Annotated in this window: 221 protein-coding genes, 2 tRNA genes and 3 pseudogenes (1 of these 226 cut by a window edge); 114 read left to right on the plus strand and 112 right to left on the minus strand. The window is 71.1% G+C overall.

Annotation, left to right across the window (positions count from 1 at the left end; genetic code table 11):
- The 4 genes in view from MUY14_RS41270 to MUY14_RS41285 are tightly spaced (at most 36 nt apart) and all read right to left on the minus strand, a layout consistent with a single transcriptional unit that may run on beyond the window.
- Positions 1-460 carry the 5' portion of a 4Fe-4S single cluster domain-containing protein gene (locus MUY14_RS41270; protein WP_247017915.1) on the minus strand. It extends 116 nt beyond the left edge of the window, so 460 of the gene's 576 nt are visible here — the first part of the coding sequence; the start codon lies at positions 458-460; its stop codon lies beyond the left edge, outside the window.
- Entirely contained in the window at positions 448-657 is a 210-nt protein-coding gene (locus tag MUY14_RS41275) for a DUF2997 domain-containing protein (RefSeq protein ID WP_247017917.1), read from the minus strand. Before MUY14_RS41275 ends, MUY14_RS41270 begins: the two co-directional genes overlap by 13 nt.
- Positions 654-2,276 carry an AAA family ATPase gene (locus MUY14_RS41280; protein ID WP_247017919.1) on the minus strand — a complete coding sequence of 541 codons (1,623 nt, stop codon included), beginning with the start codon at positions 2,274-2,276 and terminating at the stop codon, positions 654-656. Before MUY14_RS41280 ends, MUY14_RS41275 begins: the two co-directional genes overlap by 4 nt.
- A gap of 36 nt (positions 2,277-2,312) precedes the next feature.
- A complete protein-coding gene (locus MUY14_RS41285) occupies positions 2,313-3,212 on the minus strand; it encodes a hypothetical protein (RefSeq protein WP_247017921.1) in 900 nt (299 codons plus the stop codon).
- Positions 3,213-3,345: 133 nt separating this feature from the next.
- Between MUY14_RS41285 and MUY14_RS41290 the strand changes: the two genes are divergently transcribed.
- Both MUY14_RS41290 and MUY14_RS41295 read left to right on the plus strand, forming a co-directional pair.
- A complete protein-coding gene (locus tag MUY14_RS41290) occupies positions 3,346-4,998 on the plus strand; it encodes an AMP-binding protein (protein ID WP_247017922.1) in 1,653 nt (550 codons plus the stop codon).
- Between the two features lie 89 nt (positions 4,999-5,087).
- Entirely contained in the window at positions 5,088-6,227 is a 1,140-nt protein-coding gene (locus tag MUY14_RS41295) for a hypothetical protein (protein WP_247017924.1), read from the plus strand.
- 60 nt (positions 6,228-6,287) lie between these two features.
- Here MUY14_RS41295 and MUY14_RS41300 read toward each other — a convergent pair whose 3' ends face one another.
- Positions 6,288-7,256: a R2-like ligand-binding oxidase gene (locus MUY14_RS41300; protein ID WP_247017926.1), complete on the minus strand. Its 969-nt coding sequence runs from the start codon at positions 7,254-7,256 to the stop codon at positions 6,288-6,290.
- On the minus strand, positions 7,253-7,852 hold the full coding sequence (locus MUY14_RS41305) for a TetR family transcriptional regulator (protein WP_247017928.1): 600 nt from the start codon (positions 7,850-7,852) through the stop codon (positions 7,253-7,255). Before MUY14_RS41305 ends, MUY14_RS41300 begins: the two co-directional genes overlap by 4 nt.
- Before the next feature lie 95 nt (positions 7,853-7,947).
- On the opposite strand from MUY14_RS41305, the gene MUY14_RS41310 reads away from it, so the two are divergent.
- Positions 7,948-8,565, plus strand: coding sequence for an HAD family hydrolase (locus MUY14_RS41310; RefSeq protein ID WP_247017930.1), 618 nt, complete (start codon positions 7,948-7,950; stop codon positions 8,563-8,565).
- Here the strand turns inward: MUY14_RS41310 and MUY14_RS41315 are convergent.
- Positions 8,562-8,798: a hypothetical protein gene (locus tag MUY14_RS41315; RefSeq protein ID WP_247017932.1), complete on the minus strand. Its 237-nt coding sequence runs from the start codon at positions 8,796-8,798 to the stop codon at positions 8,562-8,564. The genes MUY14_RS41310 and MUY14_RS41315 overlap by 4 nt on opposite strands.
- Before the next feature lie 132 nt (positions 8,799-8,930).
- Here MUY14_RS41315 and MUY14_RS41320 point away from each other — a divergent pair, with 132 nt between their 5' ends.
- Complete coding sequence (locus MUY14_RS41320; protein ID WP_247025487.1) at positions 8,931-9,317, plus strand: cold-shock protein; 387 nt, start codon at positions 8,931-8,933, stop codon at positions 9,315-9,317.
- Here the strand turns inward: MUY14_RS41320 and MUY14_RS41325 are convergent.
- Genes MUY14_RS41325 through MUY14_RS41335 form a run of 3 tightly spaced genes read right to left on the minus strand, consistent with a single transcriptional unit; the run spans position 9,314 to position 12,566 of the window.
- On the minus strand, positions 9,314-9,790 hold the full coding sequence (locus MUY14_RS41325) for a DUF2771 family protein (protein WP_247017934.1): 477 nt from the start codon (positions 9,788-9,790) through the stop codon (positions 9,314-9,316). The genes MUY14_RS41320 and MUY14_RS41325 overlap by 4 nt on opposite strands.
- An 11-nt stretch (positions 9,791-9,801) precedes the next feature.
- Positions 9,802-11,748, minus strand: coding sequence for an MFS transporter (locus MUY14_RS41330; protein ID WP_247017936.1), 1,947 nt, complete (start codon positions 11,746-11,748; stop codon positions 9,802-9,804).
- Between the two features lie 50 nt (positions 11,749-11,798).
- A complete protein-coding gene (locus tag MUY14_RS41335; RefSeq protein ID WP_247017938.1) occupies positions 11,799-12,566 on the minus strand; it encodes a glutaminyl-peptide cyclotransferase in 768 nt (255 codons plus the stop codon).
- 51 nt (positions 12,567-12,617) lie between these two features.
- On the opposite strand from MUY14_RS41335, the gene MUY14_RS41340 reads away from it, so the two are divergent.
- Both MUY14_RS41340 and MUY14_RS41350 read left to right on the plus strand, forming a co-directional pair.
- The gene (locus tag MUY14_RS41340; RefSeq protein ID WP_315863242.1) at positions 12,618-14,084 is read left to right on the plus strand and encodes a DUF3027 domain-containing protein; all 1,467 of its coding nucleotides are present in this window, start codon (positions 12,618-12,620) and stop codon (positions 14,082-14,084) included.
- Positions 14,056-16,887 (plus strand): sacsin N-terminal ATP-binding-like domain-containing protein, encoded by a 2,832-nt coding sequence (locus tag MUY14_RS41350; RefSeq protein WP_396126621.1) that lies wholly within the window; start codon positions 14,056-14,058, stop codon positions 16,885-16,887. The genes MUY14_RS41340 and MUY14_RS41350 overlap by 29 nt, the downstream gene beginning before the upstream one ends.
- Positions 16,888-16,944: 57 nt before the next feature.
- Here MUY14_RS41350 and MUY14_RS41355 read toward each other — a convergent pair whose 3' ends face one another.
- Positions 16,945-17,172: a DUF2530 domain-containing protein gene (locus MUY14_RS41355; RefSeq protein ID WP_247025488.1), complete on the minus strand. Its 228-nt coding sequence runs from the start codon at positions 17,170-17,172 to the stop codon at positions 16,945-16,947.
- An 82-nt stretch (positions 17,173-17,254) separates the two neighbouring features.
- Between MUY14_RS41355 and MUY14_RS41360 the strand changes: the two genes are divergently transcribed.
- The gene (locus MUY14_RS41360) at positions 17,255-18,727 is read left to right on the plus strand and encodes an NCS2 family permease (RefSeq protein ID WP_247025489.1); all 1,473 of its coding nucleotides are present in this window, start codon (positions 17,255-17,257) and stop codon (positions 18,725-18,727) included.
- Here MUY14_RS41360 and MUY14_RS41365 read toward each other — a convergent pair.
- Positions 18,717-19,259 carry a hypothetical protein gene (locus MUY14_RS41365; protein WP_247017944.1) on the minus strand — a complete coding sequence of 181 codons (543 nt, stop codon included), beginning with the start codon at positions 19,257-19,259 and terminating at the stop codon, positions 18,717-18,719. The two genes, MUY14_RS41360 and MUY14_RS41365, sit on opposite strands and share 11 nt — an antisense overlap.
- A gap of 105 nt (positions 19,260-19,364) precedes the next feature.
- Here MUY14_RS41365 and MUY14_RS41370 point away from each other — a divergent pair, with 105 nt between their 5' ends.
- Entirely contained in the window at positions 19,365-19,796 is a 432-nt protein-coding gene (locus MUY14_RS41370; protein WP_247017945.1) for a MarR family winged helix-turn-helix transcriptional regulator, read from the plus strand.
- 113 nt (positions 19,797-19,909) lie between these two features.
- The gene (locus tag MUY14_RS41375; protein ID WP_247017946.1) at positions 19,910-21,166 is read left to right on the plus strand and encodes an MFS transporter; all 1,257 of its coding nucleotides are present in this window, start codon (positions 19,910-19,912) and stop codon (positions 21,164-21,166) included.
- On the opposite strand, the gene MUY14_RS41380 is transcribed toward MUY14_RS41375, so the two are convergent.
- From MUY14_RS41380 to MUY14_RS41405, 6 genes are all read right to left on the minus strand, one after another.
- Positions 21,163-22,212 carry a hypothetical protein gene (locus MUY14_RS41380; protein WP_247017947.1) on the minus strand — a complete coding sequence of 350 codons (1,050 nt, stop codon included), beginning with the start codon at positions 22,210-22,212 and terminating at the stop codon, positions 21,163-21,165. The two genes, MUY14_RS41375 and MUY14_RS41380, sit on opposite strands and share 4 nt — an antisense overlap.
- Before the next feature lie 216 nt (positions 22,213-22,428).
- Positions 22,429-23,232: an arylamine N-acetyltransferase gene (locus MUY14_RS41385; RefSeq protein ID WP_247017948.1), complete on the minus strand. Its 804-nt coding sequence runs from the start codon at positions 23,230-23,232 to the stop codon at positions 22,429-22,431.
- Between the two features lie 103 nt (positions 23,233-23,335).
- Positions 23,336-23,959: a superoxide dismutase gene (locus tag MUY14_RS41390; protein ID WP_247017949.1), complete on the minus strand. Its 624-nt coding sequence runs from the start codon at positions 23,957-23,959 to the stop codon at positions 23,336-23,338.
- Positions 23,960-24,271: 312 nt separating this feature from the next.
- Positions 24,272-24,934: a heme oxygenase (biliverdin-producing) gene (locus tag MUY14_RS41395; RefSeq protein ID WP_247017950.1), complete on the minus strand. Its 663-nt coding sequence runs from the start codon at positions 24,932-24,934 to the stop codon at positions 24,272-24,274.
- 73 nt (positions 24,935-25,007) lie between these two features.
- Entirely contained in the window at positions 25,008-25,604 is a 597-nt protein-coding gene (locus MUY14_RS41400; RefSeq protein ID WP_247017952.1) for a TetR/AcrR family transcriptional regulator, read from the minus strand.
- Between the two features lie 16 nt (positions 25,605-25,620).
- Positions 25,621-27,120 carry a glutamate-cysteine ligase family protein gene (locus MUY14_RS41405; protein WP_247017954.1) on the minus strand — a complete coding sequence of 500 codons (1,500 nt, stop codon included), beginning with the start codon at positions 27,118-27,120 and terminating at the stop codon, positions 25,621-25,623.
- Between the two features lie 211 nt (positions 27,121-27,331).
- Between MUY14_RS41405 and MUY14_RS41410 the strand changes: the two genes are divergently transcribed.
- From MUY14_RS41410 to MUY14_RS41420, 3 genes are read left to right on the plus strand one after another with little or no spacing between them, the layout of a single operon-like run.
- Positions 27,332-28,138, plus strand: coding sequence for an RNA methyltransferase (locus MUY14_RS41410; protein WP_247017955.1), 807 nt, complete (start codon positions 27,332-27,334; stop codon positions 28,136-28,138).
- 30 nt (positions 28,139-28,168) lie between these two features.
- Positions 28,169-28,789 (plus strand): DUF2537 domain-containing protein, encoded by a 621-nt coding sequence (locus MUY14_RS41415; RefSeq protein WP_247017956.1) that lies wholly within the window; start codon positions 28,169-28,171, stop codon positions 28,787-28,789.
- A complete protein-coding gene (locus tag MUY14_RS41420) occupies positions 28,789-29,145 on the plus strand; it encodes an MmcQ/YjbR family DNA-binding protein (RefSeq protein ID WP_247017957.1) in 357 nt (118 codons plus the stop codon). Before MUY14_RS41415 ends, MUY14_RS41420 begins: the two co-directional genes overlap by 1 nt.
- Here MUY14_RS41420 and sepH read toward each other — a convergent pair.
- The 3 genes from sepH to MUY14_RS41435 form a co-directional block, all read right to left on the minus strand.
- Complete coding sequence (sepH, locus tag MUY14_RS41425) at positions 29,142-29,984, minus strand: septation protein SepH (protein ID WP_247017958.1); 843 nt, start codon at positions 29,982-29,984, stop codon at positions 29,142-29,144. The genes MUY14_RS41420 and sepH overlap by 4 nt on opposite strands.
- Before the next feature lie 337 nt (positions 29,985-30,321).
- Entirely contained in the window at positions 30,322-31,470 is a 1,149-nt protein-coding gene (locus MUY14_RS41430) for a cell wall metabolism sensor histidine kinase WalK (protein WP_247017959.1), read from the minus strand.
- Entirely contained in the window at positions 31,467-32,129 is a 663-nt protein-coding gene (locus tag MUY14_RS41435; RefSeq protein WP_247017961.1) for a response regulator transcription factor, read from the minus strand. The genes MUY14_RS41430 and MUY14_RS41435 overlap by 4 nt, the downstream gene beginning before the upstream one ends.
- Positions 32,130-32,241: 112 nt before the next feature.
- Between MUY14_RS41435 and MUY14_RS41440 the strand changes: the two genes are divergently transcribed.
- From MUY14_RS41440 to MUY14_RS41465, 6 genes are all read left to right on the plus strand, one after another.
- Positions 32,242-32,781, plus strand: a complete 540-nt coding sequence (locus MUY14_RS41440; protein WP_247017963.1) for a hypothetical protein — start codon at positions 32,242-32,244, stop codon at positions 32,779-32,781.
- Entirely contained in the window at positions 32,778-33,872 is a 1,095-nt protein-coding gene (locus tag MUY14_RS41445) for a peptidoglycan-binding protein (protein ID WP_247017965.1), read from the plus strand. Before MUY14_RS41440 ends, MUY14_RS41445 begins: the two co-directional genes overlap by 4 nt.
- Positions 33,869-34,555 (plus strand): ABC transporter ATP-binding protein, encoded by a 687-nt coding sequence (locus MUY14_RS41450; RefSeq protein ID WP_247017966.1) that lies wholly within the window; start codon positions 33,869-33,871, stop codon positions 34,553-34,555. The genes MUY14_RS41445 and MUY14_RS41450 overlap by 4 nt, the downstream gene beginning before the upstream one ends.
- Positions 34,552-35,757 (plus strand): ABC transporter permease, encoded by a 1,206-nt coding sequence (locus MUY14_RS41455; RefSeq protein ID WP_247017967.1) that lies wholly within the window; start codon positions 34,552-34,554, stop codon positions 35,755-35,757. The genes MUY14_RS41450 and MUY14_RS41455 overlap by 4 nt, the downstream gene beginning before the upstream one ends.
- Before the next feature lie 223 nt (positions 35,758-35,980).
- Positions 35,981-37,510, plus strand: coding sequence for an amidohydrolase family protein (locus tag MUY14_RS41460; protein WP_247017968.1), 1,530 nt, complete (start codon positions 35,981-35,983; stop codon positions 37,508-37,510).
- 48 nt (positions 37,511-37,558) lie between these two features.
- Positions 37,559-38,779: a glycosyltransferase 87 family protein gene (locus MUY14_RS41465; RefSeq protein ID WP_247017969.1), complete on the plus strand. Its 1,221-nt coding sequence runs from the start codon at positions 37,559-37,561 to the stop codon at positions 38,777-38,779.
- Here MUY14_RS41465 and serC read toward each other — a convergent pair.
- On the minus strand, positions 38,772-39,896 hold the full coding sequence (serC, locus tag MUY14_RS41470; RefSeq protein WP_247017971.1) for a phosphoserine transaminase: 1,125 nt from the start codon (positions 39,894-39,896) through the stop codon (positions 38,772-38,774). The two genes, MUY14_RS41465 and serC, sit on opposite strands and share 8 nt — an antisense overlap.
- A 123-nt stretch (positions 39,897-40,019) precedes the next feature.
- Here serC and MUY14_RS41475 point away from each other — a divergent pair, with 123 nt between their 5' ends.
- A complete protein-coding gene (locus tag MUY14_RS41475) occupies positions 40,020-40,706 on the plus strand; it encodes a hypothetical protein (protein WP_247017973.1) in 687 nt (228 codons plus the stop codon).
- An 11-nt stretch (positions 40,707-40,717) separates the two neighbouring features.
- Entirely contained in the window at positions 40,718-41,035 is a 318-nt protein-coding gene (locus MUY14_RS41480) for a hypothetical protein (protein ID WP_247017975.1), read from the plus strand.
- A gap of 47 nt (positions 41,036-41,082) precedes the next feature.
- On the opposite strand, the gene MUY14_RS41485 is transcribed toward MUY14_RS41480, so the two are convergent.
- The 5 genes from MUY14_RS41485 to MUY14_RS41505 form a co-directional block, all read right to left on the minus strand.
- Positions 41,083-42,423 (minus strand): serine hydrolase, encoded by a 1,341-nt coding sequence (locus tag MUY14_RS41485; protein WP_247017977.1) that lies wholly within the window; start codon positions 42,421-42,423, stop codon positions 41,083-41,085.
- A gap of 357 nt (positions 42,424-42,780) precedes the next feature.
- Positions 42,781-43,401: a response regulator transcription factor gene (locus tag MUY14_RS41490; protein WP_247017979.1), complete on the minus strand. Its 621-nt coding sequence runs from the start codon at positions 43,399-43,401 to the stop codon at positions 42,781-42,783.
- The gene (locus MUY14_RS41495; protein ID WP_247025490.1) at positions 43,398-44,555 is read right to left on the minus strand and encodes a sensor histidine kinase; all 1,158 of its coding nucleotides are present in this window, start codon (positions 44,553-44,555) and stop codon (positions 43,398-43,400) included. The genes MUY14_RS41490 and MUY14_RS41495 overlap by 4 nt, the downstream gene beginning before the upstream one ends.
- Positions 44,552-45,361 carry an ABC transporter permease gene (locus tag MUY14_RS41500; RefSeq protein ID WP_247017980.1) on the minus strand — a complete coding sequence of 270 codons (810 nt, stop codon included), beginning with the start codon at positions 45,359-45,361 and terminating at the stop codon, positions 44,552-44,554. Before MUY14_RS41500 ends, MUY14_RS41495 begins: the two co-directional genes overlap by 4 nt.
- On the minus strand, positions 45,358-46,197 hold the full coding sequence (locus MUY14_RS41505; RefSeq protein ID WP_247017982.1) for an ABC transporter ATP-binding protein: 840 nt from the start codon (positions 46,195-46,197) through the stop codon (positions 45,358-45,360). The genes MUY14_RS41500 and MUY14_RS41505 overlap by 4 nt, the downstream gene beginning before the upstream one ends.
- 228 nt (positions 46,198-46,425) lie before the next feature.
- On the opposite strand from MUY14_RS41505, the gene MUY14_RS41510 reads away from it, so the two are divergent.
- A complete protein-coding gene (locus MUY14_RS41510; RefSeq protein ID WP_247025492.1) occupies positions 46,426-48,120 on the plus strand; it encodes an SDR family oxidoreductase in 1,695 nt (564 codons plus the stop codon).
- 14 nt (positions 48,121-48,134) lie between these two features.
- On the plus strand, positions 48,135-48,722 hold the full coding sequence (locus tag MUY14_RS41515; protein ID WP_247025494.1) for a TetR/AcrR family transcriptional regulator: 588 nt from the start codon (positions 48,135-48,137) through the stop codon (positions 48,720-48,722).
- Positions 48,723-48,778: 56 nt separating this feature from the next.
- On the opposite strand, the gene MUY14_RS41520 is transcribed toward MUY14_RS41515, so the two are convergent.
- Positions 48,779-49,927: a citrate synthase 2 gene (locus MUY14_RS41520; RefSeq protein ID WP_247017984.1), complete on the minus strand. Its 1,149-nt coding sequence runs from the start codon at positions 49,925-49,927 to the stop codon at positions 48,779-48,781.
- A 289-nt stretch (positions 49,928-50,216) separates the two neighbouring features.
- Between MUY14_RS41520 and MUY14_RS41525 the strand changes: the two genes are divergently transcribed.
- From MUY14_RS41525 to MUY14_RS41555, 7 genes are all read left to right on the plus strand, one after another.
- Positions 50,217-50,519 (plus strand): urease subunit gamma, encoded by a 303-nt coding sequence (locus MUY14_RS41525; protein ID WP_155540714.1) that lies wholly within the window; start codon positions 50,217-50,219, stop codon positions 50,517-50,519.
- 11 nt (positions 50,520-50,530) lie between these two features.
- A complete protein-coding gene (locus tag MUY14_RS41530) occupies positions 50,531-50,836 on the plus strand; it encodes an urease subunit beta (protein ID WP_247017986.1) in 306 nt (101 codons plus the stop codon).
- Position 50,837: 1 nt separating this feature from the next.
- The gene (locus tag MUY14_RS41535; protein ID WP_247017988.1) at positions 50,838-52,553 is read left to right on the plus strand and encodes an urease subunit alpha; all 1,716 of its coding nucleotides are present in this window, start codon (positions 50,838-50,840) and stop codon (positions 52,551-52,553) included.
- Complete coding sequence (locus MUY14_RS41540) at positions 52,553-53,224, plus strand: urease accessory protein UreF (protein ID WP_247017990.1); 672 nt, start codon at positions 52,553-52,555, stop codon at positions 53,222-53,224. The genes MUY14_RS41535 and MUY14_RS41540 overlap by 1 nt, the downstream gene beginning before the upstream one ends.
- On the plus strand, positions 53,214-53,903 hold the full coding sequence (ureG, locus tag MUY14_RS41545) for an urease accessory protein UreG (protein ID WP_247017991.1): 690 nt from the start codon (positions 53,214-53,216) through the stop codon (positions 53,901-53,903). Before MUY14_RS41540 ends, ureG begins: the two co-directional genes overlap by 11 nt.
- Entirely contained in the window at positions 53,900-54,601 is a 702-nt protein-coding gene (locus tag MUY14_RS41550) for an urease accessory protein UreD (protein WP_247017992.1), read from the plus strand. The genes ureG and MUY14_RS41550 overlap by 4 nt, the downstream gene beginning before the upstream one ends.
- Positions 54,602-54,713: 112 nt before the next feature.
- Positions 54,714-55,424: a TetR/AcrR family transcriptional regulator gene (locus MUY14_RS41555; protein ID WP_247017993.1), complete on the plus strand. Its 711-nt coding sequence runs from the start codon at positions 54,714-54,716 to the stop codon at positions 55,422-55,424.
- Between the two features lie 101 nt (positions 55,425-55,525).
- Here the strand turns inward: MUY14_RS41555 and MUY14_RS41560 are convergent, their stop codons facing one another.
- A complete protein-coding gene (locus tag MUY14_RS41560; protein WP_247017994.1) occupies positions 55,526-57,193 on the minus strand; it encodes a cytosine permease in 1,668 nt (555 codons plus the stop codon).
- 229 nt (positions 57,194-57,422) lie between these two features.
- On the opposite strand from MUY14_RS41560, the gene pdxH reads away from it, so the two are divergent.
- The 3 genes from pdxH (at position 57,423) to MUY14_RS41575 (ending at position 60,100) form a co-directional block, all read left to right on the plus strand.
- The gene (gene pdxH, locus MUY14_RS41565) at positions 57,423-58,100 is read left to right on the plus strand and encodes a pyridoxamine 5'-phosphate oxidase (RefSeq protein WP_247017995.1); all 678 of its coding nucleotides are present in this window, start codon (positions 57,423-57,425) and stop codon (positions 58,098-58,100) included.
- A 106-nt stretch (positions 58,101-58,206) separates the two neighbouring features.
- Complete coding sequence (locus MUY14_RS41570) at positions 58,207-59,472, plus strand: MFS transporter (protein WP_396126883.1); 1,266 nt, start codon at positions 58,207-58,209, stop codon at positions 59,470-59,472.
- A 76-nt stretch (positions 59,473-59,548) separates the two neighbouring features.
- A complete protein-coding gene (locus MUY14_RS41575) occupies positions 59,549-60,100 on the plus strand; it encodes a DUF3558 family protein (protein ID WP_247017998.1) in 552 nt (183 codons plus the stop codon).
- A gap of 3 nt (positions 60,101-60,103) precedes the next feature.
- Here MUY14_RS41575 and MUY14_RS41580 read toward each other — a convergent pair whose 3' ends face one another.
- The 3 genes from MUY14_RS41580 to MUY14_RS41590 are packed head-to-tail and all read right to left on the minus strand — an operon-like array spanning position 60,104 to position 62,339.
- On the minus strand, positions 60,104-60,928 hold the full coding sequence (locus MUY14_RS41580; protein ID WP_247018000.1) for an MBL fold metallo-hydrolase: 825 nt from the start codon (positions 60,926-60,928) through the stop codon (positions 60,104-60,106).
- The gene (locus tag MUY14_RS41585; protein WP_247018002.1) at positions 60,925-61,761 is read right to left on the minus strand and encodes an MBL fold metallo-hydrolase; all 837 of its coding nucleotides are present in this window, start codon (positions 61,759-61,761) and stop codon (positions 60,925-60,927) included. The genes MUY14_RS41580 and MUY14_RS41585 overlap by 4 nt, the downstream gene beginning before the upstream one ends.
- Positions 61,761-62,339, minus strand: a complete 579-nt coding sequence (locus MUY14_RS41590; RefSeq protein ID WP_247018003.1) for a TetR/AcrR family transcriptional regulator — start codon at positions 62,337-62,339, stop codon at positions 61,761-61,763. Before MUY14_RS41590 ends, MUY14_RS41585 begins: the two co-directional genes overlap by 1 nt.
- Positions 62,340-62,507: 168 nt before the next feature.
- On the opposite strand from MUY14_RS41590, the gene MUY14_RS41595 reads away from it, so the two are divergent.
- Genes MUY14_RS41595 through MUY14_RS41605 form a run of 3 tightly spaced genes read left to right on the plus strand, consistent with a single transcriptional unit; the run spans position 62,508 to position 65,106 of the window.
- Positions 62,508-63,413, plus strand: coding sequence for an aldose 1-epimerase family protein (locus MUY14_RS41595; protein ID WP_247018004.1), 906 nt, complete (start codon positions 62,508-62,510; stop codon positions 63,411-63,413).
- Positions 63,380-63,877, plus strand: coding sequence for a GNAT family N-acetyltransferase (locus MUY14_RS41600; RefSeq protein WP_247018005.1), 498 nt, complete (start codon positions 63,380-63,382; stop codon positions 63,875-63,877). Before MUY14_RS41595 ends, MUY14_RS41600 begins: the two co-directional genes overlap by 34 nt.
- 11 nt (positions 63,878-63,888) lie before the next feature.
- Complete coding sequence (locus MUY14_RS41605; protein ID WP_247018006.1) at positions 63,889-65,106, plus strand: amidohydrolase; 1,218 nt, start codon at positions 63,889-63,891, stop codon at positions 65,104-65,106.
- Between the two features lie 19 nt (positions 65,107-65,125).
- Here the strand turns inward: MUY14_RS41605 and MUY14_RS41610 are convergent, their stop codons facing one another.
- The 3 genes and pseudogenes from MUY14_RS41610 to MUY14_RS41620 all read right to left on the minus strand — a co-directional run bounded on the left by MUY14_RS41610 (position 65,126) and on the right by MUY14_RS41620 (position 67,564).
- Positions 65,126-65,674, minus strand: a complete 549-nt coding sequence (locus tag MUY14_RS41610; RefSeq protein ID WP_247018007.1) for a Uma2 family endonuclease — start codon at positions 65,672-65,674, stop codon at positions 65,126-65,128.
- A gap of 54 nt (positions 65,675-65,728) precedes the next feature.
- Positions 65,729-66,334: pseudogene (locus tag MUY14_RS41615) on the minus strand (Uma2 family endonuclease).
- 93 nt (positions 66,335-66,427) lie between these two features.
- The gene (locus MUY14_RS41620) at positions 66,428-67,564 is read right to left on the minus strand and encodes an acyl-CoA dehydrogenase family protein (RefSeq protein ID WP_247018008.1); all 1,137 of its coding nucleotides are present in this window, start codon (positions 67,562-67,564) and stop codon (positions 66,428-66,430) included.
- 164 nt (positions 67,565-67,728) lie between these two features.
- Here MUY14_RS41620 and MUY14_RS41625 point away from each other — a divergent pair, with 164 nt between their 5' ends.
- The 4 genes from MUY14_RS41625 to MUY14_RS41640 all read left to right on the plus strand — a co-directional run bounded on the left by MUY14_RS41625 (position 67,729) and on the right by MUY14_RS41640 (position 72,220).
- The gene (locus tag MUY14_RS41625; RefSeq protein WP_247018010.1) at positions 67,729-68,310 is read left to right on the plus strand and encodes a TetR/AcrR family transcriptional regulator; all 582 of its coding nucleotides are present in this window, start codon (positions 67,729-67,731) and stop codon (positions 68,308-68,310) included.
- Positions 68,311-68,351: 41 nt separating this feature from the next.
- Complete coding sequence (locus tag MUY14_RS41630; RefSeq protein ID WP_247018011.1) at positions 68,352-69,293, plus strand: carbohydrate kinase; 942 nt, start codon at positions 68,352-68,354, stop codon at positions 69,291-69,293.
- Between the two features lie 197 nt (positions 69,294-69,490).
- Positions 69,491-70,807 (plus strand): citrate synthase, encoded by a 1,317-nt coding sequence (locus tag MUY14_RS41635; RefSeq protein ID WP_247018012.1) that lies wholly within the window; start codon positions 69,491-69,493, stop codon positions 70,805-70,807.
- A 66-nt stretch (positions 70,808-70,873) separates the two neighbouring features.
- Complete coding sequence (locus MUY14_RS41640) at positions 70,874-72,220, plus strand: deoxyribodipyrimidine photo-lyase (protein WP_247018013.1); 1,347 nt, start codon at positions 70,874-70,876, stop codon at positions 72,218-72,220.
- 3 nt (positions 72,221-72,223) lie between these two features.
- Here MUY14_RS41640 and MUY14_RS41645 read toward each other — a convergent pair whose 3' ends face one another.
- From MUY14_RS41645 to MUY14_RS41665, 5 genes are read right to left on the minus strand one after another with little or no spacing between them, the layout of a single operon-like run.
- Positions 72,224-73,414, minus strand: a complete 1,191-nt coding sequence (locus MUY14_RS41645) for an ABC transporter permease (RefSeq protein ID WP_247018014.1) — start codon at positions 73,412-73,414, stop codon at positions 72,224-72,226.
- Positions 73,411-74,322, minus strand: coding sequence for an ABC transporter ATP-binding protein (locus tag MUY14_RS41650; RefSeq protein ID WP_247018015.1), 912 nt, complete (start codon positions 74,320-74,322; stop codon positions 73,411-73,413). Before MUY14_RS41650 ends, MUY14_RS41645 begins: the two co-directional genes overlap by 4 nt.
- Positions 74,319-74,588, minus strand: coding sequence for a helix-turn-helix transcriptional regulator (locus tag MUY14_RS41655; protein WP_247018016.1), 270 nt, complete (start codon positions 74,586-74,588; stop codon positions 74,319-74,321). The genes MUY14_RS41650 and MUY14_RS41655 overlap by 4 nt, the downstream gene beginning before the upstream one ends.
- A 46-nt stretch (positions 74,589-74,634) precedes the next feature.
- Positions 74,635-76,176 (minus strand): glycerol-3-phosphate dehydrogenase/oxidase, encoded by a 1,542-nt coding sequence (locus MUY14_RS41660; protein WP_247018018.1) that lies wholly within the window; start codon positions 76,174-76,176, stop codon positions 74,635-74,637.
- The gene (locus tag MUY14_RS41665) at positions 76,173-76,736 is read right to left on the minus strand and encodes a TetR/AcrR family transcriptional regulator (protein ID WP_247025495.1); all 564 of its coding nucleotides are present in this window, start codon (positions 76,734-76,736) and stop codon (positions 76,173-76,175) included. The genes MUY14_RS41660 and MUY14_RS41665 overlap by 4 nt, the downstream gene beginning before the upstream one ends.
- A gap of 97 nt (positions 76,737-76,833) precedes the next feature.
- Here MUY14_RS41665 and MUY14_RS41670 point away from each other — a divergent pair, with 97 nt between their 5' ends.
- A complete protein-coding gene (locus MUY14_RS41670) occupies positions 76,834-78,453 on the plus strand; it encodes an FAD-binding oxidoreductase (protein ID WP_396126623.1) in 1,620 nt (539 codons plus the stop codon).
- On the opposite strand, the gene MUY14_RS41675 is transcribed toward MUY14_RS41670, so the two are convergent.
- The 4 genes and pseudogenes from MUY14_RS41675 to MUY14_RS41690 all read right to left on the minus strand — a co-directional run bounded on the left by MUY14_RS41675 (position 78,450) and on the right by MUY14_RS41690 (position 81,673).
- Complete coding sequence (locus tag MUY14_RS41675) at positions 78,450-78,986, minus strand: gamma-glutamylcyclotransferase family protein (protein ID WP_247025497.1); 537 nt, start codon at positions 78,984-78,986, stop codon at positions 78,450-78,452. The two genes, MUY14_RS41670 and MUY14_RS41675, sit on opposite strands and share 4 nt — an antisense overlap.
- Positions 78,987-79,078: 92 nt before the next feature.
- Complete coding sequence (locus MUY14_RS41680; RefSeq protein ID WP_247018020.1) at positions 79,079-80,176, minus strand: S-(hydroxymethyl)mycothiol dehydrogenase; 1,098 nt, start codon at positions 80,174-80,176, stop codon at positions 79,079-79,081.
- A 109-nt stretch (positions 80,177-80,285) separates the two neighbouring features.
- Positions 80,286-80,762: an HAD domain-containing protein gene (locus tag MUY14_RS41685; RefSeq protein WP_247018022.1), complete on the minus strand. Its 477-nt coding sequence runs from the start codon at positions 80,760-80,762 to the stop codon at positions 80,286-80,288.
- 70 nt (positions 80,763-80,832) lie between these two features.
- Positions 80,833-81,673 (minus strand): annotated as a pseudogene (locus MUY14_RS41690) (sigma-70 family RNA polymerase sigma factor).
- Between MUY14_RS41690 and MUY14_RS41695 the strand changes: the two are divergent.
- A complete protein-coding gene (locus MUY14_RS41695) occupies positions 81,593-82,132 on the plus strand; it encodes a carboxymuconolactone decarboxylase family protein (RefSeq protein WP_247018024.1) in 540 nt (179 codons plus the stop codon). The pseudogene MUY14_RS41690 and the gene MUY14_RS41695 sit on opposite strands and share 81 nt — an antisense overlap.
- A gap of 41 nt (positions 82,133-82,173) precedes the next feature.
- On the opposite strand, the gene MUY14_RS41700 is transcribed toward MUY14_RS41695, so the two are convergent.
- The 7 genes from MUY14_RS41700 to MUY14_RS41730 all read right to left on the minus strand — a co-directional run bounded on the left by MUY14_RS41700 (position 82,174) and on the right by MUY14_RS41730 (position 90,553).
- Entirely contained in the window at positions 82,174-83,427 is a 1,254-nt protein-coding gene (locus MUY14_RS41700) for a C39 family peptidase (RefSeq protein WP_247018026.1), read from the minus strand.
- Between the two features lie 71 nt (positions 83,428-83,498).
- Entirely contained in the window at positions 83,499-83,900 is a 402-nt protein-coding gene (locus tag MUY14_RS41705) for a PaaI family thioesterase (protein WP_247018028.1), read from the minus strand.
- 54 nt (positions 83,901-83,954) lie between these two features.
- Positions 83,955-85,679, minus strand: coding sequence for a TIGR03767 family metallophosphoesterase (locus MUY14_RS41710; protein ID WP_247018030.1), 1,725 nt, complete (start codon positions 85,677-85,679; stop codon positions 83,955-83,957).
- A 152-nt stretch (positions 85,680-85,831) separates the two neighbouring features.
- Positions 85,832-86,647, minus strand: a complete 816-nt coding sequence (locus MUY14_RS41715; RefSeq protein WP_247018032.1) for a carbohydrate ABC transporter permease — start codon at positions 86,645-86,647, stop codon at positions 85,832-85,834.
- A complete protein-coding gene (locus MUY14_RS41720; protein ID WP_247018034.1) occupies positions 86,644-87,540 on the minus strand; it encodes a carbohydrate ABC transporter permease in 897 nt (298 codons plus the stop codon). The genes MUY14_RS41715 and MUY14_RS41720 overlap by 4 nt, the downstream gene beginning before the upstream one ends.
- The gene (locus tag MUY14_RS41725; RefSeq protein WP_247018036.1) at positions 87,537-88,802 is read right to left on the minus strand and encodes an ABC transporter substrate-binding protein; all 1,266 of its coding nucleotides are present in this window, start codon (positions 88,800-88,802) and stop codon (positions 87,537-87,539) included. Before MUY14_RS41725 ends, MUY14_RS41720 begins: the two co-directional genes overlap by 4 nt.
- 122 nt (positions 88,803-88,924) lie before the next feature.
- On the minus strand, positions 88,925-90,553 hold the full coding sequence (locus MUY14_RS41730) for a long-chain fatty acid--CoA ligase (RefSeq protein WP_247018038.1): 1,629 nt from the start codon (positions 90,551-90,553) through the stop codon (positions 88,925-88,927).
- Between the two features lie 434 nt (positions 90,554-90,987).
- Here MUY14_RS41730 and mihF point away from each other — a divergent pair, with 434 nt between their 5' ends.
- Together mihF and MUY14_RS41740 are read left to right on the plus strand one after the other, a co-directional pair.
- Positions 90,988-91,299, plus strand: coding sequence for an integration host factor, actinobacterial type (mihF, locus tag MUY14_RS41735; RefSeq protein WP_026468624.1), 312 nt, complete (start codon positions 90,988-90,990; stop codon positions 91,297-91,299).
- 79 nt (positions 91,300-91,378) lie between these two features.
- Entirely contained in the window at positions 91,379-92,533 is a 1,155-nt protein-coding gene (locus MUY14_RS41740; protein ID WP_247018040.1) for an isochorismate synthase MenF, read from the plus strand.
- 142 nt (positions 92,534-92,675) lie between these two features.
- On the opposite strand, the gene MUY14_RS41745 is transcribed toward MUY14_RS41740, so the two are convergent.
- Both MUY14_RS41745 and MUY14_RS41750 read right to left on the minus strand, forming a co-directional pair.
- On the minus strand, positions 92,676-92,996 hold the full coding sequence (locus MUY14_RS41745; RefSeq protein ID WP_247018042.1) for a DUF6247 family protein: 321 nt from the start codon (positions 92,994-92,996) through the stop codon (positions 92,676-92,678).
- Between the two features lie 8 nt (positions 92,997-93,004).
- A complete protein-coding gene (locus tag MUY14_RS41750) occupies positions 93,005-93,697 on the minus strand; it encodes a 4'-phosphopantetheinyl transferase family protein (RefSeq protein ID WP_396126624.1) in 693 nt (230 codons plus the stop codon).
- A 130-nt stretch (positions 93,698-93,827) separates the two neighbouring features.
- On the opposite strand from MUY14_RS41750, the gene MUY14_RS41755 reads away from it, so the two are divergent.
- Complete coding sequence (locus tag MUY14_RS41755) at positions 93,828-94,997, plus strand: acyl-CoA dehydrogenase family protein (RefSeq protein ID WP_247018045.1); 1,170 nt, start codon at positions 93,828-93,830, stop codon at positions 94,995-94,997.
- A gap of 73 nt (positions 94,998-95,070) precedes the next feature.
- On the opposite strand, the gene MUY14_RS41760 is transcribed toward MUY14_RS41755, so the two are convergent.
- From MUY14_RS41760 to MUY14_RS41775, 4 genes are read right to left on the minus strand one after another with little or no spacing between them, the layout of a single operon-like run.
- Positions 95,071-95,391 carry a hypothetical protein gene (locus tag MUY14_RS41760; RefSeq protein WP_247018046.1) on the minus strand — a complete coding sequence of 107 codons (321 nt, stop codon included), beginning with the start codon at positions 95,389-95,391 and terminating at the stop codon, positions 95,071-95,073.
- A gap of 58 nt (positions 95,392-95,449) precedes the next feature.
- Positions 95,450-96,085 carry a TetR/AcrR family transcriptional regulator gene (locus MUY14_RS41765; protein WP_247025498.1) on the minus strand — a complete coding sequence of 212 codons (636 nt, stop codon included), beginning with the start codon at positions 96,083-96,085 and terminating at the stop codon, positions 95,450-95,452.
- Positions 96,082-97,632: an ATP-dependent acyl-CoA ligase gene (locus MUY14_RS41770; protein ID WP_247018047.1), complete on the minus strand. Its 1,551-nt coding sequence runs from the start codon at positions 97,630-97,632 to the stop codon at positions 96,082-96,084. Before MUY14_RS41770 ends, MUY14_RS41765 begins: the two co-directional genes overlap by 4 nt.
- Entirely contained in the window at positions 97,629-98,366 is a 738-nt protein-coding gene (locus MUY14_RS41775; RefSeq protein ID WP_247018048.1) for an enoyl-CoA hydratase/isomerase family protein, read from the minus strand. Before MUY14_RS41775 ends, MUY14_RS41770 begins: the two co-directional genes overlap by 4 nt.
- A 47-nt stretch (positions 98,367-98,413) precedes the next feature.
- Between MUY14_RS41775 and MUY14_RS41780 the strand changes: the two genes are divergently transcribed.
- Positions 98,414-99,997 carry an amidohydrolase gene (locus tag MUY14_RS41780; protein WP_247018049.1) on the plus strand — a complete coding sequence of 528 codons (1,584 nt, stop codon included), beginning with the start codon at positions 98,414-98,416 and terminating at the stop codon, positions 99,995-99,997.
- Between the two features lie 4 nt (positions 99,998-100,001).
- Here the strand turns inward: MUY14_RS41780 and MUY14_RS41785 are convergent, their stop codons facing one another.
- Positions 100,002-100,322: a hypothetical protein gene (locus MUY14_RS41785; protein WP_247018050.1), complete on the minus strand. Its 321-nt coding sequence runs from the start codon at positions 100,320-100,322 to the stop codon at positions 100,002-100,004.
- A 55-nt stretch (positions 100,323-100,377) separates the two neighbouring features.
- Between MUY14_RS41785 and MUY14_RS41790 the strand changes: the two genes are divergently transcribed.
- The 7 genes from MUY14_RS41790 (at position 100,378) to MUY14_RS41820 (ending at position 106,854) form a co-directional block, all read left to right on the plus strand.
- Positions 100,378-100,818 (plus strand): GNAT family N-acetyltransferase, encoded by a 441-nt coding sequence (locus tag MUY14_RS41790; RefSeq protein WP_247018052.1) that lies wholly within the window; start codon positions 100,378-100,380, stop codon positions 100,816-100,818.
- A gap of 40 nt (positions 100,819-100,858) precedes the next feature.
- Positions 100,859-101,542: a metal-dependent transcriptional regulator gene (locus tag MUY14_RS41795; RefSeq protein ID WP_247018054.1), complete on the plus strand. Its 684-nt coding sequence runs from the start codon at positions 100,859-100,861 to the stop codon at positions 101,540-101,542.
- A 338-nt stretch (positions 101,543-101,880) separates the two neighbouring features.
- On the plus strand, positions 101,881-102,699 hold the full coding sequence (locus MUY14_RS41800) for an LLM class flavin-dependent oxidoreductase (RefSeq protein ID WP_247018057.1): 819 nt from the start codon (positions 101,881-101,883) through the stop codon (positions 102,697-102,699).
- Positions 102,700-102,771: 72 nt separating this feature from the next.
- The gene (locus tag MUY14_RS41805) at positions 102,772-103,116 is read left to right on the plus strand and encodes a transcriptional regulator (RefSeq protein ID WP_247018059.1); all 345 of its coding nucleotides are present in this window, start codon (positions 102,772-102,774) and stop codon (positions 103,114-103,116) included.
- Between the two features lie 33 nt (positions 103,117-103,149).
- Positions 103,150-104,208, plus strand: coding sequence for an alcohol dehydrogenase catalytic domain-containing protein (locus MUY14_RS41810; RefSeq protein ID WP_247018061.1), 1,059 nt, complete (start codon positions 103,150-103,152; stop codon positions 104,206-104,208).
- 249 nt (positions 104,209-104,457) lie between these two features.
- Positions 104,458-105,078, plus strand: a complete 621-nt coding sequence (locus tag MUY14_RS41815; RefSeq protein WP_247018063.1) for an alpha-ketoglutarate-dependent dioxygenase AlkB — start codon at positions 104,458-104,460, stop codon at positions 105,076-105,078.
- A 795-nt stretch (positions 105,079-105,873) separates the two neighbouring features.
- Positions 105,874-106,854 carry a hypothetical protein gene (locus tag MUY14_RS41820; protein WP_247018065.1) on the plus strand — a complete coding sequence of 327 codons (981 nt, stop codon included), beginning with the start codon at positions 105,874-105,876 and terminating at the stop codon, positions 106,852-106,854.
- Between the two features lie 26 nt (positions 106,855-106,880).
- On the opposite strand, the gene MUY14_RS41825 is transcribed toward MUY14_RS41820, so the two are convergent.
- Positions 106,881-107,462, minus strand: a complete 582-nt coding sequence (locus MUY14_RS41825; protein WP_247018067.1) for a helix-turn-helix transcriptional regulator — start codon at positions 107,460-107,462, stop codon at positions 106,881-106,883.
- A 77-nt stretch (positions 107,463-107,539) separates the two neighbouring features.
- On the opposite strand from MUY14_RS41825, the gene MUY14_RS41830 reads away from it, so the two are divergent.
- Positions 107,540-107,791 carry a hypothetical protein gene (locus MUY14_RS41830; protein ID WP_247018068.1) on the plus strand — a complete coding sequence of 84 codons (252 nt, stop codon included), beginning with the start codon at positions 107,540-107,542 and terminating at the stop codon, positions 107,789-107,791.
- The gene (locus MUY14_RS41835) at positions 107,784-107,954 is read left to right on the plus strand and encodes a hypothetical protein (RefSeq protein WP_247018070.1); all 171 of its coding nucleotides are present in this window, start codon (positions 107,784-107,786) and stop codon (positions 107,952-107,954) included. Before MUY14_RS41830 ends, MUY14_RS41835 begins: the two co-directional genes overlap by 8 nt.
- Positions 107,955-107,978: 24 nt before the next feature.
- Here the strand turns inward: MUY14_RS41835 and MUY14_RS41840 are convergent, their stop codons facing one another.
- The 5 genes from MUY14_RS41840 to MUY14_RS41860 are packed head-to-tail and all read right to left on the minus strand — an operon-like array spanning position 107,979 to position 112,220.
- The gene (locus tag MUY14_RS41840; RefSeq protein WP_247018073.1) at positions 107,979-108,815 is read right to left on the minus strand and encodes a biotin-dependent carboxyltransferase family protein; all 837 of its coding nucleotides are present in this window, start codon (positions 108,813-108,815) and stop codon (positions 107,979-107,981) included.
- A complete protein-coding gene (locus MUY14_RS41845; protein ID WP_247018075.1) occupies positions 108,812-109,423 on the minus strand; it encodes an allophanate hydrolase subunit 1 in 612 nt (203 codons plus the stop codon). Before MUY14_RS41845 ends, MUY14_RS41840 begins: the two co-directional genes overlap by 4 nt.
- Positions 109,420-110,169 (minus strand): LamB/YcsF family protein, encoded by a 750-nt coding sequence (locus MUY14_RS41850; protein WP_247018077.1) that lies wholly within the window; start codon positions 110,167-110,169, stop codon positions 109,420-109,422. Before MUY14_RS41850 ends, MUY14_RS41845 begins: the two co-directional genes overlap by 4 nt.
- A gap of 1 nt (position 110,170) precedes the next feature.
- A complete protein-coding gene (locus MUY14_RS41855) occupies positions 110,171-110,965 on the minus strand; it encodes a putative hydro-lyase (RefSeq protein ID WP_247018079.1) in 795 nt (264 codons plus the stop codon).
- 10 nt (positions 110,966-110,975) lie between these two features.
- On the minus strand, positions 110,976-112,220 hold the full coding sequence (locus MUY14_RS41860) for an MFS transporter (protein ID WP_247018080.1): 1,245 nt from the start codon (positions 112,218-112,220) through the stop codon (positions 110,976-110,978).
- Positions 112,221-112,335: 115 nt separating this feature from the next.
- On the opposite strand from MUY14_RS41860, the gene MUY14_RS41865 reads away from it, so the two are divergent.
- The gene (locus MUY14_RS41865) at positions 112,336-113,058 is read left to right on the plus strand and encodes a GntR family transcriptional regulator (RefSeq protein WP_247018081.1); all 723 of its coding nucleotides are present in this window, start codon (positions 112,336-112,338) and stop codon (positions 113,056-113,058) included.
- On the opposite strand, the gene MUY14_RS41870 is transcribed toward MUY14_RS41865, so the two are convergent.
- From MUY14_RS41870 to MUY14_RS41900, 6 genes are all read right to left on the minus strand, one after another.
- A complete protein-coding gene (locus MUY14_RS41870) occupies positions 113,059-113,715 on the minus strand; it encodes a DNA alkylation repair protein (protein ID WP_247018082.1) in 657 nt (218 codons plus the stop codon).
- Positions 113,716-113,900: 185 nt separating this feature from the next.
- Positions 113,901-115,262 (minus strand): chitinase, encoded by a 1,362-nt coding sequence (locus tag MUY14_RS41875; RefSeq protein WP_247018083.1) that lies wholly within the window; start codon positions 115,260-115,262, stop codon positions 113,901-113,903.
- Entirely contained in the window at positions 115,259-117,112 is a 1,854-nt protein-coding gene (locus MUY14_RS41880; protein ID WP_247018085.1) for a ricin-type beta-trefoil lectin domain protein, read from the minus strand. The genes MUY14_RS41875 and MUY14_RS41880 overlap by 4 nt, the downstream gene beginning before the upstream one ends.
- Positions 117,109-118,176, minus strand: a complete 1,068-nt coding sequence (locus MUY14_RS47165) for a ricin-type beta-trefoil lectin domain protein (protein WP_315863243.1) — start codon at positions 118,174-118,176, stop codon at positions 117,109-117,111. The genes MUY14_RS41880 and MUY14_RS47165 overlap by 4 nt, the downstream gene beginning before the upstream one ends.
- Positions 118,177-118,256: 80 nt before the next feature.
- Complete coding sequence (locus MUY14_RS41895) at positions 118,257-119,471, minus strand: glycoside hydrolase family 16 protein (RefSeq protein ID WP_247018087.1); 1,215 nt, start codon at positions 119,469-119,471, stop codon at positions 118,257-118,259.
- Between the two features lie 747 nt (positions 119,472-120,218).
- Positions 120,219-121,463, minus strand: coding sequence for an ROK family transcriptional regulator (locus tag MUY14_RS41900; protein ID WP_247018089.1), 1,245 nt, complete (start codon positions 121,461-121,463; stop codon positions 120,219-120,221).
- Between the two features lie 131 nt (positions 121,464-121,594).
- Here MUY14_RS41900 and MUY14_RS41905 point away from each other — a divergent pair, with 131 nt between their 5' ends.
- The 7 genes from MUY14_RS41905 to MUY14_RS41935 all read left to right on the plus strand — a co-directional run bounded on the left by MUY14_RS41905 (position 121,595) and on the right by MUY14_RS41935 (position 130,186).
- Positions 121,595-122,782 (plus strand): ROK family transcriptional regulator, encoded by a 1,188-nt coding sequence (locus MUY14_RS41905; protein ID WP_247018091.1) that lies wholly within the window; start codon positions 121,595-121,597, stop codon positions 122,780-122,782.
- A gap of 204 nt (positions 122,783-122,986) precedes the next feature.
- Entirely contained in the window at positions 122,987-124,657 is a 1,671-nt protein-coding gene (locus MUY14_RS41910; protein WP_247018093.1) for an ABC transporter substrate-binding protein, read from the plus strand.
- A gap of 108 nt (positions 124,658-124,765) precedes the next feature.
- Entirely contained in the window at positions 124,766-125,782 is a 1,017-nt protein-coding gene (locus MUY14_RS41915) for an ABC transporter ATP-binding protein (protein ID WP_315863304.1), read from the plus strand.
- Complete coding sequence (locus MUY14_RS41920) at positions 125,779-126,759, plus strand: ABC transporter permease (protein WP_247018096.1); 981 nt, start codon at positions 125,779-125,781, stop codon at positions 126,757-126,759. Before MUY14_RS41915 ends, MUY14_RS41920 begins: the two co-directional genes overlap by 4 nt.
- A gap of 1 nt (position 126,760) precedes the next feature.
- Positions 126,761-127,753 carry an ABC transporter permease gene (locus tag MUY14_RS41925; protein WP_247018097.1) on the plus strand — a complete coding sequence of 331 codons (993 nt, stop codon included), beginning with the start codon at positions 126,761-126,763 and terminating at the stop codon, positions 127,751-127,753.
- Complete coding sequence (locus MUY14_RS41930; protein ID WP_247018098.1) at positions 127,750-128,739, plus strand: ABC transporter ATP-binding protein; 990 nt, start codon at positions 127,750-127,752, stop codon at positions 128,737-128,739. Before MUY14_RS41925 ends, MUY14_RS41930 begins: the two co-directional genes overlap by 4 nt.
- Before the next feature lie 43 nt (positions 128,740-128,782).
- Positions 128,783-130,186 (plus strand): GH1 family beta-glucosidase, encoded by a 1,404-nt coding sequence (locus MUY14_RS41935; RefSeq protein WP_247018099.1) that lies wholly within the window; start codon positions 128,783-128,785, stop codon positions 130,184-130,186.
- A 308-nt stretch (positions 130,187-130,494) separates the two neighbouring features.
- Here the strand turns inward: MUY14_RS41935 and MUY14_RS41940 are convergent, their stop codons facing one another.
- Positions 130,495-131,658: an acyl-CoA dehydrogenase family protein gene (locus MUY14_RS41940; RefSeq protein WP_247018100.1), complete on the minus strand. Its 1,164-nt coding sequence runs from the start codon at positions 131,656-131,658 to the stop codon at positions 130,495-130,497.
- The gene (locus MUY14_RS41945; protein ID WP_247018101.1) at positions 131,655-133,997 is read right to left on the minus strand and encodes a bifunctional salicylyl-CoA 5-hydroxylase/oxidoreductase; all 2,343 of its coding nucleotides are present in this window, start codon (positions 133,995-133,997) and stop codon (positions 131,655-131,657) included. The genes MUY14_RS41940 and MUY14_RS41945 overlap by 4 nt, the downstream gene beginning before the upstream one ends.
- A gap of 66 nt (positions 133,998-134,063) precedes the next feature.
- Between MUY14_RS41945 and MUY14_RS41950 the strand changes: the two genes are divergently transcribed.
- The gene (locus tag MUY14_RS41950; protein WP_247018103.1) at positions 134,064-134,462 is read left to right on the plus strand and encodes a RidA family protein; all 399 of its coding nucleotides are present in this window, start codon (positions 134,064-134,066) and stop codon (positions 134,460-134,462) included.
- Between the two features lie 24 nt (positions 134,463-134,486).
- Here the strand turns inward: MUY14_RS41950 and MUY14_RS41955 are convergent, their stop codons facing one another.
- Positions 134,487-135,350, minus strand: a complete 864-nt coding sequence (locus tag MUY14_RS41955; RefSeq protein ID WP_247018105.1) for a PaaX family transcriptional regulator C-terminal domain-containing protein — start codon at positions 135,348-135,350, stop codon at positions 134,487-134,489.
- A 51-nt stretch (positions 135,351-135,401) separates the two neighbouring features.
- Between MUY14_RS41955 and MUY14_RS41960 the strand changes: the two genes are divergently transcribed.
- From MUY14_RS41960 to MUY14_RS41970, 3 genes are all read left to right on the plus strand, one after another.
- The gene (locus tag MUY14_RS41960; protein ID WP_247018107.1) at positions 135,402-136,076 is read left to right on the plus strand and encodes a GNAT family N-acetyltransferase; all 675 of its coding nucleotides are present in this window, start codon (positions 135,402-135,404) and stop codon (positions 136,074-136,076) included.
- A 104-nt stretch (positions 136,077-136,180) separates the two neighbouring features.
- The gene (locus MUY14_RS41965) at positions 136,181-136,933 is read left to right on the plus strand and encodes a hypothetical protein (protein WP_247018109.1); all 753 of its coding nucleotides are present in this window, start codon (positions 136,181-136,183) and stop codon (positions 136,931-136,933) included.
- 39 nt (positions 136,934-136,972) lie between these two features.
- The gene (locus MUY14_RS41970) at positions 136,973-137,332 is read left to right on the plus strand and encodes a PLDc N-terminal domain-containing protein (RefSeq protein ID WP_247018111.1); all 360 of its coding nucleotides are present in this window, start codon (positions 136,973-136,975) and stop codon (positions 137,330-137,332) included.
- Positions 137,333-137,338: 6 nt separating this feature from the next.
- Here MUY14_RS41970 and MUY14_RS41975 read toward each other — a convergent pair whose 3' ends face one another.
- On the minus strand, positions 137,339-137,803 hold the full coding sequence (locus MUY14_RS41975; RefSeq protein WP_247018112.1) for a MarR family winged helix-turn-helix transcriptional regulator: 465 nt from the start codon (positions 137,801-137,803) through the stop codon (positions 137,339-137,341).
- Positions 137,804-137,904: 101 nt separating this feature from the next.
- Here MUY14_RS41975 and MUY14_RS41980 point away from each other — a divergent pair, with 101 nt between their 5' ends.
- The gene (locus tag MUY14_RS41980) at positions 137,905-138,327 is read left to right on the plus strand and encodes a nitroreductase family deazaflavin-dependent oxidoreductase (protein ID WP_247018113.1); all 423 of its coding nucleotides are present in this window, start codon (positions 137,905-137,907) and stop codon (positions 138,325-138,327) included.
- A 730-nt stretch (positions 138,328-139,057) separates the two neighbouring features.
- Here MUY14_RS41980 and MUY14_RS41985 read toward each other — a convergent pair.
- A complete protein-coding gene (locus tag MUY14_RS41985) occupies positions 139,058-140,236 on the minus strand; it encodes an acyltransferase (RefSeq protein WP_247018114.1) in 1,179 nt (392 codons plus the stop codon).
- A 58-nt stretch (positions 140,237-140,294) separates the two neighbouring features.
- Positions 140,295-141,599 carry an FAD-binding oxidoreductase gene (locus MUY14_RS41990; RefSeq protein WP_247018115.1) on the minus strand — a complete coding sequence of 435 codons (1,305 nt, stop codon included), beginning with the start codon at positions 141,597-141,599 and terminating at the stop codon, positions 140,295-140,297.
- 90 nt (positions 141,600-141,689) lie between these two features.
- On the opposite strand from MUY14_RS41990, the gene MUY14_RS41995 reads away from it, so the two are divergent.
- From MUY14_RS41995 to MUY14_RS42010, 4 genes are read left to right on the plus strand one after another with little or no spacing between them, the layout of a single operon-like run.
- Positions 141,690-142,571: a LysR family transcriptional regulator gene (locus tag MUY14_RS41995; protein WP_247018116.1), complete on the plus strand. Its 882-nt coding sequence runs from the start codon at positions 141,690-141,692 to the stop codon at positions 142,569-142,571.
- 52 nt (positions 142,572-142,623) lie between these two features.
- Positions 142,624-143,421, plus strand: coding sequence for an oxygenase MpaB family protein (locus MUY14_RS42000; protein ID WP_247018117.1), 798 nt, complete (start codon positions 142,624-142,626; stop codon positions 143,419-143,421).
- Positions 143,422-143,470: 49 nt separating this feature from the next.
- A complete protein-coding gene (locus MUY14_RS42005) occupies positions 143,471-145,048 on the plus strand; it encodes a hypothetical protein (RefSeq protein WP_247018118.1) in 1,578 nt (525 codons plus the stop codon).
- A gap of 38 nt (positions 145,049-145,086) precedes the next feature.
- On the plus strand, positions 145,087-146,043 hold the full coding sequence (locus tag MUY14_RS42010; RefSeq protein ID WP_247018120.1) for a DNA polymerase domain-containing protein: 957 nt from the start codon (positions 145,087-145,089) through the stop codon (positions 146,041-146,043).
- Here the strand turns inward: MUY14_RS42010 and MUY14_RS42015 are convergent.
- On the minus strand, positions 146,040-146,783 hold the full coding sequence (locus MUY14_RS42015; RefSeq protein ID WP_247018121.1) for a CDP-alcohol phosphatidyltransferase family protein: 744 nt from the start codon (positions 146,781-146,783) through the stop codon (positions 146,040-146,042). The genes MUY14_RS42010 and MUY14_RS42015 overlap by 4 nt on opposite strands.
- 67 nt (positions 146,784-146,850) lie before the next feature.
- Between MUY14_RS42015 and MUY14_RS42020 the strand changes: the two genes are divergently transcribed.
- From MUY14_RS42020 to ribA, 6 genes are read left to right on the plus strand one after another with little or no spacing between them, the layout of a single operon-like run.
- Positions 146,851-147,813 (plus strand): zinc-binding alcohol dehydrogenase, encoded by a 963-nt coding sequence (locus MUY14_RS42020; RefSeq protein ID WP_247018123.1) that lies wholly within the window; start codon positions 146,851-146,853, stop codon positions 147,811-147,813.
- 31 nt (positions 147,814-147,844) lie between these two features.
- Positions 147,845-148,243 carry a 6-carboxytetrahydropterin synthase gene (locus MUY14_RS42025; RefSeq protein ID WP_086857063.1) on the plus strand — a complete coding sequence of 133 codons (399 nt, stop codon included), beginning with the start codon at positions 147,845-147,847 and terminating at the stop codon, positions 148,241-148,243.
- On the plus strand, positions 148,240-149,307 hold the full coding sequence (locus MUY14_RS42030; RefSeq protein WP_247018126.1) for a glycosyltransferase family 4 protein: 1,068 nt from the start codon (positions 148,240-148,242) through the stop codon (positions 149,305-149,307). Before MUY14_RS42025 ends, MUY14_RS42030 begins: the two co-directional genes overlap by 4 nt.
- The gene (locus tag MUY14_RS42035) at positions 149,304-150,131 is read left to right on the plus strand and encodes a class I SAM-dependent methyltransferase (protein WP_247018128.1); all 828 of its coding nucleotides are present in this window, start codon (positions 149,304-149,306) and stop codon (positions 150,129-150,131) included. The genes MUY14_RS42030 and MUY14_RS42035 overlap by 4 nt, the downstream gene beginning before the upstream one ends.
- Positions 150,128-151,147, plus strand: a complete 1,020-nt coding sequence (locus MUY14_RS42040) for a lysylphosphatidylglycerol synthase transmembrane domain-containing protein (RefSeq protein WP_247018130.1) — start codon at positions 150,128-150,130, stop codon at positions 151,145-151,147. The genes MUY14_RS42035 and MUY14_RS42040 overlap by 4 nt, the downstream gene beginning before the upstream one ends.
- Positions 151,144-151,794, plus strand: coding sequence for a GTP cyclohydrolase II (gene ribA / locus MUY14_RS42045; protein WP_247018131.1), 651 nt, complete (start codon positions 151,144-151,146; stop codon positions 151,792-151,794). Before MUY14_RS42040 ends, ribA begins: the two co-directional genes overlap by 4 nt.
- On the opposite strand, the gene MUY14_RS42050 is transcribed toward ribA, so the two are convergent.
- Complete coding sequence (locus MUY14_RS42050) at positions 151,781-152,491, minus strand: creatininase family protein (protein WP_247018134.1); 711 nt, start codon at positions 152,489-152,491, stop codon at positions 151,781-151,783. The two genes, ribA and MUY14_RS42050, sit on opposite strands and share 14 nt — an antisense overlap.
- Positions 152,492-152,520: 29 nt before the next feature.
- Between MUY14_RS42050 and MUY14_RS42055 the strand changes: the two genes are divergently transcribed.
- The 5 genes from MUY14_RS42055 to MUY14_RS42075 all read left to right on the plus strand — a co-directional run bounded on the left by MUY14_RS42055 (position 152,521) and on the right by MUY14_RS42075 (position 157,428).
- Complete coding sequence (locus MUY14_RS42055; RefSeq protein ID WP_247018136.1) at positions 152,521-153,321, plus strand: inositol monophosphatase family protein; 801 nt, start codon at positions 152,521-152,523, stop codon at positions 153,319-153,321.
- Positions 153,322-153,458: 137 nt separating this feature from the next.
- Positions 153,459-154,940, plus strand: a complete 1,482-nt coding sequence (locus tag MUY14_RS42060; RefSeq protein WP_247018138.1) for a serine/threonine-protein kinase — start codon at positions 153,459-153,461, stop codon at positions 154,938-154,940.
- Between the two features lie 87 nt (positions 154,941-155,027).
- Entirely contained in the window at positions 155,028-156,086 is a 1,059-nt protein-coding gene (locus MUY14_RS42065; protein ID WP_247025500.1) for a glycosyltransferase, read from the plus strand.
- Positions 156,087-156,112: 26 nt separating this feature from the next.
- The gene (locus tag MUY14_RS42070; RefSeq protein ID WP_247018140.1) at positions 156,113-156,337 is read left to right on the plus strand and encodes a hypothetical protein; all 225 of its coding nucleotides are present in this window, start codon (positions 156,113-156,115) and stop codon (positions 156,335-156,337) included.
- Positions 156,337-157,428: an RNA polymerase subunit sigma-70 gene (locus MUY14_RS42075; RefSeq protein ID WP_247018142.1), complete on the plus strand. Its 1,092-nt coding sequence runs from the start codon at positions 156,337-156,339 to the stop codon at positions 157,426-157,428. Before MUY14_RS42070 ends, MUY14_RS42075 begins: the two co-directional genes overlap by 1 nt.
- Before the next feature lies 1 nt (position 157,429).
- Here the strand turns inward: MUY14_RS42075 and MUY14_RS42080 are convergent, their stop codons facing one another.
- The 4 genes from MUY14_RS42080 to MUY14_RS42095 all read right to left on the minus strand — a co-directional run bounded on the left by MUY14_RS42080 (position 157,430) and on the right by MUY14_RS42095 (position 163,976).
- A complete protein-coding gene (locus tag MUY14_RS42080) occupies positions 157,430-158,665 on the minus strand; it encodes an ATP-binding protein (protein ID WP_247018144.1) in 1,236 nt (411 codons plus the stop codon).
- Positions 158,662-159,183 (minus strand): helix-turn-helix domain-containing protein, encoded by a 522-nt coding sequence (locus tag MUY14_RS42085; RefSeq protein ID WP_247018146.1) that lies wholly within the window; start codon positions 159,181-159,183, stop codon positions 158,662-158,664. Before MUY14_RS42085 ends, MUY14_RS42080 begins: the two co-directional genes overlap by 4 nt.
- 127 nt (positions 159,184-159,310) lie before the next feature.
- Positions 159,311-162,556 (minus strand): GH92 family glycosyl hydrolase, encoded by a 3,246-nt coding sequence (locus MUY14_RS42090; RefSeq protein WP_247018147.1) that lies wholly within the window; start codon positions 162,554-162,556, stop codon positions 159,311-159,313.
- Positions 162,557-162,659: 103 nt separating this feature from the next.
- The gene (locus tag MUY14_RS42095; protein ID WP_247018148.1) at positions 162,660-163,976 is read right to left on the minus strand and encodes a PLP-dependent aminotransferase family protein; all 1,317 of its coding nucleotides are present in this window, start codon (positions 163,974-163,976) and stop codon (positions 162,660-162,662) included.
- Positions 163,977-164,023: 47 nt separating this feature from the next.
- On the opposite strand from MUY14_RS42095, the gene MUY14_RS42100 reads away from it, so the two are divergent.
- Positions 164,024-165,019, plus strand: coding sequence for an aldo/keto reductase (locus tag MUY14_RS42100; protein WP_247018149.1), 996 nt, complete (start codon positions 164,024-164,026; stop codon positions 165,017-165,019).
- On the opposite strand, the gene MUY14_RS42105 is transcribed toward MUY14_RS42100, so the two are convergent.
- Complete coding sequence (locus MUY14_RS42105; protein ID WP_247018150.1) at positions 165,020-165,643, minus strand: response regulator transcription factor; 624 nt, start codon at positions 165,641-165,643, stop codon at positions 165,020-165,022.
- Positions 165,640-166,740, minus strand: a complete 1,101-nt coding sequence (locus MUY14_RS42110) for a sensor histidine kinase (RefSeq protein WP_247018151.1) — start codon at positions 166,738-166,740, stop codon at positions 165,640-165,642. Before MUY14_RS42110 ends, MUY14_RS42105 begins: the two co-directional genes overlap by 4 nt.
- A gap of 155 nt (positions 166,741-166,895) precedes the next feature.
- On the opposite strand from MUY14_RS42110, the gene MUY14_RS42115 reads away from it, so the two are divergent.
- Positions 166,896-167,417, plus strand: a complete 522-nt coding sequence (locus MUY14_RS42115; RefSeq protein ID WP_247018152.1) for a heme-binding protein — start codon at positions 166,896-166,898, stop codon at positions 167,415-167,417.
- Positions 167,418-167,431: 14 nt separating this feature from the next.
- Positions 167,432-168,637: an amidohydrolase family protein gene (locus MUY14_RS42120; protein WP_247018154.1), complete on the plus strand. Its 1,206-nt coding sequence runs from the start codon at positions 167,432-167,434 to the stop codon at positions 168,635-168,637.
- Here MUY14_RS42120 and MUY14_RS42125 read toward each other — a convergent pair.
- Positions 168,627-169,475, minus strand: a complete 849-nt coding sequence (locus tag MUY14_RS42125) for a LysR family transcriptional regulator (protein ID WP_247018156.1) — start codon at positions 169,473-169,475, stop codon at positions 168,627-168,629. The two genes, MUY14_RS42120 and MUY14_RS42125, sit on opposite strands and share 11 nt — an antisense overlap.
- Positions 169,476-169,558: 83 nt before the next feature.
- Between MUY14_RS42125 and MUY14_RS42130 the strand changes: the two genes are divergently transcribed.
- Positions 169,559-170,962, plus strand: coding sequence for an MFS transporter (locus MUY14_RS42130; RefSeq protein ID WP_247018157.1), 1,404 nt, complete (start codon positions 169,559-169,561; stop codon positions 170,960-170,962).
- The gene (locus MUY14_RS42135; RefSeq protein ID WP_247018158.1) at positions 170,926-171,069 is read left to right on the plus strand and encodes a hypothetical protein; all 144 of its coding nucleotides are present in this window, start codon (positions 170,926-170,928) and stop codon (positions 171,067-171,069) included. The genes MUY14_RS42130 and MUY14_RS42135 overlap by 37 nt, the downstream gene beginning before the upstream one ends.
- A gap of 47 nt (positions 171,070-171,116) precedes the next feature.
- On the opposite strand, the gene MUY14_RS42140 is transcribed toward MUY14_RS42135, so the two are convergent.
- Positions 171,117-174,008, minus strand: a complete 2,892-nt coding sequence (locus MUY14_RS42140; RefSeq protein ID WP_247018159.1) for a tetratricopeptide repeat protein — start codon at positions 174,006-174,008, stop codon at positions 171,117-171,119.
- 148 nt (positions 174,009-174,156) lie between these two features.
- On the opposite strand from MUY14_RS42140, the gene MUY14_RS42145 reads away from it, so the two are divergent.
- The 4 genes and pseudogenes from MUY14_RS42145 (at position 174,157) to MUY14_RS47415 (ending at position 179,223) form a co-directional block, all read left to right on the plus strand.
- Positions 174,157-174,750 carry a hypothetical protein gene (locus tag MUY14_RS42145; protein WP_247018160.1) on the plus strand — a complete coding sequence of 198 codons (594 nt, stop codon included), beginning with the start codon at positions 174,157-174,159 and terminating at the stop codon, positions 174,748-174,750.
- Between the two features lie 39 nt (positions 174,751-174,789).
- Positions 174,790-175,710: a hypothetical protein gene (locus MUY14_RS42150; protein ID WP_247018161.1), complete on the plus strand. Its 921-nt coding sequence runs from the start codon at positions 174,790-174,792 to the stop codon at positions 175,708-175,710.
- Positions 175,711-176,874: 1,164 nt separating this feature from the next.
- Positions 176,875-177,366, plus strand: a pseudogene (locus tag MUY14_RS47410) (N-6 DNA methylase); the annotation flags it as partial.
- A gap of 240 nt (positions 177,367-177,606) precedes the next feature.
- Positions 177,607-179,223: a type ISP restriction/modification enzyme gene (locus MUY14_RS47415; RefSeq protein WP_396126884.1), complete on the plus strand. Its 1,617-nt coding sequence runs from the start codon at positions 177,607-177,609 to the stop codon at positions 179,221-179,223.
- A gap of 41 nt (positions 179,224-179,264) precedes the next feature.
- Here MUY14_RS47415 and MUY14_RS42160 read toward each other — a convergent pair.
- Positions 179,265-179,337, minus strand: a tRNA-Arg gene (locus tag MUY14_RS42160).
- Positions 179,338-179,393: 56 nt separating this feature from the next.
- Here MUY14_RS42160 and MUY14_RS42165 point away from each other — a divergent pair.
- From MUY14_RS42165 to MUY14_RS42205, 9 genes are all read left to right on the plus strand, one after another.
- A complete protein-coding gene (locus tag MUY14_RS42165; protein ID WP_247018163.1) occupies positions 179,394-181,520 on the plus strand; it encodes a hypothetical protein in 2,127 nt (708 codons plus the stop codon).
- Positions 181,521-181,566: 46 nt separating this feature from the next.
- A complete protein-coding gene (locus MUY14_RS42170) occupies positions 181,567-181,866 on the plus strand; it encodes a hypothetical protein (RefSeq protein ID WP_247018165.1) in 300 nt (99 codons plus the stop codon).
- Between the two features lie 221 nt (positions 181,867-182,087).
- Positions 182,088-182,741: a response regulator transcription factor gene (locus MUY14_RS42175; protein ID WP_003087851.1), complete on the plus strand. Its 654-nt coding sequence runs from the start codon at positions 182,088-182,090 to the stop codon at positions 182,739-182,741.
- Between the two features lie 3 nt (positions 182,742-182,744).
- Positions 182,745-183,353: a trimeric intracellular cation channel family protein gene (locus MUY14_RS42180; RefSeq protein WP_247018167.1), complete on the plus strand. Its 609-nt coding sequence runs from the start codon at positions 182,745-182,747 to the stop codon at positions 183,351-183,353.
- Positions 183,354-183,420: 67 nt separating this feature from the next.
- Positions 183,421-184,113, plus strand: a complete 693-nt coding sequence (locus MUY14_RS42185) for a response regulator transcription factor (RefSeq protein WP_247018169.1) — start codon at positions 183,421-183,423, stop codon at positions 184,111-184,113.
- A complete protein-coding gene (locus MUY14_RS42190; protein WP_247018171.1) occupies positions 184,110-185,519 on the plus strand; it encodes a HAMP domain-containing sensor histidine kinase in 1,410 nt (469 codons plus the stop codon). Before MUY14_RS42185 ends, MUY14_RS42190 begins: the two co-directional genes overlap by 4 nt.
- Before the next feature lie 107 nt (positions 185,520-185,626).
- Entirely contained in the window at positions 185,627-186,427 is an 801-nt protein-coding gene (locus MUY14_RS42195; protein WP_247018173.1) for a DeoR/GlpR family DNA-binding transcription regulator, read from the plus strand.
- A complete protein-coding gene (galT, locus tag MUY14_RS42200) occupies positions 186,424-187,506 on the plus strand; it encodes a galactose-1-phosphate uridylyltransferase (protein WP_247018175.1) in 1,083 nt (360 codons plus the stop codon). Before MUY14_RS42195 ends, galT begins: the two co-directional genes overlap by 4 nt.
- 73 nt (positions 187,507-187,579) lie before the next feature.
- Positions 187,580-188,998, plus strand: coding sequence for a S1C family serine protease (locus MUY14_RS42205; protein ID WP_247018177.1), 1,419 nt, complete (start codon positions 187,580-187,582; stop codon positions 188,996-188,998).
- A gap of 508 nt (positions 188,999-189,506) precedes the next feature.
- Here MUY14_RS42205 and MUY14_RS42210 read toward each other — a convergent pair.
- Genes MUY14_RS42210 through MUY14_RS42230 form a run of 5 tightly spaced genes read right to left on the minus strand, consistent with a single transcriptional unit; the run spans position 189,507 to position 193,309 of the window.
- Positions 189,507-190,187: a hypothetical protein gene (locus MUY14_RS42210; protein ID WP_247018179.1), complete on the minus strand. Its 681-nt coding sequence runs from the start codon at positions 190,185-190,187 to the stop codon at positions 189,507-189,509.
- A 56-nt stretch (positions 190,188-190,243) separates the two neighbouring features.
- Positions 190,244-191,365, minus strand: a complete 1,122-nt coding sequence (locus MUY14_RS42215; RefSeq protein ID WP_247018181.1) for a molybdopterin-dependent oxidoreductase — start codon at positions 191,363-191,365, stop codon at positions 190,244-190,246.
- Positions 191,362-191,988, minus strand: coding sequence for a class I SAM-dependent methyltransferase (locus MUY14_RS42220; RefSeq protein ID WP_247018183.1), 627 nt, complete (start codon positions 191,986-191,988; stop codon positions 191,362-191,364). Before MUY14_RS42220 ends, MUY14_RS42215 begins: the two co-directional genes overlap by 4 nt.
- Positions 191,988-192,668 (minus strand): DUF2064 domain-containing protein, encoded by a 681-nt coding sequence (locus MUY14_RS42225; protein WP_247018185.1) that lies wholly within the window; start codon positions 192,666-192,668, stop codon positions 191,988-191,990. The genes MUY14_RS42220 and MUY14_RS42225 overlap by 1 nt, the downstream gene beginning before the upstream one ends.
- Positions 192,665-193,309: a glycosyltransferase family 2 protein gene (locus MUY14_RS42230; RefSeq protein WP_247025501.1), complete on the minus strand. Its 645-nt coding sequence runs from the start codon at positions 193,307-193,309 to the stop codon at positions 192,665-192,667. Before MUY14_RS42230 ends, MUY14_RS42225 begins: the two co-directional genes overlap by 4 nt.
- Before the next feature lie 158 nt (positions 193,310-193,467).
- Here MUY14_RS42230 and MUY14_RS42235 point away from each other — a divergent pair, with 158 nt between their 5' ends.
- From MUY14_RS42235 to MUY14_RS42245, 3 genes are read left to right on the plus strand one after another with little or no spacing between them, the layout of a single operon-like run.
- On the plus strand, positions 193,468-194,868 hold the full coding sequence (locus tag MUY14_RS42235; RefSeq protein ID WP_247018187.1) for a hypothetical protein: 1,401 nt from the start codon (positions 193,468-193,470) through the stop codon (positions 194,866-194,868).
- A gap of 10 nt (positions 194,869-194,878) precedes the next feature.
- A complete protein-coding gene (locus MUY14_RS42240; protein ID WP_247018189.1) occupies positions 194,879-195,580 on the plus strand; it encodes a response regulator transcription factor in 702 nt (233 codons plus the stop codon).
- The gene (locus MUY14_RS42245; protein WP_247018190.1) at positions 195,577-196,626 is read left to right on the plus strand and encodes a sensor histidine kinase KdpD; all 1,050 of its coding nucleotides are present in this window, start codon (positions 195,577-195,579) and stop codon (positions 196,624-196,626) included. The genes MUY14_RS42240 and MUY14_RS42245 overlap by 4 nt, the downstream gene beginning before the upstream one ends.
- A gap of 1 nt (position 196,627) precedes the next feature.
- Here MUY14_RS42245 and MUY14_RS42250 read toward each other — a convergent pair whose 3' ends face one another.
- The 3 genes from MUY14_RS42250 to MUY14_RS42260 form a co-directional block, all read right to left on the minus strand.
- Positions 196,628-196,888 carry a Txe/YoeB family addiction module toxin gene (locus tag MUY14_RS42250; RefSeq protein WP_247018192.1) on the minus strand — a complete coding sequence of 87 codons (261 nt, stop codon included), beginning with the start codon at positions 196,886-196,888 and terminating at the stop codon, positions 196,628-196,630.
- Entirely contained in the window at positions 196,885-197,127 is a 243-nt protein-coding gene (locus tag MUY14_RS42255) for a type II toxin-antitoxin system Phd/YefM family antitoxin (protein ID WP_229907886.1), read from the minus strand. Before MUY14_RS42255 ends, MUY14_RS42250 begins: the two co-directional genes overlap by 4 nt.
- A 113-nt stretch (positions 197,128-197,240) precedes the next feature.
- Complete coding sequence (locus MUY14_RS42260) at positions 197,241-198,302, minus strand: NAD-dependent epimerase/dehydratase family protein (protein WP_247018194.1); 1,062 nt, start codon at positions 198,300-198,302, stop codon at positions 197,241-197,243.
- 123 nt (positions 198,303-198,425) lie between these two features.
- On the opposite strand from MUY14_RS42260, the gene MUY14_RS42265 reads away from it, so the two are divergent.
- Both MUY14_RS42265 and MUY14_RS42270 read left to right on the plus strand, forming a co-directional pair.
- A complete protein-coding gene (locus tag MUY14_RS42265) occupies positions 198,426-198,926 on the plus strand; it encodes a molybdenum cofactor biosynthesis protein B (protein ID WP_086861534.1) in 501 nt (166 codons plus the stop codon).
- Between the two features lie 75 nt (positions 198,927-199,001).
- Positions 199,002-199,175: a hypothetical protein gene (locus MUY14_RS42270; RefSeq protein WP_247018196.1), complete on the plus strand. Its 174-nt coding sequence runs from the start codon at positions 199,002-199,004 to the stop codon at positions 199,173-199,175.
- Between the two features lie 6 nt (positions 199,176-199,181).
- On the opposite strand, the gene mscL is transcribed toward MUY14_RS42270, so the two are convergent.
- The 4 genes from mscL to MUY14_RS42290 form a co-directional block, all read right to left on the minus strand.
- Positions 199,182-199,595 carry a large-conductance mechanosensitive channel protein MscL gene (gene mscL, locus MUY14_RS42275; RefSeq protein WP_086678717.1) on the minus strand — a complete coding sequence of 138 codons (414 nt, stop codon included), beginning with the start codon at positions 199,593-199,595 and terminating at the stop codon, positions 199,182-199,184.
- Positions 199,596-199,624: 29 nt separating this feature from the next.
- A complete protein-coding gene (locus tag MUY14_RS42280) occupies positions 199,625-200,251 on the minus strand; it encodes an SAF domain-containing protein (RefSeq protein WP_247018198.1) in 627 nt (208 codons plus the stop codon).
- Positions 200,252-200,382: 131 nt separating this feature from the next.
- A complete protein-coding gene (locus MUY14_RS42285) occupies positions 200,383-200,694 on the minus strand; it encodes an FmdB family zinc ribbon protein (RefSeq protein WP_247018200.1) in 312 nt (103 codons plus the stop codon).
- An 86-nt stretch (positions 200,695-200,780) separates the two neighbouring features.
- Positions 200,781-201,371, minus strand: coding sequence for a 5-formyltetrahydrofolate cyclo-ligase (locus MUY14_RS42290; protein WP_247018202.1), 591 nt, complete (start codon positions 201,369-201,371; stop codon positions 200,781-200,783).
- Between the two features lie 24 nt (positions 201,372-201,395).
- Here MUY14_RS42290 and MUY14_RS42295 point away from each other — a divergent pair, with 24 nt between their 5' ends.
- From MUY14_RS42295 to MUY14_RS42315, 5 genes are all read left to right on the plus strand, one after another.
- Complete coding sequence (locus MUY14_RS42295; RefSeq protein WP_247018204.1) at positions 201,396-202,301, plus strand: UTP--glucose-1-phosphate uridylyltransferase; 906 nt, start codon at positions 201,396-201,398, stop codon at positions 202,299-202,301.
- Entirely contained in the window at positions 202,298-203,575 is a 1,278-nt protein-coding gene (gene glp / locus MUY14_RS42300; RefSeq protein WP_247018206.1) for a gephyrin-like molybdotransferase Glp, read from the plus strand. The genes MUY14_RS42295 and glp overlap by 4 nt, the downstream gene beginning before the upstream one ends.
- Entirely contained in the window at positions 203,575-204,243 is a 669-nt protein-coding gene (locus MUY14_RS42305) for a GNAT family N-acetyltransferase (protein ID WP_247018208.1), read from the plus strand. The genes glp and MUY14_RS42305 overlap by 1 nt, the downstream gene beginning before the upstream one ends.
- A gap of 162 nt (positions 204,244-204,405) precedes the next feature.
- Positions 204,406-205,242, plus strand: coding sequence for a gephyrin-like molybdotransferase receptor GlpR (gene glpR, locus MUY14_RS42310; protein ID WP_247018210.1), 837 nt, complete (start codon positions 204,406-204,408; stop codon positions 205,240-205,242).
- 54 nt (positions 205,243-205,296) lie between these two features.
- A tRNA-Ala gene (locus MUY14_RS42315) sits at positions 205,297-205,369 on the plus strand.
- A gap of 50 nt (positions 205,370-205,419) precedes the next feature.
- Here the strand turns inward: MUY14_RS42315 and MUY14_RS42320 are convergent.
- The 4 genes from MUY14_RS42320 to MUY14_RS42335 all read right to left on the minus strand — a co-directional run bounded on the left by MUY14_RS42320 (position 205,420) and on the right by MUY14_RS42335 (position 209,326).
- Positions 205,420-206,757 (minus strand): hypothetical protein, encoded by a 1,338-nt coding sequence (locus tag MUY14_RS42320; RefSeq protein WP_247018212.1) that lies wholly within the window; start codon positions 206,755-206,757, stop codon positions 205,420-205,422.
- Complete coding sequence (locus MUY14_RS42325) at positions 206,751-207,305, minus strand: hypothetical protein (RefSeq protein WP_247018214.1); 555 nt, start codon at positions 207,303-207,305, stop codon at positions 206,751-206,753. The genes MUY14_RS42320 and MUY14_RS42325 overlap by 7 nt, the downstream gene beginning before the upstream one ends.
- Positions 207,302-208,246, minus strand: coding sequence for a ParA family protein (locus MUY14_RS42330; protein ID WP_247018217.1), 945 nt, complete (start codon positions 208,244-208,246; stop codon positions 207,302-207,304). The genes MUY14_RS42325 and MUY14_RS42330 overlap by 4 nt, the downstream gene beginning before the upstream one ends.
- Positions 208,247-208,354: 108 nt before the next feature.
- Positions 208,355-209,326, minus strand: a complete 972-nt coding sequence (locus tag MUY14_RS42335; RefSeq protein WP_247018219.1) for a LuxR C-terminal-related transcriptional regulator — start codon at positions 209,324-209,326, stop codon at positions 208,355-208,357.
- Positions 209,327-209,448: 122 nt separating this feature from the next.
- Between MUY14_RS42335 and MUY14_RS42340 the strand changes: the two genes are divergently transcribed.
- A complete protein-coding gene (locus MUY14_RS42340; protein WP_247018222.1) occupies positions 209,449-209,778 on the plus strand; it encodes a hypothetical protein in 330 nt (109 codons plus the stop codon).
- A 56-nt stretch (positions 209,779-209,834) separates the two neighbouring features.
- On the opposite strand, the gene MUY14_RS42345 is transcribed toward MUY14_RS42340, so the two are convergent.
- On the minus strand, positions 209,835-210,776 hold the full coding sequence (locus MUY14_RS42345) for an alpha/beta fold hydrolase (RefSeq protein ID WP_247018224.1): 942 nt from the start codon (positions 210,774-210,776) through the stop codon (positions 209,835-209,837).
- 54 nt (positions 210,777-210,830) lie between these two features.
- Positions 210,831-212,132 carry a cytochrome P450 gene (locus MUY14_RS42350; protein ID WP_247018226.1) on the minus strand — a complete coding sequence of 434 codons (1,302 nt, stop codon included), beginning with the start codon at positions 212,130-212,132 and terminating at the stop codon, positions 210,831-210,833.
- Between the two features lie 178 nt (positions 212,133-212,310).
- Here MUY14_RS42350 and MUY14_RS42355 point away from each other — a divergent pair, with 178 nt between their 5' ends.
- Positions 212,311-213,129, plus strand: coding sequence for an SAM-dependent methyltransferase (locus tag MUY14_RS42355; RefSeq protein ID WP_396126885.1), 819 nt, complete (start codon positions 212,311-212,313; stop codon positions 213,127-213,129).
- 13 nt (positions 213,130-213,142) lie between these two features.
- On the plus strand, positions 213,143-215,266 hold the full coding sequence (locus MUY14_RS42360; protein WP_247018228.1) for a bifunctional diguanylate cyclase/phosphodiesterase: 2,124 nt from the start codon (positions 213,143-213,145) through the stop codon (positions 215,264-215,266).
- On the opposite strand, the gene MUY14_RS42365 is transcribed toward MUY14_RS42360, so the two are convergent.
- The 6 genes from MUY14_RS42365 to sigJ all read right to left on the minus strand — a co-directional run bounded on the left by MUY14_RS42365 (position 215,209) and on the right by sigJ (position 220,450).
- Complete coding sequence (locus MUY14_RS42365; protein WP_247018230.1) at positions 215,209-216,117, minus strand: DMT family transporter; 909 nt, start codon at positions 216,115-216,117, stop codon at positions 215,209-215,211. The two genes, MUY14_RS42360 and MUY14_RS42365, sit on opposite strands and share 58 nt — an antisense overlap.
- Positions 216,118-216,216: 99 nt before the next feature.
- Entirely contained in the window at positions 216,217-216,954 is a 738-nt protein-coding gene (locus MUY14_RS42370) for a Long-chain-fatty-acid--CoA ligase (protein WP_247018232.1), read from the minus strand.
- Positions 216,955-217,007: 53 nt separating this feature from the next.
- Complete coding sequence (locus MUY14_RS42375; RefSeq protein ID WP_247018234.1) at positions 217,008-217,727, minus strand: DUF2786 domain-containing protein; 720 nt, start codon at positions 217,725-217,727, stop codon at positions 217,008-217,010.
- Positions 217,728-217,914: 187 nt separating this feature from the next.
- Complete coding sequence (locus MUY14_RS42380; protein ID WP_247018236.1) at positions 217,915-218,472, minus strand: TetR/AcrR family transcriptional regulator; 558 nt, start codon at positions 218,470-218,472, stop codon at positions 217,915-217,917.
- The gene (locus MUY14_RS42385; protein WP_247018238.1) at positions 218,451-219,248 is read right to left on the minus strand and encodes an SGNH/GDSL hydrolase family protein; all 798 of its coding nucleotides are present in this window, start codon (positions 219,246-219,248) and stop codon (positions 218,451-218,453) included. The genes MUY14_RS42380 and MUY14_RS42385 overlap by 22 nt, the downstream gene beginning before the upstream one ends.
- A 347-nt stretch (positions 219,249-219,595) precedes the next feature.
- Positions 219,596-220,450: an RNA polymerase sigma factor SigJ gene (gene sigJ / locus MUY14_RS42390; RefSeq protein WP_247018239.1), complete on the minus strand. Its 855-nt coding sequence runs from the start codon at positions 220,448-220,450 to the stop codon at positions 219,596-219,598.
- Positions 220,451-220,547: 97 nt separating this feature from the next.
- Between sigJ and MUY14_RS42395 the strand changes: the two genes are divergently transcribed.
- Positions 220,548-221,525, plus strand: a complete 978-nt coding sequence (locus MUY14_RS42395) for an NAD(P)H-dependent oxidoreductase (RefSeq protein WP_247018242.1) — start codon at positions 220,548-220,550, stop codon at positions 221,523-221,525.
- A 4-nt stretch (positions 221,526-221,529) separates the two neighbouring features.
- On the opposite strand, the gene MUY14_RS42400 is transcribed toward MUY14_RS42395, so the two are convergent.
- Entirely contained in the window at positions 221,530-223,008 is a 1,479-nt protein-coding gene (locus MUY14_RS42400; protein ID WP_247018244.1) for a helix-turn-helix domain-containing protein, read from the minus strand.
- Between the last annotated feature and the right edge of the window lie 17 nt (positions 223,009-223,025).

Genomic DNA, 223,025 nt, shown 5'->3' on the forward strand with positions numbered 1-223,025 from the left:
TCGACTCGTCGTAGCGGTCGGTCAGGAAGTGGAACCGCTGGTTGACCGACCCCACCCACGGCCGCGCGGTCTCCGGCCGGTCCGCCAGGAACGGCCCGTCCACCAGCAGATCCGTCGAGTCGAGCAGCTTCGACGGCGGCAGGTCCTCCAGCACGTGCCCGGTGAACGTCATCACCGAGAGGCCTTCGGAACGGACCGCGGAAGCGAAGTGCCCCAGCGGCTCGGCCTGGTCGAACGGCTCGCCGCCGAGCAGCGTGACGCCCTCGATGCCGCGGATCCCCAGCACGTGCGAAACCAGGTCCGGCCAAGCCATGGGCGTCCCGCCGCGCGTGGTCCACGTCTGCGGGTTGAAGCAGCCGGGGCAGCGCACCGAGCACCCCTGCGTCCACACCGCGCACCGCACGCCGGGACCTTCGGCCGCGGTGACGTCGACGATCCGGTGCAGGTTCAGGAGTTCCATTGCTGCTGCGTCGCCGTGTTCTCGACCTCGGCGGTGGTCCGCCGGTAGTCCTCGGTGAACTCCGACGACACCGTTTCCGCGCCGAGCAGGTCCTCGAGCAGCGGGATGTAGTCGAGGCACTTGGACCCGGTCACGCCGTGCGTCTCGGCGCTGATCGAGCCGTCCTTCGCGATGGTGACGGTCACCCGGTGCGTCATACGTCGATCGTCCTTCCCCTCGGGGACTCCGGCGGCGCCGGAACACGGGCCGCGGTGCCGGCTTCGGCGGTGGTGTCCGTCGCCGCGACGGCCCGGGTCTCGGCCCAGTTCCGGATGGCCAGGATCTCGTCGGCCTGGGTGACCGACAGCGGCACGGTCGACTTCACCGCGCGCACGAGGTCGTCGCGGCGCAGCGGCCGCTTCTCCGCGAACGCGTCGACCAGCCCGGACAGCACGGCCTGCTCGATCTCGGCGCCGCTGTAGCCCGCGCTGACCTCGGCGAGCTCGGTGAACAGCGCGTCCTCCAGCCGCAGCTCACTGGCGACGAACGCGTCGGTGACGCGCTTGGCCAGGTGGATCCGCCAGATCGCGGCGCGCTCGGGCGCCGAAGGCAGGTCGACGAAGAAGATCTCGTCGAAGCGGCCCTTGCGAAGGAACTCCGGCGGCAGCGAGCCGACCTGGTTCGCGGTCGCCATCACGAACACCGGCGCCGACTTCTCCTGCATCCACGACAGGAACGTGCCGAACACGCGCCGCGCGGTGCCGCCGTCACCCCCGCCGCCCGCGCCCGCGAGGCCCTTCTCGATCTCGTCGACCCACAGCACGCAGGGCGCGATGCCTTCCGCGGTGCGGATGACCGTGCGGATGTTCTTCTCGCTGGAGCCGACGAGCCCGGCGAAGACGCGCCCGAGGTCCAGCCGCAGCAGCGGGAGCCGCCACATGTTCGCGACGCAGACCGCGGACAGGCTCTTGCCGCAGCCGGGGACGCCGGTCAGCAGCAGGCCCTTCGGCGCCGCGAGGTTGTACGCCGACGCGGCGGGCGTCCACGTGCCGGTGCGCTTGGTCAGCCAGCGCTTGAGCCGGTCCAGCCCGCCGACGGCGTCGAAGCTCGTTTCGGCGGGCACGATGTCGAGCATCCCGGACCGCCGGACGGCTTGGCGCTTCTCGGCGAGGATCAGCTCGAGGTCGCTGGGGTCGAGCCCACCGCCTTCGACGAGCGCCCTGGCGAACGCGTTCTCGGCCTCGGGTAGTGTGAGGCCCCGTGCGGCGGCGACGATCATGTCCCGGTCGTCGCGGTCGATGCTGATCCGGACGTTCTGCCGGTGCGCGGCGACCATGCCGTCCAGCAGCTCGCCGATCTGGCGCTGATCGGGCAGCGGGAAGTCGACGACGGTCGCGTCGTGCTCCAGCTCCGGCGGCACCGGCAGGGACGGCGACACGAGGATCAGGCTCAGCGGCACGGGCCGGGTCTTGAACGTGGCCGCGAGCTCCCGCAGCCGCCGCACGACGTCCGGGTCGGGCCGGTGCCCGCCCTCGGAGACCAGCGACGGGTGCAGGTCGGCGAAGACGAAGACGGCGGGCTCGCTCCAGCCGTAGATCCGCTCGAGCGCGGCGGCCGCGGTGCGGGTGTCGCTGATCGGCGGCCCGCCCGCGGGCGCGAGCCCGGTGGTCGACGACCAGACGTACACCCGCCGCGGCGTCCGCAGCCGCTGCTGGTCTTCCGCGACCGCGCGGATCTCCCGCAGCACCCGCTGCTCTTCGTGCGTCTCGACGACCAGCAGCGGGTAGCGCGCCTGCAGCAACTGGGTCAGCTCGTCGCGAAACCCCTGGCCGGCCATCGATCGCCCCCTCGAAGTCCGTCCGGACCCTACCAGTCAGGCGCCGACGAGAAGGACCTCGTAGGTCGGGCTGGTGGGCGGGTAGCCGCTGAAGATGTGGGAGTTGACGACGGCGAGCCGGCCGCCGATCTTCACCGCTGAAACCGGCTGGTCGAACAGCGGATCGGTGATCGTGCCGGCCGCGGTGCCATGGCTCAGGTCGCCGTCGAGGCACCACCGGCTGATCGTGTCGTCGAGCTGCACCGCCCAGAGCCGGCGGCCTTCCAGCACGAGACTGACGACGCTGGGCGCGGTCACCCCCGCGACCTCCGCGCTGACCCCGGTGACCGGGTCGATCCGGTACACCTTGCCGGGCGTCGTGGCGGCCACGAGCAGGGTGTCGCCGGCCGGCGTGGCGATGATGTCGTTCATGAAGAAGGTGTCGGGTGAGCCGCCCGCGCCCGGCCCGCTCAGCGGCAGGGTGCGCGGCGCGCCGAGGACGCCGGCCACGACCGGCACGAAGAACAGTTGCGGGTGGTAGGAGTCGGTGAACCAGGCGCCCTGCGGGGTCACGGCCACGTCGTTGACGTAGGACGTCTGCGGGTCGCCGAAGGTGAAGTCCGCGACCTTCGCCTTCGTGCGCACGTTGTAGACGTAGGCCTTGCCGCCCATCCCGCCGGCGACGAACAGCAGGTCGTGGCGCCGGTCGAGGTCCACCCCGGCCGCCATCGCCCCGGGTGGCGCCTCGATGAAGCGCTCGGCGGTGCCGCGCTTGACGTCCTCGCGGAAGATCGTGCCGGCGACGAGGTCGCCGGTGTAGTAGGTGCCGCCGCCGGCCGGGGTGATCCCTTCGGCGGACTTGGCGCCGGGCAGCACGATCACGCGGGTCGCGGCCGACGCCGGCACGGCCGGCACGAGCAGCAGGATCGCCGCGGTCAGAGCCAGGATTCTTCGCATCGGGTTCCCTCCCTCTTCCGAGGGAAATCCTGCCACCGATCGGGGCCGCCGTAACGGAATTTCCCGGCGACTGGCTACCGGGTACGGCGGTTCTTAGACTCGGCGCCAGTCACCGCCGACTTCAGGAGGCACCATGCCTGACGCGCCCGCTCTGCCGAGCTATGCCTCGGGGACGTCCGAGGTCCCGCTGCTCGGGGACACGATCGGGGACAATTTCGACCGGACGGTGGCCGCGTTCGGGGACCGCGACGCCCTGGTCGACCGGGCCGCCGGGCGCCGGTGGACCTACCGCGAACTCGCCGCCGAGGTCGACGCGCTGGCGCTGGGGCTGGTCGCGCGGGGTATCGGCAAGGGTGACCGGGTGGGGATCTGGTCGCCGAACCGGGCGGAGTGGACGTTCCTGCAGTACGCGACGGCGAAGATCGGCGCGATCCTGGTCAACATCAACCCCGCCTACCGCTCGCACGAGCTGGAGTACGTGCTCAACCAGGCCGGGATCCGGCTGCTGGTGGCTTCGGACGCGTTCAAGACCTCCGACTACCCGGCGATGGTGGAGGAAGTACGCGAGAAGTGCGCCGCGCTGGAGCACGTCGTGATCCTGGGCGGCGACAGCTGGCAGGCGTTGATGACGGCCGGTGGGGATCCGGCGCAGCTGGCGCACCTGCAAGCGGGGTTGTCGGCGGACGACCCGATCAACATCCAGTACACCTCCGGGACCACGGGCTTCCCGAAGGGCGCGACGCTGTCGCACCACAACATCCTCAACAACGGGTTCTTCGTCGGCGAGCTCTGCAACTACACCGAAGCGGACCGGGTGTGCATCCCGGTGCCGTTCTACCACTGCTTCGGGATGGTGATGGGCAACCTGGCCTGCACCAGCCACGGCGCGTGCATGGTGATCCCGGCACCGGCGTTCGACCCGAAGGCGACGCTCGAAGCGGTGGCGGCGGAGCGGTGCACCTCCCTCTACGGCGTGCCGACGATGTTCATCGCGGAACTGAACCACCCGGACTTCGGCGAGTTCGACCTGTCGTCGCTGCGGACCGGGATCATGGCCGGGTCGCCGTGTCCGGTCGAGGTGATGAAGCAGGTCATCGACCGGATGGGCATGGCCGAGGTGTCGATCTGTTACGGCATGACCGAAACGTCGCCGGTGTCGACGCAGACCCGTGCCGACGATTCGATCGAGCGCCGGGTCTCGACCGTGGGCCGGGTGGGGCCGCACCTGGAGGTGAAGGTCGTCGACCCGGAGACGGGGCTGACGGTGCCGCGCGGGGAGCCGGGGGAGCTGTGCACCCGCGGGTACTCGGTGATGCTCGGCTATTGGGAGCAGGCCGACAAGACGGCGGAGGCGATCGACGCCGCGCGGTGGATGCACACCGGCGACCTGGCGGTCATGGACGGCGACGGGTACGTCAACATCACCGGCCGGATCAAGGACATGGTGATCCGCGGCGGCGAAAACCTGTACCCGCGGGAGATCGAGGAGTTCCTCTACACCCACCCGGACATCCTGGACGCGCAGGTGATCGGCGTCCCGGACGAGAAGTACGGCGAAGAGCTGATGGCGTGGGTCCGGATGCGGGACGGCGCCGAGCCGCTGACGACCGAGAAGGTGCGGGAGTTCTGCGAGGGCAAGCTGGCCCGGTACAAGATCCCGCGGTACGTCCACGTCGTCGAGGAGTTCCCGATGACCGTGACCGGGAAGGTCCGCAAGGTCGAGATGCGGGAGAAGTCGATCAGCCTGCTGGGCTTGGAAAACGCGGCCGCCGCGAAGCACGCCTAAACCGGGCCGGGCGGCCGGGCGTGGTCCTGGCGCGGCGGAGGGGACGCTCCCGGACGGGAGCGACGGGACACCGCCGCCGAGGGGGAGCCATGCCGTCCGGCTGGAAGAAAACGCTCACCGCGGGGACGCTGCTCGCGTCGGCCGCGCTCGGCCTGCCCGGGGTCGCCACCGCGGCCACCGGCGGGCCCGTCGACCTGGGCACCCTGCCGGGGGACGAGTACAGCTTCGTGGCCGCGATCAACGCCGGCGGCACGATGGTCGGCGACTCGTACCCGCGTGACGTGCGCCTGCGCTACCACGCGGCGAAGTGGGACGCCCAGGGCCGGATCAGCGCCCTGCCGACGCTCGGCGGCGAGCTGGGTGACGCGATCGCCGTCAACGACGCCGGTGTCGCCGCCGGCTGGGCGGAAGACGCGACCGGCGACCGGCACGCGGTCCGGTGGGCGCCGGACGGCTCGGTCACCGCGCTGCAGTGGGCCGGGCCGTCCGACGCGGTCGCGATCAGCGGGACCGGCGTGGTCGCCGGCGGCGCCCTCGGCCCGCAGGGCACCCGCGTCGCGGTGCGCTGGGCCCCGGACGGGACGGTCACCGAACTCGCGTCGCTGCCGGGCGGCGGGCAGGTCACCGTCACCGGGATCACCGCGGACGGCACGCTGGTCAGCGGCACCGCCGAGGACTCCGCGGGCACCCGGCACGCGGTCCGCTGGAACGGCGCCACCGGCGTGGTCACCGATCTTTCGCCGGGCAACGCGGGTGCTTCGGCGGTCGCGATCAACGACTTCGGTGTGATCGCCGGGACCATCACCGAGGCCGGCCAGGAAGTCCCGGTCGCCTGGCAGCGCGACGGCCGCTTGGTGCGGCTCGGCTGGGCCGCCCCGCCGGCTTCGGCACGGCCGCGGGCGATCAACCGCGCCGGGGTGGTCGTGGGCAGCGGGTACGTCGAGTTCGCTCAGGACCGGGCGGTGCGCTGGACCGCCCGCGGCGCGACCGTGCTGGAAGACGCGCGGCGCTCGGAGGCGGTGGCGCTGAACGCCGCCGGCACGGCGGTCGGCACCGTCGACTCGGTGGCGGCCCGCTGGGCCCCCGACGGCACGCTGACGGACCTCGGCACCCTGCCGGACGGCTACTACAGCCAGGCCACCGGGATCGCACCCGGCGGCACGATCATCGGCCAGGCCACGACGTCCGGCGGCGCTGGCCGGCACGCGGTCTACTGGCCGGCGAGCTGACCGCGGCGAGTTCGTGACGGCCACCTCGAAGTTCGTCGAGGTGGCCGTCACGAACTCGGGTCAGCCGACGGCGGCCGCGGCCTCGGCGATCGCCTTCGCGTCTTCTTCGCCGAACGTCTCCTCGAGGTGCTCCGGCGAGTAGTCCAGGTCGATCTGCTCCACCGGCATCCCCCGCGCCGACTCGATCGCGCCCAGCCGGCGTTGGGCCCGGTCCGCCGCGTACTGGATGATCTCCTGCGGGTCGTTGTCGAACGGCAGTTCCTCGAACTGGTCCTGCACCCACTGGATCATGCTGAGCGCGTGCGGAAGCAGCTCGCCCATCCGCTGCTGCACCGCGTCCCACAGCGAGTCGTCCGCGGCGACGTGGCGGCGGCAGGTGAACGTGCCCCACGCCATGTGGCGGCGCTCGTCGTCGCCGATGCGGCGGACGAGTTCCTGCATGCCCGGCAGGATGTCGTGCTGGGTGCAGATCAGCTGCCACGAGTAGTAGCCCGTCAGCGCGAGACTGCCTTCGATCACGTGGTTGTACGTCACGCTCGCGCGGATCTGGTTGAGCGGGCTGGGATCGTCCTCCAGCGCGCGCAGCGACTGCGGGAGCTCCTCGTAGAACAGCTTGCGGTAGTGCGGGTTCTCCGCGACGTACGGGTGGAGGTCCTGCGTCAGCCCGACGGCGTCCATCCACCGCCGGAACACTTCCGTGTGTTTGGCTTCCTCGAAGCAGAACTGCGTCAGGTACATCTCGTCGCCGAAGCGGCCGGTCGCCGACATCGCGCGCATGAACGGCTGGATGTCCTCGGTGACGGCCTCTTCGCCGGCGATGAACTGCGCGACCAGGTACGTCGTGCTTCGCTGCTGCTCCGGGTTGAGCGTGTCCCAGCCTTCGCGCTCGCGGCTGAAGTCGATGTCGGCGGGGTTCCAGAACTTCTTGTTGCCCTTGACGAACAGCCGCAGCGGGAACGAGTCCCAGTTGAGCCCGCCCTTGCGCAGCGAGGAAAAGCCGGTCCGCAGCTCGGGCAGCGTGTCGGTCATCGTGTCACTCCATTGTGGACGAATTGGCGGATGGCGGGTTCGAGCACGGCGGCGACGGCGTCGGCCGCCTCCGTCGCGGAATGCGTCGAGAGCACCAGGTGCGACAGCGAAAGCCGCACGACGGTCTCCGCGAGCAGGGCCGCGGACTCCGCCGAGAGGCCGGGCTCGAACTCCCGGTACTGCTCGGCGGCGAGGTCGGCGGCCGCGCTGAGGATCGGCTCGCCCTTGGTCGTGAGCAGCGGCAGCAGGTCCTCGCCCGCTTCGGTGCCGAGCGCCGCCGCGACCAGGCGGTTCTCCCGCGCGTGCTCGATCGTGTAGACGACGGCGTGGTGGATGCCGGCCAGGAGCCCGTCCGCCGTTTCGAACCGCCGCCGGATCCCGTCGAGGAACTCCGACGCGGTGCGCAGCGCCACCGCCTGGGTCAGCGCCGCCTTGTTGCCGAACTCGTTGTAGACGGTTTGCCTGCTCACCCCGGCCTTGGCCGCCACGTCGGCCATCCGCAGCCCCGCGTAGCCGGCCTCCGGCAGCAGTTCCGCGGCGGCGTCGAGCAGGGCTTCCCGGAGGGACGCCTTCGTCCGGTCAGTGAAGCTGGTCACACCCTCACCTTGACACAGATCGACCCACTGTCAAGACGCTGTACATGATCAGCTCGCGTGTAAATCTGTCGGTGGTGACGGCTACCGTGTCGAGCGTGGGCATCACGGTGGGGTTCGACCTCGACATGACACTGATCGACGCGCGGCCGGGCATGGCCGCGGCGATGAACGCGCTCGGCGCCGAATCCGGCCTGCCGCTGGACGGTGCCGCGTTCGCGGCCAACCTCGGCCCGCCGCTCGACGACATCCTCCGCGGCTTCGAGGCGCCCGAAGAACGCATCCCGGGGCTCGTCGACCGGTTCCGCGCGCTGTACCCGGACATGGTGGTGCCCAGCACGGTCGCGCTTCCGGGCGCGGTCGAGTCGCTGCGCGCGGTGCGGGAAGCCGGCGGGCGCACGCTGGTCGTCACCGGCAAGTACGGGCCCAACGCGCAACTGCACGTGGACGCGCTCGGTCTGGACGTCGACGAGGTCGTCGGCGAGCTGTGGTCGACCCAGAAGGCCGAGGCGCTCCTCGCGCACGACGCGCGCGTGTATGTCGGAGATCACGCCGGCGACATCCGCGGCGCGCTGGCCGCCGGCGCGATCGCCGTCGGCGTCACGACGGGGCCGTGCGACCGCGCGCTCCTGCTGAGCGAAGGAGCGGAGGTGGTGTTCGAGTCGCTGACGGAGTTCCCGGAGTGGTTCGAGAAGACGTTCGCGGCCGTGTCCTAGTTCTTGGCGCGCGCCTCGCGGACCAGCGCGATCAGGCCCAGCAGCAGCCCGAGGGGGGTGATGACACCGGCGCCGACGGACAGCCAGATCGGCAGGTTCTCCAAGCCGGCGGCGAACATGATGAACACGGCGAGCACGGCCAGCATGCCGATGCCGAACAACCCGATGCCGAGGCGCATCAGGAACGGTTTGCCGGGGGCGGCCACGGTGGCCTCCTTCGTCGCGGTCGTCATGCCGCAAAGGGTATCCGCCGGTATCGGCTTCTCCCCAGGGCATGTGGCGAGATACCCTTTACCCAGCGCGCCCTGGGTACGCCCCCGGGCGCGTTCGTCGTGAGCGGGACAGCAGAAGGATTGGTGAGGGAAGTGCCGACCGGCAAGGTCAAGTGGTACGACGCGGAGAAGGGGTTCGGGTTCGTCACGCAGGACGGTGGCGCCGACGTCTACATCCGCAAGGCCGCGCTGCCGCAGGGCGTCGAGGGGCTCAAGGCCGGTCAGCGGCTGGAGTTCGGCGTCGCCGACGGCCGCCGTGGTCCGCAAGCGCTTTCCGTCCGGCTGCTCGACCCGCCGCCGTCCGTCGTCGAGGCGCGCCGCCGTCCCGCCGAGGAACTGCACGGCCTGATCGAGGACATGATCAAGCTCCTCGAGCTGAAGGTGCAGCCGGACCTGCGGCGCAACCGCTACCCGGACCGCAAGCACACCAAGCAGATCGGCGAGATCATGCGCGCGGTGGCGCGGGACCTGGACCCCTAAGCCTCGAGCCGCAGGCCCCACACGTCGCTGGGCAGCAGCCCGGACTCACCGGTGCTGGAGTTCAGCACGGCCGTGTACTTCTGCACGTCGACCGCCGAGATGCGGTCGGCGGGCGTCGGCGGTGTGACCGTGTACGCGTAGCGGTCCAGCGACGTGAACGGGATCGGGTCGCTCTGCTTGTACTCGCCCTGCGGGGTGACGTACTCGTAGACGATCTGCCACGGCGCGTCGGCGACCTCGCCGGGCACGGAGATCTGCACGGGCTTGCCCGGGCGGACCTTCAGCGTCTTCGTGTCGCCCTTGGCGCTGCACGGCTGCGCGAGCTGCTGCGAGTAGTCGCAGGAGAGCACCGGCGCGGTGTTGACCGTGTGGCCGTCGGCGTAGAACGTGACCTCGGCCGGGCCGGGCGCCGAGCAGCCGGCCACCGCGAACCCACCGGCCGCAAGCAGGGCCACCACCCGGGAACGTCGCATGGGTTCAGACCCTACCGGCGGGGTGCCGCGTCCCTGGGCAGGCCCTGGGCCGGGAAGCTGCCGGTCGGTTCGGGGCGCAGCGGCCGGTCGCCGCCGAGGCCCGGCACGAGCGAACCGCCGCGGCGCACCAGGTACGTCTGCGTCAGGCCGACCGCGAGCACGACCGTGATGACCAGGAAGCCGATCCAGTACGTCGGCGGCAGCAGCAGGCCCGCGCCGCCACCGAGGCACCACGCCAGCTGCAGCACGGTCTCCGAGCGGCCGAACGCCGACGCGCGCGACTCTTCCGGCAGGTCTTCCTGGATGACGGCGTCGAGGCTGATCTTCGCGAGCGCGCTGGCCGTCGCACCGACCAGGCCGACGATCGCGGCCGTGGCCAGGCCGGGCAGCACCGTCGCGACCAGCGCGGCCAGCACGCAGCTCGCCACGCACCCGACGATCACCTGGTCCGGGCTGCCGAAGTGCAGGCGCGAACCCAGCGCGTTGCCGAGGAAGCCGCCGGCCCCCGCCGCGGCGCCGATCACGCCGAGCAGGAGCAGCTGCATGAACGGCGTCTGCCCGGTGCCTTCGGTCTGCGCCTTGACCGCGAACGCGGCGAACATCATGAGGAAGCCGGTGAGCACGCGGACCGACCCGTTTCCCCACAGCGCGACGACGATGTGGCGCCCCATCGGCTGGCGGCGCTTCTTCTCGGTCGGGTGGGCGGAAAGCGACGTCGGGACCTCGCCCTCGGTCGCCTCGACCCAGGCCGGGATCCGCATCGACTGCACGGCGGCGGCGACGCAGATCAGCGCCGTGAACCACAGCGCGCCCGCGGAGCCGGAGATCGCGTTGATGCCGCTGGCCAGCGCGCCGAACGCGCCCGCGGCGACCAGGCCGAACGTCGTCAGCCGGGCGTTGGTCTTGGACAGCGTGATCTCGGACGGCAGCACCCGGGGCGTCACGGCGGCCTTGAGCACGGTGAACGACTTGGAGAGCACCATCATCCCGAGCGCGGCCGGGTAGAGCAGCCAGTCGTCGAAGTGCAGCGCCATCACCACGGCCATCAGGCCCTGGCCGACCGAAGACGCGCACATCGCGAGCCGGCGGCCGCGCTGCACCTTGTCGAGCGCGGGGCCGATCACCGGCGCGACCAGCGCGAACGGCGCGATCGTGATGAGCAGGTAGAGCGCGACCTTGCCCTTGCTCTCGCCGCTGGTGGCGGCGAAGAAGAGCGTGTTGGCCAGCGCGATCGCCATCGCCGCGTCGCTGGCGTAGTTCAGCATCACGGCGTAGGTCAGCGAGGTGAGGCCGGACTTCTCGGCGCCGTCGGCCTTCGTCGCGCGCTGGAAGGCGCCGACGGCCTGGCCGGTCAGCTGGCGGCTGCGCATCGCCGCCACCCGCGTGACGGTGATCTTCTTCGGCAGCTTCGGCGTGCCGCCCGGCGTCCGCGGTTCTTCGCGCGGCGGCAGCGGTTCGGCCTCCGGCGGCCGCGGCTCGCCGGCGTAGCCACCGGTGTCGTAGTGCTCGTACTCGCCGCTGCCGGGGTACCGCTCGCCCTGGTAGAAGCCGCCGGGCTCGCGGCGGACGGGCTCGGTGCGGTGCGGGTCGTGCGGCGGGTACGGCCGCGCCCCGCGTGGAGGGGGAGGCGGCGGTCGGTGGCCCGCCGGTGCGGCGGCGGTCGGTGCCTCGTTCGCGTCCGGCGCGCCGTAGTACCCGCCGCGCGGGGCCGCGGGCCGTTCGGCGCGGAGGGGCGGCGGCGCGCTGCGGTGCTCGACGCGGGTGTGCTCCGCGCGTCCGGCGGGCGGCGGCGGGCTCGGGGGAGGGTGCTCGACGCGGGTGGGCGGCGGCGGGTTGCGGGCGGCCTCGCGCCAGGACCGCGCTTCGGTGGCGCCCGGCTCCGGCGTCCAGCGTCGCTTCGACTTGCGGCCGCGCGGCTGCGAGCCGGAGCCGTCGGAGCGGGAGCCGAAGAGTGCCACGTCCCAATCCTGCCTTACCGGGGGTCGGTTCCGCCTGCTCATCCGTGCTTTCACGCCCGGACCGGGACGAACCTCACCCGGAACGTGACCGGCCACTGCTTCCCGGTGAGGAGGAAATCACCGGTCCCGGGGACGGCGGCGATACCGTTGAGCACGTCTTCGGCGCCGGCCGGGTTCACCTTGGCACGCAGCTGACCTGCGTCGATGGTCGCGGTGACGTGCCCGGTGGCGGCGTCGACCCGCAGGATCGTGTCGGTGTGCCAAACGTTTGCGTAGACGTCCCCGCCGACGCACTCGAGTTCGTTGAGCTGGTCGCGCCCGACGTCAACGCTGCCGGTCACGGCGAAGGTTTTCGGATCGCGGAAGGTCAGGCGCGCGGAGCCGTCGCTCATGACGAGCCGCCCGTCGGCCTGGTGGCACAGCCCCCAGCCTTCGCCCTGGTAGGGCACCCGGCGCAGCTCGGCGAGGGTCTTGGCGTCGCGTTCGATGGCGACGCCGTCCTGCCAGGTGAGCTGCCAGAGCGTCGGCCCGAGCACGGTGACGCCTTCGCCGAACAACGGCGACGGCAGCGTGGCCTTCACGGCCGGCGGCCCGCCGGGGGGCCCGGCGGTGAGCGTCGACTGGCCGGCGAGCCCGGTGCTTTCGTAGAGCGTGTCGCCGGCGAACTCGAGGCCTTCGGTGAACGCGGCGGGGTCGTGCGCCGAGGTCGAGACCACTTCGACGGTGAGCTGTGACGGGCCGGCCGGCTGTTCGGGAGCACCGGCGCAGCCGCCGAGCGCGGCGGCCAGCAGCAGGGTGGTGAGGATCGGCGTGCGCACGTTGAACAGCCTGGCACGGGCGCCGCGGATGCGTGCGGCACAATTGGCCGCATGACTCTGCTGCTGACCCTGGACGACGGTTCCGTGCAGCGCAAACTCGCCGACGCGGTGGAGTTCGCGCGAGCTGCGGTGCTGGACGAAGCGCCCGAGGACCAGCTCGGCGCCCACGTGGGGGTCACCCGCGAAGACGCGGTCACGGCGAGTCACCTGTTCGAGGCCCAGGTACCGGGCTACGGCGGCTGGCGCTGGTCGGTGACGGTCGCCTTGGCGGGCGACGAAGAGCCGGTGACGGTCAGCGAGGTCGTCCTGGTGCCCGGCCCGGACGCGCTGATCGCCCCGCCGTGGGTCCCGTGGGAGCGCCGGGTCCGCGCGGGCGACCTGGGCGTCGGCGACATCTTCCCGACGGACGAGAACGACCCCCGCCTGGCCCCGGCCTACCTCCAGTCCGACGACCCGGCGGTGGAGGAGGTCTCCCGCGACGCGGGCCTCGGCCGGGTCCACGTGCTCTCCCGCTACGGCCGCACGGAGGCGGCGACCCGCTGGCACAGCGGCGAGTTCGGCCCCAGGTCCGACATGGCGCGCAGCGCCCCGGACGTGTGCGGAACGTGCGGCTTCTTCGTCCAGCTGGCGGGTTCGCTGAGCGGCGTGTTCGGGGTGTGCAGCAACGACATCGCCCCGGCGGACGGCCACGTGGTCGACGTGGAGTACGGGTGCGGAGCGCACTCGGAGATCGAGGTCGAGGTGACGTCCTCGGTCCCGGTGGCAGAGCTGGTGTACGACGATTCGCTGCTGGACTTCACGCCGGCCCCGGAGCCGGTGGCGGAGACCCCGGAGCCGGTGGCTGAGCCGGTTGAGCCGGTGGCGGAGACGTCGGCGGTGGAGCCGGAGGCGGATACCCCGGCGGAGGCAGAGCTGGCGGTGGCGGAGCCGGTGGTCGAGACGTCGGCGGCGGAGCCGGAGACGGCGGTCGCGGAGTCGGACGTGTCACCGGCGGAGGTCGAGCCGGAGGCGGCCGAGGCCGCGACGGTGGTCGAGGCTGAGGCGGCCGGTGCGGTCGCGGAGCCGACTCAGGCTGAGGTGACGGATGCAGTGGTGGAGCCGGAAGCGGCTGATGCGGTCGCGGAGCCGACCCAGGCCGAGGTGACCGATGCGGTTGCCGAACCGGCAGTCGCGGGGCCGGCTCAGGCCGAGGTGGCTGAGGGTGAGCCCGAGGTTGCCGCTCCCGCGGAGGCGGAGCCGACCCAGGCTGAGGTGACGGATGCGGTTGCCGAGCCGGTGGTGGCGGGGGCCGAGCAGGCGGTTGCCGAGCCGGCCCAGGCCGAGGTGACTGGTGCTGCTGCCGAGCCGGTGGTTGAGGCTGACGTGACCGGTGCGGTTGAAGCGGAGCCGGCTGAGCAGCAGACCGAGGCCGTCGAGGAAGTTGACCTGCCGGAAGCCGTGCTCGCCGACAATGTGGTCACCGAGGAACCCGCGACCCAGGCTCGGATCGATGGTGCTGGTGAGCAGTCTGAGCACTGAGCCGGGCGGGGATGATGCCTTCGGCACCGGGCGGCTTCGTGAGGCGACGCTGCGCGCTTGGCGGGACTCGCCGACTCGGCTGATCGAAGACACCAACGTCGAGCGCGACCTGCGGGTCGGGGCCTATCGGGATCGGCTCTTCGTCGAGCTCGCCCAGAACGCCGCCGACGCCGCCATGGCCGCTCGGCAGCCTGGGCGGGTTCGGGCGTCCCTTGTGGATGGACGGGAACTCCGGTTCGCCAACACCGGGGCGCCGCTTGACGCTCGGGGTGTTGCTTCGCTTGCCTCGCTGCGGGCTTCCGGGAAGACCGGCGAGACCGTCGGGCGGTTCGGGGTCGGCTTTGCCGCCGTGCGGACCGTTTCTGACGAACCTCGGGTCGTTTCCCGCACCGGTGGGGTTGCCTTTTCCGCTCAGCTGACCCGGGAAGCCGCCGGGATCGAGGGGGATGTTCCGGTTCTGCGGCTGCCGTGGCCGGTGGACGAAGAAGTTCCGGACGGCTTCGACACCGAAGTCCGGCTTCCGTTGCGGGACGACGTCGATGGCGACGCTCTCATCGAGGAGCTTGCGCGTGACGTCGCCGACCTGTTGCTCGCCCTGCCGTGGCTGGCCGAGTTCGAGGTCGGGGGTCGCGTTTGGACTCGGTCCGCCGAACAGGACGTCGTCGAAATTCGGGGACCCGCGGGGGAAACTCGCTGGCTGACCCATCGTGGTGACGTCGTCTGGGCGGTTCCGGTCGGTCGGGACGGTGCGCCCGAGCCGCTGAAGGAAGACGTTCTGCGTGCTCCCACGCCCACCGATGACGCGTTGTCGTTGCCCGCGCGGCTGCTCGCTTCCGTTCCGGTCGAACCTTCGCGTCGCCGGGTGTTGCCCGGGCCTGAATTGACCGAGGCACTGGAAAAGGCTGCTGCCGAGTACGTCGGGCTTGTCCGGTTGCTGTCGGCCGAGCACCGGTTCGCGCTCGTTCCGACGCCCGGGTTTCCGAAGTCCACTGTGGACGCCAAGTTGCGTGACGAAGTGCTTTCCGTGCTCGGCAACGAAACTTGGGTGTCCACTCGGGACAAGAAAGAGATTTCCGGGCGGCAGGCGAGGGTTCTCGACGTCGACGTGCCCGGGCTGCCGGAACTGCTCGCCGACTTCGTGCCGGGGCTGGTCAAGGGGAACGTGCCGGCGCAGGCGCTGAAAGCCGTTTCCGGGCAGGTTGTCGGCATCGAAGAGGTACTGGAAACGCTTACCGGCGTCAGCCGGGATCCCGGCTGGTGGCGCGAGGTCTACGCCGCGCTCGCGATCGCCGTCGACTCGCACGCCGTCGCCGCGGAGAAGCTGGACGGGTTGCCCGTTCCGCTGTCGGACGGCCGGACCCTGCCGGGCGCTCGGGGCTGCTTGCTCGTCGAGGGTTCGGCGGAGCTGCTGGAACTGCTGTCCGATGTGGACATTCCGGGACTCCGGCTGGTGCACCCCGCCGCGTCGCACCCGTTGCTGGAACGGTTGGGGGCCAAGCACGCCGACGCGCGGGAGCTGCTCAACGCCGATCAGCTGCGGGACGCCGTCGAGCGCAGTGTCGAGGACGTGCGGTCCGGATTGGACGGTACGACGCTCGCCGGTGCCGTGCTCCGGCTGATTGCCGACTGCGGGGACGACGCGCCGCGGTGGGTCGCTGCGCTTGCTTTGCCCGCCACCGATTCCTGGCGTCGCGCGGACGAACTCGTGCTGCCGGCGTCGCCGCTGATCGACGTCTTCGACGAAGAGGTCTTCGAGGAGGACGGTGCGCTCGACGTCCTCGATGAGGACTTCGCCGAGGACTGGCCGGCCGACACGCTGAAGGCCGCGGGAGTGCTCGACTCGTTCGCGCTGGTCGTCGACGACGAGCCGCACGAACCCGACCACGACCTGCCCGACGAAGAAGCCTGGTGGGACTCGCTGCCGGAGCCGCCCTCGACGCTCGTCGCGATCCGGGACCTCGACCTCGTCGCCGACGACTCCTGGCCCGCCGCGCTGCGGCTGCTCGCCGCGCGGCCCGAAACCTGGCACGCCCTGCGTGCGCCGCGGGGCCACGCTGCCTGGTGGATCGCGCAGTACGCCGTGCTCGACGGGTTCGCGCCGAACGAGTGGCGCCTGCCGGACGCCGACCTGGCCGGGCTCTACGACGTGGTGCCCGACCTCGGCCTCGGCGAGCAGCTCCTCGCGGCCGCCGGGGTGCGGGCGGACCTCACGCTGTCCACAGTGGAGGAAGCGGACGACCTCCTCGGCCGGCTCGCCGACCCGGATCGCGTGGTCTCGGCCGGGCTGATCGCTCGTGCTTACGACGCCGTCGTCGAGTCGGGGCTCGAACCGCGGGCGCCGCGGGGTGTGCGGGCCGCGGACGGGACCGTCGTGGCCGACGCGCTCGTGCTGGACGTGCCGTGGGTGGCCGGGGCGCTCGAACCCGATCAGTACGTGGTTGCCCCGGAAGACCCGGAGCGGCTCGCCGACCTGCTCGACCTGCCGCTCGCGAGCACCGCGGCCGCCGAGGTCACCAGCCGAGGTGAGTACGCGCCCTGGGCCGAGCTGCCCGCGCTGAAGCTCGTCGCCGACCAGCTCGGCGTCCGGCTGCCCGACGGCGGTGTCCTGGTGCACGACCCGCTGACCGTGTCGATCCAGGGCGCGGAGCACGACGTCCAGTGGTGGTCCGACGGCCGGCTGCACGCGGCCGACACGTCCGAGGGCCTGGCCCGCGCGTTCGCCTGGGCGGCCGGGCGCTGGCCCGACCGGCACCTGATCACCGCGCTGCTCGACGACCCGTCACCGCGGACGCTGGTGAACTAGGCAGGGCGCGAAGCGTCTCCGTTGAGGGCGGTGGCGGGGGCATGGACGGACTGAACCTCAGAGCCGCTGGGCCGACTTCGAGCCGCGGCGGGCGGCGGCGCGCTGCCAGCCGATGATCGCCATGCCGACGAAGCCGAGCGCGAAGCCGGACAGCGCCGTCTGCACCCACAGCCCCGGACTCGTGAAGAAGAGCACCACCAGCGCGACAGCCCAGATCGAGGTGCCTACGATCACCACCGGCGTCAGGTCGGTCAGCTTCTTGGGCAGCTCCGGCGTGTGCCGCAACGAGCCCGTAACCTCCGGTGGATTGATCGGTTCACTCACGAGGTGCAGGGTACTCCGCAGCAGCGAGAGAATGGGCAGGCGAATGGCGGAGCAGGAGACGACCCGCGAGGGGACGTCCACACTGGACCGGTTCTTCAAGATCACCGAGCGGGGTTCGACGGTGCCGCGCGAGCTGCGCGGCGGCTTGGTCACCTTCGTCACGATGGCCTACATCGTGGTGCTGAACCCGCTCATCATCGGCAGCTTCTCGGCCGACGACGCGGGCGCGCACAAGGACCTCCTCGGCGGCATCCTGCCCGTCTCGCAGGTGGCCGCGGTGACCGCGCTCGTCGCCGGCGTGATGACGATCCTGATGGGCCTGGTCGCGAACTACCCGTTCGCCATCGCGACCGGCCTCGGCATCAACAGCCTGGTCGCGGTCACCATCGCCCCGCAGATGACCTGGCCCGAGGCGATGGGCCTGGTGGTCATCGAGGGCGTGATCATCGTCCTGCTCGTGCTCACCGGGTTCCGCACCGCGGTGTTCAAGGCCGTGCCGGCCGCGCTGAAGTCCGCGATCGCCGTCGGCATCGGCGTGTTCATCTGCCTGATCGGCCTGGTCGACGCCGGGTTCGTGCGCCGGCTGCCGGACGCCGCGCACACCACCGTCCCGGTCGGCCTTGGCATCAACGGCTCGATCGCCTCCTGGCCGACCGCGGTGTTCGTCGTCGGCCTGCTGCTCACCGGCATCCTCGTGGTGCGGAAGGTCAAGGGCGCGATCCTCATCGGCGTGCTGGCGTCGACGGTGCTGGCCATCGTCGTCGAGGCGATCGTCAAGGCCGGGCCGTCGCAGGGCACGAACCCGAAGGGCTGGAACCTCGGTTACCCGGCGCTGCCGGACCAGGTGCTCGGCCTGCCCAACCTCTCACTGGTCGGTGACGTCTCCTTCGGCGCCTGGACGCGGCTGCCGATCATCACCGTCTGCCTGCTGGTGTTCACCCTGGTGCTCGCCGACTTCTTCGACGCCATGGGCACCATGACCGGCCTCGCGAAGGAAGCCGACCTGCTGCCGAAGGACGGCCAGCTGCCCAACGTCGGCAAGGCGCTGTTCGTCGAGGGCCTCGCGGGCGCGGCGGGCGGGTTCGGCTCGGCCAGCTCGAACACGGTGTTCGTCGAGTCGGCGTCCGGCATCGCGGAGGGCGCGCGGACCGGCCTGGCCAACGTCGTCACCGGCGTGCTGTTCATCGCCGCCATGTTCCTGACCCCGCTCTACCAGGTCGTGCCGGTCGAAGCGGCCGCGCCGGCGCTGGTCGTGGTCGGCGCGATGCTGATGGCGCAGGTGCGCGACATCGACTTCACCGACTACTCGATCGCGCTGCCCGCGTTCCTGACCATCGTCGTCATGCCGTTCACGTACTCGATCGCGAACGGCATCGGCGCCGGCTTCGTCAGCTACGTCGTGATCCGCGCGGCCACCGGCAAGGCCCGCCAGGTGCACCCGCTCATGTGGGTGATCGCGCTGGCCTTCGTGGCGTACTTCGCGGTCGGGCCGATCCAGGCCGCGTTCAGCTCCTGATCTTCAGGGCTTCGTCGAAGACGCCCCGGTCGCGCTCGAAGTCGGCGGCCGGGGCGTCGAACCGGACGGTCACCAAGGCTTCGCCGGCGCCGAGGCCGACCACGGTCACCCGCCGCTGCGCGCCGTCGCGGTCGTAGGTGAAGTTCCATTCCGCGGCGTCGAAGTCGGCGATCGGGGCGTGCCCGGCGACCGTGCCACCCTGCCGGCCGAAGACCGCCTTGAGCCCGCTCAGCGCGTCTTCCTGCGTGATCGGCACCCGGTCGGTCTCGAGCAGAAGCTCACCCCGACGGTAGCTCGCCCGCTCTCCGTCGCGGTTCACGGCCCAGTCCGCCGGCACCGGGATCTCGATCGCCTGGCCGGGACCGTCCGCGAGCCGGTAGACCTCCAGCGCGCCGGAGACGATCGAAGGTGCGGGCGACGGCGGCGGGGCGGCCGCCGGGGCGGCGTCCGGGCCGCTGCTCAGGAACTGCGCCGCCACGATCGCCAGTACCGCCGCGCCGACCACGGCCGAGCCCACCAGCTTCTTGTTCATCCGACCCCCCGGGGTTTCCCTCGTGAGGACGCGTGACCGTGTTCCAGGTTGCCGCTTGACGGAGATCACCCGTGCGGCCGAAGTTTCGTAAGGTATGCTAACTATATGTCCGGCGACACGCACGAACGCTCCTTGGCGAGCCGTCTGCGTCTCGCGGTGGTCCGGCTCAACCGCCGGCTGCGGGCACAGCGCGTCGGGGACGACCTCACGCTCACGCAGGTCGCCGCGCTGTCCACCTTGCACAAGTGCGGCGCGCTGACCCCGGGGCAGCTCGCCGCGAAGGAAGGCGTCCAGCCGCCCTCGATGACGAGGGTGATCGCCGCGCTCGAAGAGATGAAGTTCGTCGAGCGGCGCCCGCACCCGACCGATGGCAGGCAAGCCATCGTCGAGCTGTCCGAGAGCGGACTCGCCTACGTGCGGCGGGCCATTTCGGTGCGAGAAGCGTGGCTGGACCGGCAATTGGCGGAACTCGGCGACGAAGAGCGCGAAGTGCTCTCCAAAGCCGCCGAAATCATCGACAGGATGGCGGGGAACTAACCACGGTGACGGCCACGGGTAGCGAAACGAAGCGTTCCACCGAGACCACTGCTACCCGGGACATGGCGCCACCGCCGTCCGATTCGCCACCGTCCCCGTCCAAGCGCGGCAGCATGTTCGCCTCGCTGCGGGTCCGCAACTACCGGCTGTTCTTCACCGGCCAGGTCATCTCGAACATCGGCACCTGGATGCAGCGCATCGCCCAGGACTGGCTGGTGTTCACCCTCAGCGGCAACAACCCGATCGCCCTCGGCATGGCCGTCGCGCTGCAGTTCGCGCCGACGCTGTTCCTCTCGCTGTGGGCCGGCGTCCTCGCCGACCGCGTCGACAAGCGGCGGCTGCTCACCTGGATCCAAGTCGCCGCGTGCGCGCAGGCCGTCGTCCTCGGGGTGCTCGACATCAGCGGGATCGTCGCGCTGTGGCAGGTCTACGTCCTGTGCTTCACGCTCGGCATCACGGCGTCGCTCGAAGTGCCGACGCGGCAGTCGTTCGTCGCCGAGATGGTGGGCCGCGACCAGATCGCGAACGCCGTCGCGCTCAACTCGTCGATCTTCAACATGGCGCGGATCGTCGGCCCGGCCATCGCCGGGTTCGCGATCACCTGGATCGGCACCGGCTGGCTGTTCATCGCGAACGCGGTCAGCACGGTCGCGGTGATCATCGGCCTGGTCCTGATGAACCCGGACAAGCTGTTCCGCGTCGCGGCGGTGCCGCGCGAGAAGGGACAGCTCGTCGAGGGCCTCCGGTACGTCCGGCGGCGCTCCGACCTGATGACCGTGATGGTGCTGGTGCTGTTCGTCAGCACGTTCGGCATCACGTACTTCAGCTCGCTGCCGATCGTCGCCGCGAACGTGTTCCACACCGCCGCCGACGGCTACGGCCTCCTTTCCACACTGGTCGCGGTCGGCACGTTCACCGGCGCGGTGATGTCCGCCCGGCGCGGCACCAAAGGACGGCCGCGGGTGCGGCTGATGCTGGTGTCGGCCTTCTTCCTGGGCGTGTTCGAACTGCTCACGGCGTTCATGCCGACGTACCTGACGTTCGGCCTCGGCCTGATCCCGCTCGGCTTCGCGACGATGACGTTCCTCAACACGGCGAACGCGCTGGTGCAGACGTCGGTCAGCCCGGAGATGCGGGGCCGGGTGATGGGCCTGTACGTGCTGGTCCTGATCGGCGGCAACCCGATCGGCGGACCGATGGTCGGCTGGATGGCGGACGCCTTCGGCGGGCGGTCTCCCTTCTACATCGGCGGCGCGGTTTCGGCGCTGGCCGCGGTCGTGTGCGCGGTGGTGCTGATCCGGCGGGGTGGCGTTTCGTGGCCGGTGCAGCGGGGGTTCGGGCTTCGAGTTTTGAAGCGGTCGAAGGTCTAGCTGCCGCGCAAGCGCGGCAGCAGGGACTCGGCCCAGACTCGCAGTTCTTCGTCGGACTTCCTCGGGGACGGCCACGCGAGCCGCACCTGTTGTGGCGAGTCGTCGGTGAGCTGGATCGTCACCGACGGGTTCTCCACCTCGGCGGGCCGGCCGCCGATCGTGTCCGGGAGCGACTCCGTGAGCCGCTCCTTGCTCGATGCCTGGACCTGGAACTCCTCGTCCGCCCGGTATTCGCAGCGGCCGTCGTGCTTCGGGACGAACTCCTCGAGCGGGCGCCCGGTGGACTGCGAGAGCGCGGAGCACAGCTGCCAGGCGATCAGCGGCGTGGGCGCGTCGACGATGCCGGTGCCCGGGGCCGGGCCCGCCTCGCGGACCGGGATCGCGTCGCCGGTGCCGTCCGTGGGCAGTGCCGGCCCCGGTGTGGTGATGGCGCCGACGATGCGCTCCCCGATGTCGCGGACGAGGTTCGCCAGGTCCCGGGGTGTCCGGTCCCGGACGTCCTGCTCCAGCGAAACCTCCAGCACGGGCTTGGCCCAGCTCGGCGCACGCTGCCCGAGGAGCCGGACGACCACCGTCGAGTGCTTGCCGTAGGTCGACGAGGAGAGCGTGGCTTCGCGGCCGCCGATCGACGTCTGCTGCACCGGCCCGGGCGGGACGATCAGCTTGCCGTCGCTGAGCTCGGCCTTGAGCCGGAGGGTGGTGGTGACGACGGTGCAGCCGAAGACCACCGACACCTCGCGCCGGACCGGGCCGCCCAGCAGTCTCGCCCAGGCCGGTTCGGACAGCGCCGAACAGAGCACGTGGCCCGACGTGTAGTCCGGCAGTGCCGCGGCCAGCTCGCCGGTGGGCATCGGCGCCTCCCGGACCGGGTGCGCGCCCGGTTCCGGCCACGGGCTGGGCAGTTCCTTCGGTGGTTCGGGCAGCGCGACGGGCTTGGCGAAGGTGTGTATCACCAGCCAGGCCGCGCCGCCGTGCACGGCCAAGAAGGCCAGCACGGCGACGACGATCAGCGCCGCGGTGCGGTTGGAGTTCCCCCTTGTGTTCACGCTGTGACCGTATCGACACGCACCGACAAAAACCGGGGGTTTCCGCAGGAAGGGTCACTCGAACGAGTGAGATCCGAGTCTCCTCGACCGGCCTCTTGCTCGGAAGGTGAGGTTAGGCTAACCTCATGCATGTCCGCTTCGTGGTGGGAGCGGCAGTCAGTTCGGGAACGGACGGAGCCCCGGCCCTGGGAACCCCAGGCCGGGGCTTCGTTCACGTCACGGCAGTGTCGGGCTGAGCGTCCCGCTCGTCAAGGGGCTCCCACCCGGCGGAGTGGGCAGGCGCTTCAGCGGGAGCCCGAAGTAGACGCGGTAGGCCGCCCGGATCGCGGCTTCGGTCGGCAGCAGGACCTCGTTCCGGACGCCGTCGACGGTCTCGATCAGCTTGTCGCCCGACAGCGTCACGCGGCCCTGGGATGTCGGGCGGGAACAGGTCAGCGAGCGCGTGAAGTGCGACTCGGGGGACGTCGACTGCCACCACGCCATCGGGACGAAGTCGGCCAGCGGGCGCGGGCGGCGCTCCAGCCGGTACTGCGGCTTTCCGTCCAGCAGCACGTCGACGTCGCCGTCCGGGGTGTCCAGCAGCAGGAAATCGCCGTCCGGGTCGCGCTGGGCGTCCACACCGGACAGGCGCAGCGGGTGCCGCGCGAAGCGGCCGAAACCGACGTCCACCAGCCAGGGTTCGTCGAGTTCGACGACGATCGCCGCGTGGTCCAGCGGCGGGCCGAGGGTGCCGTCGGCGTGGAAGACCTGCGCCGCGTGCAGCGTCGCGGAGAAGCCGAGTTCGCGCAGCAACGCCGCGAAGAGGCCGTTCAGTTCGTAGCAGAACCCGCCCCGCCGGCGTCGCACGATCTTCGCGAACAGGGCCGCTTCGGTCAGCTCGACGGGCTCGCCGAGGTGGATGCTCAGGTTTTCGAACGGGACCGTGCTCAGGTGGTGCTCCTGCAGGTGGCGTAGGGTCGCGAGGTCGGCCGCGGCGGGCCGCCGCACCCCCAGCCGGTCCAGATACGCGTCGACGTCCATGCACCAAGCCAAACACCTGGACCGCACTCGAGGTCAAGCGATTTCACCCGCCGACGAAAAAACGGGGCCCTCCCGTGCAGGAGGACCCCGTTTCCGGACGAGCTCAGCCGAGCAGCAGGCCGTTGCCGCCGGCGACGGCGTTGTCGAAGCGCTTGGAGATCTCCGCCCAGTTGTAGATGTTCCACAGGGCCTCGACGTACTTCGGCTTCACGTTCTTGTAGTCCAGGTAGAACGCGTGCTCCCAGACGTCGACCAGCAGGATCGGGACGGTCGGCAGCACCAGGTTGTTGTGGTGGTCGCGCAGCTGCTGGGTGATCAGCGTCTTGCCGATCGGGTCCCAGGAGAGCGCGGCCCAGCCGTTGCCCTGGATCGTCGTCGCGACGGCGGTGAACTGCGCCTTGAACTTGTCGAAGGAGCCGAACGCCTCGTCGATCGCGGCGGCGAGCTCACCGGTCGGCTTGTCGCCGCCTTCCGGCGACAGGATCTTCCACCACACGACGTGGTTCGCGTGCCCGGCGAGGTGGAACGCGAGCGTCGTCTGCAGGCCGACGATGTCGCCGAAGTTGCCGGCGTCACGGGCTTCCGCGATCTTGTCGAGCGTGTCGTTCGCGCCCTTGACGTAGGTCGCGTGGTGCTTGCTGTGGTGCAGCTCGTTGATCTCGCCGGAGATGTGCGGCGCGAGGGCGCTGTAGTCGTAGTCGAGATCGGGGAGCTCGTAGCGGGCCATTGGCCCTCCTTCTGTCTTCGACACAAGTTTCCGGTATCGAACCTAGTAGCACACGCCTCTCCGCGGCGAGCGGGGGCGCGTCGTGGTCACCGCGTGGGATGACCGGCTCGTGAATGGCGTACCCGAGGGGCCGCCACCCGAAACCGAGCCTGCTACCTGGACTTAACTGGAGGTCAACGAGCTGTGACGACGATCATGCGGCCCCGCGTGCGGCAGCTGGGTGAGGTCGCTGGGCGGGGCCGTGAATGGGTCATTGGCGACCGTTGGCGCCGCGAATGAGTCATTCGCGGCATCGCCGGCCGCGGTCCGGGCTCAGGCGGTGCGGTATTCGTCGAGCCGGGTGGCCAGTTCGTCGAACACCGCGACGTTGCACTCGAACGCCACCAACGTCTCGCCGATCACCCGCGCCCGCTCGGCCTCGTCCCACGGTGCGTTGTCCAGCTTCGCGCGGTACTGGTCGCGGAAACGCGGCGCGCTGCCGATGCCGTCGAAGTGGTAGAAGAGCGTGCCCGCCTCGGCGACGTCGTACTGGCGCTCCAGCAGCCGGCGGATCGCCTGGCCGCCCGCGATGTCGCCCAGGTAGCGCGTGTAGTGGTGGGCCACGTAGCCGCCGGCCCACGAAGACGCTTCGCGCACCCGTGCCACGTACTCCCGCGTCGAAGCCAGCGGGGTGATCGTCGTGCGCCAGTCCGGGCCGACCAGGTGGGCCAGGTCGCGCTCCAGGCTGGGGAGCCGGCGCAGCTCGTCGAAGACGAACTCGCCCCCGACCGGGTGATCCGCCATCGCGTCGCTCGCCGCTTCGATGGCGCCGTAGATGAAGTAGTACTGGATCGCCAGCTGGGTGTAGCCCTCCTGGGACAGCTCGCCGCCGAGCAGGGCGCGCATGTACGTCGAGTAGTTCGCCTTCTCGTGCACCTCGAGCGTCGACGCGCGCAGCGTCGCCGAGAACGGGCGGGCGTCCGTGGTCACCGACATGGGCAGGCCTCCCGGCGATCGATCTGACACGCTGTCAGAAAGATCGTAGGGCACAATCCCGGCTTAGGCTACCCTAAATCGGCGCGCCGACCGCCCGGAGCACGAACCGCACCGAGGCTTCGATGACGTCGTCCAGCTGCTCGGGCGGGCCGTCGACGAGGGTGCGGTTGCCCAGGGCCGCGGTGATCATCGGGATCAGCACGTCCGGGTCCTCGGCCGGCCAGCGCCCCAGGTCGACGCCGCCGAGGAGGATGGCTCGCAGCCGGTCGGTGATCGGGTCCGCGTGCGCGCTGATCCGCCGGTACGCCGCCGGCGCCAGCGCCGACGCGAGCGCCGTGCCCGGCGGCATGTGGTACTCCGCCAGCACCCGCAGCTGCAGCCGGACGAACGTGGCCAGCTGGTCGGCCGGATCGGCCTGGGCCTCGACGGCTTCGGTCAGCTTCGTGACGTACTGGGCGGCCTCGTCCTCGACGAAGGCGACCAGCAGGCTCTCCTTGTCGGGGAAGTGGTTGTACAGCGCCGTCCGGCCCACCCCGGCCGCGGCGGCCACCCCGGCGAGCGTGATCGCGTCGAAGCCGCGTTCGTAGAGCTGCGCGCGCAGGACGTCGAAGACCCGCGTCCGGACCTCGCGCCGGTGAGCCTCGAGCGACGCACCGAGAATCTTCGGCATCGGCTCAGGTTAGCGGTCAATCACTCAACGTCCAGGTGTGCACCGGCTCGCCCGACTCCGACAGCTCCAGGTAGCGGCCCAGCATCAGGCTCAGCGCCGCCTCCCGGTCCAGCCCGCGTTCCTGCGCGCGCAGGACGTAGTCGCGCTGCCAGGTCGCCCCGGTCCGCCGCGCGAGGCAGCGGCGTTCGATGATCCCGAGGTAGCGCTCGCGGGCTTCGTCGGAGACGTCGGAGCGGCGCAGGCCCTCGTGGGCGAGCGGCAGCAGCACGCGCAGCGCCAGCTCGTCCGGCGGGATCCAGCCGATGCCCGGCCAGTACAGTTGCGCGTCGAACCCGCGGCGCGCGCCCGCGTAGAGGTTTTCCTCCGCGGCCTGGAAGGACATCTGGCTCCACACCGGGCGTTCCGCCTCGGCGAGCGCGCGCTGGGCGCCGTAGAAGAAGGCCGCGTTCGCCACGGTGTCGACGACCGTCGGCCCGGCGGGCAGGACGCGGTTTTCGATGCGCAGGTGCGGCAGGCCGTCGACGACGTCGTACACCGGGCGGTTCCAGCGCCAGATGGTGCCGTTGTGCATGCGCAGCTCGGTCAGCTTCGGCGCCTGGCCCGCGTCGAGCGCCTCGATCGGGTCCTCGGCGTCGGTTTCCGGGAGCAGGCCGGGGAAGTAGCGGACGTTCTCCTCGAACAGGTCGAAGATCGACGTGATCCAGCGCTCGCCGAACCACACGCGCGGCCGGACGCCCTGGTTCTTCAGCTCTTCCGGCCGGGTGTCGGTCGCCTGCAGGAACAGCGGGATGCGCGTTTCGTGCCACAGCGCCTTGCCCAGCAGGAACGGCGAGTTGGAGGCCAGCGCGATCTGCAGCCCGGCCAGGCACTGCGCCGCGTTCCAGTGCGCCGCGAACTCCTCGGGCGCGACCTGGAGGTGCAGCTGCACGCTGGTGCACGCGGCCTCGGGCAGGATCGATTCGGCGTAGCTGCGCAACCGCTCCGGCTGCTGGCCGGGCAGCGGCGCGCCCTCCATCGCGAGCACCGTGCGTTCGCCGCGCGCGGCGAAGATCTGGTCGTTCAGCGTGGAGTACCGGGTCTTGTTGGTGAGCCACTTCTGGTCGAAGTGCTCGTGCTTCAACGTCGGCAGGATGCCGATCATGGCCAGCGCCGACCCGGTGTCGCGCGCCTTGGAGGCCGCGGTGGCGAGGTACGCGCGGAGGTCGTCTTCGAGCTGCAGGGCCGAATCGCCGGCCAGCGGCCGGGGCGGCACGTTCAGCTCGATGTTGTGCTGGCCCAGCTCGGTGGTGAACGACGGGTCGTCCAGCGCCTCCAGCACGGCGGTGTTCGTCATCGACGGGCGCAGCTCGCGGTCGACCAGGTTCAGCTCGACCTCGAGACCGATGTTCTTGCGGGGGAACGAAAAGCTGCCGTCGGTGAGCATGCGGGCCAACGTGTCCAGGCAGCGCTGCACCTTGCGGCGGTACCTTCCGCGGTCCAGCGTGGTGAACGATCGAGCCGCGAGGTCCATCCCCATGACCATCCCTGCTTTGCGTCGGCGTGGAACTAGGACGTGTTTCAGGTCCTGGCGGACAACCGTTACACAGGCGATGCACCCGTGCTAGCGGCCAAACTGGTGCTCTCCGTCACGAGGGGTTAACCGAAAGCAAAATGGACCCGTTCGCAGCACCGGGGTGTCGACGTTCGGACCAGTCGGGTGCCCGGCAAGCGGGTGACACACTGGGCGGATGGGCGTGATCCACATCCACGATCGGGACGACCCGCGGGTCGACGATTTCCGCGAGCTGTCCACAGCGGACCGGCGCCCGGACCGGCCTGGTGGACGGGGGTTCGTCATCGCCGAAGGCACCGTCGTGGTGTCCCGGCTGCTGGCGTCCCGCTACCCGGTGCGGGCGCTGCTCGGGGTCGAACGGCGGTTCGCCGAACTGGCGGCCGAACTCGAAGGAATCGAGGCGCCGCAGTACGTCGCGTCCGCGGAGACGATGGCCGACGTGGTCGGGTTCCACCTCAACCGCGGGATCCTCGCCGTCGCCGACCGGCCGGCGCCGCTCACGGTTTCCGAAGTCGTCGACGGTGCCGCCACGATCGCCGTGCTGGAAGGCGTCGGCGACCACGAAAACCTCGGCTCGCTCTTCCGGAACGCGGCCGCGCTCGGCGTCGGCGGGGTGCTGCTCGGGCCCGGTTGTTCCGACCCGCTGTACCGGCGCAGCGTGCGCGTTTCGATGGGACACGTGCTGCGAGTGCCGTTCGGGCACCTCGAGGACTGGCCGGGCGGGCTCGACGACCTGCGGGCGCGCGGGTTCGCCGTCGCGGCGTTCACCCCGCGGCCCGGGTCGGTTTCCCTGCGTGAACTGCGCGCGCACGCGCCCGGTCGGGTGGCGTTGCTCTTCGGTGCCGAGGGTCCCGGGCTGACCGAAGCGGCGCTGGCGGCGGCTGATCACGCGGTCCGGATACCCATGCCGGCCGGAGTCGATTCACTGAACATCGCGACCGCTGCCGCCGTTGCCTTCTACGAACTGGCTCCGGGTGGCTAAAGTGATCCCCCAGTCTGGCGAAAGGACACCATGGAGCTGCGGATCCGCGGCGAGCGCGCCGTGCTGGCCGGCCCCGGCGGGGAGCACGCGCGCGAGGTGGACCCGCACAAGCTCGCGATCGGCGCCGACCTGGCGCAGGCCCTGCACGAGTGGGCCCGCGTCGCGGCCGCCGTCTCGGCCGATTCCGGTGCCGAAGCGGGCGCGGTCGTTTCGCAGCGCGGCCGCCAGCTGGCCGGCCGGCTCGCGTCGGTGATGGGCACGACCGTCCGGTTCGTGGACCCGGTGACGGGTGCGGACACGGTCGTCGAGCCGCCGCCGCGCGAACCCGAACCCGGCCACCGGTTCGTCCGCGCCGTGCTGGGCCCGCCGGGACCGCCCGGCGAACCGACCCCGTGGCCGACCGGCCTGACGGTGTCGGCGTTCATCGCGGCCGTGGTCGTCGTGGCGATGCTGGCGCTGGCTTCGACGCTGGCGCGGGAGACCAGCGGGTGGCTGGCGCTGGTGGCGTCGGTCGTCGTGACGGGTGGGATCACGCCGTCGCTGTGGCTGGTTCGGCGCACGCCGATCCTGCGGTGGGCCGCGTACGGCGCCGCGGGCGGTGTGGTGATCGCGTGGATCGGCGTGCTGGTGATCGCCTTCGGCGGTGCCTGATGGGCGAGCCGCTGGACGAGCTGCGGAAGGTGTGCCTGGCCCTGCCGGAGGCGACCGAGCGGCTCAGCCACGGGTCGCCCGCCTGGTTCGTGCGCGGCAAGAAGACCTTCGTGATGTTCGCCGACGACCACCACGGCGACGGCAGGCTCGCGTTCTGGTGCCCGGCGCCGCCCGGGGTGCAGGAGGAGCTGGTGCGCGGGGAGCCCGAGCGCTTCTTCCGGCCGGCGTACGTCGGGCACCGCGGGTGGCTGGGCGTGCGGCTGGACGTCGACGTCGACTGGGCCGAGGTCGGCCGGATCGTGCGCGAGGCGTACCGGCAGGTGGCGCCGAAGACGCTCGCGGCGCGGGTGGATTAGCCGCGCTGCGAGCGGACCCCGAGGAGCACGTCCTCCCAGGACGGCACGATCGGGTGGTTCTTCTTGGCCTTCGGCCGCGGCTGCTCGGCCGTGTCTTCTTCCGGGTCCGCCGGCACGCGCGGGATCTCGCGGGTGTCGTCGTCCGGGTCCGGCTCGGCCGACGGCAGTTCGGCGCGCTCCGGCGCCACCGAGTCCAGCGTCGGCTGGAACTCCGTTTCGCGGGCCGGGGCCAAGGCACGAACCGTCCGGGGCGGGCGGTAGGCGTTCGGGTCCAGCAGGACTTCGGCGTTCTCGTCGAGCGCCGTGACCGTGCCGCCGTGCGCGCCGGGGGAGAACGCCCAGTGCGCGCGGTTGTCCGACCGGCCGGCCTTCCACTGGAGCACGACGACCCAGCGGCCGTCGTCGCCCTTCCAGGAGTCCCAGGTGGCCTGCGAGTAGTCGTGGCCGCGCACGCCGAAGCCGTACGCGACGACCTCGCCGAGCGTCTGCACGTCGGGGCCGTCCTCGCGGACGGGGTGCGCGCTCTGGGCGAGCTCGGCGGTGCGCGACCGCTCGAGCAGGACGGGATAGGCGTAGCGCTCGACGCGCTGTGTGCTGACACCGGCGCTCGCGGCGACTTGCTCGACGGACTCGCCGGCGCGGATGCGCTGCTGGATCTCGCGTGGCCGCATCTGGCTCTCCAACTCGATTTCGATCTGGCCGAGGCGGGTGATGTCCCCCCGCGCCGCCGCACGCAGTCGCTCATCAGCCGGGAGCAGGAAGCGAGTGCGGCTCGCCGGGTCTTCGAGCACGATGGACTTGCCGTCCTCGTGCAGCCCGACCACTCGCAGCGCCCGCATTGTTCTCGCCTCCCCGATCTCTTCTTCACCGTTGTGGGTGCCCACGTTAGAACGGCGCGTCGACTTGACGTGCGAGGCGCGCCGAGTCCGTGCCGAACTGCCCACTGTTCATTTCGCGACGCTCGTATCATGGGTCACCCAGGTCAGGGGTTGCTGTGTGACACGCCGGACACGGTCAGTCACGATCGAGTGGATCAAGCCGGCGTGGATCGGCGGCAGCCGGATGCGGGGGCGGTGGCGGCTCGCGGGATGTCATGAACGGGTCGTTCAGCGCGCCGGACGTCATGAACGACTCGTTCATGACGTCCGAGCCGGCCGGCCGCTCAGCCTCCACCACTCACGAGGGCGGGAGGCGGACCGTCACCGTGAGCCCGCCGCGCCGGCCGGGCTGGGCCTCCGCGTAGCCCGCGTGGGCCTGGGCCACCGAGCGGACGATCGACAACCCCAGTCCCGCGTTGCGCGTGTCGCCCGTCCGCTCCGACCCCACCCGGCGGAACGGCTCGAACAACGTCGGTACGGCCTCGGGCGGCACCACCGGACCCGAGTTGCGCACCTCCAGGGCCGGGTCGCCGCGGACCTCGACGTACACCCAGCCGCCCGAAGCGTTGTACGTGATCGCGTTGACCACCAGGTTCGTCACCAGCCGCTCCAGCAGGACCGGGTCGCCCGCCACCACCCGGGGGCGCAGGCGCGTCTCCACCGTCACCCCCGCCGTCGACGCCTGGGCGGCCGTCGCCCGGACGACCGAAGCCACCACGGCGTCCAGCCGGACCGGTGCGCGCGCGTGCAGGCCGCGGTCGCTGCGGGCGAGGACCAGCAGGCCCTCGATCATCCGTTCGCTGCGCTCGTTCGTGTGGAGCAGGTGCGTGCCGAGCTTCCGCAGCTCCGGCGTCACCTCCGGGTCGGCCATCGCCACTTCGATCAGCGTCCGTTGCACGGCCAGCGGCGTCCGCAGCTCGTGCGACGCGTTCGCGACGAACCGCTTCTGGCTGTCGAACGACTCCGCCAGCCGGTCGAGCATGCCGTCGAACGTGTCCGCCAGCTCCTTCAGCTCGTCGGGCGGGCCCTCCAGGTTGATGCGGCGGTCGAGCTTGCCCGCCTCGAGCCGGCGCGCGGTCGAGGTGATGTCGTGCAGGGGCCGCAGCGCGCGCCCGGCCATCAGCCAGCCGAACAGCACCGCCAGCCCGGCCGTCGCCACCAGCGCGATCGCCGAGCCGACGAGCAACGTCGAGAGCGTCGAGGAACGGTACTCGTCGAGTGAGCCGCTGAGCAGCCGCACGGCGATGCCTTCGGACGGCAGGGGCGTGCCGGCCGCGATGCCGTAGGTGGCGTCGGCCGAGCCGAGCGTCGTCGACGCGACCCGGGTCGGGTCCGGCAGCGTGCTCTGCACCAGCAGGTAGTTGATCACCACGAGCACCAGCCCGGCGAGCAGGAACAGCGCGCCGTACCAGGCGGTGAGCTTCGCGCGGACCGAAAAGCCGTTCACGGCGTGCCGAACCGGTAGCCGGCACCGGGCACAGTCTCGATCACCGGCGGGTCGCCGAGCTTGCGCCGCAAGGTCATCACCGCGACGCGCACCGCGTTCGTGAACGGGTCCGCGTGCTCGTCCCACGCCTTGTCCAGCAGGTCCTCGGCGCTGACCACCGTGCCTTCCGCGCGCATCAGGACCTCGAGCACGGCGAACTCCTTCGGCGAGAGCAGCAGGAACCGGCCGTCGCGGGCGGCCTGGTGGCGCGGCAGGTCGAGGACGACGCCGCCGCGTTCCAGCACCGGCGGCAACGCGGGCCGCGCGCGCCGCGACAGCGCCTGGACCCGGGCGACCAGCTCGGCGAACGCGAACGGCTTCGTCAGGTAGTCGTCGGCGCCGAGGCCCAGCCCGGCCACCCGGTCGGTGACGTCGGCGGCCGCGGTCAGCATCAGCACCCGCGCCTCGCCGCCCGCACGGACCACCGCGGCGCAGACGTCGTCGCCGTGCACCAGCGGCAGGTCGCGGTCGAGCACCACGACGTCGTAGCCGTGCACGCCGACCCGTTCGAGTGCCTGCGCGCCGTCGTAGCAGACGTCGACGGCCATCGAAAACCGCCGCAGCCCCTCCGCGACCGAGTCGGCCAAGAGCCGCTCGTCCTCCACCACCAGCACCCGCACCCGCCCAGTCTGCGCAGGCAGGCCATAAGGACCGCATAAGCGACGTCGCTTAGCGCGCCCGAATCCCCGGATCCGTAGACCTGGCACCGACCGGAGAAGAAAGGAACGAGCCATGCGGACACGGATCGTCGTCGCGGCGCTCGGGGCGGCGCTGCTGCTCGGGGGCTGCGGCGCCAAGGGGGACGACGGCGGCAAGGTCGCCTCGATTTCGACGCCGCCGAAGCCGGGCGGGCCCACCGCCGCCGACACGAGCGGCAAGAGCGACGAAGACAAGATGCGCGAGTTCGCCAAGTGCATGCGCGAGCACGGCGTCGACATGCCCGACCCCAAACCGGCCGGTGACGGCGGGGGCATGGCGATCACCCTGGGCGGGGACGGCGCCGACGCCTCGAAGATCGAAGCCGCGCAGAAGGCGTGCAAGCACCTCATGCCCAACGGCGGCGAGATGAAGCCGCCGAGCGCCGAGGAGCTCGACAAGATGCGCAAGGACGCCAAGTGCATGCGCGACCACGGCGTCGACATGCCCGACCCCGACCCGAGCGGCAAGGGGACGATGCGCGTCGGCGGGCCGGGCGACGACCCGAAGAAGTTCGAAGCGGCCGCGAAGGCGTGCGGCATGGGCATGAGCGTGAAGGCGGCGCCGGCGCGATGAGTCACGTGACCGAACTCAAGCCCCGCCGGCGCGGCCGGACCCGGTGGTTCGTCGCCGCCGCGGTCCTCGTCGTGGTGCTGGGCACCGGCTCCGTCGTGGTCCTGACGCGGGTGTCGAGCGCGACGCCGGTGAAGGAAGCCGCGCCGCCGCCGGTGGAGACCGCCGAGGTCGTCAAGACCGACCTCAGCGAGGAAGAGGAAGCCGACGGCACGCTCGGCTACGGCGAGGAGGACACCGTCCAGGGCCGCAAGCCCGGCACGATCACGTCGCTGCCCGCGGCCGGCGCCGAGATCACCCGCTGCCAGGCGGTGTACGGAGTGGACGCGAAGCCGGTGCCGCTGTTCTACGGCACGCTCCCGTTCTACCGCGACCTCGCCGCCGGTGCGGCCGACGGCGCCGACGTCAAGCAGCTGGAGGAGAACCTCAAGGCGTGCGGCTTCGGCGGGTTCGGCATACCGGACAAGAAGTTCACGTCGGCGACGGCGGCCGCGCTGAAGAAGTGGCAGAAGTCGCTCGGCTTGGAGCAGACCGGCGCGTTCGGTCAGGGCGACGTCGTGCTCGCGGCGGGTGAGGTCCGGGTGTCGTCGCTCGCCGCCAAGCCCGGCTCGCCGGCACAGGGCGAGGTGCTCAAGACGACCGGGACCGTCCGGTCGGTGCAGGTGAAGCTCGAGGCGGCCAAGCAGGACCTCGCGCAGCAGGGCGCGAAGGCGACCGTGACGATCAACGGGAAGCCGACGACGGGCACGATCACCGACGTCGGGCGCTCCGCCGTCGAGGGCAAGGACGCGGCGGGCAACAACGACGGGAAGCCGACGATCACGGTCACCGTCCGGCTCGACGACCCTGCTGCGGGTGGCACCCTCGACTCCTCGCCGGCGAGCGTCCGGTTCACCAAGGACGTCCACCAGGGCGTGCTCGCGGTCCCGGTCGGCGCGCTGCTCGCGCTCGCCGAAGGCGGGTACGCGGTCGAGGTCGACGAGAACGGGAAGCGGCGGCTGGTGGCTGTCCAAACCGGACTGTTCAGCGGCGGCAAGGTCGAAGTCACCGGCGACGGCCTGACCGCGGGCCTGCGGGTGGTGACGACGTCGTGACGCCCGTGCTGCGCGTGCACGAGGTCACGCGCACCTACCCCGGCGGCGTCGCCGCGCTCGACGGCGTCTCGCTTTCCTTGGAGGACGGCGAAATGGTGGCGATCGTCGGGCCGTCCGGGTCCGGCAAGTCGACGTTGCTGCACCTGATGGGCACGCTCGATCGGCCCTCGTCCGGGCGGATCGAGCTGCACGGCCACGACGTCGCCGCGCTGCCGGACCGCAAGGTCTCCGCGCTGCGGTCGCGCTGGATCGGGTTCGTGTTCCAGCAGTTCTTCCTCGACGAAGGGATGAGTGCGGTGGACAACGTGTGCACCGGCCTGCTCTACGCCGGGGTGCCGCGACGGCGGCGGCGCGACCGGGCGCTGGCCGCGCTCGACCGCGTCAAGCTGGGGCACCGGGCGTGGCACCGCCCCGGCGAGCTGTCCGGCGGGGAGCGCCAGCGCGTCGCGATCGCGCGGGCGGTGGTCAACGAGCCGTCGATCCTGCTGGCCGACGAGCCGACCGGCAACCTCGACACCGGCACCGGCGCGTCCGTGCTCGGGCTGCTCGGCGAGCTTTCGGCCGAGGGCACCACGATCGTCGTGATCACCCACGACCGCGAGATCGCGGCCGGCATGCCGCGCCGGATCGAGCTGCTCGACGGGCGGCTGCGGCTGGACACCGGTCTGGTGGGTGCGCGATGACCCTCGTGACGCTGCCGGAACCGGCCCGGCTCAAGCCGCCGGACGTCGTCGCGCTGGGCGCGCACGGCATGCGCACGCGGCCGGTGCGCGCGGTGCTTTCCGCGCTGGGCATCGCGATCGGCGTCGCGGCGATGGTCGCGGTGCTGGCGATCCCGGCGTCCGGCGCGCAGGCGCTGCACGACCGGCTGGCCGCGCTCGGCACCAACCTGCTCACCGCCGGGCCGGGGCAGACGTTGTTCGGGGCCGACGCGACCCTGCCCGACGACGCCGTCCCGATGGCGAAGCGGATCGGGCCGGTGCAGGCGGTCAGCGGCACCGGGACGACGTCGGCGAACGTGCGGCGCAGCGACAAGATCGCGCCGAACGACTCCTCCGGGCTGGCCGTGTACGCGGCGCGGCCGGACCTGCTGGGTGTGCTCGGCGGCAAGGTCCGGACCGGCAGGTTCCTGGCGGCGGGCGACCAGGACTACCCGGTGGTGGTGCTGGGTTCGCAGGCCGCGGCCCGCCTCGGCATCGACCACGTCGACCCGGCCCGCCCGCCGCAGGTGCTGATCGGGACGCAGTGGTTCACCGTGGCCGGGATCCTCGCGCCGATGCCGCTCGCGCCGGAGATCGAGCGGTCGGCGCTGGTCGGCTGGGACGTCGCCGAGCGGCTGCTCGGGTTCGACGGCCACCCGTCCACTGTGTATGTCCGCGCCGAAGAGTCCCAAGTGGACAGTGTGCGGTCGGTGCTGGCCGCGACGCTGAACCCGCAGGCGCCCAACGAGGTCGAGGTGCGCCGCCCGTCGGACGCGCTCGCCGCGCAGAAGCTGACGGACACGACGTACAGCGCGCTGTTCCTCGGGCTCGGCGGGGTCGCGCTGCTCGTCGGCGGGGTCGGGGTGGCGAACACGATGGTGATCTCGGTGCTGGAACGAAGGCGCGAGATCGGCCTCCGCCGCGCGCTCGGCGCGACGAAGCGGCAGGTCCGCGGCCAGTTCCTGGCCGAGTCGGTGCTGCTGTCCGGGCTGGGCGGGCTCGCGGGCGTGCTGGCCGGGGTGCTGGTGACCGCGGGGTACGCGCTGAGCCAGGGGTGGCCGGCGGTGCTGCCGACCGGGGCGCTGGCCGGCGGGGTGGGGGTCGCGGCCCTGGTGGGGGCGGTCGCGGGCGCCTACCCGGCGATGCGGGCGGCCCGGCTGCCGCCCACGCAGGCGCTGGCCTGACCCGGCCCGGGCACTTCACCCCGGGTCCGGACGTCATGAACGAGTCGTTCACCTCGCCAGACGCGGTGAACGACTCGTTCATGACATTGCGGGGCGGCGGGCGAGCAGTGACACGGATGCCGCGTGGCGGGTTACACGCTGCCCGGGATTCAGCACGTTGGAAGATTTCGCGCTCGATCGCGTCCGCGTTGAATGGGCACCGGGGTCGTGAGCGAAGGAGTGGGTGGGCTTGGTGCGAGTCGAGGCGAACCGGCGGGACTTCCTGCGGTGGCTGGCCACGGCGGGCGCGGGTCTGGCCGCCGCCGGGATCGCACCCGCGGTGTTCGCGCGGGAGGCCGCCGCGGCCGGCACCGACGTCGTCGTGGTGACCGGGGCGACCGTCGTCGACGGCACCGACGGCCCGGCCCGCCCGAACTCCGCGGTCGTGCTGGTCGGGGACCGGATCGCCTGGGTCGGCCCGGCCGCCGAAGTGCCGCGCTGGGGCCCCGCCCGGGTGATCGACGGCCGCGGCCGCTGGCTCGTGCCGGGGCTCTGGGACATGCACGCCCACGGCATCGAGATGGAAGAGCTGTGGCCGCCGCTGTTCCTGGCCAACGGCGTCACCGGCATCCGCGAGATGCAGGGCTACGCCGAGAACCGCGCCACCCGCGACAAGATCGTCCGCGGTGAGCTGCTCGGCCCGCGGGTCGTGCTGGCCAGCGCGATCATCGACGGGCCGGTGTCCCTGCTCGGGCCGCCGATCACCCAGGTCGCGAACGCCCAGGAAGCGCGGGCGGCGGTCCGGGCCGCCGCGGCGCAGGGCGCGGACTTCGTCAAGGTCTACTTCTACCTGCCGCGCGAGTGCTTCACCGCGATCGCCGACGAGTGCGACCGGCTCGGCCTGACCTTCGCCGGGCACTGGCCGTACCGGATGGGGCAGCTGGAGGCCGCCCGCTACGGCCAGCGCAGCTTCGAGCACTCCTTCGGGCTGCCGATCGCGACCTCGAGCCGGCGCGACGAGTTCCTCGCCCGCCTCGACGCGAAGCCGTTCGACCCGAAGGCCCCGCGCGACTTCTTCAACCTCGCCCGCGAACTCGACCGGCAGGCCGCCCAGGCCTACGACCCGAAAACGGCCGAACGCCACTTCGCCGGGCTCAACGCGCTCGGCAGCCGGCTGACGCCCACGTTCGCGGTCAACCGCGTCATTTCGAAGCCCGCCGACACCTTCGCGCACGACCCGCGGCTCAAGTACGTCTCCCAGGACATCCGCGACTACTGGGCCGACCGGCTCACGCTCTTCACGCCGGTCACGCCGGATCAGGTCGCCCAGCAGGAGGACTACTTCCAGGCGCAGCTGCGGCTGACCGGCGAGGCGTACCGCAACGGCGTCGGGCTCCTCGGCGGGACCGACTGCCAGAACCCGTACGTCTTCCCGGGCTTCAGCCTGCACGACGAGCTCGACTACCTCGTCGAGGCCGGGCTGACCCCGAAACGGGCGCTGCAGACCGTCACCCGCGACGCGGCCGCGTTCCTCGGCCGCTCGGCGAGCGTCGGGACGATCGGCCCCGGCAAGGCCGCCGACCTGGTGCTGCTGGACGCCGACCCGCTCGCCGACATCCGCGCGATCCGGCGGATCGACACCGTCGTCACCGCCGGCCGCGTGCTCGACCGGGCCGCGCGCGCCCGGCTGCTCGCCGACGCCGAAGCCGCGGCGAACCGGCCGCCCTCGGCGAAGGCCAGGTCAGTGCGGTTGCCGGTGCGCGGCTGCTGCTGAGCGCCCGGTAATCTCGGCCGGTCGGAGACCGGGTTCGAGGGGGACGCGTTGACTGGGCGGAAACTGCTGTGGTCCCTCGCGGTGCTCGAGGTCGCCGCGGTCGTCCTGGTCCTCGTCCTGAAGCGGTTCGACGGCCTCGACCTGGAGGTCTACCTGGGCGGCGCCAAAGCGCTGGCCCAGCAGGGCACGCCGTACGACGCCTGGGTGCCGACCACGCACCAGATCCTGCTGCCGTTCACCTACACGCCGTTCGCCGCGGCGGTGTTCCTGCCCGGCACGCTGCTGCCCTTCGCGGTGACGATGAAGCTGGTCAGCATCGCGTCGATCCTCGCGACCGGCGTCGTCGCCTACCTCTACGTCGCGACGCTCAACGGCTCGCTCACCGACGCGTCGAAGGTCAACGGCCGCGCGGTGGCCGCGCTGGTCGCGATCGGCGCGCAGCTCGCCGGTGCCCTGCTGGAGCCGGTGCGCTCGACGCTCGGCTTCGGGCAGATCAACGCGCTGCTCATGGTGCTGGTGGTGCTCGACGTGCTGCTGCCCGGCGAGCGGAAGCGGACGAAGGGCCTGCTGATCGGCGTGGCCGCGGCGATCAAGCTGACGCCGGCCGTCTTCGTCGTCTACTTCCTGTTCCGCCGCGACTTCAAGTCGGCCGCGCGGGTGGTCGGCGGCTTCCTCGCGGCCGGGGCGCTGCTGTGGCTGGTCCGGCCGTCGGCGTCGGTCACGTACTGGACGAAGCTCGTCTTCGACGCGGGCCGCATCGGCGGCGTCGACTACGTCGGCAACCAGTCGCTGCACGGCCTGACCGTGCGCGCCAGCCTGCCGGAGTCCGTGTGGGTGCTGGCCGCGGTGGCCGTGATGGCCCTGGTCGCGGTGATCATCGTGCGGGCCGCCGAGCCGGTGCTCGGGCTCACCGCCTGTGCGCTCGGCGGGCTGCTCGTCTCGCCGATCTCGTGGACCCACCACTGGACGTGGTGCGTGCCGATCCTCGTCCTCGCCGGGTGGTACGCGTGGCGCTTCGACCGGGCGGTCCGGTGGGTGGCGGCCGCGGTCGTCGTCGCGGGAGTGGCGTTGTTCATCGCCGGCCCGATGTGGTTCGCCCCACGGCCGGCGCCGTCCGCGATCTGGTGGCTCGCCACCGAGTCCTACGAACTGTTCGGCCTGCTTCTGCTGGCCCTAGCCGCGTTCGGCGCCCGCCGCCTGAGCACGCAGAAGGGGACCTCCGCCGCCGAAGTGGCGAAGGTCCCCTCCGCGGAACCCCGGGTCAGCTGAGCCGCTCGACCACGTACTCGATGCTCTGCGTGAGCTTCGTGATGTCGTCCGGGTCGATCGCCGGGAACAGGCCGACGCGCAGCTGGTTGCGGCCCAGCTTGCGGTACGGCTCGGTGTCGACGATCCCGTTGGCGCGCAGCACCTTCGCCACCGCGGCGGCGTCGACGTCGTCGCTGAAGTCGACCGTGCCGACGACCTGCGAGCGCAGGTCCGCGTCCTTGACGAACGGCGTGGTGTAGCTGGTCTTCTCGGCCCACTCGTACAGCCGCGACGACGAGTCCTTCGTGCGCGCGGTCGTCCACTCGAGGCCGCCCTGGCCGTTCATCCACTCGATCTGCTCGGCGAGCAGGAACAGCGTGGCCACGGCCGGGGTGTTGTACGTCTGATCCTTGCGGGAGTTGTCCAGCGCGGTGGTCAGCGACAGGAACTCGGGGATCCAGCGGTCGCCGCCGCCGATCTCGCCGATGCGCTCGACCGCGGCCGGGGAGGCCAGCGCGATCCACAGCCCGCCGTCCGCGGCGAACGACTTCTGCGGCGCGAAGTAGTAGACGTCGAAGTCCTCGGCCTTGACCGGGAGGCCGCCGGCACCGGAGGTGGCGTCGATCGCGACCAGCGCGCCTTCGGAGCCTTCCGGACGGCGAACGGGGACGGCGACACCGGTCGACGTCTCGTTGTGCGCCCAGCCGACCAGGTCCGCGCCGGCTTCGTAGGCGATGTCCGGCGCGCTGCCGGCGTCGGCCTTGACGACGATCGGGTCGGCCAGGAACGGCGCGCCCTTGGTCACGGAGGCGAACTTCGAGGAGAACTCGCCGTAGGTGAAGTGCTGCGAGCGCTCGCGGACCAGGCCGAACGCGGCCGCGTCCCAGAACGCCGTGGTGCCGCCGTTGCCGAGGATCACTTCGTAGCCCTCGGGCAGCGAGAAGAGCTCGGACAGGCCGGCCCGGACGCGCCCGACGAGGGACTTGACCGGCTTCTGCCGGTGCGACGTGCCGAGGTAGGTGGAGCCGGACTCCGCCAGTGCGCTCAGCTGCTCGGCGCGGACCTTCGACGGTCCGCAGCCGAAGCGGCCGTCGGCCGGCTTGAGGTCTGCGGGGATGGTCAACTCAGCGTCGGTCATGTGGCCAGTCTCTCAGGTCGGGATCGGGCTGCTAACAGAGGTGTTCGGTTAAACACAGTGACGCGAAGCGTCTCCGTTGAGGGCGGTGGTGGGGGCATGGATGGAGTCCGACATGTGGAATCGATGAAGCCTCGTTGGTACTTTTTCGCCTGGTTCGCGGTGGTGGCCGCGGTGCACCTCCTCGTCGAGGGCTGGACCGACACGACCGCCATCGGGCTGCCGGTCGGCTTCGCGGCGACGCTGGCGCTGGTCTTCGTCCGGCGGCTGCCGTGGTGGGTGACCGGCGAGGAACGCCCGAGCCGTCGGGTCCGCTTGCGCCGTCGCTCCCGGGTCCGGTGGCGGCTCGCTGCCCGGACGGCGGCGGTCTGGACGGCCGCCGCGCTCGCCGTCGGCGCCGAAGCGGCGGCCATCGTCTTCGACGGCGGCTGGCTGCCGTTGCTGGTGCCGGTCCCGGGCCTGCTGGTCGTGCTGGGCCTGGCGGGGTGGCGGTCCGAACTCGCGGAGATCGCGCAGTGCCTGAACGGCCGCTGGACGGAGGTCGCCGCCGCGGCGTTCGACGTGCGGCCGGGCGAGCCGGTCGACGGCTGGGCCGTGCTGCCCGGTGCCCACCGGATCAAGTTCCACCTGGCCGCGGCCCCGGCCGACGTCGCCGCCGAGCTGGCCGGCCGGCGCCGGATGTGGCTGGCCGGGTGGCCCTCGGAGCACCTCGTCATCGGCCTTCCGGACGGCGACGGTTACGCCGTCGGCGAGCTCGGCGTCCACCGCCGTGACCGGAAAAACACGGTGCCCGCGGGGCGCGCGGCCCGGTAGGTTGGCCCGCCATGACGACAGTGCAGCAGAGTTTCCCGGTGCCGCCGCAGGTGCTGTGGAACGCGCTCCCCGCCGGGGTCACGGCGATCGGCGGGCAGGGCCCGTTCTACGACGCCCAGCGCGGCTACGTCACCTGCCGCACCGGGATGACCTTCCTCAGCTGGGGTCAGGTCGTCACCGCGATGGTTTCGCCGGCGGCGCAGGGTTCGACGATCACCGTGCAGACCCAGCTGAAGTTCGGGGTGTTCGACTGGGGCGAAGGCAAGCGCATCGCCACCCGGTTCGCTGTGTCCGTCGCCTACGCGGCGGGCACGGCCGCACTGACCTGAGGGCCCCGCTCACCACCGCTCTGGGGGTGTGAGCGGGGCCCGGCCGGTCAGCGCCAGTCCTCGACGCCGCCCGGGACCGGTGCGGCGGGGTCGTACGGCGTGCGCGTGAAGATGAAGGTCGCCAGGTCGAGGTGGGTGGCCACGCCGTCGGCGCCGCGGCCCACTTCGAGCGTCTCGCCGGAGTAGTAGCCGTCGAGGCCGACGTAGGTGTCCTTCCCGGTCGCGCGGAAGCGCGAGCTGCGCCCGGCGCCCTCGACCGGCGCCAGCAGGAGCACGCCCTCGGGCTGGACGCGCAGGTGGTACGGCGTCGGGCCCCAGTGCCAGAGCCCGGTCAGCGCGAGCAGCTCCGGGTCGACGGCGGTGGGCTCCCACTCGACGGGCAGGCGCGGCTCCCGCTCGTCGGTCATCGTGATGAGGTCCAGGCAGAGCTGGGTGATGCCGACGCCGGACGTCGAGTTGGTGAGCACCAGCGCGCCGGTCTGCGCGACCGGGTCGACCAGCGTGACGGCGAGGAAGCCGGGCATCGAGCCGGTGTGCCCGGCCAGCCGGCGGCCGCCGTAGCGCACGAGCATCAGGCCGAGCCCGAACCCGGTCGTCCAGACGTCGGTGTCGTCGACGGTGACCATGGTCCGCATTTCCTCGATGGTCTCCGGCGCCAGCACGCCGCCGCCGTGCCCGCCGAGGAACGCCGTCCAGCGGCCGAGGTCGGTCGCGGTGGACCACAACTGCCCGGCGGGGGCCATCGCGCCGGCGTCCGGGCTCGGCTCGGGCAGCAGGATGTCGGCGAAGGGGTGCACGGCGAAGCCTTCGGCGTGCGCGCCGGTCGGGTGCGGCGTGGTGCGGGTCATCCCGAGCGGGCCGAGCACCTCCTCGTCGAGCACGGAGAGCCAGCCCTTGCCGCGGTGGCGCGAGACGAGCTCGCCGAGCACGCCGTAGCCGACGTTGGAGTAGTGGAACTTCGCGCCCGGCCGGTGCTTGGTGGCACCCTCGGCGAGACTGCCGACGAGCGCGTCCCAGTCGGCGCCCGGCGTCCGCTCCCACCAGAGTCCCGGCGACTCGGACGTCAGCCCGGAGGTGTGCGACAGCAGCTGCGCGACGGTGGCGGCGCCGAACGGCGTGCCGGGGACGTGCTTTTCGAGCGGGTCGTTGAGGTCGAGCAGCCCTTCGTCGCGCAGGCGCATGACGGCGGTGGCGACGAGGGTCTTGGTGATCGAGCCCAGCCGGTACTGGGTGTCGCTCCCGGGCCGCGAGTCCCCGACCCGCCCGCGGCCACCGGACCAGACGATTTCGCCGTCCCGCACAACGGCGGCAACCAGCGACGGCGCCCGGCAGGCCGCCTGCTCGTGGGCGATCCGGCGGAGCAGGGCGTGTTCGGTCGACTCAAGCATGAGGGCATTCTGCCGCGCGGCGGCGGGGGAAGCAGGTCCCGGGGTTCAGCCGAGCGGGGTCGCGGTGGCCCAGGCCGGGCGGGTCGCGGCGCTGGGCGAGGTGCGGCGGGGTGGCGGCGTGCCGAGGTCAGCCCAGCGGGTCGCGGGCTGTGGTGGCGCGGGCCGGTCCGGCGGGTTCCCACGCATGGCGGGTTGGGGTTGCGGCGCTGGGGCGAGGCTGGGGAAGCAGGTTCCGGGGTTCAGCCGAGCGGGGTCGCGGTGGCCCAGGCCGGTGGGTTCCCACGCATCGCGAGCCCGGGGTTCAGCCGAGCGGGGTCGTGGTGGCGCGCCGGCGGTTCCGCGCATGGCGAGTCGGGTTCAGCCGAGCAGGTTCCTCGACATCGCCGTCGTCACCGCGGCCGTGCGGTCCGACACGCCGAGCTTGCCGAACACCCGCAGCAGGTGCGTCTTCACCGTCGCCTCGCTGATGTGCAGCGCGCGGCCGATGTCGGCGTTCGTCCCGCCCTTCGCGACCAGGTGCAGCACCTCCACCTCGCGCGCCGAAAGCGGTTGCGGCTCCGGGTTGCGCACCCGGTTGACGAGCTTGCCCGCCACCGAAGGCGCCAGCACCGTCTCGCCGCGGGCGGCCGCGCGGATCGCGTTCGCCAGTTCCGTGCGGGACGCGTCCTTCAGCAGGTAGCCGGACGCGCCGGCCTCGACCGCGCGCAGGATGTCGGCGTCCGTTTCGTACGTCGTGAGCACCACGATCCGCCTGGCCGGCTGCTCGCGCAGGATCCGCCGGGTCGCGCCGACGCCGTCGAGGCCCGGCATGCGCAGGTCCATCAGCACGACGTCGGGTTCGGTGACGCGGTCGAGCGCGACGGCTTCGTCGCCGGAGCCTGCCTCGCCGACCACCGTCAGGTCGGGCTCGGCTTCGAGCATGCCGCGGAGGCCTTCGCGGACGACCGGGTGGTCGTCGACCAGCATGACGCGGATCAAGCGGGCACCTCCAAGGTGAGTTCGGTGCCGCTGGGGCCGCTCCGGACGCTCAGTCTGCCACCGACCTGCTCGGCCCGGGAGCGCATGCCCCGCAGGCCGAACCCTTCGGCGCGGTCCGGGTCGAAGCCGGCGCCGTCGTCGCGGACGGACAGCCGGACGGCATCGTCCACAACGGACAGTGTCACCGAAACCGCGGACGCCGCCGCGTGCCGCCGGACGTTGTTGAGCGCTTCCTGCGCGCCCCGCAGCAGGACGACCTCGCCGGCCATGGGCAGCGCGGGGAGCGCACTGTCCACTTCGTACCGGACGGACAGCCCCGCCTCGTCCGCCAGGCGGTCGGCCTGCCGCCGGACGGCGTCGACGAGCGAGCCCGACGTGAGGTCGGCCGGGGCCAGCGCGGCGACCATCGCGCGGGCCTCGGTGAGGTTGTCGCGCGCGGTCCGGGTGGCCAGCTCGGCGTGCCGCCGCGCCGCGGCCGGGTCGGTGTCCACTTCGGACTCGATGGCCTGGGCGAGGGTGACGATGCTGGTGAACCCCTGCGCGAGGGTGTCGTGGATTTCCCGCGCGAGGCGCTCGCGTTCGGCCGCCGTGCCCGCCTCCCGGGAGAGGCGGGCGACCTCGGCCTGGCTCGCTTCCAGCTGCGCGATCAGGTCCGCCCGCGCCCGGCTTTCCTCGATGACGTGCAGGATGAACTTGCCGGACAGGATCCCGAACACGATCAGGATCGCGGTCATCGGCAGCAGGATGTGCAACGTCGGCCCGGCCAGCCCGTCGTTGATGACCGCCGACGCCGGGCTCAGCAGGATCGCGAACGTCGTCAGCACCGCGGCCGGCCGGAACTCGAGCGTCGAGAACAGCAGCGGGCACACCATGAACAGGATGAAGCTGGTCGTCGTGTTGGCGAACATCGCGACCGCGACCAGCGCCAGGACCACGAGCGCCAGCGTCCACCGCTGCCGGACGTGCCCTTCGTCGCGGACGACCCCGCGGCCCCACAGCAGGTAGGTCAGCGCGAGCGCGGTGAGCGCCCCGACCGCGACGGCGGTGCGCACCGGATCGGCTTCGTCCAGCACCACCAGCACCGTCGTGGCCAGGTACGCCACCGCGAAGAGGATTTCCCAGAGCCAGTTGAACCGGTCCCAGGCGTCCTTCACTTCGCGTCGGTCCACCGGAACGTCAGCCGCGCCAGCACCGCGCCCACCACGCACCAGATCCCCAGCACCAGCGCCACCCGCGGCAGCTCCCATGACCCGGCCATCTCCATCCGCACCGCGGCGTCCGGCAGGAACACCGACCGGAAGCCCTGGCAAATCCACTTGAGGGGGAAGAACGAAGCGATGTCCACCATAACTTTCGGCAGGTTGGTGATCGGCGAGACGAACACCCCCGAGATGAACTGCAGCACCAGGTACAGCATCTGCACGATGGCGACCGCGCCGTTGGTGGACTTGGCGAGCGCGCTGATCGCGATCCCGAGCAGCGTGCAGGAGACGATGCCGAGCGCGAACACCCACAGCAGCGTCAGCCACTTCGCCGGGTCGGACGGCGGTTCGAGCCCGAAGAGCAGCACCGCGACGCCGGCCATCAGCACGGTCTGGGCCAGGCTGGACACCGCGACCAGCACCATCTTGCCGATGAAGTAGGACGCCGGCGGCATCGGCGTGCCGCGCAGGCGCTTGAGCGCGCCGGATTCGCGGTCGCCGGAGACGCCGGTCGCGATGCTGTTGAACGACGTCGAGACGATGCCGGAGCCGATCATCCCGGCCGCGAGCAGCTGCCCGGACGTGACGCCTTCGAGCGCGGTCGGACCGTCCAGGATGGACCCGAGCAGGATCATCAGCACCGCGGGTAGGGAGAAGGTGAAGACCACCTGTTCCTTGTGGCGGAAGAACTGCCGCAGCTCGGTACCGCCGCGAGCCAGCCCCAGGGAAAGCGGGCCGGGGAGGGCGAGGGTGGTCATGCCTTTTCTCCGATCAGGTCCAGGTAGATGTCTTCCAGGCTCGGCCGCGTTACGGTCAGCCCGGCGAGCTCCCTACCCCCAGCAGAGAGCTCGGTGACGAGTTTCGTCGGGTACGCCGTGCGCTCGACGTGCTCACCGCGTTCGTCCACCCACCGCACGGTCGCCTCGGCGGCGGCCCGGCCCCCGAGGTCGCGCGGCGTGTCCTGCGCGACGATCTCGCCGCGCGCGATCACGGCGACGCGGTCGGCGAGCGCCTCGGCCTCGTCGAGGTAGTGGGTGGTGAGCAGGATCGTGGTGCCTTCGACGGCGAGGTCGCTGATCAGCGCCCAGAACTGGCGCCGCGCCTCGGGGTCGAAGCCGGTGGTCGGCTCGTCGAGGAAGAGCAGTTCGGGGCGCCCGACGATGCCGAGCGCGACGTCGACACGACGCCGCTGGCCGCCGGAGAGCGACTTGACCCGGGCGCCCGCCTTCGCGGTGAGCCCGACCTTGTCGATGACTTCGTCGGGGTCGCGCGGGTCCGGGTAGTACTTCGCGAAGTGCCTCACGGTCTCGGCGACGGTCAGCTCGGCGGCGTCGGTCGCGGTCTGCAGGACGACGCCGATGCGGGCCCGCCAGGCGCGGCCTGCCTTGCCCGGGTCCTCCCCGAGCACGGTGACCTCGCCGTCGGTGCGCCGGCGGTGGCCTTCGAGGATCTCGACGGTGGTGGTCTTGCCGGCGCCGTTCGGGCCGAGCAGGGAGAACACCTCGCCCTGGGCGATGTCCAGGTCCAGCCCGGCCACGGCCAGGTGACCGGGGTACTGCTTGCGCAGGCCGCGCACGCTCACTGCTGTGGTCATGGCTCCAGCTTGGCTGCCCGGGGGCTTGATCGTGAGCAACGCTCAGCTGAATCCGGCTGTCCACCGTTCGGTGGACAAGGGTGTCCACCGGACCGCTTGGTTCCACGGGAAACCACGAAAACGCTGTCATACAAGCAAAAAACCGAACTTCCGGTCACGCGTAACCGCCGCGCGGGTGAACACCGCTGTTGACAGGTTGTCTAACATGACAGAATGTCTCACAAGTGGGTGACCGCCAGCGACGGTGTCCGCCTCTCGGTCCACATCGACGGCCGCGAAGACGGGCCCACGGTCGTGCTCGTGCACGGCTACCCGGACAACAGCTCGATGTGGGGCGGGGTGGCCGCCTCGCTCGGGGTGAAGCACCGCGTCGTCACCTACGACGTGCGCGGGGCCGGACAGTCGGACAAGCCGTCCGGACGCTCGTCCTACCGGCTGGACCAGCTGGCCGACGACCTGCGTGCGGTCGTCGAAGCGGTGCAGCCGGCCGGCAAGGTGCACCTGGTCGCCCACGACTGGGGCTCGATCCAGACGTGGCACGCCGTCACCGGTGACGGGCTGCGCGGCCGGATCGCGTCCTACACGTCGATCTCCGGGCCGAGCCTCGACCACGCGGGCGCGTGGTTCCGCGCGCAGCTCTCGCGGCCGACGCCGAAGCGCCTGAAGAACGCGCTGAGCCAGTTCCTGCACTCGTGGTACATCCTCGCGTTCCAGTTCCCGCTCATCCCGGACCTGCTGTGGCGGACCGGCCTGCTGGGCAAGCAGATCCAGCGGATGGAACCGGACGCGGCGCCGCCGGAGAAGTCCGACGGCCTGCACGGGCTCGAGCTCTACCGCGCCAACATGTTCACCCGCCTTTCGCGGCCGGCCCCGAAGCCCGCCGACGTCCCCGTGCAGGTGCTCGCCCCGACCGGCGACGCCTACGTCACGACGCCGCTGCAGACCGAGGTCGTGCGCTGGGTGCCGGACCTGCGGATCCGCCGGGTCGTCGGGACGCACTGGGTCACCCGCGCCAAGCCCGAGGTGGTCGCACGGGCCGCCGCCGAGCTGATCGAGTACGCCGAGACCGGCGCCGAAAGCCGCGCGCTGCGCCAAGCGCGCGTGGGGGCCGGCCGGTTCGAGCACAAGCTGGTCGTCGTCACCGGCGCAGGCAGCGGCATCGGCCGGGCCACCGCGCTCGCCTTCGCCGCCGAGGGCGCCGACGTCGTCATCACCGACATCGATCCCGCCGCGGCCGCGGAAACCCTGAAGCTGCTGGAAGACCACGGCGTCGCCGAGTACACAGTGGACTCTTCGGACGGTCCCGCCGTGCACCGCTTCGCGCAGGACGTCCGGGAGAACCACGGCGTGCCGGACATCGTGGTCAACAACGCCGGCATCGGCATGTCCGGCCCGTTCCTCGACACGACCGTCGAGGACTGGGAGCGCGTCATCGACGTGAACCTCTGGGGCGTGATCCACGGCTGCCGCGCGTTCGCGCCGATGCTCGCCGAGCGCGCGGAAGGCGGTCAGATCGTCAACCTCGCCTCCGCGGCCGCCTACCTGCCCTCGAAGATCCTGACCGCGTACGCCACGACGAAGTCCGCCGTGCTGGCGTTGAGCGTCGGCCTGCGCGCCGAGCTGGCCGCGCACCACATCGGCGTCACGGCGGTGTGCCCCGGCATCGTGAAGACGAACATCACGAACACGACGACGTTCGTCGGGGTGTCCGACGAGGAGCAACGACGGCGTCAGCAGGCCAGCTCGAAGCTTTACGCGCGAAGGGGTTTCGGGCCCGAGGGGGTCGCCAAGGACATCCTGCGGGCCGTCGAGAAGGACACCGCGATCGCACCGTCCACACCGGAGGCGAAGGTGGCCTTGGTCCTTTCGCGACTGACGCCCGGACTGCTGCGCGCGGCGGCGAAGCTGGACATGACGCCGTGAGCCGCCCGCGGCGGATGTCACCGCAGGCCCGCCGCGACGACCTGATCGGCGCTGCGCTCGACCTGTTCGGGTCACGGGCGCCGGAACTGGTCACCGTGGACGACATCGTCGCGCGCGCCGAGGTGTCGCGGCCGCTGTTCTACCGGTACTTCTCCAGCCTGCGCGAACTGCAGGTGCAGGCGTTGCGCACGGTCACCGACGGCCTCATCGACGGACTCGCCGGGCTCGAGGAGGGCCCGCCCGAAACCCGCCTCCGGGCGGCCGTCCGGGGCCTGATCGACGTCGCCGACCACTACCGGGCCGGGTACATCGCGTTGCTGCGCAGCGGTTCGGTGATCGCGACGTCGGACACGGACGCGGCGATCGACGAGGTCCGCAACCGCGCGGTGGCCCTGATCCTGGACGCGCTGTCCGTCACGGATCCCTCGCCGCTGCTCTCCCTGACGCTCCGCTGCTGGACCGCGGTCGTCGAGGGCGCGCTGCTGAGCTGGCTCCAGGAACGCACGATCGCCCGCGAAGACCTCGACACGTGGCTGGTCGCCCAGCTCACGGCGATGCTCGCCGCAACCGCCACCCACGAAGAGGCCTGCACTTTCACGTGAAAGTGATGTGGAGGGTGTGCCTCCGGATCACTTTCACGTGAAAGTGCGCTTGGGGGTCAGTGCTTGGTGACCAGTTCCCAGCCTTCGACGTCTTCGGGGGTGCGGGGCGCCGGGCCGACGTACTTGGCCGACGGGCGCACCAGACGTCCGGTGCGCTTCTGCTCCAGGATGTGCGCGGCCCAGCCGGCGGTGCGGGCCGAGCTGAACATCGCGGGCATCATGTGCGGCGGGACCTGGGCGAAGTCCAGGATGACCGCGGCCCAGAACTCGACGTTCGTCTCGATCGGGTGATCCGGGCGCCGCTCGCGCAGCTCCTTCAGCGCCGCCTGCTCCAGCGCGGCGGCCGCCTCGTAGCGGGTCGCGCCGAGCTCCTTGCAGGTCCGGCGCAGCACCCGCGCCCGCGGGTCCTCGGCGCGGTAGACGCGGTGGCCGAAGCCCATCAGGCGTTCCTTGCGGTCGAGGATGCCCTTGACCAGGCCCGCCGGGTCGCCGGAGCGTTCGACTTCTTCGATCATCGGCAGCACGCGCGCCGGGGCGCCGCCGTGCAGCGGGCCCGACATCGCGCCGATCGCGCCGGACATGGCCGCCGCGACGTCCGCCCCGGTGGAGGCGATGACGCGCGCGGTGAAGGTCGAGGCGTTGAGGCCGTGCTCGGCGGCCGACACCCAGTAGGCGTCGAGCGCGCGGACGTGCGCCGGGTCCGGCTCGCCGCGCCAGCGGATCAGGAACCGCTCGGTGATCGAGTGGGCCTCGTCGACCCGGGCCTGCGGCACGGCCGGCTGGCCGATGCCGCGCGCCGACTGCGCGACGTAGGACAGGGCCATCACCGAGGCGCGGGCCAGCTGCTCACGGGCCTCTTCGTCGGTGATGTCGAGCAGCGGGCGGTAGCCCCAGATCGGCGCGAGCATGGCCAGCGCGGCCTGGACGTCCACCCGGACGTCGCCGGTGTGCACCGGCAGCGGGAAGGGCTCGGCGGGCGGGAGGCCGTGCCCGAACCGGCCGTCGACGAGGAGGCCCCACACGTCCCCGAAGGTCACCTTTCCGGCGAGGTCCTCGATGTCGACGCCGCGGTAGCGCAGCGCACCGCCGTCCCGGTCGGGTTCGGCGATTTCGGTGTGGAAGGCGACGACGCCCTCCAGACCCGGTCGGAAGCCGTCGTCGGGTTGGCCGGACGGCTGTGGCTTGCTGATCGTGGAGGTAGTCACTGTTTCGCGGAACCTTTCGGTGCGCTTTTTTCCCCGTCTTGGTGGTGGTGCACGCGCGGACGGAAATGCGCACGGAACGCGCGCGCCATCGCACGGATGGATAGACCTTGCTCCCTCGATCGCCGGGGGGCAATCGAAAGAAGCGGTGGTTTCGGTCACGATTACGAGAACGATTCAGTCACCGAAGCCGTCCGACCGGAGAATTTTCGCCACGGACTGTGACGAAGTCCAGGTTAAAGGTATGTTTCCGAACCAGGCGACGTCGTGGTCCGGGTGATAGACCTAGCGGATGCACCTCAGTCCGCAGGAGCGCGACAAGCTGCTCGTCCACGTGGCGGCGGACGTCGCGCGGAAGCGGCTGGACCGCGGCGTCCGGCTGAACTACCCCGAAGCGGTCGCGCTGATCACCGACCACGTCCTCGAAGGGGCCCGCGACGGGCGCACGGTCAGCGAGCTGGTCGCGAGCGGCCGGAGCGTGCTCTCACGGGCGCAGGTGCTCGACGGCGTGCCCGAGATGGTCGATTCCGTGCAGGTCGAGGCCACGTTCCCGGACGGCACCAAGCTCGTCACCGTGCATGACCCGATCGTGTGAATGAGGGATCGATGCGCCCAGGTGAAATCATTCCCGGCGACGAGCCGGTCGAGCTGAACCCCGGCCGTCCGCGGGTCCGGCTCCTGGTCCGCAACCTCGGCGACCGGCCGGTGCAGGTCGGCTCGCACTACCACTTCGCCGCGGTCAACCCGGGCCTCGAATTCGACCGGGACGCCGCCCGCGGCCACCGGCTCGACGTCCCGGCCGGGACGTCGGTGCGGTTCGAGCCCGGCGTCGAACGCGAAGTCGACCTCGTGCCGCTCGCCGGCGCGCGCCGTGTTCCGGGCCTGCGGTCCGAATTCGCCGGGGAGTTCTGAAATGCCGCAGATCGACCGCGAGCGCTACGCCGAGCTGTTCGGCCCGACCGCCGGCGACCGGATCCGGCTCGCCGACACCGACCTGCTGATCGAGGTCACCGAGGATCGCTCGATGGGCCCCGGCGGCTCCGGCGACGAGGTGCTGTTCGGCGGCGGCAAGGTCATCCGCGAGTCCATGGGCCAGGGGACGGCGACCCGGGCCGAGGGCGCCCCCGACCTGATCATCACCGGCGCGGTCATCCTCGACCACTGGGGTGTCGTCAAGGCCGACGTCGGCGTGCGCGACGGCCGGATCGTCGGCATCGGCAAGGCGGGCAATCCGGACACGATGGACGGCGTCGATCCGGCGCTGGTGATCGGGCCGTCGACGGAAGTCCTGGCCGGCAACGGGAAGATCCTCACCGCGGGCGGCATCGACTGCCACGTCCACTTCATCTGCCCGCAGCTCGTCGACACCGCGCTGGCCGCCGGTCTGACCACTTTGGTCGGTGGCGGCACCGGTCCCAACGAGGGCACGAAGGCCACGACCGTCACGCCCGGCGCGTGGAACCTCGGCCGGATGCTGTCCGCCATGGACGGTTACCCGGTCAACGTCCTGTTGCTGGGCAAGGGGAACACGGTCCGTCGCGACGCATTGCGCGAGCAGCTCGCGGCCGGCGCGGGCGGCTTCAAGCTGCACGAGGACTGGGGCACCACCCCGGCCGCCATCGACGCCTGCCTGACCGTGGCCGACGAAGCCGGCGTCCAGGTGGCGATCCACACCGACACGCTCAACGAGGCCGGCTTCCTGGAGTCCACTGTGGACGCCATCGGCGGGCGTTCGATCAACGCGTACCACACCGAAGGTGCCGGTGGCGGCCACGCGCCGGACATCATCGAAGTCGTCTCGCTGCCGAACGTGCTGCCGTCGTCGACCAACCCGACCCGGCCGCACACGGCCAACACCCTCGACGAGCACCTCGACATGCTGGTGGTCTGCCACCACCTGAACCCGTCGGTGCCGGAGGACCTCGCGTTCGCCGAGAGCCGCATCCGGCCGTCGACCATCGCCGCCGAAGACGTCCTGCACGACCTCGGCGCCATTTCGATGATGAGCTCGGATTCGCAGGCGATGGGCCGGATCGGCGAGGTGATCATCCGGACCTGGCAGACGGCGCACGTGATGAAACGGCGTCGCGGCGCCCTGCCCGGCGACGGTGCGGCCGACAACCTGCGCGCACGTCGTTATGTCGCCAAGTACACGATCAACCCGGCCATCGCGCACGGCATGGAGACCGAAATCGGCTCGGTCGAGGTCGGCAAGCTCGCGGACCTCGTGTTGTGGGAGCCGAAGTTCTTCGGCGTCCGCCCGCACGTGGTGCTGAAGGGCGGCTTCCCGGCGTGGGCGGCGATGGGCGACGCGAACGCGTCCATCCCGACGCCGCAGCCGGTCATGGCGCGCCCCATGTTCGGGGCGAACATCGGTGCCGCCTTGAGCCTGCACTTCGTCGCACCGTCCGCTTTGGACAGCGGGTTGCGCGAGAAGTTCGGTATCACGCGTCCGCTCGTCGCCGTCTCGAACATGCGGGCGCGGACGAAGGCGGACATGGTGCTCAACGACGCCACCCCGGACGTCCGCGTCGAGCCGGACAGCTTCGCCGTGCACGTCGACGGCGAGCTGATCGAGCCGCAGCCGGTGACGGAACTGCCGATGGCCCAACGGTACTTCCTCTTCTGATGGACCTTTCGGCGCTGATCCTCGCGGACTCCCGTTTCCCCGGCGGCGGGCACGTCCACAGTGGCGGGATGGAGGAAGTCGTCTCCCGCCGGCTGGTGACGTCCGTGCGTGATCTGCCGGGATTCCTTTCCGGACGGTTGCGGACGACGGGGTTCCTGACGGCCGTTTTCGCGGCTGCCTCGGCACATGCGGCCGCCGCGGGCGGGAACTGGTCGCTTTTGGACAGTGAGCTGGACGCGCGCACCCCGTCGCTCGCGCAGCGTGACGCATCGCGGGCGCAGGGCCGCGGTACCGCTCGGGCCGGCCGGATCGCCTGGCCGTCTCCCGTTCTGGACGCGTTGCTGACCGAAACCCCGCGTCCCCACCACCCCATCGTGCTGGGCGCGTTGGTCGGCGTCGCGGGCGGCTCGCCGTACGACGCCGCGATGGCGGCCGCGTACCTGGCGGTGAGCGGCCCGGCGAGCGCGGTCGTGCGGCTGCTGGGTCTGGATCCCTTCGCCGTCAACGCCGTCGTGGCTCGGTTGGACCTCGCTCCGGTTTGTGCGGAAGCGGCGGCCGTGGCCGGGGACGATCCGGCGTCGCTGCCTTCGCCGGGATCGCCGGCGTTGGATCTGTTCGCCGAGGCGCACGCCCGGCACCACCAGGAAGAGGTGCGTCTCTTTGCCAGCTGAAGGTCACGGTCACGGTCACGTCCACGAGGTCAACTTCGACCCGACGGCCGCCGATCCCGACCACTACGACCCGGCGCCGACGGCCGGCCGCGCGTACCGGATCGGCATCGGTGGCCCGGTGGGTTCGGGCAAGACGGCGCTCACCGCGGCCCTGTGCCGCGCTTTGGGTGACGAGATCAACCTCGCCGTGGTGACGAACGACATCTACACGACCGAGGACGCGGACTTCCTGCGCCGCGCGGGCGTTCTGGACCCGGCGCGCATCGAGGCGGTGCAGACGGGCGCGTGCCCGCACACGGCGATCCGCGACGACATCACGGCGAACCTGGACGCGGTCGAGCGCCTCGAGGAGAAGTTCCCGGGCCTGGACCTGGTGATCATCGAAAGCGGCGGCGACAACCTGACGGCGGTGTTCAGCCGCGGCCTGGCCGACAGCCAGATCTTCGTGGTCGACGTGGCGGGCGGCGACAAGGTCCCGCGCAAGGGCGGCCCCGGCGTGACGACGGCGGACCTGCTGGTGATCAACAAGACCGACATCGCGCACCTGGTGGGCGCGGACATGGACGTGATGACGTCGGACGCGCACCGGATGCGCGGCGAGCTGCCGGTCATCACCCAGTCCCTGGTGGACACCCCGGACGCCCCGGCGGTGGCCGGCTGGGTCCGTTCCCTGCTGTGAAGGCCCACGCCCGGCTGACGGCGTGCTTCGACGGCTCGCGAACGGTGCTGCGAGAGCTGCGTTCGATGGCGCCGCTGACGTTGTTCCCTCGCCGCGGCCGCGGTCCGGCGGCGGTGGTCCACGTGGTGAATTCGGCGACGTCCCCATTGGGTGGCGACGACCTGCTGCTCACCATCCGGGTGGGGCCGGGAGCGTCCCTGCGCTTGTCCGGCGTGGCGGCGACCCTCGCCCTGCCCGGCCTCCACGGCGAGCCGTCGTTGTCCACTGTGGACGTTGTCGTGGAGCCGGGCGGTTCGCTGGAGTACCTCCCGGAGCCGACGGTGATCACGGCCCGGGCCCGGCACACGGCGGTTTTCCGCGCTGAGGTGGCTCCGGACGCCTACCTGCACACGCGGGAGGTGCTGGTGCTCGGCCGGGCGGGGGAGTCCCCGGGTTCGTTGACGACTTCGTCGTCGGTTATGCGGGGTTCGGTGCCGGTGCTGCGGCAGACGTTGCCGATCGGATCGGCCTTGGACGGCAGCCTGGCGGTGCTGGCGGGCCGCCGGGTCCTGGCGACAGATCTGGTGGTGGGCGGCGCGGACCTCCCGGCGGCCTCGGGCGAGTGGTGGTCCCGCACCCCGCTGGCCGCGGGCGGCACCCTCACGACGTCCCTGGCCCCCGACGCCGTTACCGCTCTTCGTCCCTTCGCGAGTTCGTAAGAGCTTCAGGAGCAGGTCGGTGCCGCCGTTTCCGTAAAAGTGGTAATAAAAATTCTCACAAAGTAGCCGACCCGGTAGGATCTGGCAATCCCTCAGAAGGAGGAGACAACCGGTGGCTCGCACCTACGGCGGCGTCGCACCCGAACAACGCCGTGCCGACCGCCGTGAGCGGTTGCTCGCGGCCGGGCTCGAGCTGTTCACCTCCGCCGGGTTCCGGCACACCAAGATCACCGAAGTGTGCGGGCGCGCGGGGGTCTCGACGCGGAACTTCTACGAGGAGTTCACCGGCAAGGAGGACGTGCTCCGCATCCTCCACGACCAGATCAACACCCTCGCGCTCGAGCACGTCACCGACGCCCTCGACAAGGTCGCCGGCGCCGACGCCATGACCCGGATCGCCACGCTGCTCGACGTCTTCATCGACACCGTCACCGCCGATCCCCGGCTGCCGCGGCTCAACTACGTCGAAGCGGTCGGTGTCAGCCCGGAGCTCGAAGCACAGCACCAGATCTGGGTCGGCCGGTGGGCGACCTTCATCGCGACCGAGGCCCGCCGCGCGGCCGAACACGGTGTCGCGCCCGATCGCGACTACCGGCTGACGGCGATCGCGCTGGTCGGCGCGGCCACCGGGCTGCTGCGCGAGTGGCAGGCGCACGAGCCGCCGCTGCCGGTCGAGGACGTCGGCGCGGAGCTGCGCGCGCTGATGCTGGCGGCCATCATGCGGCCGGAAAAGATCTTGGAAATCCCGGGCAACCCCGGCGCCGCCTCGGACGTGAAGGAGTCGAGCCGGGAGGGGGACCCGGGGGGAACCCGGCCAACGTGAAGGCCCTTCACCGGCAGCACCATTCAAGCCCGCGGCGCGTAGCGCCTCCGTTGAGGGTGGCGGCGGGGGCATGGATGGACGGTGAAGGGCCTTTGCGGACTCTACGGGGTCCGGGCCGTCGGCAAGCCCAGCGAAACCGGGCCGGCCGTCTGGCACACGTCGTGGCAGGTGCTGTCGAGCGTGCAGCACAGCGAGCAGATCGGGCCGTCCTGCTTCGCGCAGTCCGCGACGTCCGGCAGCTCGTACGGGTCGCCGCAGACCGAGCACGTGTGTGTCGCGCGCAGGTCGTCCGCCGTGGTCATGACCGCGTTCTCCCGCGCGAGGTAGTACTTCCCGCGGGTCGCCGCGGCCAGCGTCGGCACCAGGATGATGGCGATGACCAGCGCGAGCAGCGGGCTGAACGCGGCCAGGAACGGCCCGAACGCGCCGAAGTACGCCACGATCGACACCGCCGACGCGACCAGCATCGAGCCGAACCCGACGGGGTTGATCTTGTGCAGGTAGGCCCGCTTGAACTCGATGTAGCGCGGCGAGAGCCCGAGCGGCTTCGCGATCACCAGGTCCGCGCACACCGCGCCGATCCACGCGATCGCGACGTTCGAGTAGAAGCCCAGGATCTTGTTCAGGAAGCCGAACGCGCCGAACTCCATCAGCGCCAGCGCGATCCCGCAGTTGACCAGCACGTACCAGACGCGGCCGGGGTGCTTGTGCAGCACGCGGGAGAAGAAGTTGGCGAACGACAGCGAGCCCGAGTACGCGTTCGTCGTGTTGATCTTGATCTGCGAGACGACGACGAACAGCGCGGCGAACGTCAGCGCCACCGGGCCCAGCGCCGGCTTCACCGCCTCCAGGTACGGCGCGATCGGCTCGAGCGCGTGCGTCTTCCCGACGACGCCGAGCGCGAGGAACGCCAGGAGCGCCCCGCCGATCTGCTTCGCGGCGCCGAGGATCACCCAGCCGGGGCCAGCCGCGAGCACCGCGGCCCACCACGACCGCTTGTTCTCCGCCGTCTTCTCGGGCATGAACCGCAGGTAGTCGGCCTGCTCGCCGATCTGCCCGATCAGCGACAGCGCGACGCCCATGCCGAGGCCGAACCCGATCGCGGAGAACCCGGAGCCGGCGCCCTCGGTGCCGCCGAAGTGCGCGAACTCGGCGAACTTGCCCGGCTCGCGGACCAGCACGACGACGAACGGCAGCACCAGGCCGGCGATCCACAGCGGCTGCGTCCACGTCTGCATCTTCGCGACCGCGCCCATGCCGTAGAGCGCGAACGGCAGCACGATCAGCGTGGCGAGCAGGTAGCCGACCGGCAGCGGGATGCCGAGGGCGAGCTCGAAGGCCTGGCCCATGATCGAGCCTTCGAGGGAGAAGAAGATGACGGTGAAGCTCGCATAGACGAGCGACGTCAGCGTCGACCCGAAGTAGCCGAAGCCGGCCCCGCGGGTCAGCAGGTCCATGTCCACTCCGGACTTCGCGCAGGCGGCCGCGATGGGCACGCCGGTCACGAAGATCACGACGGCCGCGGCGAGGATCGCGAGGACCCCGGACGTGAAGCCGTAGGAAAGGACGATGCTGGCGCCGATCGCGAAGTCGGCGAGATAGGCGATGCCGCCGAGCGCGGTCGTCGCGACCACGAACGGTGACCATTTCCGGAACGAATGCGCAGCGAAGCGCAGTGAGTAGTCTTCGCGGTTTTCGTTGGCGGCGAGCGGCGCGTAGCGGCGTTTCGGCGGGGCGCTTTCTTCGGCGCTGGACAGGGTCTCGGTCATGCCTGCCTCCGGGGTGGTGGGGAACGGGCCGAAGGTAGGTGCGTCCTGTATCGATCCTGGTCCAGCGGGTAACGCGGGGGTTACGGCTTGCTGTCCTGCGGTTACGGGCCGATGGCGCGGACGTCGTGTCGGGTGTCACCGTTCAGTGGGTTCCGCTGCAGCTCGCGAGGCCTTAACGTGCCTAGAGCCGAAGTCGACTGATGCCCCGACCGGGCGTGGAGGTTTGGCCATGATGCCGGGAATCGAGGACCAGGTGGAAGACGCCGTAGTACGGCTTCCGGGAATGCGGGTGGCCTACGACGGCGCCGCGTTCGACGAATCCGCGCTCGCCGCCACTTGGACCGACCAGTTGCAGGGCTGGCTGAACCAGGCCGTCGCCGCCGGCATCGCCGAGCCGAACGCGATGGTCCTCGCGACGGCGGACGCCGAAGGCCGCCCCTCGTCGCGGACCGTGTTGTGCAAGGGCCTCGACGACCGCGGTGTCGTGTTCTACACGAACTACACGTCGACCAAGAGCCACGACCTGACCGCGACCCGGTACGCGTCGGTCACCTTCCCCTGGTACCCGCTGCAGCGCCAGGTCCACGTCCGCGGCGAGGTGGAGAAGGTCGGCACCAAGGAGACGGCGGAGTACTGGGCGAAGCGCCCGCGCGGTTCGCAGCTGGGGGCGTGGGCGTCCCCGCAGTCCCGGGTGGTCGACGGCCGGCGCGCGCTGGACAACGCGTTGAGCGGCATCGAGCGCCGCTTCGCCGACGTCGAGCACATCCCGGCCCCGCCCCACTGGGGCGGCTGGCGGATCCGGCCCGACCTGGTGGAGTTCTGGCAGGGCCGCGAGGACCGCATGCACGACCGGCTGCGGTACATGCGGACGCACGACGGGTGGCACGTGGAGCGCGTCGCCCCTTGAGTCGTGCCGGTCGGCGGGGTCACTCGATCGCGGGCGACGTAAATCACGCGCCCCGAGATAGTTAGCCGAGCTAAGCTCGTCTGTTGTGACTGGTGAACGGGGGACCCTGCCGCCCCGCTCGGGTGTGCGCAAGGTGCTCGGGCGCATCATCGTCGACACCCGGCCGCTGAAGATCCCGGCTTTCCGGCGGCTCTGGCTGTCCACTGTGGTCACCGCCGTGGGCGCCCAGCTGACCGCCGTCGCCGTGCCGAAGCAGGTTTTCGACCTCACCGGGTCGTCCGCCTACGTCGGGCTCACCGGCCTCGTCGCGCTCGTGCCGCTGCTGGTCTTCGGGCTCTGGGGCGGGGCCGTCGCCGATGCCGTCGACCGGCGGAAGCTGCTCTTCGTCACCAACGTCGGGGTCGCGATCACCTCCGCGCTGCTCTGGCTGCAGGCGTTCGCGAACTTCGGGTCCGTCTGGCTGGTGCTCGGCCTCCTCGCCCTCAACCAGGCGTTCTTCGCGATCAACATGCCGACGCGCGGTGCCGTCGTCGCCCGGCTCGTGCCCGCCGAGCTGCTGCCGTCGGCGAACGCGCTGAACACCACCATGTCCACCTTCGGCGCGGTCTTCGGGCCGCTGCTCGCCGGCGCGCTGATCCCCGTCCTCGGCCTCTCGACGCTCTACCTGATCGACGTCGTCGCCCTCGCGATCACGCTCATCGCGGTCTGGCGCCTGCCGTCGATCCCGCCGCTCAACGGGCCGTCGCGCCGCGCCGGGCTCAGCGACGTCGTCGACGGCTTCAGGTACCTCGCCGGGCAGAAAATCCTGCTGGCCTCGTTCGTCGCCGACATCATCGCGATGGTCTTCGGCATGCCGCGCGCGCTGATCCCGGAGATGGCCGAGCGCACGTTCGGCGACCCGCCCGGCGGCGGCCCCGCGCTCGGCTGGCTCTACGCCGCCCTGCCGCTGGGCGCGATGCTGATCGGGCTGTTCAGCGGCTGGCTGACGCGCATCCACCGCCAGGGTGTCGCGGTCGTCGTGTCGATCTGCGCGTGGGGCGCGGCGGTCGCCGGGTTCGGGCTCGCGCACTCGCTGTGGCTCGCCGTCGTCTTCATGGCGCTCGCCGGCGCCGCGGACATGGTCAGCGCGGTCTACCGGATGGCGATCCTGCAGGTCGCGACCACCGACGAAATGCGCGGACGGCTTCAGGGTGTCTTCACCGTCGTGGTCGCGGGCGGCCCGCGGATCGCCGACCTCACGCACGGCTGGGGCGCCGCCGCGTTCGGCACGTCGGCGGCCGCGACCGGCGGTGGCCTGCTGGTCATCGTGCTGGTCTGCGCCGCGATGTTCGTGCTCCCGGCGTTCTGGCGATACCGGGCACCGACCGCGTAGGCCGCGGAACAGGGCCAGCGAAGCGAAGCTTCTCCCCTGAGGTTGGTGGTGGGGCGGGGCGGGGTACGGTGCGGACATGCGTACCCTCGCCGTCGTTTTTGTCGCTTTCGCCGCTTTGACCGCCTGCTCCTCGGGGGACAAACCCACCACGGCGACGTCGTCGTCCGCGGCCCCGAAGCCGGCGCCGAGCTCGAACGCCGCGGCCGCGTCGCTCGACCCGTGCAAGCTGCTGCCCGCGGCGGCCGTGTCGAAGGCGCTGTTCCTGGACAACCTGACGGCGGTCCCGGGCCCGGTGCAGGACAACGCGGCCAACGGCGGCAAGGCGCGCAGCTGCGAGTACCAGCTGGACGGCAAGGCCGCGGGCGCGCTCGCGGTCACCCGCTACGAGGGCAAGCAGGGCAAGCCCGCCGAGATGGTGGCGTCGATCAAGAAGGCGAAGGCGGGCGCGAAGGACGTCGCCGGCTTCCCGGACGGCGCCGTCTACTACGTCGACGAGCAGAAGACGGCCACCCTCGCCACGGCGGAGCTGGTCGCGGGCACGCCGGTGCTGGTCAACTACACCGGCCCGGCGAAGATGACGGCCGAGCAGATCGCGCCGCTGGTCAAGCAGGCCGTCGACGCCAGCTGACGCTCACCGCCTCAGCGCGGCCAGCTCGACCGGGCTGTGCGCGGAGAACACCTTGACCTCGTCGTGGTGGTCGCGCGCGAGTTCGTGCAGCCGCGCCAGGTTCTCCAGCCGCGGCTTGCGCAGGGTCTGGACGATGTTCTGGAACGCCGTCAGCCCCGGTGGGCAGTGCGGGGCGACCGGGTCCAGCTGGCCGTGGAAGAAGTACGCGTCGCCCGCGTGCAGGAGCCAGCCGTCGCCCGTGTCGACCGCGACGCCGGTGTGGCCGCGCGTGTGGCCGGTGAGCGGGACCAGCAGGATCTCCGGCGGCAAGCCCTTCAGCGAGCGGACCGCTTCGAAGCCGAACCACGGCTCGCCCGTCTCGTCGTACGTGCTCCACAGCGGGCGGTGCGCGAACTGGGCCGCCCGGTAGCGGTTCTTCTCCGCCGCGTTCGCCGGGGCGGTCGCCGCGCGGTGCTCCTCGGCGCGGACGTGCACGACGGCGTTCGGGAAGTCGGCCAGGCCGCCCGCGTGGTCGACGTCGAGGTGGGTCATCACGATGTGCCGGACGTCGGCCGGGTCCAGGCCGAGCGCGCGGATCTGGGCCACGGCCGTCTCCGCGGCCTCGACGCGCGCGCCGACCATCGCCATGAACGGACGGCCGAGCCACTCGCCGGGGCGGGCCACGGCGTGCGCGCCGAAGCCGGTGTCGACCAGCGCCAGGCCGTCGCCGGTCTCGATCAGCAGGCAGTGCGCGACCAGCTCGGCCCGCCGCAGCAGGCCCGGCTCGCCGTCGAGCAGCTTGCCGCCCGCCGGGCGCATCGATCCGCAGTTCAGGTGGTGCACCTTCATACGCTGCTCCTGGTGCTCAGCCGGAGGAACTCGGTCTCGTCGTGCGCGGCGAAGACGGTGACCTCGTCGCCGTGCTCCTGAACAAGCTGGCGCAGGCGGCGGTGATTGTCCAGCCGGGCGCCCTTCGCCGTCTCCATGCGGCCCTCGAACCACTTGAGCCCGGGCGGGCAGCTCGGCCCGGCCGGGTCGACCTGGCCGTGGAAGAAGTACGAGTCGCCGGCGTTGAGCAGCCAGCCGCTCCCGGTGTCGACGGCGACCCCGGCGTGCCCGCGCGTGTGCCCGGAGAGCGGGACCAGCAGGATCTCCGGTGGCAGTCCGTCGAGCTGCCGGACGGCGTCGAAGCCGAACCACGGCTCGCCGGTGTCCGCATAGGACGTCCACTGTGGACCGTGCGCGAACTGGATCCGGCGGTAGCGCCCGCGTTCGGCGGCGTCGCGCGGCTCGGTGAACGCCCGCAGCTCTTCGGCGTAGACGTGCACGCGCGCCCACGGGAAGTCGATCAGCCCGCCCGCGTGGTCGAGGTCGAGGTGGGTCAGCACGATGTCGCGGACGTCCGCGGGGTCGAACCCGAGCGCGCGGATCTGCGCGATCGCGGTCCGCGCCGGGTCCGGGACGGGGTTGGACTGGCGGACGAAGCCGGCGCCGAGCCAGGCGGCGCGGTCGACCGCCGCCGGCGTGCCCATGCCCGTCTCGACGAGCACGAGTCCGGTGTCCGTTTCGAGGAGCAGGCAGTGGCAGACCATGGTGGCGCGCCGGAACAGGCCCGGCCGGCCGTCGATCAGCTTTCCGCCGAGCGGGCGCATGGTGCCGCAGTCGAGGTGGTGGACGCGCATCAGGAGAGCTCCCGCTCGAGGGTGGTGTGCAGGTGGGTGGCGACAGCGCGCAGCGGCGCGAGGTCGTGGCGGGTGCGGGCCAGCAGCAGCCCGCCTTCGATCGCGGCGAGCACGACGGTGGCCAGCTCGTCCGCGCGTCCGGCGGAAAGACCTTGCCCGGCAAGGTAATCCGTGAAGATCGCGTGCCAGGCCGAGTAGCCGTCGGCGCAGGCTTCGCGGATCGGCTCGCTCGTCGCGGCGGCGTCCAATGCGACCGTCGCGAGTGGACAGCCGCGCTGGAAGTCCGACTGGGTCAGGAAAGCCGCCAGCGCGTCGATCGCCCGGCTGATGGCGGTCGGCGCGTCGGGTGCGTCGCGGAGGATCGCTTCGAGCAGTGCGCCGGTGCGTGCGCCCGAAAGCCGGACGGCTTCGGCGGCGAGCTGTTCCTTGCCGCCGGGGAAGTGGAAGTAGAGCGACCCCTTGGGCGCGCCGCCCGCCGTCGTCAGCTGGGTGAGGCCGGTGGCGTGGTAGCCCTGGGTCTGGAACAGGTCGGCGGCGGTGTCGAGCATCCGCTGCCGCGTGTCGGTGCGACGGACCATGGTGTGACCGTAGCGCAAACTATGACGACCGGTCTAGTACTGTGCTGTTCGTTGCCGCTCCGACCACGGTCACGGCCGAATCGGTCCATCGCAACGGTCGCGTGCCGCTTCGGGGGCGGCCTACCTTTGGCCGGATCGGCAACGGTGCGGATCGGTAAGGTCGTGCCCATGGGCAACCCGACCGGTCAGCAGTTCGAGATCACCCGCGGCAACGCGCGCGCCGTCGTCACCGAAATCGGCGCCGGGCTGCGCGCTTTCGAGGTCGGCGGAGCGCCGTACGTCGAGGAGTTCGGCGAAGACGAGAAGCCGCCGAAGGGCGCCGGCCAGGTGCTGCTGCCGTGGCCGAACCGGACCAAGGCCGGGAAGTGGACGTTCCAGGGCGAGGAGCAGCAGCTCGAGATCACCGAGGAGGCGCGCGGCAACGCCATCCACGGCCTGACCCGCCACCTCGAGTGGGAGCTGCTGGAGCACGCCGAGTCGTCGATCACCCTGGCCGTCGACGTCGAGGTGCAGCCCGGCTGGCCGGTGCCGCTGCGCGCGACGGTGACGTACGAGCTCGCGCCGCGCGAACTGACCATTACGCACGAGATCCGCAACGAGGGCGAGCAGCCGATCGGCGTCGGCGTCGGCACGCACCCGTACTTCCGGATCGGCGACGTCCCGACCGACGAGCTGACCCTGACCCTGCCGGCGAGCCGCGTGCGCCCGTACCTCGGTGACGAGCAGATGCCGTACGCGCCGGAGCAGGACGTCGAGGGCACGGAGTACGACTTCCGCGCCGGGCGCGTGCTCGAAGGCGTCAACCTGGACACGGCGTTCGGCGGCCTCACCGCGGCCGCGGACGGCACGCACCACGTGGTGCTGGCCCACGGCGACCAGCAATTGGTGGTCTGGACCGGCCCCGACTTCCACTGGGCGCAGGTCTTCACCCCGGACGACCTGGTCGGCCGCGGCCGGGCCGTCGCGATCGAGCCGATGACCTGCCCGGCCGACGCGCTGAACACGGGCACCGACCTGATCGAGCTCGAGCCGTCGGCCTCGTGGTCGGGCAGCTGGGGCATCCGGGTCCGGTGAACCGTCTGGGCCCCGCCGACGCGGGCGAGGTGCTGACGCTCCAGCGCGCGGCGTACGTGACCGAGGCCCGCGCGCACGGCGACCTCGACCTGCCGCCGCTGCTGGAGACGCTCGACGAGACGCGGGCGGCGTTGACGGGCCTCTCCTGGGGCATCAGGGAGAACGGGCGCCTGGTCGCGTCGGTCCGGCTGACGGTGACCGGGCCGGTCGGGGTGATCGGCCGGCTGGTCGTCGCGCCGGACCGGCAGGGGTTCGGGCTGGGCAGCGGGCTGCTGCGGTTCGCGGAGTCTTCGGCGCCGGCGGAGGTGACGGTTTTCCGGCTCTTCACGGGCTCGAACAGCGTGGGGCCGTTGCGGCTGTACGCCAAGCACGGGTACCGCGAGACGCACCGGACGCCGGAGAACAACCACGAACTGGTGCACTTGGAGAAGGCCCGCGTGCGCGTGCCCGGGCGAGTTCGTTAGCGTGGCGAACTATGGCGAAGGCAATTGTCGGGGGCTACGTCGTCCCCATCGACGGTGAACCCATCGACGGCGGCACGGTCCTCATCGACGGCGGCAAGATCGTCGCGATCGGTGCCGAGGCCGACGTCGACATCCCGGAGGACGCCGAACTCGTCGACGCGGCCGGCACCTGGGTGCTGCCCGGCTTCATCGACGCCCACGCGCACCTCGGCGTGCACGAGGACGGCGAGGGCTGGTCCGGCAACGACACCAACGAGATGACCGACCCGAACGGCGCCCGCTTCCGCGCGATCGACGGCATCGACCCGTACGAGCCGGGCTTCGACGACGCGCTGGCCGGCGGCGTCACGAGCGTCGTCATCAAGCCCGGGTCGGGCAACCCGATCGGCGGGCAGACGATCGGCGTCAAGACCTGGGGCCGCAGCATCCTCGACATGGTCTTCGCGGAGCACGTCAGCGTGAAGAGCGCGCTCGGCGAGAACCCGAAGCGCGTGTACGGCGAGAAGAAGCAGACGCCGTCGACCCGGCTGGGCGTCGCCGCGATCCTGCGCGAGGCCTTCACCAAGGCCCGCAACTACCAGGCCAAGCGCGCGCACGCCGAGGCCGAGGGCAAGCCGCACGAGGTCGACCTGACGCTGGAGACGCTGGCGAAGGTCCTCGACGGCGAGCTGTACTGGGACCAGCACGTCCACCGCGCCGACGACATCGTGACGGCGCTGCGGCTGGCCGACGAGTTCGGCTACAAGCTGGTCATCAACCACGGCACCGAAGGCCACCTCATCGCGGACCTGCTGGCCGAGCGCGACGTGCCGGTGATCCTCGGCCCGCTGTTCACCACGAAGTCCAAGGTGGAGCTGCGCAACCGCACCCTGCGCTCGGCCGGCATCCTGGCCCGCGCCGGCGTGCGGATCGCGATCACGACCGACCACCCGGTGATCCCGATCAACTTCCTGGTCTACCAGGCCGCCCTGGCGGTCAAGGACGGCCTCGACCCGGCGACGGCGCTCAAGTCGCTGACCGTCAACCCGGCGGCCATGCTGGGCCTGGACGGGCAGATCGGCTCGCTCAAGCCGGGCCTGGACGCCGACGTCGTGCTGTGGTCCGGCGACCCACTCGATGTGATGAACCGCGCGCTTCGCGTGTTCGTGCGCGGCGATGAGGTGTACCACTTCGACGAGGAACTGGGCGAAGGCGTCTCGAAGGACCGCAGGTACCGCGAGACCCGCTGAGTTTCGGGCGGCACGCCGGTTACCGGGCGGTTCCGGCGTGCCGCCCGATCAACGCGTCCAGGTCGAGCTCGACGGCGAAGGGTTCACCGGTCGCGAAGGTGCCGGTGACGGCCGGCGCGTCTCGGTAGCCCTGGCAGGCGACGAGGGTGACCGGCTCGGTGATGTCGACGATCCAGTAGTGCGCGATGCCGGCGTCGGCGTACTCGTCGTGCTTCACGCGGTAGTCCGTGCGCCGGGAGCCCGTTGTCGCGATCTCGACGACCACCGCCACGTCCTGGGCGCGGATCGGGTCGTGGGCAGTCCGTTCGAAGACCAGCAGGTCCGGACGGCGGGCGAAGCCGGGCTCGCCGGGTGCCGCCAGGCCGAGGTCCAGGTCGGTGCCGAGGACGAACGCGAGGCCGCGCGGCAGCTGGCGTTCCAGCTGCGCGGCGAGCCGGCAGGCGGCGAGGTTGTGCGCGCGGCCGGCACCGGGCGAGGGGACTACGCGGCCTTCGACCAGCTCGGTGAAGCCGCGGTCGGACTCCCCGAGCGCTCGGTACTCCTCGATGCTCAGCAGCTGGTCGGGCATGCGGAAACGGTATCCGTCCCGGGGGTGGGACAGCGTTCGCTCGACCGGGTCGGGTCAGTCGAGGAGGGTGTCGAGGTCGATCTTGACCGGGAACGGCACGTCGGTGGTGAAGGTGCCGGTGACCGCGGAGGCGTCCAGGTAGCCGAATTCGCCGGCTTGGTGGCAGGCGACCAGCGAGATGGGCTCGGTGATGTCGACGATCCAGTAGTGCGGGATGCCGGCGTCGGCGTACTAGTCGTGCTTCACGTGGTAGTCGGTGCGCTTAGACCCCGGCAACACGATTTCGACGACAATGGCTACCTCTTCGGCTCGGAGCATGTCGTTGTCGTCATTGACTCGGGCGATCGCGGCCTTGTCGACGATCAGCAGGTCCGGGCGGCGGGAGAAGCCGGGTTTGCCCGCAGGCGCAAGGCCGAGATCCACATCCGTGTCGGGAACAAAGTCGAGGTGCTTCGGTAGCTGCGCTTCGATCTGTGCCACCAGCCGGTAGATCGCACGGTTGTGTCTGGGCTTGGGGCTGGGTGACATCACGACGCGGCCTTCCACGAGTTCGGTGAAACCTGTGTCGGTTTCACCGAGCGCCGCGTACTCCTCGATCGTCAGCAGGTGATCAGGGATCTCCCACTTACGAGCAGGGCCCGGCTTGGGAAGTGCAATCACAACGGCTCCTCACGTCGCCCGGCATTGTCTCACGGCTCAGGTGCAACCAAGAGTAACCGTAAGTGTCGCAAGCTTGTGACAGAACTCGCTCGATCAGGCCTTCTTCAGCTCCCGCGCGATCACCATCCGCTGGATCTGGTTCGTGCCCTCGAAGATCTGCGGCACCTTCGCCTCCCGCATGTACCGCTCCACCGGGAAGTCCCGCGTGTACCCCGCCCCGCCGAGGACCTGGACCGCGTCCGTCGTCACCTTCATCGCGCCGTCCGTGGCCACCAGCTTCGCGATCGACGCCTGGCGCTGGAACGGCAGCCCGCGGTCGCGCCGCCGCGCCGCCTCCAGGTAGCAAGCCCGCGAAGACTCCACCGTCGCCGCCATGTCGGCCAACAGGAACTCCACGCCCTGGAAGTCGATGATCGCGCGGCCGAACTGCGAACGACCCTTCGCGTACGCCACGGCCTCGTCGAGCGCCGCCTGGGCCAGCCCGACCGCGCACGCCGCGATCCCGAGCCGCCCCGAGCTGAGCGACGACAGTGCGATGCGGAGCCCGTCACCCGCCGAACCCAGCAGCCGCGACGCCGGTACGCGGGCGCCGTCGAAGATCAGCTGGGCGGTCGGGGAGCCGGTGAGGCCCATCTTCCGCTCGCGCGGTGCCGCCGAAAGGCCTTCGGTGGCCCCGTCGACCAGCAGGCACGAGATCTCGTCGGAGCCGGTGCGGACCATCGTCGTGTAGAAGTCGGCCACACCCGCGTGCGTGATCCACGCCTTCGTCCCGTTGACGACGTAGTCCGAGCCGTCCAGCCGGGCGCGGGTCGTCAGGGCCGCCGCGTCCGAGCCGGCCTGGGTCTCCGAGAGCGCGTACGCGCCCAGCAGCGAGCCTTCGAGCATGTCGGGGAACCACTCGTCGCGCTGCGCATCGGTCCCGTACTCCGCCAGCGCGTAGCAGGACATCGTGTGCACCGACAGCCCGACGCCGACCGTCATCCACGCGGTCGCCAGCTCCTCCAGGACCTGCAGGTAGACCTCGTAGCGGACGTCGCCGCCGCCCCAGCGCTCCGGGTACGGGAGGCCCAGCAGGCCGGACTTGCCCAGCAGGCGGAACTGCTCGCGCGGGAACTCCTCCGCTTCCTCGGCCGCTGCCGCGCGCGGGGCGAGCTCGTCGCGCGCGATCTCCGTGGCCAGGGCGACCAGGTCCTCGGCGTCCGAGTCGGGCAGCAAGCGTTCGGCGGGCATCGTCGTCCTCCAAACCAGTGTCTTTCGGGGGCTCCGGGTGGCGGAGCCCCCGGCCCGGGGCGGAGCTCCGGGATGTCACGGTACTGAAAACAGTACTGTGGGCCCGCTCAGAGTACAGTACGAGGGGCCTGGGGTGGCCGGATGACGTAGGAGATAGTGAGCCGATGCGCCCCGAAACCCGCCGACGGCCGACCGCGCGCCAGCGCGCCCTGCTCGCCGATCTGGAGGCGCTCTTCCTGGCCGAGGGCTTCGTGGCCTTCACCCTCGACGACCTCGCCGGGCGCCTGCGCTGCTCGAAGTCGACGCTCTACGCGCTCGCGCCTAGCAAGGAGCAGCTCGCGGTCAGGGTCGTCACCCACTTCTTCCGGGGCGCCGCGGAGCGGATCGAGGAGCGGATCGCCGGGATCGACGACGCGCGCAAGCTGATCGGGGAGTACCTGGCCGGCGTCGCCGAGCACCTGAACCGGGCGTCGCCCGCGTTCATGCGCGACCTCGCCGAGTTCGGCCCGGCGCGCGAGGCCTACCAGGTCAACAGCCGGTTCGCGGCCCAGCGGCTCCGGCGGTTCATCGACAAGGGCGTCGCCGAAGGGGTGTTCCGCGACGTCCACGCCCGGCTCGTCGCCGAGATGACCGGGCTGATCATCGAAGGCATCCAGACCGGGGAACTCGGCCGGCGCACGGACGTTTCCGACGCCGAAGCGTTCACCGCTCTGGGTGAACTGCTGCTCGGCGGGCTGAACAAATAGCGGACAGGAATTGTCAGCCTGAACTCCACTAAACTCCCGGCGTGATCGTCGTAGGCGGAGAAGCTCTGGTCGACCTGGTTCCCGGCGACCCCTTGGATTCCACTGTGGACGGTGGGCTGCGCGCGCTGCTGCCCCGGCTGGGCGGTGGTCCGTACAACGTCGCACTGGCGGCCGGACGGCTCGGCGTGCCGGCCTCGTTCCTCTCGCGCGTGTCGACCGACCGCTTCGGCGACGCGATGGTCGAGCGCCTGCACGCTTCCGGCGTCGACACCTCGCTGCTGCAGCGCGGCGACGAGCCGACGACGCTCGCCGTCGTGGCGCTCGACGCGAAGGGGGCCGCGCGCTACACCTTCTACGTCGAAGGCACCGCCGACCGGCTCGTCGCCGACCCGGGACCGCTTCCGGAGCGGGTGACCGCGCTCTCGCTGGGCACCCTCGGGATGGTTCTCGAACCCGGCGCGTCGGCGTACGAAGCGATGTTGCGGCGCGAGGCCGCGCGGGGCGTGCTGACCGTCCTCGACCCGAACATCCGCGAAGCGCTCATCACCGATCCGGCCGCCTACCGCGCCCGGTTCACGTCCTGGCTGCCGGACGTCCGGCTGCTCAAGATCTCCGACGACGACGCCGCGTGGCTCACCGGCGGCGCCGACCCGCTCGCCGCCGCGAAGACGTGGGTCGAGTCCGGTGTGGACGCCGTGGTGCTCACCCGGGGCGCCGACGGCGTCGCGGTGATCACCGCCGCAGGTGAGCTGGCCCACGTGCCCGCCCGGAAGGTCACCGTGGTCGACACCATCGGCGCGGGCGACACCGTCCAGGGCTCGCTGCTGGCCTGGCTGCACACCCGGGAGGTCACCGACCTGGCTTCTCTCGACGCCGAGGCGTGGCGCGAGGCGCTGGGGTTCGCGGCGAAAGCGGCGTCCATCACCGTTTCGCGGAGCGGGGCCGAGCCGCCGACTTCGGCCGATATGGCGTCCGGCGTGTGAACCTGGTCCCAAAGGGGCCCCCAGGAGCAACGCCACCGCTGCGCGAACACCAGTTCCTCGACTAGCGTAGAGAGGCATTCTTCATACCCCAGCGGGGCGGTGTGCAGCGAGGCGCCAGTGTTTCCTCGCGTGAACACGTGGCTACCTGTGAAACGTACAGGCGCCGCCGCTCCGTGCCGAACGTGAGAGGGACTTGCATGTCCGACGCGACGACTGCGGGGCAGTCCGGCGGCGAAACCGCGAAGCTGACCCTGCCGAGTGGCGAGCACGAGTTCAAGATCGTCCACCCGGTCGAGGGCGCGCCCGGGATCGAACTGGGGAAGCTGCTGGCGCAGACGGGGTACATCACCTACGACCCCGGCTTCGTCAACACCGGCGCCGCGTCGTCCGCCATCGCCTACATCGACGGTGACGCCGGGATCCTCCGCTACCGCGGCTACCCGATCGAGCAGCTGGCCGAGAAGTCGACCTTCGTCGAGGTCTCGTACCTGCTGATCTACGGCGAGCTGCCGACCCAGAGCCAGCTGGCCGACTTCACCGAGAAGATCCAGCGCCACACCCTGCTGCACGAAGACCTCAAGGCGTTCTTCAGCGGCTTCCCGCGCGACGCGCACCCGATGCCGGTCCTGTCCAGCGCGGTGTCGGCGCTGTCGACCTTCTACCAGGACTCGCTCGACCCGTTCGACGAGCCGAACGTGGAGCTGTCGACCATCCGGCTGCTGGCCAAGGTCCCGACCCTGGCCGCGTACGCGTACAAGAAGTCCGTCGGCCAGCCGCTGCTCTACCCGGACAACTCGCTCGGCCTGGTCGAGAACTTCCTGCGGATGACGTTCGGCTTCCCGGCCGAGCCGTACGAGGTCGACCCGGACGTCGCGAAGGCGCTCGACCTGCTGTTCATCCTGCACGCCGACCACGAGCAGAACTGCTCGACCTCGACCGTGCGCCTGGTCGGCTCGTCCGAGGCGAACCTGTTCGCCTCGATTTCGGCCGGCATCAACGCGCTGTTCGGCCCGCTGCACGGCGGTGCGAACGCCGCGGTGCTCGACATGCTCGAGGGCATCAAGAACGACGGCGGCGACGTCGCTAAGTTCGTCGAGCGGGTGAAGAACAAGGAAAAGGGCGTGAAGCTGATGGGCTTCGGGCACCGGGTCTACAAGAACTACGACCCGCGCGCGAAGATCATCAAGAACACCGCCGACGAGATCCTCGGCAAGCTGAAGGGCGGCGACCAGCTGCTCGACATCGCCAAGAAGCTCGAGGAAACCGCGCTTTCCGACGATTACTTCATCGAGCGCAAGCTGTACCCGAACGTGGACTTCTACACCGGCCTGATCTACCGGGCGCTGGGCTTCCCGACGAAGTTCTTCACGGTGCTGTTCGCGCTCGGCCGCCTGCCGGGCTGGATCGCGCACTGGCGCGAGATGATCAACGACCCGGCCACCAAGATCGGCCGCCCGCGGCAGATCTACACCGGCCACGCTTCGCGGGACTACACCCCGATGTCGGAGCGCTGACCCGACCGGCTCGAACCGAGCGCCCCGTCGTGCACCGGCACGGCGGGGCGCTTATCGTTTCCCGTCGTGACCAAAGAAGCACCCGTCGTCCTGTGGTTCCGCCGCGACCTGCGGCTGGGCGACCACGCCGCCCTGCTCGAAGCGTCGAAGCACAGCAAGCACGTGCTCGCGCTGTACGTCCTCGACGAGGCGCTCATCAAGCCGTCCGGCGCCGCCCGTGAGGCCTTCATGTACGGCTGCCTGGAGAAGCTGGACGAGCAGCTCGGCGGCCGGCTGATGCTCGTGCGCGGCGAGCCGGCGACCGAGGTCGTGAAGGCGGCGAAGAAGATCGGCGCGGCCGCGGTGCACGTCAGCGCCGACACCGGTCCGTACGGCCGCCGCCGGGACGCCGAGGTCGCGAAAGCTTTGGCGGAGAACGACATCGAGTGGGTCGAGACCGGTTCGCCGTACGCGGTGACACCCGGCCGCGTCACGAAGCCGGACGGCGATCCCTACCGCGTCTTCACGCCGTTCTACCGCGCGTGGACCGCGCACGGCTGGCACTCGCCCGCGGACACCGGACCGTCCCTTGTGGACTGGGTGGAACCGCCGCGCTCGCTGAAGATTCCCAAGCCGCCCAAGGTTTCCGCGACGCTGCCCGAGCCCGGCGAGCAAGCCGCGCTCGACGTCTGGCACGAGTTCCTCGACGACGGCATCGAGACCTACGACTCCGACCGCGACCGCCCGGACCGCGAGGGCACGACCCGGCTTTCGCCGTACCTGCGCTGGGGCTGCGTCCACCCGCGGACGCTGCTGGCGGACCTGACGGGCGACGACCGCGTCGGCGCGAAGTCGTTGCGCAGCGAGATCTGCTGGCGCGAATTCCACGCCGACGTCCTGTGGAACCGGCCGGAAACCGCGCGGAAGAACTACGACAAGCGGTTCGACGGGATGAAGCACGACGACGATCCCGAAGCGTTCGAGCGCTGGTGCGAGGGCAAGACCGGCTACCCGATCGTCGACGCGGGGATGCGGCAGCTGCTGGCCGAGGGCTGGATGCACAACCGCGTCCGGATGGTCGTCGCGAGCTTCCTGGTGAAGGACCTGCACCTGCCCTGGTGGCTCGGTGCGCGTCACTTCATGAAGCACCTCGTGGACGGCGACCTGGCGTCCAACCAGCTGAACTGGCAGTGGGTCGCGGGCTGCGGCACGGACGCGGCCCCGTACTTCCGGATCTTCAACCCGACGACGCAGGGCGAGAAGTTCGACCCGAACGGCGACTACGTCCGGAAGTACGTGCCGGAGCTGCGCTCGGTTTCGGGCAAGGCGGTGCACAAGCTGAAGGAGCGGCCGGCGGAGTACCCGGAGCCCATGGTGGACCACGCCCAGGAGCGCCAGGTTTCCTTGGAGCGGTACGGCAAGATCACGTCGTGAGCGTCAGCCGCGCAAGGCCTCCGACAGCTTGATGCGGCTGCCGATGCGCAGGACGCTGTTGCCGTAGATCCTGCCGCCGAGCCAGGTCAGCAGCGCGACCGTGCCGAGCGTCAGCACCAGCGACAGCCCGATCTCCCACGCCGATGCCGCGCCGGTCGAAATGCGGGCCGGCATCAGGATCGGGGACAGCAGCGGGATCAGCGAAACGACCTTCGCCGCCGTGCCCGAAGGGTCCTGCAGCAGCAGGTTGAAGCCCGCGACGAAGCCGACGATCAGGATGATGTTCAGCGGCCCGACCACCGACTGCGTGTCCTCCTGCCGCGACACGAGCGAACCGAGCGCGCCGTAGATCGTGGCGTACAACAGGAAACCGAGCAGGTACCAGAGCAGACCCCACAGCACCGCGCCGGTCGCGAAGCCGGACAGGGTGAACACGCCCGTCACCGTCGCCGCCAGCAGGCCCACCGCGCCGAGGATCACCAGCTGGGTCAGGCCGACCAGGCCGATCCCGATCACCTTGCCCAGCAACAGCTGCCACGGCCGGACGCTGGCGAGCAGCAGCTCCACGACCCGGCTCGACTTCTCCTCGACCACGCCCTGGGCGACCATCATCCCGTAGGTGATGATGCTCATGTACAGCAGGAACGCGACGATCAGGCCGAGGACCAGCCGCTGCGTGTGGTCGGCGGGCTCGGGCGAGAGGGCGTCGTCCTGCACGTGGGTGCTGCTCACCTGCGCCATCACGGCGGCCGGTTCGAGCTGCGCGGACGACAGGACGCCGTCGAGTACCTGCTGCTGGGCGACCTGGTCGAGCACCCGGCGCAGCTGGTTGTCCAAAGCGGACTTGTAGGTGGCGGTCAGCTTCGCCGCGCCACCGGAGACGAGCGCGTCGAGGTCGCCGTCCTCGACCTGCTCCCGGCCCTCGGCCGGATCCGTCACGGTGACCGTCTCGACCTGGCGCCCGGCCTGCGCGGCGGCGACCTGCAGCTGCTTGGCGATCCCGGTCGCCTGCCCGGTCAGCCCCACCACGCTCTTGTCCGCCGAGCCGGCCAGCGCGGTCTGGAACCCGACGTAGCCGAGCAGCAGCACCAGCAGCACCGCGGTGCCGATCACGAACGAGCGCGTGCGCAGCCGCGTGTTCAGCTCGCGCTTCAGCACCAGCCAGACGGCCCGCCGTCCGCTCAACGTCTTCATCGTTCCCCCTCTTCGGCCACCGCGTCGCGGAACAGCTCGGTCAGCGAGCGGCGACGGCGGCTGAACTCGGTGACCGGCCCGGTCCCCAGCGCCGCGGCGAGCACGGCCTGGTCGTCGGCGCCCGGGTCGAGGTCGAGCACGGTGGTGGTGCCGGTGGTCTCGACCACGCGCACGCCGGGCAGGCCCGCGGCCCAGCCGGGCCGCGCGTCCGGCGCGGTGATCACGAGCTTGCTGCTCGCGCCCGCGGTCAGCTCGCCGACCGTGCCGACGGCGACCATCCGGCCCGCACGGATGATCCCGACCCGGTCGCAGAGCCGTTCGACGAGGTCGAGCTGGTGGCTGGAGAACACCACGGGCACGCCGGCCGCGGCCTTTTCCCGCAGCACCCCGCTCATCACGTCGACGGCGAGCGGGTCGAGGCCGGAGAACGGCTCGTCGAGCACCAGCACGGCCGGGTCGTGCACCAGGGCGGCGGCCAGCTGGACGCGTTGCTGGTTGCCGAGGCTCAGCTTCTGCACCTCGTCCTTGCGGCGCTCGGCCAGCCCGAGCCGGGTGATCCACGCTTCGGCGTTGCGGTGGGCTTCGTTGGTGCTGAGCCCGTGCAGCTCGGCGAGGTAGACGAGCTGGTCCAGCACCTTCATCTTCGGGTACAGGCCGCGTTCCTCCGGCATGTACCCGATGTGCGTGCGCGTCTCGTGCGTGACCGGCCTGCCGTCGAAGCGCACCTCACCGCCGTCGGCGGCGAGCACCCCCAGCGCGATCCGCATCGTCGTGGTCTTCCCGGCCCCGTTGCTGCCCACGAAGCCGAACAGCTCCCCGGCGCGGACGTCGAAGGTGACGCCGTCCAGCGCCGTCTTCGCGCCGTAGCGCTTGGAGATCCCGTCGATCTCCAGCATCCCGTCGGTCATGCTCCCCCCTCGCGGTACACCCGGGTGGACAGCGGCGTGAACGGCTCACGGCTGAAGACCGCCTCGACGGGCAGGTCGAACACCGCGCAGATCCGGAACGCCAGGTCCAGGCTCGGGTAGTGGTCGCCGCGCTCGAGCGCACCGATGGTCTGCGGGTTGACTTCGACGGCGCTCGCGAGCGTGGCCCGGGTCATCCCGCGCTCGGCCCGGAGCACGGAAAGCCGGTTGTGGATCGGCAGTTCCTTGCCGCGTCTGACCGGGCTCATGGCGTACTGTTGCAAAAACCCAATGACCCGTCAAGTCAATCGAACGTCACGCGAGCCCGGCCAGCGACTTGCCGACCAGCTCCGCGACGCGGGCGCGCGCGGCTTCCGCGTCCGCCGGGATCAACGCCAGCCGCGTGCGGCGCTCCAGCACGTCGTCGACGTCCAGCGCGCCTTCGTTCCGGACCGCCCACACGACTTCCGCCGCCGTGATCCCGGTGTCCGGGGTCAAGGGAGCCGCGAACTCGGTGTCCAGCTCGCCCAGCGCCGCCACGCGCGGGGCTTCGGTCCCGTACCGCGCCACCAGCCGAGCCGGAGCGTCCACAAGGGACAGTTCCGCACGCGGAGCCGCGCCCAGCAGCGGCAACCGTGCCGTCCGGCACGGGGTAACGGGCAGGCCGGCCAGCCGGATCGCCGCGTCGACGGCGTCCTCGGCCATCCGGCGGTACGTCGTGAGCTTCCCGCCGACGACGGTCAGCAGCCCGTCGGAACCGGCCAGCACCGCGTGCTTCCGGGACAGGTCGGCCGACCGGCCGCCGCTGCCTTCGACGAGCGGGCGCAGGCCCGCGTAGGACCCGGCGACGTCCGCGCGGGTCAGCTGTCGCGAAAGGACCGAAGAAGCCAGCGACAGCAGGAAGTCCACATCGGACTCGGGAACCGCCGGTACGTCGGGGATCGCGCCCGGCACCGGCTCGTCCGTGAGTCCCAGGTAGACGCGGCCGTCCGGCTGGGGGAGCAGGAAGACGAACCGGTTGGTCTCGCCGGGCACCCCGATGTTGACCGACGTCGTGCCCATCGGCACCGTTCCCGGCGCGAGCACCAGGTGCGAGCCGAGCGACGGCCGCAGCCGGACCGAGCCCGTCAGCGTGCCCGCCCACACGCCCGTCGCGTTGATCACCTGGCGCGCGCGGATGTCGAACGAGTCGCCCGAAACACCGTCGACGACCGAGACCCGGTCGGCCGAAACCGCCGAAGCCGAGAGCCGCGTCAGGATCCGCGCGCCGAACGAAGCCGCCGTGCGGGCCAGGGAAACGACCAGCCTCGCGTCGTCGACCAAGGCGCCGTCGTAGGCCAGCAGGGCGCCGCGCAACCGGTGCGGGGAAAGGCCGGGCGCGAGCGCCAGCGCCTCCGCCGCGGGGATCGACCGCGGCCGCGGCAGCACCGACGACGGCGTCCGCGCCGCCCGGCGGAGCGCGTCGCCCGCCCGGAGACCGGCCGCCACGAGGGCCTGCTGGGCCCGGGAAGTGCTGGGGTACAACGGGAACAGCTGCGGCATCGCGCGCGTCAGGTGCGGCGCGGTCCGCGTCATCATGATGCCGCGCTCGACAGCGCTTTCATGGGCCAGGCCCAGTTCCCCGTGGGCCAGGTAGCGGAGGCCGCCGTGGACGAGCTTCGAAGACCAGCGTGACGTCCCGAACGCGAGGTCGTGCGCCTCCACCAGCGCCACCGAAAGCCCGCGTGAAGCGGCGTCCAGCGCGATACCCGTGCCGGTGACACCGCCGCCGACCACGACGACGTCGACGCGCTCGCCCGCGGCCAGCTCGGCGAGCTCGCGTTCCCGGCGCCGCGCGTTGAGGGAGCCGGACGTCATGGTTTCAGCGCCGCGTCGAGCACGTGCGTGAACTCCGCCAGCAGCGCCGCTTCGTCGACGTCCGCGGTGGCCGGGCGCAGCGAGAACGCGAACGACTGGACCACCAGCAGCACCGCCCGCGACTGCGCCGCGACCGGCGCGCGCCGGATCGAGCCGTCCTGGTGGCCGGCCGCCAGGAGCTGGTGCATGGCCTGCTCGGCGAACTTCTGCGTCGCGCCGAGCCGCTCCACGATGTAGGGCAGCACGAGTTCGGGGTCGACGTCGAGCAGCGTGCGGAACAGCGGGTCGGCCGCCAGCGCGCGGACGCCGGCCGAGGCGATGAGCACGAGCCGCTCGCGGCTGTCCGCGGCGTCGGCACCGCGTTCGCTCGCCGTGCGCAGCAGCCCGCTGAACTCGCGGGTCATCAGCGCCGCGAGCACGCTGCGGACGTCGGGGAAGCGGCGGTAGACCGTCATCCGGCTGACGCGGGCGGTTCGGGCGATTTCGGCGAGTGTGGTGCGGCGCACACCGACGGCCAGCACGCACGAGCGCGCGGCGTCGAGCAGCACGTCATCGGCCACTCGGGTCGCCGTCTGACGGCTGCGGGTGTCCGCCAGCGCGGAGGGTCCGGCCGGCTGCGTGGTGTGACGTTTCACGTCCATATGTCACACTGTAGTCGTGAACGCGCTCATTGACCACCGCCTCCGCCGGTCCTGGACCGCGGACGCCGCCGACGCCGCTCAGCTGCCCGCGCGAGCGGCCAAGTGGCTTGAACAGCGTATCGGCCGAACGGCCCCCGGTGCTGCCCCGGCGGGCGAATTGCCGGTGGAAATACCGTCACGGAAACTGGACGAATCTGCTGCTGCCGCGTTGTCGGAAGTGGTCGGCGCCGAGAACGTGCTGGTCGACGACGCGGCGCGGCTCGCGCGGGCGACCGGGCTGTCCTACCTCGACCTGCTGCGGCGCCGGTCGCCGTCGGTGGAGTTCCCGGTGCCCGACGCGGTCGTGCTCCCGGCCGACGCCGACGAGGTCCAGGCGGTGCTCGAGGTGTGCGTGCGGCACGACATCGGCGTCGTCCCCTTCGGCGGCGGCACGTCGGTGGTCGGCGGCGTCGCGGCACTGCGCGGCGACAAGACGTCGGTGATCGCGCTCGACCTCGTCCGGCTCGACGCGCTGGTGTCGGTCGACGCCGAGTCGCGCATCGCCGTGCTGCAGGCCGGCGTCCGCGGGCCCGAGGCCGAGCGCCTCCTCGGCGAGCACGGCCTGACGCTCGGGCACGTCCCGCAGTCGTGGGAGCGCGCGACGATCGGCGGCTTCGCGGCGACGCGCTCGGCCGGGCAGGCGTCGTCCGGCTACGGGCGGTTCGAGGACATGGTCACCGGCGTGCGGCTGGCGACCCCGCGCGGCGAGTGGAAGCTCGGCGTGGCGCCGGCGTCGGCCGCCGGGCCGGACCTGCGCCAGCTCGCGATCGGCAGCGAGGGTGCGCTCGGCGTGATCACCGAGGTCGCGCTGCGGGTACGGCCGGCGCCGGCGGTCCGCCGCTACGAGGGGTACGCCCTGCCCGGCTGGGAAGCCGGCCGCGAGGCGGTCCGCGACCTCGCGCAGCACCACGCGCTCGCCGACGTCACCCGGCTGTCCGATGTGGACGAAACCGGGGTCTCGCTGGCGCTGAACGCGGGCCTCAAGACGGCGGCGCTGCGCCGCTACCTCGCCGCACGCGGGGTGCGGCGGCCGTGCTTCCTCATCGTCGGCTGGGAAGGCACCGCGCACGAGGTCGCGGTGCGCCGCCGCGAAACCACGCGCCGGCTGAAGGCGCTGGGCGCGGTGCGCGTCGGCAAGGCGCTCGGCGAGTCCTGGCGGCACGGCCGGTTCACCGGACCCCGGCAGCGCGACGCGTTGCTGGACCGGGGGATCTGCGTCGAGACGCTGGAGACCGCGGCGTACTGGTCCACTGTGGACGAACTGCGGGACGACGTCCGCGCGGCGCTGACGGCCTCGCTCGGCCGGGCGATCGTGATGTGCCACATTTCCCACGCGTACGAAACCGGCGCGTCGCTGTACTTCACGGTGCTGACGGCCCGCGACGAAGCCGACCCGGTCGGGCAGTGGCAGCGCGCGAAAGCGGCGGCGTGCGAGGCGATCACCGGGCTCGGCACGATCTCCCACCACCACGCGGTCGGCGTCGACCACGCGCCCTACCTGAGCGCCGAGATCGGTTCGCTGGGCGTGGAAGTGCTGCGGGCGGCGAAGTCCGCGGTCGACCCGACCGGGATCCTCAACCCCGGGAAGCTGATCTAGGGGAAAGTGCGCCCGTCCGGCGGTTCGACGACCTCGCAGGCGACGCCGGGACCGTCGGCCGGCTCGCCTTCGAGCTCGGCGGCCCGCGCCTGCGGGACGTCGGCCACGCGCACCGGCTTGCCGTCGACCAGCAGCGGGTACCGGATCGGTACCGCGCCGATGTAGGCGAGCACGTCGGTCACCCGGCTGCCGTCTTCGAGCGTGATGTCCGGGTCCGTCAGCCGCACCAGGTGGTAGCGGTTGCCGCGGCCCTCGCAGACGTCCAGCACCGCGAGCTGGTCCGGCGTCACGAACCAGACGGCGTGCTCCTCGACACCCGGCAGCGCGGTGAGCGTGGCCGGGCGCTGGCCGTCGCGGAACCGCAGGCCGGCCGCCCAGACCGCGGCGAGGCCGTCGCAGCGCGCGTGCGCCACGACGACCGGGCCCGCGAGCCCGAGCTCGGCCCGCATCCAGCTGATCTTCGACGGGTTCGCGTTGGAGCCGTACGCGAGCACGGCCTGCCTGTCCCGCCAGCCGGCCGGCGCCGTGGCCAGCGGGTGGCCGGCACCCTCGGTGTGGACGAAGGAGAAGCCCGGCCGGGTCCCCGGGTAGGGGTCGGCCGGGTAGTCCTCGTCGGCGAAGAGGGTCAGAACGTCACCACGCTGCGCAGGACCTCGCCGCGGTGCATCCGCTCGAAGGCCTGCTCGACGCCGTCCACGCCGATCCGCTCGGTGACGAACTTGTCCAGCGGCAGGCGGCCCTGCAGGTAGAGGTCGACGAGCATCGGGAAGTCCCGGCTGGGCAGGCAGTCGCCGTACCAGGACGACTTGAGCGAGCCGCCACGCGAGAAGAAGTCGATCAGCGGCAGGTCGTTCAGCCGCATTTCCGGCGTCGGGACGCCGACGAGCACGACGGTGCCGGCGAGGTCGCGCCCGTAGAACGCCTGCCGCCAGGTCTCGGGGCGGCCGACCGCGTCGATGACGACGTCCGGGCCGAAGGAGTTCGTCGCGTCCTGCATGGCCTCGACGACCTGCTCCTCGGAGAGGCCCCGGCTGTTGACGGTGTGGGTGGCGCCGAAGTCCTTGGCCCACGCCAGTTTCCGGTCGTCCATGTCGATCGCGACGATCGTGGTGGCGCCGGCGAGCTTCGCACCCGCGATGGCGGCGTCCCCGACCCCGCCGCACCCGATGACGGCGACCGAGTCGCCCCGGGTGACGGCTCCGGTGTTGATGGCGGCCCCGAGCCCGGCCATGACCCCGCACCCGAGCAGCCCGGCGACGGCGGGTTCGGCCTCGCGGTTCACCTTGGTGCACTGTCCGCTGTGGACGAGCGTCTTCTCGAGGAAGGCACCGACGCCGAGCGCGGGCGAGAGCTTGGTGCCGTCTTGGAGCGTCATCGGCTGCGTGGCGTTGAAGGTGGAGAAGCAGTACCACGGCTTGCCGCGCTTGCAGGCCCGGCAGGTGCCGCAGACCGCGCGCCAGTTGAGGATGACGTAATCACCGGGCGCGATGTCGGTGACCCCGGCCCCGACGGCCTCCACGACCCCGGCGGCTTCGTGGCCGAGCAGGAACGGGAAGTCGTCGTTGATCCCGCCTTCGCGGTAGTGCAGATCGGTGTGGCAGACCCCGCAGGCCTGCACGTTCACGACGGCCTCGCCGGGCCCGGGATCGGGCACGAGCACGGTCTCGAGCGACACGGGCTCGCCCTTCGCCCGCGAAACGACCCCCTGCACCTCGTACGGCATGTCAATCCACCTTCCGGCTTCTGGTCCTGCCCGCAGCTAATCACGGATCACGCGGAGATGGCGACATCCGCATGAGTGAGCTTCGGTGGCGAAAGCGCAACGGGTTGCGTCATCCGCAACTGGCCAGCCAGGCGGTGATGGCGGCCAGGTCGCCGTCGGTGAGCCCGGTATCCGCCGCGACGGTGTGGAGCAGCGCGGGACCCGGGTGGTGGTTCGCGACCCGAGCCCGGTCGGCGCCGGTGGTTTCGTCGTCGATCCAGACGAACGGAGACCCCGCCGCCCGCTCGACGATCCGCTCGGTTTTCCAGTGCCGGCCGCCGGCCGCGGGCTCGTCGGGGAAGTCGAGCACCGGAAGCGGCGGCAGGCCCAGCAGCGGGGCTACGCACTCGTTGGCGTCCTCGAACCAGGTGGTGGCCCAGACGAGGTCGCACCCGAGGGCGAGCAGCCGCGGGCCGAGGGCCGGATCGACCCTCCCCAGCAACGGGTTGCCCAGGTCGGCGTCGGTGAAGGTCCGGTAGTCGCCGGTGCGCCGCCCGAACGGGATCAGGGGACCGTCGACGTCGAGGAACAGCAGCGGCCGGGCCATGGTGACGGCAGTGTGGCACGGGGTGTGCCTCCGGCCCCCGGTTTCCACGCTACCGGGAGGGACCGACAGTTCACTCCGGCTTCGGCAGGTCCATCGACGCCAGCCGTGCCGGGTCGGCCACCGCGGCGATGCGCGCGACCCGGCCGTCCGCCACCACGAACGCCACCACCGACAGCGGCGAGCCGTCGCCGCGCCACGCCACCACGCCCGGCAAGCCGCCGACCAGGACCGTGCGGCCGCCGGAAGCCGCGCCGAACTGGGCTCCCGCTGCCACCTTCGTCGCTCCCAGTACCACCACCACGCCGCCCGGGGTGTCCACCGTCAGCTGGACGTCCGGGTCGAGGACCCGTAGCAGGCCCTCGACGTCGCCGTCGTGGGCCGCGCGCAAGAACGCCTGGACCACTTCGCGCTGCGAGGAACCTCCCGCCGCCGGAGTCCGGTCCGCGGCTCGGACCTTGCGGCGGGCGCGGCTGGCCAGCATCTTCGTCGCTCCCCGACGACTTGCCCAGGATGCGGCCGAGCTCCTCGAACGGGACCGCGAACAGGTCGTGCAGCACGAACGCCAGCCGCTCGGCCGGGCCCAGCGACTCGAGGACCACCAGCAGCGCCAGGCCCACCGAGTCCGCGCGGGCGACGTCCTCGGTGCCGTCGTCGATCGCCACCACGATCTCGTCGTACGGCGACTCGGGGCGTGACTTGCGCGAGCGCAGGACGTCCAGGCTGATCCGGCCGACCACTGTGGTCAGCCAGCCGTCGAGGTTGCCGATGGCCGCCGCGTCCTGGCGGGACAGGCGCAGCCACGCCTCCTGGACCGCGTCCTCGGCGTCGGCGTGCGAGCCGAGCAGGCGGTGCGCCACCGCGAGCAGGCGCTCGCGCCGGGCTTCGAACGCTTCGGCCAGCGTGTCGAGCATGTCGTTACCGTGGAAGCACGGCTGAAGAGCGAGAGCAGCCCCGAGGTCGTCGGGGCGATCCAGCAGCTGTTCAAGGCGGTGCACGGCGCCGGCGTCGATCCGCTGCTGCTCGAGCTGGTCCACCTGCGGGCCAGCCAGATCAACGGCTGCAGCCCGTGCGTTCACGCGGGTGTCGCGTCGGCGAAGCGGCAGGGGGAGACCGACGACCGGCTGCACAACGTCGTCACCTGGCGCGAGACGCCGTTCTTCACCGAGCCGGAGCGGGCGGCGCTCGCCCTGACCGAGGCCGCGATCCGGATCCAAGACGGCCAGCCCGGCGTCACCGACGACATCTGGGCGGCCGCCGCCGAGCACTTCGACGAGCCGCAGCTGTCGGCGATCGTCCTGAACATCGCGCTCACCGGCTTCTTCAACCGGATCAACCGCGCGATCCGCGAGCAGGCGGGCAAGGCCTGGTGAAGCCGTGAAGGCCACATCCCCGGGGATGTGGCCTTCACGGACTACGCCGGGGTGATGATGTACGCGACGCCGCCGGGGCCGCCCGCCACCGTGCCGTCGGCGCGGTAGCGCTTCGTCCGCTGCCAGATCTTCTCGAACTGGTCGCGCTTGTAGACGTTCCGGACGCGGTCGTTGCTGCTGGCCGCCGGGTCGTTGGCGATCACGTCGCCGTCCTTCGTGAACCCGACGACGACCATGATGTGCCCCGCCGTCCCGTAGCCGGCGCCGTCCAGCTCCGAAGCCAGGAACGACTGCGACGTGATCACCGGGATGCCGCGGGCGATGTAGTTCTCCAGCTCGTTCAGCGAGTGCAGCCGCGTGATGTGCCCCTTGAGGCCGCGCGACGCCGCGTAGGCGGTGTTGAACGGCCAGTTCCCGGTGCCGTCGTAGGCGTGGTCGTAGGTGTAGCGCGCCGCGAACGCCACCTGCGGGTCGACGTAGTCGGCCGGGATCCACGCCATCTCTTCGGGGGACGGCTTCTTGCCCCAGTACTCGGCCACCATCTCGGTCGACGTCGGGCTGCACCAGGCTTCACCGCCCCCGCCGTACTGCGGGAACTGTCCCTTGTGGAGGTTCTGCGCGTAGGCGGGCACCTTCAGCTCGATCCCGGTGGCGCGCCCCGGCTTGGTCGGCTGCACCTCGAAGCGGTCCGGCACGGCGGACGTCATCGCGCCCAGCAGCGACACCGACGGCGTCGCGCCTGAGCCGGCTTCGCGGTAGAGGCTGATCCGCAGCTTGTACGACTTCAGCGTCACCCCGGCCTTCGTGACCAGCGTGTCGACGTCGACCAGGGCGTTCGCGTCGTCCTGGCCGTCGACGCTGGTGCGCAGGATGTCGGCGTCCCCGCTGGCCCAGCGGCCCATCACGTACCAGCCGGTCTGGGCGCCCGCCGACGTCCGGCCCTGCGCTTCGACCTGCAGCCACGTCTTGGCCGGCGTCTTCGCGTTCCAGGACGCGACCAGCTGCGTCGCGCCGAAGCCCTGCCGGTACGAGGGCGACGTCCACTGGCTGTACTCGTACGTCCGCGTGGTGCCGAGCTCCGGCTCGGTGTGCTGCACCGAGCCGATCGGGCGCGTGATGCGCAGGCCGTCGCGGGTCAGCGCGAGCCCGGCGAAGTCGCCTTCGTGGAAGCGGCCGCCGGTCCACTCGTGGTAGTCGACGGCTTCGTCGTCGCGCGGCCCCGCTTCGGCGACCTGAACGGTTACGGCTGTCAGCACGACAACCGACAGTAATGTGAACAGACTGCGCACCCGCATCGCGGCTCCTCGCTCGACCCACCCAGTAGGCGAGGATTTTCGCCGGTCCGGCGAGGTATGTAAACAGGTACCTACAGGACGGCCTGCGTCTGTGTCACTTTCGCGACCAACTTGCCGTCGTCACCGTTGATTTCCGTCTCCACCACGACGAACTTGCGCCCGGCGTGCAGTGGTCTGGACGACGCAACGGCGTAGCCCGAACGCACCGCGCGCAGGAAGTTCGTCTTCGACTCGACGGTGGTCGTGCCCTGTCCGCCCTCGGGCAGGTTGAGGAACGCGCACACGGCGCCGGTCGAGTCGGCCAGCGCCATGAGCGCGCCCCCGTGCAGCGCACCGCCGAGCGTGCAGAGGCTCTCGTCCCACTTCAGCCGGCTGCGGACGAGCGCGGGCCCGTGCTCCAGCACCTCGACGCCGAGGCGTTCGGAGAACGGCATGGAGCGGTGGAAGAGCTGCGTGCCCTCGGGATCGGTCATGCCCCGCAGCCTGCCCGAACCCCCGCCGCCGGTCGATTACCCCGCAGGTAGCCGTCAGGCGAGCGGGTTGACCAGCAGCAGCTCGGTGTTGTGGTCCGCGGCCGCGCCCACGCGGCCCGGGTCGGTGTGGATGTCGTTGTAGGACAGTTCGCGGTACAGCGACGCAAGCGCTTGCGGCGTCCGGTCCCCGTAGTCCACCGCGTACGGCGCCTCCGCCTCGATCAACGTCGTGAACAGCGACAACGTGCCGTCCGCGTTGTCCGCGACCTCGACGATCCGCGCGTGCTGCGGGAAGTCGACGTGCGAAGCGGTGTTGATCTCCCAGAAGCCCTGCTTCGGCGTGCCGCCGGCGTGCGCCGTGATCTGGTTGCGGTGCGTGTGGCCGTTGACCCAGGCCAGCACGTTCGGGAACCGCTTGAGCAGCGCCACGAACGCGTTGCCGTCCAGGCGCGGGTCGAGCAGGTGGCGCGAGTCCGGCAGCAGGTTGCCCATCGAGCCGCTCGTGTGGTGGCTGAACAGGATGAACAGCTCGTCGGTGACCGAATGGGTGACCTTGCGGCCGAAGAAGTCGTAGTACGCCGAGCTGTTGCGCTTGAGCGTCGACTCCACCCAGTTGTACTGCGCGAGCCCGATCGAGCCGTCCGCGAACCCGGCGTCCGTGGTCGTGTCGAGACTGATCCCGGTGATGCCCGGGGCGATCCGGAACGTGTAGTAGATGTTCTTGCCGTCGGCGTTGGCGCTGCTGAAGCCGTGGCCGACCGGGCCGGGCCCGGTGTTGGCCGCGTCGAGGTGCGCGCGGACGAACTCGCCGGTGGTGAACGGGCGGCGCCGCGCGTCCGGCGTGATCTCGCGGATCGTGCCGGAGCCGCCGAACAGCTCCGCGACCGGAATGCTCGAACCCGGCTTCTGGATGGCCGCCGCGAGCTTCTTCGCGGTGGTCTCGTCCTTGCCGATCACCTTGTACCTGCCGGTGTACCAGGCGTCGATGCCGGGGATCTGGGCCGGCAGCGAGCCGACGATGCTGTCGTCGTGGTTGCCGAAGGTGCAGAACCACGGCACGTCCAGGCCCGGGGCGGTGAACGTCTTCAGTGCCGCTTCGAGCAGGCCCGGCAGCTGCGGGAAGCCCTTGGCCGAGTAGTCGTCGCCGACGCCCGGGATCGACGGGTTCCAGTACTCCTTGTTGCCCGAGCTCTGGACGCCTTCGTACGCGTTCGCGTCGCCGGAGTTCGGCGTGACGCTGCCGCCGTTGAGGACCTTGAGGAACCAGTCGAGCTCGATCAGCTCGTGGTTGTCGGTGTTGTCGCCGGTGGTGACCATGAGGTCGAACGGCCGCCCGGTGAACGGGCCCTGCCGCACGCTGTTGACGCGCTCGACCAGCGCGCTGGTGGCGACGGTGCCGAGCGCCTCCTGCGGCCGGTGCGCGGAGCCGATGAACGGGTGCAGGTACTCGAACCGCGCGGGGCTCTCGGTGTCGGTGATGTGCAGGTCGGTGAACTGCACGAACGCGCTGAGCGCGCGGCGGCGGTCGTCGCGCCCGGTCTGCGGCGCGGCGAGGTCGCTCCGGACGACCAGCGGCCAGCCGGGGCCCGCGGACAGCCGCGAGTAGCCGGTGCCCGACGCGGTCGCGACCTGCTCGAGCGTGGTGCCGGTGGTGCTGACCGACCGCGTGCCGGTCAGCCGCAGCGCGCGGTCGAGGGCGTTCGCGGTGGGCGTGCAGAGCAGGAGCCCGAGACCGGCGGCGCCCGCGGTGGCGACGGTGCGCCGGGTGAGTTCGGCCATGGTTGTTCGCTCCCCAGTCTTCTCGGTTGCCAGCACCGTGCCGGACGCCGATGACCGGACGGTGAACGTGACATTTCGAGCTACCCTGTCACGGGCGTCGGGGTGGGTGTACCGCCGAAGGTCGTGGTCATTTCAGCCGGACGGCGGGCGGTTCAGCCCGTCAACCCGGACTCGGTCACGCCGCGCACCAGGTACCGCTGCAGGAACGCGAACAGCAGCACGATCGGCAGGATCGACACCGCCGCCGCCAGGAACAGCAGGTTCAGCTGCGGGTTCTGCGCCGTCAGCAAGCCCGACAGCGCCACCTGGACCGTCCACGAATCGGGGGACTGAGCGATGATCAACGGCCACAGGAACGCGTTCCAGCTGCCGATCACCGTGATGACCGCGATCGCCGCGAAGAACCCCTTCGAATTCGGCACGACGACCCGCCAGAACACGCCCCAGCGGCTGAGCCCGTCCATCCGCCCGGCCTCCTCCAGCTCGCGCGGGAAGTCCAGGAAGTACTGGCGGAACAGGAACACGCTGAACGCGCTGAACAGCCCGGGGATCACCAGGCCGCGGAAGTCCGACAGCCAGCCCAGCGACGAGACCACGACGAAGCTCGGCACGAACGTCACCGACGTCGGGATCATCAGCGTCGCCAAAACCGCGTAGAACACGATCTTGGCGTGCCGGTACGGGATCCGGGCCAGGCCGTAGCCGGCCAGGGAGCAGAGCACCAGCAGGCCGACCGTCTGCAGTGCCGCCACGATCGCCGAATTGAGCAGGCTGCGCGCGAACGGGACGTCCTCCGAGGAGAACAGCTTCGAGAAGTTCTCCCAGTGCACTGTGGACGGGAAGAACGTCCACCCGGGAGCGGTGATCTCCGCCCGTGACGCCAGACCGTTGCGCAGCAGCAGGTAGAACGGCAGCAGGAACAGGATCGCCGCGACGCTCAGGGAAACCCACCGGAGGACCGCCCTCATGCCGGCCTCCCGAAGCGCAGGACGCGGCCCTGCAGCAAGGTCACGAGCGCGATGATCAGCGCCAGGATCACCGCGCCCGCGCTGCCGCGGCCGAGGTCCTGGCCGCCCGAACCCAGCGACGTGTAGTAGAGGTAGACCAGGGGTGGCCGGGCGAAGGGCGGGTAACCGCGGCTGTCGCCCATGATGTTGTAGAACTCGTCGAACGCCTGGTACGCGTTGATCAGGTTCAGCAGCAGCACCGCCACCGCCGTCGACCGCAGCTGCGGGAGTGTCACGTACCGGAACACCTGCCAGCCCGGCTTCGCGCCGTCGAGCCAGGCCGCCTCGTAGAGGTGCTGCGGGATCCGTTGCAGCGCCGCGATGAACAGGATCATGTAGAAGCCCAGCTGCAGCCACAGCCGGGCGGTCACCAGCACGATCCAGTACAGCGGCGGGTGCACCGTCCCGGTCCACGCCACCGGGTCCACGCCGAAGACCGACAGCACCGAGTTCGCCAGTCCGTACCGGACACCGGAGAACAACGACGTCTTCCAGATCAGCGACGCCACGACGTACGAGCACGCGAACGGCAGGAAGAACACCGACCGGAAGAACGCCCGCGCGAACCGCAGCCGGTTGACGCCGAGCGCCAGCGCCAGCGACAGCACGAACGTCAGCGGCACGATGAACACCGCGAACACGCTGAACGTGCCCAGGCTCGACAGGAACGGCTCGTCGGTGAGCATGTGCCCGTAGTTGTCCAGCCCGACGAAGTCCGTCGGGGTCACGGTGTTCCGCGCGTCGAAGAACGACAGGTATGCGCTCCAGCCGATCGGGAGGTACGCGAAGACCGCGAGCCCGAGCAGGAACGGACCGACGAAGAGCCAGAAGGCGCGCGCGTCGCGCCGCTTCATCCGAACAGGCGCTTCAGCTCGGACTGGGCCACGCCGACGGCCGTCTTGACCTGCGCCGCCGGGTCCGCGCCCTCCTTCGCGATCTTCGCGGCCGCGTCGGACAGCGCCGTGTTCGCCTGCTGGGTCCACACGGGGCCGCCGACGAGGTGGCTGTTCTCCTTGACGAACCGGGCCGCGTCGGCGGCCGGGCCGTTCTTGAGGTTGTCCGCGCGGTCGATCAGGCTCTGGCGGGCCGGCACGTGGAAGCCGAACTTCGTCGCGAACTCCAGCTGGTCGTCGGTCTTGTCGACCCACAGCCACTTCACGAACGCCTTGGCCTCGGCGACGTGCGCGCTCTTGGCGTTGACCATCGCGCCGTACGCGCCGACCGGCACCGACGGCGCCCCGCTGCCGTCGAGCTTGGGGAAGGGGAGCACGCCGAAGTCGTCGTCGAACGCCGAGCGGATCTTCGGCACGTTCCACAGCCCGGTCCACTGCATCGCGGCGAGCCCGTCGACGAACGCACCGGGATCCGACCAGTCGGCCGGCGCGCCGAGCAGCAGCGAGCCGTTGGTGTTGAGCGTGTGCAGCTTGCCCAGCGCGGTCGCGGCGCGCGGGTCGTCGAAGCCGACCTCGCGGTTGCCGCTCTTCAGGTAGTCGAGGCCCGCCGACCACAGCAGCGGGCCGGTGAGCACGGCGACGCCGCCGTCGTTGCCCGCGAAGAAGCCCTTGACGCCGTCCTTCGTGAGCTTCGCGGCCGCGTCGATCAGCTCGTCGACCGTCTGCGGCGGCTGCACGCCGGCCGCCTGCAGCAGGCTCTTGCGGTAGAAGAGCACCTGCGTGTCGGTGGCCTGCGGGATGCCGTAGACCTTGCCTTCGACGGTCTGCGCGGCGAGCACGGCCGGGCTGAAGTCGGCCTTCACCGGCGCGATGACGTCGTCGAGCGACACCACCTGGTTCTGCCGCACCCAGTCGATCTTGACCTGCGCCTCGAAGACGTCCGGCACCTTGCTGTTCTGCAGCGCGGTGACGATCTTGGAGTCGTAGTCGCCGGGGTTCCACTGCACGTTCACGCTCGCGCCGGGGTAGCTCGCCGCGTAGCGCTTCACGGCTTCCTGGACGCCGTCCTCACCGTACGCGTGGTACCACTGCTGGAGCGCGACCTTGGGTGCGTCCGACGGCGGCGGCCCGGCCGAGTAGGCCGTCGAGGGCGGCGGGTCGCCCTGCCGCCCGGTGTTCGACCCGCACGCCGCCGTCAGCGCGCCGACGCCCGCCAGTGCCATGAACCTGCGCCTGTTATGCATCCCCAGAACCCCTTCGTGAAGTCCGTGAAGGCCACCTTGAGGAAGACAGAGTTCCTCAAGGTGGCCTTCGCGAACATGAAGACTCGCCGGAGATTTACCCGTTAGAGCTGGGCGATGTCGAGCTTTCCCTCGGAGTAGGACGCGCGGATGCGCTTCTTGTCGAACTTGCCGACGCTCGTCTTGGGGACTTCGTCCACGAACGTCCAGTTCTCCGGCAGCTGCCACTTCGCGACCTTGTCGCTCAGGAACTCGCGCAGCTCTTCCGGCGTCGCGGTCTGGCCCTCCTTGAGCACGACGGCGACCAGCGGCCGCTCGTCCCACTTCTCGTCCGGGATGCCGACGACCGCGGCTTCGGCGACGGCCGGGTGGCCCATGACCTGGTTCTCCAGGTCGACCGAGGAGATCCACTCGCCGCCGGACTTGATGACGTCCTTGGCGCGGTCGGTCAGCGTCAGGTAGCCGTCGGCGCTGATCTTGCCGACGTCGCCGGTGCGCAGCCAGCCGTCGTGGAACTTGTCCGGGTCGACCTGCGAGCCGCCGAAGTACGAGCCGGCGATCCACGGCCCCTGGACCTCGAGCTCGCCGACAGCCTCGTTGTCCCAGGGGAGCACCGTGCCGTCGTCGTCGAGCAGCCGCGCCCGCACGGACGCCGGGAAGCGGCCCTGCGTGTAGCGGTAGCGCCAGGCCTCGTCGCCGGTCGCGGCCGCGGGCGGGCGCGCGACGCTGCCCAGCGGCGACGTCTCCGTCATGCCCCAGGCGTGCAGGATCGAGACCTTGTGCTTCTCCTGGAACGCGTGCATCAGCGACGGCGGCACCGCCGACCCGCCGACCACGACTTCGCGCAGGTGGGAGATGTCCTGCGGGTGGGCTTCGAGGTGGGCGAGCAGGCCCTGCCAGACGGTCGGGACCGCGCCGGCGAACGTCGGCTTCTCGGCCGCGAGCAGCGCGGCGAGCGGGGCCGGCTGGAGGAAGCGGTCCGGCATGACCAGGGACGCGCCGACCATCAGCGCCGCGTACGGCAGGCCCCACGCCATGGCGTGGAACTGCGGCACGATGGCCAGCGCCTTGTCGCTCTGCGCGAGGTTCATGCTGTCGCTCATGCACACCTGCATCGAGTGCAGCCAGATCGAGCGGTGTGAATAGGCGACGCCCTTGGGGTCACCCGTCGTGCCCGACGTGTAACACATCGCGGCCGCGGAGCGCTCGTCCACCTCCGGCCAGTCGAAGGTGTCCGGCTGGGCGGCCAGCAGCTCGGCGTAGGCGTGCACCTGGACGCCGTCCGGGGCCTGCAGGGCCGCCGCGTCGCCGTTGGCCACGATGACGTGCCGGACGGTCTTGAACTCGGGCAGCTGCTTGGCCAGCAGCGGGACGAGCGTGCCGTCGACGATGACGACCTGGTCCTCGGCGTGGTTGGCGACGAACGTCAGCTGCTCGGGGAAGAGCCGGATGTTCAGGGTGTGCAGCACGGCGCCCATCGCCGGGACGGCCAGGTAGGCGGCCAGGTGCTCGGCGTTGTTCCACATGAACGTGCCGACGCGCTGGTCGCCGGTGACGCCGAGGCTCCGGAGGGCGTTCGCGAGGCGGGCGGCGTGGCGGCCGAGCTCGCCGTAGGTCTCGCGACGGGCTTCTGAACCGGTCCAGGTGATGACTTCGCTCGCCGAGTGCACCGACGTGCCGTGGCGGAGCAGGTTCGCCAGTGACAGCTGGCCGTCCTGCATGGTGCTCAACATGGTCGCTCCCGGGGGTTGTTCGCCGGTGAACTGGGGTTGGGCCGACTCTAGTGCGGATCGGGTGAAGCGGGCATGGTCAACAACGGCTCCGTTCGGTCACGGTCGTCGCGCGATCGGGGGACGACCGGACGATGATCAAGATCATCAATTTCCCGCCTTTTCCTTGCGGACAAGGAAATGCGCCGGGTAACGGAGGCTCCACTTCCGGGTGAGTTGTGCCACGCGGACCGCTGATTGGGAGCGTTTCCGCAGGCCGGAGCGGGTTGCCCGGTATCACCTCCGGGGGTAATAAGTGCGTGTCGGTTGCACGGCCGCGAAGCCGGTGGCGTTTACTGGGGCCGTGGCAAGAGACGGCTGAGCAGCGCTTGCAGGAGCAAGCACTCAGAAAAGCTGTCGGCCGCGAAAGCGGAGACCTGAGAGGAAAGGACACTACGTTGGCTCTGCCTACGTTGACTCCGGAGCAGCGCGCTGACGCCTTGGCCAAGGCCGCCGAGGCTCGCAAGGCGCGTTCGGAACTGCTCGCGTCGATCAAGTCCGGCAAGGAGAGCATCGAAAAGGTGCTCAAGCAGGCCAAGGAGAACAAGACCATCGGGAAGACGAAGGTCACCCAGCTGCTGAAGGCCGTCCCCGGTCTCGGCGCGGTGAAGGTCGCCGCCCTGCTCGAGCAGGCCGGCATCGACCCGGACCGGCGGGCCGCCGGCCTGGGCGAGCGCCAGCGCGAGGCGCTCATCGACGCGCTCAAGTAGCCGTCACCAGGAGCTCCCGCGAGGGGAGTGTCGCTCGCGACACTTCCCTCGCGGATCTCCCGAAGCCTGGGACGCTGGAGTGGTGAGCTCTCCTGACCCGGCCACCCCGGTTGACCTCGCCGCCCGCTACCAGCGTGGCGACTTCCTCTTCACGACGGCCCAGCGCGCACTCCTCGCGCAGGGCAAGATCCGGACGGTCACCGAAACGGACCCCCGGCGGCTCGCTTCGGCGATCCCCGGCGTCCTGGCCGAGACCGGAGCCCCGCTGGCCGTCGGCGTCCTGCCGTTCGACACCGGGCCCGACACGAAGGTGCCGGGCCACCTCGTCGTGCCCCGGACCGTCCACCGCGCCGAAGGGGCACCTTCGCTGCCGCGTGAGGTCCTGCCGGCGCCCGTCCGGGTGCGCGCGGTGCCGTCACCCGAGCAGCACATGGCCGGCGTGCGGGCGGCGGTGGACGCGTTGGCGTCGCGGGATCTGCGCAAAGTCGTCCTGGCCCGTGCGCTGGACCTCGAGTTTTCGGTGCCGGTGCCCGCCGAGCGCATCGTGCGCAACCTGGCGGTCGGCAACCCGCGCCACTTCACGTACGCGGCCGAGCTGCCCGGCGGCCGATCCCTGGTCGGCGCCACCCCCGAGCTGCTGCTGCGCCGCACCGGCCGCACGGTGTTCTCGTCCCCCCACGCGGGCTCCATGCCGCGTTCGCCCGACCCGGCGACCGACCGCGCCAACGGCGAGGCGCTGCGGACGTCCCGCAAGGACCAGCTCGAGCACGCGGTGGTCATCGACTACGTCGTCGAGGCCCTGCGGCCGTTCTGCCGCACGCTGGACGTCCCGGCGGGCCCGGAGCTGGTGACGACCCCGGCGATCTGGCACCTGCGTACCCCGATCACGGGCGAGCTGATCGACCCGGAGGTGACGGCCCTCGACCTGGCGGCCGCCCTCCACCCGACCCCGGCGATCTGCGGCACCCCGACGGAGGGCGCCCGCGAGCTGGTCCAGGAACTGGAGCCGTTCGACCGCGACTACTACGCGGGAGCGGTCGGCTGGGTCGACGCAACGGGCGACGGCGAGTGGGCGGTGGCGATCCGCTGCGCGGAGATCGCGTCGACATCGATGCGGCTGTACGCGGGCGGCGGCATCGTGGCGGCCTCGGACCCGCAGTCGGAACTGGACGAGACGACGGCGAAGTTCCGGACGCTGCTGGCGGCGATGGGCCTGGAGGACTCGCTCAGCTAGCCGGCCGCAAGCGCCACACGGTGGCCTTGGTGGCGTCTTGCGCACCGAAGGCCGCCTTGGTGCGTCAGACGCACCGAAAGCCCACCTTGGGGCGCTTGGATCCAGGGTGTCGTCGCTGGGCGGTCGCCTGGCGTAGCCACTGCTACCGGCCGAGCTCCGTCTTGAGGGAGTTCCACGATCCGGTGCCGGTGGGCGGCTCACCGGTTCGCTGAGCGTGTTCGGCCGCTTCGGTCATCCGGCGGTGCGCGGCGGGGTCGGATTGGGTGCTCCACGCGATCCGTCGCCACGACTCGAGCGTCTCGACCAGGTCGGTGAGGCTCAGCGCCTCCCGCGCGACGTCGAGCGCGCGCCGGTAGTCCTGGTCGAAGCGGGGTACGTCCTCGGGGAGCAGCGCAGCCCGGATCGCCGCCGGCGACGTGCCCGCGGGATACCTCGGCTCACCTGTGGTCGCCGGTGTGGACATGCCGGTAACTATAGCCGCGGCAGCCAGTGCTCCTCGGTCACCGAGAGCTCCTCGGTCGTCAGCACCGCGATGGCCGCCCGGTAGCCGTCCGCCGCCTTCAGGTCCACCAGTCGCGTACGTGCCGGGTCAAGCGCCGCGTCCCCGGAAGTCACCAGCTGGGCCGGTTCGTCGTAGCGGGAGAACGTGATGCTCTGCAGCGGGATGCGCAGGCCCTTGCCCGTGGCCTTCATCACCGCTTCCTTGCGCGTCCAGTAGACGAAGAACGCCGCGGCCTTCTCGTCCGGGGCGAGGCCCGCCAGGTGGGCTGCCTCGGCCGGGCTCAGCGCGTACTCGATCAGGCCGTCGTCCGCACGGCGGTTCGCCGTCTCGACGTCCAAGCCGACCGGGACCGACGGGGTTGCCGCGAGGCCGATCAGGTCGCCCGAATGGGAGATCGACAGCGTCAGGTCCGCGCCCGGGACCCGGGGCCTGCCGTGGGGCTTGCCGCAGTCTTCGCAGGTCGCGTCGAACTTCACCGTCTCGGGGGTCAGGCCGAGGCGCTCCGCCGCCACCGTCTTCGCCAGCACGCGGCCGGTCAGGAAGCGGCGCTTGTCGGCGTCTTGGCGGTACGCCCCGAAGCGGTCCTGCTCGACTTCGTCCAGCAGGCGCAGGAAGCGCTCTTCGGCGGGCAGCGGCGACGACCAGCGGACCACGATCTCCATCACCCCTCCGATCCTTCCGGGCGCCCGGGCGCTTGTCACGAATTCGGGCGCAGGTCTGGGGTAATCCACCTCTCACGGGGTACCCTGAGGTAAGCAAGCGCTTAGCCAGTGTCGGAGGAGCAGCTCACCCATGGATTTCTCTCTCAGCACCGAAGAACGTGAAGTGCGCGACTGGGTCCGCACGTTCGTCCAGCGGGAGCTGATCCCGCTCGAGCAGGAAGTCCTCCGCCGCGAGCGCGCGCACCAGCCCGGCCTCACCGGCGAGGAGCTGAAGGACCTCCAGCTGAAGGCGAAGGAGTCCGGCTTCTGGGGCGTCTTCACGCCGGAGGAGTACGGCGGCATGGGGCTCTCCGCCGTGATGGCCGCGCTGCTGGAGGCCGAGCTCGGCCGCACCTTCGTGCCGTTCCGCTTCGGCGGCGCCGCGGACAACATCCTGTTCCACGCCAACGACGAGCAGAAGCAGACCTACCTGCTGCCGACCATCTCGGGCGAGCGCAAGTCGTGCTTCGCGATCACCGAGCCGGGTGCCGGGTCGGACGCGAAGGCGATCCGCACCACCGCCCGCAAGGACGGCACCGACTGGATCATCAACGGCGAGAAGACCTTCATCACCGGCGGCAACGAAGCCGACTTCACCATGGTCTTCGCGATCACCGACCCGGAGAAGGGCGCCAACGGCGGCGTCACCTGCTTCCTCGTCGACCGCGAGGCCGGCTGGAAGTCCGAATACATCGACACCATGGGCGAGTGGGGCCCGGCGTCGCTGATCTTCCAGGACGTCCGCGTGCCCGAGACGCAGATCCTCGGCGAAGAGGGCCGCGGCTTCGAACTCGCGATGCAGTGGATCGGGCAGGGCCGCTACCTCCTGCCGGCCCGTGCGATCGGTTCGTGCGAGCGGCTGATCTCCATGGCCATCGAGCACGCCAACACGCGCGAGACGTTCGGGCAGAAGATCGCCGAACGCCAGGCCATCCAGTGGATGATCGCCGACTCCGGTGTCGAGCTCGAAGCGCTGCGGTGGCTGGTGCTGAACGCCGCCTGGCAGGTCGACCAGGGCATCGATTCGCGGCACGCGCAGTCGATGGCGAAGCTGTACGGCGGCCAGAAGGCCAACGAAATCGTCGACCGCGTCCTGCAGATCCACGGTGGCATGGGCTACACGCGGGAGCTGCCGATCGAGCGGTGGTACCGCGAGCTGCGGCTGCTGCGCATCTACGAAGGCACCGACGAGATCCAGCGCCGCACCATCGCGCGCAACCTCCTCAAGGGGCACGTGAAGGTCGGCGGCGTCCTGGGCTGAGCAGCCCAAGCGCGTGAAGCCGTCAAGGCCGCCGATTCCCGGCGGCCTTGACGGCTGTTCGGCTGCGTACTGCTTACTGCTTGTTGCGAATGGCGATCGGGACGCCGGCGAGGTCCTCTTCGTTGCACAGGAGCTTGACGTCGTAGTACGGCGAGCCCTGGCGGTCGTCGTAGTCGAGGTGGATGGCCAGGACGTCGAGGGGTTCGCCCAGCCACTCCTGCGCCTGCCGTAGCCAGGTGGAGCACCGCTCGAGGGCGGTGGGGAGATCGTCATCGCGGAACTCGACGGGGCGATAGGGCACATCCTGCACCTGATCGCGGGGGTGTGCCGGCGCCGGGAGGCCCGGCGCGAGACCCGAGTCGTCCAGTTCCAGTTGGATCGTTTCCTCAGTCACCCTTCGAGCGTCCCCCACGCACGCCGTCTGGGCAAGGCGTACACAGGTAAAAGCGCCGCTAAACGGACACCCCCCACTCTTTCGCGACGATTTCCCGGCACCGCCGGAAGTCGGTCCGGCCCGGCGTGGACGGGCAGCCCAGCGCCCTCGACACCAGCTCCGCGTAGTGCTCCGCGAGCTGGTCCAGCGCCAGCGGGCCGCGCGGGGAGTACCAGCGGGCCACGCCACTGCACATCTCCAGCAGTGCGAGCCGCGTCACTGCCGGGTGTTCGGTGTGGAACACCCCCGCCGCGACGCCTTCGTCGATCGCCGCCGCCCACAGGCGTTCGTAGGCGTCCCGCAACGCCACCACCGGCTCGCGCGCGGCCGGCGACAGGACGTCGACTTCGTTGTCCACCACGCGGGTTTCCGCCGGGCCGACCGCGTGCGCGAGCACGTGCAGCGCGACCAGCGTGCGCAGCCGGTGCACGGGATCGCCGCCGCCCGCCGTAGCTTCGCGGGCCGCGTCCAGCAAGCGGTTCAGCGCGGTGTGCATGATCTCGGCGAGGAGATCCTCTTTGGTGCCCATGTAGTGGTACAGGCTCGCCGACGAGAGTTCCGCCTCCTGCGCCAGATCCCGGATGCCGGTGCCGTGGAAGCCCTTGGTGGCGAACAGCTTCACCGCCGCCGCGCGGACGCGCTCCCGGCTGCTCACAGCCATGTTCCCGCCTTCGCGTCCCACGACCCGGCGCGCGGGTCGGCCACCTTCCGCAGCTCGCCCTTGGCGACCCGCTCGGACGGCGTCATCGGCAGCGCGTCGGCGAACGCCCAGAACCGCGGAACCTTGAAGTAGGCGAGCTTTCCCGCGCAGAACTCGGCCAGCGCGGCCGGTTCGGGCCGTTCGCCGTCGCACACGACGTACGCCTTGATCTCCTCGCCGCGCAGTTCGTCGGGCACCGCGACGACGGCCGCCAGCTTGATCGAGGGGTGCAGCAGCAGCGCGCGCTCGACCTCGTCCGCGGAGACGTTTTCGCCGCTGCGGCGGATCATGTCCTTGGTGCGGCCGACGTAGTAGACGCGGCCGGCGTCGTCCAGCCGCGCGAGGTCGCCGGTGTGGAACCAGCCGTTCTCGAACGCTTTCGCCGTCGCTGCGGGATCGTCGTGGTAGCCGTGCATCAGCCCGATGCCGCGGATCAGCAGCTGTCCGGTTTCGCCGCGCGGCAACGGCTTCCCGTCGTCCCCGGCGACCATCACCTCGCGGTCGCGGCTCGGCCGCCCGATGCAGCCGGTGCCGACGGTCTCGTCGTGGTCGGCGGCGGTCATCCGGATGTCGCCGCCGGTTTCGGTCATCCCGAACGCCTCGTACCACGGCACGCCCCAGCGCGCCTCCAGTTCGGCGTGCAGCTCCCGCGGGATCGCCGACGCGCAGATCGCGCGGACGCGGTGGTCGCGATCGGCGGCCGACGGTTCCTGGCGCAGCAGCAGCGTCGGCATCAGGCCGAGGCAGTAGAACCAGGTGACGCCGTGCTCGCGGACCTTCGCCCAGAACGTGCTGGGGTGGAACCGGTCCAGCACGACGAGCGTGGCGCCGCCGGCCAGCCCGAGCGCGACATTCCACTGTGGATCGATGTAGTGGAACGGCTGCGCGGTCAGGAGCACGTCGTCTTCGCCGACGGCGGGGAAGTCGGTGGCCAGGCCGACGGCGAGCGTCGTCCAGTAGCGGTTCGGCAGGACGCAGCCCTTGGGTGCGCCGGTGGTGCCCGAGGTGTACTGGATGTTCACCGGCAGTTCGGGCACCGGGGTGAAGGCCGCACTTTCACGTGAAAGTGCGGGCCCCAGGTGCGCACTTTCACGTGAAAGTGCGGCTGGGGTGAGGACCTCGGTGAGGCCGATCCGGTTGAGGAGGCCGGTGAACTCCGGCGCGGCGATGGTCAGCTTCGCGCCGGAATGGCGGAGGACGTGGGCGCCGTCGAACTCCTGGTAGTTCGTGTTGACCGGCACCAGCAGCGCGCCGATCTTCGCCAGCGCCAGCCAGAGCAGCGGGAACTCCGGCTGGTTGCGCAGCATCACGGCGACCCGGTCGCCCGGGCCGATCCCGCGTTCGGCCAGGGCCGCGGCGATCCGCGAGCTTTCGCGGTCGACGTCGGCGAAGGTGAAGCGCCGGTCGTGCTCGTCGAACACCCACGCCGTGCGCTCCGGCCACAGCGCGGCGGCGCGCGTGACGAGCTGGGCCAGCGTGCCGAGCTCGGCGAGCGGCGTCACGTCCGGCTCCGGAAGGCCTCCGTGGACGCGGCGACCGCGGCCGAGGTTTCGGTGATGAGCGCGTGGCTGACCTCGAGTTCGAGCGCCGGCTCGATGTCCGTGCTCGCGTCGAGGACGCGCTTCGCCATGGCCGCGGCCGCCGGCGGGTGCTCGGCGATCCGCTTCGCCCAGCCCAGCGCCTCGGCCTGGAGCTGCTCGGCGGGCACGGCGGCGTTGACCATGCCCAGCTCCGCGGCCTTGCGGCCGTCAAAGCGCTCGCCGAGCAGCAGGAGCTCCTTCGCCTTGAGCGGGCCGACGAGCAGCGGCAGCAGCCGCGACGCCGCGCCGGTGACGCTCAGGCCGAGCGAGACCTCGGGGAACGCGAACACGGCGTCCTCGGCGGCCAGGATCAGGTCGCAGCCCAGCGCGAACTCCGCGCCGGCGCCGATCGCGTAGCCGTGCACCGCCGCGATCACCGGCTGACGCAGCCCGCGCAGCCGCCGCGTGACGTCCTGCAGCCGGTCCAGCCGCGTCCGCGAGTCACCCGCGGGGGTGGGTTCCTTGAGGTCGTGGCCCGCGCAGAACGCGCGCCCGTTCCCGGACAGCACGACGACGCGGGCGTCGCTGCGGGCGGCCGCGTCGAGGGCGGCGAGGAAGTCGTCGACCAGGACGGCAGCGACCGCGTTGAGCCGCTCGGGCCGGTTCAGCCGGATCTGCGCGATGCCGTCCTCGACGGCGAAGTCCACGGTGGGCATGAGGGCGATGCTAGACGTTCGATCGATCGATCGATAGCCTCGAACCCATGCGGGTCGACACGGTCTTCGAGAACGCCACGGTGTGGACGGGCGCGGGCGTCACCAGCGCACTCGCCGTCCTGCACGGCCGGGTGGTGGCCCTCGGCGATGAAGCGGTTTCGCTGTCGGCGCGCTCGCGGGTCGACCTCGACGGCGGGTTCGTCGTGCCCGGCTTCCACGATGCCCACAACCACATGGCGTGGTTCGGGATGGGCCTCGACGACGTCCCGCTCGGCGGCTGCCGCAGCGTCGAGGAGGTCTACGACGCCGTCGCCGCGCGCGCCGCGACGCTGCCGGCCGGGAGCTGGGTGGTCGGCAGCGGGTACGACCAGAACAAGCTCGCCGGCGGGCACCCCGACCGGCACGGCCTCGACCGCGCCGCGCCCGGGATGCTCGTGCGGCTCAAGCACACGTCCGGGCACATGACCGTGGTCAACTCGGCCGTGCTCGACCAGCTCGACCTCGCGCACGTCCCGGTCGGCGGCGACGTCGTGCACGCCGACGGCTCGCCGACCGGCCTGCTACGCGAGCAGGCCCAGCTGCTCCTGCGGCCGCTGACGTACCCGACGCCGGTCGCGCGGGTCGTGCGCGGGCTCGCCCGGGCGTCCGAGCAGTACCTGGCCGAGGGCATCACCAGCGTCCAGGAGGCCGGGATCGGCGGCGGCCTGGTCGGCGAGACACCCGCCGAACTGGCCGCCTACCAGCAGGCGCGCGACGCCGGCGTGCTGCGCGTGCGCAGCACGGTGATGGTCGCCGCGAGCGTGCTGCACGACCTGCCCGACGACGCCGGCTTCGGCCTCGACCTCGGCCTGCGCACCGGCCTCGGCGACGAGTGGCTGCGCGTCGGCCCGATGAAGTTGTTCGCCGACGGCTCCCTGGTCGGGCGCACCTGCGCGATGCACGACCCGTTCGACGGCGAGCCGGACAACGTCGGCTACTTCCAGGTGCCCGAGGACGAGCTCGCCCGCACGATCCGCCGCGCCCACGAGGCGGGCTGGCAGATCGCGACGCACGCGATCGGCGACCGCGCGATCACCGTCGTCCTCGACGCCTATGAAGCCGCATTGGCCGCTTCGCCGCGCACGGACCACCGGCACCGCATCGAGCACTGCGCGGTGCTCCAGCCCGCGGAGCTGACCCGGCTCGCCTCGCTCGGGCTGCTCGCCTCCCCACAGGGGCGGTTCGTCAACGAGCTCGGCGACGGTATGCGCGCCGCGCTCGGCGAGTCCCGCGTGCCGTGGTGCTACCGGCTGCGCAGCGTCCTCGACGCCGGCTGCGTGCTTCCCGCGTCCTCGGACCGGCCGGTCGTGAACGGCGCGCCGCTGCTCGCGCTCGGCGACATGGTTCGGCGGCGCACGGCGTCAGGCGTCCCCTTCGCGCCCGAAGAGGCGTTGACGCCGGAGCAGGCGTTGCGCGCGTACACGTACGGCTCGGCCTACGCGACCTTCGCCGAGCGTGACCTGGGCACGCTCGAGCCCGGGAAGCTCGCCGACTTCGCCGTGCTGTCCGGATCGCCGCTGGCGGAGTCCGCTTTGGACGGGCTCAGCGTGCGGGGCACCGCCGTCGGCGGCGAACTGCGTTATCAAGCGTGATGACTCACTTCCTTCCCACGAACTCGAGTGCTTCTTCCGCCAGCGCGGACCACGGCTGTGGTGACGCCGCGCCCAGCGCCAGCCACTCCTTCATCGGCGTGCCCTTGTTCGCGTCGAACCGCACGCCGTGGCCGCCCTCGACCAGCTCGTCCACCCTGGCCGCGGGCAGCTTCAGCACCAGCTGCCCGCGGACGAACATCGCGAAGATCCGCCCGTGTGTGCGCAGCGCCGTGCGCCCGAACCCGCCGGTCGCGCCGGGTGGCGTGATGCCCGGGCGTCCGGTGAACTCGTCGACCAGGTCCTCGAACCTGCCTTCTGGTGACATCGACCACCTCCGAGCCCGACAGTAACGACCACCACCGACAGAAACGGGAGGCGAGATGCCCGTCCGCGACGCCGTCTTCGAAGACATCGAGGAAATCTGCGCGCTCATCGAGGAGCACGCCGTCTACGAGGACAACCACGACCTGAAGCTCGACCGCGCCGAGATGAGCGGGCACCTGTTCGGGCCGGACCCGAAGGCGTGGGTGCTGCTCGCGACCCCGCCCGGCGAGCCAGGGACCGTCGCCGGCTTCGCCTTCTGCAGCTGGAACTTCTCGACGTGGGAGGCCCGGCCGGGCATCTGGCTGGACGACCTGTTCGTCCGCCCGGCCCACCGCCGCCACGGCCTCGGCGGCGAGCTGCTGGACGAGCTGCGCAACCGCACGACCGGCCGCGTCGAGTGGGACATGCAGGAGGGCAACGAAAAGGGGCAGGCGTTCTACGCCCAGCTGGGCGCCGAGCCGGTCCCCGGCTGGATCCGCTACCGCTGGCGGCCGTGAACTTTCACGAGAAAGAACCCCGCACCGTAAAGTATGCGGCATGGGAGATGGTTCGGTCCGGAGGTCCTCGTCGGTCGAGGACTACGTCCGGGTGATCTACGGCCTGGTCGAGCGGGGTGAGGCGGTCACCAACACGTCACTCGCCGGCCGGCTGGAGGTCAGCCCGTCCTCGGCGTCGGGGATGGTCACGAAGCTGTCCCAGCTCGGCCTGGTCACGCACGTGCCGTACCGCGGCATCGAGCTGACCGCCGACGGCAGGCTCCTGGCGCGCTCGGTGCTGCGCCGGCACCGGCTGATCGAGACGTACCTGGTCTCGGAGCTCGGCTACACGTGGGACGAGGTCCACGCGGAGGCGGACGCGCTGGAGCACGCGGTGTCGGACAGGCTGGTGGAGCGCATCGCGGCGAAGCTGGGAAACCCGGTGCGCGACCCCCACGGCGACCCGATCCCGGCGCCGGACGGGAGCGTGGAGGAGCTGTCGGTCCGGATCCTGGACGACCTCGAGCCGGGCGCGGTCGGCGAGATCGTCCGGGTGTGGGACACGGACCCGGAACTGCTGAGGTACCTGACGGAACACGCGATCAACCTGGGCGAACGCATCGAGGTGGTGGAGCGGCAGCCGTTCGGTGGCCCGATGGTGGTGAAGGTGGGTTCGCCTCCGGATGCGGCTACGCACGCGATCGGCAAGGAGATCGCGCAGGCGTTGTCGGTCACGCTGCGCTAGCTCCCGATCGAGAGCCGGAACCCCACGCGCTCGGCACGTCGGCGAAGGTGAAGGTGAAGGTCCGTATCCACATCCCCTCGACGAGCTTGGTTTCTTCGCCAGGGGTTCGGTGGTGGCCACGACTTGGCCGCTTTCGTCCACGAGGGTGACCAGGGAGCCGGCGCTGAGCCGTTGACCGAGGTGCCAGCGGTGTGAAGACAACAGTCAGACCGGTGGCGGGCGCGGCGGCGAGCAAAGCGCCGGTTCGTGACCAAGCGTTATGACGTCGGAACGCGTACACGCGGGTGACGTCCTGAAGCGGATGTGGTGACCCACCCCCACCCACGACCATGGCCCGCATGAAACCCTTCCGCTTCGGTATCGTCGCCGGCTTCGCGCCCGACCTCACCGCCTGGACCGCCCAGGCGCGGCGGGTCGAAGAGCTCGGGTACGACACCCTCCTCGCCACCGATCCCGTCGGGACCTCCGATCCCTTCGTCCTCCTCGGCGCCGCCGCCGCGGTCACCACGCGGCTGAGGCTCGGCACCTTCGTCCTCGCCGATCCCTTCCGGGACGCGCGGGCGCTCGGCTGGCAGGCGCAGACGCTCCACCGGCAGACCGGCGGTCGCTTCGAACTCGGGCTCGGTGTCGGGCGGCCCGGCGCCGAAGAGCAAACCCAGAGGCTCGGCCGGGAATTCCCCTCAGCGGGTGAGCGTGTCACACGGATGGCGGAAACCATCGCGTACCTCAAGCGGACCGCCGACCGGCCGCCGTTGGTACTTGCCGGCGGGGGGCCGAAAATGCTCGCGCTCGCCGCGCAAGAAGCCGACACCGTCACCTTCACCTGGGCGCCGAAAACGACCGAAGCCGAAGCCGGGTCCATTGTGGATCGATTCCGTGCGCTCGCCGGGTCCCGGCTGCCGGACATCGAGCTGGGGCTGAACCTGATGGCCGTCGGTGACGAGCCGTCGCCGGGGATCGCGCGGTGGGCCGGGGTGGACGTGCCCGAACTCGTCGCGGCCGATGCCGTCACCGTACTGCCAGAAGACCCTCGCCGTGCAACGGAAAAGCTTCTCCGGTGGCGGGAGCGGTGGGGGATTTCCTACGTCACGATCAACTCCGGCTACGCGGAACCGTTCGCCGCCATCGCCGCGGAGGCGCGCACGGCAGGTGGGTGAGTGGCCTTCCGATCTTGCGGACCTGCGCCTACGCTCCAATGTTCGTATTCGGGAGTGCTTCGGAGCGTTGTGATGACCGGTCAGCGAACACGCACGATCGACCGGGGGGAACAGGCGGAGCTGAGCCAGCTGCTCGCCGCGGGCCCGTTCGACGTGGCCTTGCGAGCGGCGATCCGGGCCCGTGGGCTCGGGCTCGATCGGATCCGCTATCGCTTGCGTGGCAGGGGAACCGTGGTCAGCCTGGCCACCCTCAGCCACTGGCAGTCCGGGCGGTGCCGCCCGGAACGCGCGGAATCGTTGGAGGCCTTGCGGAATCTCGAGGACATCCTGAACGTGCCGGACGGCTCGCTCAGCAGGCTCCTCGGGCCACCGCGAGGGAGAACGCGGTTCCACGCGCAGCCGCCGCCGCTCAACTGAGCGGCCGCAAGGGAAACACGTAGGCTCGCGGCCATGCGAGCTGTCGTGATCGAAGAGTTCTGCGCTCCGCCCGTCGTGCGGGACGTGCCGGAGCCGGTGGCGCCGCCGGGTGGTGCCGTGATCGAGGTCGACGCGACCGGCGTGTGCCGCAGCGACTGGCACACCTGGCAGGGTCACGACACCGCCGTGACGCTGCCGCACGTCGCCGGGCACGAGCTCGCCGGCCGGGTCGTCGCGCTCGGCGAAGGCGTGCGCGGGTGGGCCCTCGGCGCGCGCGTCACCGTGCCGTTCGTCTGCGCGTGCGGGACCTGCGCCCAGTGCGCGCGCGGCGACCAGCAGATCTGCGACCGCGAGTTCCAGCCCGGTGCGACGCATTGGGGTTCCTTCGCCGAGCGCGTCGCCATCGAGCACGCCGAGACGAACCTGGTGGCGCTGCCGGACTCGATGGGCGCCGCCGAAGCCGCCGCCCTCGGCTGCCGGTTCGGCACGGCGTTCCGCGCGGTGCTGCGGCAGGGCCGGGTCACCGCCGGGCAGTGGGTCTCGGTGTACGGCTGCGGCGGCGTCGGGATCTCCGCCGTCCTGCTGGCAGTCGCCGCGGGCGCCGAGGTGGTCGCGGTCGACGTCTCGCCGGCGGCGCTGGAGCTCGCCGCGAAGTCGGGTGCGGTGCTGACCGTCGACGCGTCGGCGTTCGACGGCCCGGAAGCCGTCGCGGCGCACGTGCGCGAGCTGACCGGGGGCGGCACGCACGTCTCGCTCGACTGCCTCGGGTCGCCCTCGACCTGCGCCGCGTCCGTCGGCAGCCTCCGCAAGCGCGGGCGCCACGTCCAGGCCGGCCTGATGCCGCCGTCGCAGGGCGTCGCGCCGATCCCGATGCACCGGGTCATCGGCGGCGAGCTGGAGCTGGTCGGCATCCACGGGCTCCAGGCCCACGAATACCCGGAGCTGCTGCGGGTCGTCGAGACGGCCGGGATCGACCTCGCCGCGCTGATCGGGCGCCGGATCGGGCTCGACGACGTCCCGGCCGCGCTGGCCGGGATGAACGACCCCGCGCCGGCGCGGGCGGGCGTCACGGTCGTGACTTTCGGTGACTGATCCGCGGCGCCCTGGTCAAGTGACCCGTTCGTAGCTGATCCACGCTGGCGTTGTGACATTCAGGTGTGGGAACGTCTTTTCCATGGTGGCCCAGGGCGAGGGGATTCGGCCGCAGGAGCTTCCCGTTGGTCCGTTGGGACGGCTCCTGCGGCAGTTCACCACCGCGGACGTCACGTTCCGCGGTCACCACCTCGCGCCCTCGATGATCACCGAACGTGCGCGACGGGAGCTTCCGGCACAATCGAGGTGATGGACGCCCTCCTGCCGCGCCCGCGCGCCGAGATCGCGCCCGGCGCGGTGCACCTGCCCGACTGGCTCGGTTTCGACGAGCAGCGCGAGTTCGTCGCGGCCTGCCGCGGCTGGTCCGGCTACCGCCACACCCGCCTGCCGAACGGCGGCCTGATGTCGGTGAAGTCCGTCTGCCTCGGCTGGCACTGGTACCCGTACGGCTACTCGCGCACCACCGGCGAGGGCGAGCCGGTGCTGCCGTTCCCGGACTGGCTCGGCGACCTCGGCCGCCGCGCGCTGGCGGCCGCGACCGGTGAGCAGGCCTACGAGCCGGACGTCGCGCTGGTCAACTTCTACGACGCCACCGCGAAGATGGGGCTGCACCAGGACAAGGACGAGCGCAGCCTGGCGCCGGTGGTCTCGTTCAGCCTCGGCGACGCGTGCGTGTTCCGCTTCGGCAACACCGAAACGCGCGGCAAACCGTACACCGACGTCGAACTCCGCTCGGGCGACGTCTTCGTGTTCGGCGGCCCGTCCCGGCTCGCGTACCACGGCGTCCCGAAGACGTTGCCCGGCACGGCTGACCCGGCGCTCGGCCTGACCGGGCGGCTGAACATCACGCTGCGGGTGTCCGGGCTCTAGTCCTCTATGGACTCAAGTCTCCTTCGGAGAGTTGGTAGTGCTGACGCACTCGATCGCAACATGTTGTAGGCGTAGGCTTTTCCGATGGTCTCGGCTGTATGAGCGCTGCTTTCAGCGCAGGTAGACTGCCCCGAAGTCGAAGTGCAGAAACTGGACAAAACATAGACAAGAGCTGGTCAATAACCGGCCGACAGCTGCGAACTGCGTCCTCCGTGTCTGACTCTTAACCGTGCGATCTGTCTGATGGTCCAGGCGGTCTCGCGGAGGGGGTCTCCGGTTGCAGCCGGCGACCCCCTCGAATCTGTCACCGATCAGCTACCCTCTGTAGCGATACTTCCCTTTGTGCTCGCGGTGAGTGAGAATCGTCATGTCCGCGTGGTTGGAGCTGCAACTCCAGCCGCACCTCCCGGACGACGCCTGGACCGCAGAACAGAAAGGATCGCGTCCGATGTCAGCACTTCACAGGCGAGAGCCTTGTGTCCCGGATCCCTCCCCGTCGGGGTTGGGTGGTCTGTCGTTGCGAACGATCGTCATCGTTATCGCAATCCAGACCTTCATCGGGTTCTTGATCACTCGTGGCTACCCGCTCGGCGCGGCGCTGGCCGCGTCTGGTGCCATCTGTGCGCTCGCGAGCCGGATTGGACCTCGGCTTGCCGAGGTCCGGCCTCGCCGGATTGTTTGACCATGGCCGCGCGGAAGCGATCTTGCGTCAGTCTGGCGGAGGGTCTCGGTGAGGCCAGCTTCCGTGCGGCCAGTTCACTGTTCAGGCTCTCGTAAGTGTGCCGAGGAGGAACAGTGGACCTGAGTGCGGCGGACGTGGTCGGTGAGCTGAAGGTTCTCCGCAAGGGGAGGGCAATCTTCACCACACCGCTCGGCGATCGGGTTGGCCCGGCGTTGCGCCGCACATGTGGCATTTTGGAAGATGACGACACCGTGGAGATCCGGCGTAAAATCGCGAATCGCTTGCGCCCGCTTGTCGAGACGTTGCCGGAGGATCTGAAGATCGCGCTGCTGGGCGCGTTCGCGCTGGACGAAGCCGCGCGGAAGCCGTTCTACCAGGAGCGGGTGCGCTGGGCGGCGATCACGCTGGACCGCGACGAGCGCACCGTCCGGCGGCGCATCGACGACGGCATCGAGCAGATCGCGGCAATGGCGGTGGCGGCGGGCCGGCAGCAGTCTCCGTCGCCCTACCCGAGCCGCAGTTGGCACACCGAAGAACTGCGCGTCTCACTGGCGCTGGATCAGCCGGTGGCGGAGGTGTTCGAAATCCGGCGGGTGGTCGCGGACGCGGACGAAATCAGTGAACTCGATCTCGCGCTGACGCTCACCACGGCCGCCGATTCCGGATCATCGGTGAGTGTTGCAGATCTTGAGGTCGACGTGTTCCACGGCGGTGTACTCACTAGGCGCGAGATGGAGTCGAGCGACCGTGTTGGCCTCGCATTACGGTTGCCGGCGCCCTTGCGGCGCGGGCAGCGGCACGATATAGCACTGCGGTTCCGAGCGCGTTTGCGGGAGCCGCACTATGTGTGCGTCCCGCGGCATCCCTGCGAGTTGTTCGACTTGCACGTCCGGTTCGGGGATCAGGTGCCCGAGCGGATCGTGATGCTGCAGAAGGCGTTTCAGAACGACGCGCGCGACCGGTTCCCGCGCGGCACGGCGCTGACCGCCGACGACGCCGGCGAAGTGCACGTTCAGTTTCGGCACCTTGCGCCCGGATTCGCCTATGGGGTCAGGTGGGACTCGAGTGAAGCCGCGGGGGTTCACTCGCATTGAGCTGATTCGGGTCTCGAACGACAGCTCTAGTCCTCCGTGAACTCTTCTTCCTCCGGCACGACGACGAGCCGGACGGCGAGTACGCGCGAACCCTCCGGGTGCTGCCCCGGCTCGCTGACGTACTTCCAGACCAGGTTCTGGTACTCCTCGACGAACGAGGCGGCCTGCTCCTTCGTCAGGGTCAGCCCCGAGCGGTGGATCTGGTTCCAGCCGCCCGCGCTGTCGTAGCCGGCGTACGCGCGCGTGACCAGGCCCAGGTCGTGGCTCAGCTTCAGCGCGCCCAGCTTCATTGCGGCCTCGCGCTCGTCCGGCGTCATCTCGAGGCCCGGCGGGGTGTAGATGTCCTTCGCCAGCGACTTCCACCAGCGCTCGCGGCCGTCGCCGCGGTCCTCGATCTCCGCGATCAGGTCGAGGTCGGCGAGTTTGCGCAGGTGGTAGCTCGTCGTCCCGGTGCTTTCGCCGAGGGCCTTGGCGACGCTCGTCGAGTTCGCTTCGCCGTGTTTGCCCAGGTAGGACAGGATGTCGCGGCGCACCGGGTTCGCGAGGGCCTTGTAGAAGGCCTTGAGATCCGCGCCGGTGAGCACGCGCTTCTCGGGACGTTGGACCATGGCCGGAGCGTACTACAGAGACTGTTTGCAAAAAATCTCTGCAATCGGCTACCTTGGATCGGAGATTGGGGGTCACGATGAAGAAGCTGTTCTGGGCGGCGGGGTTGTGCCTGCTGGCCACGGCCTGGCTGCTCGGCCGCGAGGATCCGCGGACGCCGTTCGCCGCGATCGGCACGGCGACGCTGCTGCTCACCGACGCTTGGTTCGACGTCGTCGCCGTCGGCGACGACGTCGTGTTTTCCCTGCTCATGGCCGGTCTCGAGGTACCGCCGGTGCTGGCGTGCCTGTCCGTCGCCCTGCCGCGGCCGGCGGTGCCCGCCCATGTCTGAGCTGAGCCCGCGGCTGCGCGACGAGATCGACGACCAGGTCGCGGAAGCCCTCGACGCTTACCTCGCCGAGCAGGGCGACGTCCACCGCGCCCGCCGCGTGTGGCCGCTGTGGCTCGCGATCGCCTTCACCAACATCGCGTGGCTGGTGGTCGTGAGTGTCTAGGGCGGTTCTGACCGCCCTAGACACTCACGACGCGGGACGGAAGCGCACGGTCTGACCCGGCCGCAGCTGGGCCGCGAGGTCGAGGTCGGCCTCCTCGACGACGGCGATCACCGGGTAGCCGCCGGTCGTCGGGTGGTCGGCGTGGAACAGGATCGGGCGGCCGGACGGCGGGACCTGCAGCGAGCCCGGGACGCACGCCTCGGACGGCAGCTCGTCGTGGCGCGCCCGGGCGAGCGGCGCGCCGGTAAACCGGATGCCGACGCGGTCCGAATCGGGCGAGACCGTGTACGCAGTGGACAGCAGGTCGTCCGGGGTGGCGAACCAGTCGCGACGCGGTCCCGGCGTCACCCGCAACACCGGCGATTCCGGCAACGCCGCCCGGGGTGCGAGGTCCACGACGGGGAACTCCCGCGGCGCCAGGCCGATCGGCAGCAGCATGCCCGCGGCGAGCGGCGGCGGGCCCAGCTTTCCCAGCGTGTCCGTTGCCCGCGAGCCCAGCACCGGCGGCACGTCGATGCCGCCGCGCACCGCGACGTAGCAGCGCAGGCCCGAAGAAGCCGTGCCCAGCGCGAGTTCTTCGCCCGGCCACAACGTGATCGGCGAGTTCAAGCCGCCCTTCGACAGCGGGCAAGCGGCTCCGGTCACCGCGACCGTCGTGACGGCCGAAGCGCGCAGCACCAGTCCGCCCAGCGTCACCTCCAGAGCGGCCGCTCCACCGGGGTTCCCGACGAGCCGGTTGGCCAGCCGGAACGACGCGCGGTCGGCCGCGCCGGACCGGCCGACGCCCAGCGCCGCGTGCCCGGGGCGGCCGAGGTCCTGCACCGTCGTCGAGAAGCCCGGCCGCACGACTTCCAGCTTCACGACGGCACCGCCGTGAACCGGACGCGGGTGCCCGGCGGCAGCAGGTTCGGCGGGTCGCGCTCGACGTCCCAGACCGGCACGTCCGTGCGGCCCAGCAGCCGCCAGCCGCCGGGGGACGCGCTCGGGTAGATCGCGCTGTACTCGCCCGCGATCGCCACCGAACCCGGCGGGATCCGGGTGCGCGGCGAAGACCGGCGGGACACGTGCAGGGCCGGGTCCGAGCCGGACAGGTACGCGAAACCCGGCGCGAACCCGCAGAACGCCGAAACGTACGAGCCGCCGCTGTGGCGGGCGATCAGCGCACCGATGCTCAGCCCCGTTTCCGCGGCGACCTCGGCCAGGTCTTCGCCGTCGTACACCACCGGGATCACCACCTCACCCGCGTCGGCCCTCGCACTGTCCACAGGGGACACTTCGCGCAGCACCGCGCCCAGCCGGCCGGCGTCGGTCACCGCCGGGTCGAAGCGGACCAGCAGCGTCCGCGCCGCCGGGACCAGCTCCTCGACGCCGTCCGGGGCCAGTTCCGCCAACGCCGCCTGGTAACCGAGCACGTCGCCGGTCTCGACCAGCACCGCGCGCCGTCCGCACGGCAGCAACCGGACGGTCATCCGGTGAACGCGCCGAGCTGGACGCCGGCGTCGGTCAGCGCCGCCTCGATCCGGCGGGCCAGCTCCACCGCGCCCGGCGTGTCCCCGTGCACGCACAGGGAATCCGGGCGCACGTCGAGCTTGGTGCCGTCCTCGGTCACGACGCCGCCGGTCGCCATGCCGACCGCGCGCTCGGCGACGACGTCGGGGTCGTGCAGGACCGCGCCCGGCCGCTTGCGCGAGACCAGCTTGCCGTCGGCGGTGTACGCGCGGTCCGCGAACGCCTCCGCGTACGCCACCACGCCCGCGATCTCCGCCTGCCGCTGCATTTCCGAGTTCGGCAGGCAGAGCAGCGCGAGCGCGGGGTCGTACCGGCGCAGGCCGTCGACGATCGCCGCGGCCTGCTCGGCGTCCACCGCCGCGGTGTTGTACAGCGCGCCGTGCGGCTTCACGTACGTCACGGCGCTGCCGGCCGCGCGCGCGAACGCGTCGAGCGCGCCGATCTGGTAGAGCACCTCGTCGGCCAGGTCGTCCGGCGCGATGTCGAGCGCGCGCCTGCCGAACCCGGCCAGGTCGCGGTACCCGACGTGCGCGCCGATCGCGACGCCGCGCTCGGCCGCCAGGTCGCACACCCGCCGCATCACCGACGGGTCGCCCGCGTGGAAGCCGCACGCGATGTTCGCGCTGGTCACGATGTCGAGCATGGCTTCGTCGTCGCCCATCTTCCAGGCGCCGAAGCCCTCGCCGAGGTCGCTGTTCAAGTCCATTTCAGCCCACCCGGTATTCGCTGTCGTGGCGGTCGGTGATGAACATGTACCCCGGCGCGTGGGTGATCGCAAAGGGAGGCCGCGACGCCATCAGCGCCGCCTGCGGGGTGACGCCGCAGGCCCAGAACACCGGGACGTCGCTCGCGTGCGCGTCCACCGGATCGCCGAAGTCCGGCCGCGAGAGGTCCTCGATCCCCAGCGCCAGCGGGTCGCCGATGTGCACGGGGGCGCCGTGCACGGCGGGCATCGCCCGGGTGATCCGGATGGCGTCGTCGACGCGGTCCTCCGGGATCTGCCGCATCGACACGACCATCGGCCCGAACAGCCGCCCGGCGGGCTCGCACTGCCGGTTCGTCACGTACATCGCGACGTTGCGGCCCTGCTCGACGTGCCGCAGCGGGACTCCCCCGGCGGCCAGCGCCGTCTCGAACGTGAAGCTGCAGCCGATCGAGAAGGCGACCATGTCGCTGCGCCACAGCCCGGTCGCGTCCGCCACCTCGCCGGCCAGCACGCCGTTCTGCCAGATCCGGTAGCGCGGCAGGTCGGTGCGCAGGTCCGCGCCCTCGGCGAGCCGGGTGCCCGGGTCGCCGGCGTCGGTGACGTCGAGCAGTGGGCACGGCTGCGGGTTGCGGGTGCAGAAGAGCAGGACGTCGTACGCCCAGTCCTCGGGGACGGCGATCAGGTTCGTCTGGGTGAAGCCGTTGGCCCAGCCCGTGGTGGGGCGGGCGGTGCCGCGGCGGAAGGCCGCACGCGCCTGCGCCGGCGTGAACGTGGCCGGCTGGTCAAAGGTCGTCATGAGTTCCCCCTCAATCGACGAGTTCGATGCCCCGGGTTTCCGGGAGGCCGAGCAGCGCGAGCACCGCGATTCCGTAGCCGAGCGCGCCGAAGACGATCGCCCCGCCGGCGCCGAGGAAGCCCACGACGGTCGGGAAGATCGCCCCGACCGCGCGGCCGAAGTTGTAGGTGAAGCCCTGGCCCGTCCCGCGCAGCGCCGTCGGGTACAGCTCGGCGAGGTAGGCGCCGAAGCCGCTGAAGATCGCGGACATCGAGAAGCCGAGCGGGAAGCCGAGGACGAGCACGAGCCCGTTGGCGCCCTTGGGGATCTGCGTGTACGCGACGATCAGCGCGGCCGAGAGCAGCGCGAAGGTCAGGAAGGTTTTCTTGCGCCCCAGCAGGTCCGTGAGGTAGCCGCCGCAGACGTACCCGACGAACGCGCCGGTGATGAGGAACGCGAGGTAGCCGCCGGTGCCGATCACGGTCAGTTCGCGCGTCTTCTTCAGGTACGACGGGAGCCACGTCGAGATCGTGTAGTAGCCGCCCTGGACGCCGGTGGCCAGCAGCGCGGCGAAGAACGTCGTGCGCAGGAGATCGCCCTTGAAGATCCGGAGCAGCGTGCCCTTCGGGCGTTCGGCCTTGAGGCGTTCCTCCGCGCGCGGGGCGTCCTTCACACTCTTGCGGACCCACAGCACGAGCAGCGCCGGGATGACGCCGGTCCAGAACATGATCCGCCAGGCCACGTCGTCGCTCGCGACGGTGAACACCACGGTGTAGACGACCACCGACAGGCCCCAGCCGACCGCCCACGCGCTCTGCACGAACGCCACGGTCCGGCCGCGGTACTTGGCCTGCGAGTACTCCGCGACCAGCGCGGCGCCGGCCGCCCACTCGCCGCCGAAGCCCAGGCCCTGCAGGGCGCGGAAGATCAGCAGCGTCTCGAAGTTCGGCGCGAACCCGCAGAGCACCGTGAAGATCGTGTACATCGCGATGGTGATCTGGAGCGTGCGGACGCGGCCGATGCGGTCGGCGAGCATGCCCGCGCCGACGCCGCCGACGGCCGACACGACCAGCGTCGTCGTGCCCAGCAGGCCGGCTTCGCCGCTCGAAATGCCGAAATAGACCGTGATGGCGGCCAGGCCGAGCGGCAGCGTCTGGTAGTCGAACGAGTCCAGGCCGTAGCCGCCGAACGCGCCGACGAAGGCACGCCGTCCGCGTTTGCCGAGCGTGCGGAACCAGTCGAACGGCCGGGCCTCGGTTGCAGTGGTCGCGGTCATGGGCACCTCCTGGCCAGTGTCTCTCATCGTGGCGTGCCTCACACGGTAGGGATTGTTCAACAATTCCACAAGATGGCAATTGGATCGTCCCCTGTGTGACGGGTACCATCGGAGTGTGGTCACCGAAGACAGCGGGTTACCGGGCCTGGCGGCCGACCGCGGCCTGGTCAGCCGCAAGAGCACGGCCGAACGGGTCGCCGGCGTCCTGCGCAAGCGCATCGCGGAGGGCTTCTTCCTGCCCGGCGGCCGGCTCTCGGAGCAGGACATCGGCAACGCGCTCGGCGTCTCGCGCAACACGCTGCGCGAGGCGTTCCGGCTGCTCACGCACGAGCGGCTGCTGGCCCACGAGCTCAACCGCGGGGTCTTCGTCCGCATCCCGAGCATCGAGGACGTCGTCGACATCTACCGCGTCCGCAAGATCATCGAGTGTGCGGCGGTCCGCGGGGTGACGGCCAAGCCGGCGTCCTTCGCGCGGATCAAGGAGAAGGTCGACATCGGCGACGAGGCCGCCCGCTCCGGCAACTGGAAGGACCTCGGCACCGCGAACGTGTGGTTCCACCAGGAGCTGGCCGCGCTGTCCGGCAGCGAGCGCGTCAACGAGCTGGTCGGCAGGCTGACCGCCGAGCTGCGGCTGGTCTTCCACATCATGGCCGAGCCGCGCCGCTTCCACGAGCGCTACCTGCCGCGCAACCACGAGATCCTCGACCGCATCGAGGCGGGCGACGGGCCGGGCGCGGAGCAGCTGCTGATGAAGTACCTCGCGGACGCGGAGGAGCAGCTGGTCGAGGCGTACGCCGATCGAGCGGACGCCGCCCGCGCGGCGAGCGCGGCGGAGTAGCTACCGCCGTCGCACGATCTCGGCGATCCAGACGGGCGCGAACGGGGAAGTGCAGTTCGGCGGCGTCGGGTAGTCCTTGAGGACTTCCAGGCGTTCGCCGATCTCGATCGCCCGCGCGCGCAGCTCGGCGTGCTCGATGCCGATCTGGGCCAGGCAGTGGTTCATCGCCCACTGCAGGCGGTCCGGGGCGTTCTTCATGTCTTTCTCGATGACGTCGAGGAGTTCGGCCAGGCCCGCGGTCATCGCGGGTACGCGAGCGGTCGTCAACGCCCAGCCGGCGCTCGCGACCACCGGGTCCGGGTCGGCGAACCAGGCCTCGCGCAGTTCTTCGGCGTGCGGGCTCTTCTTGACGACGTAGTTGACGAGCCAGTCGTGCACCTTCGGCGTGCGCGCGGTGCGGAGCATGGCGTCGAGCTCGGCGCGCTCGAAGGCCTTGGGGCGGCAGATCAGCGTCGCGAGGAGCTTGGCCGCGGTGTCGTCCGTCGCCCACAGTTCACGCGCGAGGTCTTGCTGCGTCTTCAACCGTTTGGCGACGGCGCGCAGCTTGCTCAGGTTGACGCCGTGGTCGTCGCCGTGCTTTTCGTTGACCGCACGGGCCTTGGGGTCGTCGAGGGCCGCCAGCTCGGCCAGCACTTCGTCCACGGTCGTCTCCGCCACGCCGTCAGTTTACGGTGCGCGTTCGGGCACGCTTGGCGTCCGGACGGGCCGAGCACCGGCCGCGTGCGATTCCGGCTGGATAACCTCGGTGCGGTTCCGCCGCCGGAGACCCCCAGCGGCAGGCGGACCACGCTGCCGGGTCGCCGCCTCCCCAGTGCCGCGGCCCGGCAGCCCTACTCCGTGTGTCAGCCGGCGTAGCGCGCGAAGATGCGCGTGAAGTCCCACGCCTGCTGGGAAACGCCCGAACACGTGTCGTTGTTCGGGTAGGCGCCCGGGCAGGGGCGGTCGCGGTTGGCCGACCAGAACGTCAACCGGGCCAGGTGGTGCGCGTTCGCGTAGCCCAGGATGGTGGTGAAGTCGTTCAGGGTGACCGTCTCGCTGTTGTCGGTGATGCCGTTCATCGACGAGATGCCCATGTGCCGGTAGGCGGTGTCGTCGTCGTAGCCGTACGCGCCCTTGACGACGTTCTTGAGGCCCTCGGCCGCCCGCTGGGTCAGCGTGCCCATGTTCTGGCCGGCGCCGCCGAAGTCGAACGGCATGATGACCCAGCCGTCGACGGTGAGCCCGGCCTGCGCGGCCCGGTTCACCAGGCTGTTGTCCGGTCCGGACTGGCCGGTGCCGAAGGTGACGTACAGCTTGATGCCCGGGTTGTTCGCCCGGACCGTCTTCAGCGCGTCGACCGCGCGCTGCTGCACCGTCGGGTTGCTGTAGGCGTCGGCCTCGATGTCGATGTCGATCGCCTTGAGGCCGTAGGCGTTGATCACCTTCTGGTAGCCGGCCGCCAGTTCACCGGCGCTGCCGCACGACGACTCCAGCTTGTTGCCGGAGTAGCCGCCGAACGACGGGATGATGTCGCCGCCGCCCGCGCGGATGGTGTCGATCGTGCTCTGGTCGACGCCGCCGGCGAGCGCGCGGCCGCCGTCCCACTGCGGGTTGCAGTAGCCGTTGGACAGGATGAACGCCATCGTGAACCACTTGACGCCGGTGGCGTTCATGATCGTGGACGGGTTGGGCGGGTCGCCCCAGCCGTTGTAGAGGTACGGCGCGACGGCCATCGCGCCCGGCCCGGTCGGCGGCGGGGTGGTGCCGCCGGACGGGAGCGTCCACTGCTGGTTGGCCGTGCTCGCGCACGTCCAGATCTGCAGCCGGGTGCCGTTGGCACTCGAGTTCCCGGTGGCGTCGAGGCACTTGCCCGAGCCGGTGTTGACGAGGTTCTTCGCCGCGTTGGCCGTCCACTTCTGGGCATTGCTGCCATTGCAGTCCCAGAGCTGGATCGTCGTGCCGTTCGCGGTGCCGGCGCTCGTCACGTCGAGGCACTTGCCCAGCGCCTGCAGGGATCCGTCGGAGCCGACTGTCCACTGTTGAGCGTTGGAGCCGTTGCAGTCGTAGAGCTGGACGGCGGTTCCGTTGGCGGTGCTCGCCGCGTTGACGTCGACGCACTTGCCGGCGATGCCGGTGATCGGCCCGGTCGCCGCCTGCGCGACACCGGGGGCGAGAACCAGCGCCGACGCGGCGATCAGGGCGCCGAGTACTGCTGTCTTCTTCATGCGGGCACGTTCCACTTCTGGTTGGCGGCACCGGTGCAGGTCCAGATCTGCAGCCGGGTGCCGTTGGCGCTGGAGTTGCCGGTGGCGTCGACGCATTTGTTCGACGCGGAGCCGACGAGGTCCTTGGCCGCGGTGGCCGCCCATCTCTGGTTGGCCGTCCCACCGCAGTCCCAGAGCTGCAGCTGGGCGCCGTCCGCTGTGGACTGTCCGGTGACGTCGAGGCACTTGCCGAGCGCGCGGATCGTGCCGTCGGTGCCGGCGGTCCACTGCTGGGCCGTCGAGCCGTTGCAGTCGTAGAGCTGGACCGCGGTGCCGTTGGCGCTGCTCGCCCCGGCGACGTCGACGCACTTCCCGCCGAGGCCGGTGATCGGGCCGGTCCCGCCGGTGCCGCCGCCGTTGCCCTGGTTGCCGCTCCACGTGAACGTCGCCGAGGTGTGACCGGGCAGGGAGTAGGTGAACGACGAGTTGCCCCAGTTCACCCGCACGCTCTGGGCGCCGGTGCCCGAGTTGTACGCGATCAGCGCCTTCGAGCCGTCCGGGTTCTTCCAGGCGACGTTGCGGACGGTCGAGTTGTCGTTCGAGTCGATCCGGTACGCGCCCGGCTTCACGAACTTCGTCAGGTGGCCCATCGTGTAGTACTCGACGGTGTAGTCGACCTGCCCGCTGCGCGAGTCTCCGTTGTGGACGGTGATCAGGCCGGTGCAGGTGCCGCAGCCGCCGTTGTGCGGCCCCATGTTCTGGTCGACGGCGAGGCTCCACTTGGTCACGCTCTTCGACCAGTTCCGGGTGTAGTCCACGATGTTGTTCATGTCTTCGGCCTGCTGGTTCGAGATCCAGGTGCCACCGGAGTGCTCGGTCGAGTAGGCGTTGACGTTCGGGTACTGGTTGTGCGTGGTCGTCTGCTGCGCGATGTTCCCGCCGTAGCCGTGCCAGGCCACGCCCCCGAAGTTCGGGTGGGTGCGGATCGCCGCGTCGTCCAGGGTCGGGGCGCCGTAGGAGGCGTAGGTGTCCCAGTTCCAGTCGAGCGCGAAGACCTTTGTGGACAGTCCGGCACCCTGCAGGGCCGGCAGCAGGTTGTTCTTCGCGAAGTACGCGAGCCCGGCGCCGTTCCAGTTGGTCGACGGGTAGCTCGCGCAGCACGTCGGCTCGTTCTGCATCGAGACGTAGTCGATCGGCACGCCAGCGGCCTGGTAGGCCTGGAGGTACTTGACGAAGTACTGCGCGTAGGCCGGGTAGTACTGCGATTCGACCCAGCCGAGCAGGTAGCTGTCGTTGTCCTTCATCCACGGCGGCGCGCTCCACGGCGACGCCATCACCTTGGCCTGTGGGTTGAGCTGCTTGGCCTGCTTGGTCAGCGGCAGCACGTCGGCCTGGTCGTGGGCGATCGAGAAGTGCGTCAGGTTCGGGTCGGTCTGCCCGGCCGGCACGTCGTCGAAGGTGTAGCTGTAGCGGGCCAGGTCGGACGCGCCGAGCGGGTTGCGGATGAAGCTCAGCCCGATGCCGTTGTTCGGGTCGAACAGCTTGCGCATCGTGTCGTCGCGGGTGGCTGGGGACAGTGCGCCGCTGGAGTTCATCAGCCAGGCCGCGGTGTCCGTGAAGGACGCTCCGCCACCCTCGAACTGTTGGTAGGTGGTGCCTTCGTTGACGTTGATGGTCACGCCACCGGTGCCGGTGCCCGCGGCGAACGAGATCGGCGTCTGCTGCTGGAGGCCGCGGGTGACCGTCCGGCCACCGGAGTCGCTGGTGGTGGTGAGCCAGATGTTGACGGTTTCGCCCGCGGCTTGCGCGGGCGCGGCGAAGGTGGCCGCGGCGAGCGCGGTCACGCCGAGCAGGGTGAGCAGTTTCCTCATGGGAGCGTCCACTTCTGGTTCGCGCCGGACCCACAGGTCCAGATCTGGAGCCGGGTCCCGTTGGCGCTCGAGTTCCCGGTGGCGTCGAGGCACTTGCCGGAGCCGGTGTTGACGAGGTTCTTCGCCGCGTTGGCCGACCACTTTTGCGCGTTGCTTCCGTTGCAGTCCCACAGCTGGGTCTGAGTGCCGTTCGCGGTGCCCGCGCTGGTGACGTCGAGGCACTTGCCGAGTGCTTTCACGGTTCCGTCGGTGCCGACTGTCCACTGTTGAGCGCCTGAGCCGTTGCAGTCGTAGAGCTGGACGGCGGTTCCGTTGGCGTTGTTCGCACCCGCGACGTCGGCGCACTTGCCGCCGATGCCCTTGATCGGCCCGGCCGTGCCGGCGGGCGGGGGCGTGGTGCCGCCGACGAACTGCGTGGCGACCTGCTCGCCGAGGCTGACCGCGTTCCCGTGGTTCTCGATCGGGTCGACGTGCGTGTTCGGGAACACGACGTAGGTCACCGGGCCTTCGGTGCCGCCGTTCTTCGGGTCGGGGTTGATGCCGAGGCTGACGGCGGTCGCGTAGGACGCCTCACCGATGATGCTCGTCGGGCCGGTGTCGCCGACGACCGCGTAGGTGACTTGGTTGTTGTAGATCACCGCCACGACCGAACCGCCGTCGATCCCGTAGTTGCGGTAGTCCCATGTGGACGTCGGCTGCGGGAGGACGATGTAGGGCAGTTGCGCCGCGTTGAGCGGCTGGTCGGTCGAGGTGTGGAACGCGGTGTCGGGGTAGAAGCAGCAGTCGGTGTTCTCGTTGCACTGCGTGGTGCGGACACCGTCGCAGTCGACGTCCATGTCGGCGGTGAAGAACACGGCGCCGGCGGTCTGGCAGACGGGAACGGTGGCCGCGCCGCCTTCGTCGAAGGAATACTTGCCGTTGGAGATCTGCTGGCAGTTCTGGATTTTTGCGAGCAGCTGGCTCGCCGACGGGCCCGCTTCGACCGCCGCTTGGGCGGAGCCGGACGTGAGGAAAGAAAGCGCTAACAGGGCACACCCCATTAGCGCGACGAGGATTCGCCGCACTGGTTTCTCCTTATGGGGAAAGGGTCGTGAGTGTTTAGGGCGGTCAGAACCGCCCTAAACACTCACGAGGGGTGAGCGGATCAGGGCGTGGTCCACTTCTGGTTCGCGCCGCCGCCGCAGGTCCAGATCTGCAGTCGGGTGCCGTTCGCACTCGAGTTGCCGGTGGCGTCGAGGCACTTGTTCGCGTTGGGGTTCACGATGTCCTTCGCCCCGGAGATCGCCCACTTCTGGGCGCCGGTGCCGTTGCAGTCGTAGAGCTGCACCGGTGTCCCGTCGGCGGTGCCCGCCGCGTTGACGTCCATGCACTTGCCGAGGGCGCGGATGGTGCCGTCGGTGCCGATCGTCCAGTTCTGCGCGGCGTTGCCGTTGCAGTCGGTGATCTGGATCGGTGTCCCGTTGGCGCTGTTCGCGCCGGCGACGTCGACGCACTTGCCGCCGATCCCGGTGATCCGGCCGGTGGGCGGGGTGCCGCCGCCGGTGTCGGTGGTGACGTGCACGTAGTCGACGACCAGCTGCTGCGGGAACTGCGTGCTGCTGTTGGGGTCGCCGGGCCAGTACCCGCCGACGGCGAGGTTCAGGATCAGGAAGAAGCTGTGGTCGTAGACCCAGCGGTTGCCGTTGAGGTCCGACGGCGTGCGCGTCTGGTAGAGGTTCCCGTCGACGTACCACTTGATCTGGTTGGGCGCCCAGTTGACGGCGTAGGTGTGGAAGTCGTCGGAGAAGTTCGGGCCGTTGTAGGCCGCGCCGATGCCGCCGGAGCCGGAGTAGCCGGGCCCGTGGATGGTGCCGTGCACGGTGTTCGGCTCGAACCCGACGTTCTCCATGACGTCGATTTCGCCGTCGGTGGGCCAGTTCCCGCCGCCGAGCATCCAGAACGCGGGCCACATGCCCTGGCCGCGCGGGAGCTTCATGCGCGTCTCGAAGTGGCCGTAGGCCTGGCTGAACTTGCCGGCGGTGTTCATCCGAGCGGAGGTGTACTCGCAGCGGCCGTACCAGCAGTTGTAGTTGCCGGGGTTTTCCTTCTTGGCCGTGATGACGAGGTGGCCCTGCCCGTCGAGCTGGGCGTTGCTGGTGCCGGAGGTGTAGTACTGCCGCTCGTGGTTGTTGACGTTGTCACCGGTCTCGAGCTGCCACTTCGACCCGTCGACGGCGGACCCGGCGGGCCCGTTGAAGTCATCGGTGAAGGTGGCCGCGGCTTCGGCGGCCGGCGCGGTCAGCGCTTGCTGCCCGAGGACGAGCAGCGAACAGGCGGCGAAGAGCGCCGCCCATCTCTTGCGGAGTTTTGAGGTGGACATCGTTGTCGCCTCTCTCACCGTTGGGGGGACGGCGTTCCGCGCGCAGCACGGAACGCGGGGAGGGGGAGGTGCTGCGCATGCCGGGGCGGCGGCAGGCGCGGTTCAGCCCTCGAGCCGGGGCGGGGTGGCTCGGGGACGGGCTTTGTTGTGTCTGGCAACAAAGTATGCATGGTCCAGACAAGCCGGGCAACCGTCGGACCGTCATTTTTTTTCAACCCGAATTAAGGGTGGGTGAGTGACGGTGAGCTGGCGCGTTGGGATTCCCGGTGAGTGGGGCACGGGTGGTTCGGCTCGTGCTCGCGGGTGTTGTGGGTGGGTTGTGCGGATGGTTCGGCCGCTGGGGTGGCTCGGCCGTGCGGCGCTCGCTGGGGCCGGTTGTCCACAACTTGGCCGGGCTGTGGACAGCCGGGCGCCGAGTGGCGGATTGGGCGGGTTTCGTCGGGGTGCGTCGATACGCTGGAGCGGGGCGGTCCCCCAGGGAGGGTGGGCCGCGTTGGTGGGCGGGGTCGGCAGCCGTGGCTCACCGCAGCTGCGCCAGGCACCACCCGACCGCACCGAGAACACCGGTCCGGAGCGTCATGAACGACCCGTTCACCTCGCCTGACGTCATGAACGAGTCGTTCATGACATCAACAGCCCCGAACCTCCGAAGACCAAGGCGGAGACACGAGCGAAGAGAAGCCGCCCACGCTCCGCGGTTCGCTCGCCGTTGCGGTGGTGATGCTGCTCAGAGCCCGCTGCTGAGGATCACGCCGCGTCGGAGTCCGGGGCTCCCGAGGTGCCCGGCTTCGACAGGCGGGACGTCGCCCCCTGCTCCAGCAAATCCGCCACCGGCAACGTCGCCGCCCCCGTCGCCACCGCGTCCAACCCCAGCGATCCCAGCTGGATCGACGTCTGGCTGAACGGGTGCCGCAGCGCGTGCTCGCCGGCCACCGCGCGGATCCGCGGCAGCAGCTGCTCGCCCAGCGCCAGCCCCGCCCAGCCCCCGATCACTATCCGCTCCGGGTTGAACAAGTTGATCAAGTTCGCGATCCCCGCGCCCAGGTACCCCGCCGTCTCGTCGAGGACCTTGGCCGCCGTCTTCGAGCGTGGTGCCGCCTCCAGCAACGCCGTGAACTGGGCCTGCTCGTCCTCGCCCGAAACGTCCTTGCCGCGCGCCCGCCGGTACCGGGCCAGCACCGCGCCCGCGCCGATGTACGCCTCCAGGCACCCCCGCGCGCCGCAGCGGCACTCCTGGCCGCCGTACGCGATCGTCGTGTGGCCCCACTCGCCCGCGCTGCTCGTCGAGCCGCGGTAGGTCGTTCCGTCCGTCACCACCGCCGCGCCCACGCCCGAGCCGATCAGGGCGATCACCGCGTGGCGGGCGCCGCGGCCCGCGCCGAACCACATCTCCGCCTGGCCCTGCGTCTTCGCGCCGTTGTCCACGAACAGCGGCAGCCCGACCCCCGCGTCGCGCAGCAGGGACACCAGGGGCACCGCGTCCCAGCCGACCGTCGGGGCGTGCACCAGCACCCGGGCGCCCTGCTCGACCGTGCCCGGGACGCCGATGCCCACGCCCAGCACGGCCGACTCGTCGATGCCCGCCGTCGCGAACACCTCGCGCAGGCCGGACGTCACCTGCTCGACCGCCGTCGCCGCGTCCGGGGCCGTCGGGAGCGGGTGCTCGACCGTCGCCAGCCGGTTCATCGCCAGGTCGAACAGCTCCACCTTGACGCCGGTTTCGCCGATGTCGACGCCCGCCACGTGCCCGTACGCCGGGTCGACGCGCAGCAGCACGCGCGGGCGGCCGCCGTCGGACTCCACCTGGCCGGCCTCCGTGATGAGGCGTTCTTCGCCCAGCTCCGCGGTGACGTTGCTGACCGTGGCGGCGCTCAATCCGGTGAGCTGGCTGAGTTCGTGCCGCGACAGCGGGCCGTCGAAGTACAGTTTCGACAGCAGCAGGGAACGGTTGTGCCGCCGCAGATCACGGACGGTGGTGCGCTTGCTCGCCATGGACAACCCATCTGAACTCTTACCGGCTTCGACCAGGATGCCTGATCACCGTAAGTTGTGGCTATGTATTAAGTGGTGAACTAAGTCCCGAACTGATGGTCGCACGGTGGGTGTCTGGCACAATCCCCCAGGTGACCCAGGTGGTGCGCCAAACGACCAGAGACCTCCGACGGCACAACCGCGCGGCGCTGCTCTCCTCCCTCTACCTCCGCGGCCCGGTCAGCAGGCTGGAACTGGTAGCTGAATCGGGACTTTCGGCCGCCACCGTTACCAACGTCGTCTCCGAACTGATCGCCGACGGCGTCGTCGCCGAGGCCGGATCGGTCGAATCGGACGGCGGGCGGCCGCGGACGCTGCTGGCCGTGCGGCCCGACTTCGGCCACGTCGTGGGCGTCGACGTCGGCGAAACGCACGTCGAGGTCGGCCTCTTCGACTGCGCGCTCGGCACCCTCGGCACGGTGCGCCACCCGCTCGTCGGCACCCGGCTCGACCCGGACGAAGTGGCCGGCCTCGTGCGCACGGGCATCGCCGAGGTGCTCGAAGGCGGCCGGCCGGACGCGGTGTTCGGCGTCGGCATCGGCGTGCCCGGCGCGGTCCGCGACGGCGGGATCGTGCACGCCCCGACGCTCGGCTGGCGCGGGGTGGCCTTCGGCGACCTGATCCACCCCCACATCGACGCGCCCCTGCACCTGGACAACCGCGCCCGCACGCTCGGGCAGGCCGAGACCTGGCGCGGCGCCGGCCGGGGCGCCGAACGCGCCATCGTCGCCCTGCTCGGTGTCGGGGTCGGGGCCGCCGTCGCCACGGCCGGGCGGTCGCACCCCGGCATCACGACCAGCGAGTGGGGCCACACCGTCGTCAAGGCCGGCGGCGCGCCCTGCCGGTGCGGCTCGCACGGCTGCCTGGAGGCCTACGTCGGCACCGAGGCCGTCGTCCGGCACTACGCCGCCCGCGTCGGCAAGCAACCGGTCATCGGGGATGAAAGCGACATCGAGCTGGCGCACATCGTGGCCGAAGCCGGCGAGAACGGTCCCGCCGCCGACGTCCTCGCCGAAACCGGCGAATACCTGGGGATCGGCATCGCGAACCTGATCAACCTGCTCAGCCCGGACCGGGTGGTGCTCTCCGGCTCGGCGGGGGCGATCATGGGGCAGGCGATCCTCCCCGCCGTCCGCGACGCCGTCGGCCGGCACGCGCTCGACTACCTCGCCGGGCGCACCGAGGTCGTCCTCGGCCGGCTCGGGCCGGAGGCAGTCGCGCTCGGCGCGGCGACGCTGCCGATCGCGCAGTTGCTCGCCAGCGGGGGCCGGACCGGCTGATTTCCTTGCGTCGCAAGGAGTAGTCCGATCCACAGGTTCAGGCCGCCAGTTCTTTCAGTACTTAAACTTAGGTACAAAACGTTACCGCCGTGTTATTGACGTGACCCGAGTCACCCGGGTTGACTTCTCGACGTCGTTCGGTCGCCGGCGGTCGGGGCTCGCTACCAGTCGACAAAGGTAAGTCGTCGATAGCTAGGAGGACCGATGCGAGTCAAGCGCTCCATCGTCGCAGCGCTGGTAGCCGTCATGGCCGTGGGTGGCCTGACCGCGTGCGGGGGCAGCGGCAGCTCGAACGCCGCGCAAGGCAACCCGGACGCCGTGCTCAACGTCGGCAAGCCCGACGGCCCGCAGTCGGAGAACAACAACCCGTTCCTCGAGACGTCCGCGCTGTCCAACATGGGCTACCGCTGGATGATCTACGAGCCCCTCGTCATGCACAACCGCGTCAAGCCGCAGGAGCCCGGCAAGCCCTGGCTCGCGACGAAGTGGGACTGGACGGACAACTACAAGAAGCTGGTCCTGACCGTCCGTGACGGCGTGAAGTTCTCCGACGGCCAGCCGATGACCGGTGAAGACGTCGCCTACACGTTCCAGCTGCTGCGCGACAACAAGGCGCTGAACGTCGACGCCGTGCCGTACAAGGACATCGCCGCGGCCGGCAACCAGGTGACGCTGGGCTTCGAGACCTCCCAGTTCGTCAACCAGCTCAAGATCCTGCAGACCCTCGTCGTGCCCAAGCACGCCTGGCAGTCCGTCAAGGACCCGGCGCTCGACACCGTGAAGAACCCGATCGGCACCGGGCCCTACACGCTCAAGTCGGCCACGCCGCAGACGATGATCGTCACCCGCCGCGACGGCTACTGGCAGGAAGCGCCGAAGGTCAAGGAGATCCGCTACACCTCCTACACCGACAACAACGCGCAGGTGAGCGCGCTGGTCAGCGGCGCGTCGGAGTGGAGCTTCGTCTTCATCCCGAACTACAAGGCCGTCTACACCAGCAAGGACCCGCAGCACTACAAGCTCTGGTTCCCCGCGCAGCTGGCCGTCCACGGCCTCTGGTTCAACACCGAAAAGGCGCCCTGGAACGACGCGAAGCTGCGCCAGGCGGTCAGCAAGGTGATCAACCGCGACGACATCTTCAACCAGGGCGAAGCCGGCTACTTCTACCCGAAGAACGACCAGGTCACCGGCATCCCCACGCCGGCGGGCGACCCGTTCATCGCGCCGCAGTACAAGGGCCAGACGGTCAAGGTCGACGTCCCGGGCGCCAAGGCGCTGCTGACCGGCGCGGGCTACAAGTACAACGGCGACAAACTGGCCGACCCGAGCGGTAAGCCGGTCACCCTCAAGCTCACGGTCCCGTCGGGCTGGTCGGACTACATCACCGACCTCGAGATCATCAAGGACAACCTGTCCCAGCTCGGTATCACCGCCACGGTCGAGAAGATGAACCAGGACGCGTGGATCAAGTCGGTCGACACCGGTGACTTCGAAGGCCTGATGCACTGGACCAACGACGGTGCGACGCCGTACGACCTGTACCGCGACGTGATGGACGGCAGCCGCTACAAGCCGACCGGCCAAGGTGGCATCAACGGCAACTACGGCCGCTTCAAGAACGACGAAGCGACGAACGCGCTCGCGACCTACGCCAACGCCGAGGACGACGCCGCCCGCACCGCCGCGATGGCGACGCTGCAGAAGATCATGATCGACCAGCAGCCGATGGTCCCGACCTCGGCGGCCAACTCCGGCGGCGAGTACAGCACGAAGAACTGGACGGGCTGGCCGGACGAGGCCAACCCGTACGCGCCGGCCCAGCCGACGCTGCGCAACGCGCTCGACATCGTCCTGCACCTGAAGCCGTCGGCCTGACCGATGGCGGATTCGGCAGTGACGACCGAACACGGGGACGGCCGCGGCGACGCGGCCGCCCCCGCCCCCTCCGACCCCGTCGCCGTCGGGTCGGAGGGGGACCTCCCCGTGGTCCTCGAAGCGGCGGGGCTCACGAAGCACTTCCCGGTCCGCCGCAAGGGCCGCGCGGCGCTGACCGGCCCGAAGCGGGCCATCCAGGCCGTCGACGACGTGACCCTGACGCTGCGGCGGGGCCGGGTCACCGCGCTGGTCGGCGAGTCCGGTTCGGGCAAGTCGACGGTCGCGCGGCTGCTCGCGGGCCTCTACCCGCGCACCGCCGGCGACATCCGGCTGCACGGCGAAACGGTGGACGTCAAGCACGGCAAGGCGTTCCGCGCTTACGCCCGCCGGGTCCAGATGATCTTCCAGGACCCGTTCGCTTCACTCAACCCGGTGCACACCGTGCGCTACCACCTGACGCGGGCGCTGAAGATCCACGGCCGGGCCGGCGACGACCTCGAGAAGTCGTTGCACGACCTGCTTTCCCGCGTGCAGCTGACGCCGCCGGAGCGCTACATCGACAAGTTCCCGCACGAGCTGTCCGGTGGCCAGCGCCAGCGCGTGGCGATCGCGCGGGCGCTCGGCGCCGATCCCGAAGCGCTGCTGGCCGACGAGCCGGTGTCCATGTTGGACGTCTCGATCCGGCTCGGCGTGCTGAACCTGTTGCGGGACCTCAAGGAACGCCTGCACCTCGCGATCCTCTACATCACGCACGACATCGCGTCGGCACGCTACTTCGCCGACGAGACGATGGTGATGTACGCGGGCCGGATGGTCGAGGGCGGCGACAGCGAGACCATCACGCAGAATCCGGCGCACCCCTACACTCGGCTGCTCATCGACTCCGCGCCCGATCCCGACCGGCTGGCCGGCGGGGACGCCGAGCTCGACCCGGGTGAGGTGCCCGCCGAGCGCGGGGCCGGCGAGCCGCCGAGCCTGATCGACCCGCCGTCCGGGTGCCGGTTCCACCCGCGCTGCCCGGTCGCGATGGAACGGTGCAAGACCGACCTGCCGCCGCGGTTCGAGGTCGACGACGCGCCCGGGCACTGGGCCGCGTGCTGGCTGTACGACGGGGCCGCCCGATGAGGTACCTGCTGCAACGGCTGCTCTTCTACGTCTTCACCGCGTGGGCCGCCGTCACCATCAACTTCTTCATCCCGCGGCTGATCCCGGGCGACCCGGTGCAGTCGCTGATCGCGAAGAACCAGGGCATGCTCAGCGCGGACGCGATCCAGTCGCTGTACGTCCTGTTCGGACTCGACAAGAACGAAAGCCTGATCTCCCAGTACTTCGACTACTGGGGCCAGCTCTTCCGGGGCGACCTCGGGATCTCGTTCACGTTCTTCCCGACCCCGGTGTCCGAACTGCTCGGCGACAGTCTGCCGTGGACGATCATCCTGGTCGGCATCACCACGATCGTCGGTTTCGCCATCGGCACCGGCCTCGGCGTGGTCGCCGGCTGGAAGCGCGGCTCGTGGGTCGACGGCCTGCTGCCGGTGACGACGTTCCTGTCGTCGATCCCGTACTTCTGGCTCGGCCTGATCGCGCTGACGCTGCTGGCCGGCCCGGGGAGCTTCTTCCCGTCGTCGGGCGGCTACGACCCGGGCACGATCCCGGGCTGGGACGGCACGTTCATCGGCAGCGCGATCCAGCACAGCCTGCTGCCCGCGCTGACCATCCTGATCAGCTCGATGGGCAGCTGGATCCTGGGCATGCGCAACATGATGGTCACCGTCGCTTCGGAGGACTACGTGACGGTCGCGCACGCCAAGGGGCTGCCCGAGCGCCGGGTGATGGTCGGCTACGCGGCGCGCAACGCGCTGCTGCCGAGCGTGTCCGGCTTCGCGCTGGCGCTGGGCTTCATCGTCGGCGGGACGTTGCTGGTGGAGATCGTCTTCTCCTACCCGGGCGTCGGGTTCCAGCTGTTCCAGGCGGTCGGCTCGCAGGACTACCCGCTGATGCAGGGCATCTTCCTGATCATCACGCTGTCCGTGCTGGTGGCGAACCTCTTCGCCGACGTCGCCTACCTCGCACTCGACCCGCGCACCCGGAAGGAGGGCTGACATGGCCGTACCCGCGGCGGACGTCAAAGCCGCCCAGGCCCTCCCCGTCGACGCGATCGCCGGCCGGGCGAAGCGGCGCCGGTTCCGGTTCCTGACCGGCGGCAAGACCGGCACCGGCCTGGCCGTCATCGTCTTCTTCCTGGTGATCGCGGTCATCGGCGAGTGGATCGCACCGTACGACCCCTCCGCGCGCAGCAGTGACCTGCTCGAAGGACCGTCCGGACGGCACTGGTTCGGCACAACCCACCTCGGCCAGGACATCTTCAGCCAGGTCGTGGTCGGCACGCGCAGCGTCATGCTGGTCGGGCTGGCCGCCGGGGTGGTGGCGACGATCCTCGCCGTCGTCGTCGGCGTGGCCTCCGGCTACCTCGGCGGCAACACCGGTGAGGGCCTTTCCGCACTGTCCAACGTGTTCCTGGTGATCCCGGCGTTGCCGCTGATCATCATCATCGGCAGCGCGGTGCCCACCGGCGGCGACATCCTGGTGGCGGTGATCATCGGCTTCACGTCGTGGGCCTGGGGCGCGCGTGTCCTCAGAGCACAGACGCTTTCGTTGCGCGGCCGGGAATACGTCGAGGCGGCCCGGGCGACCGGCGAGTCGACGTGGCGGATCATCTTCTTCGAGATCCTGCCGAACCTGACCGCGGTGATCGCGTCCAGCTTCGTCGGCACGGTGATCTTCGCGGTGATGTCCGAGATCACGCTGGCGTTCGTCGGCGTCTCGGGACTGTCCAACTGGAACTGGGGCACGATCCTGTTCTGGGCGCAGAGCCAGCAGGCCCTCGCGCAGGGCGCGTGGTGGTGGTTCGTGCCGGCCGGGCTGGCGATCGCGATCCTCGGCACCGCGTTGTCCCTGCTCAACTTCGGCATCGACGAGTTCGTCAGCCCGCGCCTGCGCGGCAGCGGCAAGGCGCGCGTGCGCGGCGCCGACGGGCGGACGCACCGCATGCGGGTGGGCTTCACGCCCGTGCTCGGGCGAGAGGAAAAGCCATGATGGACCCGGTCCTGGAGATCAAGGGCCTCGACGTCGACTACGGCGTCGGCGACGAGGCCGTGCGCGCGGTCCGGGACGTGCACCTGACGCTGCACCGCGGCGAAGTGCTCGGCCTGGCCGGGGAAAGCGGCAGCGGGAAGTCCACTTTGGCCTACGGGCTGACGCGGCTGCTCGCCCCGCCGGGCGTCATCCGCGGCGGCGAGGTGATCTACCACCCCGCCGACGGCGAGCCCTACGACGTGCTGAAGCTGACCGACAAGCAGCTGCGCGGGTTCCGGTGGGCGGAGACGTCCATCGTGTTCCAGGGCGCGATGAACTCGCTGAACCCGGTGCACAAGGTCGTCACGCAGCTGGTCGACGTCATCAAGGCGCACGAGCCGGGCACGTCCCGCCCGGGCCGGGTGGCGCGGGCGCGTGACCTGCTCCGGCTGGTCGGGATTTCGGCCGACCGCCTGGAGGCGTACCCACACCAGCTCTCCGGCGGTATGCGGCAGCGCGTGATGATCGCGATGGCGCTCGCGCTCGAGCCGCGGGTCGTCATCATGGACGAGCCGACCACGGCGCTCGACGTCGTGATGCAGCGGCAGATCCTCGGCCAGCTGGTCGAACTGCGGGAACGGCTGGGTTTCTCGGTCCTGTTCATCACGCACGACCTTTCATTGCTGGTGGAGTTCTCGGACCGGATCGCGATCATGTACGGCGGCCGGATCGTCGAGCAGGCGCCGGCCGCGGACCTCTACCGGGACGCGCTGCACCCGTACAGCCACGGCCTGCTGAACTCGTTCCCCGCGCTGCGCGGGCCGCGCCGTGAGCTGGCCGGGATCCCCGGTTCGCCGCCGGACACGCGGGGGATGCCGTCAGGCTGCGCGTTCCACCCGCGCTGCCCCAAGGCTTTCGAGCCGTGCCCCGACCGTGTGCCGCTGCTGGGCACCCCGGGTGATCCGGCGCGCGAAGTCGCGTGCTGGCTGCACCCGGTCGCCCCCTAGAACGCCGTCTGCCCCTGTCCGGTACCACTGGAGGAGTGCTGCCTTGACCGAGACCACCGCCGCGACCGCCGACCAGCAGGCGCTGATCGACACCCTGCCGCCGGACTTCCGCTGGGGTGTCGCCACCGCCGCGTACCAGATCGAAGGCGCGGTCGCGGAAGACGGACGCACACCGTCCATCTGGGACACCTTCTGCCAGGTCCCGTGGGCGATCGACAACAACGACAACGGTGACGTGGCGTGCGACCACTACCACCGGATGCCGTCGGACATCGAGCTGGTGCGCGAACTGGGCGCGGACACGTACCGCTTTTCCGTGGCGTGGCCCCGGGTCCAGCCGCGCGGCCGCGGCGGCGTCAACGAGGCCGGCCTCGGTTTCTACGACCGGCTGGTCGACGAGACGCTGAGCCGCGGGATCACGCCGTGGCTGACGCTGTACCACTGGGACCTGCCGCAGGAGCTGGAGGACGCGGGCGGCTGGCCGGCGCGCGACACGGCGTACCGGTTCGCGGACTACGCGATGCTGGTGTTCGACCGGCTCTCCGACCGGGTCCGCCACTGGACGACGCTGAACGAGCCGTGGTGCTCGGCGATGCACGGGTACGTGCACGGCGTGATGGCGCCCGGGCGGCGGGACTACGCGGCCGGCCTGCACGCGGTGCACCACCTGCTGCTCGGCCACGGCCTGGCGACGCAGCGGATGCGCGAGGCGGCGCCGGCGGACACGCAGTTCGGCATCACGCTCAACATGTGCACGGCCGACCCGGCGACGGAGTCCGAGGAAGACGTGCGCGCGGCTCGCCAGGCGGACGGTCTCGGCGTCCGCGTCTACCTCGACCCGCTGGTTCACGGGCAGTACCCGGACGACGTCGTGGAGGATCTGGCATCCCGCGGGGTGAAGCTCCCGATCCAGGACGGCGACCTGGCGATCATTTCGACCCCGCTGGACTTCCTGGGCGTGAACTACTACTTCGGCCAGCAGTTTTCGGGCGTGGACGAGGCCGGCCGCACGGTCGACGACGAGGGCGTCCCGGCCTCCCGCACGGTCCCGTTCGGCGAGCCGACGACGGCGATGGGGTGGGAGATCCTGCCGGGCAAGTTCACCGAGCTGCTGACGCGCCTGGGCCGTGACTACCCGGGTTTGCCGATGTACATCACGGAGAACGGCTCGGCGTTCGACGACGACCCGGACTCGGCGGGCTTCGTCCGCGACGAACAGCGGACGGCTTACCTGGCCTCACACATCGCGGCCGTGGCGGCGGCGCGTGAGGCCGGGGCGGACGTGCGCGGGTACTTCGCTTGGTCCCTTTTGGACAACTTCGAGTGGGCGTACGGGTACGCGAAGCGGTTCGGGCTGATCCGGGTGGACTACGAGACGCAGGAGCGCACGATCAAGCAGAGCGGCTACTTCTACCGCGACACTGTCCGGCGGGTGCGGGGCAGCTGAACGGCGGTGGGGTGAGCCCCACCACGGTTGTGGTGGCTCACCCCATGGTGCCGTCCCCGGGTAGGCGGCGACGACCAGTGCGAGCGGCGCCACCCACGGCCGTCGCCACCACTTCCTCGCCTATTCGGTGCCGCCCTACCTCACGCTCGATCCCGCGCGTGCCCGCGCCGGCCGGGTTCGCGCAGCACTACTCTGGCCGTGGCCGCGGCGGACGCACCCGTCGTGCACCGGCGGGTCGGGCGCGTCTGGCTTCGCCATGTGCATGAACACGGTTTCGGCCGCGCTGAGCGTGCTGACGCTGTTGCTGCTCAGCCAGTGGTGGCTCGACCGGACGCCGAAGCGAGCCAGCGGGCGATGATCGTGCGCTGGATCTCCGACGCGCCTTCGTAGATGCGGGGTGCGCGGACCTCGCGGTAGAGGTGCTCCAGCAGGTGCCCGCGGCGCAAGGCGCGCGCACCGTGCAGCTGGACCGCCGAGTCGACGACGAACTGGGCCGCCTCGGTCGCGAACAGCTTCGCCATCGCCGCGCGGCCGCCGAGGTTCTGCTCGCCCGCGTCGTAGGCGCCCGCCGCCGCGTAGACCAGCAGGCGGGCGGCTTCCGTGCGGGTCGCCATCTCCGCCAGTGCGTGCGCCACCGCCTGCTGCTTGATCAGCGGGCCGCCGAACGCTTCTCGTTCGCCGGTATGGGAAACCGTGGCGTCCAGTGCCGCCTGGGCCATGCCGACGGCGAACGCGCCGACGCTCGGGCGGAACAGGTCCAGCGTCCGCATCGCGACGGCGAAGCCGCGGTTCTCCTCGCCCAGCAGTTCCTCACGCCGGACCTCGACGCCGTCGAACGTGACCGTGCCGATCGGGTGCGGGCTGACCAGGTCGAGGTGCTCGCCGCCCAAGCCCGGGCGGTCCGCCGGGACGACGAACGCGCTCACCCCGCGCGATCCCGCGTCCGGGTTGGTGCGCGCGAACACCGTGTAGAAGTCCGCTTCCGGTGCGTTGGAAATCCACATCTTTTCGCCGGTCAGGCGCCAGCCGTCGCCGTCGGGTTCCGCTTTCAACGACAGTGCGGCCGCGTCCGAACCGGCGTCCGGCTCGGTCAGCGCGAACGCCGCCACCGCGTCGCCGGCCGCCACCGCGGGCAGCCACTTCGCCACCTGTTCGTCCTGTCCGGACTGCAGGACCGGGTAACTTCCCAAGCCCTGCAACGCGAGCGCGGTCTCGGCCTCGGTGCTCACCGTGGCCAGGTTCTCGCGCAGGATGCACAGGTCCGTCGCGGCGGCCTGCCTCGACGGCGCTCCCGAAGCGACCCCGGGGAAGAGCCGGGCGAGCAAGCCGAGCGCGCCCATGGCCTTGAGGAGCGGGCGGTTCACCGCACCCTCCACACCGGACTCGGCCAGCGGGCGCAGCTGGTCCTCGCCCAGCCGCCGGACTTCCGCGGCGAAAGCTTGCTGCTCGGCGGTCAAAGCGAAAGCGGTCATCGTGGTGCTCCCGGTCGCCAGCGAGCATGGGCGGTCCCCGTGGGGCCCGAACGGACGAGGTCGAGGCGTGGCTCCGGCCCGTCGCTGCGGCCGGTCTGGGGTTTGCGGCTGCCCGCGGCGAACGGCTTCGGCCACGCCAGCGGGTAGTCCTGTTCGGCCGCCGCGTGCAGCGTCCACTGTGGATCGTAGAGGTGCGTGCGGCCCAGCGCGCAGAGGTCTGCGCGGCCGGCCAGGATGATCGAGTTCACGTCGTCGTACGACGAGATCGCGCCGACCGCGATCACCGCGATCCCGTACTCCTCGCCGATTTCGTTGCGGATCCGGTCCGCGTACGGCGTCTGGTAGCTGCGCCCGTACTGCGGGCGTTCCTCGCTGACGACCTGGCCGGTGGAGACGTCGATGCCCGCGGCGCCGTGGGAAGCGAACGCCCGCGCGATCTCGACGGCGTCGTCGGCGTCGATACCGCCCTCGCACCAGTCGGTCGCCGAGATCCGGACGGTCATCGGCCGCTCGGCGGGCCACGCGGCGCGGACGGCGTCGAAGACTTCGAGCGGGAAGCGCAGCCGGTTCTCCAGCGAGCCGCCGTAGGAATCGGTCCGCCGGTTGGTCAGCGGGGAGAGGAACGACGACAGCAGGTAACCGTGCGCGCAGTGCAGTTCGAGGACGTCGAACCCGGCGCGGGCGGCTGCCTGGGCGCACGCGACGAACTGGTCGCGGATCTCCGCGAGGTCCGATGTGGACAGCTCACGCGGGACCTGGTTGCGTGAGGAGTACGGCACCGCCGAAGGTGCGCAGACTTCCCAGTTGCCCGAGGGCAGCGGCTCGTCGATGCCGTTCCACATGAGTTTCGTCGAGCCCTTGCGGCCGGAGTGTCCCAATTGGACACCGATGCGCGCGGGCGACTGCGTGTGCACGAAGTCCACCACCCGCTTCCAGGCGGCTTCCTGCTCGGGCGTGTACAGCCCGCCGCAGCCGGGGGTGATCCGGCCTTCGGGGGAGACGCAGACCATCTCGGTCATCACCAGCCCGGCACCGCCGAGCGCCTTGCTGCCCAGGTGCACCAGGTGGAAGTCGCCGGGCACGCCGTCTTCCGCCGAGTACATGTCCATCGGGGACACGATGATCCGGTTCGGCAGTTCCAGCGAACCGAGCTTGAACGGCTGGAACATCGGCGGCCGCGACGTCGTCCCGAGCGACCGGGCGAACCAGTCGTCCAGCTCGGTGGCGAACTCCGGGTCGCGCAGGCGGAGGTTGTCGTAGGTGACGCGGCGGCTGCGCGTGAGGATGTTGAACGCGAACTGCGGCGGCTCCTGGTGCGCGTACTGCGCGATGTTCTCGAACCACTCCAGGCTGGCCTGCGCGGCGCGCTGCGTCGACGTGACGACCGGCCGCCGTTCCAGCTCGTAGGCCTTGAGCGCCTCGGCGACGCCGTCGTTTTCGTGCAGGCAGGCGGCGAGCGCGAGCGCGTCCTCCATCGCGAGCTTCGTGCCGGAGCCGATCGAGAAGTGCGCGGTGTGCGCCGCGTCGCCGAGGAGGACGACGTTCTCGTGCACCCACGTCTCGCAGCGGACGGTGCCGAACGAGACCCACTTCGAGTTGTTCGCCATGACCTGGTGGCCGTCGAGGACCTCGGCGCACAGCTCGCGGATCAGCGCGATGGACTTCTCGTCGCTCTCGCCCGGCTTCAGCGAAGCCGCCGCGACCGGCGCGAACGTCCGCTGCCAGACGTCTTCCTCGACCTCGAGGATGAACGTGCTGCCGTCGCGGCCGTACGGGTAGCCGTGGATCTGCATGATCCCGGCCGGCGTTTCGAGGACGTAGAACTTGAAGGCGTCGAACACCAGGTCCGTGCCCAGCCAGATGTAGCGGCACCGGCGGGTCTCGACGCTCGGCCGGAAGGTCTCGGCGAACCGGTTGCGGATCGCGGAGTTGAGGCCGTCGGCGGCGACGACCAGGTCGTACCCCGAGAGGTCGGCCGGCGCCTCTTCCCGGAAGTGCAGCCCGACGCCGAGCTCGCCGCAGCGGCTCTGCAGGATGCCGAGCAAGCGCTTGCGGCTCATCGCGGCGAAGCCGTGGCCGCCCGAGGTGGTGACGGTGCCGCGGTAGTGGACGTCGATGTCGTCCCAGCGCGCGAACTCGGCCTTCATGGCGTCGTGGACGGCTGCGTCGGCGTGCTCGATGCCGCCGAGCGTCTCGTCGGAGAACACGACGCCGAAGCCGAACGTGTCGTCCGGGGCGTTGCGCTCCCAGACCGTGATTTCGTGACCGGGACCGAGCTGTTTCGCCAGCGCGGCGAAGTACAGACCCGCCGGGCCGCCGCCGATGACCGCGATACGCACGCCGTCCAGGGTATGTCGTCACCTCTACGACCGTCAATAACGCGAAAGATGGCGTACGGTGGGCGCATGGAACGCATCAACCCGCCGGAGCTGGGCAAGCCGTCCGGGTTCTCGCACGCGGTGGTGGCCGAAGGCCGGGTCGTCTTCCTCGCCGGCCAGACCGCGCTCGACGCGTCGAACAAGATCGTCGGCGACGGCGTGGTCGAGCAGTTCGAGCGCGCACTCGGCAACCTGCTGGCGTCGCTGCGCGCGGCCGGGGGTGCGCCGGAGGACCTGTGCAGCGTGACCATCTACATCGTCGACATGCCGGATTATCGTGCCCACGCGCGCGAGATCGGCCGGGTCTGGAAGCGGCTCGCGGGCACGGAGTACCCGGCGATGGCGGGCATCGGCGTTTCCCGGCTTTGGGACGAGGAAGCGCTGGTCGAGGTCCAGGGTTTCGCGGTCATCCCCGGTCGTGAGTGAGAAACAGTGTTCTGACCCTGTTTCTCACTCGCGACCACCGGCGCCGATCGACTTCGCGACGTACGTGCGTGCCGGGGTTTCCAGCCGCCGGTGCAGCTCGAAGAACAGCTCGGCCGCGCGGATGCCCGACCAGCCGGCCGGCAGGAACTCCGCGGGCAGGCCCGGGTCGAGGTAGGGCATCCGCCGCCAGCCGGTCAGCACCCGGACGTAGTCGGCGAACGCCTCGCCGTCGGGCACCGGCTTGCGGCGCTCCCAGCGGCGCAGCGCCGGGCCGTGCTCGTCGAGGAACGTCGTGTACAGCTCGTCCAGCCGGTCGAGGTCCCACCAGTCGCGGACCTTCGCGGCGACGTCGCCGAACGCCAGGTGGTCGGCGCGGAACAGGTCGGCGTACCCGGCCAGGCCGAGCCGGGTCAGCGCCTCGGCGGCCACCCCGTGCAGGTGGGCCGGCGCGATCCAGACGCCCGACGCCGCCGTGCCGAAGCCCATCCGGGCCAGCTGGGTGCGCAGCAGATGGCGCTTGTGGCGCTCGGTCTCCGGCACCGAGAACACCGCGAGCAGCCAGCCGTCGGCCGGGGTGGCGCGGTCGCGGCGGAAGATCCGCTCGTCGCCCTCGCGCAGGATCTCGCGGGCTTCGTCGGACAGCTCGTAGCCCGCCGTCGCGTCCCGGCGGACCGCTTCGAGAATGCCGCGCCGCTTCAGCCGGGAGATCGACGAGCGCACGGCCGGCTCGTCGACGCCTACGGCGGCGAGCAGGTCGATCAGCGAGGCGACCGACAACCAGCCGCCTTCGGTGCGCGAATAGAGGCCGTACACCGTCACGATGAGCTGACGCGGCTGGGCCGATCGGCCGGAGCCGTCCAGTTCGGTTGCGTCGGGTACGGCCGTCATCGGGCCACAATACAACTCGGGTCCCGGCCGCTCCGCTACGATTTCGCCGCGATGCTGCCAGCCACCAAGGGGATCTTCGACCGGCTCACCCGCCGCGGGCGCCTGATGACCAAGCGGGCCTGCGACCGGCAGGGCCACGTCGTGCGCGCGGGACGGTTCCTCTTCCGCACCCCGACCGCGTGGGAGTACGCCGCCGCGGTCGCGTGCGGCAGCGATCCGGCCGCCCAGCGGTGGCTGGGCTGGCAGGCCGATTCGATCGTCGGCCAGCCGGCGCGCGCCGACGCGCTGCGGGTCGTGCCCGGCACCGGCCCGGACTGGGCGTCGCCCGATCCGCAGTCGGTCGACCTGGTGATGATCGACGTCGAAGCCAACCGCTGCGTCGGCCTGGTGAGCGTGCACACCGGCGAGGACGGCGGTCCGGAAACCGGCGGCTACCTCGCCCCGGACTACCGCGGCCGCGGTCACGGCCGGGTGCTGTTCGCGGCCGGGCTGGTGCTGGCGCACGACCACCTGGGCCTGCCGCGGGTGCGGGCCGGCGCCGAGGTCGGCAACGTCGCCAGCGCGCGCTCGCTGCAGGCCGCCGGGCTCGCCCGCGTGGCCGGGCCGCCGACGTACCGGCTCCCGGACGGCCGCGTCACGGAGGCGTGGTGGTTCCAGCACGCCGTCCCGCGGCCCGTTCGCTGCGGTGGGCCGCAGGCGACGTGGTTCCCGGTGCCGCTGCTCTGATGCTTGAGGGGGTTCCGGGTGGCGGAGCCCCCGGCCCGGGGCGAAGCCCCGGAGGGACACTGACTTCGGCCGTGGACGAAGTTTTCCGCGGCTAACTTCGCCGTATGACTTCGCTTTCCGCTCCGGTGCCGCCCGTTCCCGCCGACGTTCCGCCGGGGAGCGTCGCGTGGCTGCGTGCTTCGGTGGCCCGGTTCAGCAATGGTCCCGACCACGTCCGGCGGCGCGCGCTGGCGGTGTCGTTGCTGGCGTCCGTGGGTGAGCTGCGGGACGAGGCTTTCGCGCGCACGCAAGGGATCGTGGCCGCGCTCGGAGAGTTCGACGTGATGGCCGTGGTCGCGCGGCCGGTGCCGGTCGGGGTGCTCGCTTCGGCGCTGGACCTCCCGGACGTCTCGGCGGACGTGGCGCTGGTCGCGGCCGCGTACCACCCCCACGTGACGCCGGATTCCGCCGCCGAAGCCGCGGTGGGACGGCTGATCGCCGCGTGCGGTGGGGCGGACGAACACGCGGCCGCCCGGATCGGCCTGCTCGTCCAGGCCTGCGACGCCACCGCCGGGCTGATCGGCAACGAGCTTTCCGCGTGGCTGTCCGGAAAACCGGTCGGGCAGCCGGTGTTGTCCACGCGTCGCCGGGTCGACGGTGACGACGTCTCGGTGTCGCTGGCGGGGACGCCGTTCGGCGCCGGACCCCGCGCCTGCCCGGGTGCGCGGCACGCGACCGCCCTCGCGACCGGCGTTCTCCAGGCGCTGCAGGGGTTTCGCCTGACAGAAGTGAAGACGTCGTGGGTGCCGGCGCCGAATCTCCGGATGCCTGCGCGGCTGTGGGTGACCCGCGGCCGGGCAGCCGGTGGGCTCTGCTAAGACTTACCGCGTTCATTTCCTTGGGGGAAAGGCGCGAAATTGCTGTACATGGACGGACTGCTGGGCATCGTCACGCTCGGGCTGTGGATCTTCTGCCTGGTCGACGTGATCACGACCGACGAGTCGTCCTGCCGCAACCTGCCGAAGGGGCTGTGGCTGCTGCTCGTGCTGGTGGTGCCGCTGGTCGGTTCGATCATCTGGCTGGTCGCGGGCCGGCCGCAGCAGGTGATGCGGGCGCGCGGGCCGTACGAGCGCAACGCGCCGGCGTACCCGGAGTACGACCGTCCCGGGCGGTTCGCGGCGACGAGCGCGGACGACGACGACGAGTTCCTGCGCAAGTGCCGGGAACGCGCGGAGGCGCAGCGGAAGCTGGCCCGCGAAAAGCGTGGCGAAGACTGAAGTCCGTTAGCAGGCGGGGCCTTCGCACGTGCCGCGTTCGTAGGCCTCGAGGGTCGCGATCACCAGCTGCCGCTCGGCCGGGCTCAACGGCGTCAGCGCGTCGCTCCACGCCTTCGCGCCGCGGGCCAGCCACGCGTCGACGGCCGGGCGCTTGTCCGGGGTGATGCTGACGATCGTGCGGCGGCGGTCGGCCGGGTCCTCGTCGCGGTTCAGCACGCCCTGGCGGCTGAGGTCGCCGACCATCAGGCTCGCCGTCGTCGGGGCGACCTGGAGGCGGGTGGCCAGCTCGGTGACCGTCATGGGGCCGTCGAAGAGCAGGTACGACAGCAGCGAGAGGTGTCGTGGCGCAAGCGCGCAGCCGTCGAGCTCCGCGGGCACCGGCGTCCGCTTGGCGCGGCCGACCAGGCGCGGCATGAGCAGCAGGAGCTGCCGGACGCCGTCCTCGACACTCGGGCCGGGCTGCGTTGACACCGCTCACCTCCGGTCGGTAGTTTTGTTTGCAAAGCAAACGCTTCGGCTCGTTCCGAGCGTACCTCGCGGATCGAGCCTACCGGCCAGAACAGGGGATCCCCATGACCGCACCAGCCGACATGAACGACTTCAACAAGCAGGTCGTCGAGGAGTTCCGGGCCAACGGAGGCAAGGTCGGCAACTACTTCGAGGGCAAGAACGTGCTGCTCCTCACGACAACCGGCGCCAAGAGCGGCGAGCCCCGTCTCTCGCCGCTGGTGTACACGACCGACGGTGACCGTTACGTGGTCGCCGCGTCGATGGGCGGGGCCCCGAAGAACCCGGCTTGGTACCACAACCTGGTGGCGAACCCGAAGGTCACGCTGGAGGTCGGCACGGAGAAGTTCGAGGCGACGGCCACGGTGATCGCCGACCGCGCGGAGCGCGACCGCCTGTACGCGGGCATGGTCGCGCACGCGGAGGGCTTCGCGGAGTACGAGACGAAGACCGACCGGGTGATCCCGATCGTGGTCTTGGAGCGCTGAGAGACCGAGGTCGCGGGCTCGGCGGGTTGCCGAGCCGCTTCCCACTCGACCGGCGCGGGGGTGTCGGTCGAGCGTGCGGGTGCGGGCCGGTGGTTGAGGGGGACTTCTGGGCCGCGGGGGTGGCTGGCGGCTCAGGACGCCGAGGTCGCCGGCCGGGGCCCGGACGGTTGCTGGGCGCCTTCCGCTCGGCTGGCCGGGGGGCGGTCGCATGGCCGAGCGACCGGGGCACGCAGGGGAGTGGGCCGGTGCCGCGGGGGAACTTGTGGGCCTCAGCCCGGACTCCGGGCGCGGCTCGGCGGGTTGCCGAGCCGCTTCCCGCTCGACCGGCGCGGGGGTGTCGGTCGAGCGCGCGGGTGCGGGCCGGTGGTTAAGGGGAACTTCTGGGCCGCGGGGGTGGCCGGCGGTTCAGGACGCCGAGGTCGCGGGTCGGGGCTCGGACGGGTTGCTGGGCGCCTTCCGCTCGGCTGGCCGGGGGTCGGTCGGATTGGCCGAGCGACCGGGGCGCGCGGGGGAGCGGGCCGGTGCCGCGGGGGAACTTGCGGGCCGCGGGGGTGGCCGGCGGCTCAGGACGCCGAGGTCGCGGGCGTGGGCGTGGCAGGCTCGGCAGGTTGCCGGGCGCCTTCCGCTCGCCTGGCCGGGGTGGATCGCATTGGCCGAGCCGGGGGCACGCAGGGGAGTGGGGCCGGTGCCGCGGGGGAACTTGCGGGCCGTGGCGGGAGCGGCCGGCGGCTCAGGACGCCGAGGTCGCGGGCGCGGGCCGGGGCTCGGACTCGACGCGCGGCTCGGCGGGCTGCCGAGCCGCCTCCCGCTCCGCGCGTCGCTCTTCCTTCCTCGCGATCAACCGCTTGCCCACGTCGATCAGCGGCTTCTCGACCCAGCGGTGGATGAGGTCCGCGATCGCCAGCCCCACCAGGAACACCACCACCGCGCTCGTCGTGTGGTTGCGCGCCAGGCCCGGGACCGCCTGGATGACCGCGAAGTGCACCGGTCCCTGCAGCAGGTACAGCGAGTACGACCGCTCGCCCACGAAGCGCAGCGGGGCCGTGCCCATCAGCCAGCGGGTCGGGCCCGGGCTGACCAGGACGATCAGCAGCAGCATCGCCGCGAACGCGTACGCCACCAGGAGCCACAGGTTCTGGCCCGAGCTGTTCCACAGCGTGTCCAGGTTCGTGTGGAAGACCACGAAGCCGACCACGATCGGGATCGCCGCCAGCGGGTGGGTCAGCGGCTTCAGCAGCGCGTAACCGCGGCGGTAGTGCAGCAGGATCGCCAGCAGGCAGCCGGCCGCCAGGATGAAGTAGTGCACCGTCGAGCGGTAGATCGGGACGTTCGCGCCGTGCAGGAGCCAGCCGCCCGTGGTCAGGGGGACCAGGGCCAGCAGGATCACCATCGCCGCGCCGACCAGCAGGAACTTGCGCTTCGCCGCGCCGATCCCGAGGAACACCAGCAGGAACGGCCAGACCAGGTAGAACTTCTCCTCGATCCCCAGCGTCCACGAGCCGCTGAAGAAGTTGTCCGTGCCGTTGGTGAACGACGGCAGGAACTCGTTGAGGAACGTCAGGTAGAACCGCAGCGCGTTCGGGAAGTCGCGGGCGTGGAATTCGCCGCGCAGCGCCACGAACGCCACGATCCCGCCGAGGATCACCAGGTACGGCGGCAGGATCCGGAACACGCGCCGGATGTAGAAGTTCGACAGCGAGATCCGGCCGGTGCGGTCCTGCTCGCGCAGCAGCAGCGTCGTGATGAGGAAGCCGGACAGCACGAAGAACAGGTAGACGCCGACCCAGCCCGACAGCCACGTCCAGTTCTGGCCGCCGAAGTGGAAGAAGATCACCATCGTCGCGGCGATCGCGCGGAGGCCGTCCAGACCGGGGAACCGCCGCGTGCCGAGGTAGTCCTCATGGCTCATCGTGCGCAAGTCGGTTCCCCCGTCGGTGTGATCGTCCGGGCGAGTATAGGACGACCGCTTACCCCGCCTTTGCCTCCGGTCCGGCCGCCCGGAGGGTGCTCCGAACGTCGTGACGCCGCTTGAGCTCCCCGAGCCGGCGCAGGTCCGCGGCCGGGTGGACGCCCTCGATCGTGGCGTGCTCGCCGTACACGAAGGGCAGCAACCGCCCGGTTGCCCACGGCGCCAGCGCGTCGAACAGCTTCGCGTGCGTGCTCCGGACGGCCGCGACCCCGCCGTCGCCGACCACCGACAGCGCCCGGACGACGAACTCCGCCGAGCTGTCCCAGCCCACGCCCGCGATCCCGGCCGGCCGGGAAAGCGCGCCGCCCAGCCGGTCGATGATGAGCACCGGCGGCGTGGCCGCACCCGGGCCCGCGTGCTCGACGACGGCGTCGAGCATGGCGTCGTTCAGCTGCGAGACGGTCGCGTTGGTGCCGTGGTAGCCGTGCGGCTGCCGCGGTTCGGCCGCGATCGACCCGGACTCGGTGAACGGCATGACCTTGAGCGTGTCCATCAGGACCGGCGCCGCGGCCCGCAGCGGCGCGACCAGCTCGTCGCCGTCCTCGCCCAAGTAGGCGATGCGCACCTGCGCGATGTGCCGGCCGCGCAGCGGTTCCGGCAGCACCGGGAGGTCGGGGTACTCGACCATGGCCAGCGACGTCGTCAGCGCGTCCGGCGCGGCCGCCGACCACGTGCGCCAGGCCCGCAGCACCGCCGGCACGTCGTCGGGACCGAAGTAGAGGCTGCCGCCGTAGAGCCGGTCCACCGGGAAGAGGTCGAACTCCATCGCCGTGACGACGCCGAAGCTGTCGCGGCCGCCGCGCAGCGCCCAGAACAGGTCCGAGCCGGGCTCGACGCGCTGGAGTTCGCCGTCCGCGGTGACGACGTCGAGGGCGCGGACGTGGTCGGCGGCGCGGCCGTACCGGCGGGCCATCAGCCCGAAGCCGCCCGCGAGCGTGTAGCCGACGACGCCGACGTCCGGCGACGAGCCGCTGAGCGGCGCCAGGCCGTGCGCTCCGGCCGCTTCGATGACCTCGCCCCAGCGCACGCCCGCTGCCACCCGGGCCGTCCGGGCCGAGGCGTCGATTTCCACGCCGGTCATCCGGCGGGTGCTGATCAGGAGGCCGTCGGTGCCCGCGGTGAGGCCGTGCCCGGTGGCCTGGACCGCGATCCGCAGGTCGTGCTCGGCGGCGTAGCGCACGGCGTCGACGACGTCCTGGGGGTTTTCGGCGGTCACGACGACCGCGGGTGCGCTGGGCACCGCCGTCTGGAACCCGGCGACTTCTTCGGCGTAACCGTCCTGACCTGGGCGGAGGGTGTTCATCTCGGCTCCTTTCGTTCGCTGCTTCCAGCTTCGGGCCGAACCGACCAGAAGTCCAAGATCTGGTTTGTCTGCCAGTTAGAATCAGTGCTTATGGAACTGCACCAGCTCGCCTACTTCGTCGCGGTCGCCGAGGAAGGGAACTTCACGCGCGCGGCCGAGCGGCTGCACGTCGCCCAGCCCGGCGTGAGCGCGCAGGTCCGGCGGCTGGAGCGGGAGCTGGGGCAGGAACTGCTGGACCGCTCCGGCCGGACCGTCCGGCTCACCGACGTCGGCGCCGCGGCCCTCCCGCACGCCCGGGCCGCGCTCGCGGCGGTGCAGGGCGTGCGCGAAGCCGTCGACGAGCTGGCCGGGCTGGTCCGCGGCCAGGTCGCGATCGGCGCCGTGACCTCGGCGGGCCCGGTCCGGCTGCCGGACCTGCTGGCCGGCTTCCACGAGCGCTACCCGGCCGTCGAGATCACGTTGTCGGAGGCCAACTCCGACACGATGCTCGCGGCGCTGCGCGAAGGCCGCCTGGACCTCGCCGTCGTCGGCCTCTCGACGGACCCGCCGCCGGGCATCGCGACGCAGGTGCTGCTGGACGAGCCGTTCCTGGCCGTCACCGCGCCGGACGGGCCGCTCGACCGGGCCGAGGTCGACATCCGGGACCTCGACGGCCTGCCGCTGATGGCGCTGCCGAAGGGGACGGGCCTGCGCACCGCGCTGGACGCCGCCTTCGCGCGAGAGGGACTGACGCCGCGGATCGCGTTCGAGGCGGCCGACCCGAACGTCCTGGTGCAGCTCGCGGTGCGCGGCCTCGGCGTCGCGATCGTGCCGGAGTCCCTCGGCCGCTACCACCAGGCCGAGCTGCGGATCGTCAGGATCGCGGGTCCCGGCCTGCGCGGGGTGCTCGCGCTGGCGTGGCGGACGGAGGGCCCGCTCAGCCCGGCGGCGCGTGCCCTGATCGCGTTCGCCCGGGCCGCCTACCGCTCTTGACATACCGTCAACAGGCGCGGTTCCCTGAGAGGCGACCCCAGGAGGCGAGCCCGTGGCCGAGACCGCCCTCCACGACGCCGTCATCGGCGCCGGGCTGCTGGCCGGCAGCGCGAACGTGATCATGCAGCTCGCCCGCGCGCCCGTCGGGTACGGCGTGCTGGAGAGCCGGGTCGAGAGCGGCAACCTCTTCCGCCACCCGGTGAAGCGGACCCGGACGACGCTCACCTACCTCGCCGTCGCGACGATGGGGACCGACGCCGAGCGCGCGGCCTACCGCCGCGGCGTCAACGCGGCGCACGCGCGGGTCCACTCGACCGACGGGAGCCCGGTCGCCTACAACGCCTTCGACCCCGGCCTCCAGCTGTGGGTCGCGGCCTGCCTGTACAAGGGCTTCGAAGACGTCTATCTCGCGTTCGTCGGCGGCGAGCCCGGGCACTTCTACCGCGAAGCCGCTTCGCTCGGCACGACGCTGCAGGTGCGTGCGGAGATGTGGCCCGCCGACCGGGAGGCCTTCGAGGCGTACTGGGCGGCCGAGCTGACCGAAGTCGGCATCGACGACACCGTCCGCCGCTACCTCACCGCCTTCGTCGACCTGCGGTTCGTGCACCCGGTGCTGGCCGCGCCCGGCCGCCGGTTCCACCGGTTCGTCACCACCGGGTTCCTCCCGAAGCGGTTCCGCGACGAGATGCGGCTGCCGTGGACCGACGCCGACCAGCGGCGGTTCGACGCGCTGCTCGGCGCGATCGGCCGGGTCGTGCGGGTGCTGCCCACGCCGGTGCGGCGGTTCCCGTACAACCTCTGCCTGTGGGACCTGCGCCGCCGGCTGCGCACCGGGCGTCCGCTGGTCTGAGCCGCCCCGGCTACAGTGTCGGGTCGGCAAAGCCACCCGAGGGGAACCCATGACGGCGATCGAGGCTGACGTCCGGCCCGAAGAAACCGCACCCGCCCGGACCACCCGCCGCGCGCCGCTGATCGTGGTCTCGCTGGTCCTGCTCGCCGCGTTCCTCGTCGGCGCGTGGGCGGCCTGGTTCTTCACCATCGACGACGCCTTCATCAGCTTCCGCTACTCGGCGAACCTCGCCGACGGGCACGGGCCGGTGTGGAACGTCGACGGCCCGCGCGTCGAGGGCTTCACGAACTTCGCCTGGGTGGTCTGGTCGGGGCTCGGCGCGTGGCTGGGGCTCGCGCTGCCGCTGTTCACCAAGGTGACGTCGCTGCTGCTCGGCCTGGGCACGCTGTACCTGCTGATCCGCGAAGGCCACCGCCGCGCGGGCCTCACCGGCGTGCTGGTCGGCGCGGGCGCGTACGTCGTGTTCCTGCCGACCTACTTCCACCTCACCGCCGGCCTCGAGACGGCCGCCTTCGCCGCCGTGCTGCTGCGGATCGTCGTGCTCGGCCTGCGCGTGCTGGCGAACGAGCGGGTCCGGACGTGGGAGCCGCCGGTGCTGCTGCTCCTGCTCGGCATGCTGCGGCCCGAGGGCGTGCTGGCCGCGCTGCCGGTCGTCGCGCTGTGGTTCTGGCGCGAACGCGGCCGCGCGTCGGCGCGCTGGTGGACGCTCGCGGCGGTCGTCGTCGGCGCGGGCTACTTCGTCTGGCGCTGGCGGTTCTACGGCCAGCTGCTGCCGAACACCTTCTACGTCAAGTTCGGCCACCTCGACTCCGGCTGGCTGTGGACGAAGCACACGACGGTGCTGCTGCTCCCGCTCCTGCTGCTGACGCTGTCGCTGGTGCTCCGCGCGGCGACGCGGGCGATGGGCGTGCTGCTGATGGTCACCGTGGCCGTCACCTACGTGACGTACGCGGTGTCCGGCCCGACCATGGACTACCTCGACCGCTTCGCCGACCACGCGATCCCCGTCCTCTGCCTGGGCGCCGGGATCGCCGCCGGGACGCTGAAACCGCGTCTGGTGGGCGCGCTGCTCGGGCTGGTCGCGGTCGGCTGGTCGGCCGTCGGCGGCGCGAGCGCGCCCGACCTCGGCGTGATCGCGAACTACGGCCCGGACCTGCAGCGCGCGCACATCGCGATCGGCAAGGGCCTGGCCGAGGCCGACGTCCCGCCGGCCGCCCGCAGCCTCGCCGTCACCGACGCGGGCGCGATCCCGTACTACAGCGGCTGGAACTCGATCGACTACATCGGGCTCAACGACGCGGCGATCGCCCGCGGCGCCGACCCGACCGAGGTCGTCATGAAGGCGCGGCCGACGGTCATCGTCGTGACGGCGAACGGCCCGGACCCGTCGGGCACGCGCTACGGCTTCGACTTCGCGAAGGCGACCGCGGGCTACGAGAAGGTGTCCACGGTCGAGATGCGCGCCGGGTACTGGCAGAACGTCTACGCGCTCCCGCAGTACGCGGCGACGATCGGGCAGCACGTCCAGGCGCGCGCGGACGCGGCCCGCCAGGCCAACGACCACGACCGCGCCGAGGACACCGTCGACCGCTGGCTCGACCGGCTCCGTTCGCAGCTGCCGTTCTGAGGTTGACCGCTTCGCGCCCGAGGCGCGAGGGTGGGCCGATGAGCGGCGAAGAGGTTCGGCACGGGGTCAAGCTGAGCAGTCTCGACCAGGAGGTCTTCCCCGGCGCGGGGGTGACCAAGCGGGAGCTGCTCGACTACCTCGAAGCCGCGTCCGAGCGGATGCTGCCGGAACTGCGCGACCGGCTGCTGACCGTGCTGCGGGTGCTGCGCGGGCAGGGCCCGTTCATGCAGAAGAACCTGCCGAAGTACACGCCGGACTGGGTCGAGCGGGTGTCGGTGTGGGCCGAGACGTCCAAGCGGGACGTCTCGTACGCGCTCTGCAACGACCTCCGCACGCTGATCTGGTTCGGCAACCAGCGGGCGATCGAGTACCACACGTCGCTCTACCGCGGCGGCCCCGAGCACGGCCCGACGCACCTGATCCTCGACCTCGACCCGCCCGAGGACGGCCCGTTCTCGCTGGCCGTGGGCGCCGCGAAGCTGGTCCGGGAAGCGCTGCGCAACGACGGGCTCGACGGTGCGGTGAAGACGAGCGGGTCCAAGGGCGTGCACGTCTTCGTGCCGCTCGCCCCGGGCCAGCCGACCGAGGACATCGCGGCGGCGACCCGGGCGGTCGCGGCCCGCGCCGAGCGGCTCGACCCGGCGCTCGGCACTACGGAGTTCGTGCGAGAGCGCCGGGAAGGCAAGGTCTTCCTGGACTCGACGCGCGCGGGCGGCGCGACGGTCATCTCGGTGTACAGCCCCCGCCACCGCCCGGGCGTGCCGGTGTCGTTCCCGGTCGCGTGGGCCGAGCTGGACGGCGTCAAGCCCGGCGACTTCACGGTGCACACGGCGCCAGGGCTGCTGGCGGACGGCGACCCGTGGACAGCGGAGATGCCGCAGCCGTTCGTGCTGCCGGAAGACCTGGTGGCGGAGGGGCACACGATCCCGATCGCCCGGGTGGTGGCGATGCACGAGGGCAAGCGCCGAGCCCGGGCGGCTCGCGAGTCAGGCTAAGCCGCCTGGTTGCCGCGCCAGGCCTGGCCGTGGAAGGGGCGGGGGAGCTGGACGATCCGGCTCGGCTCGGCCACCCGGTGGCGGGCCAGCCACACGACGTCGCGGCCGAACGACCACGTCAGCGACCCCAGCGCGACCGCGACCAGCGCGAAGACCACCGCCAGCGGCAGCAGCCCCGACACCGCGACCACCAGCACCACGCCCTGGACCGCGGCCACCGTCTTGCGGGCCATGCTCGGGTACAGCGGCGCCGTCAGCCACGGCATCGACCAGGACGCCGCCACGAACACGTACCGCATCAGGCCGATCGCCAGCACCCACAGCCCGAGCGTCCGGGACACCTGGATGCAGAGCAGCAGGATCAGGAACGCGTCGACCTCCATGTCGAACCGCGCGCCGAACTCCGACGTCGTGCCGGTGCGGCGGGCGACCTGGCCGTCGAGGCCGTCCAGGAGCAGGGCCACGCCGGCCAGCCCGACCAGCCACGCGACGGACAGCCCGCCGTCGGCGACGAGCTCCGCGGCGCACCCGACGAGCGTCGCGCGGGCGAACGTGATCCAGTCCGCCGGGCCGAACGCGGCGCGGCCGGCGCGGCGCAGGCCCCACTCCGTCAGCAGCACGAGGGCGACCCCGAACGTGAGCCCGGTGGCCCAGGCGAGCGGCGAAAGCCCCGCCACGACCCCCGCGGCGAGCACCCACGCCGGCACCACCGCACGCAGGAGAAGGTCCTGTTTGATCATCGTCGACTCCGCGAATTGCTCATAGGGTGGCGACACCAGCCTCCGGTCGCCCGCTGAGGAGAAACACGTGGAACAGGCTTTCTGGGTTCAACAGCCCGGTGTCGGGGAGTTGCGGGAGGAGCGGCTGCCCGAGCCGGGACCCGGCGAGGTGCTCGTCCGCACGCTCTGCTCCGGCGTCAGCCGCGGCACCGAAACGCTCGTCTTCCGCGGCGGCGTCCCGGTGAGCCAGCACGACGTCATGCGCGCGCCCTTCCAGGACGGCGACTTCCCCGGCCCGGTCAAGTACGGCTACCTCAACGTCGGCGTCGTCGAACGCGGGCCGGCCGAGCTGACCGGCCGGACCGTCTTCTGCCTCTACCCGCACCAGAGCGCGTACGTCGTCCCGGCGAGCGCGGTGACGCCGGTGCCGGACGGCGTCCCGCCCGGCCGCGCGATCCTGGCCGGCACCGTCGAGACCGCGGTGAACGCCGTCTGGGACGCGCGGCCGCGGCTCGGGGACCGGATCGCCGTCATCGGCGCCGGGATGGTCGGCGCCAGCGTCGCGAAGCTGCTCAGCGGCTTCCCGGCCACGCGCGTGCAGCTCGTCGACGTCGACCCCTCGCGCGCCGACGTCGCCGAAGCCCTCGGAGTCGACTTCTCGACTCCGGAACGCGCCCACGGTGACTGCGACCTCGTCGTGCACGCGAGCGCGAGCGAGGCCGGGCTCACCCGCGCGCTGGAGCTGCTCGCGCCGGAAGGCGAGGTCGTCGAGATGTCCTGGTACGGCGACCGCCGGGTCGCCGTTCCGCTCGGGGAGCACTTCCATTCGCGGCGCCTGGTCATCCGCAGCAGCCAGGTCGGGACGGTCGGCCGCCCGGACCGCAGCTACGCCCAGCGGCTGGCCGTCGCGCTCGAGCTGCTGGCCGATCCGGCGTTCGAAGCACTGGTCAGCGGCGAGTGCGCGTTTGAAGATCTGCCGTCCGTGCTACCCCGGCTGGCCGGGAATGAACTTTCCGCGCTCTGCCTCCGTGTCATGTATCAGCCGCAGTGACCACGTCCACCCGAACGCATCGGAGGTCTTGGTGTTCAGCATCACCGTCCGTGACCACATGATGGTCGCCCACAGCTTCCGCGGAGAAGTCTTCGGACCCGCGCAACGCCTGCACGGCGCGACCTTCGTGGTGGACGCGACCTTCCGCCGCGCCGAACTCGACGAGGACAACATCGTCGTCGACATCGGCAAGGCCACGGAAGAGCTCAAGGCGGTGCTGAGCGACCTGAACTACCGCAACCTCGACGACGAGCCGGAGTTCAAGGGCGTCAACACCTCGACCGAGTTCCTCGCGAAGGTCGTCGCCGACCGCCTCGCCGACGCCGTCCACGCCGGCCGCCTCGGCGAAGGCGCGCGAGGCCTCGAAGGCATCGCCGTCTCGCTGAAGGAGTCGCACGTCGCCTGGGCGAGTTACGAGCGTGCGCTGTGACCGCGCTGTACGTGGTCCTGCCCGGGGACGTCGACGACGCGTCCGTTCCCAGCGGGGGCAACACCTACGACCGCCGGATGTGCGACCGGCTCACCGCCGCCGGGCTCGACGTGCACGAGATCGCCGTGGCCGGTTCCTGGCCGCGGCCGGACACCGAGGCCCGCGCGGTCCTCGGCCACCTCCTCGCCGCGCTGCCCACCGGGTCGGCCGTGCTGCTCGACGGCCTGGTCGCGTGCGGCGTGCCCGAGGTCGTCGTCCCGCAGGCCCGGCGCCTGTCGCTCTCGGTGCTGGTGCACTTGCCGCTGGCCGACGAGACGGGCCTGCCGCCCGCGCTCGCCGCCGAGCTCGACGCGCTGGAGCGCGAGACGCTGCGGGCCGCGAGCTCGGTCGTCGCGACCAGCGAGTGGGCCGCGCGCCGGCTGATCGGCCACCACGGCCTGGCCCCGCACCGCGTGCACGCCGTGCCGCCGGGGGTCGACCCGGCGCCGCCCGCCGTCGGCACCGACGGCGTGTCCCGGCTGGTCTGCGTCGCGAACGTGACCCCGCGCAAGGGGCAGGGCGTGCTCGCCCAAGCCCTCGAAACCGTCGCCGACCTGCGCTGGACCTGCGAATGCGTCGGCGGCATCCGGCGCGAGACGAAGTACGTCGAGCGGCTGCGCGAGCACCGGCTCGGCGCCCGCTTCACCCTCACCGGCCCCCGGACCGGCGCGGCGCTGGACGCGACCTACCACTCCGCCGACCTGCTCGTCCTGCCCTCGCGCGCCGAGACGTACGGCATGGTCGTCACCGAAGCCCTCGCGCGCGGCGTGCCGGTGCTGACCACGGCCGTCGACGCGCTCCCCGACACCCTCGGCGTCGCCCCCGACGGCTCGGTGCCCGGGATGCTCGTCCCCGGCGACGACGTCGCGGCGCTCGGCGCGGCCCTGCGCCGCTGGCTCACCGAACCCGAGCTGCGGACGCGGCTGCGGGCCGCGGCGAAGCTGCGCCGCGAGACCCTCACCGGCTGGGACGACACCGCCCGCCGGATCGCCGACATCGTCCAGCGGCAGGAGGCGGCGGCATGACCGCGTTCGCGCCGGACTGGCTCTACCTGCGGGAACCCGCCGACGCCGCGGCCCGCGCCCCCGAACTCGTCGACGCGCTGCGCGAGCACCTGCCCGAGGGCGACCTGGTCATCCGCGACCTCGGCTGCGGCACCGGCTCGCTCGGCCGCTGGCTCGCCGCGCGCCTGCCCGGCGCCCAGCACTGGATCCTGCACGACAACGACCCCGGGCTGCTCGAGCGCGCCCGCACCGAGCTGCCGGCCACCGCGCTGGACGGCAGCCCCGTCGACGCCGTCGCCGAGCGGCGGGACGTCACCGCGCTGCGCGCCGCCGACCTCGCCGGGACGTCGCTGGTCACCGCGTCCGCGCTGCTCGACCTGCTGACCAGGGACGAGGTCACGGCGCTGGCCACGGCCATCGCCGAAGCGGGCTGCGCGGCGCTGCTGATGCTGTCGGTCACCGGCAAGGTCGAGCTCTCGCCCGGCGACCCGCTCGACCCCGCTCTCTCCGCCGCCTTCAACGCCCACCAGCGGCGGCTCACCGGCGGCCGCCGGCTGCTCGGCCCGACCGCGGTGGACGTCGCCGCGACGGCGTTCGGCCGGCTCGGCGCCACCGTCGTGCGCGCGGAGAGCGCGTGGCGGCTCGGGCCGGACCAGGCGGAACTGCAGCGGCAGTGGCTCGAAGGCTGGGTCGGCGCCGCCGTCGAGCAGCTGCCGGAGCTGCGCCCGGTCTCCGACGTCTACCTGCAGCGACGCCTCGAAATGGCGGCGGCCGGCGAGCTGCACGCGGTGGTCCACCACGGCGACCTGCTGGTCCTGCCGCCGAGCCCGGGGGTGGCGGCGTGAAGCGCGCACTGGCGTGGCTCCGGATCCTCGGCGCGGCAGGGATCCTCGCGGTCCTCGTCTGGCAGCTCGGCAGCGCCGCCTTCCTCGACGGTCTCGGCCGGATCAGCGCGCCCGGCGTGCTGGCCGCGCTGGCCATCGGCTTCGCGACGACGGTGTTCAGCGCGGGCCGCTGGCAGATCGTCGCCACCCGGCTCGGCCTGCGGCTTTCGCTGCGGCCCGCGGTCGCCGACTACTACCGCGCGCTGTTCCTCAACGGCGTGCTGCCCGCGGGCGTCCTCGGCGACGTCCACCGCGCGGTGCAGCACGGCCGCGACTCGGGTGACGTGCCGCGCGGCGTGCGTGCCGTCGTCCTGGAGCGCACCGCCGGTCAGCTCGTGCTGATCGCGTCCGCGGTGGGTGTCGTGCTCTTCGTCCCGGATGCCGTGCCCGGCGCCTTCCGCGAGGTCGTGGCGGTCACCGGCGTGGTCGTCGTGCTCGCCGCCGTCGCCGGGATCGTCGCCGGCCGGCTGTTCGGCGGGCGCTGGATCCACAGCCCGTCGAAGGTCCGCCGCGGCTTCGCCGTCACCCTCGCCGACCTGCGGCTCGGCCTGTTCACCCGCGAGACCTGGCCCGGCGTGGGCTTCCTGTCGGCCGCGACGCTGGCCGGGCACCTGGCGCTGTTCGTCGTCGCCGCCCGCGTCGCCGGGGTCGGCGCGCCGGTGGGGCAGCTCGTGCCGCTGATGATCCTCGCGCTGCTCGCGATGGGTCTCCCGCTCAACATCGGCGGCTTCGGCCCGCGCGAGGGCGTCTGTGCCCTGCTCTTCGGCGCGGCCGGTCTGGGCGCCGCCCAAGGTGTCACCGTCGCCGTCGTCTACGGCGTGCTCACGCTGGTCGCGAGCCTGCCCGGCGCCGGTGTCCTGCTCGTCCGGAGCGTCGCCGGGTTCCGCGTGACCCGCGCTCCGCACACCGGTGCCGTGCCCGCGCCGCGCTCCGCAGCCGACACCGGGATCGAATCGGAAGTGGGGTTGAAATCATGACCGCAAGCGACGTCATCGGGGACGTGCCGCACCGGGCCGTGGTCGAACGGGTCGTCGAGACCCGGCTGCCGACCCGGCACGGGACGTTCCGCGCGGTCGGCTACCTCGACCGGGCCGGCACCGAACAGGTCGCGCTGGTGTACGGCGAGATCACCGAGCTCGGCACGCTGACCCGCGTGCACAGCGAGTGCCTGACCGGCGACGTCTTCGGCTCGACGCACTGCGAGTGCGGCGACCAGCTGGCGGCGGCGCTGGACCGGATCGTCGAGGAGGGCTCGGGCGTGCTGGTCTACGTCCAGGGCCACGAGGGCCGCGGGATCGGCCTGCTCGCGAAGCTGAAGGCGATGCGGCTGCAGGACGAAGGCCTCGACACGGTCGACGCGAACGTGGCGCTCGGCCTGCCGATCGACGCCCGCGACTACCACGCGGCGGCGGCCATCCTGCAGGACCTGGGGGTCCGGTCGGTGCGGCTGCTGTCGAACAACCCGGAGAAGGTCGAGCAGCTGACGCGCTACGGAATCCGGATCAGCGAGCAGGTTCCGCTGCTGGTTCCGCCGAACCCGGAAAGCCTGCGCTACCTCCGCACGAAGGCCGAGCGGATGGCCCACCTGCTCCCGCACCTGGACCAGGCCCTCACCGCCCGCTGACGACCCCGAGCACCTCGAGGACGGTGGCGAAGCGCTGGACCAGCGTGTCCAGCAGGACGTGTCCCTTCGCCGCCGTCGCCAGCGAGGGACGGCCGACCACCCCCGATTCCGTGTACGCCCGCAGGCCGCGCGTCAGCAGGTGCTCCCGGTCGGTGACGTGGTCGGCCTCCTCGTACCCCGGCCGGACCAGGTGCGGGTGCGCGTGCAGCAGGATCGACGTCTCCAGCTCGCCCGCGTGCATGTCGTCGTCCAGCGACGTCCGCAGGCCGGCCGCGGTGTGCGCGGCCTGCCAGTCCGCGACGCCGGGGAACAACGCCATCGCGCCCGCCGCCTCTTGGACCACATTGGACAGTACGTAGTTGCCGCCGTGCCCGTTGACCAGCACGAGCCGGTCCACGCCGGACGCTTTCAGCGACTCGGCGACGTCGGTGACCACGGCGTGCAACGTGCGCGCCGAGATGCTCACGGTGCCGGCCCATCCCGCGTGTTCGTGCGAGCAGGAGATCGTGATCGGCGGCAGGTGGAGCACCGGGTACGCGGCGGCGACGGCCTTCGCGAGGGTTGCCGCGATCACCGCGTCGGTGGCCAGGGGGAGGTGCGCGCCGTGCTGCTCGAAGCTGCCGATCGGCAGCACCGCGACCGACGCCCGCCGCGTCTGCTCGTCGGTGGTGGTCGCGAGCGGGAACAGCTCGGTCATGGGCGCGTCCCTTCTCTATGTTGGGTGGCATGACCGAGCATGCCGCACTGCTGGCCGTCGCGCGCGAAGCCGTGGCGAAGGCGACCGGGATCGTCCGGTCGCGCCCGACCTTTTCCGTTTCCGCGAAAGGCGATCGCGACCTGGTGACCGACGTCGACACCGCCGTCGAGGACGCGCTGAGGGAGTTCCTCGCCGCCGAAACCCCCGAAATCGGCTTCCTCGGCGAGGAGCGCGGGCGCAGCGGGGCCGAGGGCGGCCGCTGGTGGGCCCTCGACCCGATCGACGGGACCGCGAACTTCGCCCGCGGGATTCCGCTCTGCGGCATTTCCCTGGCGCTCGTGGACGGCGAACACAGCACGGTCGCCGCGATCGCCCTGCCGTACCTCGGCGTCACGTACACGGCCGCGCGCGGCGAAGGTGCTTTCGCGAACGGGGAGCGGATCGGCGCGTCGCGGGCGACGGAGCTGTCCGACGCGATGATCGCCGTCGGTGACTTCGCGATCGGGGAACTCGCCGAAGAGAAGAACCGCGCGCGGCTGGCGCTGCTGACCGACCTCGGCGCGCGGGCGCAGAAGATCCGGATGCTGGGCACCGCGGCGGTCGACCTCTCGTGGACGGCGGACGGAAAGCTCGACGCCGCACTGATCCTGTCCAACAACCCGTGGGACACCATGGCCGGCGTGCTGCTCGTGCGCGAGGCCGGCGGGGCCGTCGTCGACCGCGACGGCAGCGAGCACACGGTCGGTTCCGCGGCGACGATCGCCGTCGGCGCCGGGCTGCGCAAGGAGATCGTGGACGCACTTGATCGCGCGTTCGGGGTTGTTCGTTAGGATCGCGGGTATCCGGGTGGGCGGCGCCACAGCGCGCGATTGCACTGCCCGCCCAAGGTTTTCGGTTAGGTTGGTACCGGTGGGCCGCCACGGCTGGCATGCTGACCGGATCTCTCGGCCACTTCGGAGAATGGTGGATGCTCGTGGAAAGTCGCCGGATCCGCGATCGGTACCGGCTGCTCGAGCCGATCGGCGGCGGCGCGATGGGCACGGTGTGGCGGGCCCAGGACGAAAAGCTCGACCGCACCGTGGCGATCAAGGAACTCCTGCTGCCGCACGACCACGACGAGCACCGCACGCAAGAAGCGAAGAACCGCGCGATGCGCGAGGCGCGGATCGCCGCCCGGTTGCAGCATTCCCACGCGATCACCGTGTTCGCGGTCCTCGAGGAGGAGGACCGGCCGTGGTTGATCATGGAATACCTGCCGTCGAAGAGTTTCGCGGTCTTGATCCGCGAGGAGCCGACGTCGGTCGACGACGCCATCCGCGTCGGCGCGCAGATCAGTTCCGCGCTGGCCGGCGCGCACCGCGCCGGGGTCGTGCACCGCGACGTGAAGCCGGCCAACATCCTGGTCTCCGAGGACGGCACGGCGAAGATCACCGACTTCGGGATCTCCCGCGCGATCGGTGACGTCAAGCTGACGGCGACCGGTGAGATCGCCGGCACGCCCGCCTACCTCGCGCCCGAGGTGGCCCGCGGCGAGGACGCGGACTTCGCCGCCGACGTCTTCTCCCTCGGCGCCACGCTCTACGCCGCGGTCGAGGGGAAGCCGCCATACGGCACCGCGGACAACCCGATCGCCTTGCTCTACAAGGCGTCCAGCGGCGAGATCGAGCCGCCGGAGCAGGCGGGCAGGCTGACGCCGCTGCTGCTGCGGATGCTCGCCTCCGACCCGGCCGAGCGGCCGTCGATGGACGAGGTCGAGCGGGAGCTCGTCGCGCTGCTGCCGGACGCCGAGCCCGGCGAGTCGGTGCTGGCGGCGACGCTGCCCGAGGCCGAGCCGGCGGCGGTACCTCCGGTGCCGCCCGTGCCCGCCGCGGTCGCCGTGCCCGCGGGCGAGGTCGCCTCGGTGTCGCCGGGCGCGCGCAAGGGCCTGATCGCCGTCGGGGCGGGCGCGGCGCTGCTGTGCGTCGCGGTCGTGGTGGCGATCCTGCTGGTCGTGCGGCAGAAGCCGCCGACGGACAACGCCGCGCCCCCGGCGTCGCCGTCCGTTTCCGCCTCGGCTTCGGTCACCCCGCCGGCGCCGACGTCCCCGGCGCCGACGTCCCCTTCGACGGCGCCCACGACGTCGGCACCGCCCACCTCGACGCCGGTTTCGAGCGTGGCGTCGACGAAGACCGCGGCCGACGCGCTCAGCGCGTACTACGCGTTGCTGCCGAACAACACAGCGGAGGCGTGGAACCTGCTCACGGACCGCTTCAAGGCGTCGCGCAGGCAGACGCTGGCGACGTACCAGAACTTCTGGCGCCAGTACAAGTCGGTGAAGGCCGACAGCGTGCGGGAGATCAGTCCCGGGCGGGTCACCGCACACGTCCTCTACGACGGGGGCAAGGGCGAGAACGACACCTTCACGTTGGTCCAGGAAGGCGGCATCTGGAAGATCGACGCTCAGAGCTGAACCTTCCCGGCTCCGGCCGCGTGTGACGGATGAGGCGTCCCGCCGTCGATCCACGCTGGAGGTTGAGCGATGAGGCCTGCCGACCCGATGGTGTTCATCCTCCCGGCCGCCCCACCGGGGAGCGACACGTACGACAAGCGCATGTGCCAGAACCTGCCCGCCGTCGGGCAGCCGGTGCTCGAACTGCCGATCGCGGGCAACTGGCCGGAGCCCGACGCGACGTCGAGACGCCGGCTCGCGCGCTCGCTGGCGGCGCTGCCCGACCGGACGGTGGTGCTGCTCGACGGCATGATCGCGGCGGGCGTACCGGAGATAGTCGTCCCGCACGCCCGCCGCCTGCGGCTGGCCGTGCTGGTCCACCAGGCCCTGGCCGACGAGCCCGGCCTCGACCCGGCGCACGCCGCGGAGCTGGACGCGTGCGAGCGCGAGACGCTGCGGATGGCCGGGATGGTCGTCGCGACCAGCCCGTGGCTCGCCCGCCTGCTGATCGACCGGCACGACCTGGACCCGAGCCGCGTGTACGTCGCCAAGCCGGGCACCGACGCGGCCCCGCTGGCGGCGGGCGCCGACGGCGTGTCCAGGCTGCTGTGCGTCGGCGACGTGACCCGGCGGAACGGCCAGGACCTGCTGGTCCAGGCCCTCGGCGAGGTCGACCACCTGGCCCTGTCGTGCGTCTTCGCGGGCTCACTGGCCACCGACCCGGCGTACGTGGACGAGCTGCACTGGTCGATCGAGCGCCTCGGCCTGGGCGGCCGCATCACGCTGGCCGGCGACGCGGTGGACCTGGCGGCGGCGTACAACGCAGCGGACCTCCTGGTCATCCCGGCCCGCGCGGCGACGTCCGGCATGTACGTCGCCCAGGCACTGGCCCGCGGCATCCCGGTCCTGGCCACGGAGGTCGGCGGGGTGTACGACGCGCTGGGCGTCGACGCGGACGGCGAGGTCCCGGGCCTGCTGGTGGACCCGGACGACCCGTTCTCGCTGGCAGACGCTTTGCACCGGTGGTACGCGGACCCGGAGCTCCGCCGCTCTCTCCGGACGGCGGCGCTGGGCAGGGGGAGCGCGCTGGAGGAGTGGGACGTGGCGGCACGGCGGTTGACGCACGTGCTTTCGCGGCTGGCTTCGGAGCCCCGCATCGTCGCCTGAGGCCCGCCCGGCTGAACCCTGACGCGATGCTCGATTCCGAACGCGGCTTCCTCGAAGTCGCCGGCCGCGACCCCGACCGCCCGCTGCGCGACCAGCTCCTGGGCATCCGCGACCTGGTGTCGGCCGACATGGACTGGGCCGACAGCCGCTTCCGCCGGCGCGCGTCGATCGTGCGGGTGGCCGCCCTCCTGCTCACCGCGGTCTCGACGGGCTCGAGACGTTCTTCAACTGGCGTTCGCGGTGGGTGCTGATGGAGGAGACCCGCTACGACCTCAACCGGATCCACGACGAGCTGGACTACTACCTCGTCGGCACCCTGACGGCCGAACTGAGCCGCGGGCGGTTGCAGGAGTTCTTCGACCGCCGCGGTCGCCCGGGATCCGGTCCTGACCGATTCCTTTCGCGCCCGCCGCCGGTCGGTACAAAGGTGACCGTGGATTTCGAGCCCTACCGGCGGGAGCTGCTGGCCCACTGCTACCGCATGCTCGGCACCCCCGACGAGGCCGAGGACGTCGTGCAGGAGACCTACCTCCGCGCGCTCAAGGCGTACGACCGCTTCGAGGGCCGCGCCTCGGTCCGGACCTGGCTCTTCCGGATCGCGACGAACGCCTGCCTGACGGCCCTGGAGCAACGCGCCCGCCGTCCGCTCCCCTCCGGCCTCGGCGCGCCCGCCACCGACCCGGACGCCCCACCCACCCCGGCCGAACCGGGTGACGCCTGGCCCCGCCCGATCCCGGACGCGCTGATCACGCCGGAGTCCGCGGACCCGGCGGCCATCGCCGTGGCCCGCGACGGCGTCCGCCTCGCCCTGATCGCCGGCCTCCAGCTCCTCCCGCCGCGGCAGCGCGCGGTCCTGATCCTGCGCGAGGTGCTGGCCTTCCCGGCGGCGGAGGTCGCGGAGATGCTCGGCACGACCGTCCCGGCGGTGAAGAGCACCCTCCAGCGAGCCCGCGCCCGGCTGGACACCGGCGCCCCGGACGGCGCGCTGACCGAGCCGGCGCAGGTCGCCCTGCTGGAGCGCTACATGAGCGCGTTCACGACTTCGGACCTGGCCGCGCTGGAGCAGCTGCTGCGTGAGGACGCGGTGATCGAGCCGGTCCCGTCCCGCTCGTGGTTCGCGGGGAAACGCACGTGCGTAGCCTTCCTGCGCCACGTGATCGGCGCCCCGGGCGACTGGCGGATGACCCCGACCCGAGCGAACGGCCACCCCGCGGCGGCCACCTGGCACCGCGGCGAACCGTTCGGCTTGGCGGTGCTGACGCCGGGGACGGGCGGCATCGCGCGGATCACCGTGTTCGGCTTCCCTGACCTGGTGGCGAAATTCGGTGGTACGCGGCCGTGAATCAGCTGTCTTCGCCCAGCGCGATCTTGCCGGTGCGGCGATACCGGGTGGCCGGGTTCCGCACGTTCTCTTCGGTCGCCTCCACGAGACCTTCGCTCCGGAGGATGCGAAGCCATCTCGCCACGGTCTGGTCGGTGAGGCCGGTGGCCGCGGCCAGCTCGAGCCTCGATCGCTCGCCCCGGCCCAACGCGCTCAAGATCTCCTGGCGGCGGTCTGCCCGTCGGGCGCGAGAAACGGAACCGGCCCCGGACGAAGGCAGGAGCGCTGGGGCGAGCCGATAGCGAGCCCAGCGTCGGTTCCCGGTCTGCACCACGAGCTCGCGGGCGATCAGGTCGCGCAGCTCCTGAGTCGCCACGCGAGAGTCGACGCGGGTCTCCGTCCGGTAGGTCTGGTTGTCGAGGTGGCCGCCCTCCCGGAGGATCGCGAGGCCGACGCACTGGCTTTCGGACAGACCGTGCTCGCCCAGCGAGGTGAGCCAATCGACGGTCTCTTCCCCGAGGAGGGTGTGGTTGGGGAAGGTGACGCTGAACGTGCTCACGCGGTTCTTGAAGTCGGGCAAGCTCATCCGCGCCGCGCGGAGGGCGTTGATCATCGTCCGGATCCCCGACCCGCGGTTCTCACAGATCGCGTGCGTACCTCCGGGAAGCGGAACGTCTTCGAGAATGCGGAGGAGGCTGGCGTTCCTCGCCGACGAAATGCCTTCCTCGCCCAGCCGGTCTTCGGTCACCGGTCCGAACAGCCCGCCGGGGTTCCGGACGGTGAGCCGATCCGGGTACATCTCGACCTGCACCTGCGTTCCGCGCGCTTCGGGCGAGAGGTCGCGGTGGACGAGCGCGTTCACGACGGCTTCCCGCAAGGCGGGCTCGGGGTACTGCCAGATGTCCGCGCGGCCGGCGCCGCGCACGACCGAACGTCGTGTCATGTTCTTCCGGACGGCGAGGAGCGCGTCGCGGACGATCACCGGGATTGGTCCCTCGGCCACGACGTTGTCGACGAAGCGCTCGCCGGTCGCGGTGTCGGCGCCGTCGGGGGTCGGGTAGTGGACGAAGGTCAGCATCAACTGCGGGAAGTGTTCCTGCGGGTAGCTGCCGAGCGCGAGCAGTCCACCCACACTTGCGACGACCGCGCCGCTGTCGTCCACGACCAAAGCCTTGGCCCGCCGGAGGGCGGGTACGTCGCCGAGTTCGCCGAACGCATACGGCCGACGGGTGCGCAGCCTGGTCAGGAACGCTGTCACCAGCGTCTCGTCGAAGTCGGCGAGACCGGGGCCTCGTCTTCGTGGGGCTGCCCCCGGTTCGCCAGCAGGAGCTGGACCTCGTAGCTGGTGAGTTTGCGGTCGCCGTCACCGACTCGGACGAAGCTCCCTTGGCTCATTCCGGCGCCGCGGCTGAAGCACGGTTTGCGGAGCGGAGGCAGTTCCGGGACCTCGGCGACCAGGATCCTCGTGCCTTCGAAGTCGTGGATGCCGATGTGGGGCCGCACCGGCGGTTCGACGTCGGTCGCGCACATGGCGGCCAGGTCCGACGACATCTGTGCCGGGTCGGCCAGGCCTGTCGAGGCAAAGCCCGAACTTTCGTCCAGACCGAGGATCAAGGTGCCCCCGCGAGTGTTCGCGAACGCCACGACGGTGTCGCGCGCCGAGCGGGGTAGCCCACCCTCCGCTCGTTTGACCTCGATGTCGGACACGTCGCTGCCGAGCAACCGGAGGTTCTCGACGATCTCGGCGAGCTCTTCGTCCTGCACCGTCTGCTCCATCGCGTCGGCCGCATGCTAGTTGCCATGCTAATTGACAAGCTAGTTAGCAGGCTACGCCGCGTGATGGATGAGAACTCACTGTGGTCGTGAGTGGTGAGCCAGGACCGGGCTCACCACTCACGACCGGTCACGCCAGGGTGAGCGCGTAGATCTCCACCCTCGGGTCGTTCGGCAGGCTCACCGACTGCACCGTCTTCCCGCCGTCCAGCGCGGCCGAAATCCCGAACAGCCGCACCGGCGGGCCGTCCACCCCGCTCCCGGCCTTGATCCGGTGCGGCATCTCCAGCACCACCGGCGACCCGGACCCGGCCCAGTCGCCGAACGTCGCCGTCAGGTCGGCGCTGGTCCCGTCCGTGTAGTGCGCGGTCAGCGTCGTCGTCACCGGCCCGTTGTGCGACGCCCCGACGAGCCGCAACGCGCCATGCTGACCGGCCGGCAGCAACAGCGACTGCCCGCGAGCCTCCACGAAGTTGGGCGAAGTCCCCGAAGCGTCCGGAGCCGCGTAGGTCACGCCGTCCCAGACGACCGGGCCCGCCGGCGGGAGCAGGGAAGCGTCGTAGCTCCAGCCGCCGCCGTCGAAGTTGCCTTCCGTCGACGCCGCCACCGTGGCCGTGCCGTCGTGGTCGAGGTCGCGGGAGAGGTCCACCGCGCACTGTGCGCCAGAAGACGCGCACACCGACGGCGTCCGGACCTCGACCGTCGCCGAGCGCGAGACGCTGTTCGCGCCCAGCCCGTTCACCTTCACCTGCACCGGGTACGTCCCCGGTGCGGTCCCGGCCGGCACCGTCAGCGTGATCGGCGCGGTCTTCTGCACCGGCAGCCGCCCCGACCAGATCAGCTGCAGCGGCTGGACCTGGGCCTTCCACTTCGGAGGCGCGGACACCGAAACCGTCACCGGCTGCAGCGCCGGGTTCTGGGCCAGCACGTCCAGGTCGAGGTGCACCTGCTGCGCCGCCCCCGCCGGGATCACCACGGACGTCTGCCGCAGCGACGCGTCGACGTGCCGCCGCGGGTCACCGGCCGCGTTGTTCACCGAAGGCGGCGTCGCGCCCGGCGACGTGCCCCACGACGACGGCTTGGAACCGAGCTTGTGCGAAAGCGTCCCGCCGTGCGCCAGCGCGGACCAGTCCAGCGACGTCTGCCGGACGTCGCGGCCGTTCAGCGACACGGTCTGGATGTACCGGTTCGCGTCGGAAGCCCCCGGCGCGGTCACGGTCAGCGTGCCGCCCTGGGTGCGCCCGTACTGTCCGATCCGGACGGTCGCCGACTCGAACTGCGGGCTCGACACCGCGAGGAAGTTCGCGCCGCTCATCGTCGGGTACAGCCCGAGCGAGGAGAAGACGTACCAGGCGGACATCGTGCCGAGGTCGTCGTTGCCGGTCATGCCGTCGGGGCCGGTGGTGAACAGCGTCATCGCCGCGCGGACGACGGTGGCCGTCTTCGCCGGCGCGCCGACCCAGTTGTACATGTAGGGCGCGAGCAGGTCGGGTTCGTTGTTCGGGTTGTAGGTCGCCTTGCCGTAGTAGTCGTACGGGCTGGCGATCCAGTCCTTCCGCGCCGTCCCCGCGGGGTCGGAAAGCAGGTTGCCGTACGCGAAGAACGAGTCGAGGCGCTTCTCGGTCGTCGTGCGCCCGCCCATCAGCGAGACCAGCCCGGCCGGGTCCTGCGGCGCGAGCCACTGGTACTGGTAGGCGCCGCCTTCGTGGAACTGGTGGTCGGCGTCGACCGGGTTGTACGGCGTGAGGAACGTGCCTTCGGTGGTGCGCGGGCGGAACTGCTGGATCGAGGAGTCCCACAGGTTGCGGTACCACTGGCCGCGGTCGGCGAACAGCTTCGCGTCGGCGTTGTGCCCGAGCCCGCGGGCCATCAACGCCAGCGCCGCGTCGGCCGCCGAGTACTCCATGGTCGCCGACGCCGGGTGCTCGCAGTCGTTGTCGCCGCCCTTGGCCGCGCAGTCCTTGCCGAGCTCCAGACCGCTCGGGATGTACCCGCGGTCGTTGTAGTAGCCGACGCCGGAGCGGCCGTTGTACGGCGAATCGGCGGGCGGCGTGCTCGTCGCGTTCTTCTTGAGCAGCGCGTACGCCTCTTCTTCGTGCCCGGCGAGCAGGCCCTTCGACCACGCTTCGACCAGGAACGGCGTCACCGGGTCGCCGGTCATGATGTTGGTTTCGCTCTCGGCCAGCGCCCAGCGCGGCAGCCACCCGCCGTCCCGCCCGATCGCGACGACCGACAGGGCGACGTCCCGCGCGACCTGCGGCTCGAGCATCTCCAGCAGCTGGTTCTGCGGCCGGTAGGTGTCCCACAGCGAGAAGTTCTGGTACGGCGTGTAGCCGCTCGCGGTGTGCACCTTGCCGTCGAAGCCGGTGTACGCGCCATCGGTGTCGCCGGCCAGGTTCGGGTGCAGCTGCGCGTGGTAGAGCGCGGTGTAGAACGCCGTCTGCCGGTCGGTCGTGCCGCCGCCGATCTTGATCGCGCCGAGCTTGTCGGCCCACTGCTGGTGCAGCGCGGCGCGGGTGGCGTCGAAGTCGTAGTCCGATGTCTCCGCGGCGAGGTTCTTCCGCGCGCCGTCGAGACCGGTGTAGGACAGGCCGACCTTGAGCACGACGTCGTGGTCGGTGCTCGCGTCGAAGCTGGCCCAGGCGCCGTTGCCGCCGGTACCCGCGGCGTCGCGGCTGCCCGGCGTGCGCGTCGAGTCGCGCCAGGTGCCGTACGAGCTGAACGGCCGGTCGAAGGTCGCGGTGAAGTAGACGGTGTGCTCGTCGTGCCCGGCGCAGAAGCCGCCGGCTTTGACCCGCCCTTCGAGCGTCCGGTCACCGACGACGTGGATTTCGGAGTCCTTCACGGACTGGTTGGCCTGGCCGGTGTTGAACAGGACGTTCGCCTGCCCGGTCGAGGGGAACGTGTAGCGCTGCCAGCCGGTGCGCGCGGTCGCGGTCAGCTCGGCGTTCACGCCGTACTTCTTCAGCCCGACGCGGTAGTAGCCGGGCTCGGCGTGCTCGTCGTCGTGGCTGTACCCGGACTTGTAGGCGTTCTTGTCGACGCTGTCGACGGCGCCGGTGGTCGGCATGATCGGCAGCTCGCCCATCACGCCGCAGCCGACGCCGGACAGGTGCGTCTGGCTGAAGCCGTAGATCGCGTTCTGCAGGTAGTCGTAGCCGCCCTGACCGCCGGTGTCCGGGCTGACCTGCACCATGCCGAAGGGCGCGCTCGCGCCGGGGAACGTGTTGCCGAAGTTCTGCGTGCCGACGAACGGGTTGACCAGGCTCACCGGATCCGCCGGGGCGGGCGCGGCCTGCGCCGCGGCGGGTGCCAGGCCGACGACCACCACCCCCGCGGCCACCGCGGCGGCGATCCGTCTGCTCTGCGACCACATGGGCGCACCTCCCAGGAGATGACAACGTTGTCAAACGTCGACCGGCGGTCAGGCCCGCGGTCGGTGAGCCACCTTGCCACCTGGATGCGGCTTTTGGAAGACCTCAACCGGCCGCTTGACGCAGCAGCCGGGCGGCCTCGCCGACAGCGTTGTCGGCGAGGTTGCCGTAGCCGAGGACGAGCGCGGGCTCTCCCGGCGCGGCGCGGTAGTCGTCGAGATCGGCCACCTTGACACCGTTCTCGCGCGCCGCCCGCACGACGGGTTTCGCGTCCCGGCCGAGGTGCAGGACGAGGTGGAGGCCGGCCGCGGCGCCGGAGAGCCGGGCGGGCCCGAGCGCCTCGACGAGCCGGTCGCGCCGCGCGCGGTACCGCAGCCGCGCGGCCCGCAGGTACCGGTCGTAGCCGCCGCTCCCGACGAACCCGGCGAGCGCCAGCTGGTCGACGACGGGCGGCGCGTGTCCCGCGACGGTCCACTGTGGAGGAACGACCGCCCAGCCGAGCCCGAGCGCCGGGCTGAGCGTCTTGCTGACGGACCCGAAGAGCGCGACCCGGCCCGGATCGGTGCCCTGGACCGTGCCGACCGGCCGCCGGTCGTACCGGAACTCGGCGTCGTAGTCGTCTTCGAGGACGAGCCCGTCGGCTTCCCTCGCCCAGGCGAGGAGTTCGGCCCGCCGCCGCGGTGAAAGCACGACACCGGTGGGGAACTGGTGCGCGGGCGTGACGAGCACGGCCCGCGTCCCGCCCGGGATCCGCCCGACGTCGATGCCTTCCTCGTCGACCGGAACCGGATCGATCGCCATCCCGGTCGCCGCGGCGGCGCGGTGCAACCGCGTCCACCCGGGATCTTCGACGGCCAGCCGTGTGACGCCCTTCTCTTGCAGGGCAAGGCAAACGCGGGTGACGCCGTCGGTGACACCGCCGCAGATCACGACGTCGTCCGTCTCGGCGCCGCGGACCCGCCGCAGGTAGTCACTCAGGACTTTGCGCAACCGGGGGTGGCCGCCCGGCTCGGGCAGCCCGAAGTCGGTGTGCGGCACGGTGGTGAGCACCTCACGCACGGCGTCCGCCCACCGCTGCCGCGGGAAGTGCCGCAGGTCGGGCAGCCCGGGGGCGAGGTCGTACCGAGGCGGCGCCGGCCGGGCCGGCGGCTGGGCGGCGACGGCGCCCCCGACCCGCCGGACCCGGGTGGCGGAGCCGGTGCGCCCGTCGAGGTACCCCTCGGCGACGAGCTGCGCGTACGCCTGCGTCACGACCCACCGCGAGCAGCCGAGGTCGGCGGCGAGCTGACGGCTCGGCGGTACCGCGACGCCGTCTTCGAGCCCGCGGATCGCCTTGCGCAGGGCGCGTGCGAGCTGCTCGTGCTTCGGCCCCTGTCCGGTCAGCTCCAGCAGGACGCCCCAATTGGTCTGTGATCCGGCCACGGCATTGGACTGTAGTACCGGACCGATTCCCCTTTAGGTTCGTCTCCATGAAGAAGGTGGAACTGGGCCGGACCGGTCAGCACGTCAGCCAGGTGTCGCTGGGCTGCATGACGATGGGCACGTCGACCGGCGAACCGGCGTCGGCCCGCATCCTGGACGCGTACCTCGACGCCGGGGGCGACTTCCTCGACACGGCGAACTGCTACGCCTGGTGGGCCGGGCCGTCTTGCACCGGCGGCGAAAGCGAAGCCCTGCTCGGCCGGCTCATGAAGGGCCGCCGGGACCGGGTCTTCCTGGCGACGAAGGTCTCCGCGCAACCCCTGGACCTGCCCGCGGCCCGCGCCGCCGCCCGCCCCGACGGCACGACGGACTGGGAAGCCCGGGAGCGGACGTACGAAGGCGCGAGCGCCGCGGTGATCCGGCGTTCGGTGGAGGAAAGCCTGCGGCGCTTGGGAACGGACCACATCGACCTGTACTACGTCCACGTCGACCTCCGCCGCGAACCGCTGGAGGAGACCCTGTCCGCTTTGGACGGTCTGGTCCGCGCGGGAAAGGTCCGGTACACGGGTTGGAGCAACGTCCGCGCGTGGCGCCTCGAACGCATCCGCGCCTTGGCCGCGGCGAACGGCTGGGCGTCCCCGGTCGCGGTCCAGGTCCAGCACTCGTACCTGCGGCCGACGGGCGCCGACGTCCCGTCGATCGCGGGCGGCGAGCTCCTGGACTGGCTTTCGCTGCACCCGGACGTCTCCCTGGCCGCGTATTCCGCCCTGCTGCGCGGGATCTACGACGACGCGGCCTACCGGGAGTCCACTCCGATCTGGCGCGCGTACGCCGGTCCGGACTCCGAAGCGCGGCTGGCCGCGGTGGCGAAGGTGGCCTCCGCGCTCGACGCGTCCGGCAACCAGGTGGCGCTGGCGTGGTTGCTCCACAAGGGAGTGATCCCGCTGATCGGCCCGCGAACCTGGGAGCACTACGAGTCGATCGCGCCGGCGTTCACTTTGGAGCTCACCGAGGAGCACCTGTCCCTTTTGGACAACGCGTGATCAGTCCAGCAGGCGCTGTTCCTTGGCGACGGCGACGGCACCGGACCGGGTGTCCACTTCGAGCTTCGCGTAGATCCGGCTCAGGTGCGTCTTCACGGTCGCTTCGCTGATGAACAGCGCGCGGGCGATCTCCCGGTTGCCGAGCCCGTCGGCGAGCTGCCGGAGGATGTCCCGTTCGCGGGCGGTCAGCGCGGGCCGCGGCGTGCGCAGCTGCGCCATCATCCGGTCGGCGACCACCGGGGACACCGCGGTGCGCCCGGCCGCGGCCGCCTCGATCGCCGCGTACAGCTCGTTGGCGGACCCGGCTTTCAGCAGGTAGCCGGTCGCCCCGGCGGCGATCGCGCGGCTGATGTCGGCGTCGGTGTCGTACGTCGTCAGCACGAGGATCCGGGGCGCACTGGGGGTGCCCCGGATCCGGCGCGTGGCTTCGATCCCGTCGATGCCGGCGCCGAGCTGGATGTCCATCAGGACGACGTCGGGGTGCACGGCGGCGGCGGTCGCGGCGGCTTCCTCCCCGCTCGCGGTCTCGGCGACGACCTCGATGCCGTCGGCGCCGGCGAGCAGGGCGCGCAGCCCGGCGCGGACGACGGCGTGGTCGTCGCAGACGAGCACCCTGATGGTCACTGCGCTGCCTCCACCGGGATCGCGGCCGAAACCACCGTGCCCTGGCCGGGCGCGGACTCCACGGTCAGCGTGCCACCGAGCTGCCGGGCCCGGACGCGCATGGCGGGCAGCCCGTGTCCCCGGTCGCCTCGGGGCGAGGCCTCGGCGAACCCGCGCCCGTCGTCGGCGACGTCCAGCACGACCTGGTCGTCGAGGTAGGTGAGGGTGAGCACGACGCGGCCGGCCTCGGCGTGCTCGCGCGCGTTGGCCAGCGCGCCCTGGGCGATCCGGACCACAGTGGACTGGACGCGCTCCGGCAGCGGCCGCTCGTCGCCGTCGATGCGGACGTCGACCGGCAGCCCGGCCCGGCCGGCCACCGCGCGCAACGCCGCCTCGAGCGTGGCGTCGACGAGGTCGGCGGGCGCGAGGTCCTGCACCAGCCGCCGGGCTTCGGACAGGTTGCCCGCGCCGATGCGCTGCGCGGCACGCAGGTGCTCACGGGCCAGCTCGGGCCGCTCCCAGGCCTGGTCGGCGGCCTGCAGCAGCATCGACTGGCTGGACAGGCCCTGCGCGAGGGCGTCGTGCAGCTCCCGGGAAACGCGGTGCCGCTCGGCCAGCACGCCGGCGCGGCGCTCGGATTCACGCAGCCGCTCGGCCTGCCGCCGCATGAAGGTGATCACCGCGGCGGTGACCGCGGCGATGGCGATCGGCACGATGGTCAGGTTCGGGTCGAAGCCGTCGGCCAGCCGGTTCTGCGACACGACGACCAGCGCCGTGATCACGCCGACGAGCGCGAGGGCCTGCCCGGTCGGCAGCGTCCGCAGGCCGGTGACCAGCAACGGGATCGCCGACCAGGCGAAGCTGGGTGCGAGCACCACCAGGACGATCCAGAGCGCCAGCACGACGGTCAGCCAGACGAGGTGCCGCTCGACGAACAGGCCGGCGCCGTACGCGACGACCAGGGCCGCGGTGAACCCGATCACCCACGGCTGCAGGGGCGTGCCTTCGTGGCGGGTCAGGAACCGCACCGCCGAAGCGAGTACCAGCAGGAGGAACGCCGAGTGCATGACCGCGGCGAGCCACCGCGCGTCGGCGTCGGCTCCGCTCATGCCGTCCATGCTCGCTCCTTCCGTCTCCAGCACCAGCCTCGACCAGCCCCGATGTCCGCGCATCATCCGAACGGATGACCTCGGTGTCGATCGGTTTGATGACGAAAAGGACCTGGTGGCGGGCGGAAGCTGGAGTCATCGAACCCCGATCCGAGGAGCAGACCGTGATCTCGACCCGCACCCGCATCGCCACCACCGTCGCCGGGCTGGCCGCCGTCGGCGCCACCGCCGTCGGTGCCGTCTCGGCCACCGCGGCCCCGGCCCCGGCCACGCCGAAGGGGGTCATCCAGACCTCGCACCTGTCGATCGCCGCCGCCACGAAGGGCGCGCAGGCCGCGCTGGACGCCGCCACGAAGGCGGGCCAGCGCGTGTCGGTCGCCGTGGTGGACCGCGACGGCACCACCGTCCTGACCCTGCGCGGCGACGGCGCGGGCCCGCAGTCCTACAGCTCGGCGCAGCAAAAGGCGTTCACGGCGGTCTCGTGGAACGCGAAGACGTCCGAGCTGGTCGGCCGCCTCCAACAGGCCCCGACGCTGAAGGACATCGACGGCACCCTGTTCCTGGCCGGCGCCGTCCCGGTGACCGCGGGCAGCACCCCGATCGCCGCGATCGGGGTCGCCGGTGCGCCCTCCGGCGCACAGGACGAGTCGTTCGCGCAGGCCGGCGTGGACGCCATCGGCAAGTGACTAGCGTGGCTCCCATGTGGATCCGAGATGTCCGGCCCTGGGGCGGCGAACGCAGTGACGTCGAGCTGAACGGCGACCGGATCGCGGCGGTCCGCCCGCACGACCCGGCGCCGGTCCCCGGTGCGGTCGAAGGCCGCGGCCGCCTGCTGTTCCCGGCGTTCAGCGACGTCCACGTGCACCTCGATTCGACGCGGATCGGACTGCCGTTCCGGCCGCACACCGGCGCCCCGGGCGTCTGGGCGATGATGACGAACGACCGGGAGAACTGGCGCACGGCGGAGGTCCCGCTGCCCGAGCGGGTGGCGGGCACGCTGGAGCGGATGATCGCCAACGGCACCACGCGGGTGCGCAGCTACGCGCAGGTCGACGTCGACTGCGGGCTGGAGAAGCTCGACGCCGTGCTGGCCGCGCGCGAGAAGTTCGCCGGCCAGGCGGAGGTGCACGTCATGGCGTTCGCGCAGGCGGGCATCCTGCGCGAACCGGGCACCCTGGACGTCCTCGACGCGGCGATGCGCTCCGGCGCGACGGTCATCGGCGGCATCGATCCGTGCACTGTGGACCGCGACCCCAAGGGCCACCTGGACGCCGTCTTCGGCCTGGCGGAGAAGCACCAGGCGGAGATCGACATCCACCTGCACGAGCCGGGCCACCTCGGGCTGTTCTCGACGGACCTGGTGCTCGAGCGCGTCCGGGCGCTGGACATGCGGGGCAAGGTCACCATGTCCCACGCCTACGACCTCGGCTCGATCTCCGAGTCCGTCAGCCGCCGGGTGATCGACGACTTCGCTTCCCTGGACATCGCGATGACGACGGTGGCACCGTCGGCAGCCGGGCAATTGTCCCTTTTGGACCTCGTGGCCGCCGGGGTGCGGATCGGGCTCGGCGAGGACGGCCAGCGGGACTACTGGAGCCCGTACGGCAACTGCGACCTGCTGGACCGGACGTGGCAGCTGGCGTTCACCCGCGGGTTCCGCCGCGACGCGGACATCGAGCTGGCGCTGGCGGTCGCCACGACGGGCGGCGCGTCGATCATGAGCCGCGACGTCCCGCGCCTGGCCGGCGTCGACGACCGGCCGGGCCTGGCCGTCGGCGATCGCGCGGACCTCGTGCTGGTCGACGGCGAAACGCCGACCAGTGCGGTGATGGACCGCGGCCGCGACCGGACCGTGCTGCACGACGGCGTCGTCGTGGCCGACGGCTTGGCGGTGCTCAAGCCCTGACGCGCCCGGCCGTGGCGAGCAGCGCGGCGACGTTCGGCTTGTGCTCGTCGCGCTTGCGCCAGGTCATGGTGACGGCGGTCGTCTCCCCGGCGAGGGGTACGGCGACCGCGTCACCGCGGCCGGCGAGCGCGGGCACCAGCGCGCACCCCATCCCGGCGGCCACGCACCGCCCGAGCGCGGCGATGCTGGCGACTTCGGTCTCGATGACCGGCCCGTCGATCCGGTCCAGCATTTCCCGGAAGCCGCACCCCTTCGGCGTGGCGAGGAAACCGACCCCGCGGAGATCGCCGGGCTCGATCTTTTCCCTGTCCGCCAACGGGTGCCCGGGTGGGACGATGACGACGAGCGGCTCTTCCCCGAGGCGTTCGCTCGCGAACGCGGGGTCGGCCGGCGGGCTGCCGAAGGTGAAGCAGACGTCCACTTCGGACTGACGCACGGCCTGGTACAGCTCGCCGCGTCCGCCTTCGGTCAGCGTCAGCCGCACGCGCGGCCACTGGGCCCGGTACTCGCTGAAGATCTCCGGGATCCAGTGCGCGCACAGGGTTTCCAGTGCGCCGACGGTCAGTTCGCCTTCGGGCTCGCCGCGGTTTTCCTCGACCGCGGCCTTGGCTTCCTCGGCGAGGGAAAGCATCCGGTCGGCGTACCCGATCAGGCGTTCGCCGGCGGAGGTGAGCCGGAGCTGCCGTCCGCGGTCGAACAGCTTCGACCCGAGTTCCGCTTCCAGTGCCTGGATTTGCTCGGTGACGCTGGACTGCGCGTAGTGCAGTTCCGCGGCGGCGCGGGTGAAGTTGAGCGTCCGCGCGACCACGCGGAAGGTGCGCAGGTGGCGCAGTTCCATGGCATCCCCCATCGGAGTTCCCGATACCGCCCATCGTAACTCCCTGCTTCCGCCGGTGTCACCGAGCGTCCAGGCTTCGAGGTGTGGCAAGACTCCTCACCGGCCTTTCGCTGGGCTACTTCCTGGTCATGCTGGACACGACGATCGTGACGGTGGCGCTGCCGGCGCTGTCGCCTTCGCTGGCGGACCAGCAATGGATTTCGAACGGCTACACGCTGACGTTCGCGGCGTTCCTGCTGACGGCAGGCGCGTGGTCGGACCGCTTCGGCGCCCGCCGCGTGTTCTTCACCGGCTTGGCCGCCTTCGCGGTGCTGTCGGGGTTGTCCGCGTTGGCGTCTCCCGCGTTGTTGATCGCCCTCCGCGCGCTGCTGGGTGTGGCGGGGGCTTTGCTGGTGCCGTCGTCGCTGTCCTTGATCGCGACGGCGTACCCGGTGCCGGCCGCGCGCGCCAAGGCGATGGGGGTGTGGGCGGCGGTGAGCGGAACGGGGCTGGTGGCGGGCCCGCTGCTGGGCGGCGTGCTGACGGAGGCGTTCGGCTGGCGCGCGATCTTCGTCGTCAACGTCCCGGTGGCGCTGATCGCGCTGGCGCTTTCCCGCTCCGCGCCGTCGACGCCGCCGAAGCCGGGGCGGATGGACGTGGTCAGCCAGCTGTCGGCGATAGTCGCTTTGTCGACACTGACGTATGCCCTGGTAGAAGCCGCTTTCTGGGCCCTGATCCCCGCGGCCGCCGCTGCACTGGTGTTCCTCCGGGCCCAGCGCCGTCCGGACGCGATGCTCCCGCGACGTCTCGTGTCGTGGGGTCTCCTGGCGGGCGCGATCGTGAACTTCGGACTGTCGGGCGTCCTGTTCGTCCTGTCGCTGTACTTTCAGCAAACCCGCGGCTACGCCCCATCGGCAACGGGCTTGGCGTTCCTCCCGTTGACCATCCCGACGGCGTTCAACCCGATCTTCACCGGCCGCCTGGTCGCCCGCGTCGGCTCGCGACTTCCCGCGGTGGCGGGCTTTTCGTTGATGGCGTCGGGAACGCTGCTGCAAGCGTTCGCGCCGTCGCTTTCGGTCCTGGCGCTGGCCGCGGTGGGGTTCGGCGTCTCACTGGCGATCCCGTCCCTGCTGACCGCGGTGGTCGGCGCGGCCCCGCCGGACCTGTCGGGAATCGCGGGTGGTGCGTTGAACGCGTCCCGCCAGACGGGCGCGGTCCTGGGCGTCGCCGTCCTCGGCGTGCTGGCCTCTGGAACGTCGGCGGCTTTCGCGCTGGCCGCCGCAGCCGTGATCTTGTTCGCCGGGGGTGTTTCCTGTTCTTGCGTGAAACGGGAAACCCCTAGTCGATTAACACTGCTTGACGAATCCTGGTTGCAGGGCCGGAAATCACTCCGGAATCCCCTGAAAAAACCATTCCCGAGGAGGGATTCGTCATGTCCTTGCCCAGAAAGCTGGCCAGAATCGGTGGCCCCGTGCTGGCCCTCTGCATCATCGCGGCGGCGCCGCTGATCGGCTCCACCACGGCGTTCGCGGACGGCGGCGGCAGCACCCCGCCGCCGGTCACGACCACCACCCCGCCGCCGGCGGGCACCGACGGCAACCCCTGGCACGGCTGACGCGGGCCGGGCCGGCCGGGCCGGGGGCGGCCGGCCCCGGGCCGCATTCACCGCGAAGCGCAGGCGCATTCCCAATCCACGCGATCGGATCGCAATTCACCGGCTTCCGGCAAACCGAGTTCGGCGAACGCTTCGACGGCGGCGTCCCAATGCGTGACGGCGTCGTCGTGCGCGCCCATCGCGTGCAGCGTTTCCGCGACCCCGCGGTGCGCGCGGGCCTGGTAGGTGCGGTTCCCGTCGCCGACGGCCAGGTCCAAGGCCGCGCGGCCGGCGGAGAGCGCGTCCCGGTGCGCACCCCGCGCGAGCGCGGTCGCGCCGCGGTCGAGGTAGAGCTGCGTGCGCAGGTCGGCGTCCGGCACGTTGGCCGCGACCTCCTTGGCCTTGTCGTGGTAGCGCACCGCTTCGGTGAACTTGCCGCGCTGGCGGTGCACGTTGCCGATGTTGTTCAGCGCGTACGCCTCGACGCAGTGGTCGCCGACTTCGGCGGCGTGCGCGTGCGCTTCGGTGTAGCTGCCGAGCGCCTCGGTGAGCAGCCCGAGGTTCTCCTGCACCGAACCGAGGTTGTTGAGCGCGTGCGCGATGCCTTGGACGTGCCCGATTTCCCGCAGCATCCGCGCCGCGGCTTCGTGCTGACCCAGCGCGACTTCGAGGTTGCCGTGCAGTTCGTTGAGGTAGCCGAGCATGCTCAGCGCGTGGGCTTCGCCCCGCCGGTCCTCGCTCAGCTCGTACTTCGCCAGCGCGGCTTCGAGGTGGGCGATCGCCTGCTCGTGCTTGCCCAGCTCCATGGTGGGGATCGCGAGCGCGCACAGCGTTGCCGCTTCGCCCCGCGCGTCGCCGAGCCGGTGCCACTTCGGCAGCGCCCGGGCGGCGAGTTCGAGTGCTTCCGCGAGCCTGCCGCGCCGGTCGTTCGCGGTCGCCAGCCGGAGCAGCACGTGCGCCTGGCCGTAGTCGTTGCCGGGGTCGGCCGAGACGGTCTCCCAGGCGAGTTCGAGCGTGCCGATCCAGTCCTCGAACTGGTTGGTCGTGTTGAAGTAGCGCCACAGCAGCACGGCGAGGCGCCAGGTGTGCTCGGGCAGGTCGTGCCGGGCGGCGTAGTGGATCGCGGCCACGAGGTTGACCTGTTCGGCGGCGATCCAGCGCAGCCCGGCGGCCTCGTCGGCGAACGCGGGCGTGACCGGGCAGGACCGGTCGGACGCCGGCAGCTGGGCCCGGTCGAACGGGTACGCGGCGCCGACCGCGGCCGCGAGCGTGACCAGGTAGAAGTCGAGCAGCCGCACCAGCGCCTGCCGCGGCGCCGGTTCGACGGCGGCGAACTCCTTGAGCGGGTCCAGCATCTGGTACCGCTCCGGCGCCGCCTCCTCCAGCAGGCTGACCTCGTGCAGGTCGTCGAGCAGCAGCCGGGCCGCGGGGACGTCGCACCCCGCGAGCGCGGCGCCGCCGGCGACGTCGACGTCCGGCCCCGGCAGGCCGCCGAGCAGCCGGAACATGGCGCGCTGCGGCTCGCCGAGCTGCTGGTAGGACACCCGGACGGCGGCGATGCCGTCGTCCTCACCCCACGGGCCGCCTTCTTCGAGCAGGTGGAGCAGGTGCTCCAGCGGCCACCGGTCGTGGCGCCGGAACAGCGCGGCGGCGACGCGGATCGGCATCGGCAGGTACCCGCAGCGCTTGACGACCAGCGCGACCTCGGCCGCCCGCCCGCGTACGCGCGCCGCGTCGGTCAGCGCGGTGAACAGCTCGGCGGCCTCGTCCGCGGGCAGCGGTGACAGCCGGACGGGCTCGCCCGTGTCGCCCATCCGCCGGCTGGTGACGATGGCCAGGCAGCCGTCGGCTTCGGGCAGCAGCGGCCGGATCTGCTCGGCCGACGCGGCGTTGTCCAGCACGACCAGCGTGCGCGTGCCCCACAGTGTCGTTTGGTAGAGCGTGACCTTCCGGCCGACGGTGGCCGGGATCTGCTCGGCCGGCACGCCGAGTTCGACGAGCAGCTCGGTGAGCGCGTCGCCGACGCTGGTCTCGGGCACGCCGGGGGTGAACCCGTTGAGCCGGGCGAGGAGCTGGCCGTCCTGGAACCGGTCGCGCAGCCGGTGCGCGGCTTCGATGGCGAGTCCGGTCTTGCCGACGCCGGGCGCTCCGCTGACCCAGACGGCGCTCCGGCCGGTCACGGCGGCCTTCTCGATCTTGGCGAGCTCGCCGACCCGTCCGGTGAACGCGCCGGGCCGCGACGGCAGCGAGCTGGGCGGATCGCCGTGTTCGGCGCGCGCGGCGAGGTTGCGCAGCACGGGCCCAGGCTCCATGCGCAGCTCGGCGAGCGCGGCCTGGGTGCCGCGGAAGACGCGCAGCGCGCCGACCTGGTCACCACCGGCGAGCAGGGCACGCATGAGGAGCTCGGCGTGCTTCTGGCTGGCCGGGTCGGACCGCACGAGCGGCCGCAGCCGGTCGCGCGCCGAGCGGTGGTCACCGGTGTCCAGCTCCAGCTCGGCGAGGTCGCCCACGACGTCGGAAAGACTCTCCTCGGGGAAGCCGACCCCCGGCCCGCCGACGCGGTCGATGTCGATGTCTTCGAGGAACCGCCCCCGCCACAGCCCGACGGCCTCCCGCAGCAGCTCGATCTTCCGCCGCGGGTCCTCGGCCCGCCCGGTCTCGGCGCGCAGCCGGTCGAACCGGACGGTGTCGAGCTCCTCGTCGCCGACGCGCAGGAGGTAGCCGGTCGGGGTGGTTTCGATGCCCACGCCGACGTCGCGCAACCGCTTGACGTAGCTGCGCACCAGGGTGGGTTTGGTTTCCCGGCCGGTCCAGACGATCTCGGCGAGGCGGGCGCTCGACACCGGCTTGTTCGCGTTCAGGAGCAGCACGACGAGGACGAACCGCTGCTGCTGGTCACCCAGCGGCACCGGCGCGCCGTCGTGCCACGCCTCCAACGGGCCGAGCATCCGGTACTCCACGCGGCCTCCCCGCTGTCAGCTTGCTGTCCTCTTTTGACATCGCGCAATCGGCCGTCAGGGTTTCGAAAATCCGCATTTCTTGCACGTTCGGTACACGCGCGCTTGCCAGGCTTCGCCCGGTCGAATCAGGGGTGAAGGAGAAACGGATATGGGGTCCGACGTGTTGCCGTGTTACATAGCGTGCGACGTCTCGCTTTCGATGGCCGACCACATCGACGAGCTGAACGCGGGCTTGCGCGAGTTCCGCGGCGCGGTCCACGCGTCGTTGCTGGACCGGGTGCTCTGCAGCGTGATCGGCTTCGGCGCCGCGCCTTCCCTGGTCCAGAGCCTGTTGCCGATGGACGAGCTGGCCGAGCTCCCCCCACCGGGCCCGTCCGCCGGCACGGACTTCGGCCCGGTGTTCACGTTCCTGCGCACGGCGATCGAGTCCGACGCGCGGGCGCTGGCGGCCCACCGCGTCCACGTCCACCGCCCCCTGGTGTTCTTCCTGTCCGACGGCCAGCCGACGGACCCGGTGACCTGGCCCGCGGCCTTCTCTTCGCTCGCCGATCCTTCGTGGGCCGACCGCCCCCGAATGGTGGCGTACGGCGTGGGCGACGCGGACGAAGCGGCGTTGAGCCGCATCGGCACGTTCCGTTGCTACCTGGGCCGCGACGGCATCCGCCTGGGAAAGGCCCTGATCGCCGCGGTGATGCACGTTCTGTCCACTTCTCGTCCACCGGGCGATCGCACGCTGTCCTGAAGGGGGTGACCCGCCATGGAGACGCACTGAAGGAGAACGATGGTGGAGCGCGCGGAGCTGATCCAGGAGCTGAAGACGCTGCGCAAGGGCCGAGGCCTGGCGGGCCGGGTGGACGACCGAGTGGGGCCTTTTTTGAGGACGGCGTGCTCAGTGTCCGAGGGCGACGGAATGGTGGCGATCCGCGAGAAGGTCTCAGGCCGGCTGTCATCGCTGGCTTCACACCTCCCGGAGGATCTCCGGGTAGCGGCATTGGCGGCCTTCGCGATCTCGACGGAGGCCCGCCACCCGCTGTACCAGGACCGGGTCAGATGGGCGGCTTCCCTCCTGGACCGAGACCCGCGGACGGTCCGCCGTCGCGTGGACGAGGCGATCGAGGTCCTGGCGGAGCTGGCTTCTTCTTCGCCCTCTCCCGCGCTGTCACCGGACAGCTGGCACACGGCGTCCCTTTCGGTGTCCCTGGTGCTGGACCAGGGGGCGCCGTTGGTCCTCGAGCAACGTCGAATCGTGGCCGATCGGGACGGTCTCACCTCCCTGGACCTGGCGGTTTCCCTCCCGGCCGGCCGCCGCGACGTCTCGGCGACGGTGCTGTACGGCGGACGTCTGGTGGACCGCGGGATGGAGGCGTCGGACCGCTGGGGCTTCGCCCTTGCCTTGCCGCGCCCGTTGACCCGAGGGGAGTCCTGGGAGTCCTCGGTGCTGTTCCGGCTGTCGTCGCCTTCGGCGTTGCACCCGCACATGGTGTGCGTCCCGCGCCAGCCATGCGAGTCCTTCGACCTGCGGGTGCGGTTCGACGGCCAGCCGGAGGTCCGGGTACTGGAGGGAGCATTCCAGCGGGACGTCTCGGACCCGGCTTACCGCGGTCGCCCGCACGCGGTCGACCCCTCGGGGGAGATCCACCTGCGCTTCCAGCGTCTGACTCCAGGCCTGGCGTATGGGGCTCGGTGGTCGGAGCAGCTGTGAACAACTGACGGTCTTCGGTTCAGAGTCTCGCTCGAACGGTGGTATGAGCGGCGGCAAATTTTGCTCCTGTTGCCGAAGTGAATAAAGAGAAAACGGTGGGGACGCTGCGTGATTGCCGACGATCTATCTCTTACCCGTTTGGTCCGGTGACACTGGATCTAGTAAGAGGTTTCTTGAGTATGGACTGGACTGATCCAGGGAGGTGGGGCATTGCGTCGAGATCGGGGATACGCGGCGCCGAACGGCGCACCTGCATTGGAAGTGGTGATCTCGGACTTCGGTCGTGCGGTGACTCGGAAACTTCTGACCGGCCACGGTTCCCGGGAAGATCACTTGCGCGGACCGTTCGAGAAGATGCTCAATGCCATCGCGGAAAGCGTCGGGTTGCCGGTCACGGTCATCGGCGAGACACGCTTGCCGGATCTCTCCCTTCGCCCGGACTACGCGATCGACGTGGCCGGAGCCCGGGTCGGTTACGTCGAGTTGAAGAAGCCCGGGCACGGAGTGCCGGGTACCTGGTCGAGGCCGTCGCCGCACGACAAGAAGCAATGGGAAAAGTTTCAGCTTCTGCCGAACGTGCTCTACAGCGATGGCGAGCAGTTCGCGCGCTACGAGTTCGGCAAACTGCGGGGCGAAGTCGCCCTCTTGGCGCCCGGTATCGACCGCGCGGGCGATAAGTTGCATGCTCAGAGTGGCGCCTTCGCTCGAGTCATGACCGATTTCCTGCTCTGGGAGCCGGAGCGGCCACGGTCGCTGAACGATCTCGTGCGACTGACGTCGAACCTCTGCCGGCTCCTCCGAGACGACGTCGCCGTCGAGTTGGACCGCGAGCGGGCTGGGCGTGCTCGGCACCAGACGTTCAGCGCGCTGGCCATGGATTGGCGCCAGGTGCTGTTCCCGAATCTGACCGATGTCCAGTTCGCGGACCAGTACGCGCAGACGATCACGTTCGCCTTGCTGTTGGCCAGGGTCGAAGGGGTGAGCTTTCCGGGGCGCTCGATCGGTGAGATCGCGCGGTTGCTGGGAAAGAAGCATTCGTTGATGGGGCGCGCTCTCACGGTGCTGACCGACCAAGCCGAGGAAGAGCTGAGCATCGCACTCACTACGATGATCAGGGTGCTCAGTGTCGTCGACTGGGCGGAGTTCCCGGACGACTCCTACTCGATGTTGTACGAGAACTTCCTCGACAACTACGATTCGTCGCTCCGCCGCAAGAGCGGGGTCTACTACACCCCGGCGGCACTGGTTTCCTTCACCACCCGCTTCGTGGACGAACTGCTCCGGACGCGACTCGGGCGCCGGCTCGGGTTCGCCGAACGAGACGTCATCGTCGTCGATCCGGCAATGGGAACCGGAAGCTTCCTCGCGGAGGTCGTCAACACGGTCGCCGCGACCATCGACGCGGAAGAGGGACCGGGCGCGGTCGCCCCGCACCTGCGAGAACTCGCACGCCGGCTGATCGGCTTCGAGAACCAGGCCGCCCCGTACGCGGTCGCCGAACTGCGGGTGCACAGCCTGCTGAAGAAACGGCACCGGGCCGAGGTCCCCCACAGCGAGCGCCGCTTCCTCGCCGACACGTTGGACGACCCGGACGCGCAAACGCTGCCGCTGGGAAAGATGTACGAAGCGATCGACCGTTCGCGGCGCGGCGCCAACCAAGTGAAGCGGGAAGAGCCTGTGATGGTGGTGATCGGCAACCCACCTTTCGCCGACAAGTCCGGCGGTACCGCCCCGTGGATCGAAAATTCAGGAGCGGGCCGCGCCGCTCCGGGTTTGAAGGCCTTCCGAAAATCTGGCAACGGGCGTCGTGAGTACGTCCTGTCGAACAAATACGTCTACTTCTGGCGTTGGGCGACCTGGAAGGCGTTCGAGGCCCATCCGGGCCATCCATCCGGCGTGGTCGCCTTCGTCTGCTCCGCGGGCTTCTTGGCGGGACCGGGGTTCGCGGGTATGCGCGAGTACCTCCGCCGGACGGCGGACGAAGGCTGGATCGTAGACCTCACTCCTGAGGGGCATCAGCCTCCTATGAACACCAGGTTCTTCCGCGAGAATCAGCAACCGATCTGCGTCGCGGTGTTCATCCGGCGGGGTGGCCCGGACCCGGACGTTCCCGCTCGGGTGCATCGCACGTTGGTCAAGGGGACCGTCGAGCAAAAGGTGGACGCACTGGCTTGCCTGATGACTGGTGATGCGCGTTGGCAGCTTTGCACGAACGCCTGGGATGCGCCGTTCGACATCGGGGAGTCCGGAATCTGGGCTTCCATGCCGACTGTTCCTGAACTCATGCCTTGGGCTTTGCCTGGAGTTAAACCGAACCGGACCTGGGTCTACGCGCCGGAGCCGGAGACGTTGTGGGAGCGCTGGAAGGTGTTGGTCCGGGCGCCTGTGACCGAGAAGTCGACCTTGGTCAAGGAAACACGCGACAGCAAGTTGAACATCGAAAAAGCACAGGTGCGCGGCATGGGTCGACATGTCGGCACCATGGGGGCCGAGACAGGGCCGTGTCCTCCGTTGTGTCGCTTGGGGCATAGATCTTTCGATCGGAAATGGGTGATACCGGACAACAGGTTGCACGACACGCCGCGGCCGCCATTGTGGTACACGCACTCGGACAAACAGATCTTCGTGGTCGAGCAGCATGCGCACCCTGTGACCGCCGGACCGGCCCTGGTCTTTTCCTCACTGATCCCGGACATGCACTTTCATTCAGGACGCGGCGGCCGGGTGCTTCCGCTGTACCGAGACGCCAAGGTGAACACAGCCAACGTCAGCCCCGGCCTGCTGGAGCATCTCTCACGGCGGCTGAAATGCATCGTCGCGCCAGAAGACCTGGTCGCTTATCTAGCTGCGGTCGCCGCGCACGATGGCTACACTCGCCGCTTCGCCGAGGAACTGAAGCAACCCGGGATAAAGATCCCCCTTACGGCCAGTCGATCCCTGTGGCGGGCAGCGGTGAATATCGGGCAGGAAGTGCTGTGGTTGCACACCTATGGTGAGCGAGGTGTGGACCCCGGCGCCGGGCGCCTGGCGAGTGCGCCTCGCCTGAACGCGGACCGGCCTGCTGTGCGACTCGGCATACCGGATACCCCGGACCTGATGCCTGAGAAGATTTGGTACGACGAACCAACTCGTTCACTTCACGTCGGCGACGGGATCGTCGCACCGGTTTCGCCCGCTGTGATGGCGTTCGAGGTTTCGGGGATGCCCGTTGTCAAGCATTGGTTCGGGTACCGCAAGAGGCGGCCGGACGGCACCCGCTCGTCGCCGCTCAACGACATCGTCGCCACGACGTGGACCCCGGCGATGACCACAGAGCTGCTGGACCTACTGAACGTGCTGGAGCGCTGCGTGGCGCTCGCGCCCGAACAGGACAGTCTCTTGACGAAGATCGTAAGTGGTCCGCTGATAACGGTGGACGATCTCGTATCGTCCGGAGTGCTGCCCGTGCCCAGTTCGGCGACGAAGATGCCCAGACCTGATCTCGAAAACGATCTCTTCAGTGAAGCTGACTAGATCGTCGGATCTCGCGACGGGGGAGAGTGTCCCCAGTTTAGTGCCCCCGGCAGGATTCGAACCTGCGACACCCGCTTTAGGAGAGCGGTGCTCTATCCCCTGAGCTACGAGGGCTTGCGTACCTCGGGCAGCCTACCCGACATGCGGTACGAGGACAGCAAGGCCCGCAGGTGGGCGAACACCAGGCCGCTGGGAGTGGCCAGCCCAGCCGTTGCCCCGCTGCTCCCGGTACGGCTTCCGTCACTACCTTGTCGCCATGCGACGAGATGGGATCCGGAGTGCGAACCTACTACGACCAGGACGACCACGAAGGTTACGAAGCTGGTCAGGACCTCCTGGTCCGGCGGTTCACCGTCTGGGCCGAAGCGCAGGGCCGTGAGATCGACCCCTACGCCGTGATCTCGGCGCTCCAGTTCCGGCACACCTCGATCGACGGGCGGCTGGCCTACTGGACCGGCGAGCTGGTCAAGGCCTTCCTGCTGACGTACGTGCCGCGCACGCTCTCGGCCACCGCCGCCGACGCCGTTCTCGTGCCCGAAACGCTGCAGCTCTTCCTCCGCTACCTGCACGAGACCGGTCTGGAAGATCCCATGGGCGAGCCCCCGGCGGATCTTGAGGGGGCGGTTGCCAAGGCGGCCGCCGAGTTCCCGGCCGCGATGGCCGATGAACGCAACTTCGGTGTCGGCAAGTACTGGGTCATGACCGCCCTCCGGAACGGTGTCGACGCTGAGGATTCGGACGCCTTGAACGCCTTCCTCGCCGAGGTGCGCGAGGGGAAGCACGCCTACGACGGCGAACTCCTCGCGGAAATCGCCGCCCGGCATGCGAGCGAGCAGCCCGAACGCGCTCTTCCCCAACTGCCGGTCTCGTTGCCTCCGGATTCGGAGCTCAAAGCCGCGGCGGAGCGCTCTTCGCTCGTGATCAAGCTCCGGAAGTTCGTCGAGTGGGTGGGTGACGGCCGGGTGCTGACCGGGACCGGTGCCCTCAAGCTCGCCGACGCCCGTGAGCTGGTGTCGCTGCTGGACACCGGCGACGCCTTCGAACGAGACCTCGGCGGCGAGGTCCAGACCGTGCGCAGCAGTGCCGACCTGCCCAACCTCGCCATCCTGTTCGAACTGGCCAAACGCGCGCGGCTGGTGCGGGTGGTCAAGGGCAAGCTGGTGCGCGTGGCGAAGGCGGCGCCGCTGGTCAAGGATGCGCTCGCCTTATGGACAGCCGCGTTCGACGCGGTCCCCGAACCGGGCCTGCTGGTCAAGGACAGCGGTTGGGCACCGGGCTACGCCTTGTTGCTCGACGAGAACCTCGACATCGTGCTGCCGGACGTGCTCAACACGATCTACGGCATGCCGGAGCCGGTTCCCGTGGTCCGGCTTGCCGAGACTGTGTGGCTGGCCTGTACCGAGGGCTACTACCTCGATCTCGAACCGTCGATGGAGCCGCTGTGGCGGGACGGCCTCGCGGGTGAATTTCGTCGGCTGCTCACGAAGCTGGCCGAGTTCGGCGCTGCCGAGCTGACCGTGGGACCGCCCGACCCGATGTTCAGCATGGATCTGGTGCCGGAGAACCCCGAACTCCCACCGGACGTCCAGGACCGCTTGCGGGTCGCGCTCGAGGCCCCGTCGGTCGATCTGGTCACCCTCACCCCACTGGCCACCCGGGCCGTCCGGGCCCGGCTGCTGCGGGAAGGCCGGTTCGCGCCCTTGGTGGGTGAGCTCGCCGCCGCAACTCCCGCGGCAATGCTGGGCGTGGTCGCGGAGCACTACAGCGAAGACGAGGCCGCGGCGGAGATCACCGGGTGGCTTGCCGCGCACGGTGGCCGGGGTGCGGGACTGCCGTTGCTGCTGGACGCAGTCCGCGAGTGTCCGTTCCGCACACGGGCGTCCGTCATGCTCGAGATTCTCACCGGCTCCCTGCCGGACGGTGAGGCGGTGCTGCACGACCTGCGCACCGACCCGGCCTTGGGACCGATCGCGACACAATTGCTGGTGGAGCGCGGCGAGCTGGCTCTCGAAGGCCTCGACCAACGCGAGGCCCTGCTCGGGATGGCCGAGCAGTTCCTCGTCCTGCTGGAGACGGCCGGACCGGAAGCGACGGCTGCGACGCTGACCGAGGTGCCCGACGACGAACGCGCGCACCTGGCGGAAGCGATCCTCGGTTCGGGCCACCCGGATCGCGAGGGGCTCGCCGAACTGGCCGAAGTGTTCGAGCAGGTTCGGCCGGTCCGCAACGTACATCCGCTGGGAGGTTTGACGCGGTCTCGCGGTGCCAAGGGAAAGAGCAGGAAACGCCGCAGGTGAGCCGAGTTTCTGGTGAGGCACAACCGGTCTCGGTAGCGTGCCCGGCATGGGCACGAAGAGCGAGCGGCGGGCAGCTCGTGAGAAGGTCGCCGCCTACCACGAGGCGCGGCTCGCCGAGTTGGTCGAGAGGGTCGGAGAGGCTGTTGATCGACACCGGGCCGGCGAACTGGATGCTTTCGAGGTCGACGAGGTGATCCACCAGTACCACCGCGCCGCCCGAAAGCTGTGGACATTCTGCGAGCTGTCCGGTTCGCACGCCGAGATCACCGCGCACACCATTCAGCGCGTGGCTGACGAGGGCGAGACCATCGATTGGTGGCAACGAGGCGAGGCACGTCGCCGGTGATCCCCGGCGGGCGGCCCGACCTACGTCGTCACCCAGGTGAGTGGTTCTCCTGGCGTTCGAGACAAGCTGGTACACCCCGCCGGACAGCCCACTGCGCCTGACCTGGACGGACCAGTCGGTCACCTGGTCGTGTCTGGTTTCGAACTGCTGAACAACAGTAGGTAACCTTCGTTAACGGGACGCGGGGAGCCGCCTCCTACTGGCTGTTGCGGAGGGCTTCGTTGATCAAGCTCATGTTCGCCGACGACGAGGAACTGGTGCGCTCGGGGCTGCGCGCGATGATGTCCGGGGCCCAGGACATCGAGATCGTGGGCGAAGCCTCCGACGGCAGATCCGCGGTCGAGGTCGCCCGTCGATATCACCCGGACGTTGCCCTGCTCGACATCAAGATGCGGGCCCCCGACGACGGCATTCGCGCGCTCAGGGCCATCCTTGCGCTCCCCGATCCGCCCACCGTGGCCATGCTGACCACCTTCGACATCGACGAGTACGTCAGCCTCGCGCTGCGGCTCGGGGCCAACGGCTTCCTGCTCAAGGACATCGATCCCGCCGCTCTGCTGCGGGCGGTCCGGGACCTCGCGCGAGGGGGTGCCGTCCTCGATCCCGGCGTCGCCGCTCGGATGGTTCAGTCGCATCGGGACGAACAACGTGCCGCTCAGCCCGCGCGGAAGCTGCTCGCCTCGCTGTCCGAACGGGAACGTGAAGTCGTCGCGCTGATCGGCCAAGGGCTGAGCAACGCCGAGATCGGGGGGCGGCTCCACCTGTCCGAAGCCACCGTCAAGGGGTACGTCTCCGCCGTGCTCTCCAAGATCGGGGCCGCGAACCGGGTGCAGGCCGCGCTGCTGGCCTACCGCGGTGGGCTGCTCGACCAGTAGACCATGCTGCTCACGGCGCTGGAGTTCGTCGGGCTCGTCGCCTTCGCCGCGTCCGGGGCGCTCGCCGCCGTGCGGGCGCGGCTCGACGTCTTCGGGGTCGTCGTGGTCGGGCTCACCACCGCGCTCGGGGGCGGGGTCATCCGGGACGTCCTCCTCGGCATCCACCCGCCGACGACGTTGCGGAACTGGCCCTACCTCGCCGTCTGCGCCGGGACCGCGCTCGTCGTCTTCGCCTTCCACCCGCAGGTCGCGCGGCTGCGGCGGGGCGTTCTGCTCGCGGACGCGCTCGGGCTCGGCGTCTTCGCCACCGCCGGGACGACCATCGCGATCGACGCCGGCGCGACCGTGTACGCCGCGTGCCTGATCGGGATGACGACCGGGATCGGGGGCGGGGCCGTCCGGGACCTCCTGCTCCGGGAAATACCGCTCGTCCTGCGGAAAGAGATCTACGCCGTGGCCGCGCTGGCCGGGTCGGTGCTCGTCGCTGCCGGTCACGCTCTGCGACTGCCGGCCGGGCCGGTCACCGTCGTCTCGGCCGCCGCCGTGGTCGCCGTGCGGATGATCGCGCTCTGGCGGCACTGGAACGCCCCCGTCGCGCGGGCACCGGAGTGAGCATTCTCTTTGTCAGTTCTGTGTGTGTTCTTAGGCGAGTCTCAGCACGCTGGGTAAAACTGTCGCCATGCGCATCCTTGTGGTGGACGACGACCGCGCCGTCCGTGAGTCGCTTCGGCGGTCCCTGGAGTTCAACGGTTACCAGGTCCAGCTGGCCAGCGACGGTGCGCAGGCGCTGGAGGCGATCATCGCCGACCGGCCCGACGCCATGGTCCTCGACGTCATGATGCCGCGGCTGGACGGGCTCGAAGTGGCCCGCCGCCTGCGCAGCACCGGCGACGACCTGCCGATCCTCGTGCTGACCGCGCGCGACACCGTCTCCGACCGCGTGTCCGGCCTGGACGCCGGCGCCGACGACTACCTGCCGAAGCCGTTCGCGCTGGAAGAGCTGCTCGCCCGGCTGCGGGCGCTGCTGCGCCGCGCTTCGCCGGAGGAGCGGAACGGGCAGGCCTCGGAGATGCTGTCCTTCGCGGACCTGACCCTCGACCCGGGTACGCGGGAGGTCCGCCGCGGCGGGCGGGAGATCAGCCTGACCCGGACCGAGTTCGCCCTGCTGGAGCTGTTCCTTTCCTACCCGAAGCACGTCCTCACGCGGGGCCGGATCCTGGAGGAAGTATGGGGTTACGACTTCCCGACGTCGGGCAACGCGCTGGAGGTCTACGTCGGCTACTTGCGCCGCAAGACGGAGGCCGAGGGGGAGCCGAGGCTGATCCACACGGTGCGGGGGGTGGGGTACGTCCTGAGGGAAACCCCGCCGTGACCGAGCCCGGCGACCCCCGGGGCACGCGCTGGGGGACGCGCCGGTTCTCCCTGCGCGGCCGGGTGACGCTGCTGGCCGCCGCCTGTGTCGCCGGTGCCGTCGCGCTGGTGTCGATCGGCGCGTACATGGTCGTCCGCAGCAACCTCTACCAGCAGCTCGACGACAGCTTGATGGCGCGCGCGCAGGCCGCCGCCGACTCGCCGCAGGTGCAGACCGAGCTGCGGCAGGTCCCCGGCGCGTTCCTCGCCAGCGCCGACTTGCAGATCGGGCAGCTCAACGCGGCTCCGGACGTCCAGCACGCCGTGATGACCTACCCGCTGTCGAGCTCGGCGCCGCCGTTCGGCCAGGAGGAGCTGGCCGTCGCGAACGGCGACTCGCCCGAGTCGATGCGGACCGACTTCCGCACCGACAGCCGCGTGGTCGCGCTGCCGACCGGGCACGGCGAGGCCATCGTGCTCGCGCAGTCGATGGGGCCGACCAAGCGCACGCTGAACGAGCTCGCGCTGGTGCTGTTCCTCATCGGCGGTGCCGGCATCCTGGTCGCCGCCGCGGCGGGCACCGCGGTCGCGCGCACCGGCCTGCGCCCGGTCGACCGGCTGACCCTGGCGGCCGAGCGCGTCGCCAAGACCGGCGACCTGCGGCCGATCCCGGTCAGCGGGGACGACGAGCTCGCGCGCCTCACCACGAGCTTCAACACGATGCTCGGCACGGTCGCGGACTCCCAGGAACGCCAGCGCCAGCTGGTCGCGGACGCCGGCCACGAGCTGCGGACGCCGCTGACGTCGCTGCGCACCAACCTCGAGCTGCTGCTCGCCGCGAGCAAGCCGGGCGCGCCGCCGCTGCCGGACGCGGACCGGATCGACATCGTCGCGGACATCAGCGGCCAGCTCGACGAGCTGACGCAGCTCATCGGCGACCTCGTCGAGCTCGCCCGCCAGGACGAGCCGCGCGAGCGCTTCGAACGCGTCGAGCTGCTGGACGTCGTCGAGCGGGCGCTCGACCGGGCGCGGCGGCGCGCGGGCGAGATCGACTTCGACGTCTCGCTGCAGCCGTGGGTGCTCACCGGCGACAACAGCTCGATCGAGCGCGCGGTGCTGAACCTGCTCGACAACGCGGTGAAGTTCTCGCCGCCGGGGTCGACGGTCTGGGTGCGGCTGTACCCGCTCGGCGACGGCACGGCGGTCGTCGAGGTGGCCGACGCCGGCCCGGGCATCGCCGAGGAAGACCTGCCCAAGGTGTTCGACCGCTTCTACCGCTCGTCGGAGGCGCGGACGCTGCCCGGCTCGGGGCTCGGCCTGGCGATCGTGAAGCACGCGGCGGAGCGCCACGGCGGCGCGGTGTACGCCTCGCAGGCGCCGGAGGGCGGCGCGTTGATGACGATTCGGCTGCCGGGGGCGCCCGGCTGACCAGCGACTCCAAAGTTCACCCGTGGCTCACCACCAGATCCTGTGTTGAATCGTGTAGGATTTTGTGTGGTTGAAGCCTTGGTGTTCGGCGGGGACGGAGTTGAACGGTGCTGGCGCGTCAGCGACAGGCGGTGATCCTGGAAGAGGCACGCCGGACCGGCGCGGTCCGGGTCAGCGACCTCGTGACCAGGCTGGGCGTGTCCGACATGACGGTGCGCCGCGACCTCGACGTGCTCGCCGGGCGCGGGCTGGTCGAGAAGGTCTACGGCGGCGCCACCTCGATCGTCGGCAAGAGCACCGACGAACCCGGGTTCGAAGCGAAGTCCGTGCGCCAGCGCGCGCAGAAGGAAGCCATCGCCGAGCTCGCCGCGACGCTCGTGCGGCCCGGCACCGCGATCGGCATCTCCGCCGGCACCACGACGTGGACGCTGGCGCGGGCGCTCGACGCCATCCCCGGCCTCACCATCGTGACCAACTCGATCCAGGTCGCCGACGTGCTCCGCGGCTCGACGCAGCCCGATCGCACCGTCGTGCTCACCGGCGGGGTCCGGACGCCGTCGGACGCGCTGGTCGGGCCGGTCGCCGTGCACAGCCTGCGGTCGCTGCACCTCGACGTCGTCTTCCTCGGCGTGCACGGGATGGCCGAGGGGGCGGGGTTCACGACGCCGAACCTCACCGAGAGCGAGACCGACCGCGCGCTGGTCGAAGCCGGGCGCAAGCTGGTCGTGCTCGCCGACCACACCAAGTGGGGCACCGTCGGGATCTCCACGATCGCCGACCTGGACGAGGCCGACGTCGTCGTCACCGATGACGGGATCCCGGACGAGGCCAAGGAAACGCTCGCCGAACGGGCGGGAGAACTCATGATCGCCGAGACGGCGGAGACGGACGAGGCCCAAGAAGCGTGAAGCGCACGGTACGACACCTGGCCGACGGCCGGGAGATCATCTACTTCGACCAGCCCGGCGCGCCCGACCGCGTCGCCGAGGACACCCGTGACCTGCCGCCGGTTTCGGCCGCGTCGGAGATCCGGCGGGACCCGCTGACCGGCGAATGGGTCGCGATGGCCGCGCACCGGCAGACGCGGACCTACAGGCCGCCGGCGGACCTCTGCCCGCTGTGCCCGAGCAAGCCCGGCAAGCCGAGCGAGATCCCCGAAAGCGACTACGACGTCGTCGTCTTCGAGAACCGCTTCCCGTCCTTCGCCGAAGACGTCATCGGCGAACCGTCCACTGTGGATGGTTTCGGGCTGGTGCCGGTCGCGCCCGGCCGCGGGCGCTGCGAGGTCGTCTGCTTCACCAGCGACCACGACGGTTCGTTCGCGAAGCTGAGCGCGAAGCAGGTGCGGGCCGTGGTGGACGCCTGGGCCGACCGCACGACCGCGCTGTCCGAAGTGCCCGGTGTCGAACAGGTCTTCCCTTTCGAGAACCGCGGGGAGGAAATCGGCGTCACGCTGTCGCACCCGCATGGGCAGATCTACGGCTACCCGTTCGTCACGCCGAAGACCGCGCGGATGATCGACGTCGCCCGCGCCTACCGGGCCGAGCACGGGCGCCCGGTGCTCGGTGACGTGCTGGCCGCCGAACAGAAGTCCGGCGCGCGCGTGGTGGCGTCCGGCGAGCACTGGACGGCGTACGTGCCGCCGGCGGCCCGCTGGCCGGTCGAGGTGCACGTGGTGCCGCACCGGCAGGTTGCGGACATCCCCGCGCTGACCGACGCCGAGCGCGACGACTTCGCCGACGTCTACCTGGACGTGCTGCGCCGCTGCGACGCGCTGTACGACCGGCCGCTGCCGTACATCGCGGCGTGGCACCAGGCGCCGGTGCGTCAGGACCGCGAACTCGGCTGGCTCCACCTGGAACTGTTCTCCGTGCTGCGCGCGAAGGACAAACTGAAGTACCTGGCGGGGTCCGAATCGGGCATGGCGGTCTGGATCAACGACGCAACGCCCGAGCAGATCGCGGAACGGCTCCGCGCGGCGGGCTGATCCCGGCCATACTCATCTCCGATGCACAGGTTCGGCTCAGGAACCTCTCAGGACCGTCCCGCAAGGTGATGACATGACCGAGAACGACCCCAGCACGCACGACCCCGCGACGCCGCGGCAGCCCGAGACCGGCCAGCAGGTCGCTCAGGGCGGTTGGGCGGGGAGCCCGTACGGTGAGCAGGCCAAGCCCGAGTCCGGCGGTGCGCCGCAGTACTCGGAGCCGTCCTACCACGCGGTGACCGGGGCCGATCCGTCGTACGGCGCGCAGAACACGAACCCCTGGTCCGCCCCGGGTGCGCAGGTGCCGCCCGGCCAGACCCAGCAGAGCGTCTACCCGCCGGCGAACCCGTACGCGCAGCCCGGTACGTCCGCCTACCCCACGCCCGCCCCGGCGCAGCCGAAGCGGTCCGGCGGGAAGCTGCTCGCCGGTGTCGCGCTGGTCGCGCTGCTGGTCGGCGGCATCGCCGGCGGTGCGGTCGGCTACCTGACCGGCGGCACGTCCGGCCCGTCCAGCAACGCGCTCGACGCGCCGAAGCCGGCCCAGCAGACGGGCAACGCGCCGGCCGGCTCGGTCGAGTCCGTGGCGCAGAAGCTGTCGCCGAGCGTCGTCGAGCTGCAGGTGAGCGGGCAGCAGGGGGCCGGCGAGGGCTCCGGGTTCGTCATCAGCACCGACGGCTACATCCTGACCAACAACCACGTCGTCGAGGTCGCCGCGAACGGCGGCCAGATCCAGGCCGTCTTCCAGGACGGCCGCAAGGCCCCGGCCAAGGTCATCGGCCGCGACCCGACGACCGACATCGCGGTCGTCAAGGTCACCGGCGTGAACAACCTGACCCCGGTGGAGCTCGGCCGCTCCGACGACCTGCGGGTCGGCCAGTCGGTCGTCGCCATCGGCTCGCCGTTCGAGCTGGCCGGTACGGTCACCTCGGGCATCGTCAGCTCGCTGCACCGCCCGGTGCGCGCGGGCGGCAGCAGCGGCGACCAAACGACGGTGATGGACGCCGTCCAGACCGACGCGGCGATCAACCCGGGCAACTCGGGCGGCCCGCTGGCGAACATGGCCGGGCAGGTCATCGGGATCAACTCGGCGATCTACAGCCCGCAGTCCGGCCAGGGTGGCCAGGGCCAGGGCGCGTCCGAGGGCGGCAACGTCGGCATCGGCTTCGCCATCCCGATCGACCAGGCCCGCCGCACGGCGGACACGATCATCAAGACCGGCCAGGCGGTGCAGACCTACATCGGCGCCCAGGTCAAGGACGCCCCGCAGGGCGGCGCCCAGCTCGGCGCGATCACCGCGGGCAGCCCGGCGGAGAAGGCCGGCCTCAAAGAAGGTGACGTCGTCACGAAGATCGACGACCGCACCATCGACTCGGCCGACACGCTGGTCGCGGCGGTCCGCACCCGCGCCCCGGACGAGAAGGCGACCTTCACCCTCGCGGGCGGCCGCACGGTCGAGGTGACCCTCGGCGGCCAGCCGGTCCCGGCCAACTGATCCCTTCCAGACGCTCGGCCGCCCTGGCGCGGCCGAGACCAACTTCGGCTCGACCCCCGAATCCTGGGGCCGGACCCCCAAGGCCACGCGCGACCCAGGCATCTCATGCCGGTCGCGCGTGGCCGCATTTGTGCCGGGGTCAGGTGCGGGGGTGGTCGGGCGGGGTGCTGGGGTGTTCGCTTGGCGCGGCTGGCGTGCCAGACGGCCTGAGCGTCGTTCTGGTCGGGTGGCCGGGCCGTTGAGGGGCCTGGCCGGGGTGCCGGACGGCGTGGCTGGCGGGCCGGGCTGCTCGGCCTGGGTGGTGGGCGTGCTGGCCGGCGTACCGGTGTATTAGCTCAGCACGGTCGGCGTGCTGGGCCTTCTCGGACGGGCGGAGGTTGTTCGCCTGGCGCTGCTGGCGTGCCAGGCGGGGAGCTGGTGTGGCTGGTGTGCCAGGCGGGGCTGGTGCCCTCCCGAGGGATGGCCGGACCGCTGAGGGGCTTGGCCGGGGTACCGGCGAAGTGGCCGATCAGCCGGGAGGATCGGCCGGTGCGGCCGACGTGCTGGCCGATGCGCCGGGGTGTTCGCTTGGCCCGGCTGGCGTGCTGGGAGGGTTGGTCGCCTTCTCGGGTGGAACGGCAGGGCTGGCCGGCGTGCCGGGCGTGGTGGGGTGCTCGGCTGCGCGGGGCGCTTCGGGCGGCCTGCCAGGAGAGGCGGTAGGGCTGGCCGGCGTGCCGGGCGTGGTGGGGTGCTCGGCTGCGCGGGGCACTTCGGGCGGCCTGCCAGGAGAGGTGGCGGGGCTGGCCGGCGGTGGGTCGCCATGGGTGGCTGGGGTGGCCGTCGAGGTGGCGGGCCTTGCCGGGCGGCGCGCGCGGATGACGAGGGCGGTCGCGACCACTACGAGCCAGACTGCTGCCACTGTGAGGGCCAGGCCCAGGGCTGGGTCGCCGTCGTGGAGGCCGGGCATGGGTGGGGTTCCGTAGGGACGCCAGAGCAGCGGGAACGCCACGATCGCCAGGACTCCGGTGATCACCGTGCCCGCTACCACCGGGGTTTTCCACGGGTGCGGCACGATCCGGCTCAGCACGAAGCCGAGCACCGCCGTCAACGGTGCGACCACGCCGTCGTTGAGGAGGGGGCCGCCGACTATCCAGCCGGTCGTTGCGATTACGTCCGGGCGGACCGGGAGCGCGTACTCGGCGAACAGCACCACGCCCCACGCTAAGGCCGCGAGACCCGGTAGCGCGAGGAGGGCTCGGGCGGTCTTCACAGTGCCTCCAGCTTCGTGACCCACTTCGTCTGCAGCACGCCCGGGCGGTTCGGGGCGATGATCCGGCACGGGAAGCCGTGGTCGATGTCGAGGACCTCGCCGTTCAGCTCCAAGGCCAGCAGCGTCAGGTCGTCGGCCGTGTGTTCGCCGGGGAGGGTGCTGACGTTGTACAGCCCGGAACGCTCCATTGAGGACACTCGGACCGCCGTGCCGGGCGCGGCGCCGGTGGCTTTCAGGAGCGTGGGCAGGGAAATGCCGCGCCAGGTGGCCGATTGGCTCCAGCCCTCCACGCACGCGATCGGGAGTTCCGCCGTCGCTTGCGGCAGGGCGCGCAGCTCGTCGAGGGAGAACGTCGTCGTGCCGCGTGGGGTCACCACCGAGAGGCGCCAGGTCGGGGACCACCTGATGCCCGCGGCCGCCGCCGTGCGGTTCACCGGGAGGTTCTGCGTTCCTTTGCCCGTCTTCCAGGCCAGGCCGGAAACGCCGCGCAGGAACGGGACCATCGCGCCCGCGGTGGCGACGACCGCGGTGCCCGTCGCCAGGCCGGTGGTGAGGAGGAAGCCGCGCCGGGAGAGGCCGCCGGGCGGTGACGGCGGTTCCTCGGTGGTGGTCCGGGTCAGGGCGCGGCGGATGATCGGCAGCTTCACCGCGACGTGCACCAGGATCGAGCCGATCGCCAGCCACGCCACCGCGTAGTGCACCTGCGGGAAGTAGAAGCCCCACGGGTAGTTCTGCGCCACGTTCAGCAACCCGGTCGTCAGCTCGAAGAACGCCGCCCCCGAGAGCACCAGGATCGACAGCCGCTCCAGTGCGTGCGGCAGCGAGCGGACGAGCGGCCGGCCGAACAGCTTCGGGTAGACGCTCCACAACTTCGCCAGCAGCAACGGGATCGACGCCACACCGGAGATCACGTGCAGCCCCTGCGTGACGCGGTAGAGCCCGACCGGGCGGCTGGGCCACCAGAACCAGCCTGGCGGGTGCTGGATCAGGTGGCTGATCAGCCCGGTCACGAAGCACGTCGTGAACGTGATCGCGAGCGCCAGGCCGATCTTCGACGTCACGCGCTCGTCGTGCGCCGGCGCCCGGAACTGTTCTTCCTTCGGGATCGGCAGTTTCACGGTCGCTCCAATCGCGCGAACCAGCGGTGGCCGTGGCGGGTGGTCCAGTCGACGCGCAGGCCGGCACGGACGGCGACTGCGGCGATCGCGTCGACGCCGACCCAGGCCCAGGTGAACCAGGCGACGTCGGCGTGACCCGGGCGCAGCCGGACGCGTTCGTGGCGCAGGCCGTGGCCCGGCGGCTCCAATTCGACGAGGACGTCGCCGCCGGGAGCGAGCAGCCGCGCCGTGCGCCGCAGCAGGGTCGCCGGGTCGCCGCCGATGCCGATGTTGCCGTCGGCGAGCAGGGCGTGGCGCCACCGGCCTTCGCCGGGCAGGCGGTCGAACACGTTGCGGTGCAACGCCATCCCGCCGCGACGACGGGTGAGGCCGACCGCCGTGCGCGAGCTGTCCACGCCCAGCGCGACGACCCCGCGGCTCGCCAGCGCCGCGGTGAGCCGGCCCGGACCGCAGCCGAGGTCGATGGTCGGGCCGGCGCAGGCGTCGAGCAGGACGTCGTCGCCTTCGGATGGCTCTGTCCAGCGTTCGACCGGCAGCTCGATCCGCTCGCCGGTCGTCAGCTCGAGCCAGCAGCGGTGGCCCAGCAGGCCGAGGTCGAACTCGTGCCCGGCGAGGGCCGGCATCACGCGACCGCCCGTCCGTCGACGGCCGCGACAGCGCGGGCGAACCGGCCGGCCGGGCACGCCGCCGCGACCGCACGGGCGTCCGCCATGGTGTCCACATCGGACAGCATGGCGGCCTTCGCCGGACGCAGGCCGCATTCGCCGAGCGCGCGCAACGTGCGTTCACCGGTGTCGTCACGGGACATCGGGACGCCCGCGAGGACTTGCGCGTGCCGGGGGTCGGCCAGGCCCAACGCCCACCAGCCGCCGTCCGCGGCCGGGCCGAGCACCGAGTCACGGCCGCCGTGCCGGATCGGGGCGATGGCGGCGGCGAGCGACTCCGGCGTGACCTGCGGGGTGTCCATGCCGATCTGCAGGACGGGCAGGCCGGCGTGCACCGCGGCGACGTCGGCGTGCGCGTTGGCCAGCCGGGCGCCGAAGTCCCAGCCCCGCTGCGGGATGACGGTGGCGCGCCTTAGCGCCAGGCCGATTTCGGCGGCCCGGGTGGCGGCGCCGAGGTCGCCGGTCATCGCGACGACGGGTGCGGCGCCGGGCACCGCGCAGACGGCGTCGAGCGTGTCGAGCAGCGCCGCCGCGGCGATCTCCGCCGACTGGGCCGGTGTCGCCGGCGGGCAGAGCCGGGTCTTGGCGAGGCCTGGCACGGGCGCCTTGGCCACGACCAGCAGGACGAACGGTGTCATCGGGCCAGCACCCGCCCGAAGTCGCGGACCGCGCGCAGCGTGCCCCGCACCGAACCGGAGACCTTCGACTTGGTGCCCTTGGCGCGTTCGCCGTAGCGGACGTCGAACTCGCGCACCCGCCAGTCGGCGCGCTGCGCCTTGATCAGCAGCTCCAGGGGATAGCCGAACGCCCGGTCCGTGACGTCGAGCCCGAGCAGCGCTCGCCGGTCCGCGGCGCGCAGGGGCGCGATGTCCCGCACCGGCAGCCCGCGGGTGCGCAGCAACAGCGCCAGCACGACGTTGCCCGCTCTCGCGTGCCACGGCCACACCCCGGGGCCGGTCGGCACCCGGCGGCCGACGGCGAGGTCGGCGCCGTCGCGGACCGCCGTCACCAGCCGCGGGAGGTCACCGAGGTCGAGGGATCCGTCGGCGTCGGCGAAGCACACGATGTCCGCGGTGGCGGCTTCCAGGCCCGCGTGCACGGCCGCGCCGTAGCCGCGGCGCGGTTCGTGGACGACCTTCGCGCCGAGCGAGGCCGCCACTTCGGGCGAGCCGTCGGCGGAACCGTTGTCGACCACGATCGCGCGGTAGCCCGTGGGCAGGCCGGCCAGTACGCCGGGCAGCGCGCCGGCTTCGTCGAGGCAAGGGAGGACGACGTCCACTCCTGAGTCAGTCACGGCGCCGACCGTAAGTCCAGGATGGACCGCGCAAAAGCCTTGCGTCCCTTACTGAATCATGACGTGTGACGACTTCTTACCGCGTCGTTACGGATGCCGTCGCGAGAACGCGGACGGCCGCCGGCTGACTTAGGCTGGCGGCGATGAGTGAGCCGAATTCGGCAGCCCGGCTCGCCGAGCCTCCTGCCCGCGAACCCGAAGCCCCGGCCTCCGGGCGCCGCGCCGACCTCCTCGCCGTCGCGGCGGCGGTGGCGCTCGTCGTCGCGGCCACCGCGGTCGGCCTGTACTACAACCGGCCGAACTCCGGCGTGATCATCTTCGTCTCGTCGCCGCCGCTGTTCGCCGACTGGCTGCCGCACGTCGGCCCGGGCTCGGTGTTCGCCGTGCTGATCGCCGTGGTCGTGGTGCTCCAGGGCCCGGCGCTGGTGGACCGCCTGCCGTGGCGCCGCGCGCTGGCGGCGGGCTACCTGGCTTCGCTCGCCTGGATATTCTCGCTGACCATGGTCGACGGCTGGCAACGCGGGTTCGCGGGACACCTCACCATCCCGCAGGAGTACCTCCACGAGGTCCCCGGGATCACCGACATTCCCCGGATGCTGCGCGAGTTCTCCTCCCGCATCCTCGACTTCCAGCCGAATTCGTGGACGACGCACGTCTCCGGCCACCCGCCGGGCGCGACGCTCGTGTTCGTCTGGCTGGACCGGATCGGCTTGCCCGGCGGCGCGTGGGCGGCCACGGCCGTCGTGCTCGTCGGCAGCCTCATCGCGGTCGCCGTGCCCGCGACGGTCGCCCTGCTCGGCCGGGCCGACGCCGCCCGCGCGATGCTGCCGTTCGCCGTCCTCACGCCCGGGGCGGTGTGGATCGGCGTGTCCGCGGACGGCATGTTCGCCGGGGTGACCGCCACCGGGCTGGCGCTGCTCGCGTTGTCCGCGCACGGGTTCACCGGCGGCCGCCGGTACGCCGCTCCGGCCGGCGTGGCCGCGGGACTCCTGCTCGGCTTCGGCATTTTCCTTTCCTACGGCCTGGTGCTGCTCGGCGTGCTCGCGGTGGCCGTGGCCATCCTCGGCAGGCAGTGGCGGGCGGCGGCCCTGGCGATCGCCGGGGCGCTGGCGGTCGTCGGCGTCTTCGCCTGGGCGGGTTTCTGGTGGCTCGACGGCTACCACCTGGTCGTCGAGCGGTACTACCAGGGCGTCGCGCTGGTCCGGCCGTATTCGTACTGGGTGTGGGCGGACCTGGCCGCGGTGTCCGTCGCCCTCGGCCCCGCGGTGATCGCCGCGCTGCGGCGGGGCTTGGCGGGGGCGCGGCCCAGTCGTTCCCTGCTCACCGATCCGGTGCTGCTCCTCGGGCTCGCCGCCCTGCTCACCATCGTCTTCGCCGACGTTTCGGGCCTGTCGAAAGCGGAGACGGAACGGATCTGGCTACCGTTCGGGGTGTGGTTGCTGCCCTTGACGGCGTTGCTGCCGCGGCCCGGACGCCGGTGGTGGCTGGCCGCGCAGGCGGCGACGGCCCTGGCGGTCAACCACCTGCTGCTGACCGGCTGGTGAGGGAGACGTGATGAACGATCAGGCCGGGCGGGTGCTCGTGGTCGACGACGACGAGACGGTCCGCGACGTCGTCCGCCGCTACCTGGAGGTGGCCGGGTTCACGGTCGACCAGGCCGGCGACGGCGCCGAAGGGCTGGCCAAGTTCGCCGCCCACGAGCCCGACCTCGTCGTCCTCGACGTCATGATGCCGGGGATCAACGGCCTCGAGGTGTGCAAGCGGCTGCGCCAGGTCAGCCAGGTGCCGATCGTCATGCTCACCGCGCTCGGCGAGGAGGAGAACCGGATCGCCGGGCTCCAGCTCGGCGCCGACGACTACGTGACGAAACCGTTCAGCCCCAAGGAACTCGCCCTCCGCGTCGCCTCCGTGCTGCGCCGCGCGCGGATGCCGCGCCCGCAACCGGCCGCCGCGGAACTGGCGGACGGCGACCTGCGCCTGCAGATGAGCGCGCGCACCGCGACGCTCGCCGGCCGCGAACTGCCGCTCACCACCCGGGAGTTCGACCTGCTGGCGTTCTTCCTCGCCCACCCCGGCGTCGCCTACTCGCGCGCGGACCTGCTCGAGAAGGTGTGGGGCTGGGACTTCGGCGACCAGTCCACGGTGACCGTCCACGTGCGACGGTTGCGAGAGAAGATCGAGCGCGACCCGGCCAAGCCGGCCCGGGTGGCGACCGTGTGGGGTGTCGGCTACCGCTACGACCGGGGGCAACCGTGATCGAACCCGGTGAGTCCTTCGACGAGATCGTCGCTCACATCTGGCACATCCTGCCGGTCGCGCTGCTCTTCGCGCTTCCGGTGGCCGTGCTGGGCGGAGTGGTGCTCTACGTGCTGCGCCGCGGCTCGCTCGCCACCACGCTCACCGTGCTGGTGCTGATCCCGGTGGTCGCCACGCTGGTCGGCGTGCTGGGCATCAGCGGGTTCATGTTCACCCCGGCGCTGACCACGATGCTGCTGGTCTGCCTGCTCGTCGCGCTGGTCACGGTGCCCGCGGCGATCGCCTTCGGCCGGGCCGTCGCGCGCCGCAGCGTGTGGGAGCGGGAAGCGCGCGATCGCGAACGCGCGGCCGAGGCGTCCCGCCGCGAGCTGGTCGCCTGGATCAGCCACGACCTGCGCAGCCCGCTGGCCGGCATCCAGGCGATGGCCGAGGCGCTGGCCGACGGCGTGGTGTCCGAACGCGACGAGGTCGCCGACTACGCCCAGCGGATCACCGGCGAGACCACCCGGCTGTCCGCGATGGTCGGCGACCTGTTCGAACTCTCCCGGATCACGGCGGGCGCGCTCGAACTCACCATGTCCGCGGTGCCGCTGCGGGACGTCGTCAGCGACGCCGTCGCCGCCCAGTCCCCGGTCGCCGAGCAGAAGCGTGTGCGGGTGCTCGCCAACGCCTCGACCTGGCCGGTCGTGACCGGCAGCGACCCGGAACTGGCCCGGATCGTGCGGAACCTGGTCTCCAACGCGATCCGGCACACCCCGCCCGACGGCACGGTCGCGGTGCAGATCGGCGTCGACGGCGACGAAGCCCTGCTCGCCGTCGACGACTCGTGCGGCGGCATCCCGGACGACGAGATCACCCGCGTCTTCGACGTCGCTTTCCGCGGGACGCAGGCGCGGACACCGGAACGCGGCGGGACGACCAGCGGCGGCGGACTCGGGCTGGCCATCACCAAGGGCCTGGTCGAGGCGCACCGCGGGAAGATCGGCGTCCACAACCACGGCCCGGGGTGCCGGTTCGAGGTGCGGCTGCCGCTGGCGATGTCCTGAACTACTTCCCGTAGTGGTAGCGACAGGCCGCGATGCGAATCTCGTCTTCGGCGATCTTGTAGACGAGCCGGTGCTCGTCTGTGATCCGGCGTGACCAGTAACCCTGGAAGCCGTGCTTCAGGGGTTCAGGTTTGCCGAGACCCTCGTTGCCGTTCCGCCGGACATCCTCGAGCAGTGCGTTGATGCGCTTGAGAACCTTCCGGTCTTCGGTCTGCCACCAGAGGTAGTCATGCCAAGCGAGCTCGTCCCAAACCAGCTTCATTCCACAAGTTCGTGCTGTGTCCCGCCGCCGGACTCCAGCCGCTCGATTGCCGTGATCAAACGTCGCGCGTTCTCAGGGCTGCGAAGCAGATAGGCGGTTTCCTTGAGCGACTGGTAGTCGTCAAGGGAAACAATCACGACCGGTTCGTGCCCGGCGCGAGTGATCACGACCTCTTCGCGGTCGTTGACCACGGAGTCGAGCGTCTCGGCGTACTTCGCGCGAGACTCGGAGTAGCTCATGGTCTTCACAGACACTCCTCCCTTCGACGTACAGAATACTGTACGTCGATGAGGGGAGGGCTGGCAAGGGTGATCTGGGCCATGCGTGGCGCGAAGGCCCGCCTGGCCCGGCTCTAGGGAGACACCGGGTCGCGCAGCTCCGCCGTGGCGAAGTCCGTCATGCCCTTCTCGAAGCCGATTTCCGCTGTGAAGCCCAGCAGTTCGCGGGCGCGGGCGGGGTCGGCCACCACGTGGCGGACGTCGGCCGCGCGGGCGCCGCCGACCACCTGGGGGGCCGGGCCGTCGCATGCGCGGGCCAGTTCCACCGCCAGTTCGCCGACCGTGTGCGGGGTGCCGGAGCAGATGTTCAGCGGGGTGAGGTCGGCTTCCGGGCCGGGCGTCCTGAGTGCCAGGACGTTCGCCCTGGCAACGTCGTGGACGTGGACGAAGTCGCGCTGCTGACCGCCGTCCTCGAGGACCCGCGGGGCCTCGCCGCGCACCAGTGACGACCGGAACAGTGACGCCACCCCCGCGTACGGGGTGTTCTGCGGCATCCGCGGGCCGTAGACGTTGTGGTAGCGCATCGCCCAGACGCTGCCACCCGTTTGCCGGGCCCAGGCGCCGGCCAGGTGCTCCTGTGCGAGCTTCGTCGACGCGTACGTGCTGCGGGGGTTCAGCGGGGCGTCCTCGGGCACCAGCTGCCATGCCAGCTCGGCGTCGCAGGACGGGCACCGCGGCTCGAAGCGGCCGGCGTCCACATCGGACGCGCGGCGCGGCGACGGCGGCACCACGCCGTGGTCCGGGCAGGCGTAGCGGCCTTCGCCGTAGACGACCATCGACGACGCGAGCACCAGCTTCCGCACGCCAGCCGCGTGCATCGCGGCCAGCAGCACCGCCGTGCCGTAGTCGTTGTGCAGGGCGTACGAAGGCGCGTCCGACGGATCGATGCCGTGCCCGACCACCGCCGCTTGGTGGCACACCGCGTCGGCGCCGTCGAGCAGTTCCGCGACCATCTCGATGTCGGTGACGTCGCCGCGCAGGAACCGGTGCCTGCCGGTGTACGCCGGTGGCGTGCGGGAGCCGTGCGCCGTCGGGAGCAGGTTGTCGAGCACCACGACGTCGTCACCGCCGTCGGCGAGCAAGTCGGCGATGTGTGATCCGATGAACCCGGCTCCGCCGGTGACCAGTACGCGCACACCGGTCACGCTAGGCGGCCGCACGGGGCCTTGCCGAGGGCTGCGCGGCCACGTCACCGGATCGTCAGAACTCACCCGGCACCTCCCGCCGCCGGACGGCCGAAACCGACTACGGTGGGCGCCATGGAACGGAGTGCACAACGGCTGGGCCGGGCCCTCGTGGTCATCGTGGACGATCGCGTGGCGCACGGCGAGCACGAGGACACCAGCGGCCCGCTCGTCACGGAGCTGCTCGAAGAAGCGGGCTTCATCGTCGACGGTGTGGTGGTCGTCGACGCCGAGACCACTGGTATCCGCAACGCGCTCAACACGGCCGTGATCGGCGGCGCCGACCTGGTGATCACCGTCGGCGGCACCGGGGTGCTGCCGCGCGACCGGACGCCCGACGCCACCGCCGGTGTGCTCGACCGCCCGATCCCGGGGATCAGCGAGGCGATCCGCGCGTCCGGCCTCGCCGCCGGCGCGGTCGACGCCGGGATCTCGCGGGGGCTCGCCGGCGTTTCCGGGAGCACCCTCGTGGTCAACCTGGCCGGGTCGCGGTCCGCCGTGCGCGACGGGATGGCGACGTTGACCTCGCTCGTTCCGCACGTGATCGACGAGCTTTCGGGCCTCGAAGAGGTCTGATCCACAGGTGAGCGGGCCTGCCGCTCGGGGTTCGCTCTGGAGTTGTCAATCAACGCTTCGTGGGACACTGGGGCCATGCCGGGAGAACAGCGGGAACCCCAGACCAGCAGCGAGCGCCGCCGCCGGGTCGACGAGATCTTCGGGGACGTCCTGCCCGAGACGACTTCCGACGAGCGCGATCCCGAGCGGCGCACCGGTCTCCCGGACGATTGGTACCGGGAGAACCGGCCACCGCACCACGATCGCTGAGCGGGCTCAGTCGCGGCCGTTGTCGCGCTGGGCCTGGGCACGCAGCAGGTCGCGGATCTCGATGAGCAGCTCGACGTCGGTGGGCTCGGACGGGCCCGGCTCCTGGCCGCGCTTGCGCCGCTCCTGGACGTGCTTCACCGGCAGCACGATCACGAAGTAGACCACCGCCGCGACCAGCACGAAGTTGATCGCCGCGTTGATCACGCCGCCGAAGTCCAGGAACGTGGCCTCGTTGTTGTCGAAGATCTGGTAGCCGAGGCCCTTCGCGGCGTCCGTGCCGCCGATCGTGCTGATCAGCGGCTTGATGAGGCCGTTGGTGAACGCCGTGACGATCGCCGTGAACGCCGAGCCGATGACCACCGCGACGGCGAGGTCGACGACGTTGCCGCGCATCAGGAAGTCTTTGAAACCCTTGAACACTTGCTCTCCTCGAGAACGGGCTGGTGGGGCTAGCGGAGAGTAACCGTTACCGGACGCTCCAGTGAAATCGCCGCCACCCTCGTCGCGCTCGCCTCCGGCAGCCTCAGCAAGACCAAGGGTCCCTTCGCCGCGGACGGCTCCTGGTGCCCGATCGTCACGATCGTGGCCTCTTCGGCCAGCACGGAGGCGGGTACGCCGGGCTCCGGCGCCGCGACGACGTCCACGCGGCTGCCGGGTGTCAGCAGCTCGGCGACGGCGGCGTCGGCCAGCCGGACCGGCACGGTCGCGGTGCCCGGATCACCCGGTGCGGGGATGGGGGCCAGCCGGACGTCGGTCAGCGGCTCGCCGGCGCGGACGGCACCCGCCGACGAGCGCCCGTCGACGAGGTCGAGGGAGCTCAGCGCGCCCGAAGGACGGGCGTCGTCGGGGAGGAAGGCCAGCCGGACGTCGGCGGCGCGCAGGGCCGCGCCGGCGGGCAGGTCGTGCGCCGCGACGACGGTCGGCTTCGTCGGCGCACCCCGCGCGGAACCGGGGTGGAGGAAGAGCAGCGCACCGGCCAGCACCAGGCAGGCGGCGAGCCAGCGGCGGATCAGCCGCGTCCGCCGGCCTCGCAGCCGGGACAAGTCGGGTGGGTGGAACCTCGCCAGTGCGTCCACGGTGCCCCCTCGGTCGGATCGGGTGCGACGGCTTGCCGCACCGGATCGACGTTAGGGAAGCCGGACGGGCCGCCGGAAGGGCCTCGTCCGGCACCTGTGGACAACCGGGGTGCTGTGGACAACTCCGTGGCTCAGGAAGCCGCGGCAGCGGTTTTCGTCGTACCCGAGGAGGAGGATGTCGAGCTCGTGTCCGACTTCGACTCGGACTTCGACTCCGTCTTGGTCTCGGACTTCGCCGGCGTCGCGGCGGTGCTCGACTTCGCCGAGTCGCGCGAGTCCGTGCGGTAGAACCCGCTCCCCTTGAAGACGACGCCGACCGAGCTGAAGACCTTGCGCAGCGTGCCGGAGCACTGCGGGCAGACGGTCAGGCTCGGGTCCGAGAACGACTGCACGGCTTCGAACCGGTGGTCGCATTCTTTGCAGGCGTACTGGTACGTAGGCACTGACGGCTCCTTTGCTGGCACTCATCCGACCAGAGTGCCAACCCGATTGTGCTTGAAGACATTCCCCTAAAGCAATTCCAGGTTGCTCACATCGGCAGCTCGACCACGCCTCGACCCGGGGTCAAGGCCCCGGTCATCCGCACGTCGTGGGGCTCCCCGGGCAGCCGGTCGACCAGTTCCGCGTCCCGGACGACCGCCAGCAGCGTCGCGCCGGCCTCGGCGAACACCAGCGAACGATCGTAGTGACCGGCGCCGCGGCCGAGCCGGACGCCCCGGCGATCCACGGCCAGTGCGGGCAGCAAGATCAGCTCCGCCGCCCGCACGGCCTCGACACCCAGGCGTTTTCCGCCCGGTTCGCGGATACCGCGGAACCGGCTGGGCACGAGATCGGCTTCGCCGGTGTACTCGGCCCACTCGAGCGGGCCGGGTTCCGGCTGGATGACCGGCAGCAGCACGCGCGCACCCGCGGCGGCCAGCGCGTCGGCGAGCGCCGCCGTGCCCGGTTCGGTCCCGAACGGGAGGTACGCGCACACCGTGCCGGATGTGACCTTCGACACCGCGTTGACCAGGGCCGACGCCTCGGTGGCGTGCGATTCGGCGGTCTGGTCCGCCCGTGCGCGCTTCAGCCGGTCGCGCCACTCCGCTTTGCTCAGGTGCTCATTGCCCAGCGCGTGCATGACCTCACGTTAGGCTTTGCGCCCATGACGGGCGCCGCAACCACCCAGACGTTCAGAACCGCCATCGTGCCTGCCGCCGGGCTCGGGACACGGTTCCTCCCGGCGACGAAGGCCGTGCCCAAGGAACTGCTGCCCGTGGTCGACACACCGGGCATCGAGCTGGTCGCGGCCGAGGCCGCCGCCGCCGGAGCGGAACGCCTGGTCATCGTCACTTCGCCGGGCAAGGAAGCCGTCGTCAAGTACTTCGAGACGCAGCCCGAACTGGAGGAGAACCTCAAGGCCAAGGGCAAGGACGAGCTGCTCGAGAAGGTCCGCCGCGGGCCCGCGCTGCTCGCCGTCGAGACCGCCATCCAAGAGCAGGCCCTCGGCCTCGGCCACGCCGTCGCGCAGGCCGAGCCGAACCTGACGCCCGACGACGAGGCCGTCGCCGTGCTGCTCCCGGACGACCTCGTGCTGCCGACCGGCGTGCTCGAGCGGATGAGCGCGGTCCGCGCCGAACACGGCGGCAGCGTGCTCTGCGCGTTCGACATCCCGAAGGCGGAGATCTCCCCGTACGGCGTGTTCGACGTCAGCGACACCGACGACGAAGACGTCAAGCGCGTGCACGGGATGGTCGAGAAGCCGAAGCCGGAGGACGCGCCGTCGACGTACGCCGCGGCCGGGCGCTACCTGCTCGACCGGGCGATCTTCGACGCGCTGAAGCGGATCACGCCGGGCAGCGGCGGCGAGCTGCAGCTGACCGACGCCGTGGCGCTGCTGATCGCCGAAGGACACCCGGTGCACGTCGTCGTCCACCGCGGCGGACGCCACGACCTGGGGAATCCGGGTGGTTTCCTGCGCGCCGCGGTCGATTTCGCGCTTGAAACGCCCGAGTACGGTCCATCTTTACGGGCGTGGCTGACGGAACGGATCGGGACAGATCGCCCATGACGGAATCCCTCGACGCGGCACGGCCCGAAGTGGCCGAGGAGGAGGCCGAGTTCCGCTCGGTCGACGCGCAGATCTCCATGACGCTGGACGCCGCCGTCCGGCCCCGGCCGGTGCGGGTGGCGATCTCCGAGGCCCAGGGCCTGCTCTGCGCCGAGGAGGTCGTCGCCGAGCACGCGCTGCCCGGGTTCGACCAGGCCGCGATCGACGGGTACGCGGTGCGCAGCGTCGACGTGCGCACGGCCGGGCAGGAGCCGGTGCAGCTGCCGGTGGTCGGGGAGATCGCGGCGGGCTCGCGCCAGCCGCGGCGCCTGCAGCCCGGCCAGGCCGTGCGCGTCGACACCGGCGCACCGCTGCCGACGCTCGCCGACGCCGTCGTCCCGCTCGCCTACACCGACGGGCACCAGGCCAAGGTCACCGTGCACCGCTCGGTGCCTTCGGCCGGGTACGTGCGGCGGGCCGGTGAGGACGTCCAGATCGGCGACGTCGCGGTGCGCAACGGCGACACCATCGGCTCGGCGCAGGTCGGCCTGCTCGCCGCGGTCGGCCGCGCGAAGGTGCTGGTCTACCCGCGGCCGCGCGTCTCGATCGTGTCGGTTGGTGACGAGCTGGTCGACATCGACCGGACGCCGTCGGTCGGGCAGGTCTACGACGTCAACTCCTACGCGCTGGCCGCGGCCGCCCGGGACGCGGGCGCCGAGGTCAGCCGGGTCGGCATCGTGCCCAGCGAGCCGAAGCGGCTGCGGGAGATCGTCGAGGGACGACTCCTGATGTCGGAGATCGTGGTGGTCGCCGGCGGCGCCGGGGGCACGACGGGCGACGAGGTCCACGCCGCGCTGTCCGACCTCGGCCGGATCGACCTGACCCGCGTCGCGATGCACCCCGGCTCGGTGCAGGGGTTCGGCAGGCTCGGCCCCGATTCGGTGCCGACGTTCCTGCTGCCGGGCAACCCGATGAGCGCGCTGGTGGTGTTCGAGGTGCTGGTGCGGCCGCTGATCCGGGCGGCGCGCGGGACCCGCAACCCGCACCGGCGGATCGTCGGCGCGCGGCTGCTGTCGCCGATCACGTCGACCGAGGACCGGCGCGGCTTCCTGCGCGGCCAGCTGCTGCGCGACGAGGCCAACGGCGAGTACCTGGTCCAGCCGCTCGGCCAGTCCGGGGCGCACCTGCTCGCGTCGCTGGCCGAGGCGAACTGCCTGATCAACGTGCCGGAAGAGCTGACGGAAGTCGCCGCCGGCGAGCAGGTCCAGGTCACCTTCCTGGCGCAACGGGCCTGATGAACTCCGTGTCCGGCGTGTCCTACCCGGTCGAGAGCAGGCACCCGGGCTGGCCGGCGCGGCTCGGCCCGCTGCGGGTGCCCGCCGGCGTGGTCGCGATCCGGCCGGTCCGGCTGCGCGACGCGGGCGAGTGGAGCCGGATCCGGCTCCGGGACCGGGCACACCTCGAGATGTGGGAGCCGACCGGCGTCGGCCCGTGGCCGGAACGCAACGCCTTCTGGTCATGGCCTTCGCAGTGGGCGGCGCTGCGTTCGCTCGCTCGGCGTGGTCAGTGCCTGCCGTTCACGATCACCCTGGACGGGCGACTCGCGGGACAGATCACTGTGGGTAACGTCATCCGGGCGTCGCTGCGGTCCGCCTGGGTCGGCTACTGGGTGTCGTCCGACGTGGTCCGCGGCGGGGTCGCGACGGCCGCCGTCGCCCTCGTCACCGACCACGCCTTCGGCCCGGCCGGCCTGCACCGGCTGGAGGCCACCGTGCGGCCGGAAAACGCCGCCAGCCTGCGGGTTCTCACCAAAGCCGGGTACCGGCAGGAGGGGCTGTTCGAGCGCTACCTCGACGTCGCCGGGGCCTGGCGGGACCACTACTGCTTCGCCGTGACGCGGGAAGAGACCGGGCCCGGGCTGGTGTCCCGGCTGGTCGCGGCGGGTCGAGCCGACTACGCCTGACCGTGATTACCCACCTGGGTCGGTAGCCGCGTTACCACATGCTGTGAGATTCACCTAATCCGGTGAGGCATTTCCGTGATCCAACCCGGCGAGCCTCCGTCCGATCTGTTACTCCTGTGACTAGCGTGATTTCAGGTGAAGGATCGGGGGAGGTGACGGGAGATGCCCAGCTCGGTGATCATCGTCGCGCTCGCCGCGGCATGGCTCGTCGTTCTCGTGCCCATGGTCGCGCGCAAGCGGCAGCAGGTCGTGAGGACGACCGACTCCGCGATGGCGGCCAGGGTCGTGCGCAGTGGTGGTGGACGCAACGAAGACCGGGAGGAATTCGCCATGTCCGACAGTCCCGAGAAGACCCGGCCGTCGGTCGAGGACGACCTCGCGGAGCTGGAAGCGGACCTCGAGCTCGAGGACGACTTCGAGGATCCGGAGCCCGACCCCGAGCCGCTTCCGCAGCCGAAGCGCGAGTCGCGCGCCTCTCGCGCTGAACGCGACCGGCCGGGGTACCGCCCGGGCCGCGGCGGCTTCGACCCCGAAGCGGCCGAGATCGCGGCGCGGGCGAAGTACGGCTTCCGGCAGCGGGTCGTCGTCATCCTGCTCGTGATCGCGGTCGCGACGGCCGCGGTCGCCGGCTTCCTCGTGCCGCTGGTCTGGTGGGGCCACGCGATCGTCGACGTCGTGCTCGTCGGGTACCTCGTGTACCTGCGCCGGCAGGTGCGCATCGAGGAGGAGATCCGGCAGCGTCGGCTCGCTCGCTTCAACAGCACTCGTGCGCCTCGGCGTGCTTCGGTGGAGGAGACCGCTCCGGTCGAGGAGGAGGACCACGCCGAGGACGTCGAGGTGGTCGAGCCGGTTCGTCGGGAGGTCGTCGAGCGTCGTCCTTCGCCTACGTCGCGGATCCGGCGTAGCGCTGTGGTGGTCGATCTCGATGATGAGGACCCGGCGTTCGAGGAGCTCGATGAGCCTGGGACCGGGCCTTATCGGCGTGCGGTGGGAGAGTGACCCCCCTGCGTGGGGTGCTCGTGGGGCACTGCTAAGCTCTACGAGCACAACCAAGGGGCTGTAGCGCAGTTGGTAGCGCGTCTCGTTCGCATCGAGAAGGTCAGGGGTTCGATTCCCCTCAGCTCCACATTCTGAAAGGCCCGCACCTCACAGGTGCGGGCCTTTTTGTGTGCGACTTCAGGTCGGGTCGCGGTACTGGTGCAGCAGCTTCGCGAAGTTTCTGAGCTTCTTGATCGCGTCTCCGGAGACCGGGTCCGGGTGGAAGTGCATCACCTTGTTGCGGATCAGGCGGATCTTCTCCAAACGGGACGTGAAGGTCTGGCGGTCCAAGGGCCAGCCCAGTTTCTGCCAGATCTCCTTGTTCTCCAGGATTCGCTGGTAGTCGCCGAACGCCAGGTCGTCGAAGCTCTTCACCGGTCTGCTGCAGTGGGGTTGGACCGCTGGAAGGTCGAGGCCGCGGCTCAGGATCCAGCGCAGTGTCTGGTCCAGCTCGCCCAGCAGGAAGTACGGCGTGGCCATTTCGCCGTAGCGGTGGGCCACGTCCGCGGTCGTGACGATGCCCTTGACCTCTTTGGTCTCGTTCAGGACGAACACGAACTCGTGCTGCTGCAACGTCGGGAGGACTTCGAACAGGTCGCGGTCGTAGGCGACCTGTTCGGCGGAGACGATCGCGTCGGCGACCGTGGCGGCCGGTTTCTGGTGCAGGGCTTGGGTGATCGAACGCCAGGTGACCGCGCCGCGGGCGTTGCGGGGGCCGCTGAGGACCGCCAGCTGGGAATAGTCGTTGAGGAGCATCTTCGTGATCGCTTCGTCCAGCCCGCTGTTCGGGCCGACCGAGGCGACGCCGTCGAGCGGGGTCAGGTTTCCGACCGTCAGCCGGACGTTGAGGTCGTCGCCGCCTTCGTCGTCCTCGGTGATCCGGACGTCCTCGACCTCGTCGGGTGGGGTGGTCAGCGAGACCACCGTGTCGAGCGTGACCGCGCGGAAGCTCGGGGATGTCACCAGGCCGTGGTTGGCCAGGTCCGCTTCGATCCGGCTGACCTGGTCGCCGCGGTCCGTCGCGCCCCAGAGGGCCAGGAGGTCGCGGACGGAGATGCGTTCGGGGTCCTGTTCGTCGGCGCGGGCGCGCGCCTGGCGGAGGCGTTCGTGGACGCGCTGGCGGGGAGTGTCTTCGGGTTGGCGGTGGGCCGCGGAGATCGCCCTGTCGAGGAACTCCTGGCGTACCGAGTCCAGCAGGCGGTCCTGGTCGACCAGGACCCACGCGCGCCAGCCGTCGACCGCGCGCATGCCGGCCGCCACCATGGCGGCTCGGGAGGGCGATCGGAACTCCTCGCCGGAGGGCTCCAGGCGGATGCGGCCTTGGTCCGTCACCGTGGCCTCGAACGTGGCGCCGATGCGCTTGCGGCTGAACCTGAGCTTCGCGCCGGCTTGGACCAGGCCCGCGTCCAGCAGGTCCGAAACCATCACGCGCCGGCCGCCGATCAAATGCATCGAGCGGCCGTCGGCCGTCACCACTTCCGCAGGCCGGCGAACTTGCGCCGGGCGCCGATGGCCTGCTTGAGCACTCTCTTCTCGAGCTCCTTCGGGTTCAGGCGGTCTACGCGCGTCAGCTGCAGCTCGGCCGCGACGGCCAGCAGACCTTCGCGGTCGAGGCGCTGCGCCTGCAGGTAGGCGGCGCCTTCTTCCTCGGTCTCGGTTTCCCGTAGGTGCGACGCGATGGCTGCTGCCGCTGGGTCCGGGTTCGTCGTGACGATAGGTGGTGCCTCGGAACGGACTTCTTCCGCCGGTTCGTTCGCGACAGGGCCGCCGAGGAGCGCCACGAGTCCGTCGCGCGTGAGCTTGCTGTACCCGCGCAAGCGGCGTTTCTTGGCCATCGCCTTGAGTTCCGCCACCGTCAGGTTTTCCAGTGGGGGCCGCCGGGCTTGTTCCGACGGCGGCTGTGAGCCGGCGATGGCCAGCTGCACTTCGCCGTCGGCGATCGCCGCCAACGTCGCTTCGTCCTGCTGGGCCAGGAACTCGAACACCCGCGCCTGCAAGGCGGCCAGCTGCTTCAGGTCGTTCACTGGCGGCCGCCGGGCAAGGAGAGCGTGCCGAGGACTTCGTCGGCCAGCTGGTCGAATTCGCGTACGACTTCGTCCCGGCCAGCCGTGCGCAGCATCGCCGGTACGCCGCTCTCGCCGGCGTCGCCGAAGTGGCGGGGGCTGTTGCGGATCCTGCTGTTCAGCACCGGAACCCGGGAGTTCAGGCGCACTTCCTCGATGTACGCGTGCTGGGCCAGCGTCACCTGCTGCGAGTAGATCTGCACCATGGTGAACACCACGCCCAGGATGCCGGGGTCGATCGGGCGGTGGCCCTGCGTGCCGCCGCGGTGGTTGACGAAGTCGTTGAACTGCGTCACCAGTTCGGCGCAGTTGCCCACCAGGTAGTCGAGGCCCAGTGTGGACAGGTAGTCCGCCTTGGCGGGCACGAGAACCTGTTCGCTGGCGACGATCGCGGTCTTGGTGACGATGCCGAAGTTCGGGGCGCAGTCGATCAGGACCAGGTCGTAGTCGGCGAAGTGCTCGTCGCGCAGCGCGCGTCGCAGGCAGCCGTGCAGGTCGAGGAACTTGCGCTTCGACGTCTCGATGGTGGTCGCCCCGCCCAGCCGGGCCGCGAGTTCCAGGTCGATGTCGATGAGGCCGAGGTGCGACGAGATCAGGTCGAGGCGCCCGCCGGTGCCGTCGAGGACCTTGTTGACCCGCTCCGGGGTGACGACGAGACCGGCGAGCGGTGTGTCCCGGCCCGGCAACTCGTCCTCGTACCACTGCTTGATCGTGCGGTTGTTGTCCTTGAGCTGGTGGTGCCAGTCGTCGATCGAGTAGAACGAGAACGTGAGGTTGGTCTGCGGGTCGAGGTCGAGGAGGAGGACACGCAGCCCGCGACTGGCGGCCACCGCGCCGAGGTTCGCGGTCAGCGTCGTCTTCCCGACTCCGCCTTTGTAGTTCATGACCGCCACGACCCGCATGCGCACTCCCCGGTGGTCTCGTCCTGAGGGCCGTTTGTAGTACAGGCACGGCCGTACCGACGGGGAAGGCGACGAACTGTCCCTGAACTGTCCAGGATGTGGCAACAGTCAGCGGGCCAGGTGCTTGCGGACGTCGTCCGCCACCGCCGCGCGGCCCGGCATCGCGTACTTGGCCAGGATGTTGCGGACGTGGGTCTTCGCCGTGTGGAGGCTGATGCCCAGTTCGCGGGCGATTTCGTCGTTCGGCATGTTGCTGCTCAGCAGCACCGCCACACCTTGTTCGGCCGCGGTCAGCGATCTGAAACGTTCTTCGGGGCCGTTGTCGATGTCGAGCGTCAGCTCGACCAGGTCGGACTGGAGCTGCTGGCAGTCCGTGACGATGCGCTGCAGGGCTTCGCGCAGCAAGCCGATGTCCTGGGCCGGCAACGCGTCCTGGGCCCGCTGGCGCACGTCCGCCACGCGGGAGGACAGGAACTCGACGATGTGGTCGGCCGTGACCAGCTGGGGTGCGTCGCCGACGTCGGCGGGGAGGCTGCGGAGCGCGTCGAGGTCTTCGGCTTCCTTGGTCAGCACGCGGGCGACCAGGTCGGCGAGCCATTCGAAGGCGCGCACGGAGTTGTCGTCGAAGGTGTCCGGCTGGTAGCTCTGCATGGACATGATGCCGAACACCGTCGGCTCGCCGTCGCGGCCGCGACGGAACAGCGGGGTGGTGACCGCGTCGGCCGACGCGCGGCTGGTGTCGCCCGAAGCCACGCCGGCGTTGAGGGCGGCGCCGTTGTCGTACTGCATGCGGTACGTCTGGCGGTGCCGCAGGAGCCACGCGGCTTGCCCGTGCGGGCCGTAGATGTGGGACTGCGGGTCGGTGTACATGCCGCCGTCGTAGCCGTACGGGTAGCGGACGCGGTTCGCGCCGTGGAAGAAGCCGATGTAGAAGTGGTCCAAGGGCACGATCTTGCTCATCACCGCGCGCGCGTAGTCGTAGAGGCCGTAGTGGTCGGTGCGGTAGTTGGCGTCGATCTTGTGGAACGCCTCCCGCAGGATGAGGGTCGTCTCGGCGTCGACCCTCAGTCTCGCCGGCATTCGGGTGTCCTCCCGCGATGAGGTGGTGGGCGCGATTCGTCACTCCGCGAGCGATGGAGCCGGGGTCGTCGTCTTGGGACGCTCGGTTTGCGGCGGGGAGCCGCGAAGAGAGAGGAGTTCCGATGGAAACCCATTGGCCCAGCTTGCTGTCGCGGGTGGTCGTCGCGACGATCGGTCTGGCGGCTATGGCCGTGGTGATCGCAGTGCCGGCCGACGCGGCGGTCATCGGCGGTGTCGACATGCAGCGGGCCTGCACCGTCCAGAACCCGGGGATGGGCCTGGCCGCGGTGGTCACCGACGCGCACAACGCCTACAGCTGGCGCTGCCGGGCGCCCTGGGGCTACCAAGTCGGCATCAACGTCAACGCCGCTTGCACCGACCAGTACGGCGGCGGTGCCTACGCGACGGTGCTGAACGCCGCCGATCCGTACTCGTGGCGGTGCAACCGCTGAGCGGCCGCGGGCGGGTTGGGCGGCTTCGGAGTCGCCCAACCCGCCCGCCGGCGTCGTCATGACAGTGTCTTCAGCCAGCTCGTCACCACACCGAAGTACGTCGGGGCGTTGGGGGCGTAGTTGATCGCGTGGCCGTAGCCGTTGAGGATGTACGTCTGCAGGGGGCCGCCGAAGTAGGGGGCTTCCGATGCCCTCAGCGCTTCCGGGGATGAGCAGTCGCTGCCCAGGGTTCCGCAGAAGTGGGGGTCGTTGCCCACCACCAGCAGCACCGGGACCGTGATCTGCTGCGATGCCGGTGTCACCACCGTCGTCAGCGTCAGGCTGTCCACCGCCTCCGTCGTCGCGAACACGTCCTTTGTGGACTCGTCGTACGCGATGGCCGCCGGGTCGAGGGGGCCTGGGGTGTGGAAGGCCGTGTAGCGGGTGCCGGGGCTCGTCGTCAGGTAGGCCGCGTCGCGGCCCGGGACCGCCGGGTCCAATGGGGCCGGGATCATGTTGGCCAGCACCGGGATCACCGTGATCAGGTTCATCCGGTGGGTCATTCCCGTCACCAGGACGCCGTCCACGTCGTGGTAGCGGCCGGCCTCGATCATGGCCATCGCCGAGCCGATCGAGTGGCCGCCGATGATCACCTTCGGGAAGCGGGGGCGCACCGACTGGATCACCTGGTGGGCCGCCGTTGCCTGGACCGTCGCGCTCAGGAGGGCGCTCAGGGGCTTCGAACTCGCTCCCGTGCCCAGGCGGTCCAGGGCCAGGGTCGCGACGCCCGCGTTGTTCATCGCCAGGCGGAACGAACGGGTCTGCGGGGTGTAGCCGATGTCCCAATAGGACGCGTTGTACGTACCGCCTGGGATCAGGACCACCACCGTCGTCGCGCCCGGTGGGGTGCACAGGCGGCCGTGCATCGTCTGGGGGAGGAGGGCCACCGTCACCGGGACGTCCAGGTCCTCGCACGTCGTCGTGGCCGCTCGGGCGGGGGCCGGGAGCAGGGCCAGCATCAGGAAAACCGCAGCACAAACACGTAAGCGGAGCACGGGGGGTACGACCTCCAGCTAGTGACGGGGGACAGCCGTCATCGGCAGGCTGTCCGGGTAGGCGGCCGAGGTGAACTTGACGCGCACGGGGTGGTTCGGGAGCGGGACCAGCCGCCAGTGCGCGGCCACCGTGGCCACCGTGATGACGATTTCGTTCTGGGCGAAGCGGTTTCCGATGCACTGGCGATTGCCCGCGCCGAACGGGATGAACGCGCCCTTCGGCAGTTCGGCGGTGCGTTCCGGGGCCCAGCGGCCGGGGTCGAAGCGGGCCGGGTCGGGGAACGAACCCGGGTCGTGGTGCAGGGCGTGGGGGCTGACGATCACCTCGGCGCCTTCCGGGAGCCGGACGTCGCCGAGGTCGACCTCCTCGAGGGTGCGGCGCATCAGCATCCACAGCGGGTACAGGCGCAGCACCTCGTCGACCACCTGGCGGAGGTAGGTCAGCTGCCCGAGGTTCTCGGCGGTCACCGGTCGGCCGCCCAGCACCTCGTCGAGCTCCGCGTGCACCCGCGCCTCCACTTCGGGGTGCCTGCCGAGCTCGTGGAACGTCCAGGCCAGCGCCAGCGCGCTCGTCTCGATGCCCGCGGTGAGCAGCGTGAGCACCTCGTCCCGCGCCTGCTCGTCGGTCATGCCGGCCAGCAGCAACGTCGACAGCAGGTCGCCGTGGTCGGTGCCCTCGGTCCGCCACTCGCGGATCACCGCCAGCACGATCGCCTGCATCCTCGTGATCGCTTCGTCGAACCGGCGGTTCCCGGGGACCGGCAGCTTTTCGACGAACTTCGGCGACAACGCGCGAATCATTCCCTGCTGGATGATCAGGTAAATGGATCTCCGCGCCTCGGCGATCGCCTCTTTTCCCAGTTCCGTGGAGAACAGCGCCTCGCCGACGATCGTCACCGCGACGCGCTGCATGTCCTCGTCGATCTTCCGGACTTCGCCGGCCCGCCAGGAATCGGCGAGATCGGCCGCCGCGCGTCGCATGATCTCCGTGTAGGCGATCAAGCGGTCGCGGTGGAACGCCGGCTGCATCAGCCGTCGCTGGTGCCGGTGGAAGTCACCGTTCGAAAGCACCAAGCCATTTCCGACGAACGGCCGGAACTTGTCGAACATGGCGCCCTTGCGGAACTTCGGACCGGCCGTGACCAGCACTTCGTGTGCCAGCCGCGGGCTCGTGACGAAGTAGGTGGGGGCCGGACCGAGGTAGAGTTTCACGATCTCGCCGTGCTCGTGCAATGAACTGGTGAATGCGAAGCGTTGCCTCAGCAGTGCCGGGGTGTGCCCGAGAAAAGGCCACCGGCCCGGGGCGACCGGGACGGTCATGTGGACTCCTCGTTGCGCCATTGTGTGGATTTCCCAAGGAGACGGCCTACGGTAGGCGCGTCCGGTCGAACGGTACAGTGCCCGATCGGGTGGCGCGGGCTCACGCATATGGCGCAGTGGACGAATCCGCAGAAATCGCTAAGCTCTTTCCGGCCGACAGACTGAGAAGGTGTTCTTCGTGACCCGATCACCGGAATGGGTACCGCCGGGTGTCGATATCTCCGTGCCGAGCATGGCGCGCACGTACGACTTCATGTTGGGCGGCGGGCACCACTTCGCCGTCGATCGCGCGGTGGGCGAGCAGATCGAACGCGCGATGCCCGGCCTGCGGGACGCCGCGCGCGTGAACCGCGCGTTCCTCGGGCGCGCGGTGCGGTTCATGACGGCGCAAGGGATCCGGCAGTTCCTCGACATCGGCTCGGGGATCCCGACCGTGGCGAACGTGCACGAAGTCGCGCAGGCGCAGGACCCGGACTGCCGCGTGGTGTACGTCGACCGCGACCCGGTGGCGGTCGCGCACAGCGAATTGATGCTCGTCGGCAACGATCGTGCAGCGATAGTACACGCAGACATGCGAGATCCGGAGAAAATTTTCGATGCGCCACAGGTGCGTGCTCTGCTCGATTTCGAAAAACCGATCGGGCTGCTGATGCTCTTGATGCTGCACTGGGTTCCCGACGAATCCGGCCCGCTCGAACTCCTCGCGCGCTACGGCGCGGTGCTCGCGCCCGGCAGTTTTCTCGCCATCACCCACGTCACCGGTGATCACCAGGGCGAAAACCTCGACGAGGCGACGGAGGCGATCAAGGAAAGCCGGAGTCCCGATCAAGTGAACCTGCGGACGCACGCCGAAGTCTCCGAGCTCTTCGCGGGTTTCGAAATCGTCGAACCCGGATTGGTCGGCTGCGGGGAATGGCGGCCGGCCGGGCCGGCGGACATCTCCGCCGCCGCCGAGATGAACATGCTGGTCTACGCCGGTATCGGCCGGAAGAACTGATCGGACGCGTTCCATGCCGATGCTCGACCCCCAGCCGGACCGGCCCGCGGTTCCCGACCCGGACCGCGGGCGGTCCCTGCTCGCCCGGAAATGGGCGTACCTGCTCAGCGGCGTCACCGTCGTTTCGCTGAGCCGCGAAGAACTCGACGCCGAGCTGCGCGGCGTGCTCGGCACGTTGTGCGACTGCCTGCGCGCCACGACCGCGGACACCGCGCCCGCCGAGCGGATCGGCGGGCGGCTGGTCGGCCTCGGCTACGTCGGCGAGCCCGGGCTGCGGTGCACGCTCGACGTCCTCGCGAAGGGCCTGCCCGGCCTGCCCGAACTCCAGGCGGTGGACCGCTTGGCCGAACGGATCGCGCTGACGCTGGGCGCGCTCTCGTGCGGGTTCCTGCTCGCGCACGAGCGCAGCGTCCTCGACCAGCAGGAGATCATGCACCTCTCGCTGCTCAAGGCGGTGCGGGACGCCCAGTGGCACCTCAAGGAAAGCGAAAGGCGCTTCGAAGAGGTGGTGACGTCGTCGGCGAGCGGCATCGCGCTGGTCGCCCTGGACGGCCGGATCGTGCGCGCGAACGCGGCGCTGGCCGAGATGCTCGGGCACCAGCCCGGCGAGCTGACCGGGTCCGTGCTGTACGACGTCGTCCACCCCGAGACCGTCGGCGTCCTGCGCGAGGCGATGGTGGCGCTGCTCGAGAGCGGCAAGGAGCGGGTCCGGCAGTCGCAACGGCTGCTGCGCAAGGACGGCGACGTCGCCCGCATCTCGCTCACCGCGTCCCTGCTGCGCGACGCCGAGGACCGGCCGGGGCACTTCGTCGTCGTGGTCGAGGACGGCACCGAACTGATGCTGCTGCAAGGGGAACTGAGCCGCCAGGCCCTCCACGACGTCCTCACCGGGCTGCCGAACCGGCAGTACTTCGGCACCCACCTGGAGACGGCGCTGCGGCGCGCCGACCCGGTGTACGGCGTGACGCTGTTCCACGTCGACCTCGACGCGTTCGGGATGGTCTGCAACAGCCTCGGCCGCCGGATCGGCGAGCAGCTGCTGATGCACTTCGCGCAGCGGCTGAAGGCGGTGATGGCCGGGGAGAACGCGATGATCGCGCGGTTCCACAGCGACGAGTTCGGCATCCTGGTCGAGAACACGGCGACGACACCGGACATCGGCACCATCGTGCGCGCCATCAACGACGAGCTCGCCGAGCCGTTCTTCGTCGACGGGCACGGGCTCGCGCTGTCGGCCAGCGCGGGCGTGGTGCACCGGCCGTCGAAGGGCATCGACCCGGTGGAGCTGCTGCGCGCGGCGGACCAGACGCTCCGGCGCGCCAAGGCGCGGCGGCGCGGCCAGTGGAAGATGTTCGACCGGGAGGCCGACGCCGAAGACCGGCGGACGCAGAAGCTGGCCGTCGGCATGGCCGGGGCCTGGGAGCACGGCGAGATCAGCGTCCGGTACCGGCCGATGGCGCGGCTGGCCGACGGCGGGGTGGCCGGCGTCGAGGCCCGCCTGCACTGGGACCGGCCGGCGGAACCGGTGCCGGCGCACGAACAGTGCGCGGAGCTCGCCGAGTCGACCGGGCTGGTGCTGCCGCTCGGCGACTGGATGCTGCACGCGGCGGGCCGCCAGGGCGAGTGGTGGCGGCAGCGCGCGGGGTTCGGGCTCCCGATGGTCGCCGGCCTGACCGGGCACCAGGTGTCGGACGACGCGCTCGGCACGCGCGTGACGCGGCTGCTGGCCGACACCGGCCTGCCGCCGGAGCAGCTGATGCTCGGCGTGCCGGTGGGCGCGCTGCCGGTGTCGGGGGTGATCGAGAACGTCACCGCGCTCGCCGACCTCGGCGTGCACGTGATGCTCGACGACTTCGGGCTCGGGCCCGACGACCTGCGGGCCGTGCAGGACCTGCCGGTCGACATCGTGCGCGTCGACCGGCGGCTCGCCGAATGGCAGGCGTGGTCGGACTCGACGTTCCTCGGCGCGCTGGTGCCGCTGGTCCGCCAGGTCGGCGCGACGCTCGTCGTCGACGGCATCCACACCGAGGACCAGGCGAGCTGGTGGCACTCGGCCGGCGCCGAGCTGGCGACGGGCGACTACTTCGGGGTCGCCGAACCGGCCGCCGAGCTCGCCGGGCAGTTCGCCGGCACCTGAGCCCGCCACCGGGTGAGGCCGACGGCGAAGAGGACGATCACCATGCCACCGACCACCCGCGGGGTCAGCGGTTCGCCGAGGAAGAGCGTGCCGAGGCCGATCGACACGACCGGGAGCAGGTAGCCGACCGTGGCGGCGGCGGTCGGGCCTTCGTCCGCGATCACGCGGTAGTTGAGGTAGAACGTGATCCCGGTGCCGAAGACGCCGAGGATCGTGACCGCGGCGAGCGCCGTGAGGTTCACCTCCGGCGCCGTCCCGGCGACCGGCAGGGCGAGCGCCGTCAACGCGGTGGCCGTCGTCAGCTGGGCGGCCGAGAGCGCGAGCGGGGCGCCGTTCGGCGGGAGTTTCCGTGCCATGTAAGCGAACGCGGTCGCGTAGCTGAGGCCGGCCGCGAGCAGGGCGAGGGCGCCCGTGCTCAGCAGGCCCTCCTGGTCCCATGGCGCGAAGATCACCACGATGCCGGCGAAACCCAGGGCCAGCCCGAGCAGGCGCGCCGGGCCGAGCCGTCGTTCCGTGCCCAGCGCGACGCCGATCAGGAGCGACCACAACGGGGTCGTGGCGTTCATGACCCCGGCGACGCCGGAGTCCACCGTGCGTTCCCCGATGCCGAACAGCGCGAACGGCAGCGCGTTGCAGAAGAAGGCGGCGACGATCAGCCGTCCCCACGTGCCGCGGTCGCGCGGAAGCCGCTGGCGGGCCGCGAAAGCCAGTGCCAGCAACGTCAGCGCGCCGAGCGCGCAGCGGATCAACGTGAGGTGGACGGGGCTCAACCCGGTCAACGCCAGCTTGATCCAGAGGAACCCCGAGCCCCACAGCAGAGCCAGTACCGCGATGCGCACCCAACCAGTCACGTGCTCCACGGTGCCGAAGCGGACCCGTCAGGACAAGTGAAAAGTCCTGGACGGATCGTTAAGGGATGCTACAGCGTCGGGCGCGGGTGCTCCCCGAAATCACATCGGGTGTTCCAGCCACACGTTCGGCTCGACGTACGTCGCCGTGTCGTGGGCGATCGATGCGAACACCGGGGCGATGCCGCCCGGGATGAAGTTTTCGCCCTCCTGGAGTTTCACGCCCGTCCAGGCGCGCCAGTCGGCCAGCGAGCCGGCCAGGGTGACCGCGAACGGGCAGACCTTCACCACGCGCGCGCCGAGGCGTTCGTGGGTGCGCAGCCAGCGGTCGGCGAGCAGGCCGTCGGGACGGCGCCGCGCCGCGTACTCCGGCATCGGGACGCCGGGTTCGGCCTCCTTGCCGATCGGGCGCACCGACACGATCAGCTTGCGCAGCCCCGTTTCCGCGGCCCTCGCCTTCAACGCCTCGAGCATCGGCGCCGACAGGCCGGTGCCGCGCAGGTGCGGGGCGATCACGACTTCCAGCGCGCACAACGCGTTCGGCTCGCGGCCGTCCAGCACGTCCTGGGCGGCCCACTCGATCGCCTGGTCCCAGCCGTGGTCCGGCAGCTCCGTGCGGTCCGGGGCCGGGTAGGCCAAGGGGACCGAAAGGGCGCGGGCCATCGGCGTGCCGTCGTCGTCCAACGCGATCAGGAAGTACCGCGGCCACAGGCGCAGGAACCGCTCGCCGGTGATCATCCGGCCGCTCGCGCCCTGGTAGATGAACTGGCCGCCGACGTCGCCGAGGTTCAGGGCGGCGTCGAGCAGGTCGGGGCGCTCGGCAAGATCGACAACGCGCATGTGCCCAGTGAAACGGAAAGATCACCGCCGGGATAGCGGCATCCGGGCGACGGTCAGCGCAACGCCTTCTGCCGCCGGGTCAACGCCGACGGGTCGAGGTTCGCCTTCGTGCCGGCGTCGTGGCCGTCGAGGTAGCCGCTGCCGGACAGCCGCCGGGGCGCGGCCGAGCGCAGATCGCCGTACTGGGAGTCGAACGCGTGCTGCACCATCTGCGCGCGGTCGCGGACGACCAGCTCCGCCGACCGCTCGCCGGGGACCGCCGTGCGGACGGCTTCCGATTCGGCGTGGGTGAGCCGCTCGTGGACCGCGCGCGCGAAGCCGTGCAGCCACGTGCGGCGGTACGCGGCCAGCGACTCGCCGGGGAAGAAGCCGTCCGGCCGGACGCGGGTCAGCTGGGTGCTCGCCTGCAGCAGCAGGCTGGTGAACAGCAGCTCCACGCGCCCGAGGTCGGAGTGGTAGCCGAACACCGTGACGCTCTCGACCTTCTGGCCGTAGCGGTGCAGCAGCGTCCGGCAGCGCAGCGGGTACGCGACCGAGGTGAGCAGGCTCGCCTTGTCCCGGCTGTACGGGTCGTTCATCGGGATCTTGAGCGTGCCGATCTCGTCGGCGGTGGCACCGGACGCGGCGAGCATCGCCTGGTCGATCCCGTACCGCGCGACCAGCTCGGCGGCCTTCCGGTTGTACGCCTCGGCTTCCGCCTCGGTGACCGCCGGGTCTTCGGCCTTCGCCAGCAGCTTGCGGATGCGCTCGAGCTGCGGGTCTGACTCGGTCATGGTGGGAGGGTATTCGATCAGGTGTTCGGGCGCGTGCACCGGGTCACAGCGTGTCGCGGACCGCCGCCCGGGATGGGGGAGGCGGCGCGGCACCGAACGCACGGTCTGGGGCGCTGGGTCAACCGCGAACTCGGCCTCCGCTCGCTGCCGGCCGTGCTCGCCGTTCGGCAAAACATCGACGCGCTCCTCAGCCAAGGTAGGCGTCGAGCGTGACGGCCAGCGCCGCCTCCGGGGACGGTGCGAAACTCGCCCCCGCCAGGCCGCCCCACAGCCACAGCTGGGCGAGGCCGTGCAGCGCCGCCCACAGCGATGCCGCGACCAGCCGCAGGTCGGCGCCCGAGCGCGCGACCGGTGTCGGGACCGCCGCCACCAGCACGGCGAACGTGTCGAACACCGCGCTCGCCGCCGCCGAGAGCGCCGGGTCGTCCGCGTCGACCAGGTCGCGGCGGAACATCAGCTCGAACATCGCCGGGTTGGTCAGCGCGAAGTCGAGGTAGCTGTGGCAGGCCGCGGTGAGCCGCTCGCGCGGGGAGTTCTCCGGCAGCGTCGCCCGGCGGGCGAGCAGGTCGGCGTACCCGCGGGTCGCGACGGCGGACAGCAGCTCGGCGCGGCCGGAGAAGTGCCGCAGCGGCGCGCCGTGCGAAACGCCGGCGGCCTTCGCGATCCCGCGCAGTGTCACCGCGTCGACGCCTTCGCCGGCCAGCAGCTCGGACGCGGTGTCGATCAGGCGTTGCCGGGTGCCCACGCTTCGTCCCTCGTCATGGGGAGCAGGTCCGGGCGCTTCGGCAGGAAGCCGTCGCCCGGCTGGCGGCCGATCAGCCGGTTGCGCGTGCGCGTCACGGCGACCGGCAGCACCTCGCGGAGCAGCCAATGCAGGTCGGCACGCCAGTTTCCCGCGGCCGCGGCGCCCGGCAGCGGCGCCAGCCAGCCGGGGTCGTACTCGAGCCCGAGCCGGCCGAGGACGTACGCGGCGAGCCGGCGGTGCCCGAGCTCGGACAGGTGCAGCCGGTCGGCGCCGAAGTAGCGGGAGTCGGTGACGGCCTGGTCCGGCCACAGGTCGATGAGCAGCGCGCCGTAGCTGACGGCGGCTTCGCGGATGGCCTCGTTGAGCGCGACGATCCGCGGCCGCATCCGCTGCCCGAGCGGCATCCGGGTGGAGATGTCGCTGAGGGTGAACGTGACGACGGTGGGCGAGATCTCGGTGCACGCGCGGATCGCGGCGTCGACGCGGCGGGCGACCGTGCGCGCGTCCCAGCCCCGGCTCATCACGTCGTTGCCGCCGCCGAAGAGCGCGATCAGGTCCGGCTCGAGCCGCGTCGCGGCCGGGACCTGCTCGGGCACGATCTGGTCGAGCCGCCGTCCGCGCACGGCGAGGTTGGCGTAGCGGAAGTCCGGCTCGCCCGCCGCCAGCCGGGCGGCGACGAAGTCGGCCCAGCCGCGGTAGTGGTCCCGCCCGGGGTACGGGTCGTCGAGACCTTCGGCGCAGCTGTCGCCGAGGACGACGAAACGGTGGTGGCTCATCCCGATCTCCGTAACCCGTGGTTCACCTTGTGGACACTGTCTATCAAACTTCTGTAGACGGTGTCTACTTCGGATTCACCAACGACCGGTCGGTGGTGGGCAGCGCCGACAGGCGCGGCCGGCGGTTCGCCCAGCATGGCGATGCTCGCAAGGTCGCGAATGACTCATTCGGGACCTCCGGCGTCGCGAATGAGTCATTCGCGACCTCGCGCACCCGACCCGCCCACCCGCAGGACACCGCCGGCCCACCCGCAAACGTCATGAACGAGTCGTTCACCTCGCCGGACGCGGTGAACGACTCGTTCATGACGTCCGGACGCGCCCGCAACACCGGCGCGGGGAGCGTGTCAGCGAGACGTGGTCCAGGGCCGGAGCTTCTCCGGGTTGCGCATTGCCCAGATGCGCGTGATCCGGCCGTCGGCGACGTCGAACGCGTACACGGCCGCGAGGTCGTCGCCGCGCTGGAGGAGCAGGCCCGGGAGGCCGTTGACCGCGCGCTCCACGAGCGTCAGGCCGCCCGCGGCGAGCGCCGCCACGTACCGCGCGACCGGCTCGCCGCCTTCGATCGGGGTCAGCGCGGCGCGGACCACGCCGCCGCCGTCCGCCGTCAAGGTCGCGGCCGGGTCGAGGAGGGCGACCAGGGCGTCGATGTCGCCCGCTTCCCACGCCTGCTTGAAGTCCCTGATCACCTCCGCGTGCCCGGTGGCCGTGGTCGCGGGGCGAGCCGCGCGGACCCGGCGGCGGGCCGACGAGGCCAGTTCGCGGCACGCCGCCGGTGTGCGGCCGGTGATCGCCGCGACCTCGGTGAACGCGTACCCGAAGACGTCGTGGAGGACGAGCGCGACCCGCTGGGCCGGGGTCATCGCTTCGAGCGTCACGAGGAACGCCATGGTGACCGACTCGTCGAGGGTGATCCGGTCGGCGACCGAGTCGGCCTGGTCCGGCACGGGCTCGGGCAGCCACTCGCCCACGTACTGTTCGCGCCGGGCACGCGCGGAACCCAGTACGTCCAGGCAGATCCGGCCGGCGACCGTCGTCAGCCACGCGCCGGGCGAGGAGATCGCGTCGCGCCGGGCCGGCGAGAGCGCGTACCAGCGGACGTAGGTCTCCTGCACCGCGTCCTCGGCTTCGGCCAGGGAGCCGAGCAGCCGGTAGGCGAGGTTGAGCAGGTGCCGGCGTTCGCCGTCGACGGGTGTCGTCATGTCCCCTCCGACGACGCAGCTCCTTCGAACGTCAGCCTGACATCCCGCCGCCCTGCTTCGTCGTACCCCTCGAAGCCGAACCGAACAGGGGAAAACGATGATCGAGATCGGAATCGTGCTGGGCAGCACCCGTCCCGGCCGCGTGGGGGACCAGGTGGCCCGGTGGGTCCACGAGCGGGCGAGCCGGCGCACCGACGCCCGGTTCACGCTGATCGACCTGCGCGACCACCCGCTGCCCCACCTCGAGCAGCCGCCCGGATTCTCGGGGCAGTACGCCGACGAACGCACCCGGGCCTGGGCCGCGGCCGTCGCCGCGTGCGACGGGTTCGTGCTGGTCACGCCGGAGTACAACCACTCCGTTCCCGGTGTGCTCAAGAACGCCATGGACGTCGTGCACCTCGAGTGGAACACCAAGGCCGCCGGGTTCGTCTCCTACGGCGGCGTCGGCGGGGCCCGGTCGGTCGAGCAGCTGCGGCTGGTCTGCGGGGCCCTGCAGCTGGCGGACGTGGCCCCGCAGGTCACGCTGCCGCTGGCGACCGAGTTCGCGGACCGCGCCACCTTCGCGCCGGGCGAGCACCAGCTGACCGCGCTGGACACCGTGCTCGACCACGTTGTCGCCTGGAGCACCGCGCTCGCGCCGCTGCGGCGCGGGGACGCCGAGGCCGCGATCCGGGGCCGCGTCGACGCGATGATCGACGGCCTCCGGAGCAAGGACCTCGAAGCGCTGCGGCGGAGCTACGCCGCGGACGTCGTGTCGTTCGACGTCGAGCCGCCGCTGCAGCACGTGGGCGTCGACGCGAAGCTGAAGAACTGGGCGAAGGTGTTCACGATCTTCGAGGAGGTGGACTACGAACTGCGCGACCTGACCGTCGCGGTGAGCGGCGACCTCGCCGTCGGGCACGGCTTCGGCCGGGTCAGCGGGACGCTGAAGAACGGCGTCACCACCGAGGGCATGTGGGTCCGGGCCACGTTCGTCTTCCGGGACACCGGCGACGGCTGGGTGATCGGCCACGACCAGGCGTCCGTGCCGTTCGACATGGCGACCGGGCGCGGCCTGACCGACCTGGAACCCTGACGCCTCAAGCGAGCCGGGCGCGGTGGGCCGTCACGGCGGCCCGCCGCGGATCGGCCGCGGGGAGCGTCTTGAGCAGCGCGTCGAGCACCGCGAAGTCGTCGACGCCGCAGGCGGTTTCCCAGAACGACCACAGCACGCTCGCGTCGCCGCTGTTGAGCGCCACCTGACGCACCTGCGCCGTCAGGGATTCGCGCTCCTCGCGGATCGCCGGCGCTTCCGAGTCCGGCAGCAGCGGGCCGCGGAAGGCACGCAGGACGTCCGCGGGCGAGCCGGTGCGCAACGCCGTGCGGGCGCGGGTGAAGTCGGCGTCGACGTCCGCCGCCAGCCGGTACGGGCGCGTCTGCACCACCGACGCGCCCAGCTGGGAGCGCAGCCGGTGGATCTCCGCGCGGACCGTGACCGGGTTGCCCGACTCGCCGTAGAGCTGCAGCGCCAGCCGTTCCGCCGAGAGGCCGTTCGGGTGCAGGCTCAGCAGGGTCAGGATTTCCGCGTGCCGCAACGTCAGTGGCACCTCGCGACCGTCCACAGTGGTCGAAAACGCGCCGTCGGCGAGGTACTCCAGCGACAGCCGGGACCGCGGCCCGCCACCGGTGGACGGCGACGACAGCCGCAGCAGGTAGCCCTCGGCCAAGGGCTCCACCGTCGCGATGCGGCCGTCGGGCAGGGTCACGGTGCCGCCGCCGCGCCGGACGTCCACAGTGGACGGCAGCAGGCACGCCTGCGCGGCGAGCACCCGGCCGCCGGCCGAAAGCAGCGCGCCGGGGCGGCCGCGCAACGCGTCCAGGTGCGGCATGTTGACCCGCCGCAGCCGCTCGTCGCGGATCGCGAGCTGGGCGCGCAGCTGGCCTTCCGCGAGCTGCGCCGTCGCCGTGACCAGCGAAAGCATGGCGGGGTGCACCGTGCGCAACGGCCCGCTGACGTCGATCGAGCCGAGCAGCACGCCGGTTTCGGGGTCGCGCACCGGCGCCGCCGCGCACGTCCACGCGTGGTAGCGACGGACCAGGTGCTCGGCGGAGTAGATCTGCACCGGGTCGCCGGTCGCCAGGGCGGTGCCCATCGCGTTCGTGCCGATCGCGGCTTCGCTCCACCGCGTGCCCTCGGTGAGGCCGACGCGGTCACCGCGCAGCAGCTGGCCCGCCGCGCCCTCGCGCCACAGGATCAGCCCGTCCGCGTCGGTCACGATCATCACGTGCTCGGCGTCGTCGGCGATGCTCACCAGCATCTGCCGCAGCACCGGCAGCACCGGCGCCAGCGGGTGGGCTTCCCGCAGGGCCGCGAGGTCGCCGGTGTCGTAGACGAACGGCGCTTCGCCCTCGTCCGGGTCGACGCGGGCGGCGAGCGAGCGGTTCCAGGAGTCGGAGACGACCGACCGCGGCGGGCGGGGCCCGGGAACGCCCTGGAGCACCGCCTCGCGGACGTGCTCCAGTAGCCGCGCGTAGGACTCGGGGTCGCGCAGCAGCTCCGGTTCGGGCGCCTCTGCCACGTCCTCCAGCGTAGAGA

This window comes from Amycolatopsis sp. FBCC-B4732 (genome assembly GCF_023008405.1).
Lineage (GTDB): Bacteria > Actinomycetota > Actinomycetes > Mycobacteriales > Pseudonocardiaceae > Amycolatopsis > Amycolatopsis pretoriensis_A.

Excerpts from the sequence above, each read along its gene's own strand:
- MUY14_RS41955 (WP_247018105.1), bottom strand. The coding sequence starts at position 135,350 with ATGACGGCCGTACCCGACGCAACCGAACTGGACGGCTCCGGCCGATCG.
- MUY14_RS41990 (WP_247018115.1), bottom strand. The coding sequence starts at position 141,599 with ATGAACACCCTCCGCCCAGGTCAGGACGGTTACGCCGAAGAAGTCGCC.
- MUY14_RS42360 (WP_247018228.1), top strand. The coding sequence starts at position 213,143 with ATGCCGATGCTCGACCCCCAGCCGGACCGGCCCGCGGTTCCCGACCCG.
- MUY14_RS42235 (WP_247018187.1), top strand. The coding sequence starts at position 193,468 with ATGAGTGAGCCGAATTCGGCAGCCCGGCTCGCCGAGCCTCCTGCCCGC.
- MUY14_RS42090 (WP_247018147.1), bottom strand. The coding sequence starts at position 162,556 with ATGTGGTCGCAGAGCAGACGGATCGCCGCCGCGGTGGCCGCGGGGGTG.
- MUY14_RS42205 (WP_247018177.1), top strand. The coding sequence starts at position 187,580 with ATGACCGAGAACGACCCCAGCACGCACGACCCCGCGACGCCGCGGCAG.
- MUY14_RS41940 (WP_247018100.1), bottom strand. The coding sequence starts at position 131,658 with ATGACCGCTTTCGCTTTGACCGCCGAGCAGCAAGCTTTCGCCGCGGAA.
- MUY14_RS42385 (WP_247018238.1), bottom strand. The coding sequence starts at position 219,248 with ATGAGCCACCACCGTTTCGTCGTCCTCGGCGACAGCTGCGCCGAAGGT.
- MUY14_RS41645 (WP_247018014.1), bottom strand. The coding sequence starts at position 73,414 with ATGAAGACGTTGAGCGGACGGCGGGCCGTCTGGCTGGTGCTGAAGCGC.
- MUY14_RS42350 (WP_247018226.1), bottom strand. The coding sequence starts at position 212,132 with ATGACCGTCCCGGTCGCCCCGGGCCGGTGGCCTTTTCTCGGGCACACC.
- MUY14_RS41290 (WP_247017922.1), top strand. The coding sequence starts at position 3,346 with ATGCCTGACGCGCCCGCTCTGCCGAGCTATGCCTCGGGGACGTCCGAG.
- MUY14_RS41960 (WP_247018107.1), top strand. The coding sequence starts at position 135,402 with ATGCTGCCAGCCACCAAGGGGATCTTCGACCGGCTCACCCGCCGCGGG.
- MUY14_RS41660 (WP_247018018.1), bottom strand. The coding sequence starts at position 76,176 with ATGACGTCCGGCTCCCTCAACGCGCGGCGCCGGGAACGCGAGCTCGCC.
- MUY14_RS42060 (WP_247018138.1), top strand. The coding sequence starts at position 153,459 with ATGCTCGTGGAAAGTCGCCGGATCCGCGATCGGTACCGGCTGCTCGAG.
- serC (WP_247017971.1), bottom strand. The coding sequence starts at position 39,896 with ATGACCGACGCTGAGTTGACCATCCCCGCAGACCTCAAGCCGGCCGAC.
- MUY14_RS41965 (WP_247018109.1), top strand. The coding sequence starts at position 136,181 with ATGACTTCGCTTTCCGCTCCGGTGCCGCCCGTTCCCGCCGACGTTCCG.
- MUY14_RS42255 (WP_229907886.1), bottom strand. The coding sequence starts at position 197,127 with ATGAGCTACTCCGAGTCTCGCGCGAAGTACGCCGAGACGCTCGACTCC.
- MUY14_RS41300 (WP_247017926.1), bottom strand. The coding sequence starts at position 7,256 with ATGACCGACACGCTGCCCGAGCTGCGGACCGGCTTTTCCTCGCTGCGC.
- ribA (WP_247018131.1), top strand. The coding sequence starts at position 151,144 with ATGACCGCAAGCGACGTCATCGGGGACGTGCCGCACCGGGCCGTGGTC.
- MUY14_RS41410 (WP_247017955.1), top strand. The coding sequence starts at position 27,332 with ATGGGCGTGATCCACATCCACGATCGGGACGACCCGCGGGTCGACGAT.
- MUY14_RS41525 (WP_155540714.1), top strand. The coding sequence starts at position 50,217 with ATGCACCTCAGTCCGCAGGAGCGCGACAAGCTGCTCGTCCACGTGGCG.
- MUY14_RS42305 (WP_247018208.1), top strand. The coding sequence starts at position 203,575 with ATGAACTCCGTGTCCGGCGTGTCCTACCCGGTCGAGAGCAGGCACCCG.
- MUY14_RS41365 (WP_247017944.1), bottom strand. The coding sequence starts at position 19,259 with ATGAACAAGAAGCTGGTGGGCTCGGCCGTGGTCGGCGCGGCGGTACTG.
- MUY14_RS41725 (WP_247018036.1), bottom strand. The coding sequence starts at position 88,802 with ATGGCACTGGCGGGCGTCGGCGCGCTGACGGCGGCGTGCGGGTCGAAC.
- MUY14_RS41800 (WP_247018057.1), top strand. The coding sequence starts at position 101,881 with ATGAAACCCTTCCGCTTCGGTATCGTCGCCGGCTTCGCGCCCGACCTC.
- MUY14_RS41875 (WP_247018083.1), bottom strand. The coding sequence starts at position 115,262 with ATGAAGAAGACAGCAGTACTCGGCGCCCTGATCGCCGCGTCGGCGCTG.
- MUY14_RS41830 (WP_247018068.1), top strand. The coding sequence starts at position 107,540 with ATGAAGAAGCTGTTCTGGGCGGCGGGGTTGTGCCTGCTGGCCACGGCC.
- MUY14_RS41395 (WP_247017950.1), bottom strand. The coding sequence starts at position 24,934 with ATGTCGGTGACCACGGACGCCCGCCCGTTCTCGGCGACGCTGCGCGCG.
- MUY14_RS41375 (WP_247017946.1), top strand. The coding sequence starts at position 19,910 with ATGTTCGCCTCGCTGCGGGTCCGCAACTACCGGCTGTTCTTCACCGGC.
- MUY14_RS41400 (WP_247017952.1), bottom strand. The coding sequence starts at position 25,604 with ATGCCGAAGATTCTCGGTGCGTCGCTCGAGGCTCACCGGCGCGAGGTC.
- MUY14_RS42340 (WP_247018222.1), top strand. The coding sequence starts at position 209,449 with ATGGAAACCCATTGGCCCAGCTTGCTGTCGCGGGTGGTCGTCGCGACG.
- MUY14_RS42270 (WP_247018196.1), top strand. The coding sequence starts at position 199,002 with ATGCCGGGAGAACAGCGGGAACCCCAGACCAGCAGCGAGCGCCGCCGC.
- MUY14_RS41860 (WP_247018080.1), bottom strand. The coding sequence starts at position 112,220 with ATGACCGCGACCACTGCAACCGAGGCCCGGCCGTTCGACTGGTTCCGC.
- MUY14_RS42065 (WP_247025500.1), top strand. The coding sequence starts at position 155,028 with ATGGTGTTCATCCTCCCGGCCGCCCCACCGGGGAGCGACACGTACGAC.
- MUY14_RS41810 (WP_247018061.1), top strand. The coding sequence starts at position 103,150 with ATGCGAGCTGTCGTGATCGAAGAGTTCTGCGCTCCGCCCGTCGTGCGG.
- MUY14_RS41750 (WP_396126624.1), bottom strand. The coding sequence starts at position 93,697 with ATGGAGATCGTGGTCCGCTGGTCGTCGCCGCTGCCCGCCGAAGAGCGC.
- MUY14_RS42125 (WP_247018156.1), bottom strand. The coding sequence starts at position 169,475 with ATGGAACTGCGCCACCTGCGCACCTTCCGCGTGGTCGCGCGGACGCTC.
- MUY14_RS42370 (WP_247018232.1), bottom strand. The coding sequence starts at position 216,954 with ATGCGCGTTGTCGATCTTGCCGAGCGCCCCGACCTGCTCGACGCCGCC.
- MUY14_RS42010 (WP_247018120.1), top strand. The coding sequence starts at position 145,087 with ATGAGCGGCGAAGAGGTTCGGCACGGGGTCAAGCTGAGCAGTCTCGAC.
- MUY14_RS41285 (WP_247017921.1), bottom strand. The coding sequence starts at position 3,212 with ATGCGAAGAATCCTGGCTCTGACCGCGGCGATCCTGCTGCTCGTGCCG.
- MUY14_RS41275 (WP_247017917.1), bottom strand. The coding sequence starts at position 657 with ATGACGCACCGGGTGACCGTCACCATCGCGAAGGACGGCTCGATCAGC.
- MUY14_RS41455 (WP_247017967.1), top strand. The coding sequence starts at position 34,552 with ATGACCCTCGTGACGCTGCCGGAACCGGCCCGGCTCAAGCCGCCGGAC.
- MUY14_RS41755 (WP_247018045.1), top strand. The coding sequence starts at position 93,828 with ATGGATTTCTCTCTCAGCACCGAAGAACGTGAAGTGCGCGACTGGGTC.
- MUY14_RS42290 (WP_247018202.1), bottom strand. The coding sequence starts at position 201,371 with ATGCACGCGCTGGGCAATGAGCACCTGAGCAAAGCGGAGTGGCGCGAC.
- MUY14_RS42170 (WP_247018165.1), top strand. The coding sequence starts at position 181,567 with ATGGGCACGAAGAGCGAGCGGCGGGCAGCTCGTGAGAAGGTCGCCGCC.
- MUY14_RS41825 (WP_247018067.1), bottom strand. The coding sequence starts at position 107,462 with ATGGTCCAACGTCCCGAGAAGCGCGTGCTCACCGGCGCGGATCTCAAG.
- MUY14_RS41920 (WP_247018096.1), top strand. The coding sequence starts at position 125,779 with ATGAGGTACCTGCTGCAACGGCTGCTCTTCTACGTCTTCACCGCGTGG.
- MUY14_RS41655 (WP_247018016.1), bottom strand. The coding sequence starts at position 74,588 with ATGAGCCCGGTCAGACGCGGCAAGGAACTGCCGATCCACAACCGGCTT.
- MUY14_RS42335 (WP_247018219.1), bottom strand. The coding sequence starts at position 209,326 with ATGCCGGCGAGACTGAGGGTCGACGCCGAGACGACCCTCATCCTGCGG.
- MUY14_RS41775 (WP_247018048.1), bottom strand. The coding sequence starts at position 98,366 with ATGCCCACCGTGGACTTCGCCGTCGAGGACGGCATCGCGCAGATCCGG.
- MUY14_RS42295 (WP_247018204.1), top strand. The coding sequence starts at position 201,396 with ATGACGGGCGCCGCAACCACCCAGACGTTCAGAACCGCCATCGTGCCT.
- glp (WP_247018206.1), top strand. The coding sequence starts at position 202,298 with ATGACGGAATCCCTCGACGCGGCACGGCCCGAAGTGGCCGAGGAGGAG.
- MUY14_RS41485 (WP_247017977.1), bottom strand. The coding sequence starts at position 42,423 with ATGCTTGAGTCGACCGAACACGCCCTGCTCCGCCGGATCGCCCACGAG.
- MUY14_RS42240 (WP_247018189.1), top strand. The coding sequence starts at position 194,879 with ATGAACGATCAGGCCGGGCGGGTGCTCGTGGTCGACGACGACGAGACG.
- MUY14_RS41580 (WP_247018000.1), bottom strand. The coding sequence starts at position 60,928 with ATGAAGGTGCACCACCTGAACTGCGGATCGATGCGCCCGGCGGGCGGC.
- MUY14_RS41880 (WP_247018085.1), bottom strand. The coding sequence starts at position 117,112 with ATGAGGAAACTGCTCACCCTGCTCGGCGTGACCGCGCTCGCCGCGGCC.
- MUY14_RS41790 (WP_247018052.1), top strand. The coding sequence starts at position 100,378 with ATGCCCGTCCGCGACGCCGTCTTCGAAGACATCGAGGAAATCTGCGCG.
- MUY14_RS41610 (WP_247018007.1), bottom strand. The coding sequence starts at position 65,674 with ATGCCCGACCAGCTGCTGAGCATCGAGGAGTACCGAGCGCTCGGGGAG.
- MUY14_RS41590 (WP_247018003.1), bottom strand. The coding sequence starts at position 62,339 with ATGGTCCGTCGCACCGACACGCGGCAGCGGATGCTCGACACCGCCGCC.
- MUY14_RS42120 (WP_247018154.1), top strand. The coding sequence starts at position 167,432 with ATGTGGATCCGAGATGTCCGGCCCTGGGGCGGCGAACGCAGTGACGTC.
- MUY14_RS41620 (WP_247018008.1), bottom strand. The coding sequence starts at position 67,564 with ATGCCCGCCGAACGCTTGCTGCCCGACTCGGACGCCGAGGACCTGGTC.
- MUY14_RS41805 (WP_247018059.1), top strand. The coding sequence starts at position 102,772 with ATGACCGGTCAGCGAACACGCACGATCGACCGGGGGGAACAGGCGGAG.
- MUY14_RS41540 (WP_247017990.1), top strand. The coding sequence starts at position 52,553 with ATGGACCTTTCGGCGCTGATCCTCGCGGACTCCCGTTTCCCCGGCGGC.
- MUY14_RS41835 (WP_247018070.1), top strand. The coding sequence starts at position 107,784 with ATGTCTGAGCTGAGCCCGCGGCTGCGCGACGAGATCGACGACCAGGTC.
- MUY14_RS41440 (WP_247017963.1), top strand. The coding sequence starts at position 32,242 with ATGCGGACACGGATCGTCGTCGCGGCGCTCGGGGCGGCGCTGCTGCTC.
- MUY14_RS42055 (WP_247018136.1), top strand. The coding sequence starts at position 152,521 with ATGACCGAGCATGCCGCACTGCTGGCCGTCGCGCGCGAAGCCGTGGCG.
- MUY14_RS42225 (WP_247018185.1), bottom strand. The coding sequence starts at position 192,668 with ATGACACCGTTCGTCCTGCTGGTCGTGGCCAAGGCGCCCGTGCCAGGC.
- MUY14_RS41700 (WP_247018026.1), bottom strand. The coding sequence starts at position 83,427 with ATGCGGGTGCGCAGTCTGTTCACATTACTGTCGGTTGTCGTGCTGACA.
- MUY14_RS41685 (WP_247018022.1), bottom strand. The coding sequence starts at position 80,762 with ATGGCCCGGCCGCTGCTGTTCCTCGACGTCGACGGTCCCCTGATCCCG.
- MUY14_RS42150 (WP_247018161.1), top strand. The coding sequence starts at position 174,790 with ATGGTGGAGCGCGCGGAGCTGATCCAGGAGCTGAAGACGCTGCGCAAG.
- MUY14_RS42005 (WP_247018118.1), top strand. The coding sequence starts at position 143,471 with ATGACGGCGATCGAGGCTGACGTCCGGCCCGAAGAAACCGCACCCGCC.
- MUY14_RS42395 (WP_247018242.1), top strand. The coding sequence starts at position 220,548 with ATGATCGAGATCGGAATCGTGCTGGGCAGCACCCGTCCCGGCCGCGTG.
- MUY14_RS41895 (WP_247018087.1), bottom strand. The coding sequence starts at position 119,471 with ATGTCCACCTCAAAACTCCGCAAGAGATGGGCGGCGCTCTTCGCCGCC.
- MUY14_RS41295 (WP_247017924.1), top strand. The coding sequence starts at position 5,088 with ATGCCGTCCGGCTGGAAGAAAACGCTCACCGCGGGGACGCTGCTCGCG.
- MUY14_RS41325 (WP_247017934.1), bottom strand. The coding sequence starts at position 9,790 with ATGCGACGTTCCCGGGTGGTGGCCCTGCTTGCGGCCGGTGGGTTCGCG.
- MUY14_RS41910 (WP_247018093.1), top strand. The coding sequence starts at position 122,987 with ATGCGAGTCAAGCGCTCCATCGTCGCAGCGCTGGTAGCCGTCATGGCC.
- MUY14_RS42050 (WP_247018134.1), bottom strand. The coding sequence starts at position 152,491 with ATGACCGAGCTGTTCCCGCTCGCGACCACCACCGACGAGCAGACGCGG.
- MUY14_RS42015 (WP_247018121.1), bottom strand. The coding sequence starts at position 146,783 with ATGATCAAACAGGACCTTCTCCTGCGTGCGGTGGTGCCGGCGTGGGTG.
- MUY14_RS41385 (WP_247017948.1), bottom strand. The coding sequence starts at position 23,232 with ATGGACGTCGACGCGTATCTGGACCGGCTGGGGGTGCGGCGGCCCGCC.
- MUY14_RS41315 (WP_247017932.1), bottom strand. The coding sequence starts at position 8,798 with ATGACGACCGCGACGAAGGAGGCCACCGTGGCCGCCCCCGGCAAACCG.
- MUY14_RS41340 (WP_315863242.1), top strand. The coding sequence starts at position 12,618 with ATGACTCTGCTGCTGACCCTGGACGACGGTTCCGTGCAGCGCAAACTC.
- MUY14_RS41535 (WP_247017988.1), top strand. The coding sequence starts at position 50,838 with ATGCCGCAGATCGACCGCGAGCGCTACGCCGAGCTGTTCGGCCCGACC.
- MUY14_RS41625 (WP_247018010.1), top strand. The coding sequence starts at position 67,729 with ATGCGCCCCGAAACCCGCCGACGGCCGACCGCGCGCCAGCGCGCCCTG.
- MUY14_RS41815 (WP_247018063.1), top strand. The coding sequence starts at position 104,458 with ATGGACGCCCTCCTGCCGCGCCCGCGCGCCGAGATCGCGCCCGGCGCG.
- MUY14_RS41705 (WP_247018028.1), bottom strand. The coding sequence starts at position 83,900 with ATGACCGATCCCGAGGGCACGCAGCTCTTCCACCGCTCCATGCCGTTC.
- MUY14_RS42250 (WP_247018192.1), bottom strand. The coding sequence starts at position 196,888 with ATGAAGCTGGTTTGGGACGAGCTCGCTTGGCATGACTACCTCTGGTGG.
- MUY14_RS41530 (WP_247017986.1), top strand. The coding sequence starts at position 50,531 with ATGCGCCCAGGTGAAATCATTCCCGGCGACGAGCCGGTCGAGCTGAAC.
- MUY14_RS42110 (WP_247018151.1), bottom strand. The coding sequence starts at position 166,740 with ATGGACGGCATGAGCGGAGCCGACGCCGACGCGCGGTGGCTCGCCGCG.
- MUY14_RS41280 (WP_247017919.1), bottom strand. The coding sequence starts at position 2,276 with ATGGCCGGCCAGGGGTTTCGCGACGAGCTGACCCAGTTGCTGCAGGCG.
- MUY14_RS41985 (WP_247018114.1), bottom strand. The coding sequence starts at position 140,236 with ATGAGCCATGAGGACTACCTCGGCACGCGGCGGTTCCCCGGTCTGGAC.
- MUY14_RS42035 (WP_247018128.1), top strand. The coding sequence starts at position 149,304 with ATGACCGCGTTCGCGCCGGACTGGCTCTACCTGCGGGAACCCGCCGAC.
- MUY14_RS41445 (WP_247017965.1), top strand. The coding sequence starts at position 32,778 with ATGAGTCACGTGACCGAACTCAAGCCCCGCCGGCGCGGCCGGACCCGG.
- MUY14_RS41855 (WP_247018079.1), bottom strand. The coding sequence starts at position 110,965 with ATGACGACCTTTGACCAGCCGGCCACGTTCACGCCGGCGCAGGCGCGT.
- MUY14_RS41420 (WP_247017957.1), top strand. The coding sequence starts at position 28,789 with ATGGGCGAGCCGCTGGACGAGCTGCGGAAGGTGTGCCTGGCCCTGCCG.
- MUY14_RS41730 (WP_247018038.1), bottom strand. The coding sequence starts at position 90,553 with ATGTTGAGCACCATGCAGGACGGCCAGCTGTCACTGGCGAACCTGCTC.
- MUY14_RS41585 (WP_247018002.1), bottom strand. The coding sequence starts at position 61,761 with ATGCGCGTCCACCACCTCGACTGCGGCACCATGCGCCCGCTCGGCGGA.
- MUY14_RS41720 (WP_247018034.1), bottom strand. The coding sequence starts at position 87,540 with ATGAAGCGGCGCGACGCGCGCGCCTTCTGGCTCTTCGTCGGTCCGTTC.
- MUY14_RS41595 (WP_247018004.1), top strand. The coding sequence starts at position 62,508 with ATGGGCAACCCGACCGGTCAGCAGTTCGAGATCACCCGCGGCAACGCG.
- MUY14_RS41680 (WP_247018020.1), bottom strand. The coding sequence starts at position 80,176 with ATGCCGTACGAGGTGCAGGGGGTCGTTTCGCGGGCGAAGGGCGAGCCC.
- MUY14_RS42375 (WP_247018234.1), bottom strand. The coding sequence starts at position 217,727 with ATGACCGAGTCAGACCCGCAGCTCGAGCGCATCCGCAAGCTGCTGGCG.
- MUY14_RS42180 (WP_247018167.1), top strand. The coding sequence starts at position 182,745 with ATGCTGCTCACGGCGCTGGAGTTCGTCGGGCTCGTCGCCTTCGCCGCG.
- MUY14_RS41605 (WP_247018006.1), top strand. The coding sequence starts at position 63,889 with ATGGCGAAGGCAATTGTCGGGGGCTACGTCGTCCCCATCGACGGTGAA.
- MUY14_RS41415 (WP_247017956.1), top strand. The coding sequence starts at position 28,169 with ATGGAGCTGCGGATCCGCGGCGAGCGCGCCGTGCTGGCCGGCCCCGGC.
- MUY14_RS42100 (WP_247018149.1), top strand. The coding sequence starts at position 164,024 with ATGAAGAAGGTGGAACTGGGCCGGACCGGTCAGCACGTCAGCCAGGTG.
- MUY14_RS42145 (WP_247018160.1), top strand. The coding sequence starts at position 174,157 with ATGGGGTCCGACGTGTTGCCGTGTTACATAGCGTGCGACGTCTCGCTT.
- MUY14_RS42070 (WP_247018140.1), top strand. The coding sequence starts at position 156,113 with ATGCTCGATTCCGAACGCGGCTTCCTCGAAGTCGCCGGCCGCGACCCC.
- MUY14_RS41505 (WP_247017982.1), bottom strand. The coding sequence starts at position 46,197 with ATGACCACAGCAGTGAGCGTGCGCGGCCTGCGCAAGCAGTACCCCGGT.
- MUY14_RS41930 (WP_247018098.1), top strand. The coding sequence starts at position 127,750 with ATGATGGACCCGGTCCTGGAGATCAAGGGCCTCGACGTCGACTACGGC.
- MUY14_RS41360 (WP_247025489.1), top strand. The coding sequence starts at position 17,255 with ATGGCGGAGCAGGAGACGACCCGCGAGGGGACGTCCACACTGGACCGG.
- MUY14_RS41475 (WP_247017973.1), top strand. The coding sequence starts at position 40,020 with ATGAAGCCTCGTTGGTACTTTTTCGCCTGGTTCGCGGTGGTGGCCGCG.
- MUY14_RS41995 (WP_247018116.1), top strand. The coding sequence starts at position 141,690 with ATGGAACTGCACCAGCTCGCCTACTTCGTCGCGGTCGCCGAGGAAGGG.
- MUY14_RS41635 (WP_247018012.1), top strand. The coding sequence starts at position 69,491 with ATGTCCGACGCGACGACTGCGGGGCAGTCCGGCGGCGAAACCGCGAAG.
- MUY14_RS42085 (WP_247018146.1), bottom strand. The coding sequence starts at position 159,183 with ATGGAGCAGACGGTGCAGGACGAAGAGCTCGCCGAGATCGTCGAGAAC.
- MUY14_RS41560 (WP_247017994.1), bottom strand. The coding sequence starts at position 57,193 with ATGACCGAGACCCTGTCCAGCGCCGAAGAAAGCGCCCCGCCGAAACGC.
- MUY14_RS41650 (WP_247018015.1), bottom strand. The coding sequence starts at position 74,322 with ATGACCGACGGGATGCTGGAGATCGACGGGATCTCCAAGCGCTACGGC.
- MUY14_RS41795 (WP_247018054.1), top strand. The coding sequence starts at position 100,859 with ATGGGAGATGGTTCGGTCCGGAGGTCCTCGTCGGTCGAGGACTACGTC.
- MUY14_RS41850 (WP_247018077.1), bottom strand. The coding sequence starts at position 110,169 with ATGGACTTGAACAGCGACCTCGGCGAGGGCTTCGGCGCCTGGAAGATG.
- MUY14_RS41370 (WP_247017945.1), top strand. The coding sequence starts at position 19,365 with ATGTCCGGCGACACGCACGAACGCTCCTTGGCGAGCCGTCTGCGTCTC.
- MUY14_RS42330 (WP_247018217.1), bottom strand. The coding sequence starts at position 208,246 with ATGCGGGTCGTGGCGGTCATGAACTACAAAGGCGGAGTCGGGAAGACG.
- sigJ (WP_247018239.1), bottom strand. The coding sequence starts at position 220,450 with ATGACGACACCCGTCGACGGCGAACGCCGGCACCTGCTCAACCTCGCC.
- MUY14_RS42075 (WP_247018142.1), top strand. The coding sequence starts at position 156,337 with ATGGAGGAGACCCGCTACGACCTCAACCGGATCCACGACGAGCTGGAC.
- MUY14_RS41745 (WP_247018042.1), bottom strand. The coding sequence starts at position 92,996 with ATGTCCACACCGGCGACCACAGGTGAGCCGAGGTATCCCGCGGGCACG.
- MUY14_RS41925 (WP_247018097.1), top strand. The coding sequence starts at position 126,761 with ATGGCCGTACCCGCGGCGGACGTCAAAGCCGCCCAGGCCCTCCCCGTC.
- MUY14_RS41575 (WP_247017998.1), top strand. The coding sequence starts at position 59,549 with ATGCGTACCCTCGCCGTCGTTTTTGTCGCTTTCGCCGCTTTGACCGCC.
- MUY14_RS41980 (WP_247018113.1), top strand. The coding sequence starts at position 137,905 with ATGACCGCACCAGCCGACATGAACGACTTCAACAAGCAGGTCGTCGAG.
- MUY14_RS41515 (WP_247025494.1), top strand. The coding sequence starts at position 48,135 with ATGTCACCGCAGGCCCGCCGCGACGACCTGATCGGCGCTGCGCTCGAC.
- MUY14_RS41715 (WP_247018032.1), bottom strand. The coding sequence starts at position 86,647 with ATGAGGGCGGTCCTCCGGTGGGTTTCCCTGAGCGTCGCGGCGATCCTG.
- MUY14_RS41710 (WP_247018030.1), bottom strand. The coding sequence starts at position 85,679 with ATGGCCGAACTCACCCGGCGCACCGTCGCCACCGCGGGCGCCGCCGGT.
- MUY14_RS41785 (WP_247018050.1), bottom strand. The coding sequence starts at position 100,322 with ATGTCACCAGAAGGCAGGTTCGAGGACCTGGTCGACGAGTTCACCGGA.
- MUY14_RS42265 (WP_086861534.1), top strand. The coding sequence starts at position 198,426 with ATGGAACGGAGTGCACAACGGCTGGGCCGGGCCCTCGTGGTCATCGTG.
- pdxH (WP_247017995.1), top strand. The coding sequence starts at position 57,423 with ATGATGCCGGGAATCGAGGACCAGGTGGAAGACGCCGTAGTACGGCTT.
- sepH (WP_247017958.1), bottom strand. The coding sequence starts at position 29,984 with ATGCGGGCGCTGCGAGTGGTCGGGCTGCACGAGGACGGCAAGTCCATC.
- MUY14_RS41500 (WP_247017980.1), bottom strand. The coding sequence starts at position 45,361 with ATGACCACCCTCGCCCTCCCCGGCCCGCTTTCCCTGGGGCTGGCTCGC.
- MUY14_RS42220 (WP_247018183.1), bottom strand. The coding sequence starts at position 191,988 with ATGCCGGCCCTCGCCGGGCACGAGTTCGACCTCGGCCTGCTGGGCCAC.
- MUY14_RS42185 (WP_247018169.1), top strand. The coding sequence starts at position 183,421 with ATGCGCATCCTTGTGGTGGACGACGACCGCGCCGTCCGTGAGTCGCTT.
- MUY14_RS41405 (WP_247017954.1), bottom strand. The coding sequence starts at position 27,120 with ATGGGGATGGACCTCGCGGCTCGATCGTTCACCACGCTGGACCGCGGA.
- MUY14_RS42345 (WP_247018224.1), bottom strand. The coding sequence starts at position 210,776 with ATGCTGGCCCTGCTCCCGGCCCCCGCCCGAGCGGCCACGACGACGTGC.
- MUY14_RS41950 (WP_247018103.1), top strand. The coding sequence starts at position 134,064 with ATGGAACGCATCAACCCGCCGGAGCTGGGCAAGCCGTCCGGGTTCTCG.
- MUY14_RS41480 (WP_247017975.1), top strand. The coding sequence starts at position 40,718 with ATGACGACAGTGCAGCAGAGTTTCCCGGTGCCGCCGCAGGTGCTGTGG.
- MUY14_RS41780 (WP_247018049.1), top strand. The coding sequence starts at position 98,414 with ATGCGGGTCGACACGGTCTTCGAGAACGCCACGGTGTGGACGGGCGCG.
- MUY14_RS41900 (WP_247018089.1), bottom strand. The coding sequence starts at position 121,463 with ATGGCGAGCAAGCGCACCACCGTCCGTGATCTGCGGCGGCACAACCGT.
- MUY14_RS41350 (WP_396126621.1), top strand. The coding sequence starts at position 14,056 with ATGGTGCTGGTGAGCAGTCTGAGCACTGAGCCGGGCGGGGATGATGCC.
- MUY14_RS41845 (WP_247018075.1), bottom strand. The coding sequence starts at position 109,423 with ATGACCGTCCGGTTGCTGCCGTGCGGACGGCGCGCGGTGCTGGTCGAG.
- MUY14_RS41390 (WP_247017949.1), bottom strand. The coding sequence starts at position 23,959 with ATGGCCCGCTACGAGCTCCCCGATCTCGACTACGACTACAGCGCCCTC.
- glpR (WP_247018210.1), top strand. The coding sequence starts at position 204,406 with ATGCCCAGCTCGGTGATCATCGTCGCGCTCGCCGCGGCATGGCTCGTC.